This window comes from Bradyrhizobium daqingense (assembly GCF_021044685.1).
Taxonomy (GTDB): Bacteria; Pseudomonadota; Alphaproteobacteria; order Rhizobiales; family Xanthobacteraceae; genus Bradyrhizobium; species Bradyrhizobium daqingense.
In genome coordinates this window covers 169821-397195 of the sequence record NZ_CP088014.1, presented here as the reverse complement: position 1 = coordinate 397195, position 227375 = coordinate 169821, and the positions used below count along the sequence as shown (strand labels likewise).

At 63.3% G+C, this 227375-nt stretch carries 204 protein-coding genes, 2 tRNA genes and 10 pseudogenes (2 of these 216 cut by a window edge); 124 read left to right on the top strand and 92 right to left on the bottom strand.

What is annotated here, in order from left to right; translation table 11 throughout:
• Positions 1–266 carry the end of an IS256 family transposase gene (locus LPJ38_RS01865; RefSeq protein ID WP_231088709.1) on the top strand. The gene continues 922 nt to the left of window position 1, outside the view, so 266 of the gene's 1188 nt are visible here — the last part of the coding sequence; its start codon lies beyond the left edge, outside the window; the stop codon is at positions 264–266.
• Between the two features lie 31 nt (positions 267–297).
• Here LPJ38_RS01865 and LPJ38_RS38240 read toward each other — a convergent pair.
• Positions 298–601: pseudogene (locus tag LPJ38_RS38240) on the bottom strand (IS30 family transposase); the annotation flags it as partial.
• 649 nt (positions 602–1250) lie between these two features.
• Between LPJ38_RS38240 and LPJ38_RS01860 the strand changes: the two are divergent.
• Positions 1251–3509: an AAA family ATPase gene (locus LPJ38_RS01860; RefSeq protein WP_145642972.1), complete on the top strand. Its 2259-nt coding sequence runs from the start codon at positions 1251–1253 to the stop codon at positions 3507–3509.
• Positions 3510–4010: 501 nt separating this feature from the next.
• Here LPJ38_RS01860 and LPJ38_RS01855 read toward each other — a convergent pair.
• The 3 genes and pseudogenes from LPJ38_RS01855 to LPJ38_RS01840 form a co-directional block, all read right to left on the bottom strand.
• Positions 4011–4496, bottom strand: coding sequence for a hypothetical protein (locus LPJ38_RS01855; protein WP_145642970.1), 486 nt, complete (start codon positions 4494–4496; stop codon positions 4011–4013).
• A gap of 1326 nt (positions 4497–5822) precedes the next feature.
• Positions 5823–6274: pseudogene (locus LPJ38_RS01845) on the bottom strand (transposase family protein); the annotation flags it as partial.
• A 65-nt stretch (positions 6275–6339) separates the two neighbouring features.
• Entirely contained in the window at positions 6340–7356 is a 1017-nt protein-coding gene (locus LPJ38_RS01840; protein WP_488226207.1) for a PLL family lectin, read from the bottom strand.
• 564 nt (positions 7357–7920) lie between these two features.
• Here LPJ38_RS01840 and LPJ38_RS01835 point away from each other — a divergent pair.
• The 3 genes from LPJ38_RS01835 (at position 7921) to LPJ38_RS01825 (ending at position 9673) form a co-directional block, all read left to right on the top strand.
• Positions 7921–8319 carry a phasin family protein gene (locus tag LPJ38_RS01835; protein ID WP_145642966.1) on the top strand — a complete coding sequence of 133 codons (399 nt, stop codon included), beginning with the start codon at positions 7921–7923 and terminating at the stop codon, positions 8317–8319.
• A 170-nt stretch (positions 8320–8489) separates the two neighbouring features.
• Entirely contained in the window at positions 8490–9320 is an 831-nt protein-coding gene (locus LPJ38_RS01830) for a nodulate formation efficiency C protein (protein ID WP_231088563.1), read from the top strand.
• Positions 9317–9673, top strand: coding sequence for a hypothetical protein (locus LPJ38_RS01825; protein ID WP_145642964.1), 357 nt, complete (start codon positions 9317–9319; stop codon positions 9671–9673). The genes LPJ38_RS01830 and LPJ38_RS01825 overlap by 4 nt, the downstream gene beginning before the upstream one ends.
• A 195-nt stretch (positions 9674–9868) precedes the next feature.
• Here LPJ38_RS01825 and LPJ38_RS01820 read toward each other — a convergent pair whose 3' ends face one another.
• Both LPJ38_RS01820 and LPJ38_RS01815 read right to left on the bottom strand, forming a co-directional pair.
• Complete coding sequence (locus LPJ38_RS01820; protein ID WP_158644830.1) at positions 9869–10996, bottom strand: tyrosine-type recombinase/integrase; 1128 nt, start codon at positions 10994–10996, stop codon at positions 9869–9871.
• A 17-nt stretch (positions 10997–11013) separates the two neighbouring features.
• Positions 11014–11265 carry a helix-turn-helix domain-containing protein gene (locus tag LPJ38_RS01815; RefSeq protein ID WP_158644829.1) on the bottom strand — a complete coding sequence of 84 codons (252 nt, stop codon included), beginning with the start codon at positions 11263–11265 and terminating at the stop codon, positions 11014–11016.
• A gap of 114 nt (positions 11266–11379) precedes the next feature.
• Between LPJ38_RS01815 and LPJ38_RS01810 the strand changes: the two are divergent.
• Positions 11380–11649: pseudogene (locus LPJ38_RS01810) on the top strand (IS3 family transposase); the annotation flags it as partial.
• Between the two features lie 856 nt (positions 11650–12505).
• Here the strand turns inward: LPJ38_RS01810 and LPJ38_RS01805 are convergent.
• Complete coding sequence (locus LPJ38_RS01805) at positions 12506–12826, bottom strand: DUF3768 domain-containing protein (RefSeq protein WP_347339048.1); 321 nt, start codon at positions 12824–12826, stop codon at positions 12506–12508.
• A 152-nt stretch (positions 12827–12978) separates the two neighbouring features.
• Entirely contained in the window at positions 12979–13221 is a 243-nt protein-coding gene (locus LPJ38_RS01800; protein ID WP_145642956.1) for a hypothetical protein, read from the bottom strand.
• Between the two features lie 321 nt (positions 13222–13542).
• On the opposite strand from LPJ38_RS01800, the gene LPJ38_RS01795 reads away from it, so the two are divergent.
• Positions 13543–14724 carry a type IV secretory system conjugative DNA transfer family protein gene (locus LPJ38_RS01795; RefSeq protein WP_145642955.1) on the top strand — a complete coding sequence of 394 codons (1182 nt, stop codon included), beginning with the start codon at positions 13543–13545 and terminating at the stop codon, positions 14722–14724.
• A gap of 343 nt (positions 14725–15067) precedes the next feature.
• On the opposite strand, the gene LPJ38_RS38440 is transcribed toward LPJ38_RS01795, so the two are convergent.
• Positions 15068–15394, bottom strand: coding sequence for a hypothetical protein (locus tag LPJ38_RS38440; protein WP_145642953.1), 327 nt, complete (start codon positions 15392–15394; stop codon positions 15068–15070).
• 244 nt (positions 15395–15638) lie between these two features.
• Between LPJ38_RS38440 and LPJ38_RS01785 the strand changes: the two genes are divergently transcribed.
• The 3 genes from LPJ38_RS01785 to LPJ38_RS01775 are packed head-to-tail and all read left to right on the top strand — an operon-like array spanning position 15639 to position 17641.
• Positions 15639–16694, top strand: a complete 1056-nt coding sequence (locus tag LPJ38_RS01785; RefSeq protein ID WP_145642950.1) for a GNAT family N-acetyltransferase — start codon at positions 15639–15641, stop codon at positions 16692–16694.
• The gene (locus LPJ38_RS01780; protein ID WP_145642949.1) at positions 16672–17082 is read left to right on the top strand and encodes an ASCH domain-containing protein; all 411 of its coding nucleotides are present in this window, start codon (positions 16672–16674) and stop codon (positions 17080–17082) included. Before LPJ38_RS01785 ends, LPJ38_RS01780 begins: the two co-directional genes overlap by 23 nt.
• 34 nt (positions 17083–17116) lie before the next feature.
• Positions 17117–17641 (top strand): ATP-binding protein, encoded by a 525-nt coding sequence (locus LPJ38_RS01775; protein WP_347342135.1) that lies wholly within the window; start codon positions 17117–17119, stop codon positions 17639–17641.
• On the opposite strand, the gene LPJ38_RS01770 is transcribed toward LPJ38_RS01775, so the two are convergent.
• Entirely contained in the window at positions 17594–18133 is a 540-nt protein-coding gene (locus LPJ38_RS01770) for a GNAT family N-acetyltransferase (RefSeq protein ID WP_231088562.1), read from the bottom strand. The genes LPJ38_RS01775 and LPJ38_RS01770 overlap by 48 nt on opposite strands.
• A gap of 2 nt (positions 18134–18135) precedes the next feature.
• On the bottom strand, positions 18136–19275 hold the full coding sequence (locus LPJ38_RS01765) for a hypothetical protein (RefSeq protein ID WP_158644827.1): 1140 nt from the start codon (positions 19273–19275) through the stop codon (positions 18136–18138).
• A 229-nt stretch (positions 19276–19504) separates the two neighbouring features.
• Between LPJ38_RS01765 and LPJ38_RS38435 the strand changes: the two genes are divergently transcribed.
• From LPJ38_RS38435 to LPJ38_RS01745, 4 genes are all read left to right on the top strand, one after another.
• Complete coding sequence (locus LPJ38_RS38435) at positions 19505–19840, top strand: DUF4062 domain-containing protein (RefSeq protein ID WP_488226196.1); 336 nt, start codon at positions 19505–19507, stop codon at positions 19838–19840.
• 917 nt (positions 19841–20757) lie between these two features.
• Positions 20758–21024: a hypothetical protein gene (locus LPJ38_RS01755; RefSeq protein ID WP_145642939.1), complete on the top strand. Its 267-nt coding sequence runs from the start codon at positions 20758–20760 to the stop codon at positions 21022–21024.
• A gap of 40 nt (positions 21025–21064) precedes the next feature.
• Complete coding sequence (locus LPJ38_RS01750; RefSeq protein WP_145642937.1) at positions 21065–22561, top strand: TIR domain-containing protein; 1497 nt, start codon at positions 21065–21067, stop codon at positions 22559–22561.
• A complete protein-coding gene (locus tag LPJ38_RS01745) occupies positions 22558–23040 on the top strand; it encodes an NUDIX hydrolase (RefSeq protein ID WP_158644826.1) in 483 nt (160 codons plus the stop codon). Before LPJ38_RS01750 ends, LPJ38_RS01745 begins: the two co-directional genes overlap by 4 nt.
• Before the next feature lie 344 nt (positions 23041–23384).
• On the opposite strand, the gene LPJ38_RS01740 is transcribed toward LPJ38_RS01745, so the two are convergent.
• The 3 genes from LPJ38_RS01740 to LPJ38_RS01735 all read right to left on the bottom strand — a co-directional run bounded on the left by LPJ38_RS01740 (position 23385) and on the right by LPJ38_RS01735 (position 25530).
• Entirely contained in the window at positions 23385–23999 is a 615-nt protein-coding gene (locus tag LPJ38_RS01740) for a RipA family octameric membrane protein (protein WP_145642933.1), read from the bottom strand.
• A gap of 299 nt (positions 24000–24298) precedes the next feature.
• Positions 24299–24451 (bottom strand): hypothetical protein, encoded by a 153-nt coding sequence (locus LPJ38_RS38235; protein ID WP_430640285.1) that lies wholly within the window; start codon positions 24449–24451, stop codon positions 24299–24301.
• 698 nt (positions 24452–25149) lie between these two features.
• A complete protein-coding gene (locus LPJ38_RS01735; RefSeq protein ID WP_430640284.1) occupies positions 25150–25530 on the bottom strand; it encodes a transposase in 381 nt (126 codons plus the stop codon).
• Positions 25531–25641: 111 nt separating this feature from the next.
• Here LPJ38_RS01735 and LPJ38_RS01730 point away from each other — a divergent pair, with 111 nt between their 5' ends.
• Entirely contained in the window at positions 25642–26829 is a 1188-nt protein-coding gene (locus LPJ38_RS01730; RefSeq protein WP_231088707.1) for an IS256 family transposase, read from the top strand.
• Between the two features lie 31 nt (positions 26830–26860).
• Here LPJ38_RS01730 and LPJ38_RS01725 read toward each other — a convergent pair.
• Positions 26861–26992, bottom strand: a pseudogene (locus LPJ38_RS01725) (transposase); the annotation flags it as partial.
• Here LPJ38_RS01725 and LPJ38_RS01720 point away from each other — a divergent pair.
• Positions 26984–27702 (top strand): annotated as a pseudogene (locus LPJ38_RS01720) (IS256 family transposase); the annotation flags it as partial. The pseudogenes LPJ38_RS01725 and LPJ38_RS01720 overlap by 9 nt on opposite strands.
• Positions 27703–28859: 1157 nt before the next feature.
• On the opposite strand, the gene LPJ38_RS01715 reads toward LPJ38_RS01720, so the two are convergent.
• Together LPJ38_RS01715 and LPJ38_RS01710 are read right to left on the bottom strand one after the other, a co-directional pair.
• The gene (locus LPJ38_RS01715) at positions 28860–30740 is read right to left on the bottom strand and encodes a hypothetical protein (protein WP_145643134.1); all 1881 of its coding nucleotides are present in this window, start codon (positions 30738–30740) and stop codon (positions 28860–28862) included.
• 20 nt (positions 30741–30760) lie between these two features.
• The gene (locus LPJ38_RS01710) at positions 30761–30919 is read right to left on the bottom strand and encodes a hypothetical protein (RefSeq protein WP_167520821.1); all 159 of its coding nucleotides are present in this window, start codon (positions 30917–30919) and stop codon (positions 30761–30763) included.
• 1112 nt (positions 30920–32031) lie between these two features.
• Between LPJ38_RS01710 and LPJ38_RS01705 the strand changes: the two genes are divergently transcribed.
• The 6 genes from LPJ38_RS01705 to LPJ38_RS01680 all read left to right on the top strand — a co-directional run bounded on the left by LPJ38_RS01705 (position 32032) and on the right by LPJ38_RS01680 (position 39449).
• On the top strand, positions 32032–33228 hold the full coding sequence (locus LPJ38_RS01705; RefSeq protein WP_231088561.1) for a hypothetical protein: 1197 nt from the start codon (positions 32032–32034) through the stop codon (positions 33226–33228).
• A gap of 264 nt (positions 33229–33492) precedes the next feature.
• On the top strand, positions 33493–33723 hold the full coding sequence (locus LPJ38_RS01700; RefSeq protein WP_145643136.1) for a hypothetical protein: 231 nt from the start codon (positions 33493–33495) through the stop codon (positions 33721–33723).
• A 99-nt stretch (positions 33724–33822) separates the two neighbouring features.
• Positions 33823–35331, top strand: coding sequence for a radical SAM/SPASM domain-containing protein (locus LPJ38_RS01695; protein ID WP_145643139.1), 1509 nt, complete (start codon positions 33823–33825; stop codon positions 35329–35331).
• A gap of 16 nt (positions 35332–35347) precedes the next feature.
• Entirely contained in the window at positions 35348–36712 is a 1365-nt protein-coding gene (locus tag LPJ38_RS01690; protein WP_145643141.1) for a radical SAM/SPASM domain-containing protein, read from the top strand.
• Between the two features lie 583 nt (positions 36713–37295).
• The gene (gene istA / locus LPJ38_RS01685; protein WP_167520822.1) at positions 37296–38834 is read left to right on the top strand and encodes an IS21 family transposase; all 1539 of its coding nucleotides are present in this window, start codon (positions 37296–37298) and stop codon (positions 38832–38834) included.
• A 15-nt stretch (positions 38835–38849) separates the two neighbouring features.
• Positions 38850–39449 (top strand): ATP-binding protein, encoded by a 600-nt coding sequence (locus LPJ38_RS01680; RefSeq protein ID WP_145643145.1) that lies wholly within the window; start codon positions 38850–38852, stop codon positions 39447–39449.
• On the opposite strand, the gene LPJ38_RS01675 is transcribed toward LPJ38_RS01680, so the two are convergent.
• Positions 39337–40523, bottom strand: a protein-coding gene (locus LPJ38_RS01675) for an IS3 family transposase (RefSeq protein ID WP_231088560.1) whose coding sequence is annotated in 2 segments (ribosomal slippage) — positions 39337–40271 and positions 40271–40523 — 1188 coding nt in all. Because the reading frame shifts where the segments join, the coding sequence is not laid out codon by codon here. The genes LPJ38_RS01680 and LPJ38_RS01675 overlap by 113 nt on opposite strands.
• A gap of 840 nt (positions 40524–41363) precedes the next feature.
• On the bottom strand, positions 41364–41618 hold the full coding sequence (locus LPJ38_RS38230) for a hypothetical protein (protein WP_430640300.1): 255 nt from the start codon (positions 41616–41618) through the stop codon (positions 41364–41366).
• 184 nt (positions 41619–41802) lie between these two features.
• Here LPJ38_RS38230 and tnpA point away from each other — a divergent pair, with 184 nt between their 5' ends.
• The 4 genes from tnpA to LPJ38_RS01645 all read left to right on the top strand — a co-directional run bounded on the left by tnpA (position 41803) and on the right by LPJ38_RS01645 (position 45370).
• A complete protein-coding gene (gene tnpA, locus LPJ38_RS01660; RefSeq protein ID WP_074448291.1) occupies positions 41803–42204 on the top strand; it encodes an IS66-like element accessory protein TnpA in 402 nt (133 codons plus the stop codon).
• 23 nt (positions 42205–42227) lie between these two features.
• Positions 42228–42548, top strand: a complete 321-nt coding sequence (gene tnpB / locus LPJ38_RS01655; protein WP_370137884.1) for an IS66 family insertion sequence element accessory protein TnpB — start codon at positions 42228–42230, stop codon at positions 42546–42548.
• Between the two features lie 45 nt (positions 42549–42593).
• Positions 42594–44072 carry an IS66 family transposase gene (gene tnpC / locus LPJ38_RS01650; protein WP_145630631.1) on the top strand — a complete coding sequence of 493 codons (1479 nt, stop codon included), beginning with the start codon at positions 42594–42596 and terminating at the stop codon, positions 44070–44072.
• Positions 44073–44695: 623 nt separating this feature from the next.
• Positions 44696–45370 carry a hypothetical protein gene (locus tag LPJ38_RS01645; protein WP_158644746.1) on the top strand — a complete coding sequence of 225 codons (675 nt, stop codon included), beginning with the start codon at positions 44696–44698 and terminating at the stop codon, positions 45368–45370.
• Between the two features lie 93 nt (positions 45371–45463).
• On the opposite strand, the gene LPJ38_RS01640 is transcribed toward LPJ38_RS01645, so the two are convergent.
• A complete protein-coding gene (locus tag LPJ38_RS01640; protein ID WP_158644747.1) occupies positions 45464–46693 on the bottom strand; it encodes an AAA family ATPase in 1230 nt (409 codons plus the stop codon).
• Positions 46694–47042: 349 nt separating this feature from the next.
• Between LPJ38_RS01640 and LPJ38_RS01635 the strand changes: the two genes are divergently transcribed.
• From LPJ38_RS01635 to LPJ38_RS01580, 12 genes are all read left to right on the top strand, one after another.
• A tRNA-Gly gene (locus LPJ38_RS01635) sits at positions 47043–47116 on the top strand.
• A 58-nt stretch (positions 47117–47174) separates the two neighbouring features.
• Entirely contained in the window at positions 47175–47516 is a 342-nt protein-coding gene (locus LPJ38_RS01630) for a hypothetical protein (RefSeq protein ID WP_145630634.1), read from the top strand.
• A gap of 133 nt (positions 47517–47649) precedes the next feature.
• Entirely contained in the window at positions 47650–48231 is a 582-nt protein-coding gene (locus tag LPJ38_RS01625) for a helix-turn-helix domain-containing protein (protein WP_167520368.1), read from the top strand.
• A gap of 18 nt (positions 48232–48249) precedes the next feature.
• Positions 48250–48714: a GNAT family N-acetyltransferase gene (locus tag LPJ38_RS01620; RefSeq protein WP_167520399.1), complete on the top strand. Its 465-nt coding sequence runs from the start codon at positions 48250–48252 to the stop codon at positions 48712–48714.
• 81 nt (positions 48715–48795) lie between these two features.
• Positions 48796–49869 carry a LacI family DNA-binding transcriptional regulator gene (locus LPJ38_RS01615; RefSeq protein WP_145630637.1) on the top strand — a complete coding sequence of 358 codons (1074 nt, stop codon included), beginning with the start codon at positions 48796–48798 and terminating at the stop codon, positions 49867–49869.
• A 79-nt stretch (positions 49870–49948) separates the two neighbouring features.
• Positions 49949–51403: a xylulokinase gene (gene xylB / locus LPJ38_RS01610; RefSeq protein WP_145630638.1), complete on the top strand. Its 1455-nt coding sequence runs from the start codon at positions 49949–49951 to the stop codon at positions 51401–51403.
• Positions 51404–52726 carry a xylose isomerase gene (gene xylA, locus LPJ38_RS01605; protein ID WP_145630639.1) on the top strand — a complete coding sequence of 441 codons (1323 nt, stop codon included), beginning with the start codon at positions 51404–51406 and terminating at the stop codon, positions 52724–52726.
• An 11-nt stretch (positions 52727–52737) separates the two neighbouring features.
• A complete protein-coding gene (locus LPJ38_RS01600; RefSeq protein ID WP_145630640.1) occupies positions 52738–53496 on the top strand; it encodes an ATP-binding cassette domain-containing protein in 759 nt (252 codons plus the stop codon).
• Entirely contained in the window at positions 53496–54578 is a 1083-nt protein-coding gene (locus tag LPJ38_RS01595) for an ABC transporter permease (protein ID WP_167520369.1), read from the top strand. Before LPJ38_RS01600 ends, LPJ38_RS01595 begins: the two co-directional genes overlap by 1 nt.
• A 96-nt stretch (positions 54579–54674) precedes the next feature.
• Positions 54675–55607 (top strand): sugar-binding protein, encoded by a 933-nt coding sequence (locus LPJ38_RS01590; protein ID WP_167520370.1) that lies wholly within the window; start codon positions 54675–54677, stop codon positions 55605–55607.
• A gap of 104 nt (positions 55608–55711) precedes the next feature.
• Positions 55712–56689, top strand: coding sequence for an aldo/keto reductase (locus LPJ38_RS01585; protein WP_145630643.1), 978 nt, complete (start codon positions 55712–55714; stop codon positions 56687–56689).
• A 2-nt stretch (positions 56690–56691) separates the two neighbouring features.
• Entirely contained in the window at positions 56692–57534 is an 843-nt protein-coding gene (locus LPJ38_RS01580; RefSeq protein WP_145630644.1) for an amidohydrolase family protein, read from the top strand.
• Positions 57535–57733: 199 nt separating this feature from the next.
• Here LPJ38_RS01580 and LPJ38_RS01575 read toward each other — a convergent pair whose 3' ends face one another.
• The 4 genes from LPJ38_RS01575 to LPJ38_RS01560 all read right to left on the bottom strand — a co-directional run bounded on the left by LPJ38_RS01575 (position 57734) and on the right by LPJ38_RS01560 (position 61298).
• Positions 57734–58099, bottom strand: coding sequence for a nuclear transport factor 2 family protein (locus LPJ38_RS01575; protein ID WP_145630645.1), 366 nt, complete (start codon positions 58097–58099; stop codon positions 57734–57736).
• 149 nt (positions 58100–58248) lie between these two features.
• On the bottom strand, positions 58249–58599 hold the full coding sequence (locus tag LPJ38_RS01570; protein ID WP_145630646.1) for a RidA family protein: 351 nt from the start codon (positions 58597–58599) through the stop codon (positions 58249–58251).
• Positions 58600–58718: 119 nt separating this feature from the next.
• Positions 58719–59636, bottom strand: coding sequence for a CE1 family esterase (locus tag LPJ38_RS01565; protein WP_145630647.1), 918 nt, complete (start codon positions 59634–59636; stop codon positions 58719–58721).
• A gap of 3 nt (positions 59637–59639) precedes the next feature.
• Entirely contained in the window at positions 59640–61298 is a 1659-nt protein-coding gene (locus LPJ38_RS01560; RefSeq protein WP_145630648.1) for an FAD-binding dehydrogenase, read from the bottom strand.
• Between the two features lie 265 nt (positions 61299–61563).
• Here LPJ38_RS01560 and LPJ38_RS01555 point away from each other — a divergent pair, with 265 nt between their 5' ends.
• The 5 genes from LPJ38_RS01555 to LPJ38_RS01535 all read left to right on the top strand — a co-directional run bounded on the left by LPJ38_RS01555 (position 61564) and on the right by LPJ38_RS01535 (position 66086).
• Positions 61564–62031 (top strand): hypothetical protein, encoded by a 468-nt coding sequence (locus LPJ38_RS01555; RefSeq protein ID WP_167520371.1) that lies wholly within the window; start codon positions 61564–61566, stop codon positions 62029–62031.
• A gap of 252 nt (positions 62032–62283) precedes the next feature.
• A complete protein-coding gene (locus LPJ38_RS01550; RefSeq protein WP_145630649.1) occupies positions 62284–62478 on the top strand; it encodes a hypothetical protein in 195 nt (64 codons plus the stop codon).
• 24 nt (positions 62479–62502) lie between these two features.
• On the top strand, positions 62503–63093 hold the full coding sequence (locus LPJ38_RS01545) for an SCO family protein (protein ID WP_145630650.1): 591 nt from the start codon (positions 62503–62505) through the stop codon (positions 63091–63093).
• 213 nt (positions 63094–63306) lie between these two features.
• Positions 63307–64242 (top strand): ABC transporter substrate-binding protein, encoded by a 936-nt coding sequence (locus tag LPJ38_RS01540; protein ID WP_145630651.1) that lies wholly within the window; start codon positions 63307–63309, stop codon positions 64240–64242.
• A gap of 200 nt (positions 64243–64442) precedes the next feature.
• Positions 64443–66086, top strand: coding sequence for a lysine--tRNA ligase (locus LPJ38_RS01535; RefSeq protein ID WP_145630925.1), 1644 nt, complete (start codon positions 64443–64445; stop codon positions 66084–66086).
• Between the two features lie 135 nt (positions 66087–66221).
• Here the strand turns inward: LPJ38_RS01535 and LPJ38_RS01530 are convergent, their stop codons facing one another.
• On the bottom strand, positions 66222–66875 hold the full coding sequence (locus tag LPJ38_RS01530; protein ID WP_145630652.1) for a S24 family peptidase: 654 nt from the start codon (positions 66873–66875) through the stop codon (positions 66222–66224).
• Between the two features lie 193 nt (positions 66876–67068).
• Here LPJ38_RS01530 and LPJ38_RS01525 point away from each other — a divergent pair, with 193 nt between their 5' ends.
• Positions 67069–67413, top strand: a complete 345-nt coding sequence (locus tag LPJ38_RS01525; RefSeq protein ID WP_145630653.1) for a DUF952 domain-containing protein — start codon at positions 67069–67071, stop codon at positions 67411–67413.
• Complete coding sequence (locus LPJ38_RS01520; RefSeq protein ID WP_145630654.1) at positions 67410–68507, top strand: quinone-dependent dihydroorotate dehydrogenase; 1098 nt, start codon at positions 67410–67412, stop codon at positions 68505–68507. The genes LPJ38_RS01525 and LPJ38_RS01520 overlap by 4 nt, the downstream gene beginning before the upstream one ends.
• Before the next feature lie 66 nt (positions 68508–68573).
• Here the strand turns inward: LPJ38_RS01520 and LPJ38_RS01515 are convergent, their stop codons facing one another.
• From LPJ38_RS01515 to LPJ38_RS01495, 5 genes are all read right to left on the bottom strand, one after another.
• Positions 68574–69899, bottom strand: a complete 1326-nt coding sequence (locus LPJ38_RS01515) for an MATE family efflux transporter (RefSeq protein ID WP_145630655.1) — start codon at positions 69897–69899, stop codon at positions 68574–68576.
• Position 69900: 1 nt separating this feature from the next.
• Entirely contained in the window at positions 69901–70635 is a 735-nt protein-coding gene (locus LPJ38_RS01510) for an MBL fold metallo-hydrolase (protein ID WP_145630656.1), read from the bottom strand.
• A 31-nt stretch (positions 70636–70666) separates the two neighbouring features.
• Positions 70667–70969, bottom strand: coding sequence for a DUF6460 domain-containing protein (locus tag LPJ38_RS01505; RefSeq protein ID WP_145630657.1), 303 nt, complete (start codon positions 70967–70969; stop codon positions 70667–70669).
• Between the two features lie 321 nt (positions 70970–71290).
• Positions 71291–72952 carry an ATP-dependent DNA ligase gene (locus LPJ38_RS01500; RefSeq protein ID WP_145630658.1) on the bottom strand — a complete coding sequence of 554 codons (1662 nt, stop codon included), beginning with the start codon at positions 72950–72952 and terminating at the stop codon, positions 71291–71293.
• Positions 72949–73986 (bottom strand): ligase-associated DNA damage response exonuclease, encoded by a 1038-nt coding sequence (locus LPJ38_RS01495; protein ID WP_145630659.1) that lies wholly within the window; start codon positions 73984–73986, stop codon positions 72949–72951. The genes LPJ38_RS01500 and LPJ38_RS01495 overlap by 4 nt, the downstream gene beginning before the upstream one ends.
• Positions 73987–74122: 136 nt before the next feature.
• Between LPJ38_RS01495 and LPJ38_RS01490 the strand changes: the two genes are divergently transcribed.
• The 4 genes from LPJ38_RS01490 to pdeM all read left to right on the top strand — a co-directional run bounded on the left by LPJ38_RS01490 (position 74123) and on the right by pdeM (position 79870).
• Complete coding sequence (locus tag LPJ38_RS01490; protein ID WP_145630660.1) at positions 74123–75049, top strand: class I SAM-dependent DNA methyltransferase; 927 nt, start codon at positions 74123–74125, stop codon at positions 75047–75049.
• 116 nt (positions 75050–75165) lie between these two features.
• The gene (locus LPJ38_RS01485) at positions 75166–76395 is read left to right on the top strand and encodes an ABC transporter substrate-binding protein (RefSeq protein ID WP_145630661.1); all 1230 of its coding nucleotides are present in this window, start codon (positions 75166–75168) and stop codon (positions 76393–76395) included.
• A gap of 173 nt (positions 76396–76568) precedes the next feature.
• Positions 76569–79145: a ligase-associated DNA damage response DEXH box helicase gene (locus tag LPJ38_RS01480; RefSeq protein WP_145630662.1), complete on the top strand. Its 2577-nt coding sequence runs from the start codon at positions 76569–76571 to the stop codon at positions 79143–79145.
• Between the two features lie 53 nt (positions 79146–79198).
• Positions 79199–79870 (top strand): ligase-associated DNA damage response endonuclease PdeM, encoded by a 672-nt coding sequence (gene pdeM, locus LPJ38_RS01475; protein ID WP_167520372.1) that lies wholly within the window; start codon positions 79199–79201, stop codon positions 79868–79870.
• Here the strand turns inward: pdeM and LPJ38_RS01470 are convergent.
• Entirely contained in the window at positions 79867–80730 is an 864-nt protein-coding gene (locus tag LPJ38_RS01470) for a LysR substrate-binding domain-containing protein (RefSeq protein WP_167520402.1), read from the bottom strand. The two genes, pdeM and LPJ38_RS01470, sit on opposite strands and share 4 nt — an antisense overlap.
• Before the next feature lie 99 nt (positions 80731–80829).
• Between LPJ38_RS01470 and LPJ38_RS01465 the strand changes: the two genes are divergently transcribed.
• Positions 80830–81741 (top strand): DMT family transporter, encoded by a 912-nt coding sequence (locus LPJ38_RS01465; RefSeq protein ID WP_145630665.1) that lies wholly within the window; start codon positions 80830–80832, stop codon positions 81739–81741.
• Positions 81742–81753: 12 nt separating this feature from the next.
• Complete coding sequence (locus LPJ38_RS01460) at positions 81754–82527, top strand: MBL fold metallo-hydrolase (protein ID WP_145630666.1); 774 nt, start codon at positions 81754–81756, stop codon at positions 82525–82527.
• A 150-nt stretch (positions 82528–82677) separates the two neighbouring features.
• Here LPJ38_RS01460 and LPJ38_RS01455 read toward each other — a convergent pair whose 3' ends face one another.
• The 4 genes from LPJ38_RS01455 to LPJ38_RS01440 form a co-directional block, all read right to left on the bottom strand.
• Complete coding sequence (locus LPJ38_RS01455) at positions 82678–83448, bottom strand: TIGR02186 family protein (protein WP_145630667.1); 771 nt, start codon at positions 83446–83448, stop codon at positions 82678–82680.
• Positions 83445–84362: a sulfite exporter TauE/SafE family protein gene (locus tag LPJ38_RS01450; protein WP_145630668.1), complete on the bottom strand. Its 918-nt coding sequence runs from the start codon at positions 84360–84362 to the stop codon at positions 83445–83447. Before LPJ38_RS01450 ends, LPJ38_RS01455 begins: the two co-directional genes overlap by 4 nt.
• Before the next feature lie 271 nt (positions 84363–84633).
• The gene (locus LPJ38_RS01445) at positions 84634–88080 is read right to left on the bottom strand and encodes a tetratricopeptide repeat protein (protein WP_167520373.1); all 3447 of its coding nucleotides are present in this window, start codon (positions 88078–88080) and stop codon (positions 84634–84636) included.
• Positions 88081–88386: 306 nt separating this feature from the next.
• Positions 88387–88974, bottom strand: a complete 588-nt coding sequence (locus LPJ38_RS01440; protein WP_145630670.1) for a PadR family transcriptional regulator — start codon at positions 88972–88974, stop codon at positions 88387–88389.
• Between the two features lie 195 nt (positions 88975–89169).
• Between LPJ38_RS01440 and LPJ38_RS01435 the strand changes: the two genes are divergently transcribed.
• From LPJ38_RS01435 to LPJ38_RS01420, 4 genes are all read left to right on the top strand, one after another.
• Entirely contained in the window at positions 89170–89556 is a 387-nt protein-coding gene (locus LPJ38_RS01435) for a nuclear transport factor 2 family protein (protein ID WP_145630671.1), read from the top strand.
• 39 nt (positions 89557–89595) lie between these two features.
• Complete coding sequence (locus tag LPJ38_RS01430; protein WP_145630672.1) at positions 89596–91386, top strand: acyl-CoA dehydrogenase C-terminal domain-containing protein; 1791 nt, start codon at positions 89596–89598, stop codon at positions 91384–91386.
• Positions 91387–91457: 71 nt separating this feature from the next.
• Positions 91458–92666 carry an acetyl-CoA C-acetyltransferase gene (locus tag LPJ38_RS01425; protein ID WP_061850639.1) on the top strand — a complete coding sequence of 403 codons (1209 nt, stop codon included), beginning with the start codon at positions 91458–91460 and terminating at the stop codon, positions 92664–92666.
• Positions 92667–92683: 17 nt separating this feature from the next.
• Complete coding sequence (locus tag LPJ38_RS01420) at positions 92684–94897, top strand: FAD-dependent oxidoreductase (protein ID WP_145630673.1); 2214 nt, start codon at positions 92684–92686, stop codon at positions 94895–94897.
• A gap of 66 nt (positions 94898–94963) precedes the next feature.
• Here the strand turns inward: LPJ38_RS01420 and LPJ38_RS01415 are convergent, their stop codons facing one another.
• The gene (locus LPJ38_RS01415) at positions 94964–95308 is read right to left on the bottom strand and encodes a hypothetical protein (protein WP_145630674.1); all 345 of its coding nucleotides are present in this window, start codon (positions 95306–95308) and stop codon (positions 94964–94966) included.
• A gap of 141 nt (positions 95309–95449) precedes the next feature.
• A pseudogene (locus tag LPJ38_RS01410) lies at positions 95450–95683 on the bottom strand (glutathione S-transferase N-terminal domain-containing protein); the annotation flags it as partial.
• Positions 95684–95852: 169 nt separating this feature from the next.
• Here LPJ38_RS01410 and LPJ38_RS01405 point away from each other — a divergent pair.
• The 3 genes from LPJ38_RS01405 (at position 95853) to LPJ38_RS01395 (ending at position 98503) form a co-directional block, all read left to right on the top strand.
• The gene (locus LPJ38_RS01405) at positions 95853–96350 is read left to right on the top strand and encodes a MarR family winged helix-turn-helix transcriptional regulator (RefSeq protein WP_145630675.1); all 498 of its coding nucleotides are present in this window, start codon (positions 95853–95855) and stop codon (positions 96348–96350) included.
• Between the two features lie 95 nt (positions 96351–96445).
• A complete protein-coding gene (locus LPJ38_RS01400; protein WP_145630676.1) occupies positions 96446–97816 on the top strand; it encodes a glutamate--cysteine ligase in 1371 nt (456 codons plus the stop codon).
• Between the two features lie 111 nt (positions 97817–97927).
• The gene (locus tag LPJ38_RS01395; protein ID WP_145630926.1) at positions 97928–98503 is read left to right on the top strand and encodes a PAN domain-containing protein; all 576 of its coding nucleotides are present in this window, start codon (positions 97928–97930) and stop codon (positions 98501–98503) included.
• A 112-nt stretch (positions 98504–98615) separates the two neighbouring features.
• Here LPJ38_RS01395 and LPJ38_RS01390 read toward each other — a convergent pair whose 3' ends face one another.
• From LPJ38_RS01390 to LPJ38_RS01375, 4 genes are all read right to left on the bottom strand, one after another.
• The gene (locus LPJ38_RS01390) at positions 98616–99182 is read right to left on the bottom strand and encodes a nucleotidyltransferase family protein (protein ID WP_145630677.1); all 567 of its coding nucleotides are present in this window, start codon (positions 99180–99182) and stop codon (positions 98616–98618) included.
• A gap of 84 nt (positions 99183–99266) precedes the next feature.
• Positions 99267–100046 carry a signal peptidase I gene (lepB, locus tag LPJ38_RS01385; RefSeq protein WP_145630678.1) on the bottom strand — a complete coding sequence of 260 codons (780 nt, stop codon included), beginning with the start codon at positions 100044–100046 and terminating at the stop codon, positions 99267–99269.
• A 13-nt stretch (positions 100047–100059) separates the two neighbouring features.
• On the bottom strand, positions 100060–101487 hold the full coding sequence (tldD, locus tag LPJ38_RS01380) for a metalloprotease TldD (RefSeq protein WP_008541242.1): 1428 nt from the start codon (positions 101485–101487) through the stop codon (positions 100060–100062).
• Between the two features lie 117 nt (positions 101488–101604).
• A complete protein-coding gene (locus LPJ38_RS01375) occupies positions 101605–102138 on the bottom strand; it encodes an invasion associated locus B family protein (protein WP_145630679.1) in 534 nt (177 codons plus the stop codon).
• A 449-nt stretch (positions 102139–102587) separates the two neighbouring features.
• Here LPJ38_RS01375 and coxB point away from each other — a divergent pair, with 449 nt between their 5' ends.
• The 9 genes from coxB to LPJ38_RS01330 all read left to right on the top strand — a co-directional run bounded on the left by coxB (position 102588) and on the right by LPJ38_RS01330 (position 109674).
• Entirely contained in the window at positions 102588–103427 is an 840-nt protein-coding gene (gene coxB, locus LPJ38_RS01370; RefSeq protein ID WP_008541246.1) for a cytochrome c oxidase subunit II, read from the top strand.
• 87 nt (positions 103428–103514) lie between these two features.
• Complete coding sequence (ctaD, locus tag LPJ38_RS01365) at positions 103515–105131, top strand: cytochrome c oxidase subunit I (RefSeq protein ID WP_145630680.1); 1617 nt, start codon at positions 103515–103517, stop codon at positions 105129–105131.
• Between the two features lie 60 nt (positions 105132–105191).
• Complete coding sequence (locus LPJ38_RS01360) at positions 105192–106136, top strand: heme o synthase (RefSeq protein WP_145630681.1); 945 nt, start codon at positions 105192–105194, stop codon at positions 106134–106136.
• A gap of 7 nt (positions 106137–106143) precedes the next feature.
• Positions 106144–106308, top strand: coding sequence for a hypothetical protein (locus LPJ38_RS01355; RefSeq protein ID WP_060737279.1), 165 nt, complete (start codon positions 106144–106146; stop codon positions 106306–106308).
• Positions 106309–106313: 5 nt separating this feature from the next.
• Positions 106314–106967 (top strand): cytochrome c oxidase assembly protein, encoded by a 654-nt coding sequence (locus LPJ38_RS01350; RefSeq protein WP_145630682.1) that lies wholly within the window; start codon positions 106314–106316, stop codon positions 106965–106967.
• 78 nt (positions 106968–107045) lie between these two features.
• The gene (locus tag LPJ38_RS01345) at positions 107046–107942 is read left to right on the top strand and encodes a cytochrome c oxidase subunit 3 (RefSeq protein WP_145630683.1); all 897 of its coding nucleotides are present in this window, start codon (positions 107046–107048) and stop codon (positions 107940–107942) included.
• A gap of 99 nt (positions 107943–108041) precedes the next feature.
• Positions 108042–108443, top strand: a complete 402-nt coding sequence (locus LPJ38_RS01340; protein WP_145630684.1) for a DUF983 domain-containing protein — start codon at positions 108042–108044, stop codon at positions 108441–108443.
• Positions 108440–109204, top strand: a complete 765-nt coding sequence (locus LPJ38_RS01335; RefSeq protein WP_145630685.1) for an SURF1 family protein — start codon at positions 108440–108442, stop codon at positions 109202–109204. Before LPJ38_RS01340 ends, LPJ38_RS01335 begins: the two co-directional genes overlap by 4 nt.
• A 104-nt stretch (positions 109205–109308) precedes the next feature.
• Positions 109309–109674, top strand: coding sequence for a nuclear transport factor 2 family protein (locus tag LPJ38_RS01330; protein ID WP_145630686.1), 366 nt, complete (start codon positions 109309–109311; stop codon positions 109672–109674).
• Here LPJ38_RS01330 and LPJ38_RS01325 read toward each other — a convergent pair.
• Positions 109671–111008, bottom strand: a complete 1338-nt coding sequence (locus LPJ38_RS01325; RefSeq protein ID WP_145630687.1) for an ATP-binding protein — start codon at positions 111006–111008, stop codon at positions 109671–109673. The two genes, LPJ38_RS01330 and LPJ38_RS01325, sit on opposite strands and share 4 nt — an antisense overlap.
• 86 nt (positions 111009–111094) lie before the next feature.
• Between LPJ38_RS01325 and LPJ38_RS01320 the strand changes: the two genes are divergently transcribed.
• From LPJ38_RS01320 to LPJ38_RS01300, 5 genes are all read left to right on the top strand, one after another.
• The gene (locus tag LPJ38_RS01320; RefSeq protein ID WP_145630688.1) at positions 111095–111739 is read left to right on the top strand and encodes a response regulator transcription factor; all 645 of its coding nucleotides are present in this window, start codon (positions 111095–111097) and stop codon (positions 111737–111739) included.
• Positions 111740–112283: 544 nt separating this feature from the next.
• Positions 112284–113702, top strand: a complete 1419-nt coding sequence (thrC, locus tag LPJ38_RS01315) for a threonine synthase (protein ID WP_167520374.1) — start codon at positions 112284–112286, stop codon at positions 113700–113702.
• Positions 113699–114988 (top strand): M16 family metallopeptidase, encoded by a 1290-nt coding sequence (locus tag LPJ38_RS01310; RefSeq protein WP_145630690.1) that lies wholly within the window; start codon positions 113699–113701, stop codon positions 114986–114988. Before thrC ends, LPJ38_RS01310 begins: the two co-directional genes overlap by 4 nt.
• Before the next feature lie 36 nt (positions 114989–115024).
• Positions 115025–115612: a GNAT family N-acetyltransferase gene (locus LPJ38_RS01305; protein ID WP_060737272.1), complete on the top strand. Its 588-nt coding sequence runs from the start codon at positions 115025–115027 to the stop codon at positions 115610–115612.
• 123 nt (positions 115613–115735) lie between these two features.
• Positions 115736–116386, top strand: a complete 651-nt coding sequence (locus LPJ38_RS01300; RefSeq protein ID WP_145630691.1) for a hypothetical protein — start codon at positions 115736–115738, stop codon at positions 116384–116386.
• 202 nt (positions 116387–116588) lie between these two features.
• Here LPJ38_RS01300 and LPJ38_RS01295 read toward each other — a convergent pair whose 3' ends face one another.
• From LPJ38_RS01295 to LPJ38_RS01275, 5 genes are all read right to left on the bottom strand, one after another.
• Entirely contained in the window at positions 116589–117074 is a 486-nt protein-coding gene (locus LPJ38_RS01295) for a F0F1 ATP synthase subunit B family protein (protein WP_060737270.1), read from the bottom strand.
• Between the two features lie 5 nt (positions 117075–117079).
• Positions 117080–117640 (bottom strand): F0F1 ATP synthase subunit B, encoded by a 561-nt coding sequence (locus LPJ38_RS01290; RefSeq protein ID WP_145630692.1) that lies wholly within the window; start codon positions 117638–117640, stop codon positions 117080–117082.
• 60 nt (positions 117641–117700) lie between these two features.
• Positions 117701–117931, bottom strand: a complete 231-nt coding sequence (locus LPJ38_RS01285) for a F0F1 ATP synthase subunit C (RefSeq protein WP_008541273.1) — start codon at positions 117929–117931, stop codon at positions 117701–117703.
• 52 nt (positions 117932–117983) lie between these two features.
• A complete protein-coding gene (locus LPJ38_RS01280; protein ID WP_060737269.1) occupies positions 117984–118733 on the bottom strand; it encodes a F0F1 ATP synthase subunit A in 750 nt (249 codons plus the stop codon).
• Between the two features lie 98 nt (positions 118734–118831).
• Positions 118832–119206 (bottom strand): AtpZ/AtpI family protein, encoded by a 375-nt coding sequence (locus LPJ38_RS01275; protein ID WP_145630693.1) that lies wholly within the window; start codon positions 119204–119206, stop codon positions 118832–118834.
• Positions 119207–119557: 351 nt separating this feature from the next.
• On the opposite strand from LPJ38_RS01275, the gene LPJ38_RS01270 reads away from it, so the two are divergent.
• Positions 119558–120079: a hypothetical protein gene (locus tag LPJ38_RS01270; protein ID WP_145630694.1), complete on the top strand. Its 522-nt coding sequence runs from the start codon at positions 119558–119560 to the stop codon at positions 120077–120079.
• A 114-nt stretch (positions 120080–120193) separates the two neighbouring features.
• The gene (locus LPJ38_RS01265; protein WP_167520375.1) at positions 120194–120667 is read left to right on the top strand and encodes a secondary thiamine-phosphate synthase enzyme YjbQ; all 474 of its coding nucleotides are present in this window, start codon (positions 120194–120196) and stop codon (positions 120665–120667) included.
• Positions 120668–120734: 67 nt separating this feature from the next.
• Here LPJ38_RS01265 and LPJ38_RS01260 read toward each other — a convergent pair whose 3' ends face one another.
• Entirely contained in the window at positions 120735–122360 is a 1626-nt protein-coding gene (locus LPJ38_RS01260; RefSeq protein WP_208750523.1) for an MFS transporter, read from the bottom strand.
• A gap of 345 nt (positions 122361–122705) precedes the next feature.
• Here LPJ38_RS01260 and LPJ38_RS01255 point away from each other — a divergent pair, with 345 nt between their 5' ends.
• Complete coding sequence (locus LPJ38_RS01255) at positions 122706–123377, top strand: response regulator (protein WP_145630697.1); 672 nt, start codon at positions 122706–122708, stop codon at positions 123375–123377.
• A 6-nt stretch (positions 123378–123383) separates the two neighbouring features.
• On the opposite strand, the gene LPJ38_RS01250 is transcribed toward LPJ38_RS01255, so the two are convergent.
• Positions 123384–126224, bottom strand: coding sequence for an ATP-binding protein (locus LPJ38_RS01250; RefSeq protein ID WP_145630698.1), 2841 nt, complete (start codon positions 126222–126224; stop codon positions 123384–123386).
• 198 nt (positions 126225–126422) lie between these two features.
• Here LPJ38_RS01250 and LPJ38_RS01245 point away from each other — a divergent pair, with 198 nt between their 5' ends.
• From LPJ38_RS01245 to LPJ38_RS01230, 4 genes are all read left to right on the top strand, one after another.
• The gene (locus LPJ38_RS01245) at positions 126423–126842 is read left to right on the top strand and encodes an organic hydroperoxide resistance protein (protein ID WP_145630699.1); all 420 of its coding nucleotides are present in this window, start codon (positions 126423–126425) and stop codon (positions 126840–126842) included.
• Between the two features lie 33 nt (positions 126843–126875).
• A complete protein-coding gene (locus LPJ38_RS01240; protein WP_145630700.1) occupies positions 126876–127904 on the top strand; it encodes an alpha/beta fold hydrolase in 1029 nt (342 codons plus the stop codon).
• Between the two features lie 72 nt (positions 127905–127976).
• Complete coding sequence (locus LPJ38_RS01235) at positions 127977–128531, top strand: cytochrome P460 family protein (RefSeq protein WP_145630701.1); 555 nt, start codon at positions 127977–127979, stop codon at positions 128529–128531.
• 20 nt (positions 128532–128551) lie between these two features.
• Entirely contained in the window at positions 128552–129373 is an 822-nt protein-coding gene (locus LPJ38_RS01230; protein WP_145630702.1) for an SDR family NAD(P)-dependent oxidoreductase, read from the top strand.
• Between the two features lie 10 nt (positions 129374–129383).
• Here LPJ38_RS01230 and LPJ38_RS01225 read toward each other — a convergent pair whose 3' ends face one another.
• On the bottom strand, positions 129384–132893 hold the full coding sequence (locus LPJ38_RS01225) for a PAS domain-containing hybrid sensor histidine kinase/response regulator (protein ID WP_145630703.1): 3510 nt from the start codon (positions 132891–132893) through the stop codon (positions 129384–129386).
• Positions 132894–133103: 210 nt separating this feature from the next.
• On the opposite strand from LPJ38_RS01225, the gene LPJ38_RS01220 reads away from it, so the two are divergent.
• Positions 133104–133406, top strand: a complete 303-nt coding sequence (locus LPJ38_RS01220; protein ID WP_145630704.1) for a hypothetical protein — start codon at positions 133104–133106, stop codon at positions 133404–133406.
• A complete protein-coding gene (locus LPJ38_RS01215) occupies positions 133403–133825 on the top strand; it encodes a PIN domain-containing protein (RefSeq protein WP_145630705.1) in 423 nt (140 codons plus the stop codon). The genes LPJ38_RS01220 and LPJ38_RS01215 overlap by 4 nt, the downstream gene beginning before the upstream one ends.
• Before the next feature lie 47 nt (positions 133826–133872).
• On the opposite strand, the gene hemA is transcribed toward LPJ38_RS01215, so the two are convergent.
• Entirely contained in the window at positions 133873–135102 is a 1230-nt protein-coding gene (hemA, locus tag LPJ38_RS01210; protein ID WP_145630706.1) for a 5-aminolevulinate synthase, read from the bottom strand.
• A gap of 303 nt (positions 135103–135405) precedes the next feature.
• On the opposite strand from hemA, the gene aroQ reads away from it, so the two are divergent.
• Positions 135406–135837 carry a type II 3-dehydroquinate dehydratase gene (gene aroQ, locus LPJ38_RS01205; RefSeq protein ID WP_145630707.1) on the top strand — a complete coding sequence of 144 codons (432 nt, stop codon included), beginning with the start codon at positions 135406–135408 and terminating at the stop codon, positions 135835–135837.
• A 111-nt stretch (positions 135838–135948) separates the two neighbouring features.
• Here aroQ and LPJ38_RS01200 read toward each other — a convergent pair whose 3' ends face one another.
• The 4 genes from LPJ38_RS01200 to LPJ38_RS01185 all read right to left on the bottom strand — a co-directional run bounded on the left by LPJ38_RS01200 (position 135949) and on the right by LPJ38_RS01185 (position 140751).
• Positions 135949–137010 carry an MBL fold metallo-hydrolase gene (locus LPJ38_RS01200; RefSeq protein ID WP_145630708.1) on the bottom strand — a complete coding sequence of 354 codons (1062 nt, stop codon included), beginning with the start codon at positions 137008–137010 and terminating at the stop codon, positions 135949–135951.
• A 164-nt stretch (positions 137011–137174) separates the two neighbouring features.
• Positions 137175–139316: a methyl-accepting chemotaxis protein gene (locus LPJ38_RS01195; protein WP_145630709.1), complete on the bottom strand. Its 2142-nt coding sequence runs from the start codon at positions 139314–139316 to the stop codon at positions 137175–137177.
• 164 nt (positions 139317–139480) lie between these two features.
• A complete protein-coding gene (locus tag LPJ38_RS01190) occupies positions 139481–140206 on the bottom strand; it encodes an outer membrane protein (protein ID WP_145630710.1) in 726 nt (241 codons plus the stop codon).
• A 224-nt stretch (positions 140207–140430) separates the two neighbouring features.
• Positions 140431–140751 carry a helix-turn-helix domain-containing protein gene (locus tag LPJ38_RS01185; RefSeq protein WP_145630711.1) on the bottom strand — a complete coding sequence of 107 codons (321 nt, stop codon included), beginning with the start codon at positions 140749–140751 and terminating at the stop codon, positions 140431–140433.
• 198 nt (positions 140752–140949) lie between these two features.
• Here LPJ38_RS01185 and LPJ38_RS01180 point away from each other — a divergent pair, with 198 nt between their 5' ends.
• On the top strand, positions 140950–141237 hold the full coding sequence (locus LPJ38_RS01180; RefSeq protein WP_145630712.1) for a hypothetical protein: 288 nt from the start codon (positions 140950–140952) through the stop codon (positions 141235–141237).
• Positions 141238–141243: 6 nt separating this feature from the next.
• On the opposite strand, the gene LPJ38_RS01175 is transcribed toward LPJ38_RS01180, so the two are convergent.
• The 8 genes from LPJ38_RS01175 to LPJ38_RS01140 form a co-directional block, all read right to left on the bottom strand.
• Complete coding sequence (locus tag LPJ38_RS01175; protein WP_145630713.1) at positions 141244–142179, bottom strand: AEC family transporter; 936 nt, start codon at positions 142177–142179, stop codon at positions 141244–141246.
• Positions 142180–142292: 113 nt separating this feature from the next.
• The gene (locus tag LPJ38_RS01170) at positions 142293–142502 is read right to left on the bottom strand and encodes a hypothetical protein (protein WP_008541328.1); all 210 of its coding nucleotides are present in this window, start codon (positions 142500–142502) and stop codon (positions 142293–142295) included.
• Positions 142499–142669, bottom strand: coding sequence for a hypothetical protein (locus LPJ38_RS01165; RefSeq protein WP_167520376.1), 171 nt, complete (start codon positions 142667–142669; stop codon positions 142499–142501). The genes LPJ38_RS01170 and LPJ38_RS01165 overlap by 4 nt, the downstream gene beginning before the upstream one ends.
• A gap of 168 nt (positions 142670–142837) precedes the next feature.
• Positions 142838–144457, bottom strand: coding sequence for an ABC transporter ATP-binding protein (locus LPJ38_RS01160; RefSeq protein WP_167520377.1), 1620 nt, complete (start codon positions 144455–144457; stop codon positions 142838–142840).
• A 2-nt stretch (positions 144458–144459) separates the two neighbouring features.
• Positions 144460–145299 (bottom strand): ABC transporter permease, encoded by an 840-nt coding sequence (locus tag LPJ38_RS01155; RefSeq protein ID WP_145630715.1) that lies wholly within the window; start codon positions 145297–145299, stop codon positions 144460–144462.
• Positions 145296–146267 (bottom strand): ABC transporter permease, encoded by a 972-nt coding sequence (locus LPJ38_RS01150; protein WP_145630716.1) that lies wholly within the window; start codon positions 146265–146267, stop codon positions 145296–145298. Before LPJ38_RS01150 ends, LPJ38_RS01155 begins: the two co-directional genes overlap by 4 nt.
• Positions 146268–146359: 92 nt before the next feature.
• Positions 146360–147910, bottom strand: coding sequence for an ABC transporter substrate-binding protein (locus LPJ38_RS01145; RefSeq protein WP_145630717.1), 1551 nt, complete (start codon positions 147908–147910; stop codon positions 146360–146362).
• Positions 147911–148218: 308 nt separating this feature from the next.
• Positions 148219–149781 carry a winged helix-turn-helix domain-containing tetratricopeptide repeat protein gene (locus tag LPJ38_RS01140; RefSeq protein ID WP_145630718.1) on the bottom strand — a complete coding sequence of 521 codons (1563 nt, stop codon included), beginning with the start codon at positions 149779–149781 and terminating at the stop codon, positions 148219–148221.
• Between the two features lie 136 nt (positions 149782–149917).
• Here LPJ38_RS01140 and mddA point away from each other — a divergent pair, with 136 nt between their 5' ends.
• Positions 149918–150706, top strand: a complete 789-nt coding sequence (mddA, locus tag LPJ38_RS01135; protein ID WP_145630719.1) for a methanethiol S-methyltransferase — start codon at positions 149918–149920, stop codon at positions 150704–150706.
• Between the two features lie 83 nt (positions 150707–150789).
• Positions 150790–151212 (top strand): GFA family protein, encoded by a 423-nt coding sequence (locus tag LPJ38_RS01130; protein WP_061850608.1) that lies wholly within the window; start codon positions 150790–150792, stop codon positions 151210–151212.
• Positions 151213–151225: 13 nt separating this feature from the next.
• Here the strand turns inward: LPJ38_RS01130 and LPJ38_RS01125 are convergent, their stop codons facing one another.
• Positions 151226–152785: a winged helix-turn-helix domain-containing tetratricopeptide repeat protein gene (locus LPJ38_RS01125; RefSeq protein WP_145630720.1), complete on the bottom strand. Its 1560-nt coding sequence runs from the start codon at positions 152783–152785 to the stop codon at positions 151226–151228.
• A 295-nt stretch (positions 152786–153080) separates the two neighbouring features.
• Between LPJ38_RS01125 and pcaB the strand changes: the two genes are divergently transcribed.
• The 3 genes from pcaB to LPJ38_RS01110 all read left to right on the top strand — a co-directional run bounded on the left by pcaB (position 153081) and on the right by LPJ38_RS01110 (position 156642).
• Positions 153081–154442 carry a 3-carboxy-cis,cis-muconate cycloisomerase gene (gene pcaB / locus LPJ38_RS01120; RefSeq protein WP_145630721.1) on the top strand — a complete coding sequence of 454 codons (1362 nt, stop codon included), beginning with the start codon at positions 153081–153083 and terminating at the stop codon, positions 154440–154442.
• Positions 154443–154555: 113 nt separating this feature from the next.
• A complete protein-coding gene (locus LPJ38_RS01115; protein WP_145630722.1) occupies positions 154556–155812 on the top strand; it encodes an aminopeptidase in 1257 nt (418 codons plus the stop codon).
• Positions 155813–156186: 374 nt separating this feature from the next.
• Positions 156187–156642, top strand: a complete 456-nt coding sequence (locus tag LPJ38_RS01110; protein ID WP_145630723.1) for a cupin domain-containing protein — start codon at positions 156187–156189, stop codon at positions 156640–156642.
• Between the two features lie 79 nt (positions 156643–156721).
• On the opposite strand, the gene LPJ38_RS01105 is transcribed toward LPJ38_RS01110, so the two are convergent.
• The 7 genes and pseudogenes from LPJ38_RS01105 to LPJ38_RS01075 all read right to left on the bottom strand — a co-directional run bounded on the left by LPJ38_RS01105 (position 156722) and on the right by LPJ38_RS01075 (position 162346).
• The gene (locus LPJ38_RS01105) at positions 156722–157774 is read right to left on the bottom strand and encodes an amidohydrolase family protein (RefSeq protein ID WP_145630724.1); all 1053 of its coding nucleotides are present in this window, start codon (positions 157772–157774) and stop codon (positions 156722–156724) included.
• Positions 157775–157886: 112 nt separating this feature from the next.
• Positions 157887–158408, bottom strand: a pseudogene (locus LPJ38_RS01100) (hypothetical protein).
• 65 nt (positions 158409–158473) lie between these two features.
• Positions 158474–159289, bottom strand: a complete 816-nt coding sequence (locus tag LPJ38_RS01095) for an MBL fold metallo-hydrolase (protein ID WP_145630725.1) — start codon at positions 159287–159289, stop codon at positions 158474–158476.
• 58 nt (positions 159290–159347) lie between these two features.
• A complete protein-coding gene (locus LPJ38_RS01090) occupies positions 159348–159752 on the bottom strand; it encodes a type II toxin-antitoxin system VapC family toxin (RefSeq protein WP_145630726.1) in 405 nt (134 codons plus the stop codon).
• Positions 159749–160003 (bottom strand): AbrB/MazE/SpoVT family DNA-binding domain-containing protein, encoded by a 255-nt coding sequence (locus LPJ38_RS01085; protein WP_008541362.1) that lies wholly within the window; start codon positions 160001–160003, stop codon positions 159749–159751. The genes LPJ38_RS01090 and LPJ38_RS01085 overlap by 4 nt, the downstream gene beginning before the upstream one ends.
• 70 nt (positions 160004–160073) lie before the next feature.
• On the bottom strand, positions 160074–161600 hold the full coding sequence (locus LPJ38_RS01080; protein ID WP_145630727.1) for a permease: 1527 nt from the start codon (positions 161598–161600) through the stop codon (positions 160074–160076).
• Positions 161597–162346, bottom strand: coding sequence for an ABC transporter ATP-binding protein (locus LPJ38_RS01075; RefSeq protein WP_167520404.1), 750 nt, complete (start codon positions 162344–162346; stop codon positions 161597–161599). The genes LPJ38_RS01080 and LPJ38_RS01075 overlap by 4 nt, the downstream gene beginning before the upstream one ends.
• A 261-nt stretch (positions 162347–162607) precedes the next feature.
• Between LPJ38_RS01075 and LPJ38_RS01070 the strand changes: the two genes are divergently transcribed.
• The 6 genes from LPJ38_RS01070 to LPJ38_RS01045 all read left to right on the top strand — a co-directional run bounded on the left by LPJ38_RS01070 (position 162608) and on the right by LPJ38_RS01045 (position 169412).
• Complete coding sequence (locus LPJ38_RS01070; protein WP_060737254.1) at positions 162608–163483, top strand: branched-chain amino acid ABC transporter permease; 876 nt, start codon at positions 162608–162610, stop codon at positions 163481–163483.
• Positions 163484–163488: 5 nt separating this feature from the next.
• Positions 163489–164640, top strand: a complete 1152-nt coding sequence (locus tag LPJ38_RS01065) for a branched-chain amino acid ABC transporter permease (RefSeq protein ID WP_145630729.1) — start codon at positions 163489–163491, stop codon at positions 164638–164640.
• Positions 164637–165395, top strand: coding sequence for an ABC transporter ATP-binding protein (locus tag LPJ38_RS01060; RefSeq protein WP_145630730.1), 759 nt, complete (start codon positions 164637–164639; stop codon positions 165393–165395). The genes LPJ38_RS01065 and LPJ38_RS01060 overlap by 4 nt, the downstream gene beginning before the upstream one ends.
• A 4-nt stretch (positions 165396–165399) precedes the next feature.
• On the top strand, positions 165400–166188 hold the full coding sequence (locus tag LPJ38_RS01055) for an ABC transporter ATP-binding protein (protein WP_145630927.1): 789 nt from the start codon (positions 165400–165402) through the stop codon (positions 166186–166188).
• Positions 166189–166281: 93 nt separating this feature from the next.
• Complete coding sequence (locus LPJ38_RS01050) at positions 166282–168120, top strand: AMP-dependent synthetase/ligase (protein WP_145630731.1); 1839 nt, start codon at positions 166282–166284, stop codon at positions 168118–168120.
• 92 nt (positions 168121–168212) lie between these two features.
• Complete coding sequence (locus tag LPJ38_RS01045) at positions 168213–169412, top strand: ABC transporter substrate-binding protein (protein ID WP_145630732.1); 1200 nt, start codon at positions 168213–168215, stop codon at positions 169410–169412.
• 212 nt (positions 169413–169624) lie between these two features.
• Here the strand turns inward: LPJ38_RS01045 and LPJ38_RS01040 are convergent, their stop codons facing one another.
• Both LPJ38_RS01040 and LPJ38_RS01035 read right to left on the bottom strand, forming a co-directional pair.
• Positions 169625–170740, bottom strand: a complete 1116-nt coding sequence (locus LPJ38_RS01040; RefSeq protein WP_145630733.1) for a lysozyme inhibitor LprI family protein — start codon at positions 170738–170740, stop codon at positions 169625–169627.
• 198 nt (positions 170741–170938) lie between these two features.
• Positions 170939–171667 carry a transglutaminase-like cysteine peptidase gene (locus tag LPJ38_RS01035; protein ID WP_145630734.1) on the bottom strand — a complete coding sequence of 243 codons (729 nt, stop codon included), beginning with the start codon at positions 171665–171667 and terminating at the stop codon, positions 170939–170941.
• A gap of 620 nt (positions 171668–172287) precedes the next feature.
• Between LPJ38_RS01035 and LPJ38_RS38225 the strand changes: the two are divergent.
• From LPJ38_RS38225 to LPJ38_RS01025, 3 genes and pseudogenes are all read left to right on the top strand, one after another.
• Positions 172288–174228, top strand: a pseudogene (locus tag LPJ38_RS38225) (FecR family protein); the annotation flags it as partial.
• Between the two features lie 30 nt (positions 174229–174258).
• Positions 174259–176640 carry a beta strand repeat-containing protein gene (locus tag LPJ38_RS38220; protein ID WP_430640299.1) on the top strand — a complete coding sequence of 794 codons (2382 nt, stop codon included), beginning with the start codon at positions 174259–174261 and terminating at the stop codon, positions 176638–176640.
• Positions 176641–176777: 137 nt separating this feature from the next.
• Positions 176778–179009: a CHASE2 domain-containing protein gene (locus LPJ38_RS01025; RefSeq protein WP_145630736.1), complete on the top strand. Its 2232-nt coding sequence runs from the start codon at positions 176778–176780 to the stop codon at positions 179007–179009.
• Between the two features lie 207 nt (positions 179010–179216).
• Here the strand turns inward: LPJ38_RS01025 and LPJ38_RS01020 are convergent, their stop codons facing one another.
• A complete protein-coding gene (locus LPJ38_RS01020) occupies positions 179217–180812 on the bottom strand; it encodes an ABC transporter substrate-binding protein (protein ID WP_145630737.1) in 1596 nt (531 codons plus the stop codon).
• Positions 180813–181010: 198 nt separating this feature from the next.
• Between LPJ38_RS01020 and LPJ38_RS01015 the strand changes: the two genes are divergently transcribed.
• From LPJ38_RS01015 to LPJ38_RS00955, 13 genes are all read left to right on the top strand, one after another.
• Entirely contained in the window at positions 181011–182669 is a 1659-nt protein-coding gene (locus tag LPJ38_RS01015; RefSeq protein ID WP_145630738.1) for an ABC transporter substrate-binding protein, read from the top strand.
• A 227-nt stretch (positions 182670–182896) separates the two neighbouring features.
• A complete protein-coding gene (locus LPJ38_RS01010) occupies positions 182897–183850 on the top strand; it encodes an ABC transporter permease (RefSeq protein WP_145630739.1) in 954 nt (317 codons plus the stop codon).
• Between the two features lie 2 nt (positions 183851–183852).
• Positions 183853–184755 carry an ABC transporter permease gene (locus LPJ38_RS01005; protein ID WP_145630740.1) on the top strand — a complete coding sequence of 301 codons (903 nt, stop codon included), beginning with the start codon at positions 183853–183855 and terminating at the stop codon, positions 184753–184755.
• Positions 184756–184951: 196 nt separating this feature from the next.
• On the top strand, positions 184952–186010 hold the full coding sequence (locus LPJ38_RS01000) for an ABC transporter ATP-binding protein (RefSeq protein WP_167520378.1): 1059 nt from the start codon (positions 184952–184954) through the stop codon (positions 186008–186010).
• Positions 186007–186204, top strand: coding sequence for a hypothetical protein (locus tag LPJ38_RS00995; RefSeq protein ID WP_145630741.1), 198 nt, complete (start codon positions 186007–186009; stop codon positions 186202–186204). Before LPJ38_RS01000 ends, LPJ38_RS00995 begins: the two co-directional genes overlap by 4 nt.
• Positions 186201–187616 carry an amidase gene (locus LPJ38_RS00990; RefSeq protein ID WP_145630742.1) on the top strand — a complete coding sequence of 472 codons (1416 nt, stop codon included), beginning with the start codon at positions 186201–186203 and terminating at the stop codon, positions 187614–187616. The genes LPJ38_RS00995 and LPJ38_RS00990 overlap by 4 nt, the downstream gene beginning before the upstream one ends.
• A complete protein-coding gene (locus tag LPJ38_RS00985) occupies positions 187613–188590 on the top strand; it encodes an ABC transporter ATP-binding protein (RefSeq protein WP_145630743.1) in 978 nt (325 codons plus the stop codon). Before LPJ38_RS00990 ends, LPJ38_RS00985 begins: the two co-directional genes overlap by 4 nt.
• A gap of 245 nt (positions 188591–188835) precedes the next feature.
• Positions 188836–189105 carry a GlsB/YeaQ/YmgE family stress response membrane protein gene (locus LPJ38_RS00980; protein WP_008541453.1) on the top strand — a complete coding sequence of 90 codons (270 nt, stop codon included), beginning with the start codon at positions 188836–188838 and terminating at the stop codon, positions 189103–189105.
• A gap of 244 nt (positions 189106–189349) precedes the next feature.
• Positions 189350–191098 carry a type I secretion system permease/ATPase gene (locus LPJ38_RS00975; protein WP_145630744.1) on the top strand — a complete coding sequence of 583 codons (1749 nt, stop codon included), beginning with the start codon at positions 189350–189352 and terminating at the stop codon, positions 191096–191098.
• Positions 191095–192429 (top strand): HlyD family type I secretion periplasmic adaptor subunit, encoded by a 1335-nt coding sequence (locus LPJ38_RS00970; protein WP_145630745.1) that lies wholly within the window; start codon positions 191095–191097, stop codon positions 192427–192429. Before LPJ38_RS00975 ends, LPJ38_RS00970 begins: the two co-directional genes overlap by 4 nt.
• 216 nt (positions 192430–192645) lie before the next feature.
• The gene (locus tag LPJ38_RS00965; RefSeq protein WP_167520379.1) at positions 192646–194115 is read left to right on the top strand and encodes an AMP nucleosidase; all 1470 of its coding nucleotides are present in this window, start codon (positions 192646–192648) and stop codon (positions 194113–194115) included.
• Between the two features lie 122 nt (positions 194116–194237).
• Positions 194238–194843 (top strand): tetratricopeptide repeat protein, encoded by a 606-nt coding sequence (locus LPJ38_RS00960; protein ID WP_145630746.1) that lies wholly within the window; start codon positions 194238–194240, stop codon positions 194841–194843.
• A 129-nt stretch (positions 194844–194972) separates the two neighbouring features.
• Complete coding sequence (locus LPJ38_RS00955) at positions 194973–195248, top strand: DUF1488 family protein (RefSeq protein WP_167520380.1); 276 nt, start codon at positions 194973–194975, stop codon at positions 195246–195248.
• A gap of 169 nt (positions 195249–195417) precedes the next feature.
• Here LPJ38_RS00955 and LPJ38_RS00950 read toward each other — a convergent pair whose 3' ends face one another.
• A complete protein-coding gene (locus LPJ38_RS00950; RefSeq protein WP_145630748.1) occupies positions 195418–195900 on the bottom strand; it encodes a CinA family protein in 483 nt (160 codons plus the stop codon).
• 142 nt (positions 195901–196042) lie between these two features.
• On the opposite strand from LPJ38_RS00950, the pseudogene LPJ38_RS00945 reads away from it, so the two are divergent.
• The 3 genes and pseudogenes from LPJ38_RS00945 to LPJ38_RS00935 all read left to right on the top strand — a co-directional run bounded on the left by LPJ38_RS00945 (position 196043) and on the right by LPJ38_RS00935 (position 198648).
• A pseudogene (locus LPJ38_RS00945) lies at positions 196043–197100 on the top strand (amidohydrolase family protein).
• 25 nt (positions 197101–197125) lie between these two features.
• On the top strand, positions 197126–198235 hold the full coding sequence (locus LPJ38_RS00940) for an amidohydrolase family protein (protein ID WP_145630749.1): 1110 nt from the start codon (positions 197126–197128) through the stop codon (positions 198233–198235).
• Positions 198235–198648 (top strand): Rieske (2Fe-2S) protein, encoded by a 414-nt coding sequence (locus LPJ38_RS00935; RefSeq protein ID WP_145630750.1) that lies wholly within the window; start codon positions 198235–198237, stop codon positions 198646–198648. Before LPJ38_RS00940 ends, LPJ38_RS00935 begins: the two co-directional genes overlap by 1 nt.
• A 120-nt stretch (positions 198649–198768) precedes the next feature.
• On the opposite strand, the gene tcuC is transcribed toward LPJ38_RS00935, so the two are convergent.
• Positions 198769–200097 (bottom strand): MFS transporter, encoded by a 1329-nt coding sequence (tcuC, locus tag LPJ38_RS00930; RefSeq protein ID WP_145630751.1) that lies wholly within the window; start codon positions 200095–200097, stop codon positions 198769–198771.
• 144 nt (positions 200098–200241) lie between these two features.
• A complete protein-coding gene (locus tag LPJ38_RS00925) occupies positions 200242–201141 on the bottom strand; it encodes a transcriptional regulator GcvA (protein WP_145630752.1) in 900 nt (299 codons plus the stop codon).
• Between the two features lie 110 nt (positions 201142–201251).
• On the opposite strand from LPJ38_RS00925, the gene LPJ38_RS00920 reads away from it, so the two are divergent.
• On the top strand, positions 201252–201455 hold the full coding sequence (locus LPJ38_RS00920; RefSeq protein ID WP_008541482.1) for a DUF1127 domain-containing protein: 204 nt from the start codon (positions 201252–201254) through the stop codon (positions 201453–201455).
• Positions 201456–201522: 67 nt separating this feature from the next.
• Positions 201523–202146, top strand: a complete 624-nt coding sequence (locus LPJ38_RS00915) for a GNAT family N-acetyltransferase (protein ID WP_145630753.1) — start codon at positions 201523–201525, stop codon at positions 202144–202146.
• 54 nt (positions 202147–202200) lie between these two features.
• On the opposite strand, the gene LPJ38_RS00910 is transcribed toward LPJ38_RS00915, so the two are convergent.
• Positions 202201–203031 carry an enoyl-CoA hydratase gene (locus tag LPJ38_RS00910; RefSeq protein ID WP_145630754.1) on the bottom strand — a complete coding sequence of 277 codons (831 nt, stop codon included), beginning with the start codon at positions 203029–203031 and terminating at the stop codon, positions 202201–202203.
• A 125-nt stretch (positions 203032–203156) separates the two neighbouring features.
• On the bottom strand, positions 203157–203858 hold the full coding sequence (locus LPJ38_RS00905; RefSeq protein WP_145630756.1) for an SDR family NAD(P)-dependent oxidoreductase: 702 nt from the start codon (positions 203856–203858) through the stop codon (positions 203157–203159).
• Positions 203859–204090: 232 nt separating this feature from the next.
• Between LPJ38_RS00905 and LPJ38_RS00900 the strand changes: the two genes are divergently transcribed.
• Both LPJ38_RS00900 and LPJ38_RS00895 read left to right on the top strand, forming a co-directional pair.
• Complete coding sequence (locus tag LPJ38_RS00900) at positions 204091–205875, top strand: acyl-CoA dehydrogenase family protein (RefSeq protein ID WP_145630757.1); 1785 nt, start codon at positions 204091–204093, stop codon at positions 205873–205875.
• A gap of 43 nt (positions 205876–205918) precedes the next feature.
• Positions 205919–207007 carry a Zn-dependent alcohol dehydrogenase gene (locus LPJ38_RS00895; RefSeq protein ID WP_145630758.1) on the top strand — a complete coding sequence of 363 codons (1089 nt, stop codon included), beginning with the start codon at positions 205919–205921 and terminating at the stop codon, positions 207005–207007.
• Between the two features lie 147 nt (positions 207008–207154).
• Here the strand turns inward: LPJ38_RS00895 and LPJ38_RS00890 are convergent, their stop codons facing one another.
• The 8 genes from LPJ38_RS00890 to LPJ38_RS00855 all read right to left on the bottom strand — a co-directional run bounded on the left by LPJ38_RS00890 (position 207155) and on the right by LPJ38_RS00855 (position 215092).
• Positions 207155–207508 (bottom strand): nuclear transport factor 2 family protein, encoded by a 354-nt coding sequence (locus LPJ38_RS00890; protein ID WP_145630759.1) that lies wholly within the window; start codon positions 207506–207508, stop codon positions 207155–207157.
• 166 nt (positions 207509–207674) lie between these two features.
• A complete protein-coding gene (locus LPJ38_RS00885; protein ID WP_145630760.1) occupies positions 207675–209147 on the bottom strand; it encodes an amidase in 1473 nt (490 codons plus the stop codon).
• A gap of 218 nt (positions 209148–209365) precedes the next feature.
• On the bottom strand, positions 209366–210337 hold the full coding sequence (mbfA, locus tag LPJ38_RS00880; RefSeq protein WP_145630761.1) for an iron exporter MbfA: 972 nt from the start codon (positions 210335–210337) through the stop codon (positions 209366–209368).
• A 63-nt stretch (positions 210338–210400) separates the two neighbouring features.
• A complete protein-coding gene (locus tag LPJ38_RS00875) occupies positions 210401–211549 on the bottom strand; it encodes an alpha/beta hydrolase (RefSeq protein WP_145630762.1) in 1149 nt (382 codons plus the stop codon).
• 126 nt (positions 211550–211675) lie between these two features.
• Positions 211676–212545: an MBL fold metallo-hydrolase gene (locus tag LPJ38_RS00870; protein WP_145630763.1), complete on the bottom strand. Its 870-nt coding sequence runs from the start codon at positions 212543–212545 to the stop codon at positions 211676–211678.
• A 14-nt stretch (positions 212546–212559) separates the two neighbouring features.
• Positions 212560–213171, bottom strand: coding sequence for a glutathione S-transferase family protein (locus LPJ38_RS00865; protein WP_145630764.1), 612 nt, complete (start codon positions 213169–213171; stop codon positions 212560–212562).
• 144 nt (positions 213172–213315) lie between these two features.
• A complete protein-coding gene (locus tag LPJ38_RS00860) occupies positions 213316–214158 on the bottom strand; it encodes a fumarylacetoacetate hydrolase family protein (RefSeq protein ID WP_145630765.1) in 843 nt (280 codons plus the stop codon).
• A gap of 85 nt (positions 214159–214243) precedes the next feature.
• The gene (locus LPJ38_RS00855) at positions 214244–215092 is read right to left on the bottom strand and encodes an MBL fold metallo-hydrolase (RefSeq protein ID WP_167520381.1); all 849 of its coding nucleotides are present in this window, start codon (positions 215090–215092) and stop codon (positions 214244–214246) included.
• Positions 215093–215218: 126 nt separating this feature from the next.
• On the opposite strand from LPJ38_RS00855, the gene LPJ38_RS00850 reads away from it, so the two are divergent.
• Entirely contained in the window at positions 215219–215695 is a 477-nt protein-coding gene (locus LPJ38_RS00850; protein ID WP_145630767.1) for a DUF3775 domain-containing protein, read from the top strand.
• Positions 215696–215873: 178 nt separating this feature from the next.
• On the opposite strand, the gene LPJ38_RS00845 is transcribed toward LPJ38_RS00850, so the two are convergent.
• Both LPJ38_RS00845 and LPJ38_RS00840 read right to left on the bottom strand, forming a co-directional pair.
• On the bottom strand, positions 215874–216656 hold the full coding sequence (locus LPJ38_RS00845) for an SDR family oxidoreductase (protein ID WP_145630768.1): 783 nt from the start codon (positions 216654–216656) through the stop codon (positions 215874–215876).
• 218 nt (positions 216657–216874) lie between these two features.
• A complete protein-coding gene (locus tag LPJ38_RS00840) occupies positions 216875–217387 on the bottom strand; it encodes a CvpA family protein (RefSeq protein ID WP_145630769.1) in 513 nt (170 codons plus the stop codon).
• Positions 217388–217505: 118 nt separating this feature from the next.
• On the opposite strand from LPJ38_RS00840, the gene LPJ38_RS00835 reads away from it, so the two are divergent.
• Entirely contained in the window at positions 217506–218267 is a 762-nt protein-coding gene (locus tag LPJ38_RS00835; RefSeq protein ID WP_145630770.1) for an SDR family oxidoreductase, read from the top strand.
• 181 nt (positions 218268–218448) lie between these two features.
• Here the strand turns inward: LPJ38_RS00835 and LPJ38_RS37890 are convergent, their stop codons facing one another.
• Positions 218449–218577: a hypothetical protein gene (locus LPJ38_RS37890; RefSeq protein ID WP_283811462.1), complete on the bottom strand. Its 129-nt coding sequence runs from the start codon at positions 218575–218577 to the stop codon at positions 218449–218451.
• Between the two features lie 311 nt (positions 218578–218888).
• Between LPJ38_RS37890 and LPJ38_RS00830 the strand changes: the two genes are divergently transcribed.
• Positions 218889–218965: transfer RNA gene (locus tag LPJ38_RS00830), tRNA-Met, on the top strand.
• Positions 218966–219297: 332 nt separating this feature from the next.
• Here the strand turns inward: LPJ38_RS00830 and LPJ38_RS00825 are convergent.
• Positions 219298–219789 (bottom strand): hypothetical protein, encoded by a 492-nt coding sequence (locus LPJ38_RS00825; RefSeq protein WP_145630771.1) that lies wholly within the window; start codon positions 219787–219789, stop codon positions 219298–219300.
• A gap of 288 nt (positions 219790–220077) precedes the next feature.
• Between LPJ38_RS00825 and LPJ38_RS00820 the strand changes: the two are divergent.
• Positions 220078–223126 (top strand): annotated as a pseudogene (locus tag LPJ38_RS00820) (ATP-binding protein).
• Between the two features lie 70 nt (positions 223127–223196).
• Here LPJ38_RS00820 and LPJ38_RS00815 read toward each other — a convergent pair.
• Positions 223197–224402, bottom strand: coding sequence for an ABC transporter substrate-binding protein (locus LPJ38_RS00815; RefSeq protein WP_145630772.1), 1206 nt, complete (start codon positions 224400–224402; stop codon positions 223197–223199).
• Between the two features lie 165 nt (positions 224403–224567).
• Here LPJ38_RS00815 and LPJ38_RS00810 point away from each other — a divergent pair, with 165 nt between their 5' ends.
• The 3 genes from LPJ38_RS00810 to LPJ38_RS00800 all read left to right on the top strand — a co-directional run.
• Positions 224568–225335: a FadR/GntR family transcriptional regulator gene (locus tag LPJ38_RS00810; RefSeq protein ID WP_145630773.1), complete on the top strand. Its 768-nt coding sequence runs from the start codon at positions 224568–224570 to the stop codon at positions 225333–225335.
• A 67-nt stretch (positions 225336–225402) separates the two neighbouring features.
• Positions 225403–227016, top strand: a complete 1614-nt coding sequence (locus LPJ38_RS00805) for an acyl-CoA synthetase (RefSeq protein ID WP_145630774.1) — start codon at positions 225403–225405, stop codon at positions 227014–227016.
• 14 nt (positions 227017–227030) lie between these two features.
• Positions 227031–227375: the start of a zinc-dependent alcohol dehydrogenase family protein gene (locus LPJ38_RS00800; RefSeq protein WP_145630775.1), read on the top strand. It continues 663 nt past the right edge of the window; the window shows 345 of its 1008 coding nt (coding positions 1–345); it begins with the start codon at positions 227031–227033; the stop codon falls past the right edge of the window.

The window sequence follows — 227375 nt, the reverse complement described above, 5'->3', positions numbered from 1 at the left end:
AGGCGGTTCACGAGACGCTCGCCTACTATGCCTTTCCGGCCATCCATTGGCGGAAGATTCGAACGAACAATCCGCTCGAGCGCATCATGAAGGAGATCCGGCGACGAACCCGTGTCGTCGGCGCCTTCCCCGACGGTCAATCCTGTCTCAACTTAGCGGCGGCCCGGCTGCGGCACATTGCCGGAACGGCGTGGTCGACCAAATGCTACATGAACATGCGACCGCTCTATCAGCCACAACTCTCTGAAACCGGAGCCGTCGCCTGATCAAAAGTGCGAAAGATTCTGGACAGTACCTGGAATGGCCCTGCACCTTGAGGAGTGCGATCTCCTCGCGCTCTATCAAAAAGAGGTACCGCCGAGAGAGCGGCTTGGCCGAAGATCTGAACATAGCTGGTGGCGTGCCGCTCGCCTTTCGGAACCATCTGGTTCCGACAGGTTGCGACACTCCGGCTTCGAGCGCGGGCTCTTCGCTGCTCAGTCCACTGGCGATCGCCCGCTAGAATCAATTCTGTTCATCGCACCCTGCAGCAGACGGCCGGCCTGGCGATGGAAATAGCCACTCGTCCTGATCGTGCCGACCGCCGCTTTCGAAAGTTCACCGCAACCTCTGTGTTGCGACGACGGCCCCAGTGCTCTCGTGGGCGCTGGCATCGCGGCATCGATGAGTCGCAAGGCCAATTGCTATGACAATGCCCCCATTGAGAGCTTCTTCCCATAAGACCGAACTTGTTCACCATCGCGATTACAAGAGGCCGGGCGCGACATCCTCGCCTTCAACGAGGGCTTCTACAACTAACCTGGCTCCATTCCGCGATCGGATATATTGCCCGATCGAGATTGAGCTAAAAGCCGCCTAAACCCGTGAACATTTTCGGGAGAGGATCACGGGCGGAGATCGCATCGGCTTGGTCGCTCACTGTATGGAAATCGGCTATCAACGTTTGCCAACCTGGGGTCGCACGGTCCCGAACGGTGCCGAAATATACGTAAAAATACTGCCAGGCGCAACGCGTGTTGCGGGATCTTATTCTTCTTGTACAACGTTACCTTGTATTTTTGATGTGATTCGAAGGCGGATGCCATAGGGCGTCGCTCCGTGCTTAGGGCGAAAACGACAGAGCGGTCGCGCTTCTCCAGCTCTCAGCACCAAAGGTCGAGCCGGTGCTCCAATCCGGCAAAAAGGACGGGGACAACCCTATCGGGATGCGAAAGACGCGGTAGCGTGTGAGCAGCAGGCTCGGAGGATGAGTGCTTCAGGAAATCAAAATTGCGGGTTGCGCAACGTATTCGAGCCAAGGCGAGAAGCTCGCTGCGCTGAAGCCGATCAATTTCATTTTTGGCAGCAACGGGGCGGGCAAGACAACGATCTCTCGCGTCATTAACGATCCTAGCGCGTACGCCTCCTGCGCCTTGACGTGGGAAAAGAGCCAGGCCCTAGTGTCTCGCGTCTACAACAGCGACTTTGTCTCGCGCAACTTCGCGCAGCAGCTTCCCGGGATTTTCACGCTGGGCGAGGCCGCAGGCGACACGCTCGATGAGATCGATGACGCGAAAAGCGGAGTTAAGGCCCTTGAAGACGATATTGCGCGGTTGAACGGCACGCTAGGACCAGCGGAAGCTTCGTCGGGTAAGCGAGGAGAGCTACGAACGCTGCGTACCCAGCTCGAGGGTGATTGCTGGAAGATCAAGGGCAAGCATGATCCCCATTTCAAGGACGCCTTCACCGGTGTGCGGAACTCACAGGCGAAGTTCTGCGAGAAGGTGCTCGCCGAGCTGGCTGACAATACCGCTGAGCTCGTCGACCTTGGCGAGCTGAAGCGCAAGGCTACGACCCTTTTCGAAGAGGGGCTCGACCGCCACACCGTCGTTCCCCATATCGACGCGACCGATCTCTTGGCGATCGAAGCGCTGCCGGTGCTCGCGAAGAAAGTAGTCGGCAAGGAGGATGTCGATGTCGCCACTCTGATTCGACGACTTGGCAACAGCGACTGGGTCAAGCAGGGCTTGCCTTATCTCGGCCACGGCTCTCAGTGCCCCTTCTGTCAGCAGGAGGTCGAGATCGAACTTGCGGCGCGACTGAACGCCTATTTCGACGAAACTTATCTCAACGACATGGCGGCCATCGCAGCGGCGCTTGAGACTTACGAGGCCGTTGGCGAGACGATTTTGAAGCAACTCAAAGAGATTGTCGCGGTGGATAACCGTCACCTGGACAGCGAGCTTCTGTGCGCAGACATTGATCGGTTGGCCGCCCGCATCGAACTGAACAAGCGCCGTCTCGAAGCCAAGAAGCGCGAGCCAAGCTCGCCCATGACGTTAGAGCCCCTTGCAGAGCTGGTGGAGCCGATTATCACGAGAGTCGTGGCCGCAAATGCGTCAATTGCCGCCCATAATGCGTTGGTAGACAACATTGCGACCGAGCGCCGCACCCTCATTGGTCAAGTCTGGAAGTACCTACTCGAAGAGAATAGCCAGACCATCAAGAAGTACCTGACGGACAAGGAAGCACTGGACAAGGCCGTGCAAGGACTGACGGCAGCAATCAAAACGAAAGAACATCAGCTGACCGCTGCTAAAACGCAGCTGCGCGAGCTAGAAAAAAAGATCACTAGCGTTCAGCCGACCGTTAGCGCGATTAACGCATTGTTGGCCTCGTTTGGCTTTTTGGGCTTTAAGTTGAGAACGGCGGGCGAGCGCGACCATCTTTATGAAATCGTTCGCGACAGCGGCGACGATGCGGCGGCGACGCTTAGCGAGGGCGAGAAGGGCTTCGTTTGCTTCCTCTATTTTTACCACCTGCTGCGCGGCAGCGTTTCCGAGTCGGATGTGACCTCCGACCGGATTGTCGTGTTCGACGATCCGGTTTCCAGTCTCGACAGCGACGTGCTGTTCATCGTCAGCACGCTGATTAAGCGCGTGCTCAAAGAGGCTTCCGAGGGGAATGGCCAGATCAAACAGGTCTTCCTGCTTACCCATAATATCTACTTTCACAAGGAGGTCTCGTTCGATCCCAGCCGAGGAACGGAGTGCCGGGCCAACGAGACGTTTTGGATTATTCGGAAGGTCGAAGGAGCCTCAAAGATCGTCGGCTACAAATACAACCCGATCAAGACATCGTACGAACTGCTCTGGGCAGAAGTGCGGGCTGCGAACCGCTCTAACATGGCCATCCAAAACACACTGAGGCGCATCATTGAGTACTATTTCAAGATTCTAGGCAATGTCGACACAGACGACATCGTCGGGAAGTTCGAAGGCAAAGACCAGCAGCTCTGCGCCTCGCTGTTCTCTTGGGTAAATGACGGATCGCACAGCGCCCACGACGATCTCTACGTCTCCGTGGAGAATAGCATGGTAGACCGCTATCTTAACGTGTTCCGTCGGATATTCGAGAAAACGGGTCACTGCGGACACTATAATATGATGATGGGCGACGAGGGCCCCATCGATCTCACCCCAAACGTGGTTGGCGTCGCCGGGCTGGTCGCGGCCGCGTCCAATAATTGAATTCTTCAGCGGGGTCCCAGGAGTGGGAAGTGTTATGGGAGCAGTATTGGTTTCGCATTTCAAGGCGCGATCGCCGATAACGTACAGAGTCTTTCGCACTTTCGATGAGTGGATCGCTGCTTACAATGAGGCGCGCCCGCATCAGGGCGCTGGTGGTAGACGCCGATGCAAACCTTGCTTGACGCAAGTGCTCTGTCGAGAGAGGAATTGTTGCCGGCTGCGTGAGGTCGGACATGAAATCTTTGTCGGACACCTGCCGCGACAAAGCACCCAGTGTCAGCTCAAGTCCCTTCTTTTACAGTCAGCGAGGCACGCAACTCGATCGGCCGATATTTCGACTTCTGCAACTCAGCGAATAGACGTTCGCCCCCCAGCTGATGCTGCTTCTAATCAAGGGCCAGCTGCCAGCGCCAGCATGCGTTCGAGGACACCAGTCGCAACAGCGTTCCGAAGAAAAGTGCTTCGTTAGCCAAATGAGCGGATGCTCAGTCGTGAGCACCGTCATATCGTGGTCGGATCGAAATCGCGAGGTGTCCATTCCTCTCCAGGCTCTAGGTCGGCTAGGTCAACTACATGACCCGTGCCTTCAACCGGCCACCCTCCCATCTTGGCTGCGCCCTCGTAGGTTGCCATGCGTCGAGAGATAACCACTTCATCCGTCGCGATGTTGTAGAGCTTCACTTTGTAAACGGTGGTCCTGGCCATCTCTATTTCCATTTGCTCTTGATCTGCGTCGTGGGCATCTCCGGCCAGATGGATCAGCACTAAGTTGCCCCGCCTGGGCAGTCCCGCAAGCCGGTCGAGGATGTGCTGCGGGGCTCCTTCTTTGATTTCTACGCCGTAGGCGTAAACCAGCCCATCGTCGTTGGCGATCTCATTTATCGTATACTCGATTTCGTTTAGTTCGTCGGGCGTGAGGTCAAGGGCCGCGGCAATCGCCTCGGCTTCCTCGCGGTCGTACTCATCGTCAAGCTGCCCGCTGCTCATTGCGCACCCCTGATCCAAATGCCGTTTCCTAAAGATCAACTTCGTCTGCATCGACTGACAGCATATGCTTCAACGCCTTTACGTAATGAGTGAGCGGTGAGATTCGATCGAGTATCCTGGGCGGCGCTCGCGACTTGGGCATTTGGCAAAGCTCGGTATTCTCAGCGAGTGGGAATCAGTTCACGTCTCGAAGGTAATTCAGCATACTGTTGCACGCATTCTCGGCCTCAGCGAAGCTTTGGAGCGGCCAGCCGAGAATCCTGATCGAGCCACGGCTCTGGTCAAGCGGACGCCACGAGGCGACGTAGCCCGACCTTCCGCGGAAGCCACGACCGGTCGGGCTCTGGAAGCTGATCACGAACGAATAGCCGCCGCTGCTCGCACTCCATATTTCCAGGTCTTCGGAAGCGCGATGGAATTGCAGAGGCATCAGGCTCCGTTCGCCTGGTCAACCCGAGGACGAAATGCTTCGGTCGAACGAAATGACGGGTCAATACACGGCAGCTCTCGTCGGAAAATTGCCTTTCCTCGTCAAGCCATGGCATAGATCTGGAATTCCTAGCAGCTCGGCTTATCCGGTCTAGCCAAGGTTTGTAGCGCCAAGAGGGGCATGCGGCGCCTACTAGGATTGGCGGTTGCCCAAACAATTAGCTGCGCCAGGGACACGGCCTCGTGCGAAGCAAATTGAGCTTCGAAAATGCACTTAACTTCGCGAGTTGTAACAGCAAGCGCGTGCTCACCTACCAGGACTAGTTGTTGATTACGGCGAAGGAGGCATGCCAAGGTTCCTAACGAAGCTGACGCTGGTCAAAGCGCCGGCTTGCCAAAGGCAGGGGGCGTTCGCAAATAGTAGAGGAGAGATATCATGGATCGCTCTGTCGCCGCTATCGCACTAACGTGTTTGGGAATCGCCCTTTCCAGTGTTGCCGTCGCACAGACGACTAGACAGGATAACAACACCCTTCCAGGGCAGGAGCGCGCTCTCAGTGTTGCGCCCGGCTCAGTGCAGCCGACCAGAGGAGTCGTGTTTTTAACAGCGGCAATCAACTCAGACGGCAGCATAGCGGGCTGCTTCGGTTGCAACACCGCGAACACCAAAAGGTTAGGGGCTGGCATATATCAGATCGATTTCGGGCACAACGTACAAGCAATCAAGGGTTGGAGTCGGTGGGTTCAGGCGGACACCTTGACGATCGGTGCGGAAAACGCTTGGTGTAACACTGCTGATCGGGCCGGCAACGACAATGCAGTTTGGGTGAACTGCCAGACTAGCAGTGCGCCGGTTGATGCATCCTTTTTCTTGTTCGTCGCAAGGTAAAGCGACCGAGCCGCACGACGCTTCATCTCGCGCCGGATGGAAGCCGTGACGCGGCGGACGAGCCCCGGATCCAGACCCTGAACCGATGCGGGTGGTTGTGGCCGCGGTACCCTTTTGTCGACATGGATGCGGTGAGCCTCCACGCCAGTGAGCTTCTCCATGTCGGCGACCACGGGGCCGAGCGTGTGCCCGTCGAAGGGATTGCCGTGCAGTGCCTTGGCATGGAGCACGAACTGTCCGCCGTTTGGGAGGTCACGGGGGTGGCGATACTTACCTTGCATCCGGATTCGTAAGGCGCGCGGGCTTTGCCCTTGCCGATGCACTCGACCTCCGGGGCACGTAACGCATAGACCTTTGGACCGCGCTGATGCTGATCCTGGCTGCGCACCCGCTGCGCCAGATCGAGCAGCGGGCCGAAGCGAGCTTCCAGCACCGCATCGCCATCAATCTTGCGACGGATCATAATGATGGGTCAATTAGGCGCCGGCCGTCTTGTGAGGCGGCCGGCCTCTTGTGCAGTCCGTATCACGCCGCGAGTGGATCGCTCAGGAGAACCCCGCCCAGGGATGCCCAGCCCGACCACGGTCCGGAGTGCGGCTTGTCCTGCCAGATGTGCCACAGCGCGTTGTCGGTCCCGCGCGCAAACGCTTCCAGCCGGCCGTCGCTGTTGGCGATCGCGGCGGGATCGCTAGTGATCTGGCCGCCAAGCGAGGCCCAACCGGACCACGGACCGGCATGCGGCTCCTCCTGCCAGATGTGCCACAGCGCATTGTCGGTACCACGGGCGAACACTTCGAGACGGCCATCGGAATTGTCGACCACGGCCGGATCGCTGGTGATGGTGCCGCCGAGCGAGGCCCAGCCTGACCACGGTCCGGCATGCGGCTTCTCCTGCCAGATGTGCCACAGCGCTTTGTCGGTGCCACGGGCGAACACTTCGAGCCGGCCATCGGAGTTGATGAACACCTCGGGGTCGCTGGTGATCTGGCCGCCAAGCGAGGTCCAAGCTGACCACGGACCGGAATGCGGCTTGTCCTGCCAGATGTGCCAGAGCGCGTTGTCGGTCCCGCGCGCAAAAACCTCGAGCCGGCCCTCGGAATTGATCACGCCCGCCGGATCGCTGGTGATCTGGCCGCCAAGCGAGGCCCAACCGGACCACGGACCGGCATGCGGCTCCTCCTGCCAGATGTGCCACAGCGCATTGTCGGTACCACGGGCGAACACTTCGAGACGGCCATCGGAATTGTCGACCACGGCCGGATCGCTGGTGATGGTGCCGCCGAGCGAGGCCCAGCCTGACCACGGTCCGGCATGCGGCTTCTCCTGCCAGATGTGCCAGAGTGCGTTATCGGTTCCGCGCGCAAAGACCTCCAGCCGACCATCGGAGTTATCGACGCTGGAGGGCGAGCTGGTGAGAACGCCACCAAGCGAGGCCCAACTCGACCATGGACCTGAATTCGGCTTTTCCTGCCAGATGTGCCAGAGCGCCCTGTCGATTCCGAGACTGAACACCTCCAATCGTCCATCGGAATTCTCTGTCACTGATACCGAGTGGGTAAGCGCCGCTGCTGCATTTGTCACGACAACCTCCAATTGTATGTTTGCAATGAGGGAGAGATCTACCTCACGCAATTTAAAGTAGCATTCTTATTCTGTTGCCCACAAGACGGTCTCGCGCGAAAGTGATCTGCGGGCTCAACTTCCCCGCATTCTCATTCGCGTTTACTGCAGTGAACGAAGCAACACTTTGGTTGCGCTCACCCACAGGTCCCTCCGCGGCGCGAGACCGCGTAGTGATTCCTCGGCCGGTTTTGATTGCCAGAGATCCGCCGCAAGGTCTGCTGCCAGAGATCGAAGTGATCTGCGAGGAACGCCACGGAGGCTTGCTGGCGTGCCGTGACGCGTGCGTCGGGGCTTTGGCCAGCCAGTTCTCCTGCGCCGCCGTCCCCTGATCAAAAGTGCGAAAGATTCTGGACAGTACCCGATCGAGCGCTACCAGATAAGGCAGGTATGACATGTTGAAGGTGGTGGTACCCTCTGAAGCTTGCTGATTGAAACTGAGCGGCGAGCCACTCAGCACGTAGAAATCTTTCCGGGAGATATCGGATGACCGCGACTATACACGAAGACGAGAAACGCGAACGGCGAACACGTGGGCCCGAACTGGCCGAGGCGTCACCCCCTGGAGCAGGCGGCGCGACTGATCATCTTGGAGAAAAGGCCGCAGCTGCATCGCGCGTTTCATTTACGTTTCCGGAATGGCAAAAATCGATCGAAGCGACAAGGAACTTGTTCGCCGCGTCACTGAATGACACGTTAAAATTGGCTGCTTCCTCTCTGCACGACCAGGCTGCTTTTCTGAGAGCTCTTGCCGACTCGAAAACCCCGTCTGAGCTACTGAAGTGCCACCTGGATTTTGCGGAGCAATCTTGGTCGAAATCGTTCAGCGAAGGCTCAAAGATATTGGATCGTTTGAAAGACGTCCATCGGCCTGCGGTAAGTTAAGTAATCGGCCACGCGTGAAATAGGGCCGACGGCGCGCTATTCCCTCCGGACCCCAATCCCGAACTGAAAATCCCGACCCGGTCTCGTGGAAATTGTCGCCATGCTCCATAAGTATCGCCGCCGACCCCCAACAACAACGGTATAGGAACCACCTGCTCGGGGAAGCGAAAATGATCGATCGGCGCGTGCTTTGGTTTTGTCTCGGTCTTGGCCTCTGTGTCGGCCTTGGCGTATGGTTCATTTTGCCGGGTGGGCTGGCTGGTAAGAGCGACGATGTTCGTACGAGCGACAATCCGCTTGTCGATAACGTCAAATCAACCTGGCGAGCGCAGGATGGTGAGACAGCGGAGCAAATCTTCACCAAGGTCTCAAAGGTAGCACACTTCATCCCCAGGGGATGGGAGGTTGGTCAAAAGACCGACTCGGGCGAGCCAGTTATCTTTTCGTGGGCCAAACACCGGGCCGATAAAACAAAGGAAGAGTACACGGTCACGTGGGAGGTGATGCCCGATGGCACCGTGAAAATTGTGGCGCCGTATGCAAAGCCGATGGAACTAGGCTGGCAGGCGTTCGCACTCTCGCTCATTGCGGACGAAGTGACAAACGACGAAAGCGGCGTGAACCGTCACTTTCTGCATAATCCCGCCAACTTCAACTTCGTAACCACCGCGCAGGGCAAGTTGGGCGATCTTCTGCGGCGTGGCCGCTGTTCTATCCACGAGCCGGTCGGAGTGCATTATTCGCCGATGATAGATGAGCAGCAAACCGTGAAGGGCGGGCTGTGGCGCGTCGGGCTTTCGGTCGACTGCAATGTTCCCGGACCTAGTTATTTCACCCGCGACGGAGTCATCACTTTCGAGAAGCGCGAAGGGCAAGATTGGGAGCCACAATCGTTTTTTGCCAAGCTTATCGCCACGTATGCACCCGGCTCCTGGTTTGAGCTTGCCGAGCCGAAAGATCAGGAATCGTTCGAGGCGGACAGGAAGGTGTTGTCAAAATGACGTTCGCCGTCGATGATGAAGTCGCATCGCTCTTCAAAGTGTTTGCGTTTCGTGCTGCACTTCTCGATCTCGGCAACCAAGCGCAAGTGGAGTTTGTCGGACGGTTTGGCGAGGCAAGATTGCAGACCAACAAGGTTGCCGTGCTTTGGCGTTCCGGCCAATCGACTCGCCGAACCGCGATAGCTCCGTCTCCGCAACGTTGGTTGATGAGGGCTCACTTGCTCGGCCGCCAGTTTGGTCTCTCAACGCAAAAGCCGCCATATGGCGGCTTTTACGTTATGCTTCATCACCTTTGCCGTATCGCCTTTGCTAATAATAACTGCGTGGTTGCCCACGGGTTGCCCAAAAAGTGATAAAGTCTGACTAATCCTGGCTAACTTGAGTACGATTGAACGCCTCCGATTCTTGGCTCTACCTCTAGTCTTTCCTTCTTTTTGGTCCATTTCCAAGCTCAAATCCAAGCTCGCAGATCAGGGTTCGATTCCCCGTAGGGTCACAAGACAAATGATCTGTGTTTCGCGCGCGACGCTAAGATTTCGTCGCTAGAATCAAACGTATTCTGCCGCAGAGTTTTCTTGACGCGCAACGCTCCTTTGGATCTCTTGCCACCGGTTGCCCACGGGTTGCCCAGAATCCGTCGCCATCATTGTCTTTGGGTTCAGCATTTCGATGGCTGTCCGGAGCGTGGACGGCGCCACATGGGCGTATCTCATAGTTGTGGTTATGGTGGAGTGTCCCATTAATTCCTTGATTGCCGGTAGGGGCACGCCGCGCATTGCGAGGTGAGAAGCAAACGTATGGCGAAGCGTGTGCCAGCCGATGGTTCTAAACCCAGCCTTCCTACAGAGTTTGCGGATCGCGTAGTGCATTCGGTAGTTGGTGAACGGGCGGCCCTCCGAGCCCATAAACACGTAGCCGGTGTCCTTCTTACGCCGGTACAGCATCGTGTACACGTCGATGTCGAGCGGTATATGCCGCGTGCGGTTATTCTTTGGCGCGACGAGCGTCTTCCCACGATCATCGTATGAATGTCTCACCGCAACGGTGCGCGTGAGCCAATCGAGAGATGACCACTGAAGGCCCCTGAGCTCTCCTTGCCGCATACCTGTCCGCAGCGCCGTCAGAACCAGTTCGTGCACTAGGCCATTCGCCTCGGAAAGGAGCAGCTCACACTCTTCGGGCGAAAGATAATCAATTTCGGGCAACGCTCTTTTTGGCCATTTGATCTTCGGCGGCGCTCCCTCAAGCTCAAGCCACTCATATGCGGTGAGCAAGCACTTGTTGAGCACCGTCAGGCGATTCGTGATCGTCTTGTTTGTGTACCCTTGCTGGACCTGCTGAGCTTTATAACGTTCGATGTCATGCCCCTTAATTTGTCCCATCGCCTTGCGACCAAAGAACGGGAGCAGAGATGAAGACAGAATGTACTTCTTCGACAGTTGCTCAGAATACTTGTTGTTCGGTCTTACATAGTCCTCAAACCATTTCACCGCGAACTCGGCAAAGGTCAGGTCCTTCGGCCGTAGCGCTCCGATATTTATCGAATCGCCACGTGCTAGCTTTTGTCGCAAGGTAGCTTCGTACGCCTGCGCTCCGGCCTTTGTGTTCTCAGGACTACGTTTTCTATACCGTGTGGAGTTGACCGTGAAATCGACCCACCACGAGTTTTTTATCATTCGTACTGTCATATCCGTTATTTATCGATTGTTTCGGTCCGCTGCCTCGCCAAATACGAAATGACGTCGCGCTTGGCGAAACGAATGCTGCCGCCCAGTTTGAGGAAGGGAATGCGTCGCCGCTGTTGCAGGCGTCGCACGCTAGAAGTGGAAATTCTCAGTAGTTCGGCCACTTCAGCGGTGGTCAATAACTCAGCATCGGCTCCGAAACAGTCGGGAGTTTTCAAAGAACCATACGGCGCCGGCGACTTATCATCGCCGGCTGGCATCTCGACTCTACCATTGTTGGGAGGTTTGTGCATGTGCACATGTTGCGCGCCGACTGGGACGATGGCCAGGCGCGGAGCCGTGACCACAGGGGACGCCCGTGAAATCTGGGACGAACTTCCGCTGCCAAGCGGAAAGCTGTCGCCCATCTCGTGGACGTCTACGGAATGGACGAAGGGCGGGCGTGTAAAGCCATCGGCTATTGCCGCATGACGATGAGATACAAGGCGGCCCGCGCGGATGATGCCGGCCTTCGCCAGCGCATGAGGGCAATCCCGGGGGGGCGTCGCCGTTTCGGCTATAGACGCCTGCACGTGCAGCTCAAACGGGAGGGCTATCTGGTCAATCACAAGAAGCTGTTCCGGCTTCGGAGAGCACATCGTCTTGTTTCAAGCATCGCGCAGGAGAACGGTAATGTTCCTTTCCCCTTTCCAGTGGTACTGCGACGCGCTTTGGCCGTCGCCACGTCCAGGTTCGATCACTCGGCTCTACCAGACGTGATCGTCCGTCTTTTGCGCTGGGCAACGTCACTGGCGGTATCATCTCGCTCAATCATGACACTAAATGTCATAAATCCGCAATCAACGCGTGTTAAGAACGTCGGTCCGACAATTGCTGCTGGTGGGAGTGAGCAAGAGCGCAATATTTTTTGTTTAGTTATTCGACGGGATAGATATTCGGACATGCCCTACGACAATGCTACGGTGCAGATGCTCCGCAACGTTCTCGATGAAGTACTTGCTAGCTCCACGTTCATCGAGCAGAGGCAACGCTCTGCGCTGGAGATCGCGGAACGTATCCTTTGGCTTGCCTCACAGGGGGAGCGTGAGGCCGCAAGGATCAAACAGCACTTGCTGAACGAGTTTTTGGCGAGAGGTAGCTATAGCGCAAGAGCCGAGAAGGCCATCTCGATGGTTAGCAAGGCTCCGCGTTTGTGTTCGGATATACGATACCGGGGATCCTAGTAACGCCGGTCGGAATCGCGCGCGCTAGACAAATGCGCCTCGGAGTCATGTTATCTGAACGCAACCAATGCTAGGGCAGCGTACTTACCACCATTCAGTATCCATAAAAAGCCCTCGCCGTGGCGAGGGCTGGACAAGCAGCGTCTGAGGCAAATCCGCACTGATCGCGCGTTTAACCTTGAGGGTTCGGCAGGCCTTCCGATGTTCCCCGCAACGGTGCTCTGCTGGAGCATTCTTCCGCAGCGTCTGGACGGGAGGCGGTCATTTCTTGTTCTGTTCAGTACTCGCTCGCCAGCATCAGCGTGAGGACACGCAATGTCCTTTCCGAGTCGCTTGGATCTTCGGAGCCGTGCTGCATCTTCCTGTCGTAGTAGTCGATCTTCCAGAAGAACTTTCGACCCACCAGGTCGAAGCTTCCGAAGTCGTGCTCGCCATGAGGATCGTTCTCCTCTGTAAACCCGGAGAAATCCGCCACCTGACGGAGCGCCTCGGCCTTTACGCAGTCGGGTAGCTCGGCGACTCCGATTGTCATCATTACCTTGCCGCCACAGAAGGTGTGCCGGAAGGCATCGTTGAGAAGGGCGATACTATTCATCATCGCACTCCTCCGCGTCCTTGCTCCTATAGGGCGGCATGTGGCGAGCTCCGCAGTATGGACATTCATCGTCACATTGTGCGGACCACACGTCGCTCCACTCGCGGTTTAATTCCGCGCGGTGATAGTAGTTGCGAACCAACATCGTCGGCCTCCTAGATTAGGCCGGCCAGCACAAGTGCTGAGATGATCGTCTTGCCACCACATGCTTCGCAGAAGCCTTGGTCCTGGTCGGGCTCCATGTCGGCGGTGTTGTTGCACCCCTCCGTCATGCAGATCGCCGGGCTCGCATCTTTCAGGAGAGCTGCCAACAGAAGATCGTCCAGGTCTTGGAAGCCCCTCTGATCGCAAAGCGTCACCAGCTTTTGAACTCTCTGGGCAAGAGAAATGTTGGACATCGTGTCCTCCTCGCTACGAGCATCCGACCCATTCGGGTGCTCGTTCGCGAGGCGGAGCGAGCGTCCACTACTGAGCGAAATTAGAAGAAATGCTCAATCGATCGTATGGACGCTCGTCGCGATGCCTCCGCCTCGCCACCGAAACCCGGACACGCATGCAGGTCCCGGATCGCAGGGCGGAACGTGAAAGATCGCACCTGCAACGATTTTCGCGGCTAACGCCGATTGAGTGGAGAGGCGAAATCGTGCTCGTGGGTCACGAGTCCGACGTGACTTAGGAAGGCATTACACCCTCTCTGTAAGTGCGCGCGGAGCGAGAAAATGTGGCTCATGTCACCCGGAGTAACACGCTTCGCTCGCACCGATCACCGCAGCGACGGTTGCGCCTTTGGAATCAAGGACGAAGACCGCTTCTCGCACATCTACATCATCGGCAAGACGGGTACCGGAAAGTCGACGTTAATCGAGTCCATGGCGCTGCAGGACATTGAGCGCGGATGTGGACTTGCTCTTATCGATCCTCACGGCGACTTGGTGGAGCGTGTCGCGGCTCAAGTTCCGACGAGACGTGCGTCAGACGTGATCTACTTAAATGCGTGCGATCCGTCCCAGCCGTATGGGTACAATCCCCTGCGGCATGTCCGTGAAGATCGGATCGCACTCGCCGCTTCTGGCTTCATCGAAGTATTCAAAAAAATGTGGCCGGATGCCTGGGGCGTTCGCATGGAGCACATTTTGCGAAATGTTCTGATGGCGCTGCTGGAGCAGCCGCACGCCACGATGCACGACGTGCTGCGCATCCTGTCGGACCGGAAGTTCCGCGCCGAGATTGCGCGACACTTGAAGAATGAGACGGTTCGGGCGTTCTTCATAAATGAGTTTGAGCGGTTCTCGTTTGGTTACCGTGCCGACAGCACAGCGCCGATCCAGAATAAAGTGGGCGCCTTCCTTTCAGATCCGATACTCAACAGACTTCTAACCGCTCCCGAGCATGATCTCCACGTGCGGCAAATCATGGATGAGCGCAAAGTACTGCTGGTGAACCTGGCCAAAGGGCAAATCGGTGAGGACAGCTCGTCGCTCCTGGGCGGATTGCTCGTCACTACGCTCGGGCTTGCTGCGTTTAGTCGCGCGGACCTACCCGAGTATGAGCGGCGGCCCTTCTTTGTCTACGTTGACGAGTTTCAAAACTTTACGACGCTCGCCATGGCGAATATGTTCTCAGAGCTTCGCAAGTATCGGCTCGGCTTTACCGTCGCCCACCAATACCTTCATCAGCTTGAACCAGACGTGCGCCACGCGGTGCTGGGAAATGCGGGAACCATTATTTCGTTCAGAGTTGGCTCGGAGGATGCGCCATATCTTGCTCGGGAGTTTCAGGGACGATTTGATGAGATCGATCTATCGCAAATACCGAATTATCGCATCTACCTGAAGCTTATGATCGATGGAGTCCCCTCGGCGGCTTTCAGCGCGACCACGCTGCCTCCGATGAGGCGGTGAGCCTCAGAGGACGGCGACGAGCTAGCTCGTAGACGGTCGTGTTGGAAATGGCCCGGAGGAACAAGGATGCAAAGTCTTGGATCGTTGTTAATTCTGCGCTCTATCCCCTGGATCACCGGCATGGACACGGAGTCAGGGGGTGTCTCCAGGGACGTCGCGAGGGCTTGCCCGCGTGCCGGTATCGTATCGAGGCCGCTCATAATGCAGAGACTGGGGATTATGCAATACTGGATCTATAACCTTTGAACTCTCGCTGACGTAGAGGTGAACATGTTTATCGAGAGAAGGATGGGTCGTAGACCACAACGGACCTAAATGGATCGGTGGGCCTCCTGATGCGCGCCTAGCGCAGGTTGATAAGTTTGATAAAGTATATCGGCCGGCATCGGCTCGGATCCTTTTGTCGTCGGCCATAAACATACGCCCACAGCAGGCGGTCGTGGTAGGCGCGAGGATCGTCACCGACGCAACCCTCGATCGCCGCGTCCACAACGCCTACCGCATTGAACTCAAAGGAGACAGCCTCAGAAAGCAAAAGCAATCCGCTCCAGATCAATCGGTCCTTGACCTTCTCATCCCTCAACGACATCATCAGATCGACCCATGCGATTGACGCCAAGGGGGCCGGCTTCCGATCGGAATACCCGGCAGGCTTCAAATTGGAATGCATGGCCGGCTTCGTCGGTACCCGAAAGGCGCTCGAGGCCGCCGTCAACGCATTGTCCAACCAATGGAAGCCGCGGCGACGCGCCACGCGGCCAAACTAGACGTCAAGCGCCAATCCCTCTCCGGCACCACCTGCTCCGGTGTTGATCTCTGTGCCAAAAGCCGCCTCGCGCCTTACATGAGGAGGTTGTGAGACCGCAGCAAATCGGTCTAAAAGTTGTAATCACTCGCGGCTGGAGGGGGGCAGCGTGGTAGGTAGGCAGCTTCGACTAACGAAATTTCGAGACCTTCGCCTTAGTGACCCGTTCTTTGACAGCCTCAAGAGCGGCTATGTCGACTTTGCGGATTGGTTTGCTCGAAAAGCTGACGCCGACGTGTACGTGGTAGAGGACGACGCTGCCGTTCTAAGCGGCATGATTTATCTGAAACCCGAACAAGGCGCTGTTTCTGACGTTACTCCCCCGCTTGTGGATCTCAAATGGCTGAAGGTTGGCACCCTGAAGATAGAGGGTCGAGGCACCAAATTGGGCGAGCGCGTGCTCAAGAAAATCTTCGACACAGCCATCGACGCAAATATGGACGGGATCTACGTGACCATCTTTGATGTGCACCAAGATTTAATCCGGCTATTCGAACGTTACGGATTCCAGAGAGTCGGCACTAAGACAACACAAAGCGGCGAGGAACTGGTTTACGCGAGGCGCCTGGATCGGTTTTCGGGCGACATGATCAGTGACTACCCTTTCGTGCATATTGCTGGAAAGAAGGCTTGGCTACTTGCGGTGTACCCCGAATACCACACGCAGCTCCTACCTGATTCAATCTTGAAAAACGAACCCCGAGAAATTGTTCGAGACGTCTCGCACACCAATACGATCCATAAAGTCTACATCGGTAAAATACCGTTGACCCGCATGTCCCCGGGAGACGCGGTAGTAATCTATCGAACAACAGACCACCAAGGGCCAGCATACTACCGTTCCGTTGCATCATCCATTTGCATCGTAGAAGAAATTCGTCGTAAGAGAGACTTCGCGAGCATCGAGGCGTTTTTGGATTACACGGCCCCGCATAGCGTTTTCACTGAAGCGGAACTGCGAGACCAGTATGTGGAAAGCGACCGCTTGTATGTTGCGCGCTTGACATACAACGTTGCGTTCAATCGGCGCATCACTCGTGGCCGATTGCTCGAGGAAGCCCATGTCACAGAACAGCCGCGATGGGATCTTCGAGAACTTACGTCGACACAGTTTCGCGCGATTGTAGAAATGGGAGACGTAAATGCGCGTATTGTTGTCGATTAAGCCCGTACACGTCGAGAACATCCTATCGGGTGCGAAGACGTTTGAATTTAGACGTAAGATATTCTCACGGCGGGACGTCAAAACGGTGCTTATCTACTGTACCCGCCCGGTCGGCCGACTGGTAGGAGAGTTTGATATCGCGGAGATTTTGGAGGGGCATCCCGAGCAGCTGTGGCTTAAAACTCGTTCAGGCTCAGGTATCTCAAAGGAATACTACGATGGCTACTTCTGCGGGCGAACGCAGGCCTATGCTCTTAAAATTGGTGCTGTTAGAGCATTTGCAGAGCACATAAACCCCTCCCATGTAATGGAGAATTTCAGTCCACCTCAGTCTTTTATGTACGTAGGCCATCAACGAGCACCCCTCTTTGAACAAGCCCATTTCTAGAATCGGGACTGTACTAGTCTTCGGCATCTCCGGTGTGGGGAAGTCGACCGCGTGCGCGTCCTACGTGGCCCGGCATCCATCGGTTTTGCACACGAGCGCCGGAGCGTTATTGCAAGCCGCCAAAAACATCGACAGCGCCATTTTGCGAACGGACGTCGCAGGTAATGTTCTGCAAAATCAAAATCTTCTCGGCGAGGCACTTAGGCATTTTAGGCTGGGCCGCGAAACGTCAGACGTATTGATCGACGCACATAGCGTCATTGACAATGATCATGAACTGATTGAAGTACCTGTAGATGCAGTCCGCGCAATGAGCCCTGACGGACTAGTACTTCTCGAAGCTCCGCCCGAACTGGTAATGGAAAGACGAAGAAAAGACACTCGCTTACGCCCATCTCGAACCGCTGAAGAACTTCAGTTTCAAACAGGCGTAGCCCGTCGAGTTTGCGAAAGTTACGCAAGCGAACTCGCTTTGCCTCTTGAGATTGGAACAGTGATGCACGATGGCGATCTAGAAGTGCTCATCCAGCGCATGATATCTCGCAGGCGGATTAGCTAGTGCACCGAAGCGATGCTCCGCCGCGACATGCTCGTTGTATGCAATTTCTGCGGTGTTCGGCACGTACAATCCTTGCTGGACAGACGTTAGGTTAAATCCATAGAAATCGAAAATGCGTTCGAATGCTGGCAACCGATTCTCACTCACCGTCAGATGTGGCTTATCGTCGTTGAGCCAGCGAAGCACTTCATCAAACAAGCGAACACCGATCCCACGCCCAAAGTAGCTGGGCGCAATCCGAACAGTGCAAATCTTATTCTCTCCGGGCTCACGTTTTCCAATGGCTAATCCGACGAGTTGTCCGTGTCTCTCGACCCGAAGCAGTATCCGGCTTTCGTTTCGAAGGCCTGGAACGACCTTTATCCGAAACCAAGCCTCGATCCCCGGATAATCGTGGGAAAGTGGTATCAGGAAGGCCAGCGCCTCACTCTCCTGAGTGGTAAGAGGCGTTGCCGCTTGGCGGCCGTTCAGAAGGACGTTTGCTCGGGTCATTGTCATTTTCCAAACAAAGAAGCCAGAAACGAAAGCGCACTCGTCAGGGAAGGCTCAATCGCGGATGCTGTAAGATTACCCAAGACGCCAAATGCAAAGGCGATGATCAAGTAGTTCTTCAAAATCTGGCGCCCAGTACGCCGCGTCTGCATCTTCACAAACGCGGAGAAATCTTTGATACCGGCCGGGTCTATCTCTCGCCAGTGGTAAACCATCATACCATCTGGGATTCCACTTGGAACATAATCATTCCAGAAATTGTGCTCCAACAGGCGACTCTTGTGCAGGAGTCGACTACTGAGCGTTACGTCTGCAAGCACAGGAACAGCCGTCAGAAACGCAACCCTCGTAAGAGTCACCGGCGGCCTATCGGCGGCATCGGCGAGCATGAGGTTTTCTACCCGATTAGGCAACGTACGTGCCTCGTTGAGTCTTAGGTCAACGTATTCGACCTCATCAAACCCGCTTTGGAATAGACGATCACGCGGAGTAATCGTGCGGACAAATGGCTCCTTGCTTTCGATATATATGCGAAGTCGAAAATAGACGGGCGATCCGGCCGCGAGATTTGTACAGACCTCATCGATAGCCTGCCTTGTGATCGTGAGCAAAGTGCCACCAGAATTCTCCGATACGGCGAGCTGTCTCTCATCCAGCGCTCCATTATTCGTCATGAAGATGTGGACCCGACAAAAAGGAGTTCCCTCCTTGATCAATTCCACGCACTGCGGACCTCTCCTAGAATTGCATGTCAGAGGCTCATTGAAGATGCCTTGCGCGATTTCAACGCGGGCAAAGTACGGCGCGCAATCCTCAATCGCCGTCAGGAGCAACGAGAACGGTAGGAAAATATTCACCTTCGCTACCTGGGTTGGCTCGGATAGCCACACCCCCAATTCCAAAAAGTCGCGAACTCGGCCGTTCTTGCCTTTGAAATCTGCATCTCCGGCCACACGCCAATAATTGCAGTGGACCTCGGCGGTCGCCTCTCCGTGGCGAGCCCGATGGACGCACCAGACGGCAACACTTCCATCACCACTCATAGATGCCCCTGAGACCGCCGCGAATGAAATGCGCGGCCAAAACCCTTCCACGATTTGCGTGAAGATGTCTACGCCCGACGCACAACCAGAAAGACGCATTCACAGCCAAACAAGCGGTCGCTACTGCATCGCGGCGAGCACGGCGAGGTACAGTGTTCAGGGTCGCCGCCAATATCCTGCGCTCCGATGCCCGCGCCCATGACCTACACTCATTTGTGGTCCTCCGCGAGAGTCTCGCCCACAAGGCTACCTGACTCGCGGGCTGGCCTGACTTGCAGGCAGTTCCGGCCTCCGTAGACTACCGCTTTTACCGATTCTTGGGCATCCCATGACCTTCAACGCGCAAATCTTCTGGGTATTCATCGCCTCCCCGTCCGACCTGACCGAGGAACGCGAACGCAACGCCGCGACCGAGGTAATAAATGACTGGAACGCCAAGCACGCCTTTGCAGAAGGCGTCGTCCTGTTGCCGGTTCGGTGGGAAACCCATGCCCGGCCGCAAGGCGGAAGCCGACCCCAACGGGCCATCAACGCCCAGCTCGTATCCAAGTGCGATATCTTGCTGGGGATGTTCTGGACGCGCGTCGGCACCAGCGTTGCCGAATCCGGGACCATCGAGGAGTTCGATCGGTTCGTCGCGGCCTCGAAGCCAGCTCTTCTCTAGTTCTCCCGGCGACCCATTGACCCCGCCCGGATTGACGCAAGGCAGCATGCGAAGCTCAAGGCGTTCAAAAAGCAAACCCTGACCCATGCGCTCATCGGCGAGTTCGCCACCATTCAATCCCTGAAAGACCAACTCCTCCGAAACCTCACGAACCAGGTGCGCGAGCTCAAGGCCCGGAAGCAACAGGTCCTTCTGGCGATCATCACGCGGTTTGCTCATCGCCTTCCCCAATGCCGATGACCCGCCGTCAGGAATCGTTGCGGCGTGCCCGCATAAGTGCCTGGCGAGTGCCACGCGGGGCTGGTTATCAGCAAGCGACATCCGGGAAACAGCCCGCAACCTTTGAAAGGAAAACGACCATGACCAAAAGAACGTACGAGCACGCTTTCGAGCGTGCGGCAAATCCGGCGGCGAGGCGAGAGAGCCATGCCTATTGCGCTGAACAACAAAACCCACCACAGCGGCGCACGGCGCCGGACGCAGGGAGGCGTCAGCGAAGAGGCTATTCTTTCTCGTTATTGTTGGTCGCCTAATGGCGCGTTCGATGATGCCCGGCGACAGCTACCGCGACGGACGAGAGTGGCTTGCGAAACTGCGAACAATGCTGCTCACCTCTGTGAAATTTGGCGATGTCACGTACAAGATGGTGGGGAATAAACAGACTTGCGCACAGCTAAGCGCGATATGTTTGACAGGATCCCGCGAATCTTAGCCCACTACTTAGTGGTGGACGCCCTTCTCGCTGGACCTAGATCAAGGTGCCGCGGGCGGAAGATTGATCAATTTCCTCAGCGAGCACAGAACAAACAACATTCATCCCTGCTGCTATCCCCACGACGCCCGAATGACGGAGCGATTGCAATTCAAGGTCGCGTAACGTACTATGTTCATGGTTTGTTCACGAAGGAGGATATCCGATGAATCTGAGATCCCGTTCAACCAATGAGGAGGACAAATTTCTGCTCTTTGTCCAACACGACCGATCCCCAGAAGACGCAGAGGCGGAGCGCATCTTATTGGATTTCCTCGAAAAATCGAGCGCAAAAGCGACGTTGCTTGTTGATGAACGTCGCGATGCCGACTCCCCAACGCCGGCGCTTTATGCCCATTTTGGTTATTTCGCCGGACTTGAGGAGATTAAGGCGTTCGTCGAGGTCGAACGCCAGTTGATTCCACTCCATTAAATTGGCAACCTGAGGTGGCTTTGAACACCTCGGGTTTTTTATGTCTTTAGAACAGATTAGAGTTTTGGTGGCCGGACATACCGGCCTTAATAAGCTCAAGTGCATAGAGGAACACGTTGTTCCTTTTTTGCTCGAACGCGATGCAGATTGGCGAGCGGCGACAGCAAAGGGGGATCAAGAGGCATGCTCGCGAATCCGCAATGAGCAGATCCTGGTTCTTGAGCTTGAAAGAGCAATCCCATCCACGGCGTACGGGATCATCGGGACTCCTTCAGGCCGTGCTTCCTGGATGTCATCCTTCTTAGAAATGAAGCGGACGTGGCTATCGAACGCATCCAAGCCCAAATATGTGTTCCTCTTGGCTCATCTCTCGTTTCAAAGCGAGAGCCATTTTTATACGCCCATCACCTGGACCCATACTGCTGACGATGGAAAGATTTCATTCGCTTTCCTCGAATTTCTGCTAGATGATTTCAAGCCCACCTTCATCATTACGCTTATTGATGATGTATACAGCGTTCAGGCGCGCCTAAATCCCCGGCGTCATTTTCGACTCTCTGAACTACTGCGATGGCGCAATGTCGAAGCGCTCTTTGCCGACTACGTAATGGACGCCATAGAGATTCGGCGCGGAGACAGGAAATCCGGCCTATTCCCCCGCCTTCGATCTCCAATATTTTCCGTTCGACAGTCAATCTATTCGCTCATCACGTATATCTCCGACCCAAATGTACCACGCATTTATCTTTCCTACCCCATTACGAAGCCCCTCACACGCTGGCGATGTTGTAGGGACAGAGACATGATCGATCAGATCAATCATTTTAGGCACTTCTTCAGCGCGAAAGTGTCCTCGTTCGATCCACTCACCATCAATGAGCGACCCATTCAAATCGCACTAGACGGCGTTCGAGAAAGCGAGCACGCAAAAGAGGAGCAGCGTATCAGCACACTACAGCGGCTGACCGCCGAGTTAGCCACTGCACTGGATCAAACAGATTATACTAACGCGAAGACCTTGCTTGGGAGCATCAACAATACCCTGATAAACTCATGCGTTAGCGACGAAGATCTTGACATCCGGCTTGGCGAGATGTGGCCAACGGAGGACGAAGACACAATCGCTCCTTTTACGCCAACTACCCAGATATCAATCAAAAGATCGGAAATGGACGAGGTTATTACGAAAAATCGAGCACAATCAGTGGTAGATCGCCAAATTCGTGTACGAGACCTACGTTTGATCGATCAATCTGATTGCGTAGTCATATATAGGCCAGGGCTTTCCAAAAAAGACTGGAGTACGGGCACGCAGATGGAGTGCAGTCACGCAAGGGCTTCAGGCAAAGCTATCATTATTTTGAAAGAGATTGACGACGCCGAACCAATGGGGCCATTTGACCACAAATTGCCGGCTGAGGACGTCATCGTAATCGAACACCCGGCAAACGAAGACTCACGAAAAGTAGCTTTTGGGGAAGCGCTGGCTCGAGTTAAGCACTATTCCGAAGAATTCTTGCGGAGAAATCTACGTTGAAACTATGCGACCATACTAGTGTCGGCATTCTTGTGCGCAAAGGCTCTAGCATTCTCCTGATCGAGAGGGCTCAACCTCCTTTCGGCTTCGCTCCTCCTGCGGGGCACGTCGACGATCATGGCTCTTATGAACAAGCAGCTATCGCCGAGCTTGCTGAAGAAGTTGGATTGACAGCTTTGCACCTTTCATTCCTTCATGAAGAGCGACTTCACAATCGCTGCAGACGGCCCAACGGCACCTGGCATCTTTGGAAGATTTACGAAGCGATCGTTGAAGGAGAGGTTCGTTTGAGTCGCCGTGAAGCCCGTCGCGCTCTCTGGGCGTCACCGGTTCAACTTCGCGAACTGGCGGCACGTAGCGAGCGTTATCAAAGGGGCCTCATTGGCGAACGCGAGTGGAACGCCAAGCCTGGTTTAGAGCCAATCTGGGTCTACCTATTTGGTCAGCTTGAGAGGCAGCAAAGCAATGATCGGCGATGATTTTTTACGGACTGCGCTTATGGAAGTGCATGATGATAATCGCAAGAAGCAACTTGAAGATGCGCGAAGGAATTCCCTCTACTATCGTTGGGAATATTTTAAAGTATCATGCACAGCAGCGCCAAGCAGTTTTTCGTCTCTACCTAGCCCGTCTTATTCGCCAGAGTGAGCCTGAGGGGCTGGCGAGTGTGGTGTAAAGCGCTGATGACCGCATTGCGGCTGGCCGAACAGAGAAGTCGACGCGCGATGTGTCATGGAACCACGCCGCCTGAACGGCCTCAGCTTGCGGCTCGTAGTGCGTTCTTGATCTCAAAATAGCCGAAATGCCAACGAACTCACGCAGGTCATCGCAAAAAATGCAGGAATATTAGCACCGCGCCAGCGAGCCCAACCAACGAAAAGACGATGGCGTAGATTTGTCGAAAGCTCTCCACCAACGCAAAAAAACCCCCAACCTTTTCATCGCTCCTATGCATTAACTTGATCGTCTCATCGTTGTTCAGCGCGGATGCGAGGCGGACCTCAACCTTTTTCAGTGCGGCCTCAGAATGTTTGATGAGGCATTGGCTGCGCTTATCGAGGCGCCAAAACAGAAAGCTTATGATGATAAGAAGAGCGCCTATCAGAAGGCGAAGCGTCTCCTGCGAAGCGCCGGAATTTAAACCGCTATTTCGAAGTGAATAGCCATAGGCAAGTGTTGCCAGACCAACTAGAGTTAGGAAGAATCTGAAGACCGCCTGTCGCTGACCTGCATGATACTGAAAATAATCCCAAGCATAAGCAGCTGCTGACTTTTCGGTGTCGGTTCGCGTCGCCTGACTCTCGTTTGTTCCACTTGCCATTGATTCCTCTCTGCAACTCCACCAAGAGCGGCTATTCAATTTCGCCGATCGTCTCCAGCCTTCATCGCGTCCCTCGAAATCATGCGCGGAATACGCAAGATCGTCGGCCACATCCATGATGTGACACTCGACTTGAATTCCTAGACGCCTTTCTTCCCCAGTGATTGCAAATTTTATCTCCTCCACCAACTGCGCCTCACTCCTATGATAACTTCTTTCGAGACTATCGCCTTCGTGTCGATTCAGAATTTCTTTGTCGTGCTTTCAGTACAGATGCGAGCGCACGATATGTGAGGTTCAAACCGCGGCGCGGATCATTTGCATCGCGAAACTCGATGGAAGGCCAGTCGGCCGTGCGCTTTTTCGAGACGCGAGAGAATGCGCGGCGTCTGGGCGTTACCTTCAAATCCACCGTTTCAAATCATACATTCATCGAGACCCGGCCCAAACGGAGCGTGTCCTAAATCATGCGCGAGCGCTGCGAACTCAACCAAGTCGGTGGAAATCTCGTAGTCGTCGCGCTCGTTCTCAGGTAGATGCTCTGCGTCTTGGAAATACTTGCTGTTCATTCTGATTGCGATTCCTTTCGCAATCTTGCTGACCTCAAGAGGGTGGGTTAACCGATTGCGAAAGAAATCTCACTCACCCGGAAAAGGCAAAGGCTGAGTCTTGCCCTGAAGGCGACGAAATGCAGGGCTGTGTACAAGGCGCGCATAATCGATTCTCCGCACGTTCCTGCTCGCATCGGGATTAATCGCTTTATCCGGCTCCCGAGCAACTTCGCGTCGCTTATCAAGCTTTGTATATATAGGGGCAGCCGCGTCGCTGCCTTGGAGCAGATTTGGTGCGCCCTCGCGCTGTAACCGTGCGTTTCGACTCATCGGCAGGCGCGGGGACAGGAGCAGAGTTAGGTCCGTCAGCGCACTATACGGCCAAATTGATCATTATTATTGCATCAGCATCATCTCGCGCGCAGCCTCATACTCGGGCCATTCGTTGCCCTCGGGCATTCCGCTCTCCCGCATCAAGTATCCGAGCGCACAACCACCGCCCGACATTTCCCTTTCTCCGGCTGCCATCGCTCTATACCTCACTGTTTAACACATACTGGGAGCATTTCTTACTACCTGATCTTGTAGGTGGTAATGCGCGAAGCAACGCGAGCGACAAGGTCACCGTGCGGATCAATGAGAGCGAAGTCGTTCCCCCGCTCGGCATCCTGCAGCGCCATAGTCTCGGTACTGTCCAGAATCTTTCGCACTTTTGATCAGGCGACGGCTCCGGTTTCAGAGAGTTGTGGCTGATAGAGCGGTCGCATGTTCATGTAGCATTTGGTCGACCACGCCGTTCCGGCAATGTGCCGCAGCCGGGCCGCCGCTAAGTTGAGACAGGATTGACCGTCGGGGAAGGCGCCGACGACACGGGTTCGTCGCCGGATCTCCTTCATGATGCGCTCGAGCGGATTGTTCGTTCGAATCTTCCGCCAATGGATGTCCGGAAAGGCATAGTAGGCGAGCGTCTCGTGAACCGCCTGCTCGACGAGATCAGCAGCTTTGGCCATACGGCTGGCCCGCAGATCCGCGATGACGGTCCTGGCTTTCTCGTCGGCCGCGGCGCGGCTCTCCTGGACATGAATGGCCTTGAGCATGTGGCTGACCTCGCGGACCCGGGTCGACGATAACGTACAGAGTCTTTCGCACTTTCAGGATTGACGGCTTCTTCTAGAATGAAGGAGCTTTGAATGAACGATGGGAATGCCATGGGTCAGGTGATCCAAATTGATGAGGCCCGGATTCGAGATCACCTGGGCGAGATGGTCCGCGGGACAGTGGAAGAGACACTGAACTCGATGCTGGAGGCCGAAGCGGACCAGCTGTGCGGTGCTGGGCGGTATGAGCGCAGCCCGGCGCGGCAGGACACGCGGGCAGGCAGCTACGAGCGAACGCTGCAGACCAAAGCGGGCGACGTCAATCTGAAGGTTCCGAAGCTACGGCGGCAAACCTTCGAGACGGCGATTATCGAGCGCTACCGGAGGCGGGAGAGCTCGGTTGAGGAGGCGCTGATCGAGATGTATCTGGCCGGGATTTCGGTTCGGCGGGTCGAAGACATCACGGAGGCGCTGTGGGGCACCCGGGTCAGCCCGAGCACAGTGTCGAACCTGAACAAGAAGATCTATACCAAGATCGAGGCGTGGCGGAATCGCAGGATCGAAGGCGAGCATCCGTATCTCTACCTCGACGGCATCGTGATGAAGCGCAGCTGGGCTGGTGAGGTTCGCAACGTGTCGCTGCTGGTGGCCTCGGCGGTCAATGCTGAGGGGTTCCGGGAGATCCTCGGCATCTGTGAAGGCGCCAAGGAGGACAAATCCGGCTGGTCCTCGTTTCTGCGGCATCTCGTCGATCGCGGTCTCAAGGGCGTGCAGCTGGTGGTTTCCGACGCGTGCCGAGGTCTTGTCGAAAGCGTTGCGGATTATCTGCCGGAGGCACGCTATCAACGCTGCATGGTGCATTTTTATCGCAATGTCTTCAGCCACGTGCCGTCGACCCGGGTCCGCGAGGTGAGCCACATGCTCAAGGCCATTCATGCCCAGGAGAGCCGCGCCGCGGCCGACGAGAAAGCCAGGACCGTCATCGCGGATCTGCGGGCCAGCCGTATGGCCAAAGCTGCTGATCTCGTCGAGCAGGCGGTTCACGAGACGCTCGCCTACTATGCCTTTCCGGACATCCATTGGCGGAAGATTCGAACGAACAATCCGCTCGAGCGCATCATGAAGGAGATCCGGCGACGAACCCGTGTCGTCGGCGCCTTCCCCGACGGTCAATCCTGTCTCAACTTAGCGGCGGCCCGGCTGCGGCACATTGCCGGAACGGTGTGGTCGACCAAATGCTACATGAACATGCGACCGCTCTATCAGCCACAACTCTCTGAAACCGGAGCCGTCGCCTGATCAAAAGTGCGAAAGATTCTGGACAGTACCGGGTCGACGGCACGTGGCTGAAGACATTGCGATAAAAATGCACCATGCAGCGTTGATAGCGTGCCTCCGGCAGATAATCCGCAACGCTTTCGACAAGACCTCGGCACGAGTCGGAAACCACCAGCTGCAGGCCCGCATGGAAGATCACAGCGAATGCATGCTGGTGCTGATTGGTACCACGCCGGAAGGCAAGAAGGAGCTGATCGGCTTCCAGGTCGGCGTGCGCGAGAGCGCGCAGAGCTGGCGCGAACTCCTGATCGACCTGCGGCAACGCGGGTTACGGATTGCCCCGCAACTCGCCATCGGCGACAGCGCCCTCGGCTTCTGGAAGGCACTGGACGAGGCCTTTCCCGGCACGCGGCACCAACGATGCTGGTGCCATAAAGTGAGCAACGTACTCGACAAGGTCGCCAAATCCGTGCGGGGCCCCATCAAGAACGACCTGCGGAACATCTTTCTGGCCCCACACCGGGCCGAAGCTGAAACCGCGATCGACGTCTTCGTCGAGAAATACCACGTCAAATACGAACGTGCGGTGGAGTGCCTGATCAAGGATCGCCACGCGCTGCTCGCCTTCTTCGACTTCCCTGCTGAGCACTGGATCCACCTACGCAGCTCGAACCCGATCGAGAGCGTCTTCGCCACGGTGCGCCACCGAACGGTGCGGACCAAGGGATCGCTGTCGCAATAAACCGCGAAGCTTATGGTGTTCAAGCTCATCGACGCCGCATCGAAGACCTGGCGGCGCTTGAAGAGCACGAACCAGTTGCCGAAAGTCATCGCCGTGTAAAGTTCATCGACGGAATCGAAGTCATTCCGAACACTGAAAGCCACGCCGCCTGATCAGGCCGCGTCACCCAAAATCAGCCATAGCTCCCGCTCTCGCTCGACAATAACGGGGCTGCAGGCTCAGTAAGGAAATGTGCTCGCTGAGCGACTGGTTCATCTGAGCACCGCTTTCAATATTGGGAGGTTCCGCATCGGATGGCGATGCTTGTTCCTATTGTTCGCGCCAGGTCCATGCGGCGCCTTAACCGAAGCTGTTGTGGATCCGTATGGATCCAAACAAATCGCTTCTGATCATATGCAGTAGTCGCCAGGCCAACCGCATATTGGATCGCGAGCGAAACCGTCTCGCGATAAGGGGCGGCCTGCATGATCACATTCAAGAACAGTATAGCCAGCGATCACTTTTGCTATTGGAGTTCTGTTCGGCGTCAAAATGACCGAAGGGTGAATGCTACGAATCACACGACTGAAGTCCTCGACCATTTCGCCTGTTTGGAGGTTGCGCGCTCGAACCACAGATCCGTCAGGTGCTCCCTCGACCAGAAAAGAAGCTCCACAGTTACTGCAACTCTGAGGCAGTCGGTTAGCCTCGAGATGCCTTCGAAGGGAACGAGTCGCGTCCAGATTATCGCCTACGGCAACACTGCAAGTGCCTGTAGCACCATAAAGAGTTGCGCCAGGGTGTTCTGACCGAATGCGCCGAAAAGTCACGCTGCGCCCGGTAAACATGATTTGCTCGCCAGCGAGTTCAGCCCGGTGCACAAGCAGTTCAGGAGGCTCTCTGGAAAGGGTCACTACGTCGGATAGTCTAAGTTCTGCTGATAACGACTGAAGTATTCTGTGAGCTTCTTGCATATATTGCGCCGGAACCGAAACGACAGTGTTCACGCCTAGTAACGCGAGAGGCACTGCGCGACGCAGCAAATGCACAGCGGCGCCATAGCTGGGCAGGAGAACCAAAGCTCGCGTATTCGGATCGACATGTGAAGAAAGCTCGTTGCTCCTTTGTGCCCTTAGATGGCGGCTCACTGCCCAGCGAAATAGCAAGAGCAGTTCCAGCTTCAGTACTGTCGTCCATCTTTCATGATCCATTCGAGAGTCGAGCGTATGAGATGCGAGCGTTCGGAGTCGGGACTCGGAGCCCAATACATCGTCTATGCGCACAACCGCAGCGCCGTCCGGTGCTGCATTTGGCACGAGTTGTTCGATGCTCAGCAAACGTGCCAACCAACTCTATGCAAGACGGAACCGCGGCCAGCCGTATACTGATTCAGAATGCCATCCAAAAAACTCCAGCTAAGTGCCGGAGCGAGAGCTGCCAGTTTATGGGATTCCTGTGAAAGCCGCTCCGTCTGCAGCAGGGACCTGAGGCGCTCAAGTGGCCTACTGTCATGATCCAGCGCGCCATCGATCTCATCATGAGTCCAAATGGTGGACAGTAGAGGCGCAACTCCCGAGTTATTCCGTATTACGGTCTCATAAAAGTGCGCGTTTCGCCGATCCGTCCTGCATTCGGAGAGAGATAACTGTAGGAACGCAGAAACTAGAATATAGGCCCTCCAATCCTGAGCCGCGACAGTTTGTAAAAAGCCAACGAACGCGACAGTGGTCGGCAGAGGGCGTAGAAGAGTCGGATCGCTGATACCTTCCACTTCGGACAACTTCGTGCGCAATAGCTCACAGTGGTCAAGTTCGTCTCTCAGATGCTCAATGAGCTGAACTCGCACTGAACTAACGGTGCAGCTGGCTACCGCGGCGCTGATGTGCCCCGTAGCAGAAGCCAAGTAGTGATAGTTCTCGAGAATGTATCCGATCACCAACGCTTCCGAAGAGGGCTCACACATTGTGTCCCAAAGTCGATGCCCGTCGATAGCACGTAGCCAGGATTTGAGATCCTCCATTACCGATGAGGGCACACAGAAATCGGCTTTGGTTTTGGTTCCGAAATCATCAACGGTGTCACCGATTAAGGTCGACAAAGAATTCTGAACCGATCTTAGGTCCGAGTATCTGTGGCCAAACGCATACGCCAGCCCGACTACAGCGCGCGATGCGGCACTCTCGGCGCCAATTCCCCAGTTTACTAGATCCTGTAAGTTGGCGGACCAAACCGGATTTCCATCGAAGCAAGGAACGTCGAGGCTGCAGTGTCCCTGCGGTTCTCTCGTAAGGACACGTTCTTCTGAGAGGACCTGAATGCCGCAAACAATGGCTCCCGAAACGCCAAATTTTAGCGCAGATAACCAGCGGAAAATCATTTCCGAGATCGTCGCTACGTCGTTCAGTAATTCAGCTGCAGTTTTCGGTGTTACCGGCCCATGGAGATAGATCGCTCTTCTCCAGTTTTCAGAGTGTTCAAATTCGAGATCAGTTTCGAGATGACCAATAATGGCTTGACTGGCCGCCTCCGGAATGAGGCCCGTCTCCACTAGCATGGAATGCCATCCACGAACAGCGCTTGTTTCGATGGACGAGAATTCCATGAATCCTGAGCAAACGGCCGCACTCAGTGCGCTGCGATAGCCAATCGCTCGTGTCGCATGAATCCATTCGAGGGTAGCGGGTATTGGACGAGCCGTGCTTACTAGGACCTCGTCGCACCCAATGACCTTCAAGGCTTCGGAAAAGAACTTTTGGTGGTCCCATTCTTCCAGAAGATGCTGCGATAGCAAAAGGGATAGCGGCGACAAGCCTATTGCGGGCCTAACGCTGGGCGCCATCCGGGAAGACGCGGCAGCGAGATAATGACGAGTTTCAAGTAAGTAGGCGTAGAGCGCAATTCTACTTCCCTGTCGGACGCGCTCCCAGAAAGAGTGACCGTATACGTACTCGCTCGCTGCGGCGAATTGCTCAGCAAGCAGAACTTCCAACTCTTCCGGCCAAATCAGCAATCCCGCAGGGAGATTAATACTCTGTTTGATTTTTTCGAGAGTTTCCGGTTTCTTCTCAAGCTCCCCGGTCGGAAACTCGAATCTGTCAAGAAGAAGAGTGCGATCTCTCTTACCTGCGGAAGGTTCGCCAAGGAAGATAACGGATCGATTTAGAGAACTTGGGAGGGCTACGTCGGAGCGACCAGCAGCGCCAACAACCATTTGTAGCCTCCCAGGGGTGCTTACTCTACGATGGCGGCGCGCAGCTTCTTAGTGGCATGCTCGCTTCTTTCGACAAGCGCCTCTAATGCATGTAGATCCTCCTTGTCCAGCTTACCCGCTTTCAATTTGCGCTTTATTTCGCCGATCTCTTGATCGGAAGGCTCTTTCTTGAGAGTCATGAGGTTCTCCTGTTGGTTCAACGAACAGAAACTCGACTAGGTTGCACCTGAGCGGCTTGCCGACAGACAACGGCCACCAAACATCCGCGTCAACCGCGCTCCAAATGTCCAGGTTATCGCGCTTATAGATTCGTTCGTATCCCTAAAAAGCTCGCTAGGCACCTACCAGAATTGGTTGACCCACACACCGACAGTCCAAATCAATGCAGCCCATGGACACTTTGCGGCTGTACGTCGGTTTCTCCGGCAGGCGTTTCCTTGAAGCAAACATCCCCGGCTCGAATCCAGATAGGCGACATTATCGTCGGAGATGGAGTTTCGCTTTCTCGACCAAGCGAGAAGAATTTACGGCAGCGCCCAATAGCACGAGCAGGGGGATGCAGACCGTGAAGCGGCAAGCTCGTATCCGAGCGCTCTCCGCAGAGGAGCTCTGCCGCCGTATTTGCAGCTGCGTCCACGGTTGGTTATCCGTTCGGTCCGTTTGTGCAGCTCTGCATACTGACCGGCCAGCGGCGCGGAAATCGTGCGATAACATACAGATTCTTTCGCACTTTCAGGATTGACGGCTTCTTCTAGAATGAAGGAGCTTTGAATGAACGATGGGAATGCCATGGGTCAGGTGATCCAGATTATGAGGCCCGGATTCGGGATCACCTCGGCGAGATGGTCCGCGGGACAGTGGAAGAGACACTGAACGCGATGCTGGAGGCCGAAGCGGACCAGCTGTGCGGTGCTGGGCGGTATTCATGCCCAGGAGAGCCGCGCCGCGGCCGACGAGAAAGCCAGGACCGTCATCGCGGATCTGCGGGCCAGCCGTCACTCCTGCTTCACCGACGAACTACCCACACGTGGAGCCCATGAAGAAGCAGTTTGATTTCCACCGTCGAAATCGTTAGGTGGGCTCGAGAATCGAGTAGTATTCTCGATCCTAATACCACGCAGCCTGGCCAAGGCGACTTTCCATCATGAGAAATTCGCGTCGAAGGATTTGGTCCCTACTGGTCATACTTTCGATTTTTGGTGCAGTAGGCGGGATATGGGGCTGTAGACGATGGCATGCGGCACAAGAGCCACCGGATGCGCGGCTTGCGCTGGATGCGCACTACCCAGGCATGCCGCCGGATGCGCATCATCGATATCTTAATCTTCCGGTGGATTATACCGATGGAAGCAGCGGACGCTTTCGCGCGTTCTATGTGCTCAGCCCTAACTTCAATCCCAAAGGTCCTGTTGTTTTTTTTCTGACGGACGGGCAAATGGAATTGGTAGGCCCGGAGATGGATTTGTCCTTCTTTGATGAGCAGCTTCCCGGGGTGTCCTATGTGCTGATCGGCCACCGCGGCCATAGCCCCACGCTTTTCCCCGAGGTCTATCCAAACGGGAAGCTGGATCTGCGCCGCGCAATGAACCTTTATGGCTCCTGGCAGCGCGTCGAGGATATCGAATGCGTAAGGCAGGACATGGTGGCAGCGAAACTGCTGCCCTCAGACGGGCGCATCATGGTTTTCGGAGCCTCAGGCGCGGGCGTGCTTGCGCAGCAGTATCTACACCGATATGGAGAACACGTGACCCGGACGTTGCTGGCCGCCACGGGAGCGCCGGACTTGGCCCGTCAGCACGGATGGACCTACGCCCGCAATTTCGTTGAGCTCGATCCGGAAGCCGCAGCCTCCCTGTCAGAGATTGCACGGCTTGAGAATGGCACGCGAGCAAGCTTGGCTTATATGGTTTTTCAACTCGGGCGACAAGGACAGTCGGGCTTGGCCACGCTTCATAAGATCATTCACGGAGAGCTGAGCCACAACCCGTTGCCGTATGCTTGGTATCAGCTGCGCCCGAGCCTGAGCTGGGCGCTCCGCCGCACTCTGCTAAGCCTGCCTGCCGCTGATGCCGCGAAAGTGCGGATGTACGAGCTACTTGGAAGCGATCTACAGCGTGCGGCGTCCTCATATGGCTATGACATCCCGCTCTACCTCTGGTCCAGGGAAGTCCTGAGGAATTTTCTGCATCAGCATGCGCCCTTGCCGAATCTGCAGTTGGATCGGAGTCGTTATCGGGGGGAGGTTTTGGTAATCGCGGGAAAGGACGATGTCGTCTTCTCTCCGGCAATAGGTAAAGCCATCGCGCTGGCCTATTCTAGGGCTTTTTTCCTATTGGTTCGAGGTGGCCATCGACTGGAACTAGATCACGAGTACCAGCGTGCCGTTCGCCGAGCCTTCTTTCTGCATGGGCTACAGGCACGCGACACGGCGTCGCTCCTGGACTCTCCTCCCCCCGCCCCCGCAGAGGAGCGCGGGCAGCCACAATAAGGAAGCGATTTCGTGCGCTTGTTCCAGCCGAGCGGATATCTTCAAGCATGTGACGCACTGACGACTCCGCCGCTTCCGATAATTCGCTCCAAACGCACCGCCGTAGTTCCGTCGAGCTCCACAGCTAGTCCGCTCGCGCCCGCGGCAGCTCGCGCGCCTATAAGCAGAGATGGTTGGAAGACAGGTTGATCTGCATCAAAGACTCTCAATCTAAGGGTGAGTAAAGTTATTGCGCGGAGTGGAATATTCTGATGGAGAGTAGAAATGAAGACGATCGAAGAGCGCGGGGTTGTCAAGGGCGGAGACGCCGAACTCGGGACGCTGCTTAAGCAGTACGAGTCGGAAAAGTTGATCCAGGAGATGCAGACCCTGATCAAGAAGAAAGGTCTCAAAGTTGATCTCGTCCCTGGTGAAGGGGCGCGGGCGTTTGACGAGCCCGTACTCGCGGCAGGCTGCGATAGCTGCACCGTCTGTCCCTGCATGATCTGCTGGTAGGCCGAGCCAATGGGGTGGGGCCATCCGGGTGCAATCGCATCCAGATGGTGCCCCGCCAGACTCCGGTCAGCTCCCCCGAGGGTGCGAGAGAGGAGTGCTATGACAAAGCTATCCATTGAGCCAGATCAATTTGTCGCAGTGCGCCGGGACTTCATCTTCACACAAGATGGGAATCGGCCGATTCTCTACCCCCTCGACTACATCAATACGCACATCCATTTCCTAACTCCGGTCCAGGGGTTCGCCCTGTCACTACTGGACGGAGTCTCGCGATTTTGTGAGATTGAGTTCTTCTTCCATCGCCTATTCCCAAAGGCCGCGGCTGGGATCCTCGTCGAGACGCTCTCCAGTATCGACGCTTTGGTGCGCGCAAGCGTATCCCCCGTGGGCATCGGTGCTAACGGCATTCTGGAGATTGCCCATGCCCCGATTACCGAGGCGATCCGCTTCGACCCGCGCAGCTTCGTCATCGATCCGCAGGCATATTCGCGTGTGATGCATGGGGTGAAGACTCGATTTCGTCTAAAGGCACCGATCAACCTCTACACGGTCTTCACCCATCGCTGTCAAACCGACTGCCTTTATTGCTACGCCGACCGACGCATTAAAGCGGGTAAGGAAATGCGTCTTGAACGTTGGCGCGAGCTGATCGAGGAGGCTGCCGCTATGGGGGTGCGCATGTGCTCACCTGACAATGGTGACACCTTCGTGCGGCGGGACGGGATCGACTTTCTCAATCTCCTGGTCGAGCACAAGATGCTGTTCCTCCTGTCGACGAAAGCGTGTCTGGACCGCGACGCGGTCGCGCGGTTAGTCGACGCCGGTTTCAAGGAGAAGATAAACGGTATAATCGAGCGGCCCGTGCAGCTTAGCTTCGATGCCGCCGACGAGGATGTGAATATGCGCGTGCTGAACGTCAAGAAACCCCGCACGCAACTAACGGCTCGAACCTTCGAGAGCTTCATGGCTTTCGGCATACAGCCCATCATCAAGGCAGTTATTACTGGATTAAATGTAAATCAACCAAAGAAGATCGTTGATTTCTTCTACCCTTGTGGCGCTCGAACTTTCAGTTTCGTGCGCTATGCGCGCTCGTTCCACCGCCACAGTGACGATCTGTTCGTTACCGGGGCACATCACGCAACGCTTGCTCGCGAGTTTGAGGCAATCCGAGCCAAGTATCCGGACATTAGGATAAACGAAAATCTATCGAGGGCCCCAACGTCTGCTGGAGAGCTGTCGCCGCAGCGCAAGCGGCAGATCTGGAGCCAGCGGATCGGCTGTGGCGGAGGGTGGCACGCGCTCGGCATCGGTCCCGACGGCGGCGCCTTCCTCTGCGAGCAGATGGCCTACGAGGAGCCGTTCCTGGTCGGCGACGCCCGTCACCAATCGTTGCGCGAAATCTGGACGGGCTCCCGATTGCTCAACTTTATCCATCCGAGCCGCGAGCGGTTCGCCGGGTCCCGTTGCGAGACCTGTCCTTCCTTCGAGACCTGCATGTGGGAGAAGGGCCGCTGTTACCGGGACGCCTATTTCTCTTATGGATCCGTTCACACCACGCCGCCGTTGTGTCCTTTCAACGACAAGCCAGGCGTGCGGCTCAGCTAAGGGGAGCGCCACGAGCATGACTGCTACGCGGAAGTGGAAACCGTCGAGCTTCAACATCCCCCTCCGTGAGTCTGATGACACGACTCTCCTGTTCAACGCGAGGAACGGCCAGACGCTTGAATTGGATAAGACCGGCTGGACCATCGTCCAAAGGTGTCTCGACAGCCTGGAGCACGAGGACGCCACCCCGGATCGCGAGCTTGTGAGATGTCTCACGACGCTTGGCTTCGTGGTGCCGGCCGAACTGGACGAGTTTGGAGAAGAGGAGGAGCGGCTGCGTCACAGCAAGGCCGACGAATCACGCCTGTTTGTGACCATCGCGCCGACGATGTCTTGCAACCAGCACTGCAGCTACTGCTTTCAACGCAATACGCCCAAGACGAAGGTCATGTCGGAAGAGATGCAGCAGGCGACTGTCGAGTTCGTCCGTCGCAAGCTGGCCAACAGCCGTCAACTGGTCGTCCAGTGGTTCGGCGGCGAGCCACTGATCGCCTATGCCGCGATCACCTCGATGACGCGCGCATTCAAGGCGATCTGCGCCGACGTCGGGATCGACTACTATGCGGAGATGCTGACCAATGGCGTCCTGTTGACGCCGGAAAGGGTGGTCGCCCTGCCCGAGCTCGGTATCAAGGCGCTGCAGATTTCCCTCGATGGCATGCCCGAGACCTATTCTGCGCGGCGCCAAGTCCCGATGGCGGCGGCGGCGGCCCATTACCGGTTCTTGGCCGAGCACTTGCCGGACATCGTCGAGGCCACCGGGTCCCTCACGATCCGCATCAACGTGGATCGGGAAAACATCGAAGAGGCCGAATATGTCGTCCGCTTCTTCAAAAGCCACGGCGTGGTCGATCACCGCATCGATTTCCGTCTCGGTTTCATCAACACCAGCCGAGGTCTGCTGGATTGCGTCCCGCACGACTGTTTCACCAACGCAGAGTTCGCCAAGGAGGAGCTGACGTTCCGTCGCTTCCTAGAGTCGGAGGGCTACATGGTGTACGGCATGCCGCGGCCCAAGCGCTATCCTTGCACCGCGGTTGTGCGCAATTCGTTCACGATTGATCCACACGGCAACCTCGGCAAGTGCATCCCCGCTGTGGGCACTTCCCACTCGACATTCGCGCGCATTCTGACGGACGATATAGATAGAACAATGCGGGACGTGACAACCGCCGAGATGCCATATAGGCGCTTCAATCCCTTTCACAGCGAAGAGTGCAGTGGCTGCTGCATGATGCCAGCGTGCTTGGGCTCGTGCCCCAAGCACCACGCCGGGGGGCACCGCGTGGTGGCCTGCAGCATGCGCGAGGCACTCGTCGATAAGATCACGTTTTATCACCGGTTTCATGAGCGGCGGCTCAAGACCCACGCGCAGGCCTAGATGTTTGAACGCTGGTTTTTCAGGCAGCGACTTTGGCTCGAGTATACGAGAGGGTGCGACATGCCATTCGGGCACAGACTTCCGCTGAATCTGCTTGTTCACGGCGAGCTCGCGGCAGTTCAACATGCCGTAAGCCCTGTGCAAAAAAGCGGGCTTCGTGCCCGAACCATTTATTGGGAACGGCGTGCGCGGATCTCATCATGGCCTCGCTGCAACCGCAGTCCACTCGCGAGAGGCCGGATACATTTATGCAACTGTAAGCGTCATTTTTGCTGTTACGAACCCTTGCACGGACGGGGCGGACCAGAAACGAGGTTGCAACTTTCAAGGCGAAGCTAGCGTTGAAGTCCTTCAATATAGTTCCACTGGAGCCAAGCGTGCCAGCGATTGCGCGTTCCAGCCGATCGTGATCACCGATTCCAGGCCATCGTGATCACCCATTCCAGAGCATCGTGATCACCGTTTCCAGCCGATCGTGATCGCTATTTCCAGCGATCATGATCGGGGACAACCAGGAGGCGCCCACCGCTGACAGTCTGCAACCGGGGTAGCTCGGTCTTTTGCCCAACCGCAGAGGATCGAGATGCCGACAGAGAGACTGTCCATGCGCCACATTCGCGAAGTTCTACGCCTGCACTACAGCGTCGGCATGTCGCAACGCGCCGTTGCCCGCAGCCTCGGTCTGGCCCAGGGCACGGTCAGTAAGTACGTCAACCGAGCCCGCCGCGCCGGTCTGACCTGGCCGTTGCCAACGGAGCTCGATGACGACGTCCAGCTCGAGAACCGCCTGTTTCCGCCGCCTTCCGATCGGCCCAGCGACGAGCGTCCGCATCCGGACTGGGCGCTCGTGCATCGCGAGCTGCGGCGCCCGAACGTCACGCTGATGCTGTTGTGGGAGGAGTATTGCGACGCAAACTCCGACAGCTTCAGCTATGCGTGGTTCTGCGAACGCTATAAGGAATGGGCCGGCCGCCTCAAGCCGACCCTGCGCCAGGTCCATGTCGCCGGCGAGAAGCTGTTCGTCGACTATTCCGGCCACACCATGGAGGTAGTTGACGGGCTCACCGGTGAGGTGCGCAGCGCGCAGATCTTCGTCGCCGTGCTCGGCGCCTCGAACTACACCTACGCCGAGGCCAGCCTCACCCAGAGCCTGCCGGACTGGATCGCCTCGCACGTGCGGGCCTTTGCCTTTTTCGGCGGTGTGGCCCGGCAGACGGTGAGCGACAATTTGAAGGCCGGCATCACCCGGGCCTGCTTTCACGAGCCGATGGTCAACCGGACCTATGCCGATCTCGCCCGCCATTACCGCACCGCCATCGTCCCGGCGCGGCCGTATCGGCCGCGCGACAAAGCCAAGGTCGAGGTCGGGGTCCAAATCGTCGGGCGATGGATTCTGGCGCGTCTGCGCAACCGCCGCTTCTTCTCGCTCGCCGCCCTCAACGAGGCGATCCACAGCCTCCTTGTCGAGCTGAACGATCGACCTCTCCGGAGCTGGGGGCGAAGTCGGCGCGATCTGTTCGAAGAGTTCGATCATCAGGCGCTCACCCCCTTGCCGGATGAACCGTACGAGTATGCCGAGTGGAAGCGCTGCCGGGTCAACCTCGATTATCACGTCGAGATCGCCAAGCATTACTACAGCGTCCCTCACAACCTCTCGCATCAGGAGGTCGAGGCTCGCATCACCCAAAAGACCGTCGAGATCTTCCTCCGTGGCAAGCGCGTGGCCTCGCATCTGCGCAGCACCTTGCCGCATCGCCCGACCACGATTGCCGAGCATATGCCGAGTTCGCATCGCCGCTATCGTGACTGGACCCATGAGCGTATTCGTTCCGAAGCCGCCAAGGTCGGCCCCGACGCCGACACCCTGATCGACGTCATCCTGCGGTCGCGGCCGCATCCGGAACAGGGCTTCCGCTCCGCGATCGGCATTCTCGGGCTGGTCAAGCGCTACGGCCAGGAACGCGTCGACGCCGCCTGCGCCCGGGCCCTGCTGCTCAACGCCCGCTCGTACAAATCGGTCGCCGCCATCCTCAAGAACGGCACCGACAGAACCGCGCCTCCCGCCGAGGAGGCGCCCATCCTCTTCCACGCCAACATCCGTGGCCGCAGCTACTACAATTGATCAGGAGAGATCAGCATGCTTATTCACCCCACCGTCGATCGCTTGCGCGCCCTCGGCCTCGCCGCCATGGCCGATACCCTCACTGAACTGCAGAACAACCCCGAGGCGGCCGAGATGCCGCACGCCGATTGGCTCGGCCTCCTCGTCGATCGCGAGGTCACCGCCCGCGACAACCGCCGCCTCACGCGCCGCTTGACCAGTGCCAAGCTCCGGCAAGCCGCCGCCATTGAGAACGTCGACTATCGCACCGCTCGCGGCCTTGACCGTTCGCTCTTCCAAACCCTCGCCACCTGCCAATGGATCCGTGAGGCCAACCACCTGGTCATCGTCGGCCCAACCGGCACCGGCAAGTCCTGGCTTGCCTGTGCGCTCGGCAACAAGGCCTGCCGCGACGGCTTCTCCGTCCTCTACAAGCGAACATCCCGCCTGTTCGCCGATCTCGCCCAGGCGCGCGGCGAAGGCCGTCTGGCGCGCCTGATCGCCGTGACCTGCCACTGCATTTTCATCCAGCGGCAGTTAGAGTCTCGGGGTTTTGTACGCCAAGTGGCGCTGATGGAGCAACGGACGATCGGCGGAGCTGGTCGGGGTTGCGCAGCCGATCGTCCGTTGCGGTGAGGTGGGCGGCGTAGGCCGCGGGGGTCAGGTATTTCAGCGACGAGTGGGGACGCTGGAGATTGTAGTCGGCGACCCAGTTGGCGATCTTGGCGCGGGCGTCATCGAGATCGAAGAACAGGGTCTCGTTGAGTAGCTCATCGCGCATCCGGCCATTGAAACTCTCGACGAAGCCGTTCTGCATCGGCTTTCCCGGCGCAATGAAGTGCCAATCGATGGCTGCGTCCTTGCACCAAGCGAGCATGGCGTTGCAGGTGAATTCGGTGCCATTGTCGGACACGATCATTCCTGGCTTGCCGCGTCGCTGGACGATTGCCGTCAGTTCGCGGGCTACGCGCCGCCCCGAGATCGACGTCTCCGGAATGGCGCCCAGGCATTCCTTGGTGACGTCGTCGACGATGTTGAGGATGCGGAAGCGTCGGCCATTGGCGAACTGGTCGTGGACGAAGTCCAGCGACCAGCGCGCGTTCGGCCTCGCCTCGACCAGGATCGGGGCACGGGTCCCCACGGCCTTGCGGCGAGCCCGCCGTTTGCGGACGGTGAGCCCTTCCTCGCGGTAAAGCCGGTAGATCCGGTTGATCCCCGATGGCTCGCCCTCCCGCCGCAGCAAGACGAACAACCGGCGATAGCCGAAACGCCGCCGCTCGTTGGCGAGATCGCGCAATCGGCCACGCAGAACTGCGTCCGGCGGGCGGCTGGAGCGATAGCGGATTATCTTCCGATCCGCCCCCACAATCGAGCAGGCCCGCCGTTCCGACAGGCTCATGACGGCCTGCAGATGCGCGATCGCAGCGCGCTTGGCGGCGGGCCCTACCATTTTTTTGAAAGGAGCTCGCGAAGTGCGGCCGCATCGAGCATCTGCTCGGCCAGAAGCTTCTTCAGCTTCCCGTTCTCCTCTTCCAAGGCCCTCAGCCGCTTCGCTTCGGAAACGTCCATGCCGCCGAATTTGGCCTTCCAATTGTAGATCGTCGCCTCGGAAACACCGTGCTTGCGAGCCAGGTCGGCTGTCTTCGCCCCAGCCTCATGCTCCTTCAATACCGCGATAATCTGCTCTTCCGTGAACCTTGCTCGCTTCATCTGTCCGTCCTTCTTCGGGCCGGACTCTAACTCCTTCTGGAGGAAATACGCAGTGGCAGGTCAGACGATCATAAAGGCAGCATCGCTGTTCAAAGTGTCTGCGTCTTGATCTCAGCAACCAAGCGCAAGCGATTTTGTCGGACGGTTCGCGAGGCAAGATTGCAGACCAACACGGTTGCCGCGCTTTGACGTTCCGGCCTGTTGTGATGTAGGACGCACCTATTGTCCAAGCCCGCTAGGCGATCGTCTCGCCGAACCGCGATCGCTCCGTCTCCGCAACCCCGACCAGCTCCCACGGAGCAATCGCCACTGGCGTGCCACCCGAGAGAAAGAATGGCAGCTTGAAAACAGCCCGCAGTTAAAAGGGCCGATTGACATCCATCGATCTTTTCGACCTTTCGCCGCTGACCTTGGTCGATCAGGGCTCACTTGCTCGGCCGCGAGTTTTGTCTCTTCAACGCAAAAACCGCCATATGGCGGCTTTTACGTTATACTTCATCACTTTGCCGTATCGCCTTTGCTGATAATAACTGCGTGGTTGCCCACGGGTTGCCCAAAAAGTGATAAAGTCTGACCAATCTCGGCTAACTTGAGTACGATTGAAGCCTCCAATTCTTGGCTCTACTTCTAGTCTTTCTTTCTTTGTCGTCCATTTCCAAGCTCAAATCCAAGCTCGCAGATCAGGGTATTTTGCCCCGCTCGTCGGTATCCCGTTTTCGCCTCTGACGACCCCTCCTGCCTTGTCGGAGGTATGAGATCAGCTCCTTCCGGAGCTCACCTCGCGGAAGTACATAGATGTACGTATAGATAGTTTCGTGCGACGCCTGCATACGGAAGTCCCTAGCATATTTCTTCTTGAGGTGACGGGCAATCTGCTCCGGAGACCAGCGCAGTGTCATTTTCTACATCACAACTTTGCAGAGTGGTGCGTGATCGAGCTTCTTTCTTTGACGGGGAGTCTTCTGTTTCTTCCGGCATCGACCTGCGCGACAAGTGCCGAGTATCCCAGGTATCGCGGCTTTTGCCGCTTGAGCTCACGCGCCTGATCGTTGTTGGATCGCGTCCAAGCTTCCTAGCAATTTCCGGCACTTTCATTCCTTGTGCTTTTAATAGCCCGATCCTCTCACGTTCTTCGAACTCAATGTGTACATACATATGACGGTTATCTTATCGGGCAGTTGGAGGTTGAGAGGTACCGCTCCGACGAGGACCGTCTTGCGTGACGGGTGGTAATTCGCGAAGCGTGTGACCTTAGGTCTAGCTTTAAGGTCATCAGGCGATGCGGGTCGAAGTTTTGGGCGGGCTCGAGCGGCGGCGGCGTTGGTCGCAGGACGACAAAGCACGGATTGTCGAGGAGACGCTGGCACCGGGCGCGAAGGTAACTGAGGTTGCGCGGCGCAACGGAGTAGCGGCCAGCCTGGTGTTTACCTGGCGTCGACAAGCACGGACATCGGAACAAGTTGCACCATCTTTTACGCCGGTGCAGATCGCCGCCGTAGCGGCCTCGGCTGAAGAAACTCCGAAGCTTTTGCCTACGGTTGATGGCCGAGTTCGCTCGGCGGCAGCCGCGCGTACTGGATTGATAGAGATCGATCTCGGCAACCGACGGTGCATCCGGGTGGATGCGCACGTCGATCCGGAGGCGTTGGCGCGGGTCCTCGATGTGCTTGGACGCCGATGATTTCTGTACCAGGGAATGTGCGAGTGTGGCTGGCTACAGGCTACACGGATATGCGCAGAGGCTTTCCATCGCTGGCCCTCCAAGTGCAGGAGGTGCTGCACAAAGAACCGCTCAGCGGTCATTTGTTTGTCTTCCGCGGTCGCCGCAGCGATCTTGTGAAGGTGATCTGGCACGATGGTCAGGGAGCCTGCTTGTTCACAAAAAAACTCGAGAGAAAAAAGTTTATCTGGCCATCGGTTGCCGGTGAAGCGGTAACGATCTCGCTGGCGCAGTTGAGCTACCTGCTGTCCGGGATCGATTGGCGCAATCCGCAAGAAACCCAGCGTCCGACGCGGGTCGGATAATCGTTTTGGGTTTGAATCTGATGCTCGATCTGATTCAATGGCTTCATGACATTGAAGCCGAGCGATCTTCCGTCGGATCTCGCGAGCGCCTACCTTGCGCTGCTGGCCGAGCGCGAGGCGTTGCAGGCTGAACGCGATGTGGCGGTCGCGGATGCCGCCAACGCGCGGGCGGAGCTGTCGGACAGCGAAGTGCTGATCGCTCATCTTGAGCTACGGATCGAGAAGCTCAAACGCGAACTGCACGGGCAGCGCTCCGAGCGCACGGCGCGGCTACTTGAGCAGTTGGAATTGGAGCTCGAAGAACTCGCCACCACGGCGACCGAGAATGAGCTGGCTGCGCAGGCTGCCGCGGCAAAAACCCAGAGCGTGAGCGCCTTCACGCGCAAGCGGCCGGTGCGCAAGCCGTGGCCGGACGACATCGAACGTGAGCGCGTCGTCATCGAGGCTCCAAGGACCTGCGCCTGCTGCGGTGGATCGCGGTTGGCGAAGGTCGGCGAGGATGTGACCAAGACGCTGGAGGAGATTCCGCGTCGCTTTAAGGTCATCGAGACGGTACGCGAGAAGTTCACCTGCCGCGATTGCGAGAAGATCAGCCAGCCGCCGGCACCGTTCCATGCGACGCCGCGCGGCTTCATCGGCCCACAATTGCTGGCGACGATTCTGTTCGACAAGTTCGGCATGCATATCCCGCTCAACCGCCAGAGCGTGCGCTTTAAGGCCGAGAGGATCGATCTGCCGTTATCGACGCTGGCCGACCATGTCGGTCACGGGACCTTCGCCGTCACGCCGCTGTTCCAGCTGATCGAGCGTCATGTGCTTGCGGCCGAGCGCCTTCATGGCGACGACACCACCATCCGCATCCTGGCGAAGGGCAAGTGCACGACCGGCCGGATCTGGACGTATGTGCGGGATGATCGGCCCTTCGCCGGACCTGCGCCGCCGGCGGCGGTCTATTACGCCTCGGGCGACCGAAGGGGCGAACATCCCCAGAAGCATCTGGCCGTCTTCGGCGGTATCCTGCAGGCGGATTGCTATAGCGGCTTCGAGCCGTTGTTCGACCCAAAAAGGAAAGCGATGCCGATCACGCCGGCATTTTGCCTGGCCCATGCGCGGCGGGGCTTCTTCGAACTGGCTGACATCGAGAAAGCCGCCCGGGACGGACAGAAAGGCAAACCGGTCTCCCCGATCGCGCTGGAAGCGGTCAGGCGTCTTGACGCCCTGTTCGAGATCGAGCGCGCCATCAACGGCCGCAGTGCCGACGGCCGGCGCGCCGTGCGCCAGGAACGCATCGCCTTGGGGCGGCGCAACTGGACCTTCGCTGGCAGCCAGCGCGGTGCCGATCGGGCCGCCATCATGCTGACGATGATCACGACCTGTCGCCTCAACGACGTCGATCCCAAGGCCTGGCTCGCCGACGTCCTCGCCCGGATCGCCGATCTTCCTACGTCGCGGCTGCACGAACTGCTGCCCTGGGAATGGAAGCTCCTGCGCCAAGCCAATCCCACCGATCAGCAAGCCGCCTGACCTTCACCCCGCCGATCATAGAACTAACTGTACCCGCGCGCATGCGTCAATCAGGCGGTCCTCGTCGTATGCGTACGTTGAGAGCGGCTGAACAAAAACTTGACAGAGTCTGGCTTCGTGTTTTGGTACTTTCGCGATATTGCCCAAAAAATATTCTGATCTATTCTGCATAGAGAACGTGCTTGGTGGCAGTAGCTGGGTCGACGTTCAAAGGCTTGCATCCGAAGGTCCTCGTCTCTTGTCACCAAGGAGACGACCATGCAAGTCGACCTACAGCATATTCTTGTTCCTACTGCCCAGGATCGCGATCGCTACCTCGCGTGCGTGAGACAGTTGCTTGGAATACGTTTGGCAGAGAAGATCGCTAGCTTGCACTCCAGCTCTGTGGTGCATGGCACGGAATGGTCTTGGCAGCAACGACATCAGACCCAGCTGGATAACGCCTATCAAGAGCATGCTTGGCTTTGGTCTCAGGCGCAGGAGATCGCGCAACGGAGCTTCCCAGACGCGTAATTTGCATGACGACACTTAAAGCCTCACTATGAGGCTTTTCTCTTTGGAGACGTTCGATGAGAGCGCGCTTTACCTTGAGAACGCCAAGATCTGTCGACAAAAAGACATTCATGAGCAATCGTGAGATCAGAGAGTGGTTGTGCAGTGTCGGTTTCAAACCGGCCGGAATGCCTGAAGACGATGATGAGGAGCCGTTACGGCAGTTCTTTGAAGAACGATCAAGATTCATCGTGCAGCACATTCCTGGGCATAGTGAAGAGGACAAGGAAAAAAGAGTGCGTGCGATGCGTTACGTTGTGTTTGCGTCCACCCATGCAGCCACGAATACTGATTTTATGATCGTGCGCGAAGCTGACGGCCTCCTATTATTCAGGCTGTACAATAACCGGATCGAACGCCTGCAACAGGGCTGCGAGCTTCTGCTCAAAGAGCTTGAAGCAAGTGGGCCAAAACAGCAGATGGTCGGTCACATAGAAGTCTTTGAACATGCGCTAGAAACCCCAACAATAAAGGGAGTCGTAGTCACGAACCGCGCTCTGTACGCGATCAAGCACTCTCGGAAGGACGCGCTTATCTTCTCCGTTAGCCTTATACTCTTTATCGCTCTAGGTCTTTTAGCGAATACCGCAATCGTCCAGAATTCGGCAGCAATCGCAGGTCATGTTGATCGATTTTCGACCGCTATGCTAACGGCGATGGTCCTATCCGTAATTTCTGTAGTCCACATATATTCGACGGCGACCCCGCCTATTGGTTGGAGCTTGCATTACGCAGCCGAACGATAGCACACGAGGGATTCCGATCGATTGGGGCACTCCTTTCGCGCACTATGTCTACACATTGTCCAGCGTCACAAGGATCAAACGGTGCAAATCGGCTCAAAAATGATCGGCGCCGAGCTGCACACCGTTGCGTTCGGCGACGAGCCTCACGTAACCGCGCAGCACGTTTTCCTTGAAGGCGTACCAGGAATTGCGCTTGCGGACGATGATACCCCCGTGGGCCTGATCGCATAGCCGATATAGCCGGGTGCGAAACCGCTCCACGTCGAGTGCTTTACGTCCTTTTGCTTGCCGGCACTCCATGATGATGGGGAGATACGACCTCTCGTAGATATCTTTTATCTGCCGCTCAAGGTGTGTCGATTCGGCCACCGCCCAAAGGGCTTCCTCGTAGTCCTCGGAGTTCGTGGTCTTCTGGATCGCGTAATTATAGGCTTCGCGCAATGGACTTTCCGCGCGCTCGATCGCGCGGCTGATCGCCTTATGGAAGTCGTCAGACGACGCCGCGGTGCTCTTGTGTTGGTGATCGAAAATTTCCCAAAACAGATTCTCTGCGATTAAATGGACGTAGTATGGAAAGCCGTCGCTGATTTGGCTGATGCGGATGAGGAAATCCCGATCAACATCGAACCCCAGCTTCGCCGCGGCTTTCGTCACGATTGCCCACCGGGCGTCGTATGAAATAGGTGCCAGCTCGAACGGTGTGATCGCGCGACTGGCCGACAGGTGGCTACCGATGATCTCGTCCAACGTCTTGCCGATGCCGCACATTACCATCTTCAGCGGTACGCGCATGTCGTGCATCGCCTTGATGAGTTCGGCCAGTTTCGCCTTCACCTCGGGGTTTTCGATCCGGTCGATCTCGTCAACGACGATAATCGGCTCATCAGGATCGCGCGCGGCAGCAGCCTCTTTCACGAGGTTCGCCGCATGGTTCACACTAGTGAGCTTTTCCGGGATGATGTACTGCCCCGGCACGCCGAGTTTCCCTTCCACTTTGAACAATCCGACATTGATGCCCGCGGTGCCGCTGAGTTCGCGCGGTTTCTGAAGGTAGGTCTTCTCGACCAGCGCGCCGCAAATGTCGCCGACGATGCCCTCGAAGGTCGATTTCTCATCGCAGCCGACCCAAGGCGGGTCGGCCTTAAGGTAGGCCTTTGCTGCGGTAAGAGCGATCGACGTTTTGCCAATGCCTCGCTCCCCATGGATGAAAACGTGCATGCCCGGCGAATGCAATGTGCGCCGGATGTCGCGCAAGATCGACTCCCGGCCCTGCAGCAATTCCGGCACGTCGATCGGCTGGGCCGGACGGATGTTGTCCTTCAAGATTCTAACGAAATCGGTTTCGGAAAGGTGCATTAGAATCGGTCTCCACGCCGATCTTAACCGAGATTCGCTCGCCACAAGGAGGTGATCGCGTTGTGTTCACGGTGGCCCGGCCATTCGCAGGTCAACCGCCAGCCTAGGACACATTCGTGCGCTCGCAGTCTGGCCGAGCCTTCGCCTGGTGGTGAGTGCGAGAGCGCGTGTCATTGCGTTAGGCAATTCGAATGCCGCGATTGCAAAATGCGATGCGGTTTGGTCTAACTACCCGGGCGCAGAAGTGGCGCCCCGTGCCAAAATCGTGCCATGCCGATTTGGTCGAGCCGAAAAAGACAAGCAATCTCAAGGGATTGCGGGCGTAGTTCAATGGTAGAACGGCAGCTTCCCAAGCTGCATACGAGGGTTCGATTCCCTTCGCCCGCTCCAAGCTCCTTGAAGAGACAGGGCGGCTTTATTGAGCGTTCCAAGTCTCGGGCGAACCGCAATGTGGGCATCCATCAAAAAAATTCTGTCGAAATCCCAGCTCCTGAATCAGGCCATGGGTGACGTCGTATTTGAAACACCTGAAATTAGAGGCGGGCATTCGCGTTCCTTCCTGCAATGGCGTGTCAAGAAGAGTGTAAACGGCGACCAATACTTCGTCGCTCTCAAAATGCGACCCGACGCTTATGCGGGTCCAGAAGGGGAGCCGACAAACTATTTGAACTTCGACATAGAAGCCGCGCAGCGTCTTCGGTCCAATCTCGACCTTTGTATTCGCGAATATCATCGCTTGGCAGATAATGCTTCCGCGCAAAGCTCGCGGCAGCACGCAAGCGGGCACTAATTCTGCGCCCAGGAGCATGGCCGACATTCTAATATATTAGCCTTCGGCGCCCGCCATCGACCGTCAGCTGGCTTAAGCTCCCTCATGCTCTGGCAGTACCGTCTCCGGCCAGGCAGCGCTTGTGATGAAAGCCATGGACCAGCAGAAACTCGATCGCGCAATCGGCCGCCGCCTGAAGACGCTGCGGACGCAGGCGGGCATGACGTTGAACGAGCTTGCAGGCCGCTCCGGCGTCAGCCGGGCCATGATCGGGCGGGTGGAGCGGGCGCAGAGCAGTGCGACGGCGGCGCTGCTCGGAAAACTCTGCGCGGCGCTCGACGTCTCGCTCAGCGATGTGGTCGCTCTCGCCGAGAAGCCGCCGGAGCGCCTGGTGCGCCTCGCCGACCAGCCGCATTGGCGCGATCCCGACAGCGGCTACCGGCGGCGCCATGCCTCGCCGCCGGATGCGGCCAGCGGCATCGAGATCATCGTGGTCGATCTCCCGGCCGGCGCGCGCGTCTCCTACAGCCCCTGGGGCCGCAACGCCTTCACCCAGCAGCTCCTGATGCTGGAGGGCGCCATCGCCGTGCACATCGATGCCAAGGCGGTGCGGCTGCGCGAAGGGGATTGTCTGGATTTCGACGTGATGCGCGCGGTGATGTTCGAGAACGAGACCAAACAGGATGCGCGCTACGTCATCATCACCAGGCGCGGCGCTTCCTACGGCAAGATGTGAGACCAGGGACAAATGATGATGCAGATCCGCCCCGGCGACACCTATGATCCCCGCGTCATCGCGCTGCTCGATCATCACGTCACCGCGGCGCGGGCGCAGACCGCGCCGGGCAGCGCCCACGCGCTCGATCTCGCGGGGCTTCGCGCGCCCGACATCGCATTCTGGACCGGCTGGGAGGGCGAGACGCTGGTTGCCACCGGCGCGCTGAAGACGCTTTCGGCCGAGCACGGTGAGGTCAAGTCGATGCACACGCGCCAGACCACGCGCCGGCGCGGCTTTGGCGGTCAGATGCTCCGCCACATCATCACGGAAGCCCGCGCGCGCGGCCTGAAGCGGCTCAGCCTCGAGACCGGATCGTGGGACTATTTCAAGCCGGCGCAAGCGCTGTACGAGGCGCACGGCTTCGTCGCCTGTGCACCGTTCGAGGGCTATGTCGAGGATCCCAACAGCGTGTTCCTGACGCTCGACCTGACCGGCCGCTAAGGCGCGCAGCAGGCCCGGAAAGGCCGCCTCGCCCCTCAAAATGAGTTGCGTACCTCAGAACACCTCTGCTAGCCTTCAGCGATGGCCGAGACCCTCGCACCGATTGCCCTGACGCTAAAAGACATCGCCCGCGAGGCGGGCGTCAGCCTCGCGACCGTCGACCGCGTCCTGCACAACCGGCCGGGCGTGCGTCCGGACACGGTCCGGCGCGTCAAGGCGGCGATCGAGCGCAATTCGTTCCAGCCGCATGTCGCCGCCGCCGAGCTCGCGCGCGGCCGCGCCCGCCGCTTCGCCTTCGTGATGCCGTCGGGGCCGAACCCGTTCATGCAGCAGATCGAGGCCTATCTCGGCGAAATGGCGTCCTGGCTGTCGGCCCGCCGCTTGGGCGTCGAGATGGTCGCAACCGACGTGTTCGACCCGTCCGCGCTTGCATCTTCGCTGGAAGCCCTGTCCGGCGATTACGAGGGCGTCGCCGTGGTGGCGCTGGATCATCCGAGCGTCCGCGCCGCCATCAACGATCTCGTCGATGCCGGGACCAAGGTCGTGACGCTGGTCTCGGACGTGCCGTCCTCGCGCCGGCACCATTATGTCGGCATCGACAACATCGCCGCGGGCCGCACCGCCGGCGCGCTGGTCGGACGTCTGGTCGGCCAGAGGTCCGGCAAGGTCGCGATCGTCGCGGGCTCGCAGGGCCTGCGCGATCATGCCGAGCGCATCTTCGGCTTCAACCAGGTGATGGCGGCCGAATTCCCCGGTCTCAGCGTGCTGCCAGTGCTGGAAGGGCGCGATGAGGACGAGCGTTCGGAGCAGCTGCTGGCGCGCCTGTTCGGCAGGCACGCTGACATCGTCGGCCTTTATAATGTCGGCGCCGGCACGCAGGGCGTGGCCAAGGCTTTGGGTGACAAGGCGTCGGGTGACAGGGCATCGGGCGACGCCGGCCGTGACAAGCAGGTTGTGTTCGTCGGGCACGACGTCACCGCACTGACGCGGCGGCTACTGCTGCAGGGCGTGATGGATGCGGCGATCTCGCAGAATCCGGGACATGAGGCGCGCGCCGCGGTGCGGGTGCTGCTCGCGCTCGCCCGCGGCGAGCCGATCCTGCGCGAACAGGAGAAGATCAGGATCGACATCGTGATGCGGGACAATCTGCCCTAGCGGCAGGAGATTTCGAAAAGCTGCACCGGTGAACGCGGCTCCAAGATCGCGCACCGCGACAGGTGAATGGGAGGATGGCGTGTATCTCGGATTGGACATCGGCACGTCGGGTGTGAGGGCAGCGCTCGTCAACGACGCTGGCACGATTGTTGCGACGGGCGCGCGCGAGCTTGCGCTGTCCCATCCCGCGCCGCTCTGGTCCGAGCAAGACCCTGATGCCTGGGTCGCTGCCGCCACCGCTGCGGTCGACAATCTCGCCGCCCGCCATCCGCGCGAGGTCGCGCAGGTTCGCGGCATCGGGCTGTCGGGGCAGATGCATGGCGCAACCCTGCTCGGGGAGGATGGACGGCCGCTGCGCCCGGCCATTCTCTGGAACGACGGCCGCTCGCAGGCCGAATGCGCCGCGCTGGAGCGTCGCTGTCCGTCGCTGCACGCGATCGCGGGTAATCTGGCCATGCCCGGCTTCACCGCGCCAAAGCTGCTCTGGGTCGCGCGGAATGAGCCGAAGATCTTCGAGCGTGTCGCAAAGGTGCTGCTGCCCAAGGCCTATGTCCGCTTTCGCCTCACCGGCGAGATGGTCGAGGACATGTCGGACGCTGCCGGCACGCTGTGGCTGGATGTGGGCCTGCGCCGCTGGTCTGCCCTGTTGCTGCATGCCACCGGGCTTGATCTGCACCATATGCCGCGCCTCGTCGAGGGCAGCGCGGCGAGCGCGGTGCTTGCACCTGACTATGCGCAGCGCTGGGGCATGACGAAAGACGTCGTGGTTGCCGGTGGCGGCGGCGACAATGCCGCGAGCGCGATCGGGCTTGGCGCGATCTCACCGGGCGATGCTTTCCTGTCGCTGGGCACGTCGGGCGTGGTGTTCCGCGTCACCGACCGGTTCGCGCCGGCGCCTGAAACGGCTGTGCATGCGTTCTGTCACGCGCTGCCCGGCCTCTGGCACCAGATGGGCGTGATGCTTTCGGCGGCGGCGTCTCTGACTTGGCTGGCCGGCCTGATGGAGACGCCGGCCGCGGTGCTGTTAGTGCCGCTGGGCGAGCGCGTCGACGGGCCGAGCCCTGTCTCCTTCTTGCCGTACCTCGACGGCGAGCGCACGCCGCACAACGATGCCGCCGCCAGTGGCGCCTTCGTCGGCCTGCGCGGTGCGACCTCGCGCAGCCAGATCGTGCAGGCCGTGCTCGAAGGCGTCGCCTTTGCCGCGCGCGACAATCTGGCGGCCCTGAGCGCGGCAGGTGGGGCGATCACTGAGCTCGATCTCGTCGGCGGCGGCTCGCGCTCGCAATTGTGGGCGCAAATCTGCGCCGACGCGCTCGGCATCCCCGTCCACCGCGTCGAGGATGGCGAGGTCGGCGCGGCGCTCGGCGCCGCGCGTCTCGGCCGGCTGGCCGCAACAGGCGAGGATCCCGCGGAGGTTTGCACCCGTCCGCGGCGGCTCGCGAGCTTCACGCCCCGCGCGTCCGTCACGGCGGCCTATGACGAGGCCTATCGTCGCTGGCGCGCGCTTTATCCCGCATTGAAGGAGTCTGCTTAAGTGAACGCGTCAGCCAAATTCTTCGAGGCCAGCGCACCCGTCGCCTTTGCCGGCAAGGATGCAGACAACACACCCGCCTTTCGCTGGTACGACAAGGACCGCATCGTCCATGGCCGCCGGCTGGAGGAGCATCTGCGCTTTGCGGTCTGCTATTGGCATTCCCTGTGCTGGCCCGGCGGTGATCCCTTCGGCGGCGAGACGTTCCTGCGTCCCTGGCACGGCGGCACTGATGCGATGGCGCAGGCGCGCGCCAAGGCCGACATTGCCTTCGAGCTGTTTCGTCTGCTCGACGTGCCCTTCTTCACCTTCCACGACGTCGACGCGGCGCCGGAAGGTGCCTCGCTTGCCGAGTCCGTCGCCAATCTCAATGCCATCGCCGACCTGTTCGAGCAGAAAATGGCCTCGGCAAAGGTGAGGCTGCTCTGGGGCACCGCCAATCTGTTCACGCATCGCCGCTACATGGCGGGCGCGGCGACCAATCCAGACCCTGAGATCTTCACCTATGCCGCCGGCCAGGTCCGCGGCGCGCTGGAGGTGACGCACCGGCTCGGCGGCCAGAACTATGTGCTGTGGGGTGGGCGCGAGGGCTACGAGACGCTGCTCAACACCGATCTCAAGCGCGAGCTCGACCAGCTCGGGCGCTTCGTCTCCCTCGTCGTCGAGCACAAGCACAGAATAGGCTTCAAAGGCCCGATCCTGATCGAGCCGAAGCCGAAGGAGCCGACCAAGCATCAATATGATTTCGACGTCGCCACCTGCTACGGCTTCCTTGAACGCTACGATCTCCTCAAGGACGTCAAGCTCAACATCGAGCAGAACCACGCCATCCTGGCCGGCCATTCCTTTCATCACGAGGTTGCGCTGGCCGAGGCGCTCGGCGTGTTCGGCTCGCTCGACATCAACCGCGGCGACGATCTGCTCGGCTGGGACACCGACCAGTTCGCGATGAATGTGCCGGAACTGACGCTCGTATTTCACGAGATCCTGAATCGCGGCGGCTTCACCTCGGGCGGACTGAATTTCGACGCCAAGATCAGGCGCCAGTCGATCGACCCCGACGACCTGATCCATGCCCATGTCGGGTCGATGGATGCCTGCGCGCGCGCCTTCCTCGCCGCGGCCGACATGCTCGACGCCGGCGCACTCACCGCGCCGCTCGCCAAGCGCTACGAGGGATGGGCCGGCCCCGAGGGCCGCGCCATTCTCGGCGGCCAGCGTTCGCTCGCGGATCTCGCCGACCGCGCGCTTCTCCCCGGCTTTGATCCGCAGCCGCGCTCCGGCCGGCAGGAATATCTGGAATCCCTCGTCAACCGCTACGTCTGAGGAATCCGCTGATGGCACATGCTGACGCGACCCCGGTCCTCGAGCTCTCCGGCATCGGCAAGGAGTTCGGCGCGATCCGCGCGTTGCACGACGTCGACATGCAGGTCTTCCCGGGCGAGGTCGTCGGCCTGATGGGCGACAACGGCGCCGGCAAGTCGACGCTGGTCAAGATCATCGCCGGCAATTTCCGCCCGAGCCATGGCGAGATGAGCTTTGCCGGCAATGCCGTCCATTTCAATCGTCCGATTGATGCCCGCGCCGTCGGCATCGAGGTCGTCTACCAGGACCTCGCACTCGCGGACAATCTGACGGCCGCGGCCAACGTCTTCCTCGGCCGCGAGCTGAAGCGCAGGTTTGGACTCATCGCCCTGCTCGACCACAAGGCGATGGCGGCGCGTGCGCTCGAATTGTTCGGCGAGCTGCGCTCGGAGACCCGGCCCGACGACCTCGTCAAGCAGATGTCGGGCGGCCAGCGCCAGGCGGTTGCGATCGCGCGTACCAGGCTCTCCAATGCGCGCCTGGTGATGATGGACGAGCCGACCGCCGCGATCTCGGTGCGCCAGGTCGAGCAGGTGCTCGGCCTGATCCACCGGCTGAAGGAGCAGGGCGTCGCCGTCATGCTGATCTCGCACCGCATGCCCGACGTGTTCGCGGTGTGCGACCGCGTCGTCGTCATGCGCCGCGGCGAGAAGCGCGCCGACAAGCCGATCCACCAGACCTCGCCTGAGGAGATCACCGCCCTCATCACCGGCGCGAAGGAGGCGGCGTGATGGCCATGCCCATGGAATCCCCCATCAGCTTCACCAATGTCGGCCGGATCAAATGGTGGCAGCGCGGCATCTTCGCCTCGCAGACCGGCTACGTCCTGCTAGCATTGGCCGTGCTGCTGGTGATCATGCATTTCGCCAGCCCGTATTTCTTCACCGAAGGCAACATGCAGAACGTGGCGAAGAATTTTTCCTTCATCGCCATCGCCACGCTCGGCGTGACCTTCGTGATCATCACCGGCGGCATCGATCTTTCCGTCGGTTCGATGATGTGCTTCTCCGCCATGATTACCTCCATGGTGATGACCGAGCTGTCGGCGCCCGGCTCGCCCGCGGGCGCCTTGTTCGTGCACATGGCGGCCGACGGCAAGACCGTCGTCGCCAACGTGCCAGGCTTGATCCTGCTGGTCTCCGTGCTCGCCGGCCTCGGCGTCGCGCTCATTGCCGGCCTCGTCAACGGCTTCTGCATCGCCGTGCTCGGCCTGTCTCCCTTCGTCACCACGCTCGGCATGCTCTCGATCGTACGCGGGCTCGGCTATGTCGTCTCCAACGGCCGCGGCAGCTTTCCGGGCGGGCCTGACGCCGATTATTTCTATGCGCTCACCTCGGGCAACATGCTCGGCCTGCCCGCGCCTTTCATCTATCTCGTGATCCTCGCCATGGCGATGGCCGTGGTGCTGCACCACACCGCGTTCGGCCGCCACGTCTTCGCGCTCGGCGGCAACGAGAAGGCGGCCGAGCTCACCGGCATTCCCGTGGTGCGCGTCAAGATCGAGGTCTACGTGATCTGCGCGCTCGCCGCGGGCCTGCAGGGCATCATCATCTCCGGCTGGCTCGGATCGGCGCCGGCCAACATGGCGACCTCCTACGAGCTCAACGTGATCGCGGCCGCCGTGATCGGCGGCGCCAACCTCGCCGGCGGCATCGGCGGTCCGCTCGGAGCCATCGTCGGCTGCGTGCTGCTGGAGGTGATCCGCAACGGCCTCGTGCTGGCGCAGGTCAGCTCCTACTGGCAGCAGACGCTGGTGGGCGTGATCATCATCCTGGCCGTGCTGGTCGATCGCATCCGCTCGCGGATGACCTGACGTGACGAATGGTCCGGGACGGCAAATATAACTCCGCCTGTCCGCTTCCCGGACACCTCTAGACAGGACAGGCGCCTGACAAGAGTGGAGGAGACAATGAGGAAACTTCTTCTTGCCGGCATCGCGGTTGCGATGATGGCCACGCCGGCGTTCGCCGCGAACTACCGCTTCGTCATCGTGCCCAAGGCGATGAACAATCCGTTCTTCGACTTCGCGCGCGACGGCTGCCTGAAGCGCGCCAAGGAGCTCGGCAATATCGAGTGCATCTACAAGGGGCCGGTCGAGCACGAGCCGGCGACGCAGGCGCAGATCATCCAGGACTTCGTCACCCAGAAGGTCGACGGCCTTGCCATCTCGGTCGCCGACGTCGCGGCCATGACCAAGTCGATCGAGGCGGCGACCGCCGCCGGCATCCCCGTCATCACCTTCGACGCGGATGCACCGGGTTCCAAGCGCATCGCCTATATCGGCACCAACAACAAGGAGTTCGGCACGGCGCTCGGAAAGCAGCTCCTAAAGATGCGGCCCGACGGCGGCAAATACGCGATGGTCTCCGGCGGTCCGGGCGCCAAGAATCTCGCCGAGCGGGTCGACGGCGTGCGCGAGGAGCTGAAGGGCTCGAAATGGACCGAGGTCGCGGGCTCGCCGACCTTCTGCAACGACGATCCCGCACTCGCGGTGCAGCAGATGACGGATATGCGCACGGCCACGCCGGATCTCGCCGCCATCGTTCCGATCGGCGGCTGGCCGATGTTCGCTCCTGAAGGCTTCAAGGCCTTCGCCTCCAGGAACAAGAAGGACATCGATTCCGGCAAGTTCACGCTTGTTGTCGCCGATACGCTGAAGATGCAGCTCGAGCTGCTGCGCGACGGCTATGCCAATGCGCTGGTCGGCCAACGTCCGTTCGAGATGGGCGAGAAGGCGATGGACACGCTGCTCGCCATCAAGAAGGGCGAGAAGGTGCCGGAGATCGTCTACACCGGCCTCGATCTCGTGACCAAGGACAACGTCGCGCAGATGTTGAAGTAGGAGCGCCGCCAGCCCCGCGCTCCTGCATGCCTCCCCCGCTTGCGGTTTTCGCGAGCGGGGGAGATGATCTGGACTGTCAAAAAGAGTCTTGGAAGGCAGTGGGAATGAAACGGTCGCGGCTCGGCTCTCTCGACGTCACCTCACTCGGCCTCGGTTCCGCTCCGCTCGGCGGATTGTTCAGCCCAGTCAGCGATGCCGACGCGAAAGCGACGATCGAACGCGCATGGTCGGCCGGAATCCGCTTCTTCGACACCGCGCCGCTTTACGGCTTTGGCCTCGCCGAGCGGAGGCTCGGCGCCTTCCTGCGCCAGCAGCCGCGCGACTCCTACGTCATCTCGACCAAGGTCGGCCGTCTGTTGCGCGCGCCCGAGGGCGTTGCTGCCGAGGACGAACACTACAAGGGAACGCCGCGCGAGCGGCCGGTGTTCGATTTCAGCCATGACGGCGTAATGCGCTCAGTCGAGGAGAGCCTCGCAAGGCTCGGGCTCGACCGCGTGGACGTTCTGCTCGTGCATGATCCCGACGATCACTTCGACGACGCTGTCAATGGTGCGTTCCGCGCGCTGCAGCGGCTGCGCAGCGAGGGCACGGTCAAGGCGATCGGTGCCGGCATGAACCAGTCCGAAATGCTGGTGCGATTTGCCGAGGCGATGCCGGTCGATTGCTTTCTGCTCGCCGGCCGCTACACGCTGCTCGATCAGGGCGCGCTGGATGCGCTGTTTCCACTCTGCACGGCGAAGAGCATCGGCATCCTGCTGGGTGGCATCTACAACAGCGGCATCCTGGCCAATCCCAACACCAGCGCGAAGTTCAACTATCAGGACGCCGATGCGGCGTTGGTCGCGCGTGCGCGCGAGCTCGACGCGCTCTGCCGCAAGCACGGCACGGAGCTGAAGGCCGCAGCGTTCCAGTTCTGCGTGGCGCACCCGGCGGTGACGGTCGCCGTGATGGGCGCGCGCAACGAAGCGGAGGTGGCCGACAACATGGCGATGTCGGAGCGCGCGGTGCCGCCGGCGTTCTGGCAGGAGCTGCGCGCGAAAAATCTCGTCGATGCCCGCGCGCCGCTGCCCGGCGGAGCGTGAGCATGATCATCGACGGCCATCAACACTTTTGGGACCCGGCGCGCGCCGATTATCCCTGGATGGAGGCGGAGGAGCTCACGCCGATCCGCCGCGCCTTCGGTCCTGCCGATCTTGCGCCCTTGTTGAAAGCCAACGGCATCGATGCCAGCATCCTGGTGCAGTGCCGCTCCGCGCTGGAGGAAACCGAGGAATTCTTGCGCATCGCGCAAGCGACGCCGTCGGTGATCGGCGTCGTCGGCTGGGCCGATCTGACCGACGCTGCACTTGACGAAACGCTCGACCGCCTGCGCGCCGCGCCCGGCGGCGACAGATTGGTCGGCATCCGCCACCAGGTCCATGATGAGGCCGATCCCGACTGGCTGCTGCGCGAGGACGTTCAGCGCGGCCTCACCGCGGTGTTCGCCCGCGGTCTCACCTATGACTTGCTGGTCCGCACCCGCGAGCTGCCGTCGGCCGTCGCAACCGCGCAGGCCTTTCCCCAAGCACGTTTCGTGCTCGATCACGCCGCCAAGCCGCCGATCGCCAATGGCGGCAGCGACGAATGGACCGATCGCATCGCAGCGCTCGCCGCCTGCGGCAACGTCTGGTGCAAGATCTCAGGGCTAGCGACGGAAGCGGTCTGGACCGACTGGGACGCGGAGCGGCTGTTTCCGTTCGTCGAACATGCCGCGAAGTGCTTCGGCGAGGATCGCCTGATCTTCGGCTCGGACTGGCCGGTGTGCCTGCTCGCAGGCAGCTACGGCGAGATCAAAGGCGCGCTGGAGGCCTGTCTGGCAAGGCTTGGACCGACGGTCCAGGAGAAGGCGTTCGGGGCGAATGCGGAGGCGGCGTATCGGCTAGCCTGAGTGCTGTCGATGCGCTTTTTTCCTTCTCCCCCTTGTGGGAGAAGGTGGCTCGAAGCGCCGGATGAGGGGTTGTCTCCGCCACTCACCTCTCTCAAAGCCCCGCGCGCGGAGAGATACCCCTCGCCCTACCGAGCCTGTGTCTGCGAGAGTTGATGCCCTCTCCCACAAGGGGAGAGGGCGCAGTAACGAGCAGGGCCCCTCACGCCCCCGCAGGCACCTGATCCAGAAAACCCGTCACGCTCCTGATGCGCCCATCCTTCAGCACGGCGAAATCCGTGCCCTTGATCGGACTGTCGACTCCCTCGGGACCAAGCCCCCAGCTGAAGCGCACATGATCGCCATAGCCATTGGGCTCGCCGATCAGCTTGAATGTGAAATCGGGAAAGCGCTGCTGCACGCCCGCGATCAGCGCGTCGATGCCATCAGGGCCGTCGCCCTTCATCAGCGGATCGACATAGCTAGCGTCCGCCGTCCAGGTCTCGCTCAGCAGCTCGCGCCGGCGGCTCGCCGTACGCTCGTTCCAGAGATCGATATAGCAAAGGGCGATGGCGGTGTGGTCGGTCATGTCAGTCTCCTTCGATGAAGCCGTGTCCGGCTGACCGTGATCATCGGAGGTTTATGCGCACATATCGATTACCTCGGAGGTCATCGATATGTGCAAAGAAAAAAGCGCGATGATGGCCTCATCGCGCTTCGTTCGCATCGCCTGCGAAATCACTTCGCCGCGGTCACCATGATCTCGACGGTGTATTGCGGCGCAGCCAGCTTGGCTTCGACGGTGGCGCGGGCCGGCGTGTTGCCGGGCGAGACCCAGGCGTCCCACACCGCGTTCATCTCGCCGAACGTCTTCATGTCGGTGATGTAGATCGTGGCCGAGAGCAGCTTGGATTTGTCGGCGCCCGCCTTGGCGAGGTGACCGTCGATGGTCGTCAGGATGTCCTGGGTCTGCTTCGTCACGCTTTCGCCGGCGGCCTTGTTGGCGACGACACCGGCGAGATAGACGGTGTTGCCGTGCACGACGACCTGGCTCATGCGCGGGCCGGTTTCAAAACGCTGAATGCTCATTGAGGGATCTCCTGGTGAAAGCGCGGCCCTGTCTAGCCCAGCGACTTGCGCTGTGCCACCCCCGGCACGCATGCGTCGCGGGGCACGCATGCGTTGCCTGGCACGCTTGCGTTGCCCGCTCAACGAGACTGGCTGAAGAATGTCCAGATCGTCTCGGCACCGTCGATGTCGCCATTCTGCGCGCCGAGCAGCTTGGCCGCGACTTTCGGGAAACGCGCGTCCGGTGCAAATCCCGGCATGCGATGGCCGCCCCCATTGACGCGATAGAGCACGACCTCGTGTCCCGCCGGACAGCGTGAGGAAATCCGCGTCACCGTGGATTGGTCTGCAGGACTCCTGTCGGGCAGCTCGGTCTCGGTCACCTCGTCCGTCTCGCAGCCATTGAGCTTGCGCCAGAACGCCAGGGTCTCGTCCGTCGACCAGAATCCCTCTGCGGCAAAATAGCTCGATCCGCGTCCGCCCTCGTAGGGCACCAGTGGGTCGTCCGTGCCGTTCATGAGCAGCATCGGCAACGGGCGCGACGGGTGGCAGGTGACGGCGGCTTCGTCGTTGAGATTCATGATCACGCTTGCACCCGCCGCAAACAGATCGGCGCGGGCGCAGACCAGCGTCATCACCATGGCGCCGCCGCTGGAGACGCCGGTGACGTAGACCCGTTTTGCATCGGCCGTGCCGTCGGCCACCAGCTTCTCCACGAGCTTAGCGATGAAGGCGACGTCGTCGGTGCCGGGCGGTGGTCCGCGCAGAGCTGGGCCGGCCTTCGTCCGCGCGTCCGCCCAGGCATTGTTGAGTCCGTCCGGAAAGACGACGGCGAGACCCTCGCGCTTGGCGATTTGCGGCCATGCCGTCCGGGTGATCATGTCGGCGCCGCGCTGGGTCTTGCCATGCAGCACGATCACCAGCGGCGCCGGCTTCTTCGCCGGCAGCTGCGCGGTGTAGGAGCGCTTCACGCCGTTGACGTCGATCGTATCGGCGGATGCGGCGGAGGCGGCGGTCAATGCCGCAACCAGCGCCCCGATCTGCATCCACCGCGGCATGATCTAGCCCACCGCCTTCGCCGCGGCGCGGCCGGCATTGCGGCCCGAGAACAGGCAGCCGCCGAGGAACGTGCCTTCCAGCGAGCGGTAGCCGTGCACGCCGCCGCCGCCGAAGCCGGCGGCTTCGCCCACGGCATAGAGGCCGGGAATGACGCTGCCTTCCTCGCCGAACACGCGGGAGTCGAGATCGGTCTCGAAGCCGCCCAGCGTCTTGCGGGTGAGGATGTTGAGCTTCACCGCGATCAGCGGCCCATGCGCGGGATCGAGGATTTTGTGCGGGGAGGCGGTGCGGATCAGCTTGTCGCCGATATAGCGGCGCGCATTGTGGATGTTCATCACCTGCGCGTCCTTGACATAGGGGTTGGCGATCTCGCGGTCGCGCGCTTCGATCTGCATCCTGATGTGCTCGAGCTTCAATAAGTCGCTGCCGGCGAGTTGGTTCATGGCCGCAACGAGCTCATCGAGCTTGTCGCGCACGATGAAGTCGACACCATGGCTTTTGAACGCCTCCACCGGCGCCGGCGCGCCTTTGTTGGTGGCGCGGCGCAGGGTCATGCGCCAGCTCTTGCCGGTGAGGTCGGGGTTCTGCTCCGAGCCCGACAGCGCGAACTCCTTCTTGATGATGCTCTGCGTCAGGATGAACCAGGAATGATCATAGCCGGTCGACGTGATGTATTTGAGCTGGCCGAGCGTGTCGGAGCCGGGGAATAGCGGCGCCGGCAGCCGCGTGCCTGTCGCGTCGAACCACATCGAGGACGGGCCGGGCAGGATGCGGATGCCGTGGCGCGGCCAGATCGGCGACCAGTTCTGGATGCCCTCGACGTAATGCCACATGCGGTCGCGGTTGATTAGCCGCGCGCCCGCTTTCTCCGTGATGCCGATCATGCGGCCGTCGACATGCTCGGGCACGCCCGAGATCATGAATTTCGGGGCATCACCGAGCCGCTTCGGCCAGTTCTGCCGCACCAGCTCGTGATTGCCGCCGATGCCGCCGGACGCCACGATCACCGCCTGCGCCTTCAGCGCGAACTCGCCGACCACATTGCGCGACGAGCTCTTGCCGCGCTCGACATTGTCGGGGGCGAGAAGGGCGCCGCTGACGCCATCGACCGTGCCATTGGTGATGGAGAGCGCATCGACCCGGTGGCGGAACCTGAAGGTCAGCCGGCCGCTTTGGGCGGCTTCGCGCGCGCGGCGCTCGAACGGCTCGACGATGCCGGGGCCGGTGCCCCAGGTGACGTGGAAGCGCGGCACCGAATTGCCATGGCCCATCGCGTCATAGCCGCCGCGCTCGGCCCAGCCCACCACGGGAAAGATGCGATGACCCATTGCGCGCAGCCAGTCGCGCTTCCCGCCGGCCGCGAACGCCACATAGGCTTCGGCCCATTGCCGCGGCCAGAAATCCTCGTCGCGGTCGAAGCCGGCAGTGCCGATCCAGTCCTGGAGCGCGAGCTCGTAGGAGTCCTTGATGCCGAGCCGGCGCTGCTCCGGCGAATTGACCAGGAACAATCCGCCGAACGACCAGAACGCCTGGCCGCCGAGCGATTGCTCGCCCTCCTGATCGACCACGATGACGCGCTTGCCCGCGTCGGCGATCTCCGTTGCGGCCACTAGCCCCGACAGCCCCGCGCCGACGACGATGACGTCAGTCTCTTCCGCCATTGGTATCCCCTCCCACGGGTTCCCCCCTGTAGTTACCCGGATTGAAGCCAGCGGTTGCAACTGAGATCAAGAGTGCGGCGCGCAAGACATCGTTAACTTGTTCCGCTTTGGGATAGAGATCAGCCGAGTGCAGCGCGGGCGCAACACTGGATTTGAATTTGTTTTGAGGAAGCCGGCGTGCCTAGACAAAACCTTGGAGTCGACAGACGCTAGCCGCGCATCACCACCTGACACGCAGATTCGAAGACGACTGGGGCGGGGGACAATGAAGGTTCTGACGGGGTTGCTTGCGGCGGTTCTGCTGATCGCTGGCATGGGGGCTTCTCACGCGGTGGTTCGAATTGCGGATGACCGCGGCGGCAGGATCGGAACCTACGTCGACAAATATCAGGACCTCAGGCAATCTGGCGAAACCGTCATCATCGACGGTCTCTGCGCCTCGGCCTGCACCATCGTCCTGGGCGCCATCCCGCGCGACCGGATCTGCGTGACCTCGCACGCAACGCTCGGCTTCCACGCCGCATGGGATTTCGGCAGCAACGGCCGCGCCGTCACCAATCCCGAAGCCACCCAGATGCTCTATGCGATGTATCCCTCGCAGGTGAAGCGCTGGATCGCGCAGCGCGGCGGCCTCACGCCGAACATGCTCTTCCTGAGGGGCAAGCAGCTGCAGGCCATGTACAAGCCCTGCTACCTGGACGCGCAAGCTTCGACGAACAGGCCGTCGCGGTAAGCTGCGACCGGTCGTTTCTAACGCTGATCGTCGTCATGGCCGGGCTTGTCCCGGCCATCCACGTTTTTGGACATACGCAGAAGATTCGTGGATGCCCGGGCCTTCGCCTCGCCGCGAAGCGGCTTCGGTCGTGCAGGCGGGACAAGCCCGCACCTCCGCACCGCGTGATCCTCCACCACCTCCGCCGCGCTTGCCCGATCCCACCCCAGCGCCTATTTGAAAGGCAGGGAACCCTTCGCGCCGATCCTTGCCATGGCTCAACCGCTGCATCCAGCTCATCCGGTACAGGACAATTCGCCCACTGCCGGCCGGATGCCGTCCGTGCTGCTGTGGGCGGGCGCAGGTCTCGGCGCCCTCGTCGTGGTCGCCGCCCTCGCACTCTGGTTCCATTATGGCACCCAGGTGTTCTTCGAAATCATCAGGACCGGCTTCGCCGCCTGCTTCTGATCCCCGACAGGAAGTGTTCCGCCTATGAGCTCCATGGCCCGTCCGCTGGTGATCGCGACCGCCTTTGCCGCAAGCCTCATCGTCGGGCTCCTGATCATGTTCTGGGCCATGGGCGGGGTGAGCAAGGTGGCGCAGCCGGCCGCGATCGGCGGTCCGTTCCAGCTCACCGACCAGAACGGCAAGGTGGTCACCGACAAGAACCTGAAGGGCAAGCCGACCCTGATCTTCTTCGGCTACACCCATTGTCCCGACGTCTGCCCGACCTCGCTGTTCGAGATCTCGGAAGTGCTGCGCGCGCTGGGCAAGGATGCCGGCAAGGTCAATGCCGTCTTCATCTCGGTCGATCCCGAGCGCGACACGCAGGCGACCATGAAGGACTATCTGTCGAGCTTCGATCCGCATCTTCAGGGCCTGTCCGGCGATCCCGCCGAGATCGCCAAGGTGATCACCTCCTACCGGGTCTATGCCAAGAAGGTCCCGGCCAAGGACGGCGATTACACCATGGACCACACCGCGCTGATCTATCTGATGGACCGCGAGGGCAGATTCGTCTCGCCGTTCAACCTGAAGCGCACGCCGGAAGAGGCGGCGGCGGATCTGAAGAAATATATCTGAGCCTGATTTAGGCACTGTGCTTCCCACATCGTCATGGCCGGGCATGTCCCGGCCATCCACGTTCTTGGGCGGGTGGGAGAGTTCGTGGATGCCCGGGACAAGCCCGGGCATGACGGCGGAGGGACCTTTCCGATCCACATTCCCCGCTCGCGTTCCCGGCGGGATGGTCTATAAGGCGCTCCGATCCCAACGATATCAGTTCATTTCCGGCCGATGGCTCCATCGCAACAGGCGAAATCGTCCAAATCTGCCCGTGGCTTGCTGCGCGGACTGGCCGCCGCTGCGTGCCTGCTTGCCGGTCTGCCAGCCGCGCATGCCCAGGCCCCGGCCAAGCGGCCGCCGGCAGCGCCGCAGGCTTCGCCTCAGGTCGCGCCCCAGGCCGCCCCGCAGGCCGTGCCGGGCTTCTGGGACCCACGGCGCCGGCCGGAGCGGCCGGACCTGTCGCGCCTGACCGTGATCCGTTTCCTGACCGAGACCGACTATCCGCCGTTCAACTTCACCGGCGCCGATGGCAATCCCGCCGGCTTCAATGTCGATCTCGCCCGCAGTCTGTGCGACGAGATCAAGGTGAGCTGCACGGTGCAGATGCGCCGCTTCGAGACGCTGGTCGACGCGCTGACCTCCAACCGCGGCGACGCCATCATCGCCTCGATGGCGGTGAGCCCGCAGTTGCGCGCCCGCGTCGATTTCACCGATCCCTATTACCGGGTGCCGGCCCGCTTCGTCTCGCGCAAGGATGCGGTGATACCCGAGATCCGCCCGGAATATCTCGAGGGCAAGAAGGTCGGCGTCATCGCGGGCTCCGCGCATGAGGCGTATCTGAAGGCGATGTTCACCGACGCCGAGCTACACCCTTATCCCAATGACGACGCGCTCCGCACCGCGCTGCGCAAGGGCGAGGTGGATTTCATCTTCGGTGACGCCATTTCGCTCGCGTTCTGGATCAACGGCACCGATTCCGGCGATTGCTGCGCGTTCTCCGGCGGCCCCTTCGTCGAGAGCCGCTTTTTCGGCGAAGGCATCGGCATCGCCGTGCGCAAGGGCAACGACGTGCTGCGCCAGGCCCTGAACTGGGCGCTGTTCCGCGTCTGGGAAAAAGGCCGCTACACCGATCTGTGGCTGCGGTATTTCTCGGTGAGCCCGTTCTAGTTCGTCGCGTGCCGCTCTCGATCCTCATCCTGAGGAGCTTGCGTAGCAAGCGTCTCGAAGGATGAAGGCCCCGTCAGTGGCCTCGCCCTTCGAGACGCGCGCGAAGAGCGCGCTCCTCAGGGTGAGGGTCTGACGCCCGCCCCACAAAATTGCATTCTGCCCGGAAATCGCTATTTTCCGCGGCCCGGAGGCCCTTCTTGATGTCCGTTATCGATCCCAGCATGAGTCCGAGCGATTTGCGTGCGCTCGCCGAACAATCCAACGCCTGGCCGTTCGAGCAGGCGAAGGCCATTGTCGCGCGGCTGAAGAAAAGCCCGAAGGACGAGGTGCTGTTCGAGACCGGTTATGGCCCGTCCGGCCTGCCGCATATCGGCACGTTCGGCGAGGTCGCGCGCACCTCGATGGTGCGCCATGCCTTCCGCGTGCTGACCGAGGACAAGATCAAGACGCGCCTGCTCGCGTTCTCCGACGACATGGACGGGTTTCGCAAGGTGCCCGACAACGTCCCCAACAAGGAGATGCTGGCCGCGCATCTCGGCAAGCCGCTGACGCGGGTGCCGGACCCGTTCTCCAATGAATATCCCTCGTTCGGGCACCACAACAATGCGCGGCTTCGCGCCTTTCTCGATCATTTCGGCTTCGATTACGAATTCGCGAGCTCGACTGATTATTATACGTCCGGCCGCTTCGACGCGACGCTGCTCAAGATGCTCGCCGCCTACGACAAGATCATGGCGATCATCCTGCCGACGCTCGGCCCGGACCGCCGCGCCACTTATTCGCCGTTCCTGCCCATCAGCAAGTCCACCGGCGTCGTGCTGCAGGTCCCGATGATCCGGCGCGACGTCGCCGCGGGCACCGTGACCTATCTCGATCCCGATACCAACCAGGAGGTCGAGACGCCCGTCACCGGCGGCAACGTCAAGTGCCAGTGGAAGGCCGATTGGGCGATGCGCTGGGTCGCGCTCGGCGTCGATTATGAAATGGCCGGCAAGGATCTCATCGACTCCGTGAAGCTGTCCGGCGCGATCGCGCGGGCGCTCGGCGCGACGCCGCCCGAAGGCTTCAACTACGAGCTCTTCCTCGACGAGAAGGGCCAGAAGATCTCTAAGTCGAAGGGCAACGGCCTGACCATCGACGAATGGCTGCGCTACGCCTCGCCGGAATCGCTGTCGCTGTTCATGTATCGCGAGCCGAAGGCGGCGAAGCGGCTTTACTTCGACGTGATCCCGCGCAACGTCGACGACTACCAGCAATTCATCGACGGCTTTGCCAAGCAGGACGGCAAGCAGCAGCTCGGCAATCCGGTCTGGCACATCCACACCGGCAAGCCGCCGCAGGGCGACATGCCGGTGACGTTCCAGCTCCTGCTCACCCTGGTGTCGTCGTCCAACGCGGAGAATGCCGAGACGCTGTGGGGCTTCATCGGCCGCTACCGCCCCGGCGTGAGCCCGCAGACGCATCCCAAGCTCGATGCGATGGTCGGATACGCCATCAACTATTATCGCGATTTCGTCGCGCCGACGAAGCAGTTCCGCGTGCCCACGGATACCGAGCGCGCCGCGCTGCAGGATCTGCGCGAAGCGCTGTCGCAGCTGCCTCAGGACGCCTCGGCCGAAGACATCCAGAACGTCGTCTACGAAATCGGCCGCCGCGAGCCGTTCCTCGATCAGGTCAAGAAGGGCAAGGACGGCCGCCCCGGCGTCACGCTCGACTGGTTCAACATGCTCTATCAGGTGCTGCTCGGCCAGGAGAAGGGCCCGCGCTTCGGCTCCTTCGTCGCCGTGTACGGCATCCAGAATGCGGTCAACATGATCGACGGCGCGCTGGCAAGGAGTGCGTGAGGGAAAAACCACGCTGTCATCGTCCGCGAAGGCGGACGATCCAGTATTCCAGAGACCGGACTTATGGAGTCGAGGGCCGCGGCGTACTGGATTCCCCGCCTCCGCGGGGAATGACGGCGGAGTATTCGGGGGCCCTCACTGGCTCGCCCACACGATCCTTGCGATCCACGCGACGTCGCCCGCCTCGATCGTCCGTGCCGGCTGTGACGCATCGAGCGGCTGCACGTCCAGCGCCTTGGCCGTGCGGCGCTTCAGCGTCGCGATCGTCATCTCGTCCGTCCGCGTCCTCACCACCACGCGATCGCCCTTGCGGATCGGCGCATCGGGCGAGACCAGGATGATGTCACCGTGGCGATAGGCCGGCAGCAGCGCATCGCCGGAAATCTCCAGCGCGAAGGCGTGGCCGTCCTCGGCGCTCGGCAGCGCGATCTCGCTCCAGCCCTTGCCGGATGGATGGCCGGCTTCGTCGAAAGCGCCGCTGGTGCCGGCCAGCGCGAAGCCGAGCAGCGGCACCGCGCGGCCGTCGCTGGCGTCATCGTCGATCAGCCTGGCAAAGCCGTCGATGGAGCAATCGGCCGCGGCCAGCGCCTTCGCAATCGATTCGGTCGAGGGCCAGCGCTCGCGGCCGTCGGCGGTGACGCGCTTTGACCGGTTGAAGGTGGTGGGGTCGAGCCCGGCGCGCTTGGCGAGGCCGGACGGCGACAGACCGGCGCGTGCCGCCAGCCGATCCAACGCGATCCAGATCTGGTCGTGGGTCAGCATCCTCGGCGCATTGGCCTGTTTGACCATGGAAAGGTCCAGCCCGTCGCAACTCAGGAAAACTATCCTCAAATCAACCGGTTTTCCGTTTTTCGCGCAAGAGGCGGCGGCTAACTCTTGAGTTCGGAGGGGGGCGCCTTTACGGTCGCGCCCGGGTTTCGAGGGACCCGTACGAGACGAAAAAATCCAAAAGACTCAAAGAGCAAACAGGGCTGCGGAAGCGGTGGTCAAGATCTACAAAATCTGTCCGGCCTCGGCCTGGCGCGAGGCGGAACGGCAGGGTGTCTACCGCGGCAGTGCGGACGATGCGCGCGACGGTTTCATCCATTTTTCGACCGCCTCCCAGGTTCCCGAGACCTTGCGCAAGCACTATTCCGGACAGCGCGCGCTGTTCCTGGTCGAGGTCGATGGCGATGCGCTCGGCAGCGAACTGCGCTGGGAGCGTTCGCGCAACGACGAGCTGTTTCCGCATCTCTATGGCGAGCTCGATCTCGGCGCCGTGCTTTCTGTGATGAATCTCAACATGCGCTCCGATGGCAGTCACGACGTTCCGGAGCTTGCCCCGTGATCCGTGCTTTCGACGCCTTTTCACTGCCGGTGCTGCGCTGGCTCGATCCGGAGGATGCGCATCGCCTCGCGATCCAGGGCCTGCGCTTTTTGCCGCCGGTCAAGCCCCGTGCCGACGACGCCAAACTCGCGGTGCGCGCCTTCGGGCTCAACTTTCCCAATCCGATCGGCATGGCCGCGGGTTTCGACAAGAGCGCAGAGGTGCCGGATGCGCTGTTGCGGCTCGGCTTCGGCTTCGTCGAGATCGGCTCGGTCACGCCGAAGCCGCAAGCCGGCAATCCGCGCCCGCGCCTGTTCCGGCTCGAGCGCGACGAGGCCGTGATCAACCGCATGGGCTTCAACAATGACGGTGCGGAGGTCGCCTTGCGCCGGCTCGCTGCGCGCGCGCAGCATGGCGGCATCGTCGGCGTCAATGTCGGCGCCAACAAGGACTCGCCCGATCGCGTCGCCGATTACGTCAAGCTGATCGAGACCTTCGCGCCGGTGGCGAGCTATTTCACCGTCAACGTCTCCTCGCCGAACACGCCGGGCCTGCGCAATCTGCAGGAAGGCGCGCTGCTCGACGATCTCCTCGCACGCGTGATCGACGCCCGCGAGCGTGTCAGGCAGAAGGCCGGCGACACGCCGGTGCTGCTCAAGATCGCGCCCGACCTCAGCCTCGCCCAGCTCGACGACGTCGTGCAGGTCGCGCGATCGCGCCGGGTCGACGGCATGATCGTGTCGAACACGACCATCGCGCGGAACAGCACGTTGCGCGAGACGACGCGGGCCAAGGAGCAGGGCGGCCTGTCCGGCAGGCCGCTGTTCCGCCTGTCGACGCGCATGGTCGCGGAGACCTATGTGCGCGTCGAAGGCGCATTTCCTCTGATCGGCGTCGGCGGCGTCGATTCCGGCGGCGCCGCGCTCACCAAGATCCGCGCCGGTGCCAGCCTGATCCAGCTCTACTCGTCGCTGGTCTACAAGGGCCTCGGCCTCGTCGACGAGATCAAGCGCGATCTCGCCTCGACGCTGCTCCGCACGGGACGGGACTCGCTCTCCGAGATCGTCGGTGCAGATGCTGCGACGTTGACGGCGGAAGACTGGCCGGGGATGTAAGGCAACCTCGTGCCCTGGACCCAGCGCAGCGGCGTTTCACGCTGCAGCGCGTCCGGGACACGAGAACTACAGCTTCGAAAACGTCGCCCGGTACAGCGCCGGATACCGCGCCCCCTGCAATCCGCCGCGCGCCACGTAGAACGCAATCAGCGCGCACCACAATCCGGTGTTGCCGAATGATTGCAGCGCCAGCCAGACGCAGAAGAATATCGCGAGCGAGGCCAGCATCAGATTGCGCATTTGGCGCGCCCAGGTGGCGCCGACATAGATGCCGTCGAAGCCGAACGCGAACACGCCGGGAATCGGCGCAAGCACGATGAACGGCAGGAATTCGCGCGCGGCGCGGCGGACGTCCTCGCTCGCGGTCATGAAATTGATGATATCTGGCCCGAACGTCGCGAACAGCACCGCGACGACCGTGGCGAAGCCGAGGCCCCATGTCAGCACCAGCCGGGTCGAATTCGCAAAGCCCGTGGCGTCGCGCGCGCCATAGGTGCGGCCGCACAGCTGCTGGGCCGCATTGGCGAGGCCGTCGAGGAAGAAGGCGCTGACCAGCAGGAAATTGTTGAGCACGGAATTCGCGGCGAGCGTGACGTCGCCGGTGCGCGCGCCCTTGGCGGTGAAGAACAGAAACACAGTGATCAGCGCCGCGGTGCGGATCAGGATGTCGGTGTTCACCGCCAAAAGCCGCATCAGCTTGGCGCGATCGAACAGAATTGCGCGGGGCACCTTGAAGCCGCCGACGGCATAGCGGCGGCAGACGATCACGCCCAGCACGAAGCCTGATGTCTCCGACAGCAGCGCGGCGATGGCAGCGCCCGCAATGCCGGCGTCGTAGACCAGCACCAGCAGGATCGTCGCGGCCATGTTGATGAGGTTGATGACGACCTGGAGCGCGAGCGCCGGATTGGCGCGAGCCTGCCCCACCAGCCAGCCGAGCACGACGTAATTGGCGAAGGCGAAGGGCGAGGACCAGATCCGGATCATGAAATAGGTCTTCGCTGCGCGCGTCACGCCCTCGCTGCCGCCCATCAGGTCGAACAGCACGGCGGCCAGCGGCAATTGCAGTACGATCAGCCCGGCGCCGATCAAGCCGGCCACGATGAAGCCGCGCACCAGGATCACGGTCTGCTCGCGTGTCTCCCCGGCACCCATCGCCTGCGCGGTGAAGGCGAGCGTGCTCATGCGCAGGAAGCCGAACAGCCAGAACAGGCAGTCGAAGATCACCGACGCCATCGCGACGCCGCCGAGCAGGGCGGCATCGTCCAGCCGTCCGATCGCCGTGGTCGAGACCACGCCGATCAGCGGCGTGGTGAGGTTCGCGACCATCGCAGGGCCTGCGATGGCGAACACCTGGCGGGAGCCGATCTTGAGGGGAATGGGGGCGTGCATGTCAGAACACGAGCACCATGCCGTCTTCGGCGGCGAGATGCGCGATGTCGTCGAGGCGCGACAGCACGTCGTCGCTCATATGGGTGAGGACGAGACGTTTTGCGCCGATGGCGGGCAGATACTGTTCCAAGGTCTTCAGGCTGAGATGGTTCTTGACCACATTCTCGTACATATAGGCTTCCGCAATGAAAAGGTCCGCGCCATGCGCCAGCGGAATGAGCGTCTCCGTCCATTCGGTGTCGGCGCTGTAGGCGAGCGTGCGGCCCTCGGTCTCGACGCGATAGGCCAGGAACGGTCCGCCGGATTCGCCGTGCACGACGGGGTAGGGCGTCACCGTCACCGCGCCAAAGCCTTGGCTTTGCCGAGGCGCTAGTTCGACCACGTTGAGCTCGAAACGCTGCTTGGTCTTGGAGGAGTGCTCGAACAGCGCTTCCATCACTGCGCGGAGCCGCGTTTCGATACCTTCCGGGCCCGCAATCGTCAGCGGCCGCGTCCGCCGCGAGAATTGCGCATCGAGCAGGAAGAACGGCAGCCCGGCAAAATGGTCGCCGTGGAAATGCGTGATGAGGATGAGATCGATGTCGTCACACGCGATCTCGAGCCGCTTCAGCGCCGGCAGGGCCGACGCGCCGCAATCGATCAGGAAATTGCTCTTTCGCCCCGAGACGTGGAAGCAGGTGTTGAGTCTGCCACCCGAGCCGAAGGCGTCACCGCAGCCGACAAAGCGCAGTTGCATCGGCTGCGGGCTCCCTAATTATGATCCGGAATCAGCGGCGCGGCGCGCCGAACACGCGCGAGAGCAGCCAGATCGGGATCACGATGACCGCGCCAAGCAGGAAATAGCGCCACAGCCAGTTGATCGTGTCGAATCCGAGATCCCAGAGCCGCTGGAACAGCAGCTGGATGCTGTAGAGGATGTTCCAGGGATCGAAACCGATCGCCGCCAGCACGACGCCGACCAGGATCGAGAGCAGGACCAGGCGAAACGCGACCGCCAGCGGCGAGCCGCCGAGAAAGCGGTTCAGGCCATCGCTGCGGCCGGCCGGCAAATCTCTGACGTCTTGGACCATCTCAAACTCCTCGCGGGGATTCGACCCCATTATAGGTCACGGCGGGGCACATGGGGAACCCGGGTCCGGCCGTCAATCGGGTTACGGGAGTTTAATTCGGGCCAGTCAGTCATCTTCCCGCGGCCTCATAGGAGTGTTTCCCGACCGCCATCCTTCGAGACGCCCGCTTCGCGGGCTCCTCAGGATGAGGACGGAGTGCGCGGCAGCAGTCGAAGCGGGCGCCGACGCCGATTAGCCTCATCCTGAGGAGACCGCGAAGCGGTCCTCTCGAAGGACGAGGCGCGCGCTCAGGCGCTGCCAAAGTCTAGCTCGGTACGCGCCTCACACCTCCACCTCCGCCGGCTCCGCCTTCAGCATCCGCTCCAGCGTTTCCAGCCTGTCCGCTTCCCGCGGCGGCTTGTCCCAGCGCAGGCGGCTGATGCGGGGAAAGCGCATGGCGACGCCGGATTTGTGCCGCGGTGAGCGTTGCAGCCCCTCGAACGCGACCTCCAGCACGAGGCCCTTGTCCGGCTCGTGCACGACATGGCGGACCGGGCCGAATTTTTCGGTGGTGTTGCGGCGGACGAAGCGGTCGATCTGCAACAGCTCCTCGTCGGTGAAGCCGAAATAGGCCTTGCCGACCGGCACCAGCTCGTCGCCGCCATCGCCGCCGGTCCAGACGCCGAAGGTGTAGTCGGAATAATAGGACGAGCGCTTACCGTGGCCGCGCTGCGCATACATCAGCACGGCATCGATGATGTGCGGATCGCGCTTCCACTTCCACCATTGCCCCTTCGGCCGGCCCGGCAGATAAGGCGCATCGCGCCGCTTCAGCATCACGCCTTCGACTGCGTCGGCATCCTCGCCGGCGCCGGCACTGGCGGGATCGGCGCGCGCCGCGGTGAGCGCCTCCCAGCTTGCGAAAGGGACGGTGGGCGACAAGTCGATGCGGGGATCGCCGAGCTTTGCGATGAAGATCTCGAGCCTCTCGCGCCGTTCCGCAAACGGCAGCTCGCGCAGATCGTTCTCGTCGTCGCCGAGCAGGTCGTAGGCGCGCAGATGGATCGGAAACTCCTTGATCAGCTTCGGCGAGACAACCTTGCGGTTCAGCCGCTGCTGCAGGACGTTGAAAGTCTGCACGCGGCCCTCGCGCAGGATCAGAAGCTCGCCGTCGATGGCGCCGGGCAGATGCAGCGACGGCACGAGATCCGGAAAGCTGCCGGTGATGTCCTCGCCGGTGCGCGAATAGAGCCGCGCGGTAATGTGCCCGTGCTCGTCTCGCCCCGCCACCGCCTGCACGCGGATGCCGTCCCATTTCCATTCGGCGATATAGTCGGCGGGATCGAGCGCGGTGAAATCCGTGTCCTCGATCGCATGCGCGAGCATCACCGGGCGGAACGGCGCGGGATCGCGATTGACCGGCTTGTCGCCGCGGCCTTCGAGCCAGGCGAACAGGTCGAGATAGGGCGGCGCAAGCCCCGGCCAGATCAACTCGACCTCATGCGGGTCCTTGTCGCCGAGTGCGGCGGCTGCGGTTTTTGCCAGCCGCGCGGAGATGCCGATGCGAAGCGCACCGGTGACGAGCTTGAGCAGCGCCCAGCGGCCGGTCTCGTCGAGCTCGTCGAGCCAGCGTTCGAGCTGCTTCGGCAGCTCGGTCTTGCCGAGCGTGCGCAGCGTGGTGACGACCTCGGTGAGGGATGGCGGCGGCGGATTGTTGTGGGCGGCCAGCGGCGCCTTCGGCCACATCAGCGCCACCGTCTCCGAGAGATCGCCGACATAGTCGTAGGAGAGCCCGAACAGCACCTCATCCGTGCGCGCCGCGATGAGGTCGCGGATCAATGCGGGCTTGGCATGCTTGAAGCTGAGCGCGCCGGTGAGCGCGGCCAATGCGTAGCCGCGATCGGGGTCGGCGACCTCGCGGAAATAGCCGGTGATCAGCCGCAGCTTGTTGTTGCGGCCGGGCTCGTAGGCGAGGCGGTCGAGCAGCTCGGCGAAGCGGTTCATGCCTCGGCCTCGTTTTGGATCGGCGTCTCGCTCTCCTCCTCGTCGCCATAGCCGACGAGATCCAGCGGCTGCGCTTTGAGGCCCTTGCTACGGCACCAATGCACCAGCGCGTCTTCCTGGCCGTGCGTGACCCAGATCTCGCCGGCGCCAGTCGCTGCGATCGTCGCGGTGAGGCCGTCCCAATCGGCATGGTCGGAGATGACGAGCGGCAGCTCGATGCCGCGCTGCCGCGCGCGGGCGCGCACGCGCATCCAACCCGAGGCGAAGGCAGTGACCGGGTCGGGAAAGCGCCGCGTCCAGAGATCTGATGTCGCCGACGGCGGCGCCAGCGTGATGGTGCCGGCGAGCGCCGCCTTCTTCATGCCCTTCGCCGGCCTGAGCTCGCCGAGGTCGATGCCGCGGCTCTGATAGTAGTGCGTGATCGTCTCCATCGCGCCGTGGAGATAGATCGGCGCCTCATAGCGGGCCTGGCGCAGCAGCGCGATCACGCGCTGGGCCTTGCCGAGGGAATAGGCGCCGACGAGATGCGCGCGCTCCGGAAACAGCGCGACCGAGGCCAGCAGCTTCTTCACCTCGTCGGCGGCGTCGCCATGCCGGAACACCGGCAGGCCGAACGTCGCCTCGGTGATGAAGACGTCGCAGGGCACCAGCTCGAACGACGTGCAGGTCGGGTCGGGCGCATCCTTGTAGTCGCCGGAGGCGACGATGCAGGTGTCCTTGCAGGTCACGGCGATCTGCGCCGAGCCCAGCACATGGCCGGCTGGGTGAAACTTGACGCGGACATCTCCGAGCCGGATCTCCTCGCCGTAAGCGATCGCCTGTGTCGAGCCGGCAAAATTCTCGCCATAGCGCAGCCGCATCATGTCGAGCGTTTCCTGCGTCGCCAGCACCGCGCCATGGCCAGCGCGGGCATGGTCGGAATGGCCGTGGGTGATCACGGCTCGCTCCACGGGCCGGACAGGATCGATGTGGAAGCCGCCCGGCTTGCAGCACAGGCCGGCAGCAGTTGGCAGCAGGATGTCTTGGGGGCGCATGGTGGTGATATAGGAAGTGGGCGCTCCAAATTAAGCTGTCATGCGCGGGCTTGACCCGCGCATCCATCGCCCTAAAGAGTTCCTTTTTTTCGATGGATTGCCGGGTCAAAGCCCGGCAATGACGAGTGGTTCCCCAATGCCCCTGCGCTTGTTCCTGACCTCCGGCGACCTCATGGCCGACCGTCGTTTCGAGTTCGCGCGCGACCTCCAGCTCAAGGGCGATCTGCCGGCCGCCGCGGACGTCGTGGAGCAGGCGCTCGAGCTCGCGCCAAACTTCACCTCCGCCTGGTTCACGCTCGGCGAGATCCGTCAGCAGCTCGGCGAGCGCGACAAGGCGATCGAAGCCTTTCGCAAGGCGCGTGACTGCGATCCGGGAGACCAGCACGGCGCCGGCCTGCATCTGATGCGGCTCGGAGACGCGGCGATGGCGGAGATGCCCAAGGCCTATGTGCAGGCCCTGTTCGATCAGTACGCGCCGCGCTTCGAGCATACGCTGATCAACGATCTCGGCTATCGCGCACCGGCGCTGATCTTCAAGGCGGTGGTGGCCGCGCGCGTCGCCGGCAAGAAGCCCGCCTTCTTCAAGCGCACCATCGATCTCGGCTGCGGCACCGGGCTTGCGGCCGCTGCGTTTGCCAAGCAGGTCGACCATTTCATCGGCATCGATCTGTCGCCCGGCATGATCAAGGAGGCGCGTGCGACTGGGCTCTATGCCGAGCTGGAGGTCGCCGACATGATCGACGGCCTGCGCGGCCAGGCGGATGCGAGTGCGAACCTCGTCGTGGCCGCCGATGCCTTCGTCTATCTCTCCGATCTCGCGCCGGTGCTCACCGAGGCAAAGCGCGTGCTCGTCTCCGGCGGCGTGCTCGCCTTCACGCTGGAGACGCATGACGGCAGCGGCATCGTGCTCGGCGTCGGCCTGCGCTATGCCCATTCGGCGGAATATGTGCGCGGCGCCATCGCGAAAGCCGGACTGAAGCTTCTCACGCTGGAGCCGGCCTCGCCGCGCAATGAGAACAACGAGCCGGTGCGCGGCCTCGTCGTCGTCGCCGAGAAAACTTGAGTCTAGGCGCTGCATCTGTAGCAATTTGAGCGTCATTGCGTCGCAAAGCTGCGACTTCCCACTTGCGAGCCGAGCTGCGATGTCAGCACAATGCGCGCACCAGGGAGAAAACAATAATGACCAAGAATCCATCGCGGCGCGATTTCAGCGCCGCCGCGCTCGCCACCATCGCCGCATCCACTCTGCCCGCGCCCTATGTCTGGGCCGCAGAAAAGAAATATGATGCCGGCGCCAGCGACACCGAGATCAAGATCGGGCAGACCGTGCCGCATTCCGGCCCTGGTTCGCTCTATGGCGTGCTCGGCCGCGTGGGTGAGGCCTATTTCCAGATGCTGAACGAGAAGGGCGGCATCAACGGGCGCAAGGTCAAGTTCCTCACCATGGACGATGCCTATAGCGCGCCGAAATGTGTCGAGGCGACGCGGCGCCTGGTCGAGCAGGAAGAGGTGCTCGCGCTCTACGGTTCGCTCGGCACCGCGCCGCAGACCGCCGTGCACAAATACCTGAACTCCAAGGGCGTGCCGCAGCTCCTGCTCAACACCGGCGCCTCGAAGTGGAACAATCCGAAAGAGTTCAAATGGACCATGGCGGGCCTGCCGCTCTATCCGACCGAGGCGCGCATCCTGGCCCGGCACGTCGTTGCCGTGAAGCCGAACGCCAAGATCGGCATCCTCTATCAGAACGACGATTTCGGCCGCGACTTCCTCGGTCCCTTCAAGAAGGTGCTGGCCGATGCCGGCGGCACCGCGCAGGTGATCATGGAGCAGACCTATGATCTCACCGAGCCGACGGTCGATTCCCAGCTCATCAATCTCTCGAAGTCGGGCGCCGACGTCTTCTACAACATCTCCACCGGTAAGGCCTCTTCGCAATCGATCCGCAAGGTGGCCGAGCTCGGCTGGAAGCCGCTGCAGCTGCTGTCGGCGGGATCGACCGGCCGCTCCATCCTCAGCGCCGCGGGCCTGGAGAACGCCACCGGCATCGTCGCCATCCGCTACAACAAGGAGGTCGGCCTGCCGAAATGGGAGAAGGATCCCGATGTGATGGCGTTCGAGGAGCTGCGCAAGAAGTACACGCCGGCGATCGATCCCGACAACACCATCGCCTTCGCCGGCTACGGCCAGGCTGCGAGCATGGCCGAAATCCTGCGCCGCTGCGGCAACGAACTCACCCGCGCCAACGTGCTCAAGCAGGCCTCGAACCTCAACGGATTCCACTCGCCCTATTTCCTCGACGGCGTCACCTACAGCTACACGCCCGAGGATTACACGCCGATGAAGACGCTGTTCATCTCCACCTTCACCGGCAAGGATTGGGACATCTCCGACAAGCCGATGTCGGAGTAGGGACTCTCCGCGCTGCCACAAACTCGTCATGCCCGGGCTTGTCCCGGGCATCCACGTCTTTGTCACCGCGGCAAGAACGTGGATGGCCGGGACAAGCCCGGCCATGACGCCGGAGAAGCATCTCGCCGAACTCCCCCTCGACTAACCCGGCCCCACGGCTTACCTCTTACGCCGTGCCGCCCCGCATCCGCAAATCCCCGGCCGAGATGCCCGCGCTGCTGCCCGACCGCTTTAACGCATGGTTCGCGGCCCGCGGCTGGTCGCCGCGCGCGCATCAATTGGCGCTGTTGGAAAAAGCGCGCGAGGACAAGTCCGCGCTGCTGATCGCGCCGACCGGCGCCGGCAAGACGCTCGCAGGATTTCTGCCGACGCTGGTGGAGCTTTCCACGCAGGCGGCCGAGCGGAACGCAGGTGCGAAGAAAAGCCTCGTCTCCACCGGCCGCGACGTGCGGCGCGCCGGCGGCCTGCACACGCTCTACATCTCGCCGCTCAAGGCGCTCGCGGTCGACATCGCGCGCAACCTCGAACGTCCGATCGCGGAGATGAATCTGCCGGTCAAGGTCGAGACCCGCACCGGCGACACGCCGGTGTCGCGCCGCCAGCGCCAGCGGCGCTATCCGCCTGACGTCCTGCTGACGACGCCGGAGCAGCTCGCGCTGCTGCTGTCCTCCGACGATGCGCCGTTCCTGTTCTCATCGCTGAGGCGCATCGTGCTCGACGAGCTGCACGCGCTGGTGACGTCCAAGCGCGGCGATCTGCTCTCGCTCGGCCTCGCACGGCTGTGGCGCCTCGCGCCGCAGCTGCGCGCCATCGGCCTGTCGGCGACCGTCGCCGAGCCGGATCAGCTCGCGCGCTTCCTGGTGCCGCAGCCCGACGGCAACGAAGAAGCCGCCGACATCGTCGTCGCCGGCGGCGCCGCGCCGCCCGAGGTTGAGATGCTCGATACGCGCGAACGCCTGCCCTGGGCCGGCCACAGCGCGCGTCATGCGCTCCCTGAGATCTACGAGCTGATCAAGGCCAACAAGACCACGCTGGTCTTCGTCAACACCCGCAGCCAGGCCGAGATGCTGTTCCAGAATCTCTGGAGCATGAACGATGACGGCCTCGCCATCGCGCTGCATCACGGCTCGCTCGACGTCGCCCAGCGCCGCAAGGTCGAAGACGCGATGTCGGCCGGACGCTTGCGCGGCGTGGTCTGCACCTCCTCGCTCGACCTCGGCGTCGACTGGGGCGATGTCGATCTCGTCGTCAATATCGGTGCGCCCAAGGGCTCCTCGCGCTTGATGCAGCGCATCGGCCGCGCCAATCATCGCCTCGACGAAGCCTCGCGCGCGGTGCTGGTGCCTGCCAACCGCTTCGAAGTGCTGGAGTGCCGCGTCGCCATCGATGCCATCGCCGAGAATGCGCAGGACACGCCGCCCTTGCGCACCGGCGCGCTCGACGTGCTCGCCCAGCACGTGCTCGGCTGCGCCTGCGGCGAGCCGTTCTTCTCCGATGAACTCTACAACGAGGTCCGAACCGCCGCGCCTTACGCGAATCTTACTCGCCAGGATTTCGACGACGTCGTCGACTTCGTCGCCTCCGGCGGCTATGCGCTGAAGACCTATGAGCGCTTCGCCCGCATCAAGCAGGGCAAGGAGGGCCGCTGGCGCGTCGCCAACCCCAAGGTGCGGCACAGCTACCGTATGAATGTCGGCACCATCGTCGAGGACGACATGCTGAAGGTGCGCCTGGTGCGCTCGCGCGGCGGCGGTGCGGGATCCACGGGCGTGATCGCGCGCGGCGGCAGGCTACTCGGCGAGATCGAGGAAGCCTTCATCGAGGGCTTGAGCCCCGGCGATACGTTCGTGTTCTCGGGCGAGGTGGTGCGCTACGAGACCCTGGTCGAGGACCAGGTCTATGTTTCGCGCGCCCATGACAAGGATCCCAAGGTGCCGTCCTACATGGGCGGCAAATTCCCGCTCTCGACCTATCTTGCCGAGCGCGTGCGCCGCCTGCTCGACGACGGGCGCGCATGGGGCGGCCTGCCGGAGCAGGTGCGCGACTGGCTGTCACTGCAAAAGGACGTTTCGCAGGTGCCCGCCGTGCGCGAGCTGCTAGTCGAGAGCTTTCCGCGGGCCAACAAGCACTATCTCGTCTGCTATCCCTTCGAAGGTCGCCTCGCGCATCAGACCCTCGGCATGCTGCTGACGCGCCGTCTCGAGCGCGCCCGCGCGCGGCCGCTCGGCTTCGTCGCCAACGAATATGCCATTGCGGTGTGGGCGCTCGGCGACATGTCGGTCATGATTCGCGACGGCCGGATCAACCTCGATGCGCTGTTCGACCCCGACATGCTCGGCGATGACCTCGAAGCCTGGCTGGCCGAATCGGCCTTGATGAAGCGCACCTTCCGCAATTGCGCGATCATCTCCGGCCTGATCGCGCGCCGCCACACCGGCGAAGAGAAGAGCCGCCGCCAGGTGCTGTTCTCGACCGATCTCGTCTACGACGTGCTGCGCAAGCATCAGGCCGACCACGTCCTCTTGCGCGCCGCGCGCGCCGATGCCGCCACCGGCCTCCTCGATCTGCGCCGCCTTAGCGACATGCTGATGCGCATCCAGGGCCGAATTACGCTCCGGGAACTCGACCACGTTTCCCCGCTCGCGGTGCCCGTGATGCTGGAAATCGGCCGCGAGTCAGTTTATGGCGAAGCTGGAGACGAGCTGTTGGCGGAAGCCGCCGACGAGCTGGTCAAGGAAGCGATGGGATAGAGGCAGGTTTCGACGTGACGGCAGGCGCGCTGATTTCGGGAGATGTCGAGGACATGCGCGTTTCCAGCGTCACCATCAACGAAGTGACGTTCGCGGCCGACCTCTCCGGCGCGCTGTTCTGGGAGGAGCAGCGCCTGCTCGTCGTCTCCGACCTGCATCTCGAAAAAGGTTCCAGCTTCGCCATGCGCGGCGTGCTGCTGCCGCCTTACGACACGCTGGCAACGCTTGGCCGTCTCGCTGCTGTCATCTCCCGCCATAACCCGCGCACCGTCATCGCGCTCGGCGACAGTTTTCATGATCGTAGCGCGCATGAGCGGTTGTCGGCAGAGGATCGCGACGCCGTCGCCGCGCTCCAGTCGGGCCGCGACTGGATCTGGATCTCCGGCAATCACGATCCCATGCTGCCGCGCGATCTCGGCGGTACCGTCGCCGAGGAAGTCGCGATCGGCCCGATCACGTTCCGCCACGAGCCGACAGGCGCGCATGGCGAGATCGCCGGCCATCTGCATCCCAAGGCCCGCGTCTCCGCGCGCGGCCGTTCGATGGAGCGCCGCTGCTTTGCGTCCGACGGGATGCGGGCCGTGATGCCTGCCTTCGGCGCCTATGCCGGCGGCCTCAGCATCCGCGATGCCGCGTTTGGAAAAATCTTTCCGAAGAACGGCTTCGTCGCGCACCTGCTCGGCGACCGCCGCGTCCACGCCATCGCCGCGTCGCGCTGTTATTAAGCCGCCTTCGTCTGGACGTTGTCGCAGAATTCGGCGAGGCGCTCGGCCAGCCGCAGCGTCGCCGGGCCTGCATCCGGCGACGCCATCAACGCCACCTCGGTCTTATTGATCGGCGCAAAGCCGTCCTTGGCGGTCAGCACGCGATGGTCGGACTGGATTGCCATCTCTGATAATATGCTCAGCCCCATGCCGGCGGCGACCGCGGCCTGGATGCCGGAGAGACTCGATGACGTGTAGGCGGTGTGCCAGGCACGGCCCGCGCTTTCCAGTGCGTGGATGGCGCCGGCCCGGTAGATGCAGCCGAGCGGAAACCCGATCAGCGGCACGGACGGCACGTTGACGTCGACCGGATGGCTCTTGCTGGTGACCCAGTGCACCCGCTCCGGCCACACCGCAATCGCGTCTTTTGCGCCGGCCTCGCGCTTGTACAGCGCAAGGTCGAGCTCGCCGCGCTCGAGATCGCGGGCGAGATGCTTGCTCTGGTCGGCGCGCACGTCGAGCCGCAACCGCGGATGCGAGCGCGAGAACGCGCCCAGCAGTTTCGTCAGCCGGTAGGCCGCGAAATCCTCGGGGATGCCGAGCCGGATCGCACCTTCGCCGCCCGGCTGGCGCAGCACGTCGCGCGCTTCCTCCGCGAGCGAGAGCAGCCGCCGCGCATAGGACAGTAGCCGCTCGCCGGCTTCGGTCGGACGCACGTCCTTGCCGTCGCGATGCAGCAGCACCTGTCCGACATCCTCCTCCAGCCGCTTGATCTGCTGGCTCACGGTCGATTGCGTGCGGTGGATGCGCGCGCCGGCGCGGGTGAAGCCGCCGGCCTCCACCACCGAGACGAAGCTGCGCAGCAGCTCGAGATCGAGCATATCAGCCTCCATTCGAAAATCCACTGATCGAAGGTTAATCATTTAATTTCCAAATGACAAGCCGCCTCCCTAGATCGAGGGCTCCAGGAGAATGCCCTCATGTCGCTCGCGCCGTCGCTCCCCGTTCCCCGCAGCCGCTTCAACACGTTGCCACTTGCCATCGGCCTGTTTTGCCTGCTCTGGAGCTACGCCTTCGTCGCCGGCAAGATCGGCGTCACCCATTGCCCGCCGCTGATCCTGCTCGCGGCGCGCTTCTCGCTGGCCGGCGTCCTGATCCTCGGTGCCACGCTCGTCCGCGGCGACAGCTGGTCATTGTCCTGGCGCGATGTCGCGATCTTCGCGGTGATCGGCATCGCCAACAACGCGCTCTATCTCGGGCTCGGCTACACCGGCCTGCAAACGGTCTCCGCCGGCCTCGGCGGCCTGATCGTCTCGGCCAATCCGGTGTTCACGGCGGCGCTGGCCGCGCTTCTGCTCGGCGAAGGCATGACCTGGCGCAAGGCGAGCGGCCTGTTGCTCGGCATCATCGGCGTGACCGCGATCGTGTGGCACCGTCTCTCTGTCGGCACCGACAGCCTGCACGGCATCGTCTTCACGCTGGCCTCGCTCGCGTCCATCGTCGCCGGCACCATCCTGTTCAAGCTGCTCGCGCCGAAGGGATCGCTGTGGATCGGCAACGGCGTGCAGAATCTCGCCGCGGGCATCGTGCTCGCGCCGATCGCATTCACCTTCGCCGACATCCACGCGATCGACTTTACGCCGGGCCTGATCGGCGCCTTCGCCTTCCTGGTGCTTGGCGGCTCGATCCTCGCCTATTGGCTCTGGTTTCATCTCCTGAAAGTGTGTGGCGCCACCGCCGCAAGCGCCTATCATTTCCTGATGCCGCCGCTCGGCATGCTGTTCGCATTCCTCGTGCTCGGCGAGCATGTCGAGGCCCGCGATCTGCTCGGCATCATTCCGGTGGCGCTCGGCATCTATCTGGTGACGCGCCCCGCAAAGCGCGTCTCGTAACAGGAGTTTGTCATGCCCGTTTCCATCACGTTGATCGGCGGCCCCACCGCGCTGATCGAGATCGACGGCTTCCGCCTGCTCACCGACCCGACCTTCGATGCGCCCGGCGCCTATCAGCTGCCGCATGTGAAGCTGGAGAAGACGATCGGGCCTGCCATGCGGCCCGATGCGATCGGCCCGGTCGATGCGGTGCTGCTCAGCCACGACCAGCACTCCGACAATCTCGACAATTCCGGCCGCGAATATCTCTTCACGGTCAAGCGCGTGTTCACGACCGAGATGGGCGCAAGGCGCCTCGGCGGTCATATCGAGGGCCTCGCGCCCTGGGACACCGCGAAGCTGAGGGATGGTGACGGCAATTCGCTGACCATCACCGCAACGCCGGCGCGCCATGGCCCGGCCGGCATCGAGCCGCTGTCGGGCGACGTCATCGGCTTCGTGGTGGCGTCGAGCCGCAAGGACACGCGTCCGGTCTATATCAGCGGCGACACCACCTGGTTCGACGGCGTCGCCGAAGTCGCGCGCCGCTTCAAATGCGGCGTGGTGCTGCCTTTCGCGGGCGCGGCGCAAACGCGCGGCCCGTTCCATCTCACCATGGACACCAACGACACCATCGAGACCGCGCGCGCCTTCCCCGATGCGATGATCGTGCCGGTGCACACCGAAGGCTGGGCGCATTTCCGCCAGAACGGCGAGGACCTGCGCAAGACCTTCGACGTGCTCGGCTTCGGGACACGGCTGCGCCTGCTGGAGCCGGGCGTGCCGACGGTGGTCGAAGCGCCGTGAGGTGGACCGCCGCGTACTCCCTTCTCCGTCATGCCCGGGCTTGTCCCGGGCATCCACGTTCTTAGTGCGGCGACAAAAACGTGGATGGCCGGGTCAAGCCCGGCCATGACGGTGAGTGAGTGGTTCGCCCCCCGCAATGACGGACGGCGGCTAATCCTTCCTGAACACGATCGACGCCATCCATCCCGACATCAGCGCCATCGCCACCGTGGCGAGGCCGTAGAGCAGGCCGTGGTGGCGCGCGCTGGTGGCGACGAACTGCTCGAAGCCGATCTTGACGATCTCGAACGCGGTCTCGGTCTTGCCGATGAACGCACCGTTGGCAAACAGCTTGATCTCGACCTCATAGGTGCCGATCGGCACCTCGCCCGGCAGCGGAATGCCGGTGCGGAACAGCGTCGGCGTCAGGAACGTCACGGCGCCCGCATCCTCGCGATAGAGCCCGCGCTGGGTGCGCAGGCGGATGAAGGCGGAGCGGAATGCATCGTTCGGCACCACGTCGGCATAGTCGCCGCTGACGCGCTGGGTCAGCAGCACGTTGTTGAGCCCGATCTGCTGCCGCCGCGCGACCTCGGGCGAGGTGATGGCATCGAAGGGACGGTTGGCGAACAGCGCCAGATAGCTCGGCACCTCCAGGAACTGGCGGTAGTCGGTGTTGATCCAGATGCCGAAGGTGCGTTCCTTCCGCCGCGTCACCATGTCGGCGCGCGGGCCCATCACGGTGACGACGAGATCGTAATTGGTTCGATCGGCCGGCGTGGACGCATCCTTCTCGACCGAGCCGAACAGCACCAGCTCCTCGCCGGAATAGTTCGGCGTCACGGTGACGCGGTGGTTGGAGACCGACACGATCAGCCGCTCGGCGCGCGCTGCGCCGCAGACCAGAAGAACGAGAAGAGCTGCCAGAAGCACGCGCGTCATCCGGTCACCCCCAGCTCACGGATGGTGAAGAGGTCCGCGGGGCGGATCACCAGCTCGACCGCGAAGCGGATTCCGACCGAGAGGATCAGAAGCCCGAGCAGCAGCCGCAGCTGCTCGCCGCGGATCTTCTGGCCGGCCCTTGCGCCGAACTGCGCGCCGGTGACGCCGCCGACCATCAGGATCAGCGCCAGCACGGCATCGACGAGATGATTGGTCACGGCGTGCAGCATGGTCGCGAACAGCATGGTGACGACGGTCAGGACCATCGAGGTCCCGATCACGGTCGAGGTCGGCACCCGCAGCAGATAGATCATGATCGGCACCAGGATGAAGCCGCCGCCGATGCCCATGATGGCGCCGATGAAGCCGATGATTGTGCCGACGATGACGACCGGGATCACCGACAGATAGATCTTGGAGCGCTTGAACCGCATCTTCAGCGGCAGGCCGTGGATCCAATTGTGGGTGCGGCGCGGCGGCAGCGCGCCGCGCCTTGTCCGCATCAGGGCGCGCAGGCCTTCGGAGAACATCAGGCTGCCCACGGTGGTGAGCAGCACGACGTAAGACAGCGCGATCATGAGGTCGAGCTGCCCGAGCGCGCGAAGCTGGGTGAAGGTCCACACGCCCAGCGTCGTCCCGGTCACGCCGCCGCACAAGAGAACGCTCGCCAGCGCCGGATCGATCGCACGCCGCCGCCAGTAGGAGAGTGCGCCCGAAAAGGAGGAGGCCGCGATGTGGCTGGCGACCGAGGCGACCGCGACCGCCGGCGTGATGCCGATGAAGATCAGAAGCGGCGTCATCAGGAAGCCGCCGCCGATCCCGAACATGCCGGACACGAAGCCGACCGCGGCGCCCATGGCGAGCACCAGGAAGACATTGACCGGAAGATCGGCGATCGGAAGGTAAAGCTGCATTGAACCACGCGCCGGCGGGACGGATCGACTAACGCGGAATGCTCGCGGGAAGCGGAACGATTGCCGCGTCCCTCAATAGCGGAATTCGGCGCGATGAGGGACCGGGAATTTCGGGCGTGGTGAATGAGTGATCCAGCAGGATATTATCTCCTCACCCTGAGGAGCCTGCGCAGCAGGCGTCTCGAAGGGCGAGGCCCGGATCGGCAGCCACGCCTGCATGGTTCGAGACGCGCGCTGGAGCGCGCTCCTCACCATGAGGAGCGAGAAGGGATCAATGCGCCGCGGAAGCCGAGCGCTTGGTCGCGACCGCTTTTGGCGCCGGCTTTGCGGCCGCCTGCGGCGCGCTGTCCCAGCCGCCGGGCGGGGTCATGACGTTGACGGCATCGTCGGGCTGCGGCTCGGCGCTGAAGGTCTGGATCGCGAGCTTGGCGGCCGCGAGCGATTGCGAGTCGAGACGCTTGGCGACGTCGTCGCGCTTGCCGGGCGCATCGGTGTCGCCCTGCGCGGCTGCCAGGCTGAACCATTTGTAGGATTCGGCGAGGTTCTGCTCCACGCCGATGCCGCGGGCATAGAGGATGCCGAGGTTGAACTGGCTGTCGGCGACGCCGCGATCGGCGGCCTTGCGGAACCATTGCGCCGCGCTCTTGTAATTGGCGCCGCGTCCGCCGCCATCGGCATCGAGCACCGCGAGATTGTGCATCGCCTTGGCGTTGCCGCGCTCGGCGGCCTGCGTGTAGTAGCGGCGGGCGATGTCGGCGTCCTTCTTCACGCCGAGGCCCTTCTCGTAGAGCGTGCCGAGGCGGAAGGTCGCGGGAACGACGCCGGCCTGCGCGGCGCGGTCGTACCATTTGGCGGCTTCGTCATAGTTGGTGGCGACGCCCTTGCCTTCCGCAAAGCGCATGCCGATCTCGTAGGCCGCCGTCGCATCGCCCTTCATCGCGGCGGTGCGCAAGGCGGGGCCGCCGATGGCCTCGGGCAGCTTCTCGCTCGGCGGCACCTGGATGAGGCCGAGCTTGGCTCGGCTCGTGCCCGACAGCGCGCCGGTGACGTCGCTGGAGGCAGGCGGCGGGGCCGCGGCAGGCGCCGGCGGAATCTCGACCGAGGCCGAGTTGCCCGGAGTGGGAGCGGGCGCCGGCGCAGCATTGTTCTGCGACTGCCGTCCGATCGGCGTCGGTGAGGACATCGACGGCGTGATCTGCTCGGGCGCGGCTGGCTTGGTCTCGACCGGGGGCGGCGGTGGGGCGGGCGATACCGGGTCGCTCGGGACATTCTGCATCGCCTGCGGCGCCGGCGGGCTGCCGCCGTCGAGCAGGTTCATCGCCATCTTGAAGGTGCCGAGCACGATCACCACCACGCTCGCGCCGACCAGCAGCGAGCGGATCTTCGACGTGATGGTCGAGCCGCCTTCCTGGCCTTTATTTTTGCCACCTCTCGCCGACGCCTTGGCGGCGCGGCCGGCTTTCTCGGGCGGCGCTGCGGCGGCGGCTTGAGCCGCCCGGCGGGCGGCGGCGATGAAGCTCGACGACGACACCGGTTCTTTCGGCGCGGCGGGAATGTCGCTGATCGCGCTTTCGGACGCCGCAATGCGCTCCGACGGCGTGGCAGCGCGCCCGCCCGGACGGGTGCCCGGCTCGAGCGGATGATCCGGCGGCAATTCCGGCGCCAGCGCAGCGCGCGCAGGCGCGGTGTGCGGCTCCAGGATCTCGCTGATCGCGCGCGGCGGCATGGGCGGCGCGACTTGCGGGGCCGCAGGCACCGGCGGCGGTGCGGCCGGGGTGGCGGCGTGGAAGTCGCGTGGCGCGGCGACGAAGGCGGCCTGCGCTGCTTGCGCGGCGGCGGGATTGGGCAGCTCGGGCTTCGGATCGTATTTCGGCTGCTGTGCCTGCGGCCGTGGCTCGCGCGCCATCGGCGCCGGCTCCATTGGAGCCGCCATTGGCATCGCCATCGGCTGCGGGGCAGGGGCCGGCGGCGCGCTACGCACGGCGCGCAGATCGCCTTCGATCATGGAGAGGCGATCGACAACATGGCCGAGCGCGCTATGGACCGCGTCGAGCGAGTCCTGGGTGCTGCGATTGGTCTCGGCCTGGCTGAAGCGGATGTCGGAGAGCTCGCGCTTGACGAGATCGACCATGCCGGAATCGGGCGGCGCCGAGCTGCGGCTCTCGGCCAGCGCGGAATAGGTGGCCTGCTGCCGTTCCAGGTGCCTGAGGATGTCGTGCAGCCCGTCCTCGACGCGGCTGAGATTGCCGTTGCGCGGATCGGAGGCAGCTTCGATCCGCTCCAGCAGATAGGAGACGCGCTGCTCGAGATGGGCGAAGGTCGAGGCCGAATCGTTGCCGACCTGCATGCGGTCGAAGCGGTCCGACAGCGCCCGGATCGCGGCTTCCAGATGCTCGGTGCTCTCGGCCGGCTGCGGCCGCTCGCGTGTTTCCAGCGCGGCGGTGAGCGCCGCGATGCGCTGCTCCAGAACCGCGAAGCTGTCGCTGTGGCCGGAGGCGCGGGTGATCTGGTCGACCTTGGACGACAGCAGCTGCACGTCCTCGGACAGGCGCGCGAGCGCTTCGTTGGAGGCAACGTTGGAGACGATGGCGCGCAACGCGGAGATCGCGCCTTCGAGCTGCTGCACGGTCGAGGGATCGTCATTGGCGCGCAGGATCAGGTCGAGCTTGGCGCCGAGATTGCGGATCGCCTCGTCATAGCCGGTGAGCTGCTCGGCCGGCGTCAGCGTGCGCAGCACCTGCTTGATGTCGGACAGCGCGCGTTCGATGCCGGAGAGAACCTGGCCGTCGGTGCCGTTGGACCGCGTCTCGTCGATCCGACGATGCAGCGAGCGGATCTCGTTCTCGATCGATTCGATCGCGCGCCGCGGCATCGCTTCGGTGATGGCCGTGCGGATTTCGGCGAGCTCGCTGCGGAAGGCCGCGATCGCCTGCTCGGTATTGTCCGGCCGCTGCAGCGATTCGATCTGGCTCGTGATCTTGAGCAGATGGCGCTCGAGCGTCGAGAAATCCGGTCCCGGCTGCGGGGGCGGCGGCGCGTAGGCGGCGGCAGGCGGCGCCATCGGGGGGGCGAAGGCAGCTGGCGCGGGCGCAATCGGCGGCGCGGCGCGCGGCGGCATCTGCCTCGGCGTAAACCCGTCGAGCTCGCTCTGTCGCGCCGTGATCTCGGCGACCGCGACGTCGAAGGATGCAGGGCTTAGGGGAGGCGAGCTGCGATAGACCTGGGCGGCCGCGCGCTCGACCGCATCGGCCTGGCGCTGGCGCGTCTCGACCGGCGAGGGCGCCGGCCGCGGGGCCTGATGCGGCTGCTGGTGGGATTGCTGCGGCTTCGAGATCTGCGACAGCCGCGCATCAAGCCGCGAGATCGCATCGTTCAGCTGGCGCGCGACGCCCTGCTCGCGCGAGACGTCCGGGCGCGCGGCATCTTGTCGTGAAGGGTCCTGACGCGGCGCGGGCTTCGAGATTCGTTCGATCTGCTGGGTGATCGCGTCGAGCCGCTGATGAATGTCCGCGACTTCGCGGCTCTCCTGGCTCGGTGCTTGCGGCATGTGGTGCGGACGCTGGTCGTGAGGTCCGCGGAAGTTCGGCGGGGCGGTGTCGCCGAGGGTGGAGTTCAGCCAATCGTTGAGCGACATTCCGGCGCGACGCGCAGCAGCTTCGGCCCGCTCCCGAACGGATGGATCGATGCCGTCAACACTCCACGATACGCGCGAATTCATGACTCTGTCCGGTTCCGACTCCGGCGCCCCACCCGGCGCCTCCAGCCTCCCCACGCGTGCCGGTTGCAAAGACAATCGAATTTGGCGCGGGTCGTCTGCCTCGAAAACCGACTTTTTCCTGTTACGGTAAATAACGGGTTAAGGAATGCTGGGCGGGGTGTCTTAAAGTTGGGCAGAGGGAACTGAGGGGGCGCGTACCGATGTTCGTCATGCCCGGGCTTGTCCCGGGCATCCACGTTTTTCGATGCCATGCGAAAGGTCGTGGATGGCCGGGACAAGCCCGGCCATGACGATGCAGAGAGGCCCTCAGCCCTTCTCGCGCTTGCCGTCCTCGATCGACACCACCGTGGCCTTGCCGCTCATCGCCGAGAGCGCCGCAAGCGCCTCTTCGCAGAAATCGGCGACCATCTGCTCGTGCCGGGCGCCAAGGCGAAGCAGAAGCAGGTTACCAAGATCGAGCCGACCCTCCGCAGTGCCGTCCGGAAAACGCTTCTTCAGGATGCGCTCGTAGTTGGCGTGGCGATCGCGATGGTGCTCCAGGCGGGCCATCAGGTCGGTGCGCAGCGGCTCGATGTCGATGCTGTCGAGCGCATGGAGGCGGACCAGCAGGTCGTCCTTGGTCGAGGCTGGCGTGCTTGGCCGCGCGGCCCAGTGCCGCAGCGCTGTTCGGCCCTCCGGGGTAAGCGTATAAACCAGCTTGTTGGGCTTTCCGGTTTGCACGACCTCGCGGCCCTGGATGTAGCCGCGGTCGCGCAGCTTGGAGAGCTCGCGGTAGATCTGCTGGTGGTCGGCCTTCCAGAAGAAGCCGATCGAGGAATCGAACGTCTTGGCGAGCTCGTAGCCCGTCATCGGACGTTCCGTCAGGCATGCGAGGATTGCGTCGCCCAGTGCCATGACCGGCCTCCTGTCTCACGTCTGACCAATCTGCTTGACTTTATGCGCATCGGCGCATATGCGTCAATGTGCATATGAGGCGACTTGCGGGCGGGCCCACGGCTCGACTGAAAGAATCAAGCTAAATCAATTGCATCGCTACTGTGCATGGGGTTGTTTTCGCACTTGCCCTTTGGCCTAGGGAGGCATCTGAGAATGACCGGCCTCGATTCCTGGTACGCCTACATGAAGTCTCACGACCGCGCCGCGCTCTGGGACCTCCTGCACCCCGATGCGGTGTTCGAAAGCCCCGTGGTGCATTCACCGCAGCGCGGCCGCGACATCACCTTCAAATATCTCTCCAGCGCCGAGAAGGTGCTCGGTGGCCCCGGCTTCACCTATGTCGGTGAATGGCGCAGCGACAATGGTGCGGTGCTCGAATTCAAGAACGTCATCGACGGCATCGAGATCAACGGTGTCGACATCATCAGCTTCGATGCCGAGGGACGCATCACCCATTTCAAGGTGATGGTGCGTCCGCTCAAGGCGATCAACATGCTGCACCGCCTGATGGCGGAGCAGCTTGCCGCCGCACAATCATAAGCCCCACATCATCCTACCAGGCCACGCCGGGAGACCCCCATGCCGATCTATAAAGCCCCCGTCGAAGACGTGAACTTTCTGCTCAACGACGTCTTCCAGATCGACCGCTACGACAATCTGGCTGGGTTCTCCGATGCGTCGAGCGACGTCCGCGAGGCGATCCTCGGCGAGGCCGCCAAGCTCGCCGAAGAGGTGCTGCAGCCGCTCAACCGCGTCGGCGATCTCGAAGGCTGCAAGCGCGCGGACGACGGCAGCGTCACCACGCCAAAGGGATTCAAGGACGCCTTCAGGCAGGTCGCCGAGGGCGGCTGGCTCGGTCTGTCGGCGCCGACCGAGTTCGGCGGTCAGGGTCTGCCGGTGACGCTCTCCCAGGCCGTCAACGAATTCCAGATCTCGGCCAACATGGCGTTCTCGATGTATGGCGGCCTCACCATGGGCGCGACCGCGGCGCTTCTCGTGCACGGCACGCCCGAGCAGAAGCAGACCTACGTGCCGAAGATGGTGGCGGGCGAATGGACCGGCACCATGAACCTGACCGAGCCGCATTGCGGCACCGATCTCGGCATGCTCCGCACCAAGGCGGCGCGTCAGGCTGACGGCAGCTTCAAGATCACGGGCACCAAGATCTTCATCTCGGCCGGTGAGCATGATCTCGCCGACAACATCATCCACCTCGTGCTCGCCCGCATCGAGGGCGCGCCGGCCGGTATCAAGGGCGTATCGCTGTTCGTGGTGCCGAAATTCCTGGTCAACGCCGACGGTTCGGTGGGGCAGCGCAACGGCGTCGTCTGCGGCTCGATCGAGCACAAGATGGGCATCCACGGCAATTCCACCTGCGTGATGAACTACGACAACGCCACCGGCTGGCTGATCGGCGAAGAGAACAAGGGCATGCAGGGCATGTTCGTGATGATGAACGAGGCGAGGCTCGGCGTCGCCGTGCAGGGCCTCGCGCAGTCGGAGGTCGCCTATCAGAACGCCGTCGCCTATGCCCGCGAGCGTATCCAGGGCCGCGCGCTCACCGGTGCCAAGGCGCCGGACAAGCAAGCCGACCCGATCATCGTGCATCCCGACGTGCGCCGCACGCTGCTCTCGATCCGCGCCTTCAACGAAGCGGCGCGCGCCTTCGTGATGTGGACTGCGCTCAAGAGCGACGTCGCCCACCGCTCCGAGGACCCGAAGGACCGCCAGGCCGCCGACGACCACATGGGCCTGATGACGCCGGTGCTGAAGGGCTTCCTCACCGACTACGGCTTCGCCAATGCGGTGCAGGCGCAGCAGATGTATGGCGGCCACGGCTACATCGCTGAGCAGGGCATGGAGCAGTTCGTGCGCGATGCGCGCATCGCCATGATCTATGAAGGCGCCAACGGCATCCAGGCGCTCGACCTCGTCGGCCGCAAGCTGCCGCGCGACGGCGGCCGCGCCATCATGGCCTTCTTCGGCGAGGTCATGGCCTTCGCCAAGGAAAACGGCGGCGACGAGGCGCTCAAGCCCTTCATCACCCCGCTCTCGACCTCGCTGGGTCACCTGCAGCAGGCCACGACCTGGCTGATGCAGAACGCGATGGCCAAGCCTGACAATGCGGGCGCGGCCGCCACCGATTACCTGCATCTCTTCGGCTTCGTCGCGCTCGGCTACATGTGGGCGAAGATGGCCAAGGTGACGCAGGCGAAGATTGCCGAGAGCGGGGCGACGCCCTATCTCTCGACCAAGCTCGTCACCGGCCGCTTCTTCATGGAGCGGATGCTGCCGGAGACCGCGGCCAATCTCGCGCGCATCCAGGCCGGCTGCGCCACTATCATGGAATTGCCGGCGGAAGCGTTCTGAGTCTTTCGCCCCAAGAATGATCGCGACCGCGCAGCGGCCGTCACCAAGATAACTGCAATCAGGAGGCTCCCATGGCAGATGCCTATATCTACGACCACGTCCGAACCCCGCGTGGCCGCGGCAAAGCCGACGGCGCGTTGCACGAAGTGACCGCGCTCGCGCTCGCCACCGTGCCTCTCAAGGCGCTCAAGGACCGCAACAACCTTCCCGAGGATTCGGTCGATGACGTCGTGCTCGGCGTGGTCGATCCGGTCGGCGAAGCCGGTTCCGACATCGCGCGCTTTGCCGCGTTGAAGGCCGGTCTCGGCGAAGCCGTGCCCGGCGTGCAGATCAGCCGCTTCTGCGCCTCCGGCCTCGATGCCGTGAACTTCGCCGCCGCGCAGGTGATGAGCGGCCAGCATGAGCTCGTGATCGGCGGCGGTGCCGAATCGATGAGCCGCGTCGGCATCGGTGCCTCCGGCGGCGCCTGGCCGATGGATCCCTCGATGGCGGTGCCGGCCTATTTCATGCCGCAGGGCGTGTCGGCCGATCTGATCGCCACCAAATACGGCTTCTCGCGCGACGACGTCGATGCCTATGCGGTGCAGAGCCAGCAGCGCGCGGGCAAGGCCTGGGACGAGGGCCGCTTCAACAAGTCGGTGGTGCCGGTCAAGGACATCAACGGCCTCACCATCCTCGCCAAGGACGAGCACATGCGTCCCTCGACGACGATGCAGTCGCTGGCGCAGCTGCAGCCGTCGTTCACGATGATGGCGCAGATGGGCGGCTTCGACGGCGTCGCGGTGCAGTCGCATCCGGAGATCGAGCGCGTCAATTACGTGCATCACGCCGGCAATTCCTCCGGCATCGTCGACGGTGCCGGCGCGGTACTGCTCGGCAGCAAGGAAGCGGGTAGCAAGTATGGTCTGAAGCCGCGCGCAAAGATCCGCGCGTTCGCCAATGTCGGCTCGGAGCCGGCGATGATGCTGACCGGCCCGGTCGACGTCACCGAGAAGCTGTTCGCGCGCTCGGGCATGAAGAAGTCGGACATCGACCTGTTCGAGCTCAACGAGGCCTTCGCCTCGGTGGTGCTGCGCTACATCCAGGCCTTCGACATCGACAACGCCAAGATCAACGTCAATGGCGGCGCCATCGCGCTCGGCCATCCGCTCGGCGCGACCGGCGCGATGATCCTCGGCACCGTGCTCGACGAGCTCGAGCGCACCAACAAATCCACCGCCCTGGTCACGCTGTGCATCGGCGGCGGCATGGGCACCGCGACCATCATCGAGCGCGTCTAAGGGTAGGGAGCAACCAAATGTCGTACAAGAACTTCAAGGTTGAGACCGATTCCGACGGCATCGCGCTCGTCACCTGGGACATCCCGGGCCGCTCGATGAACGTGCTCGACGAGACCTCGACCAGCGAGCTCGATGCGATCGTCAAGGCGACCACGGCCGATGCCGCGGTGAAGGGCGTCGTCATCACCTCGGCGAAAGAAGCGTTCTGCGCCGGCGCCGACCTCTCCATGCTCGAAGGCATGAACCAGGCTTACGCGAAGGTTCTCAAGGAGCAGGGCGAGACTGCAGCGAACCAGATGCTGTTCGACCAGAGCCGCCGCTTCTCGCAGGTGCTGCGGTCGATCGAGACCTCGGGCAAGCCGTGGGCCGCCGCGATTAACGGCCTCGCGCTCGGCGGCGGTTTCGAGATCACGCTGTGCTGCCACTATCGCGTGGCGGCCGAGAATCCCAAGACGCGTCTCGGCCTGCCCGAGGTCAAGGTCGGCCTGTTCCCCGGCGCCGGCGGCACGCAGCGCGTGCCGCGCCTGGTGCCGCCGCAGGACGCCATGACGATCCTGCTCAAGGGCGATCCGGTTACCGTCGACAAGGCCAAGGCGCTGAACCTGATCCACGCCATCGTTCCCGCCGCCGATCTCATCAAGGCTGCGAAGGACTGGATCAAGGGCGGCGGAAAGGCCGTCGCGCCCTGGGACGAGAAGGGCTTCAAGCTGCCCGGCGGCCCGGTGTTCTCCAAGGCCGGCATGATGATGTTCCCGGCCGGCAACGCGATCTATCGCCGTGAGACCTACGACAACTACCCGGCCGCGCGCGCGATCATGAGCTGCGTCTATGAGGGGCTGCAGCTGCCGATCGACGCCGCGCTGCGCGTGGAGTCGCGCTACTTCACCTCGGTGCTGCGCTCGAAGGAAGCGGCTGCGATGATCCGCAGCCTGTTCCTCTCGATGCAGGAGCTCAACAAGGGCGCGCGCCGTCCGAAGGACGTGCCCGCCACCAAGGTCAAGAAGATCGCCGTGATCGGCGCCGGCTTCATGGGCGCGAGCGTCGGCTACGTCTCGGCCCGCGCCGGCCTCGACGTCGTCCTGATCGATCGCGATCAGGAAAGCGCCGACAAGGGCAAGGCGCATGCGCAGAAGGTGATCGAGGAGCAGATCAAGAAGGGCCGCGCCAAGCCGGGTGATGCCGAAGCGCTGCTCGCACGCATCACGCCGACCGCGGACTACGCTGCGCTTAGGGACGTCGACCTCGTCATCGAGGCCGTGTTCGAGGACCGCAGGGTCAAGGCGGAGACCTTCGCCAAGGCGCAGGAATACCTCAAGCCCGACGTGATCTTCGCGTCGAACACCTCGACGCTGCCGATCACCTCGCTGGCCGAGAGCTTCAAGGATCAGGGCAAGTTCGTCGGCATCCATTTCTTCTCGCCGGTCGAGAAGATGATGCTGGTCGAGATCATCAAGGGCAAGAACACCGGAGATCTCGCGCTCGCCACCGCGCTCGATTACGTCCGTCAGATCGGCAAGACGCCGATCGTCGTCAATGACAGCCGCGGCTTCTTCGCCAATCGCTGCGTCGGCCGCTACGTCGCCGAAGGCAACGAGATGTTCCTGGAAGGCGTGCCGCCGGCGATGATCGAGAATTGCGCCAAGATGGCCGGCATGCCGGTGGGCCCGCTTTCGCTCTCGGACGAGGTCGCGCTCGACCTTGGTCTGAAGATCATGAAGGCCACCGAAGCCGACCTCGGTCCTAACGCCATCAACCCCGATCAGAAGAAGCTGATGGTGGAGATGGTCGAGAAGCAGGGCCGTCTGGGGCGCAAGAACAGCAAGGGCTTCTACGACTATCCCGAGAAGGGCAAGGGCCAGAAGAGCCTGTGGCCGGGGCTGTCAGCCTTGCAGCCGAAGCAGCTCGACCCCGATACGCTCGACATCGAGGAGCTGAAGCAGCGCTTCCTGGTGGTGCAGGCGGTGGAAGCCGCGCGCACCGTGGAGGATCACGTCATCACCGATCCGCGCGAGGCGGATGTCGGCTCGATCCTCGGCTTCGGCTTTGCGCCGTTCACCGGTGGCACGCTGTCCTATATCGACTTCATGGGCACCAAGAAGTTCGTCGAGCTCTGCCACAAGCTGGAAGCGAAATACGGCTCGCGCTTCACCCCGCCGAAGCTGCTGGAGGAGATGGCCGCGAAGGGCGAGACCTTCTACGGCCGCTTCGCGCCGAAGAAGGCGGCGGCCTGACGAAGCATCGAGGCTCCGCAGCAACAAAAGGCCGGATCATCGATCCGGCCTTTTTATTTGCCCTCGTTATTTGCTCTCTCCGAACGGCGAGAAGGCGCGGCCCGATACCGCATCCTCGACGAGGCTGGCCTTCCAATTGCCTTCGTCGCCGTGGCCGATGCGCACCTCGAAGCGCCAGCCATTCTGGTTGGTGAAGGCGACGTCCGCGCCGCTCTTCGTCTTGGCGTAGCGGCAGGGATATTCGGTCGGCCGGTCCGGAAAGACGATCTTGCCTTCCTTGCTCTCGAACACGGCCGGGGTGATCTGCGGATGGATCATGAAGATGCAATTGCGCTCCGGCGCGGCCGGCGTCGACAAGCCAAGCATCGCGAGCGGCGCGCCCGCGGCGGTCATGAGGACGATCATGTTCATGAGGCAAGTGTCTCGTGGAGGTGTTCCTTCGACGTCGTCGTCGATCGAATGGTTCAAGAAGGCGGATCGTCGACCCGGGCCTTTTGCCTGTTGCGCCTTGCCAGCGCTCAGTTCGCCTGGACCCGCCCTTCTTCTTCAGCGCTGCCAGGGCTTGGAACTGCCGCGAGCGGCGGGCAGCGCCTTGGCTGATGCGCGGGTCGGCGATCATCTGGACAATCACCGGCCCTTCAGCCACGATCTCGCCGCGTCGAGGCCTCACGCAGGGACCTGGCCCTTGGGATTCAGCTTCAGATAATCCCCGCTGTTTTCGAGCTTCTTGGCCCGGATATCGACCTTGACCAGCTCGTAGGGCGGGCCGGCTTCCAGGAGCGCGATGAGGGGTAGGGAGCAGGCGCCGGACGAATATTACAGTTTCATGGAATTTCCTTCTCGTGACGGCTTGGTCGAGACGAAAGAAACGACTACATGCACCTGCATTGAATAGCAAGATTGATGCAGGTGCATCGAGTGGGGTAAAGAGCGGGCGACGAGCTTGAGCGGGACCATGAAACGCAAACCATCGACCGAGGCGACTTCGGCCTGGATCCGTCTGATGCGAGTGCAGAGCCGCGTGCTCGATTGCGTCGAGCAGGACCTGAAGAAGGCGGGGTTCCCGCCGCTGGCCTGGTACGACGCGCTGCTTGAACTGTCCCGCGCTCCTTCCGGCGAGCTGCGGCCGGTGGAGCTCGAACGCCAGATGCTGATCCCGCAATATTCGACCTCGCGGCTGATCGACCGCCTGGTCGACGAAGGCCTCGCCTCGCGGCGCGAATGCAAGATCGACAAGCGCGGCCAGTTCGTCGAGATCACCGAAGCCGGCCGCGAGTTGCAGAAGCGGATGTGGGGGGCCTATTCGGCGGCAATCGAGAAACATGTCGGTTCGAAGCTGTCGGATGCCGACGCCGTCAAGCTCAGCACGCTGCTCGATCGCCTGGGCTGCTCGTGCGGCGAGATGAAATTGCCGCCCGTCGCCAACGTCAGCGAAAGCACACCGTCGCGATGATCGCGGCAAACCAGCACGTCCGCGCGCCCGGTGGGCTCGCGGACCCTCCCCGTCACCCGCGCGTTCGGTCGAAGCGCTTTTGATTAGAGTTTGATATGGCGCGAGACCAGATCGACATGACACCACTGCAATCGCGCGACGAGCTCGTCGCGTGGTTCGAGGCCGGCTGCAAGGACCCGTCCGAATTCCGCATGGGCACCGAGCACGAGAAGACGCCGTTCACGCTCGAGGGGCACCGTCCCGTGCCGTACGAGGGCGCGCGCGGCATCGGCGCGCTGCTCGAGGGCATGAAGCTCCTGCTCGGGTGGGAGCCGATCATGGAGCAGGGCAACATCATCGGCCTCTACGACGTCACCGGCGGCGGTGCCATCTCGCTCGAGCCCGGCGGACAGTTCGAGCTTTCCGGCGCGCCGGTCGAGAACGTGCACCAGACCCAGAGCGAGCTGATGGCGCATCTGGCGCAGGTGCGCGAGATCGCAACCCCGCTCGGCATCGGCTTCCTCGGGCTCGGCATGACGCCGTCCTGGTCGCGTGCGGACATCCCGGTGATGCCCAAGGGCCGCTACAAGATCATGACCAATTACATGCCGAAGGTCGGTCAATACGGCCTCGACATGATGTACCGGACCTGCACGGTGCAGACCAATCTCGACTTCTCCTCCGAAGCCGACATGGTCAAGAAGCTGCGCGTCTCGCTCGCGCTTCAGCCGGTCGCGACGGCCTTGTTCGCCAATTCGCCGTTCACCGAGGGCAAGCCAAACGGCTTTCTCTCCTTCCGCTCCGAGATCTGGCGCGACACAGACAATGCGCGTTCGGGCATGATGCCGTGGGCGTTCGAGGACGGCATGGGGTTCGAGCGCTATGTCGACTACGCGCTCGACGTGCCCATGTATTTCGTCAAGCGCGGCGAGCACTATATCGACGTATCGGGTTCCTCGTTCCGCGCCTTCTTCGACGGCCGCAACAACAACCTTCCCGGTGAGCGTCCGACGTTGTCGGACTGGGCCAACCACCTCTCGACGATCTTCCCGGAAGTCCGGCTCAAGCGCTATCTCGAGATGCGCGGCTCCGATGGCGGCCCGTGGGGCCGGCTGCCGGCGCTGTCGGCGTTCTGGGTCGGGCTGCTCTATGACGATGCCTCGCTCGATGCCGCCTGGGAGATCGTGAAGCACTGGACCGCGCATGAGCGCCAAGCCCTGCGCGACGACGTGCCGCGCTTCGGCTTCAAGTCGCGGATCAAGGATCGCTATCTCTTCGAGATCGCCAAGGAGTGCCTCGTTCTGTCGCATGCCGGCCTGCGCCGGCGTGGCCGGATCGACCAGCTCGGCCGCGACGAGACCCGGCATTTGGAGCCGCTCGATCGTATCATCGATTCCGGCCGAACCCCGGCCGAGGAGATGCTCGACAAGTTTAATGGTCCCTGGAAGGGCTCGGTGGAACCGGCCTACGCGGAATACGCTTTCTAGAACAGGGCCAACGACGGGGACTTGAGCCGTTCATCGGCCGTACAGGTTTGCGGCGATCAAATGATCGGCTCAAAAAACCTGAGCGTCGTCAATAACTCGAAAGCTGTTCCGATGGGGAAGGGCCGCCTGCGCGGTGTCATCGCAAAGGTCCTGGCAAGCGTCGTGGCATGCGCCGCGCTGCTTTCGCTCGTGTGCGCGAGCGTGCCTGCGCGGGCTCAGACGGCGTTCGACCGCCCGGGTGGCGATTATTTCAGCACGCCAGTCACCTCCGGCGATCCCGAGGATTGCGCGCTGCTGTGCGAGCGTGACCGCCGCTGCCGCTCCTGGAGCTTCAACTATCCGGATGTGGAGGGCGGCTCGGCCGTCTGCTGGCTCAAGAACACGGTGCCGGCACGCATTCCGGGCAGTTGCTGCATCTCCGGCGTACGCGGGGCCGGCGTGATCGAGCCGCGTATCGAGGGCGTGGAAACGTCGATCGACCGCCCGGGCGGGGATCTCCGCAATTTCGAGCTCAAGAGCGGCGAAGGCGAGGAGGCCTGCAAGGCCGCCTGCACCGCCGACAACAAATGCCGCGCCTTCACCTATGCTCGCCCCGGCTACACCGGCCGCGAGGCGCGCTGCTTCCTGAAGAAGGACATCAAGCCGCCCCGGCGCAAGGCGGGGTTCACGTCGGGCGTGGTGCGATAGGTCTGTGCCCCGGACGCAGGTGCCGTGGGGTGGGCAAAGGCGCAAAGCGCCGTGCCCACCATCCCTCCGCAGTCGCCACGAGAAGTGGTGGGCATGCCCACCATACGGCCTCTCACTCCGCCGCAATCACCGTGATCTCCGGCCACAGCGCCTTCCATCGCGCAGTCTTCGCCGCGTAATTCGCGGCGGAAAAGTTCAGCGCCCGATTGGGGCGCACGATCAGCCTCGCGACGTCGTCGAATCGGTGCGGCGCATAGACCTCGAAATCACCGTCGGCAGGTCGGATGCCCAGCTGCGTATTCTCCGTGAGGAAGCGGTCGATGCCATCGGTCGAGCGCGTCAACGGCGGATAGGGAAGGCCGTGCTTGTCGGGGTACCACAGATGCACGCGAGCCTGGTTGCGGATCTCGACCTTGGCGCCGAGATGGCCGAGCCGCGCATGCAGGGTGCGGATTACCGCGTCCTCCGCCTCCCACGACGTGTCGGCATCGAAATAGAACACGTCGTAATCGGCAATGCCGTAATCGATCGGGCGTCCCGTGAGCGCGTTCCACACCGACTGCACCAGGCAACCTGCGACCAGCCACGCATCCGGCAGCGCCAGCCGGCGCAGCTCATCGATGATCGCGGCGTTGACGGGACTTTGCAGGGCGAGAGCGAGGAATTCGTCGCGTGTCATCGGAAATCGTAGGGTAGGCAAAGGCGCGCTCTTCGCGCGCCGTGCCCACCATCACACTACGCCAGGACACGGTCGACGCTTCATTCAATGCACGGCGGTGAAGAACCGCGCGAGCCTGAAGCCGGAGAGCCAGGTCCATACCGGCTGACTGCGCATGCCGAGATCCCAGGAGCCGAGCACGGCATCCGCACGGCCGACCAGATTGTCGATCGGCAGCAGGCCGACGCCGCCGGAGCGCAGCGGCACGCGGCTGTCGGCGGAATTGTCCCTGTTGTCGCCGAGCACGAAGAGGTGGCCTGATGGCACCGTCATTTCCGGCGTGTTGTCGAGCGGCCCGTTGTCGCGCATCTTGAAAATCAGGTGCGAGACGCCGTTCGGCAGCGTCTCGACATAGCGATAGGCCGGTTCGGTGCCGCCATTGTCGTCTTCGGCAGCGCCAACGCCATCCGGCTTCAGCTCGGCGGGACGGTCGTTGATGAAGAGCTGGCCCTGCCGCATCTGGATGCGGTCGCCGGGCAGGCCGACGACGCGCTTGACCCAGGCTTGCGAGCGATCGCCGGGCCAACGGAAGACGACGACGTCGCCGAGCTTTGGCGTCTCCGCGAACACGCGGCCGGTCTCAGGCAGGTTGATCTGGATCGGCAGCGACGAGGTGCCGTAGCCATAGGGGAATTTCGAGGCGAGCAGCGCATCGCCGATCAGCAGCGTCGGCTCCATCGAGCCCGACGGCACGTAGAACGGCTCGGCGAGTGCGCCCTTGGCGATGAACACGGCGGCGACGATGCCGGCGAGCTGCACCAACTGACCGCCCCAGCCGCTGCTCTTTCGTTTGGGGGTGACAGTGACCTTTTCTTCCACGCTCATGCTTCTTCCACGCTCATGCGCCCGTCCCCCCCACCGTGATGCGCTCCATCAGAAGCGACGGCTGGCCGACGCCGACAGGCACGCCCTGGCCGTTCTTGCCGCAGGTGCCGATGCCGGTGTCGAGCGCGAGGTCGTTGCCGATCATGCGGATGCGGTGCAGGTCGGTCGGCCCGTTGCCGATCAGCATGGCGCCCTTGAGAGGCGCGCCGATCTTGCCGTTCTCGATCTTGTAGGCCTCAGTGCACTGGAACACGTATTTGCCCGAGGTGATGTCGACCTGGCCGCCGCCGAAATTCGCGGCGAACACGCCGTTCTTCACCGAGGCGAGAATCTCGGCGGGATCGCGGTCGCCCGCGAGCATGTAGGTGTTGGTCATGCGCGGCATCGGCACGTGGGCGTAGCCCTGGCGACGGCCGTTGCCGGTCGGCTTCATGTTCATCAGGCGCGCGTTCTGGCGGTCCTGCATGTAGCCGACCAGGATGCCGTCCTCGATCAGCACGGTCCGGTTGGTCGGGGTACCCTCGTCGTCGATCGACAGCGAGCCGCGGCGCGAGGCGATGGTGCCGTCGTCGACGACGGTGACGCCCTTGGCCGCGACCTGCTGGCCCATCAGGCCGGCGAAGGCAGAGGTCTTCTTGCGATTGAAATCGCCTTCGAGGCCGTGGCCAACCGCTTCATGCAGCATCACGCCGGGCCAGCCGGCGCCGAGCACCACGTCCATCTCGCCGGCCGGAGCCGGAATCGATTCCAGATTGACCAGCGCCTCGCGTAGCGCGCCGTCGGCGGCGTCGCGCCAGTTCTTGCTCTCGATGAATTCGGCATAGCCGGCGCGTCCGCCATAGCCCTTGCTGCCGCTCTCCTGGCGGTCGCCCTGGCCGGCGACGACGGAGATGTTGACGCGCACGAGCGGGCGGATGTCGCGATAGCTCTCGCCGTCCGGCCGCAGGATCTCGACCACCTGCCAGGTCGCGCCCAGGCTGACGCTGACCTGCCGCACGCGCGGATCCTTGTCGCGCAAATATGCGTCGATCTCGGCGAGCAGCTTGACCTTGGTCTCGAAGCCCGGCGCATCGAGCGGATTGTCGTCGCCATAGAGGCGGACGTTGGTATGCGCCGGCGGCGCGGCGAAGCTGCCGGAATAGCCGCCGCGCACGGCCGCGACGGCGTCAGCGGCGCGAATCAGCGCCGGCAGCGACACGTCGGAGGAATGCGCATAGCCGACTGCGTCGTCCTTGACGGCGCGAAGCCCAAAGCCCTGCGAGGTGTCGTAGGTCGCCTGCTTCAGCCGCCCATTGTCGAACATCAGCGCTTCGGTCTGGCTGTACTCCAGGAATAATTCGCCGTCGTCGGCACCGGCGAGGCCGCGCGCGACCTCGTTGCGAACCTGGTCGCGGTCGAGATTGGCGCGGTCGAGCAGGGAGGTCGTGGCAGGGTTCGTCATGCGTCCGTCCATTATCGGGGGCTGTGGGGCAAGATAATGGTTTCGCACCGGTTCCGCGAGGGTGCCAAGCCTCACATTACGGAAACAATAGGATCGTGCGTCGGCTGTCGGGCCGTCCTACGGCAGCTTGTCATAGCCCTCGCCGAGCCCGTTCAGGCTGAGCGGGAAGCCGATGCCTTCTTCCGGCGTCTCGAAGATGATGAAGGTCGCCGTCTTGGCGCTGCGGAGCTGGCCGAGCAGCTTGTCGTCCATCACGACTTCGGCGACGCAGCCATTGGGCAGGCAGCGCACGAAGCCGGCGCGGCCGACGTCCTGGTTGTCGAGCTTGAGACCGAGGCCGGAGGGCAGGAGCACGCCGAGCGGCGCGACCACGCGCATCAGGCGGCTCTTCTGGTCGGCGGTCTTCAGCACGATGACGGTCAGGCCGGCATTGGAGCGGTCCTCCGCCACCACGCTCTGGATCAGGGCGCATTGCTCGCTCTGGGCGCCCGGCGGGGTGTCACAGCGGATCTGCCAGTCGCCGTGGACGGAGCGCACCGCGCCCTGCGCATGGGCAAGGCCGGGCAGCGCCGGGACGGCGATCGCCGCCAGCAGGGCGGCCAGCGTCGTGGGGCGGCCAGCCCGCCGTGCCGTGCATCTCGAAAGCCCCATCGGGTCGGTCCCTCTGCTCGCCTGGGTCGCTCGCGCCCGGCGGACTGATACGGGAATGACGGCGTCTTGAAGGCAATTCCCAAGCAAATTCCGCGCCGCCGCGCACCGCCATCGCCCGCACGAATCAGCTTTCTGCGCGGCTGTCTGCCAGTGCCTACCGCGGGCAATTTCGCTGTCAAGCCGCAGCATGCCGGGAAACGGTATTTTTGTCTGATGTTACTAGGAAATATCTTGCGGGTGACGCGTGGCAGATGAGGCCCAAGACTGCATTGCGATAGATCAAGAATTATGGTTTGAGAGGCTTGATTTCGGCGTTCTAGCGATCTGGCCCCAGTTCCTCTTAGAGGTATTCTTGAGCGGCGGTTTGGCAGACGGGCGGATCGAATAAGCGTTTCCCGCAACTCAGGGGAATGCATTCGGGGTGATTTCGTAAGGGGAGCGCGAACGGCATGAGGATGTCGATGGGCCGGATGGGGCGGCAGTTGCTGGGATTGGCCGTGGCGGGTCTGACGCTGGCGACGGGCGGCGCGGCTTATGCCGAGCTCGGGCAACCGAAGCCATGGGAATGGACGCTTCAGGAGTCCGGCTCCCCGGTGATGGACAACATCGTCTGGTTCCACAACTTCCTGTTCGTGCTGATCACTTTGATCACGCTGTTCGTTCTCGCGCTGCTCGTGATCGTGGTCGTCAAGTTCAATGCGAAGGCCAATCCGGTGCCGTCGCGGACCACGCACCACACGTTGATCGAGGTGGTGTGGACCCTGGTTCCGGTGTTGATCCTGGTCGGTATCGCGGTGCCGTCGTTCCGCCTCCTGTTCCTCGAGCTCGACATTCCCAAGGCGGACCTGACCATCAAGGCGACCGGCAAGCAGTGGTACTGGTCCTATGCCTATCCGGATAACGGCAAGTTCGAATTCGACTCGCTGATGGCCCAGGACAAGCAGCCCCGGCTGCTCGGAGTCGACAATGAGATGGTCGTGCCGGTGAACAAGGTGGTTCGTGTCCAGGTTACCGGCGCAGACGTCATCCACGCCTTTGCGCTGCCGGCTTTCGGCGTCAAGATCGACGCCATTCCGGGCCGGCTGAACGAGACCTGGTTCAAGGCCACCAAGACCGGCATGTATTACGGCCAGTGCTCGGAATTGTGCGGCAAGGATCACGCCTTCATGCCGATCGCGATCCGCGTGGTCGACGACCAGGAGTTCGCCTCCTGGGTCGAGGCGGCGAAGAAGAAGTATGCGAGCGGCGGCACCAGTACCTACGCCTCCGCGGCCGGCCCGACGCAGTAAGCGCCGGGCGGAGGCTCTGGGGACTGAAAGCGCCATGAAGGGCGGGACCGCATCAGGTCCGAACGGGACGCAAGGCAGGATTTGAAAATGGCAACGAGCGCAGCGGCACACGGCGATCACGCGCATGACCACGAGCACGCCCATCCGACCGGATGGCGGCGCTACGTCTATTCGACCAATCACAAGGACATCGGCACGATGTACCTGATCTTCGCGGTCATCGCGGGCATCATCGGTGCCGCGATGTCGATCGCGATCCGGGCCGAGCTGATGTATCCGGGCGTGCAGATCTTCCACGAGGCGCACACCTACAACGTCTTCGTGACCTCGCACGGCCTGATCATGATCTTCTTCATGGTCATGCCCGCGATGATCGGCGGTTTCGGCAATTGGTTCGTGCCACTGATGATCGGCGCGCCTGACATGGCGTTCCCGCGCATGAACAACATCTCGTTCTGGCTGCTGCCGGCCTCCTTCGCGCTGCTGCTGATGTCGACCTTCGTCGAGGGTGAGCCGGGCGCCAACGGCGTCGGCGCCGGCTGGACCATGTATGTGCCGCTGTCGAGCTCCGGTCATCCGGGCCCGGCCGTCGACTTCGCGATCCTGTCGCTGCATCTGGCGGGCGCCTCGTCGATCCTCGGCGCCATCAACTTCATCACCACCATCTTCAACATGCGCGCGCCCGGCATGACCCTGCACAAGATGCCGCTGTTCGTGTGGTCGATCCTGGTGACCGTGTTCCTGCTGCTGTTGTCGCTGCCGGTGCTCGCCGGTGCGATCACCATGCTGCTCACCGACCGCAATTTCCACACGACGTTCTTCGCGCCCGAGGGCGGCGGCGATCCGGTGCTGTTCCAGCATTTGTTCTGGTTCTTCGGCCATCCCGAAGTGTACATCCTGATCCTGCCCGGCTTCGGCATGGTCAGCCAGATCGTCTCGACCTTCTCGCGCAAGCCCGTGTTCGGCTATCTCGGCATGGCCTACGCCATGGTCGCGATCGGCGGCATCGGCTTCGTGGTGTGGGCGCACCACATGTACACGGTCGGCATGTCCTCGGCGACGCAGGCCTATTTCGTCGCCGCCACCATGGTAATCGCGGTCCCTACCGGCGTGAAGATCTTCTCCTGGATCGCCACGATGTGGGGCGGCTCGATCGAATTCCGCGCGCCCATGATCTGGGCAGTCGGCTTCATCTTCCTGTTCACGGTCGGCGGCGTCACCGGCGTCGTGCTGGCGAATGCGGGCGTCGACCGCGTGCTCCAGGAGACTTACTACGTCGTCGCGCACTTCCACTACGTGCTGTCGCTCGGCGCCGTGTTCGCGATCTTCGCCGGCTGGTACTACTGGTTCCCGAAGATGTCGGGCTACATGTACAATGAAGGGCTGGCCAAGGCGCACTTCTGGGTCACCTTCATCGGCGTCAACCTGGTGTTCTTCCCGCAGCACTTCCTCGGCCTGTCGGGCATGCCGCGTCGCTATGTCGACTATCCCGATGCGTTCGCGGGCTGGAACCTGATCTCGTCGCTCGGCTCCTACATCTCCGGCTTCGGCGTCCTGATCTTCCTCTATTGCGTGCTCGACGCCTTCATGAAGAAGGTGCCGGCGGGCGACAATCCGTGGGGTGCAGGTGCCACCACGCTGGAGTGGACGCTGTCTTCACCGCCGCCCTTCCATCAGTTCGAAGTGCTGCCCCGCGTGCAGTAAGCCATCCTCCGCGGCGCCTTGACGGGCGCCGCGGCTCTATCACGAAGCGAGTTGAATTAAGTGTCCGTCCTCGACCACCACGCCATCGACATCAATCCCCGAGTCTCCGAAGCGGAGGTCGGCGATTACATCGCGCTGCTCAAGCCGCGGGTGATGTCGCTGGTGATCTTCACCGCGCTGGTCGGGATGGCGATGGCGCCCGGACATTTCCACTGGGTGCTGGCGATCACCTCGCTGCTCTGCATCGCGGTCGGTGCCGGCGCCTCGGGCGCGCTCAACATGGCGCTCGAAGGCGACATCGACGCCAAGATGTCGCGCACCGCGAACCGGCCGATCCCGCGCGGCCGCATCACCCGGCCCGAAGCCATGGCGTTCGGCCTGACGCTCGCCTTCTTCTCGGTGATGACCCTCGGCATCCTCGTCAACTGGATCGCAGGCGGCCTGCTCGCCTTCACCATCTTCTTCTACGTCGTGATCTACACGATGTGGCTGAAGCGCTGGACCGCGCAGAACATCGTGATCGGCGGCGCCGCCGGCGCGCTGCCGCCGGTGGTGGCCTGGGCCGCGGTGACCGGCACGGTCGACGTCGAGCCATTGCTGCTGTTCGCCATCATCTTCTTCTGGACGCCGCCGCATTTCTGGGCGCTGGCGCTGTTCCGCTCCGACGACTATGCGCGCGCCGGCATTCCGATGCTGCCGAACGTCGCCGGCCCCGATGCGACGCGCCTCCAGATCCTGCTCTACACCATCGTGCTGATCGCGGTCGCCGCCGCGCCCTGGGCGCTCGGCTATTTCGATGCCGTCTACGGCATCGTCTCGCTGATCCTCGGTGCCGGCATGCTGGTGCTCGCGATCAACGTCTACATGCGCCGCGAGCGCAGCCAGTCGCTGCGTGCGACCCGCAAGCTGTTTGCCTTCTCGATCCTGTACCTGTTCGCGCTGTTCGCGACCCTGCTGGCCGAGGTCGTGTTCCGGGCGCTTGCTCCGGTGGCATGGGGCGCATGAGGCAGGAATGGCCGACAAACCCGAGCCAGATGGAATCGTCCTCACCGAGGCGCAACGGAAGAGCCGTCGTCAGCGCTCCATTGCCATCGCGCTGGCGCTCGGCGTGCTCGTGGTGCTGTTCTTCGCCGTCACCATGGTCAAGGGACCCGCGGTGCTAGTGCGGCCGATGTAGGAAACATGGATCACGAACCGACCATATCGCGGGACGTCAGCGCCAAGCCGGCACATCGTAAGCCGGCCAAGGGCCGTGGCCTCGGCCGCGATGTGGTGGTCGCTTCCATCTGCGGCGGCGTGGTGGCGCTGATGGTCGGCGCCTCCTACGCGGCGGTGCCGTTCTACAATTGGTTCTGCCGCGCCACCGGCTTCAACGGCACCACCCAGGTCGCGACCTCCGCGCCGGCCACCGGCCCGATCGCGCGCAAGATACTGGTCCGGTTCGATTCCAACATCGCGCCGGGTCTGCCCTGGAAGTTCGAGCCGGAGCAGACCGAAATCGAGGTCAATATCGGGCAGGTCACGACCGTCTACTACACCGTGACCAACCAGGCCGCGCGCACCACCGCGGGGCAGGCCGCCTACAACGTCGCGCCGCTGACGGTCGGGGCCTACTTCCAGAAGATCAACTGCTTCTGCTTCACCGAGCAGACCATGGCGCCGGGCGAGAAGCGGGAGATGCCGGTCGTGTTCTACGTCGATCCATCGATCGCCGACGATCACGAGAACGACACCCTGAACACCATCACGCTCTCCTACACCTTCTATCCGGTGAAGGATCCGGTGGTGAAGCCGCTGGCGTCGGGCGAGGGCGACAAGCGCAAGGGAAATCTCTGACCGCCGGGCTCGCGCCCGGTCGGTTGGACACGAGGGGATAAGTGCCTGACAGGCACCGGATTGAGGAGAGAGACCGCAATGGCAACGGCGCACACCAAGCATCACGACTACCATCTGGTCGATCCCTCGCCGTGGCCTGCCGTCGGCTCGCTGTCGGCCTTCATCATGGCGGTTGGCGCGGTCGCCTGGATGCACCACATGTTCTCGGCCGCACCGATCGTGTTCGGCGTCGGCACCGTCGGTGTGCTCTACACCATGGCGAGCTGGTGGGCCGACGTGATCAAGGAAGCCCAGTACAAGGGCGACCACACCCGCGTCGTTCAGCTGCATCACCGCTACGGCATGATCCTGTTCATCGCCTCCGAGGTGATGTTCTTCGTGGCCTGGTTCTGGGCCTATTTCAATGCCGCGTTGTTCCCGGCCGACGCGGTTCACGCCACGCGCGATGCGGTGTTCGGTTGCGGCCTCGGCACCCAGCCCGGCGCCTGCTCCGTCCCCGGCACCTGGCCGCCGAAGGGCATCGAGACCTTCGATCCCTGGCACCTGCCGCTCCTGAACACGCTGATCCTGCTCACCTCCGGCACCACGGTGACCTGGGCGCACCATGCGCTGCTCGAGAACGATCGGCAGGGCCTGAAATACGGCTTGATCCTGACCGTCGTGCTGGGCGCGCTGTTCACCTGCGTGCAGGCCTATGAGTACAGCCACGCCGCGTTCTCCTTCGGCGGCAACGTCTATGGTGCGACCTTCTTCATGGCGACCGGCTTCCATGGCTTCCACGTGCTGGTCGGCACCATCTTCCTGCTGGTCTGCCTGTTCCGCGTCTATGCCGGGCACTTCACGCCGAAGCAACATCTCGGTTTCGAGTTCGCCGCCTGGTACTGGCACTTCGTCGACGTGGTCTGGCTGTTCCTGTTCCTCTGCATCTACGTCTGGGGACACGGCGCCGAGACCATGGCCCACGGCGCGCACTGAGCTCCGCAAGACAGATGATCAGAAAGGGCGGCCCCAGGCCGCCCTTTCGCTTTTCGGCTGCCGGAAGCTTCGGCGGAAACTGTGATAGAGTTTGCCATCATGAACGACACAGCTGCCCCGTCCGAGTCCGAGGCCACGGTCCTGCAAAGCGCGCTGCGCGGGCTCGCCTGCAAATGCCCGCGCTGCGGCGAGGGCAAGCTCTATGCGGGCTTCCTGACGCTCGCGCCGCGCTGCGACCGCTGCGATCTCGACTACGCGTTCATCGATACCGGCGACGGCCCGGCGATCTTCATCATCATGCTGGCCGGTGCCATCGTCGTCGGCTGCGCGCTCGTCGTCGAGGTCAAGTATCAGCCGCCGTTCTGGCTGCATGCGGTGCTCTGGCTGCCGCTGATCCTCGCCACCACGCTATTGCCGCTGCGCGCGATGAAGTCCCTGCTGATCGCGCTGCAGTTCCATCACAAGGCGGCGCCCGGCCGGCTCGTCGACCGCGCGAAATGAACGGGACTGTGCGCAAGCCTCGCGTGGCCGGCTTCGCGCTGTTCACGCTGTTCCTGACCGCCGTCTTCGTCGCGCTCGGCGTCTGGCAGTTGCAGCGCCGAACGGCCAAGCACGAGCTGATCGCGGCGCTCACCGAGCGACTGGCACAGGCCCCCGTTGCGCTGCCGCCGTCGTCGCAATGGGCGACTCTGAATCCGGCCCGCGATGAATTCCGCCGCGTCAGCTTCACGGCGGTCTACGCAGCCCTGCCCGATGCGATGGTCTATTCCTCCGGCTCGGCCGTGCGCAAGGACGCTTCCGGCCCCGGCACCTGGGCATTCCTGCCGGCGCGGCTTCCGAGCGGCGAGATGGTGGTGATCGATGCCGGCTTCGTCGAGAATACGATGCAGGATCGCAGTGTCGAGGACCGCGCGGTCAAGAAGCTCGTCACGGGGCAACCGGTGGAGCTCACCGGCTATCTGCGCTTTTCCGAGGCGCCGGGATGGCTGACGCCGGCGGAGAACCGCGACAAGCGGCTGTGGTTCGTGCGCGATCATCTGGCAATTGCGCGTGCGCTCGGCTGGGGCGCAGTTGCGCCGTTCTACGTCGACCTCGAGCGCCCGGTGCCCGAGAACGGCATTCCGCGTCCCGGGCCACTCGACGTGCATCTGAAAGACGATCACCTGCAATACGCGATCACCTGGTTCACGCTCGCAGGCGCCGTGTTGATCGCCTTTGCGGTGTGGGTGCGAGGCCGGCGGCAAAGCGGAACGCATCCGTAGCTCCCCCCGAGGGAACCCGGTATCGCCCGGGCTTTACCGTTCAGCCCACATTCACGAGTGTGGTCCTAAGCCGCGATGGATGGTCCGCGGCAGAGGATTGCAGCGTGAGCGATTTTGATCAGATGGGACTTGTCGTCGATTGGGTGGACGCCTGCCGTCGGGGCGACCTCGCGATGCTGCTCGATCTCTATGCCGACAACGCCGAGCTCGAATGCAGCTGCAACGGCAGGCACCGCTATCACGGCCGCAGCGAGCTCGAAGCCTATTGGCAGCCGCGGCTCAGCACCTTCTCGTCGGCGGGTTTCGGGCTGGAGGAGATCCACCCCGTGCCCCACGGCGTCGATCTCGAATATTCCGTCGCCGGAGCCCTGCGCATTCGCGCGTCGTTTCGCTTCAGCTCGGAGGGGAAGATACGCAGTACGATATGCGAGCCGGCGCTGCAGAATGCGCATGAGGGTTGCGCATGTTAGCGCGATGACGCTGCGTCCCGGGTCGCCTGCATCGGCAAACGACATCGTACATAGGTTCGCTCGTGCGCACGCAGCAGTGACAGTGATCCGCTGAGCGCGCGCACGCGCTCATGCATGCCGGTCAGGCCACGGCCGAACACGTTGTCGGGGGGAAAGCCGCCGCCGTCGTCGGAGATCTCGATGACGAGCGTGTCCTCGACGACCACGGCCTGCACCTGGACATCGTTGGCCTCGGCATGGCGCAGCACGTTGGTCAGCGCCTCCTGGATCACGCGATAGACGGTCTGAGCCAGCGGTCCGTCGATCGCGTTGAGACCGGGATCGATCGTGTCCGTCAGGCCGATATGCGGTGCCTGCTTGCGAAAATTCCGGAGCAGCGTCTGCACGCTGGTCGCAAGACCCAGGTCCTCGATATAGAGCGGCCGCAGCCGGTCGAGGATACGACGGTTGGTGTGCTGAAGCGCCTCGACCGACTGCAGCACATCCTGCGCCGAATTGCCGAGATTTCCCGCAAGCCGCGTGGCCTCGATTAGCGCAATCGTGCTGGCGCGGATGCTGAACAGAAGCGGGCCAAGCTCGTCGTGCAGTTCGCGGGCGAGATCGCGCCGCTCGTCGTCCTGGAGCGATACCAGGCGGTGCATCAGGTCGCGATTGTCCTGACTGAGTTGCGCCAGTGTCGCTGCCAGCGCATTGGCTTCCTCGCAGCTTCGCCGGATCTCCGGCGGTCCTCCGACCGGAATCGGCCTTGCGTAGTCGCCACGCCGCATCCGCGTGAGACCTTCGCCAAGATGTTGCAGGGGGCGGAGGGCCGAACCAGCGAAGGTGTAGGCAACTGTGCCCGTGAGCACCATCAGGACCGCGACAAGGCCCGTCAGCGCAAGGAAGCCGATCCACTTCTCGAACAGGTCGGCCGATATGTCCGGGAAGAACACGATATCGCCGACATGTTTGCCGTCAATGACGACCGGAAACGCCGCTTCCATCTCCGGTATGGTGATGAGGTTGACGAACCATTGCGGAACCGTCTTCAGGCTGCGCAAATCCTTCGGAGCGGGCGGGGGACCTCCCTCCATGCGGCGGAAGTGAATATCCGTGGAGGCGTCCAAGGACTGAACGAATGCATCGAGGGTCTTTTGCGGATTGTCCGATGCGCGCAGAGTGCTGTTGAGCGCGGCCGCGACGGTCTGGATCGAACGTCGAGCCGGTTCATGCTCGTCGGCCAGCTGTTTTGTTGCAAATGTTTGCAGCAATATGCCGCCCACGATCAGGGCCGCGAGAAGGCCCGCGCCGAGCGGAAGAAACAGTTGCGTCCTGAACGAAAGTCGCCGCCACATTAGGTCAATTCTAACGCGCATTGAGGGGATTTTCTCTTTCCATTTGTTCCCGCCGGTCTATGAGTCGAGAAAACAGAGAGCGCGCGATGCAAGATACCGCCAAGCCCGCGACCCGGGTCCTGATCGTCGACGACCATCCGGTGGTGCTGTCCGGTTGCCGCACCCTGTTCGCGTCCGACCACTCCATTCGTATCGACGAGGCGACCGACGCCAGATCCGGGCATCGTGCCTATGTCAGCAAGCGGCCCGACGTGACCGTGATCGACATCAGCCTGCCCGATGTCTCCGGCTTCGAGCTGATGCGGCGCATCCGCAAGGATGATCCGGACGCCAAGATCATCATGTTCAGCATGAACGACGATCCGGCCTTCGTGGTGCGGGCGGTCGAGCTCGGAGCCCAGGGCTATGTCTCCAAGGGCGACGACCCCAGGGTCCTGCTGAAGGCGGTGCGCAAGGTGGTCGCGGGCGACAACTTCATTTCACCGCAGCTTGCGGAAGCCGTGACGTTTTCCGGCGCGGCGATCAAGGCCAATCCGGCCTCGCAGATGACGCCGCGGGAACTCGAGATTCTCCGCCTGCTCGGACGCGGCGACAAGATCGTCGAGGTCGCGGAAGCGCTCGGCATCTCCTACAAGACCGTCGCGAATACCACGTCGCTGCTCAAGCAGAAATTAGGAGCCAAGAACCATTCCGACCTGATCCGGATCGCCGTGGAAATCGGGATGAACTGACCCTCCGCCGACGAGCGAGCCGGCTGCTCGGGAGGCAGCGGCTCGGTCGACGGATCGGCGTCGCCAGCGGCCGGGCAATGCATGGACGATGGCGGGCACCATCCGCCGACCCAATGGGTGACCACGGCCTTCGTTCCGCATGGAGCTGGTGTTTCAGGAAGAAGCGGCAATTTAAAGCGCGCTTGGCCTACGGCTGCAAGTGACGGAGTGGCTTCGCCGGGAAAAACTGGAACATCTTTCGCTGCCTGCCGTTTTGGCTCTTGACGATCCGGCGACGGCAGTCGAAAGCTCGGACGAACAGTTTCAACGGGGCAGGAGCCCCGAACGAGGCAAACCGGTCTGCACACAACGACAGACCTTCCAAGAGAAGGGCTGCGGCGACGCCGCAGCCCTTTTTCATTGCACGAGGTGGCCGAGCGGAAGCGGTTTCCCGATGCCGCAAAACGCTTTATGGTGGCCAAAGGCCTCTGGCTGGTAACAACTAGTTTCGTGAGATCAAAGGCTTAACGGGCGAGTCTGGCTCGGCCGGCCTTTGGAGGGCAGTTTGACTCGTTATATCTCGACCCGGGGCGAAGCCCCCGAACTCGGCTTCTGCGACGTGATGCTGACCGGGCTCGCCCGTGACGGTGGCCTGTATGTGCCGGCCACCTGGCCGCAGCTTTCGGCCGAGACGATCGCCGGCTTCTTCGGCCGTCCCTATTGGGAGGTCGCGGTCGACGTGATTCGCCCGTTCGCCGGCGGAGAGATTTCGGACGCCGAGCTCGGCCGCATGGCCAACGAGGCCTATGCCACCTTCCGGCATCCCGCAGTGGTGCCGCTGCGGCAGATGTCGCCGCACCAGTTCGTGCTGGAACTGTTCCACGGACCGACGCTCGCCTTCAAGGACGTGGCGATGCAGCTGATCTCGCGGCTGATGGATCACGTGCTCGCCAAGCGCGGCCAGCGCACCACCATCGTGGTCGCAACGTCCGGCGACACCGGCGGTGCCGCGGTCGAAGCCTTCGCGGGCCTCGAGAATGTCGATCTGATCGTGCTGTTCCCGCACGGCCGCATCTCCGAGGTGCAGCGGCGGATGATGACCACGACGGGCGCAGCCAATGTGCACGCGCTCGCCATCGAAGGCAATTTCGACGATTGCCAGGCGCTGGTGAAGGGGATGTTCAACAATCATCGCTTTCGCGATGCGACCTCGCTCTCCGGCGTCAACTCGATCAACTGGGCGCGCATCGTCGCCCAGGTCGTCTACTATTTCACCTCGGCCGTTGCCGTCGGCGCTCCGGCGCGCGCGGTGGATTTCGTCGTGCCGACCGGCAATTTCGGTGACATCTTTGCCGGCTATGTCGCCAAGCGCATGGGGCTGCCGGTGCGGACCCTGCGCATTGCCGCCAACGTCAACGACATCCTGGCCCGCACGCTCAAGACCGGCATCTACGAGGTACGCGAGGTGCACGCCACGGCGTCCCCGTCGATGGACATCCAGATCTCCTCGAATTTCGAGCGCCTGCTGTTCGAGGCCGGCCGGCGCGATGCGGCGGGCGTGCGCCGCCTGATGGATTCGCTGAAGCAGTCCGGTCGCTTCGTGCTGCCCGATGCGACGTTGGCGGCGATCCGCGAGGAGTTCGACGCAGGGCGCGCCGACGAGACCGAAACCGCGGCGGCGATCCGCGCCGCCTGGCGCGAGGCAGGCGAGCTGGTGGATCCCCATACCGCGGTTGCGCTCGCGGTCGCCGACCGCGACACGACCGACACGGCGGCGCCGAACATCGTGCTCTCCACGGCCCATCCGGCCAAATTTCCCGACGCAGTCGAGGCGGCCTGCGGCCAGCGGCCGCAACTGCCCGCCTGGCTCGACGGATTGATGACCAAATCCGAGCACATGAAGGTGGTGAAGAACGATCAGGCCGAGGTCGAGCGGTTTGTGCTGTCGGTGAGCCGCGCCGCAAAACAGGGAGTTGCCGGATGAGCGTCGAGATTTCCAAGCTTGCCTCCGGCCTGACCGTCGTCACCGACAAGATGCCGCATCTCGAGACCGCAGCGCTCGGGGTGTGGGCCGGCGTCGGAGGGCGTGACGAGAAGCCGAACGAGCACGGCATCTCGCATCTGCTCGAACACATGGCGTTCAAGGGAACGACCACGCGCACCTCGCGCGAGATCGTGGAGGAGATCGAGGCGGTGGGCGGCGACCTCAATGCCGGCACCTCGACCGAGACCACGTCCTATTACGCGCGGGTGCTGAAGGCCGACGTGCCGCTCGCGCTCGACGTGCTCGCCGACATTCTCGCCAATCCTGCCTTCGAGCCGGACGAGCTGGAGCGCGAGAAGAACGTCATCGTGCAGGAGATCGGGGCAGCGCAGGACACGCCCGACGACGTCGTGTTCGAGCATCTCAACGAGCTCTGCTATCCCGACCAGCCGATGGGCCGCTCGCTGCTGGGTACGGCCAAGACGCTGCGCGGCTTCAACCGCGACATGCTGCGCGGCTATCTGTCGACGCATTATCGCGGGCCCGACATGGTGGTGGCCGCCGCGGGCGCGGTCGACCACAGCCGGGTGGTTGCCGAGGTCGAGAAGCGTTTTGCGAGCTTCGAGGCGACGCCGGGACCCAAGCCGCAATCGGCCCAGTTCGGCAAGGGCGGCGCCAAGGTGGTTCACCGCGAGCTCGAGCAGGCGCATCTGACGCTGGCGCTCGAAGGGGTGCCGCAGACCGACCCCTCCCTGTTCTCGCTGCAGGTCTTCACCAACATCCTCGGCGGCGGGATGTCGTCGCGGCTATTCCAGGAGGTGCGCGAGAAGCGCGGCCTCTGCTACTCCATCTACACCTTCCACGCGCCCTACACCGACACCGGCTTCTTCGGCCTCTACACCGGCACCGATCCCGCCGACGCGCCGGAGATGATGGAAGTTGTGGTCGACGTCATGAATGATTCGGTGGAGACGCTGGCCGAGGCCGAGATCGCGCGGGCCAAGGCGCAGATGAAGGCCGGCCTCTTGATGGCGCTGGAGAGCTGCTCGTCCCGTGCCGAGCAGCTCGCCCGCCATGTGCTCGCCTATGGCCGGCCGCAGACGGTGCAGGAGCTGGTGGCCCGGATCGATGCCGTCAGCGTCGAATCGACCCGGGATGCGGCACGTGCGCTACTTTCGCGCAGCCGCCCTGCGGTTGTCGCATTGGGCAGCGGCAGGGGTCTGGACACGGCGGTGTCTTTTGCGGAAGGATTGACCCGGGCGCGCGCCAAGGCGCGACTGCATTAGGAGTCGCCAAGGGCGCCCGCGCCGGGAAGCATCACCATGGCTCTCTTTCGCCTGCCATCCAGTGGACCCGCCGCCCTCGCGCCGCGCGGCAACGGGCTCCTGCTGCGCGCCCCGCAGATGTCGGACTTCCTGCAATGGGCCCATTTGCGCGAAAGCAGCCGCGATTACCTCACCCCCTGGGAGCCGATCTGGCCGTCGGACGATCTCACCCGGTCCGGCTTCCGCCGCCGCCTGCGCCGCTATTCCGAGGACATCGCCGCGGACCGTTCCTATCCGTTTCTGATCTTTCGCGAGCTCGACGGTGCCATGATCGGCGGCATCACGCTGGCAAATGTCCGGCGTGGCATCGTGCAGGCTGGTACGATCGGCTACTGGGTCGGGCAGCCTCACGCCCATCGGGGCTACATGACGGCTGCGCTGCGGGTGCTGCTGCCGACGCTGTTCGGCGAGCTCAACCTGCACCGCGTCGAGGCCGCCTGTATTCCCACCAATGCGCCGTCGATCCGGGTGCTGGAGAAGTGCGGCTTCTCCCGCGAAGGGCTGGCGCGCCGCTATCTGTGCATCAACGGGATCTGGCAGGACCACCTCCTGTTCGGCCTGCTGCATGAAGACTTCCGCGGCTGAGCCGCCTGATTGGTGCGGCCAAGTCCCCCCCTTTTGCTGCCTTGGGTTCGCCGATTTTGGCGATATAACCCGCATGCCCCGGCTGGCGATCGGGCCGGACAATGTCATGGAGTACAGGCGTCGATGGTGCAGGAGCTTCGGTCATCGCGGAATGCGTTGCGGCGGGGGACGACGATCGCGCTAGCATTGTCGATTGCGCTCGCCTCTGTCTCGCCGGTGGCGGCTCAGTCCCTGACCGACCGCTTCAAGAGCCTGTTTGGCGGCAAGTCCGACGAGCCGGCCCCGCCGAAGCCGCCGCCCGCGCCCGGCCAGCCGCCCGAAGACGAGGTCGATTGCCCGCAGGTCACCGTGCGTGCCGGCGCCTCGACCTATGCAGTCGGCGCCTCCGGCAAGCCGGCCGTCGGCAATGAGATTCGCTTCCAGGCCTCGATCACCAAGATGGCGCGAGAATGTTCGCGCAGCAGCGCGGGCATCACGGCCCGGATCGGCATCCAGGGCCGCGTGATTGCCGGTCCCGCCGGTGCGCCGGCGACGGTCGAGGTGCCCTTGCGCATCGCCGTGGTGCAGGGCGGCGTCGGCGAGAAGGTGATTGCCTCGAAAGCCTACCGGACCACGGTCGAGATGTCCGAGGGCGGCAGCGTGCCGTTCACCTTCGTGATCGAGGATATGACCTATCCGGAGCCCGCCCCCGCGGTCGCCGATAGCTACATCTTCTATGTCGGCTTCGACCCGCAGGCCCTCGCGCCCGAGCCGAAGGGGCGGAAGAAGAAGTAACGCAACAGCCTCGTGCCCCGGACGCGGCGCAGCGCGCAGCGGTGCGACGCAGAGCCGGGGCCCAGGAGTCGCGGATGCGTGGGTCCCGGCTCTGCGGCGCGTCATTTCATGCCGCATCGCGTCCGGGACACGAGAGTTTTTCAGCCCAACAAAAAAGCCGGCGCTCATCGCACCGGCTTTTTGATTGATGAAGGCAGAACCCTCAGTTCAGCTTCTGCCTGACTTCGTTGATGCCCTTGGCGAGCAGGTCGTCGGCGACCTGGCCCTTGACCGACTGCGACAGGATCGTCGAGGCGGCCTGGACGGCAGCCTCCGCAGCGGCGGCACGGACATCGGCCAGCGCCTGGGCCTCGGCGAGCGCGATCTTGCTCTCCGCCGTCTTGGTCCGGCGGGCGACGAAGTCTTCCATCTTCGCCCTGGCCTCTGCTGCGATGCGCTCCGCTTCGGCGTTGGCGTTGGCGATGATGTCGGCGGCCTCGCGCTCGGCGCTGGCGGTACGCACCTTGTAGTCGGCCAGCACCTTGGCTGCCTCCTGCTTGAGGCGCGCCGCCTCGTCCAGCTCGGCCTTGATGCGAGCGGCACGATGATCGAGTGCCGACATCGCCGTCTTGAACACCCCGACATAGCCGAAGATCACCATCAGGATCACGAAGGCGACGGCGACCCAAAACTCAGGTGTGAAGAACATCTCGACTAACCCTTCAAGGACGCGTCAACGGCGGCATTGATCGAGGCCGCATCCGGAACGACGCCCGTGAGCTGCTGAACGATGGTGCCGGCCGCATCGGCCGCGATGCCGCGCACGTTGCTCATGGCCGTCGTGCGGGTCGAGGCGATGGTCTTCTCGGCCTCAGCGAGCTTGGCGGCCAATTGCTCTTCCAGCGCCTTGCGTTCGGCTTCCGCCTGCGCATTCGCCTTCTCGCGGGATTCGTTGCCGATCGCCTGCGCACGCGTGCGCGCCGACGCGAGCTCGCCTTCATAGGCTTTCAGCGCCGCCTCGGACTGATCCTTCAGCTTCTGCGCTTCGGCGAGGTCACCCTCGATCTTGTTCTGACGCGCCTCGATTGCACCGCCGACACGCGGCAGCGCGAACCGGGAGACGATCAGATACAGCGCGACGAAGGCGATCGCGAGCGACACCAGCTGCGAAGCAAAGGTGCTGCTCTCGAACGGCGGAAAGCCACCGCCGTGGTGACCGCCATCGGCCTCCGTGTGAGCGCCGGTAGCCTTGGCGCCGCCATGACTTTCAGCCATGGAGTTCTCCTGTTGCTGTCAGACGCGCCGCCTCCGACCGGGAAGCGGCGCGGAACGCGTTCAGAGCGGGACGAACAGCAGCAGCAGAGCGATCAGCAGCGAGAAGATGCCGAGCGCTTCGGTCACGGCGAAGCCGAAAATCAGGTTGCCGAACTGGCCCTGGGCAGCTGCCGGGTTGCGCATGGCTGCTGACAGATAGTTGCCGAAGATGAAGGCCACGCCGATGCCGGCGCCGCCCATGCCGATGCACGCGATGCCCGCGCCGAGAAACTTAGCTGCTTGCGGATCCATTTTTGACTCCTTCGAAGAAAGACAGGTGTGGGTGGAAAAGCACCCGGATCACTCAGTGTCCAGGGTGAATGGCGTCGTTGAGGTAGATACAGGTCAAGATCGCAAACACATAGGCTTGCAGGAACGCGACCAGCAGTTCGAGCGCGGTGAGCGCGACGGCGAGCGCCAGCGGCATGACGCCGCCGATCCAGCCGACCACGCCAAGAGACGCACCGAGCATGGCGACGAAGCCGGCGAACACCTTCAGCGCAATGTGGCCCGCCAGCATGTTCGCGAACAGTCGAACGCTGTGCGAGACCGGTCGCAGGAAGAACGACAGCACCTCGATAGCCATGACCAGTGGCAGGATGTAGCCCGGCACGCCCGAGGGCACGAATACTTTCAAGAACTTCAGGCCGTTCTTGTAGAGGCCGTAGATCAGGACCGTGAAGAACACCAGCAGCGCGAGCGCCGCCGTGACGATGAGGTGGCTCGTCACGGTGAACGTGTAGGGGACGATGCCCACGAGGTTCGAGACGCAGATGAACATGAACAGCGAGAAGATCAGCGGGAAGAACCGCATGCCATCCGCTCCGGCCGTGCTCCGGATCATGCTGGCTACGAACTCATAGGAGAGCTCGGCCACCGACTGCAGTCGCCCGGGAACCAGCTGCCTGCCGCTGGTGAGCAGGAGCAGCGCAATGATCCCCACCGCGACGAACATGTAGAGAGAGGCATTGGTGAAGGCGATCGTGTGATCGCCGATACGGCCGATCGTGAAGAGCGGTTCGACGTTGAACTGGTGGATCGGGTCGATTTTCATCCGCGCGGCATCTCTCGTCTGCTGAACCAGCCGACCGGTCAAGATCGGTCGGCCAGCTGTGCCGGCGAGCGGCACGACAGTTAACCTGGCTAGGCCAATTACGAACCACCACGCTTGTTCGGACCCGCGCCTGCCGTTCTCACCACATTCACCACGCCGGCGACGAAGCCCAGCAGCAGGAACGCGATAAATCCGAAAGGCGACGTCGACAGCAAGTGGTCGAACCCCCAGCCAATCCCCGCTCCGACAGCGACACCGGCGATCAACTCAGAGGATAGCCGGAAACCAAGCGCCATCGCCGATGCTCTGGCCGCTCCGTCTCCACCGTCACCTGTGGGTTGCTCGGCCTTGATTCGGCGGTCGCGAAATTCGGACAACCTCTGATCAAGACTTCCGAGCCGTTCGGAAAGCGCAGCTTCCTCGGACGATCTATCGCGATCTCCATTCTCGCCGTGTCCCGTGCCCTGTGTCATGCAACGAAGACCCGAAACGCCGCGGCTGAATGGAAATTACGCCCGCCACCCTCAAAAGCCGCGCGGACCATACTGATGGCTTATAATCAAGTCAAGCCAAGTCACGATTTGTCGCTTTCTCGTATGTAACTGATTTATTTGACATTATTGGCGAGCACAGCAGCGCTGCACACAGCGTGACGCCGCACCGCAGCAGATGTCTGCATGAGGATGCAGCCGCCATTTGCCGCGCTGGCGGGATCAAAGGGACCCTCGCCATCGTTGATCCCGGATAATGCGTTTTGGGCGACTGATTCCGCGGCGGGGTGTAGAATTGCGGAAAGTGCCACCGGCGCGTCGACGGAGAGCGCGATGAGACCTGAGACGTCATCCACAACATCATGGCTCGCGGCCGCGACATTCGCCGGGGTGATCGTCCTCAGCGGCGGCTTCGTCGCCGCGCAATCCGCCCCAGACGGCGAAAACGGCCGTTACAGCATGACGCCGATCCCCGAGGGCGTGTTGCGGCTCGACACCCGCACCGGCACGGTGTCGACCTGCACCCGAAACGGCGCCGGCTGGGCCTGCTATGCGGTACCTGACGAGCGGTCCGCGCTCGACGCCGAGATCGGCAGGCTGCAGGCCGAGGTCGAGAAGCTGAAGGGCCAACTCGCGGCCGGGCCGACCGTGTCGGGCAAGGTCGACGAGCCGATGCCGAAATCCGATCCCCTCAAGAAGCCGGCGCCGAAGATCGCCGAGGGCGAGCGCAGGATCGAGATTCCGTTGCCGAGCGACCAGGATATCGACCGCGCGATGTCGTTCCTGGAACGGGCCTGGCGCCGGCTGATCGACATGGCCAACCGTGTGCAGAAGGACGTGTCGGGGAAGATTTGAGAGAACTCTCTCCAAGTCGTGCTGGCGAAAGCCAGGATCCATAAGCGGTGACTGATGCGTGTTTCTCGATGCCAGTTGTCACCCTACGGCAGTGTTCTTCAGTCGAGGCTTTCGATGACATCAGGCAAATCCGTCACGCGCTCGGCGCCATCGTCCGTGCAAGCCACCACCATCGCATCGTCGCTGCTCACCGTGCAGACGCCGGGCCGCGGCTTCATCGATCTTACCGGCGAGGCAGCCAAGTTCGTCAATGAAGCCCACGCCCGAGACGGCGCGCTGACACTGTTCATCCGCCACACCTCGGCCTCTCTGACGATCCAGGAGAACGCCGATCCTTCGGTGCTCGTCGATCTCACCACGGCGTTGTCCCGCCTCGCGCCGGAGAGCGCCGGATGGACGCATGACAGCGAAGGGCCGGATGACATGCCCGGGCACATCAAGACGATGTTGACGCAGACCTCGCTTCAGGTCCCGGTCCTGAACGGCAAGCTCGCGCTGGGGACCTGGCAGGCGATCTATCTGATCGAGCATCGTGCTCGTCCGCATCGTCGCGAGATCGTGCTGCAATTCATCGGCAGCAATCGGTGACCGCATAAATGAAACCGGCCGCGGAGACCGCGGCCGGTTCGTATCGGTTTGAGATCGGTGCCGTCGATCAGTTCGCCTTGATGTCGACGTCCTTGGTTTCCGGCAGGAACAGGGCGCCGATCACCACGGTGATCGAGGCGAAGATGATCGGGTACCAGAGGCCGGCATAGATGTCGCCGGTCGAGGCCACGATGGCGAAGGCGGTCGCCGGCAGGAGGCCGCCAAACCAGCCGTTGCCGATGTGGTAGGGCAGCGACATCGAGGTGTAGCGGATGCGGGTCGGGAACAGTTCGACCAGCATCGCGGCGATCGGGCCGTACACCATGGTGACGAACAGCACCAGGACGAACAGCAGTCCGATGATCGCGGCCACCTGCGGACGGAAGACGTCGAACGGATGCGACATCTTCACGATGCCGGCGTCACCTGCCTTCGGGTAGCCAGCTGCCTGCACCGCGGCGAGGACGGCCGGGTTGCTGTCCTTGGCGTTGGCGTAGGGCACTTCCTTGCCGTTGACCATCACCTTCACGCCGGAGCCGGCCGGACCAGGCGTGGTCGAATATTTGACCGACGACTGGGACAGGTAGGCACGTGCGGTGTCGCAAGGCGCGGTGAAGACGCGGGTGCCGACCGGGTTGAACAGATCGCCGCAGCCCGCGGGATCGGCCACGACCTCGACCTTGACCGACTCGATGGCCTTCTCCAACGCCGGGTTGGCGTTGGTGGTGATCATCTTGAAGATCGGGAAGAAGGTGAGAGCCGCGATCAGACAGCCGCCGAGGATGATCGGCTTGCGGCCGATCTTGTCGGAGAGCATGCCGAACACGATGAAGAAGCCGGTGCCGAGCAGCAGCGACCATGCAATCAGGAGGTTGGCGGTATAGCCGTCGACCTTCAGGATCGATTGCAGGAAGAACAGCGCGTAGAACTGGCCGGTGTACCAGACCACGCCCTGGCCCATCACGCCGCCGAGGAGGGCGAGCAGCACGAGCTTGCCGTTCTGCCAGTTGCCGAAGGCTTCCGTCAGCGGCGCCTTCGAGCCCTTGCCCTCTTCTTTCATCTTCTGGAAGATCGGCGATTCGTTAAGGCGGAGCCGGATCCAGACCGAGATGCCGAGCAGCAGCACCGAGACGAGGAACGGAATACGCCAGCCCCACGCTGCGAAGTCGGCCTCACCGAGCGCGGTGCGGGTGAACAGGATCACCAGCAGCGACAGGAATAGGCCTAGGGTTGCCGTGGTCTGGATGAAGGAGGTGTAGAAGCCGCGCTTGCCGTTCGGCGCATGCTCCGCGACGTAGGTCGCTGCACCGCCATATTCGCCGCCGAGCGCCAGACCCTGGGCGAGGCGCAGCACGATCAGGATGATCGGGGCAGCGATGCCGATGGTCGCCGCGTTGGGCAACAGGCCGACGATGAAGGTCGACAGGCCCATGATCAGGATGGTGACGAGGAAGGTGTATTTGCGGCCGACGATGTCGCCGACACGGCCGAACACGATCGCGCCGAACGGACGCACCAGGAAGCCGGCGGCAAACGCCAGCAGCGCGAAGATGTCGCGGGTTGCCGGCGGATAGGCCGAGAAGAACTGTGCGCCGATGATGCCGGCCAGCGAGCCGTAGAGGTAGAAGTCGTACCACTCGAAGACGGTACCGAGCGAGGAGGCGAGAATGACGAACCGTTCGTCCTTCGTCATCCCTCCCGTGCTCGTCTGAGATACAGCCACTGTCGACATGTTGAGTCGCTCCCCAAAAAAAATGCGTTTCCCTCGCGCCCCAGACGTCCGGACGTGCCGGATCAACCCAGGTCTTGGCGACAAGGTAACATCGCCGTGAAACCCGCCCCAATACGACTTTCGGCCTTGCGCACTGACGCGCACCCGGCGCTCCGGAAGTGGGGCCCGGTCCACAATCCGCGACGCCGGGGATTAACCCCTTTGCAGCAAAGGGATAATGTGCACTTGCATGCCACGGCCGCTCGGGGAAGAATTGAGGTCTGCCGGTCTGTGGCCGGCCCCGGCGTGAACGACAGCAAGAGAACGATGAACGCTCCTTCCACCCATCTCGTCATCGCCGATGACCATCCCCTGTTTCGCGACGCGCTGCGGCAGGCGGTGGCTGGCGTCCTGACCGCGGCCAGAATCGACGAGGCCGGCTCGTTCGAGGATCTGACCAAGCTGCTGGAACAGACCCCCGACGTCGATCTGGTCCTGCTCGACCTCTCGATGCCCGGGATTTCCGGCTTTTCCGGCCTGATCTATCTGCGGGCGCAATATCCGGCGATTCCGGTCGTGATCGTCTCGGCGTCCGACGACATTGCGACGATCCGCCGCTCGCTCGATTTCGGCGCCTCCGGCTTCATCCCGAAGCGTTTCGGCGTCGAGACCCTGCGCGATGCCATCCTCAAGGTGATGGAAGGCGACGTCTGGGTTCCCGCCGACACCGATCTGTCGGCCGCAGCCGACCCCGACATGACGCGCCTGCGCGACCGCCTGGTGACGCTGACGCCGCAACAGGTCCGGGTCCTGATGATGCTGTCGGAGGGTCTGCTCAACAAGCAGATCGCCTACGAGCTCGGCGTCTCCGAGGCCACCATCAAGGCACACGTCTCGGCCATCCTGCAAAAGCTCGGCGTCGAGAGCCGCACCCAGGCCGTGATCGCCGCCGCGAAAATCGCCGGCGGCCAGTGGAAGCAGGGCACGCCGACGGGGTGAGAGGCGCTACAGCATCATCAGAAGCGCGTTGGCCGCGCCGATATCCGCCGTGTCGGAGCCTTCGGAAAAACCTTCGAGTGCTGATTGCAGCGATCGCTTCGCTTCCTCGCGCTGTCCGCGTTGAGCAAATAGCGCGGCGAGACCGATTGCGGCCCGCAGCTCCCAGGCTTTTGCGCCTTGGCGGCGGCTCAATTCCAGGGACTGCATGAAACGGGCTTCGGCCTGATCGGCCCCGGGCTCTGGCAGCGACAACAGGATTCGGCCCTTCATCCGCAGCAGCTCGGGCATGTAGAGATGATCGCCGCTTCTCTCGACGAGGCGGATCGCGTCGTCGATCAGGCCTGCGCTCTGCTCGGTCTGTCCGAGTGCCAGCAAGCCCTGCACCATCGCGATGTTGAAGGTCGTGGTGAGCAGCTCGTAACCGGAATCGTGGAGCTCGCGCAGGCAGGACTTGATCGTCTCGACGCCATCAGCGGCCTCGCCCCGCCGGATTGCCAGCTCGCCTTTGACGCCTCGGCCGACCGCAAGATACGGGCCCATCGAGCGCGCCTCGGCAAGCGCGATGAATCGGTCGATGCTCTCCTCAGCTCCGTCGAGGTCACCGTCCCAGAGATCGATCGACACCGCCCAGATCAATGCGATGCAAAGCGTGATCGGATGATCCATCTGCGCGGCCTCAGCGACCGTCTGCCGCGCCAGCCGCCGCGCATCTGCCGGCCGGCCCTGCAACCAAAGTTCGCGTGCGAGCGAGATGCCGGCCCGGTTGCGATGGTCGAAGCCGTAGACCGTGCTGATCCGTTCCGTGCCGGGCCCTCGCCAGGCGGCCTCCAGCATCGTCAGCGCGTCGCGATGCTCGCCGGCCAGGTGCAACGAGACGCCCAGAAGCGAATGGGCGAGCGCAGCCGAGGCCGCGTCGCCGAGGGCCTCGGCAACGATGAGGCTCTGCTGGGCATAGCCGAGCGCGGCGTCGAATTCGCCCATCCGCTCGTGGAAGATGTGCATGCGGCCGAGCAGCTGGAGCTGGTTCGGTGCGTCGCCACGCGCTTCGGCGATCGCAAGGCTCCGGCTCAGGGCGGCGCGCGCCGCTTCGCTGCCGCCGCGCGTGAACATCAAGGTGAGGCCGAGGGCCGCCTGGATGTGCATCTCCTCGGCACTCCCCTGCGAGGAGGGGCCGATCGCACGCAGCGCCCGTTCCGACCAGCGCCGGCATTCGGTCAACAGCGACATTGCGAGGAAGATCGGTGCCGCCGCAGCGGCGAGCGCGATGCCGATCTTGATGTCGCCGCCCGTGCCGAAGCACCAGTCCAGCGCGGCGCGCACGTTGTGAAGGGCGGAGAAGTGCACCGCCCGCTCGTCGGCGCCCGGCACCGTCGCCCATGTCGAGCCGGCCTGCTCCAGCCATTGCCGGTAATAGGTGGCGTGACGGGCGGCGAGCGCCGCGTCATCGGGCGCGATCTCGAGCAAATAGGCGCGCGTGGTGTCGAGCAGCCGGTAGCGCATCATGGCGCCGATCGGCCGTGGCGCGACCATGGACTTGGCGACGAGGCTGTCGATGGCGTCGAACAAATGGGAGCGGTCGACGCGATCGTCCGGCACAACCTCGAGCGCGGCGTCGATGGTGAAGTGGCCGGCGAACACCGCAAGCCGTCGCAGCACGAGGCGCTCGGTGTCGGACAGGAGCCCGTAGCTCCAGTCCAGCGTCGCCTGCAATGTCTTCTGTCGCGGCGGCGCGGTGCGCTGTCCCTGCCAGAGCAGATTGAGCCGCTCGTCGAGCAGCGTCGCCGTCTGCTTCAGGCCATAGGCTTCGACCCGGCCGGCGGCGAGCTCGATCGCCAGGGCCATGCCGTCGAGCTTGCGGCAGATTCTCGCGATGATTGCGGCATTGGCATCGTCGAGCGCGATCTGCGCGCCGCTCGCCGTGGCACGTTCGAGGAAGAGTTGAAGTGCAGGATAGGTCCGCGCCGCAGCGACGGTCAGCCCGGACTCATCAGGCGGAACGGCGAGCGGCGCCAACCGATAGACCTGCTCGCCCTCGACGCGCAACGCCTCGCGGCTCGTCGCCAGGATATGGACATGCGGCGCGGCCTGGAAGATCGCCGCAGCGAGCGGCGCCACGGTGGCGATGACATGCTCGCAATTGTCGAGGATCAGCAGCATCTTCTTGTCCCTGACATGCGCGAGCAGCGCGGGCAGGGGATCGTCGGTCTGCGCCGGCAGGCCCAGCATCAGCAGGATCGAGGTGATCACGAGATCGGGATCGCTGAGCGCGGCAAGATCGACAAAGTGCGCCGCGTCAGCGAAGGTTCCGAGCAGGTCGTGTGCGATCGCGATGGCGACGGCGGTCTTGCCGACGCCGCCGGGGCCGACAATCGTGACGAAGCGCGAGGTGATGAGCTTGTCGGACACGACGGCGATCGCATCGTCGCGCCCGACCATCCGTTGCAGCCGGTTCGGCAGCTTCACCGGCGGCAGGTCGAGCTGTGGTGCCGGGCGCTGTTCTGGCGGCATGGCCACGTGCGAGATCGGCGCGACGAAGCAATAGCCGCGGCCGGACAGCGTGGTGATGTAGCGTGCACCGTCCTTGCCGTCGCCGAGGACTTTGCGAAGCGCTGCGATGTGAAAGCGCAAGCTGGCTTCTTCGACGGTCAGGCCCGGCCACACCTGCGCCATCAGATCCCATTTGCTGACCACCTCGTTCGGCCGCGACATCAGGGCGATCAGCATGTCGAAGGCTTTTGCACCGAGCGGTAGCGCAACGCCGTCACGCGTGATCAGCCTTTCATACGGCGTCACAATGAATGGCCCGAACGATAGGGTTCCCGTCGCAGGCCGGGCGGCTTCAGTCATCACGAAATCCTGATCCTCTCAGCAGACCCGATAGCGAGAGGGCTGCGATCCGGCAAGACGTCGCTCCGCATCGGCATTAGACCGTGGAAGCAGGCCTTGTGAGGCGCGCGAACCGAAGCCTCACAACTTCTCACAACTCCCAACGGGTGTCCTGCGGCAGCCGCTGCTAGCCAGTTACGCAACGGAAAGGACAGCCTCATGACGCAAGCGGCAAAATTGCTCTACACTGCCAGGACCCACACCAGCGGCGGCCGGCACGACGGCACATCGCGCAGCTCCGATGGCCGTCTGGATGTCAAATTGTCGCCGCCGGGCGGGGCAGGCATCGGCACCAATCCCGAGCAATTGTTCGCAGCCGGCTGGTCGGCGTGCTTCGAAGGCGCCATGGAGATCGCGGCGCGCAAGCGGAAGATCGATCTCCCCAGGAAATGCGCGATCGATGCGGAGATCGATCTTGTGCTCGACGATGGTGCCTATTCGCTGAGAGCGCGCCTCAATGTCAGTCTCCCGGGTCTCGACCCCGAGATCGCGCGCGGCATCATCGAGGAAGCGCATCAAACCTGTCCCTACTCCAAGGCCGTCCGCGGCAACATCGACGTCACGGTCGCACTGATCTGACGCGCCTCATCACCATCAATAAGGACTGACAGCATGAACCAGATCATCGACCAGCACCGCCGCAATTTCTTTGGCGTCGCCGCGGGCACCGTCGCCATGGGTCTCGGCGTGATCGACCTCGCCCGTGCCGAGACGGGAGCACCGCGGTCCTCCATATCGAATGCATCCTTTGGCGCGATCAAGCAGATCGAGGCGGGCGTCCTCAATGTCGGCTATGCCGAGGCGGGTCCCTCGAACGGTCCCGTGGCCATCCTGCTGCATGGCTGGCCCTACGACATCCACGCCTTCGTGGACGTCGCGCCGATCCTGGCAAAGGCCGGATATCGCGTGATCATCCCTTACCTGCGCGGCTACGGCAGCACGCATTTCCTCTCCGGCGAGACCCCGCGCAACGGCGAGCCTGCCGCCATGGCCGCCGACATCATCGCGCTGATGGACAAGCTCGACATCAAGAAGGCCGTCGTCGCCGGCTTCGACTGGGGCGCGCGCACCGCAGACATCATCGCTGCACTATGGCCGGATCGCTGCCGGGCATTGGTTTCGGTCAGCGGATATCTGATCTCGAGCCAGGCCGCGGGCAACGCGCCGCTGCCGCCGTCGGCCGAGCTGCAATGGTGGTATCAATTCTATTTCGCCACCGAGCGCGGCCGGGCCGGATACGAGAAGTACACGCATGATTTCGCCAAGCTGATCTGGAAGCTCGCCTCGCCGCAGTGGAAGTTCGACGACGCCACTTTCAATCGAAGCGCCGCGGCACTCGATAACAAGGACCATGTCGCGATCACGATCCACAATTATCGCTGGCGGTTAGGGCTCGCTCAGGGCGAGGCGAAATACGACCATCTCGAAAAGAAGCTCGCGGCGGCTCCCGTCATCGAGGTGCCGACGATCACGATGGAGGGCGACGCCAACGGCGCCCCGCATCCCGATCCGAGCGCCTATGCCAAGAAGTTCTCCGGACGATACGAATTTCGCCTGATCACCGGCGGCATCGGCCACAATCTGCCGCAGGAAGCGCCGGACGCCTTCGCCAAGGCCGTCATCGACGCCAATGGCGCCTGATCACCTGCCAGCACCTCGGTCCAGCCAGGCTGGACCGAGCATCGCCCGTTGCAACCCGCTTGATGAGACGTCATGACGCCCGCTGAACCTGAGACAAAGAAATCTCCTTACGTCACGATGATCGTGCTCGCCGCGATCCTGATCGTCGTGCTCCTGACCTGTGTGCCGTATCTCGTCACGATCGCTTCTGCGGAGGGCCGCGCGACGGCCGACGCCTCGCCGATCTTCGGCGTCACGATTCCTCCCGGCTACAAGCAGTGGGAGCTGATCGCGCCGGCCGAAGAGGCGGCGCCGCTCGACGAGCTTCGTGCCGTGATCGGCAACCAGACTGCGATCGATGCGTATCAAGCCGGCAAGCTTCCGTTCCCTGATGGTACCATCCTGGTCAAGCGCGCCTGGAAGCGGAAACAGTCGCCGGAGTTCGCGTCCGCGACGATTCCCGGTGCCGCCACCACCGTCCAGGTGATGGTGAAAGATTCCAAGAAATATGCGGCGACAGGCGGCTGGGGCTTCGGTCGCTTCATCAACGGCAAGCCGGTGGACGAGGCCCAGCACCGCACCTGCTTCGCGTGCCATGAAGCGCGCGCCAAGGCACGCGATTACGTGTTCACGCGGCTCGCGCCTTGAGGCCGTCAGGAGACTGTCTCATGAAGACATGGTTCGTCAGCGGCGCCTCACGTGGGCTCGGTCGTGCCATCGTGGAAGCCGCACTTGCGGCGGGGGACCGCGTGCTCGCCTCGGCGCGGCACCCAAAGCCGCTCGAACCGTTGCTTGCGAGCTTCGGCGGAACGCTCAGGCTTGCAACGCTCGACGTGACCGATGAGGCGGCAGCGCATGCGGCGGTCGGCCTCGCCGTAGAGACGTTCGGCGGCGTCGATGTCGTCGTGAACAATGCCGGTTACGGCGATCTCGGGTCGGTCGAGGACACCAGCCTGGACTCGTTCCGGCGGCAGATCGAGGCCAATTTGATCGGCACCATCATCGTCACCAAGGCGGCGATCCCGGTGCTGCGTCGGCAGCGCAGCGGGCATATCGTGCAGGTCTCGTCCGTCGGCGGCCGGATCGGTGCCCCGGCACGCGCGGCTTATTCAGCCGCCAAATGGGGAATCGAAGGCTTTTCGGAATCCCTGGCGCGCGAAATGGCGTTGATCGGCGTGCACGTGACGATCGTCGAGCCAGGCGGTTTCCGCACCGGCTTTGCCCAGGCCGCGCACGCCACGGACGAAGGACGCCCGGAATACGATGCGGTCGTCGGCTCAGCGGTCAGGATGCAGCGCGATTACGATGGCCGCCAGCCCGGCGACCCGGCCAAGGCTGCGGCCGTCGTGCTGAAGCTTGCGGACATGGATCGCCCGCCTTTGCGGATCGCGCTCGGTAGCGATGCCGTGAACGCCATCGCCGCGACGGATCGGCTTCGTCTCGAAGAGCTCGAGACGTGGCGTACGCTCAGCATCTCGACAGACTACTGACCCGCGCGTCTCACTCCGCCGCCACCATCTGCTGCGTGCGCCACTGGCCGAGCAGGGCGCGGAGCGAGGCTGGCTTCACCGGCTTGTTGAGCACGGCAACCTTCTCGTCGCGCGCCGCAATCTGCACGGCGGGGCTACGGTCGGCGGTGATCAGGATCGCGGGGATGCCGTCGCCGAAACGGCGGCGGATCTCGCGGATCGCCGCGATGCCGTTGCCGCGGTCGAGGTGATAATCGACCAGGAGACCGGTGACGCGGCGGCCGGCTGCTTCGATTGCGGCGATCGCGCCTTCGGGATCGGCGACCGCGATGACCTCGGCATCCCAGGCCTTCAGCAGCGTGCGCATGCCGTCGAGGATCGCCGCATCGTTCTCGATGCAGACGATCAGCGCGCCCGAGATCGGCGTGCGCGCCAGCGGCGTCGCGCTGGTCACGGCCGCGGTGTGGGTGACCGCCTTCGCCGTCGGCACCGTCACGGAGAACACCGAGCCGCCGCTTCTATTGCCGTCGATCGCGATGCCATGCTTGAGCACCCGCGCCAGCCGCTCGACGATCGAGAGCCCGAGGCCGAGACCGCGGGCGATTCGCGCGCCCTGCTCGAGGCGGTGGAATTCCTTGAAGATCTCGCCGCGCTTGACCGGGGGGATGCCGACGCCGGTGTCGTAGACGCAGATCTTCAGCGACGGACCCTGGCGGCGACAACCGACCAAAACGCGCCCGCGCGGGGTGTATTTGATCGCGTTGGAGATCAGGTTCTGGAGCAGGCGCCGCAGCAGCAGCCGGTCCGACTCGACCGGGAGCGAGCAGGGCACGAAGGTCAACTCCAGGCCCTTGGCGCGCGCAATCGGCGCGAACTCGATCTCCAGCGAGCGCATCAGATCAGCCATCTTGAAGCTCGTGATCGAGGTCGTCATCGCGCCGGCGTCGAGCCTGGAGATATCGAGCAGCGCGCCCAGGATCTCCTCGATCGCCTGCAGCGACTCGTCGATATTCTCGACCAGCCGCGTCTCCTCGCCATTGTGCTGGCGCTCGACGAGGCTGGTGACGTAGAGCCGCGCCGCGTTCAAGGGCTGCAGAATGTCGTGGCTGGCGGCGGCGAGGAAGCGTGTCTTGGAAATGCTGGCATCCTCCGCCGTGCTCTTGGCCCGAGCCAGCTCCGAATTCAGCCGCGTCAGTTCCTCGGTGCGGTCGCGGACGCGCTTTTCCAGCGTCGCGTTGGCACGCTCCAGCGCTTCCGCGGCCTCGAATGTCGGGGTGACGTCCGTGAAGGTGATGACAAAGCCGCCGCCGGGCATGTGGTTGGTGAGCACCTCGATCACCATGTGGCGATCCGGCAGGCGTTCGAGATAGGGCTCGCTATCGGTGGTGTAGGCGGCGAGCCGCCGCTCCAGCATGGACTCGCGCTCGACCGGGTCGTCCGGGTCGGCGACGCCGATGAACTCCAGGATCTCGCGAAGCGGCGTGCCGAACTGGACGAAGTGCGGGGGAACGTTGAGAAGGTCGCCGAACTGCCGGTTGGAGCAGATCAGCTGCAGATCGGCATCGAACACCGCGATGCCCTGGCGCACGTGATTGAGGGCGGTCTGGAGGATCTCGCGGTTGAAGTGCAGCGCCGCATGGGAATCGTCGAGCAGCTTCAGCGCGGCCTTCGCCGAGACCGTCCGCTTGCGCAGCAGCAGCGACATCACGAGCCGTGAGGAGGCCGCGCCGATCGAGGAGGCGATCAGGTGCTCGGCGTGCTGCAACAGCTCGAAATCGGCGGGCGCTCCGGGCTCGAGCCGGACGTTGCGCCGCGCCGAGAACGCCTCGAACGAATGCCGCGCGCGCTCGGGCCCGAGATATTGCGCCACCGTGGTCTGGATGTCCTGCACGGTGACGGTGGTGCGCCAGCGGCGGAAGCTCGGCGTGATCGGCGCGAGTGTGTTGGGCACGAACAGGTCGGCCTGCACGAGCTCGATGGAAGACGGCCGGCGTGCCAGCGACAGGAACACATAGGTGAGGATATTGAGCGACAGCGACCAGATGACGCCGTGCATCAGCGGCGGCAGGTCGGCGCCGAACAGCGCCTGCGGCCGCAGCGCCTCGATCCCGAACGGGCCGTGCTGAAGCCACAGGATGCCTGACGTCGAAGCGTCCATGAAGCTCGGCAAGAACAGCGTGTAGAACCACACCAGGAAGCCGACCAGCATGCCGCCGATCGCGCCCCGCGCGGTCGCGCGCCGCCACAAAAGTCCGCCGAAGAAGCTCGGTGCGAGCTGGGCGATGGCGGCAAAGGACAACAGGCCGATTGCCGCGAGCTGGGTGTTGCCGAGGGCGCGGTAGTAGAAATACGCCATCACCATGATGGCGAAGATCGCAAGCCGCCGCGAGCGCAGCAGGAAATCGCTGAAATCGGCGCCGCCGGTGCGACCTTCCGGGCGCCGTTGCAGCACCAGGGGCACCACGAGGTCGTTCGAGACCATGATGGAGAGCGCGACGCATTCGACGATCACCATGGCGGTCGCGGCCGACAGCCCGCCCACGAAGACCACGACACTAAGCAGGTCCGCGCCGAACTCGATCGGCAGGGCGAGCACGTACATGTCGGGGTCGGCGGCGCCGAACGGGAAGGTGACGAGACCGGCCAGCGCGATCGGGATCACGAACACGTTGATGGCGACGAGATAGAGCGGGAACAGCCAGCGCGCGCGGCCGACCTCGGCATCGGACGAATTCTCCACCACGCTGACATGGAATTGGCGCGGCAGCAGCATGATCGCGCACAGCGACAGCAGCGTCATGGTCAGGAAGTTGCCGATCGACGGCGAGTAGTTGATGGCGCGCACCGCCTCCGGCGTCTTCATCGCGCGCTCGATCAATTCCTGCGGCGAGAACATCCAGAAGGTGACGAAGATGCCGGCGGCGAGGAAGGCGACCAGCTTGACGATGGATTCAGTCGCGACCGCCAGCATCAGGCCGTGCTGGTGCTCGGTGGCATCGGTCTGGCGGGTGCCGAACAGCACCGCGAAGGCCGCCATCGCCAGCGTCACCATCAGCGCCATGTCGCCGAGGATCGGGATATGGGAGAAGGCCTGGTCTTCGCTCAGGATCGTTCCGAGCGAGGAGGCCACCGCCTTGAGCTGGAGCGCGATGTAGGGCACCGAGCCGATGATGGCGATCAGCGCTACGGTCGCCGCCACCGCCTGGCTCTTGCCGTAGCGCGCGCCGATGAAATCGGCGATCGAGGTGATGTTGTGGGCCTTGGCCAGCTGGATCACGCGCCGGAGCACGCCGGCGCCGAGCCCGATCATCAGGATGGGGCCGACATAGATCGCCAGGAAGTCGGTCGAGGTGCGGGTGGCGAAGCCCACCGAGCCGAAGAAGGTCCAGGAGGTGCAGTAGATCGCCAGCGACAGCGGGTAGATCAGTCCGGACGCACGGCCGGGGCCGGCCAGCGAGCGGCGGTCGCCGTGGCTCGCCACCAGGAACAGAAAGCCGATGTAGCCGAAGGCGGCGGCGATCACGCCCCAATCGTGCAGCATTGTGGGGACCTCCCCAATGCGCGGCAGCCCGCGCCAATGTTCTTGTTCTTATGAACTTAGCCTCTCCCCGCGCAGCAAGCGACAGCGATTTTGCGGCTGAAGTCGCAGCTTGGATCGTCGTTAATGTCGCGAAGCCTGACTCCGAGCCTTGCCATTCCCACGTACTCTGGATATATTACTGGATATATCCGTCAAAGCCATGGAGACCAGATGGGCAGCAGGTCGCAGAAGCGCGCGATCAAGAACTACCGATCGCGTCTCCGGACACGCGGAATGGCGCGGTTCGAGGTGATGGGTCTCGACGGCGATCGCGATCTCATCCGGTCGCTTGCGCGGCGGCTGGCGGAGGAGGGGCCGGAGGCCTCTCGGTTGAGGGACGTGGTCACCCAGACCATGTCGGGCGAGCCGCCCAGGAAGGGCGGCATTCTCCAGGCGCTCCGCCGTTCTCCGCTTGTCGGCGCCGATATCGCGGCTGCTCGTGCGTTTGAACCGGGACGAAAGATCGAGCTGTGACGCGCTATCTGCTCGACACCAACATCATCAGCAACGTCACGCGACCCGTGCCTTCGGAAGGCCTGCTTGTCTGGTTGGGCGAGCAGGCCGACGAGGATCTTTTCATTGCATCACTCACCCTCGCCGAAATCCGGCGCGGCATTCTGGAAATGCCGTCGGGCCGCAGGCGCGACCGCCTCGATGCCTGGTTTTCTGGCCCGGAAGGACCCGGCTCACTCTTTGCCGGTCGCGTTCTGCCGTTCGACGGCAGAGCGGGCCTGGTGTGGGCGCGACTCATGGCCGAGGGTACGGCGAAAGGGCGCCCTCGCAGCGCGCTCGATACAATCATCGCGGCCGTCGCGGAAGCTCACGACTGCATCGTCGTGACCGACAACGAGAAGGATTTTCCCGATACCGAGATATTCAATCCGCTTCGATAATGGGAGCCGGAAAGTCGGCTCTCGCCCGACCGGTCAAAATCGACGCTCTACTCCGCCGCCAGCGACTTCTGGCGCAGCGGCAGGCCGAGACGATCCCAGACTTGCAGCAGGGCCTCGGCGAGCTGATCGATCAGGCCGTCGTCGTGATAGGGCGAGGGCGTGATGCGCAGCCGTTCGGTGCCCTTGGCGACGGTCGGATAGTTGATCGGCTGGATGTAGATGCCGTGCTCCTCGAGCAGCAGGTCGGAGGCCTGCTTGCACTTTTCGGGATCGCCGACGAACAGCGGCACGATATGGGTGTCGCTCGACATCACCGGCAGGCCGGCCGCATCGAGGATCGCCTTGACCCGGGCGGCGCGGTCCTGGTGGCGCTCACGCTCCCAGTTCGAGGTCTTCAGATGCTTGATCGCGGCGGTCGCGGCCGAGCAGATCGCCGGTGGCAGCGCGGTGGTGAAGATGAAGCCCGGCGCATAGGAGCGCACGGCGTCGATGATCTGACCGTTGCCGGCGATGTAGCCGCCGAGGCAGCCGAACGCCTTGGCCAGCGTTCCCTCGAGGATGTCGATGCGGTGCATGACGCCGTCACGCTCGGCGATGCCGCCGCCGCGCGGGCCATACATGCCGACGGCATGGACCTCGTCGACATAGGTCATCGCACCATATTTCTCGGCGAGGTCGCAGATCCTGGCGAGCGGCGCGACGTCGCCGTCCATCGAGTAAAGGCTCTCGCAGGCGATCAGCTTCGGTCGGTTCGCACCCGCAGCCTTCAGCTTGACTTCAAGATCGGCAAGATCATTGTGGCGGAACACGACCCGTTCGCAGCCGGACTGCCGGATGCCTTCGATCATCGAATTGTGGTTGAGCTCGTCCGACAGGATCAGGCAGTTCGGAATGAGTTTGGCGATGGTGGCGATGCCGGTCTGGTTCGAGACATAGCCCGACGTGAACAGCAGCGCGGCCTCCTTGCCGTGGAGGTCGGCGAGCTCGGCCTCGAGCTGGACCAGCGGATGATGCGTGCCGGCGATGTTGCGGGTGCCGCCGGCGCCGGTGCCGACCCGGGTTGCGGTCTCGACCATGGCGCCGACCACCTTCGGGTGCTGGCCCATGCCGAGATAATCGTTGGAGCACCAGATCACGACGTCTCGCCGGCCCTTGGGCGAATGCCAGACCGCATGCGGGAACCGGCCGGCCGTGCGCTCGAGATCGGCGAACACGCGGTAGCGCCGCTCGGTGTGGAGACGGTCGAGGGCGGAATTGAAGAACTGGTTGTAATCCATCGGCAAAACCTGCAGCGGAACCCGGCCCAAGGCGGCCGTTCATTTTTTAGAGCTTTTCCAGCTCCGATGTCTATGCGCCTGCGCACATTTGGGCCGAGGCGGGCGTGCCAATTGATAACGCCGGTCCGGCGGCGATTGTTGATGTGGATCAACCGCCTAACACGGCCTGCGGGGGGACCGGCGTTTCCCGGGGGCAGGGGCCACCGTGGACATTTTGTCCATGGCGCGGCTGTCGTCCATGATCGCAGCGCCGGTCGCACCGACGCGGTCCAGATGAAAGCCGACATGTGAAAGGAAGCTCCGATGCAACGCGTGATGATCCTGAACGGTCCCAACCTCAACATGCTCGGCATCCGCGAGCCGCACATCTACGGCACCACGACGCTGGCGCAGATCAATGCGAGCTGCGAGGAAGCCGCCGCGAAGCTCGGGCTCAAGCTCGCCTTCCACCAGTCCAACCACGAAGGCGTGCTGGTCGATCTGATTCAATCGGCGCGGCAGGATGCCGACGCCGTCATCATCAATCCGGCCGGCTTTTCCTTCACCTCGGTGGCGATCATGGACGCGATCAAGACGTTCGAAGGCCCGATGCTGGAAGTCCACATCTCCAACATCCATGCCCGCGACGAATATCACCGCCACTCGAAGATCTCGTTCGTGGCGACCGGCGTGATCTGTGGCCTCGGGCCGTTCGGCTACATCGCGGCGCTGCACGCCATCGCGAACATGAAGTGAGGCCGTAGCCGCAAACTCGTCATGCCCGGGTTTGTCCCACGGCATCCACGAATTCGCTCTCGCGTGAAAGGACGTGGATGGCCGGGACAAGCCCGGCCATGACGACAAGGCTCACGTTGTCCGAAACTGCAGCACGCCGTCTTGCGTCTCGGCCGTGAGCCGGCCTTCGACGAGCATGTAGTTGACGTGGGCGACCAGCTCGCCGGCGGCAAAGCCCATCTGGTGCTCGTCCAGCACGTGCTTGTTGAATACGACGGGCACGAGGGCGCGCGAGGTCTGCGGCACCTCGCGGCAGGCCTCCGCGATCAGGCGGCAGCGCTCCTCGTGATGGTCGGCGAGCTGCTTGATGCGGGTCTTGAGCCCGTAGAACGGCACGCCATGGCCGGGCAGCACCAGCACGTCATAGGGAAGCGTCGTGGTGAGGCTGGCGAGCGAGGCCAGATATTCGCCCAGCGAGTTCTGGTCGGGCTCGACCGCCCAGACGCTGACATTCGGCGAAATCTTGCTCAGCACCTGGTCGGCGGAGAGGAACAGCTTGTCGTCGGCGCAATACAGCATCACCTGGTCGAGCGCATGGCCGCCGCCGGTGATCACCTTGAAGCGGCGCGAACCGATCACGACGTCGTCGCCATGGGAGATGCGGCGATAGGACGGCGGCAGCACCGAAACGCGCTTGAGATAGTCCTGGCCGCGACCGAGCAGCTTTTCGGTGAGCGACTCGTCCATGCCATGACGGCGGAAGAACAGCCGCTGCGCCTCGCGCCGCTCTTCGGTCCCGCGATTCTGGTGATAGACCGATTGCAGATACTCGACCTGCGACATCACCAGCGGGCAGTTGAACCGTTCGACGATCCACCCGGCGAGCCCGACATGGTCGGGGTGCGAATGCGTGACGATCAGGCGCGTGATGTTGACGCCCTTCAGCGGTCCATCGAACAGCTTGGTCCAGGCCTCGATCGTCTCTTCGTTGCCGAAGCCGGCATCGATCATCGCATAGCCGTCGCCGTCGGCGAGCAGGTAGATGTTCACGTGGTTGAGGCGGAACGGCAGCTTCAGCCGTGCCCACAGCACGCCGGGCCGCACCTCGACCACCTGTTCGGGTCCGGGATGCTGCTCCCAGGGATAGCGCAGCGCCTCGGCCGAGGATTGCACGGTATCGGTTTTCGCGTTCATGCTACCGGCTTAAACCCGCCGCGCGCGGCGCGCCAGCCGAAAAAGGATGCCTGCCGGCGGCCGCATGGCCGTCATACCGGCAGGGATTTTCCGCGACTCGGTTTGAAGCTGGCCGAAAACGCAGTCATTCCGGGGCGCGCTTAAGCACGAGCCCCGGCTGACGATCAGGCCGCCCGCATGTTGTTGAGGAACGCGTCGATCTCCCCGCGCAGCAGGTCGGCCTCGCGGCGCAATGCGTCGGACGCGCCCAACACCTCGGAGGCGGCGGCGCCGGCTTCGGCGGATGCGGTGGAGACGCCGACGATGTTGCTGGAGACCTCGCTGGTGCCGCCAGCGGCATGCTGGATGTTGCGGGCGATCTCGCGGGTGGCAGCGCCTTGCTCCTCCACGGCGGCTGCGATCGTCGTGGTGACGTCGTTGATCTCGCCGATGATCCGGCCAATGCCTTGGATGGCGCCGACCGCCGTGGTCGTGATCTCCTGCATGCTGGCGATCTGGGTGCGGATCTCCTCCGTCGCCTTGGCGGTCTGGCTCGCGAGGCTCTTCACCTCGGAGGCGACCACCGCGAAACCGCGGCCGGCCTCGCCCGCGCGCGCCGCCTCGATGGTGGCGTTGAGCGCGAGCAGATTGGTCTGCGAGGCGATGGTCTGGATCAGATCGACGACGACGCTGATGCGGCTCGCGCTGTCGGCCAGACTTTGTACTGTCGTATCGGTGGCACCGGCCTCGTCGACCGCCTTCTTGGCGATCTCCGCCGAAGTGACCACCTGGCGGCTGATCTCGGTGATCGAGGACGACAATTGCTCGGTGCCTGCCGACACGGTCTGCACGTTGACCGAGGTCTCCTCGGCGGCGGAGGCAACCGCGTTCACCAGCGCGTTGGACTGGTCGGCGGTGGTCGACATGCTCTGCGCGGTCGACTGCATCGAATTGGCTGATTGCGCCAAATTGTCGAGCGCGGAGCGGACCGTGCCTTCGAACTCGGCGATCTTCGCCTCCATCCGCGCGGCACGCTCTGCCTTGGCGACGCGGTCCTTGTCCTGCTCGCTGGCGAGCGCCCGGGCCTCGATCATGCTGTCGCGGAACACGGTCAGTGTGTCATTCATCGCGCCGATCTCGTCATTGTGCTTGGAGCGCGCGATCTCGGTGTCGAGATCGCCGGCCGACAGCAGCTGCATGGCGCGCTGCAGACCGCTGATGCGGCGCAGGATGTTGCGGCCGACATAGAGCCAGACGAACAGGGCCGAGCCGACCAGCATCAAGGCGCCCATGGCCAGCATCACCGTCGTCGCGAGCGAGATCTGCTGCCCTGCCTGGGCGGTCGAAGCGTTAGTCTCCTTTTGCACGCCGTCGACGAGCTGCTGCACGCTGATGCCGAGACCGACATTGAGCTTGCGGGTCTCGTCCAGGATGGTCTGGCCATAATCGACGGAGTCGAGCTCCTTCTCACGCAGATTGAACACGCCGGTCTTGCCGGTGCCGAGCGCGAGCAGCTTTTCCGCCGTCTCGCGCAGCATCTTGCTGCCCTGGTTGTCCGGCAACAGATCGAGGTTGGACCGCAGGCGCCCTTGCGCCGTCTTGAATTCCTTCTGGATGTCGTCGAGCTTGTCGCTCGTGTTCGCCGACAGCGCCGCGCTCATGTTGGCGGCCGCGAGATTGCCGCTGGCGACGACGTTGCCGAGCTGGCCGACGGATTGTGCGGCGTCGGTGGCGTCTGCGGCGGACATGTCGGCCGAGCCGAGAATGGCGTTGACCCGGGTCTGCGCGTCCAGCATCGCCGGACTGGCGGCGCCGACGAACGCGCCCTGCGCGCTGCGCAGTGCGTCATACTGCTTGTCATGGAGCGCGGCGATATCCAGCCGTTCGCGGGCAGCCTTGGCCAGGCTCTGAGCCGCCTCGTTGATGCTCTTCATGGTTTCGCTGAGTCCGGAGACGATCGCCTTGTCGCCGCCGAGCTCGATGATCTCGTTGAGCTTCTGCTGCGTCTGCTCCTGCAATTCCCTGAGCTTCTTGGTGCGCTCGTTCAGGGCATCCTCGCTCTGAGCTGCAAGCAGGGCAGGGCCCTGGGCCGCAAGGCTCGCGCTCAGGGCCGACAATTGCAGGCTTGCGGCAAGGCGCGGAATGTCCCGCCCGCTCAGCTCGGTCATGCGTCCGCCGAGATTCTGCAGCACCAGGCCGGCGCCGGCCGAGATCACGAGGCCCATGCCGGCGATCACCGCGAAGGCCGCGAACAGGCTCCCGCGCACGCCCCATGTCGGCATTTTGAAGCGCGGCCGAAAACGGCCCAAACCCAGACGGATCGCCATCGAAAATTCCCCCAGCTCTATCTTATCTTTGTGGGCGGCAGTATCGGCGGTGCGGGTTAAAAAATCGCAATTGGGGCAACTGCTTGGGCTGCGTTCCGCAGAGCGAAAAAAGAAGGGCCGGCGAGATCGCCGGCCCTGTTTCGCGGAAAGATCCTGGTAACCGCTCAGTAGCGCGCGACCGCGGGGCTAGCCCAGTTGAAGCGGTAGTTGACGCCCACCTTGACGGTGTGGTCGTCGGTAGTGAAGTTGCCGGTGCCGGCCAGCGGGCCCGCGACGAAGCGCGCGTCGCCGAAATTGTAGTACTGGTACTCGGCCTTGGCCGACCAGTTCGGGGCGAACATGTATTCGAGACCGGCACCGACGGTGTAGCCGTTGCGGTGATCGCCATCGATGATGAAGCCGGTCGGCACGCCGCCCACCGTCACCTTCTCGTTGTTGTCCGAATAGGCATAGCCGCCCTTCACGTAGACGAGGCCCGGACCCCAGGTGTAGCCGACGCGGCCGGTGATCGAGCCGAGGCCGCGCTGGTCGTTGATATAGGCCACGCCGCCCGGGAACACCGCGCCGACGCTGCCGGACAGCCAGGAGTACTGGCCTTCGACGCCGACCACGAAGTTCGGATTGACCTGCCAGTCCGCGCCGACCTGCACGCCGCCGAGGAAGCGGCCATTGCCGTTGTTGCCGGTGGAGAGGCCACTGAAATTGTTGTCGCTGGAGAATGCGCCGCCGAGATGGGCGCCGAGATAGAAGCCCGTCCAGTTGTAGATTGGCGCGGCATAGGCCGGCGCGGGCGTCTTGTAATAGTTGCGGTTTCCGAGATCGGCGCCGATGGCGGGCGCAGCCGCGCCAACCACGAGCAGCGCAACGGTCGCAAACAGAATCTTCTTCATCGTCTTGAACTCCAGCACTCAATGTCCCCGGCAGGCGCGCTTTCCGCGCCGCGTTGGTTTTGCAGATAGCCCGCTTTTGACGAAAATGCTGTCACATCCGTGGCACAGCGGCACCCAACCTAACTTGTTGGGCTCCAAATGCTTTTCGTGCTTAATGACGGCTTAAGAAGTGGTGAAGAAAGGCTTAACCTCACCCATCTCGGGTAACTTGCGCGCCGCTCTTGTTAACCAAGCCGCCGCAGCGCCTCGTCGCGCATCTGCGCCCGAAAGGCGGCGCGCTTCGCCGGCCGATCTTCCTCGCGCACGTCGTGGCGATCGAAGATGTCGAACTTCTCCAGGATCGGATAGCGCTCGCTCGCCATCGCGAGCACGCGCAGCACCTTGGTCGCGGCTGGCGTCGGGCCGCTCACCTCCCAGCGCCGGATGGTGTCGGCGCCGCCCTTCTCCGGCAATCCGCACAGCCTGGCCATGTCGGCCGCGGTGAGCTTGCGATCGAGCACGTCGGAGAGGTCGTTGCGAAGTTGCTTCAGTTCGGCGCCGGTCATGCTGCTAGGGGTCCAGGGAAGTCACTAGGCGCAATGCACTAGCGCTGATTCGGGTCCATCCGAAGGCGGCGTGCTCGCGCGCCCTTCGTTCCGGCACCTTCGTCCGCGCACGGAGTTATGAATGGAGGCCCATGGAAATTATCCCGACGAATGAACACTTGGCATATCGGGGGTGCGAACCGGGCGAAAGGATCTGTCATGAAAACCATCAAACTCGCCATCGCCGCGCTCGTCGCGACAGGAGTTCTTGCCGCGCCTTTCGCGGCTGAAGCGAAGAAGGTCAGGTCGACGAGCCGATCTTACAGCACGGGTGTGGTAGCGCCGAACTATAGCGGTGCCGGAGCGCCGGCCGCGCAGCCGCGCGCGTCCTATGGGTCGTCCGGACAGACGGCCGGCACCGTCACGGCGCCGTCGATCGGCACCTACAATTGGCCCTCAGTCGGCGTGACCAACTCGGTTCCCACTTGGAGCAATACCACGAGATAGAGAGCGTCAGCGTGCACCGCTCGCCGACCCCGAGAGCAGATAGAGCGCGACCAGCAACGTCGCGACTGACAGCATCGTCGTGATCGAGACGGTCGCTGCAACCAATCTCTCCTCGACCTTGTGCTCGTGCGCCAGGACATACACGGTTTTTGCCGTCGGTACGGCCGCGCAGACGACGGCGGCTACCGTATAGAGAGGCGCGAGGCTCAGAACCACACAGAGCCCGTAGACGATCAGCGGCATGACCACCAGCTTCACCGTGGCGAGCGCAAACGAGGCCTTCAGGCTGGATCGCAGGCCGTCGACGGACAGACCGAGTCCGATGGCGAACAGCGCGCAGGGCGTGAGCGCAGCGGCGACCATGTTCAGATAGACGGCGACCGGCGCTGGAATCGGCAAGCCGGTAATCGCCCATACCAGACCGACGAGCGTCGACAGCACCATCGGATTGAGCAGGATCTGCTTCGCCAGACCCGCCGAATGCGCGGGACCGCGCGCGTCCCACTCCAGCAGGATGACCGTGATCGGAAACATCACGGCGGCCACGAACACTGTTGCCACCGCAGCCGGCAACACGGCGGGCTGGCCGTAGATCGCGTGCAGGATCGGCAGCGCGACGAAGCCGGTGTTGGTCATCGCCGCCGCCATGCCATGGATGGTGCTGCTGGCAAGGTCACGCTTGCCGCCGGCGCGGACTGCCAGGAAGACCAGCGCGAAGCAGATCAGCGAGCCGCCGCCGAATGCCAGCAGGAAGCGCCACTCGAGCAGATTCCGTGCCGGCTCCTGTGCGATGGTGACGATCAGCAGTGCCGGCATCGCCACGTTGTAGGCGAAGTGAACGAGCGCATCGGCAAGCGAGCGGGAAAGGTATCCGAGCTCACCCGCGAGCCAGCCGGTGACGATAATCGCGAATACGGGAAGAACGAGGCTGGCGACCTCCATCCGGCTTTCCCCTCTGCCAAGCAGCTGAATGCAATACTAGCTTGGAGAAGTGCCGCCGTCACGGTTCACGCGATCGTGCCGTTCGGTGAGCAGCCTCTGATGGTCCTCGGACCTCAGATGCCCCTGCGGGCCTGTTGCCCGATCACGCAGCGCCATCCCGCCAAGCGCTCGGCCGGATGCTGGTTCATCCATTCGGCGAGCTGGGGCGCGCCCATCAGGCACGATTGCAGCGAAACGTCGGCGAAATCCGACGTGGTGACGATCTGCTCGTGACAATTTCCCGGAGCCGATAGACTGCACAGCACGGCGATGATCTTGATCACGCCAGATTTCCTACGTCGCCGCCGGCCGCGCTACCGATCGCCTTTTGCTGCGCGCTTCCGGCAGAGTCAGTCGACGGGAAGATGCTGTCATAGATCGCGCGTGCCTCCTGAATGAGACGAATGCGTTCGCGCTCGGACTTCGAGACAAACTGAATAACCTGGCCCATGTCGGCTCCAATCAATCGCGATATCCATCATCAGATGATGGAAATCATTTCATTGGATGTGGGGTGCCGACGTTGCGTTCGCTGCCGTCCGGTCGGTCACGAGGGATAAAATGCCCGTGATTGTTTCGTGTTCCTAAAGCGGAGCCGGATACCGGAGCGAAACGCGCCTCACGCTGCCGGCGCCCGTTCCTTTCGTCCCGGCACTGCCGCAAGTAACTCGCGCGTGTAGGTATGCTCGGGCGCGGCGAAGAGTTGCGCGGTGGGCTTCAGCTCCACGATGGCGCCGCGTTGCATCACGGCGATCCGATCACAGATCTGTGCGGCGACGCGCAAGTCGTGGGTGATGAACAGCATCGAGAGGCCGAGCCGCGCCTTGAGATCTTCGAGCAGCTTCAACACTTGCGCTTGCACGGAGACGTCGAGTGCGGAGACGGCCTCGTCCGCAACGATGATCTCGGGCTCCAGCGCGAGCGCGCGCGCAATGCCAATGCGCTGGCGTTGGCCGCCGGAGAATTCGTGCGGGTAGCGTTCGAGCGCGCCAGCGTCGAGGCCGACCATTCTGAGGAGGTCGCGGGCGCGATCGAATGCGACCTTCGGATCGGTGCCGGCCGCGATCGGCCCGTCGGCGACGATGTGACCGATCTTGCGGCGCGGATTGAGCGAGGCGAACGGATCCTGAAAGATCATCTGGATGCGATGGCGCTCGGCGCGCAGCGCCTTGCCCGAGAGCGAGGTGAGATCGGTCTCGCCAATTCGCACCGTGCCGCGGTCGGCCTCGATCAGCCGCATCACCAGCCGCGCGACCGACGACTTGCCGGAGCCGGATTCACCGACGAGCCCGAGCGTCTCGCCCTTGAGGATATTGAAGTTGACCGCGCGTGCCGCATCGACGCGGCGGTCCTCGCGAAACCAGCCGCCGGAAGTGACGTAAGTCTTGTCCAGCCCGATCACCTCGACCGCTCTTGCCTGGTCGTCGAGGGGTGCGCGGACCGGCGGATCCATCGACGGCACCGCGGCGAGCAGCGCCTTGGTGTAGTCGTGCTGCGGCGCGTTGAACACCGTCGCCGCGGGACCTTCCTCGACCACCTTGCCATGCCGGAGCACCACGACCTGATCGGCGATATCGGCGACCACGCCGAAGTCATGGGTGATGAACATCACCGCCATATTGCGGTTGCGCTGGAGGTTGCGGATCAGCTTCAGGATCTGCGCCTGCGTGGTGACGTCGAGCGCGGTGGTCGGCTCGTCCGCGACCAGCACGGCCGGTTCGAGTGCGAGCGCCATCGCGATCATGGCGCGCTGGCGCTGGCCGCCGGAGAGCTGGTGCGGATAGGCACGCACGATGCGTTCGGGGTCGGGCAGGCCGACCTCGCGCGCCAGGGCGAGCGCTTTCGCGCGCCGCTCCTTCGGCGTCAGCAGGCCGTGCGCCTCGAACATCTCCGCCATCTGGTCGCCGATCCGCATCAAGGGATTGAGCGCGGTCATCGGCTCCTGGAAGATCATCGCAAGCCGGCGGCCGCGCAGGTCGCGCCAGCCGTCGTCGTCGAGCTTGAGCAGGTCACGGCCTTCGAACTGAATCTCGCCTGATGTGACCGCCACCGTGTCCGGCAGCAGGCCCATCAACGCATGCGCGCACATCGACTTGCCGGAGCCGGACTCGCCGACGACGCAGACGATCTTCCCGGGCCGCAAATCGAGCGAGACGCCGTCGACCGCGAACGGACGCTCGGCGCCCTTGGGCAGCGCGATCCTCAGGTTCTTGATCGAGACGGCGGGCGGAGCGGTCATCGTCAGCGTCCCTCCCGCGACAGGCGCGGATTGAGCGCGTCGTTGAGGCCTTCGCCGATCAGATTGAGGCCGAGCACCGAGATCAGGATGGCGACGCCGGGAAATACGGTGATCCACCAGGCCTGCCGGATCACGGTGCGGCCGGCGCCGACCATGTAGCCCCAGGAGATCAGGTTGGGATCGCCGAGGCCGAGGAACGACAGCGAGGATTCCAGCAGAATCGCGGTCGCCACCATCAGCGAGGCCAGCACGATCACGGGCGACAGCGCGTTCGGCAGGATCTCGCGCAGGATGATCCAGCTGTTGCTCTGGCCGGTGACCACCGCGGCCTGGACATATTCGCGCGTGCGCAGCGACAGCACCTCCCCGCGCACGAGGCGCGCCACGGGCGGCCAGCTCACCAAGGCGATCGAGGCCACGATCGAATAGATCGACGGCTGAAGGATTGCGACCAGGACGATCGCCAGCGCGAAGCTCGGAATGGTCTGGAAGAATTCAGTGAAGCGCATCAAGGCGTCGTCGACCTTGCCGCCGAAATAGCCGGCCACCGCGCCGATCGGCACGCCGACGACCAGGGCGACCAGCGTCGAGACCAGGCCGACCAGCAGCGAGACGCGTGCACCGAAGATCATGCCGGCAAAGACGTCGCGGCCGAGCGCGTCGGTGCCGAGCGGCACGGTCGACAGCGTGAACGGCGGCAGGAACGGCCGCTGCACCATGCGCCAGGGCGAGTTCGGGAAGAACATCGGTCCGAACAAGGCGACCGCGATCGCGAGGAACAGGATGACGAGCCCGACGACGCCGCTCGGGCTCTTCAGCATCGATTTCCAGAACTGTTTCATGAGGCGAATTCGATGCGCGGGTCGACCAGGCGATAGACCAGGTCGGTGATGAGGTTGAAGATCAGCACCATGGCGGAGCAGATCACGAAGACGCCGAGCAGCAGATTGTAGTCGCGCTGGAGCAACGCGTCGTACATCAGGCGGCCGATGCCGGGCCAGGCGAACACGGTCTCGGTGATGACCGCGCCGCCGATCAAGGTGCCGGAATGCACGCCGGCGAGCGTTACGACGGGCAGCAGCGCATTGCGCAGCACGTGGCGACGCTGGATCACGGCGTCGCTAAGGCCCTTGGCCCGCGCGGTCTTGACGAAATCGAGCCGCTTCACCTCCAGCATCGAGGCGCGCGTCATGCGGGTATAGGTCGCCATGAAGAACAGGCCGAGCGTCATCGCCGGCATGATCAGGTGCTTTGCGACGTCGACCGCGTGGGCGAAGCCGGTGAGATTGGCGCCGACGGTCTCGTAGCCGAAGCTCGGCAGCCAATCCATGGTGACCGAGAACAGCAGGATGCCCATCAGCGCCACCCAGAAGATCGGCATGGCGTAGAAGATCAGCGCGAACACGGTGATGGCGGTGTCGAGGAAGGTTCCGGCAAAGCGCGCGGCAAAGCTGCCGAAGAGAATGCCGAGCATGAGCGAGATCGCGAATGCCGTCAGCGTCAGCAACAGTGTTGCCGGCAGCCGTTCGCCGATCAGCTTTGCGACCGGCGCCTGCTGGCGGAAGGAGAAGCCGAGGTCGAGGGTGATGACGCCCTTGACGTAGATGAAGAGCTGCTCCGGCAGAGGCTTGTCGAGACCGAATTTTTCCCGGAGTTGCTTGACGAAGACCTGGTCGCTGGCGCCGGCCTCGCCCGCCATCACGATCGCGGGGTCGCCGGGCGCAAGCCGAATCAGGAAGAAATTGAGGACGACGATCGCGAGCAGGACGATCACGCCCTTCACGACACGCTGAGCGACGAAGGAGAGCATCTAGTGCGTCATATCTTGTAGCGTGAACCCGAGCCGGCGTGACGGTGAGCTCCCTCTCCCCGCAAGCGGGGACAGGGAAAGGGAGCGGCCCCTCACTTGTCGAGCCATGCGTCCTTGAAGCCGTCGTTGACGCCGATGCCCGTGGTGATCAGGTTCTTGACCTTGCACCGCGTGATCGTCGGGAATTGCAGCTCGAGCATCCAGGCCACCGGCACGTCCTCGACCAGGATCTTCTGCGCCTTCTCGTAGATCTCCTTGCGCTTGGAGTCCGGCGTGGCAACCGCCCCGTCGGCGAACAGCTTGTCGATCTCCGGGTTGGAATAGCCCTCGACGTTGTTGAAGACCTGTCCCTTGGCGATGTTGCTGGAGATGTAGTTGCGGCCGACGCCGAGCGCCGGATCGCCATACTGGTAGAGATAGGTGAAGGCGATGTCGTAGTCCCAATCGCCGATCTTCTGGTTGCCGCCGGCAACGTCGGTGGCGATCGTCTCGATGTTGATGCCGACGTCCTGCAGGTTCTGCTTCACGGCCTCACCCCAGCGTTGCCAGGTCTCGCCATAGGCCAGCGGCAACAGGCGGATCTTCTCGCCCTTGTAGCCGGCATCCTTCAGCAGCGCCTTGGCCTTGGCCGGGTCGTACGGGTATTTCTTCACGTCGTCGGTGTAGTATTTGATGGTCGAGGCGGACGGGCCGGTCGCGACCTTGCCGAGCCCGTTCCAGATCACGTCCTTGGCGAAGTCGCGATCGATCGCATACATGATCGCCTGCCGCACCCGCTTGTCGGCGAGCGGACCCTGACGGTTGTTGAGCCAGAGCCAGGACAGCGGCGAGAAGAACTCCCAGCCGGCGCCGGTGACGCAAGTGTCCTTCAGCTTGGACAGCCGCGGCACGTCGAAATTCTCGACCGAGCCGCCGGGCAGCACGTCGACCTTGCCGGTCTCGAAGGCCACCGAGCGCGCCGCGGCGTCGGGGATGATCTGCCAGTAGATCTCGTCGATATAGGGCTTGCCCTTCTCGTGGTAGTTCGGATTCTTGACCAGGCGGATGAACGAGCCCTTCTGCCATTCCTTGAACATGAAGGGGCCGGTGCCGATGGGCGCGTTGTTGTAGGGGTTGGTCTTCCAGTCGGTGCCGTCATAGAGATGCTTCGGCACCATCGGCATCGAGCCGACCTCGAAGATGCCGAGGAACGGGCCGAACGGCTGCTTCAGCGTGAACACCACCGTGTAATCGTCCGGCGTCTCGATCTTGTCGACCTGCGCCAAATTGGTGCGGGCGCGGGCATGCGTCTGCTTCAGCATCTCGATCGAGAACAGCACGTCGGCGGCGGTGAAAGGCTTGCCGTCATGCCACGTCACGCCCTTCCTGAGCTTGAAAGTGTAGGTTTTGGCGTCCTCGCTCACGCTCCAGCTCTCAGCAAGCTCAGGCAGAGGCTCGAGCTTGGGGCTGTAGCGCAATAGCCCCTCGAAGATATTGCCCGACACCATCTGGGTCGGGCCGTTCTGGACCTGCGCAAGCATCAGGCCGGGCGGCTCGGGCTGGATCACGGCATTGATCACGCCTCCCGTTTTCGGCTCTTGCGCCAGTGCGGGGGCCGTGAGGCCGCAAGCCAGGAGGAGACCAAGCAACACTCGTTTCGGCATGTCTTATCTTTCCCAAGCGAAGACCAACCGTGAACGCTTTGCAGCGTCCTCGCGCGCAAAGCGACGGCAGGCCATCCCAGTCCCCATCCGATATCGAGGCTCACACAGTCCCGTTCGGCGCCGCAAGATGAAAGTCTCGACAGCGTTCGCACAAAAAATGTACAGCGCGTCCTGTTTTGGTGAATCGGCCTCTTATCGCCGGCGCACTCGTCGTGTCGGTCGTTGGCCGACAGGGAGCTGCGACTAGCGACACAGCGTCGCGGCAGGTCGCCGCTCAGGGGCCGCGCTCCGGATTTTGATCCGGTCGTCTACCGCAGGCCCGCCCGCCGGAATCCTTCCAGATAGTGGTCGCGGTCGGCGTCATTGGCCCACGGCAATTGCGTCGCGATCCAGTGCAGCGAGATGCCGGGCTGGGTGCGGCGCAGCTCGCCCAGCGCCATCTCCGCCAGCATCCCGTCGCCGGTCATGCCGGCGGAGACCGCGAGCACGCGATAGGCGCCGGTGAGGTCGCCGCGGTGGCGGATCGCCTCGCGCGCCAGCGCGATCGCCTCGTCATAGTGCCGCTCGGTGAAGCGCGCATAGGCGGCGATGCCGTGATAGATCGCCAGCGAGGGGTCGCGCGGCGAGAGCCGGATGGCCTTCTGCGCGGCCTCGAATGACTCCTTCGTGCGTCCGGCATAGGACAAGGCCAGCGCGTAATAGCCCTGCGCCAGCGAGAAGTTTGGATTGAGCGCGAGCGCCTGCTCGAACTCGGACAGTGCGCCGGCCAGCCTGCGGGTCGAGAAGCAGACGCTCCCGAGCGCGGCATGCGCCCAGGCGTCCTCATGGTCGCAGCGCACGGCCGCGAGCGCGGCGGCTTCCGCGGCCGGCGCCACCACGGCAAGATCGGCCCAGCCGAGATGCACGCCGAACATGTGGTTCGCCGCCAGCACCGAGAGCGCCTGACCATAATTCGGATCGATGCCGATGGCGCGCTCCAGCAGCGCCCGGGCGGCCTCGTGATCCCCACGCGTCACGCGCCAGTAATGCGACAGCGCCCGCATCAGCAGGTCCCATGCATCGAGGCTCGCCGGCGGCTTGCGCTTCGCGCGGAAATCCTCCGCAGCAAGGATCTGCGGCTCGATGGCTGCGACGATCGCGTTGGTGATCTCGTCCTGCACGGCGAAGACGTCGACCAAGTCGCGATCATAGCGTTCGGCCCAGAGATGGCTCCCCGACGTAGCGTCGTTGAGCTGGGCGGTGATGCGCACCCGGTTGCCCGCCTTGCGAACGCTGCCTTCGACGACGTAGCGGACGCCGAGCTCCTCGGCGACCTGCCTGATGTGGACCGCGCGGCCCTTGTAGGTGAAGGACGAATTGCGGGCGATCACCATGAACCAGCGCTGTTTCGACAGCGCGGTGAGGATGTCCTCGCTGATTCCGTCGCCGAAATAATCCTGCTCGGGATCGCCGCTCATGTTCTCGAACGCGAGCACCGCGACCGCCGGGCGGTCCGCCGCCGTGCGCGGCCGGGCAGGAGCGGATTCAGCCTGCGCAGGCGAAGCTGCCGGGTTTTCGCGGATGTCTTCGCGGATGTCCCCGACGAAACGAAAACCCTTGCGCGGAATGGTCTTGATCAGCCGCTGGGTCGCGCCGTCGTCACCGATCGCCTTGCGCGCGGCGTTGATCCGGCTGTTGAGTGCGGAGTCCGAGACGATGCGGTCGCTCCAGATCTGCCTGATCAGGTCATCCTTGCTGACCACTCGCGCGCGTTGCGCGACCAGGTAGAGCAACAGATCGAACACTTGCGGCTGCAGCGGCACGGCCGCCCCGTCGCGCGTGAGCTCCCGCAAGTCGCCGTCGAGCACGTTGTTTTCAAAGCGGAATCGCACGTTCTTGTCGTCTCAAGCTAAAATCAAAGGCGTCTCAGGCGAAAATAAACCGTCCGCGAAAGTCTTGTCCCCGTCGCGGGTGCAGGGTGCGCCGACCAACGAATTGTCACTGCTTTTTGCCACAAGGGAGTTTTTCATGTCCCAAATTGAGCACCAGGTTCATTCGATCTGCCCGGAGGTTGCGGGCTCACGCATTTCCAAGTTCATCGCCTTTCTGTACGGAATTACGGCATATGTCGTGTTTTTCGTGACCATTCTCTACGCTATCGGCTTCGTCATGGGGCTGGTGGTGCCGAAGACCATCGACACGGGAACCGCGACGCCACCGCTCGAAGCCATCATCGTCAATCTCCTCCTGATGGCGCTGTTTGCGATCCAGCACAGCGTGATGGCGCGCCAGGGCTTCAAGGTGTGGTGGACGCAGTTCGTCCCGAAGCCTGTCGAGCGCAGCACCTATGTGCTGCTGGCGAGCCTGTCATTGCTCCTCCTGTTCTGGCAGTGGCGTCCGCTGCCGGCGGTCATATGGGAGATTCAGAATCCCGATCTCGCCGTGACGGTGGTCACGCTGGCCTTTGCCGGCTGGGTGCTGGTGTTCACCTCGACCTTCATCATCAACCATTTCGAGTTGTTCGGCCTGCATCAGGTGACCAATCACCTCGTCGGCAAGGAAGCGGAGGCGCCGCGCTTCAAGACGCCGCTGCTCTACAAATTCGTGCGCCATCCGATCTATCTCGGCTTCATCATCGCGTTCTGGGCGGCACCGGTCATGACCGCGGGCCACCTGCTGTTCGCCGCCGTGACCACGCTTTACATCTTCGTCGGCATCGCGCTGGAGGAACGCGACCTCGTGGCTCTCTTCGGCGACGAGTACCGGCAGTACAAACAACGCGTGTCGATGCTTATCCCCTGGCGCAGATCGGTATAGTCTTCGCCTTGCGCCACGCGTCCACCGAAGAAGGACGCGTGGCGCCCGACGTCCGCTATCGATCCTGAGTCAGGGAGAAACCAATGAAACATGTCGGAAACTGCTTCTGCGGCGCCGTCACGGTCGAGGTCACCGGTGCGCCGGAGGCGATGGGCTATTGCCATTGCCGCTCCTGCCGCTCATGGTCGGGCGGGCCGGTGAACGCCTTCAGCCTCTGGAAGCCGGAGGCCGTGCGCATCACCGAAGGCGCCCAGAATGTCGAAACCTTCGCCAAGACGCCGCTGAGCCAGCGCAAGTTCTGCAGGAAGTGCGGCGGTCATCTCATGACCAACCATCCGCCGCTCGGACTGGTGGACGTCTTCACCGCCACCATTCCCACGCTCGCATTCACGCCCGGCGTCCACGTCAACTACGCCGAGACGGTGCTGCCGATGCGCGACGGCCTGCCCAAGCTGAAGGATTTTCCCGCCGAGTTCGGCGGCAGCGGCGAGATGATGCAGGAGTAGGGCACGGCTCTTCCTAACGCATCCCCGCGCGCCGCAATCCTTCCAGATAGTGCGCGCGGTCTTCGTCTCGCAGCATCGGCAGCTCGCGGGTGATCCAGGCGAGCGAAATGCCGGGCTGGGCGCGGCGCAGGCCTTCCAGGGCGGACGCGGCAAGCGCCGAATTTTCTGACATGCCGGCGGCGGCCGTCAGCACGCGATGCGCGCCGACGAAATCGCCGCGTTGCCGGAGCGACTCACGCGCCATCTGCATGGCGCCTTCGTAGTCGCAGCCGACGAACCGGGCATAGGCCGCAACGCCACAATAGATCGCCGCCAGCGGATCGCGTGGACTGAGCCGCAGCGCTCGGCGCGCGGCGGCATCGCCCTCCTGCCATCGTCCCGCATAGCACAAGGTCACGCCATAGAAGGCGTGCGCCATCGCGAAATTCGGATTGAGGCTCAAGGCCAGCTCGAACTCCGCCAGTGCATCCTCGAAACGGCGGCGGAACAGATAGGTATAGGCGAGGCCGTGATGGGCCCAGGCGTCGTCGCGATCGGCTTCCACTGCGGCCAGTGCCGCGCGTTCGGCAATCGGGATGGTCGTGGGCATGTCGGCCCAGCCCATATGGGCGCCGAAGATATGGCTGGTTGCGAGCAGGCCGAGCGCCTTGCCATAGCTGGGATCGATCGCGACGGCCTGTTCGAGCAGTCGTTGCGCGGCGGCATTGTCCTCGCGCGTGCTGCGCCAGTGATGCGACAGAGCGCGCATCACGAGGTCCCAGGCGTCCAGGCTGCCCGGCGGCTTGCGTTGGGCGCGAAAGCTCTCGGCGGCATAAAGCTGCGGCTCGATCGCGGCGACGATCGCCTCCGTGATCTCGTCCTGCACGGCGAAGATGTCGGCGAGCTCGCGATCGTAGCGCTCGGCCCAGAGATGGCTGCCGGTCGAGACGTCGTTGAGCTGGGCCGAGATGCGCAGCCGCTCACCGCTGCGTCGCACGCTGCCTTCGACCACGTAGCGCACGCCGAGCTCGCGGGCGACCTCGTGGAGGTGCACGGCGCGGCCCTTGTAGACGAAGGAGGAGTTGCGCGCGACGACGAAGAACCAGCGCAGCTTCGACAGTGCGGTGATGATGTCCTCGCTGATGCCGTCGGAGAAATAATCCTGCTCGCGGTCGCCGCTCATATTGGTGAAGGGCAGCACCGCGATCGCGGGCCGGTCGGGCAGGGCGAGCGTGGTCTGCGGCGTCTGCGCCGCGAGGCCGGGCTCCGGTGCGACCGCGCCGCGCTTTGCCTCGACGTCGCCGACAAAGCGAAAGCCCTTGCGCGCGATGGTGCGGATCAACGCCTGGTTGGCCCCGTTGTCGCCGATCGCCTTGCGCGCCGCGTTGATCCGGCTGGTCAGCGTGGATTCCGACACGCTGCGGCCGTGCCAGATCTTGTCGATCAGCTCATCCTTGCTGACCACCCGGTCGCGATTTTCCATGAGATGGACGACCAGATCGAAAACCTGCGGTTCCACGGCAATGGGAACCTGCTCGCGGCTCAGCTCGCGCCGGTCGGTGTCGAGAAGATGGTCCTGGAACATAAACTGCACGTCGAAAACTCTGGGCTCAGAAAGACAGCAGGCAATGACAAAATCAAAATGGACTTCGACTCGAAGTATGTAAGTCCGCCGAACGGTCAATCCGGTTCACCACGATTGCGTGATCGAGGTCACGCTGTTGGGACGGGAAGAGGGCCTCACACAAGGTGGCTTTGGGCTCTGTCTGGTCATTCCGGGCCCGCTTCGGCGCCCCCGGAATGACCGGGGGAATGCCATTGTCCATTGCCGAACAGTGTGGCCTGCGTAAGCTGCCTTCACACGCACACATCAACCACGAAGAAACGCCATGCCCGCTTTTCCCGCCTCCACCACCGTGATCGACTCCATGCTTTTCCGCGACGCCTTCGGCACGCCCGAGATGCGGGAGGTGTTTTCCGATGTCGCGCTGGTGGCGCGCTATGCCGAGGTCGAGGTGGCGCTGGCGAAGGCGGAGGCCAGATGCGGCGTGATCCCGCAGGACGCCGCCGACCAAATTTCGGCGCGGACCAATGTCACCGCACTCGATTTCGAGCTGTTGCGGCAGGAGACCGACATCGTCGGCTATCCGATTCTCCCCCTGGTGCATCAGATGGTGAAGCAATGCGGCGAGGCCGGCCGCTATGTGCACTGGGGTGCGACCACGCAGGACATCATGGACACCGCTGTGGTCCTGCAGCTGCGTGCCGCGCTCGCGATCGTCGAAAGGGACATTGCCGAGCTCCGCCGCATTCTGGCCGACCTGTCGAAGCGATACCGCGACACGCCGATGGCGGGCCGCACCCATCTCCAGCAGGCGCTGCCGGTGACGTTTGGCTACAAGACCGCGATCTGGCTCGCGATGTTCGACCGCCATGCCGAACGTCTGGCGCAATTGAAGCCACGTGTCCTGGTCGGTCAGTTTGCGGGCGCCGCCGGCACGCTGGCCTCGCTCGGCGACAAGGGATTCGAGGTGCAGGAAGCTCTGTGCGCCGAATTGAAGCTCGGCGTTCCCGCCTCGACCTGGCACGTCGCGCGCGACGGCTTTGCCGAGGCCGTGAATTTCCTGGCGCTCGTCACCGGTTCACTCGGCAAGATCGCGCTCGACATCATGATCATGGCCTCCACCGAATTCGCGGAGGTCTATGAACCCTTCGTCAAAGGCCGCGGCGCCTCCTCGACCATGCCGCAGAAGCGCAACCCGATCTCCTCCGAACTGATGCTCGCGGCATCCAAGGCGGTGCGCCAGCACGCGGGCTTGATGCTCGATGCCATGGTGCAGGATTTCGAGCGCGCCACCGGTCCCTGGCACGCCGAATGGATGGCGATCCCCGAAAGCTTCGTGCTGACGGCCGGCGCGCTGCACCAGGCGAAGTTCGCGCTCGCGGGCCTCATCGTGGACGAGGCGAAGATGAACGACAATCTCGCCGTCAGCCGTGGCCTGATCGTCGCCGAAGCGGTCATGATGGGGCTGGCGCCGCAGATCGGGCGGCAGGAGGCGCATGACGTGGTCTACGATGCCTGCCGGCTCGCCAATGACGAAGGCTTGAGCCTGGCGGATGCGCTGTCGTCCGATGCGCGCGTCTCGAGCCGCATCGACCGCGTCACAATCGAGGCGCTCACCTCACCGAAAAATTACCTCGGCCTTGCGCCCGCCATGGTCGACCGGGTGCTGAAATCGGCAACGCGTTGAAAACCAATATGCGCGAAACTGCGTATCTTGTCGGTCTCGCAAGGTGCTCGCGCACTTGCGCCTCGCGATGCTAGACTTAGATTGAACGAGAGACTTCCGGCAGAGGGACCCGCATGACCGATCACCGCAATTCCGCTACTCCCATCGATCCCGCGAAACTCGACCGGCTGGCCGAGGTGGCGGTGAAGGTGGGCCTGGGCTTGCGACCGGGACAGGATCTGCTTCTGACGGCGCCTGCGATCGCGCTGCCGCTGGTGCGGCGGATCGCCGTGCACGCCTACAAGGCCGGCGCCGGCATCGTGACGCCGATCCTGTCGGACGAGGAGATGACGCTGGCGCGTTACCGCCACGGCCACGACGACAGCTTCGACCGTGCCGCCGGCTGGCTCTACGAGGGCATGGCCAAGGCCTTTTCGGACAACACCGCACGGCTCGCCATCGTCGGCGACAATCCGATGCTGCTGTCGGGCGAGGATCCGTCCAAGGTGGCGCGCGCCAGCAAGGCCAATTCCATGGCCTACCAGCCGGCGCTCGAGAAAATCGTCAATTTCGACACCAACTGGAACATCATCGCCTATCCCAGCCCGTCCTGGGCCAAGCAGGTGTTTCCGAACGAGCCGGAAGATGTCGCGATCGGCAAGCTCGCCGATGCCATCTTTGCGGCGTCCCGCGTCGACCGCGAGGACGCGATGGCCAATTGGGCGAGCCACAATGCCGTGCTGCGCGAGCGCACCAACTGGCTCAACGGCCAGCGCTTTCGCGCGTTGCAATATTCGGGACCTGGCACCGACCTCACCATCGGCCTTGCCGACGGCCACGAATGGGAGGGCGGCGCCTCGCTCTCCAAGAACGGCATCAGCTGCAACGCCAACATCCCGACCGAAGAGGTCTTCACCACGCCGCATTGCCGCCGGGTCTACGGTCACGTCGTGAGCTCCAAGCCGCTGTCCTACCAGGGCACGCTGATCGACAACATCGCGGTGCGCTTCGAGGACGGCAAGATCGTCGACGCAAAGGCCTCGCGCGGTTCGGAGGTGCTGAACAAGGTGCTCGACACCGACGAGGGCGCGCGCCGCCTCGGCGAGGTGGCCTTGGTGCCGCATTCCTCGCCGATCTCGCAGAGCGGATTGTTGTTCTACAACACTCTGTTCGACGAGAACGCGGCCTCGCACATCGCGCTCGGCCAGTGCTACTCGAAATGCTTCGTCAACGGCGCGCAGCTCACGCCGCAGCAGATCGCGGCGCAAGGCGGCAACCAGAGCCTGATCCACATCGACTGGATGATTGGCTCGGCCGAGACCGACATCGACGGCATCCTCGCCGACGGCAGCAAGGTGCCGGTGTTCCGCAAGGGCGAGTGGGCGAAGTAGGGCGTATCTCCCTTCTGCAGGTGAACGCGGCGACATTCCGTGGCCCATTCACGGGCCAAAGCTCGTGCGCCGGTCCTTGAAGAGCTCGCGTGCTCATAGCAACACGCGCGGGCCACCGGCATATCCGAGGTTGGAGCATGGAGGCCTAGGGCGCCGCCCGTGCCTTCGCGCTTTTTGTCGCACCTGGGAAAACGACCAGGGCATGTATGCGGATTTGCAAGGGAATTGCGACGTTAACCGTGAGCACGTGTCGCTTCCGACTGATTCTCGAAGTCGATGTAAGAAAGAATTAAAAACGGATGACTAGCGTCCCAATATCTTTCGAAACAATCCAGGCCCGGATCGGCCGCAAATATCATTTCCCGAGGAAGCAGATGTCGCGCGCATTGATTGAAGTCGGTACTAGCAACGTGGACCTCGAACTGCGGCCGATCGAGCCGTCCTGGGTCATCGAGGGTAATCCGGTCTCGCGCTCGCGCGTCCTGTCGACCAGTGCCGATGGCACCGCCCAGACCATCATTTGGCAATGCACCGAAGGGCGCTTCAACTGGTACTACGATATCGACGAGACGATCATGATCATGGAAGGATCGATCGTGCTCGAAAGCGACGGCATGCCGCCGAAGCGCTACGGCCCCGGTGACGTCATCTTCTTCCGCGACGGCGCGCATGCCAAATGGCATGTCGAAGGCCACGTCAAGAAGATCGCGTTCTGCCGCAAGACCAATCCCGTGATGATTGGCTTCCTGATCCGCGCCGTCAACAAGCTCAAGAAGATCTTCGCCTTCGGCGGCGAGCGTCGTCCGGCCTCGCTGATGGGCGCGGGCTAGAGCTCTCAACGTTTCAAGGACGCTTCCCAGCGGCTACGACGGAAGAGGGGTCGGGATAACATCCCGGCCCCTCTTCTCGTCATGACGGCAGCTCGAGCCGATAGACGTCGATAGCGGTCTGCGAGAACAGCGCGGTCTTCTCGGCCTCGCTGAGGGGCGATGCGATGCGCTTGAAGGCGTTGAAGATCACCTGGTAGCTGCACTGGCCCTTGTCCGGCGGGAAGTTGCTCTCGAACATCGCGCGCTTGGTGCCGAATGCCTCGATGCAGGTTTCGACATAGGGCCGCCAGGCGGCAGCGAGTTCCTCTGAGGATGGCGGCCTGTCGCGCAGATGGAATTCGCAGCCGAGCAGGCACATGGCGAGCCCGCCGAGCTTCACCACCACGTTCTCGCATCTGGCGATTTCCTGGATCGAGGCGCGCCATTGCGGAAACACCTCCTCGCGGCGCCCTGCGAAGCGGCCGACGCCGGCGGGGCCGCCGCAATGGTCGAGCACGATCCTGGTCTCGGGAAAGGCGCGCGCCAGTTCGGTCAACTCGCCGATCTGCGGGTGGAACAGCCAGGCGTCGAAGCTGAGGTTCAGCGGCGCGAGGCAAGCAAAGCCCTTGCGGAAGGCCGGATCCTGCAACAGGCCTTTCGGTCGGTTGGCATACATGCCGGCGACGACGGGGTCCTCGTCCCAGGCCGAGGAATGCCTGATGCCGCGGAAGCGGCCATTGCCGGCCGCGATCTCCGCTTCCAGCACCGGCTTGGCGGCGTCGCCCAGCAGCAGATTGGCGTGGCTGACGATGCCGGCGCAGATTGCGGCCTTGCCGTAAGCATCGCTCGCGCTCATTGCAGCAACGCCGTTGGCGAACTCGACCTCTCCCACGGGCCGGAACGCCTCCGGCCCGCGCGCGCGGTACATCGACCGGCAATCGACATAAACGGTGGCAATGACGTTATGCCCGGTCGCGATATCGGCGGCCATCTCCTCGATCAGATAGCGGTGCCTGCGATTCCAGAGATGGTGATGGGGATCGACGATCGGCCGCGACGGATCGATGATCTCCTCCTGGTGCAGCGCGAGCCAGTCCTCGCGCGGCTCGACAAACAGCCCGCTCGTATTGCCAGGCAACCCGCTTGCAGCCATCGACGTTCGCTCCCTCGTTGTTTTTGTGTCGGGAGCCTAGCACTTCATCTCGACGCGCAGCAGCGCGCGCCGTGCAACCGCACCCGTCATCGCGAGCACAGCGGAGGTGTCGTCAGCCCTTGCGCCGCTTTGCCCTTACATCGACCGTCAGCCGCCAGTCCGCCGCCGCAGCCGGCTTGACCTCCCCAAGCCAATGGAAGGAATCGCCGGTGATCTCCGTGAAGCTCCAGCGCGTCAGTTCGCCCGTCTCGGTCGTGCCTTCCTGCACGATGTCATCGCCCCGCGGACGGCCGATCTGCTGGCGGAACAGGCTACGGCCGGGATCGAACCAGGAAATCCGCCACGCCGCGATGGTGGGGTCATAGATACGCAAGGTGGTGCCGTACCAATTGCCGGCGATCGGAAACGCCGGGGCGCCCGCGGGCCGGGGGATGATCCAGACGTCCTGCACGGCACGTCCCTGCAGCACCCAGCCGAAATGGATCTCGCCGGGCGCCGTGTGCCGCGTTCCATCCGGGCCGTGAGCTGTGATCTCGGCATCCTAGTCGCCGACGAAGCGGCCGTAAAGCTGGAGCGCAGCCGCATGCTCTGGGTTTGGTCCGTCCGCGTGCAACAATCTCGCAAAGTCCGTCATGTCGATCTCCTCTTGCGGTGAGATCAGCACGAACCGGCTTCAGCGGACTTGGAGAAAATTGCGTCTCAGACGCCGTCGAGGATAATCACGGTTGGCTGCGACGGCAGCGCATCCCGCGACATCCGGAACGAGCGTTCGGTACGGCGGTCGATCTCGAAGTCCTGACCGATCCGGCGCATGAAATCGTCGAGCGGCGTGGCGAAGCGATGCATCGGCAGCACCACGGACGCGCGCAGCCGCTTGGTGATCTCGGAGATGCCGCCCAGCGACATGGTGTAGGTGCCGTCGATCGGCACCATCACGATGTCGAGCCGCCCGATCTGGGCGAAATGGCTGTCGTCCAGCTTGTGGTGGAGATGGCCGAGATGCCCGATGCAGAGGCCAGCGACCTCGAAGATGAAGATCGAGTTGCCGTCGCGGATCATGTCGCTGCCGGCATCGTCACCGAAATAGCGGCGGATGTCGGTCGTGACGTTGCGGATGATGGTGTCGCCGATGCGGGTCGAGACGATGGCCGGCTTGCCGTCCTCGCTCCAGCCATGCAGCACATGGGGAATGCGCTTATCCGGGAATAATGTGTAGTGGGTGCTGTGGGCCCGGTTCATGGTGACGACGTCGGGGAGCCGGCCGACCTGATAGGCGCCGCTATAGTCGGTGGCGATGCGCAGGCCGCCGGGCGTGTCGATGAAATAGGTGGAATGGCCGGCATAGGTGATCTCGACCCCGGGCGCCGCTGCTGCCTGCCGGAACGCGACCGGCATCGCGCGGGGCGCCGCGTTCGCCATCGCCAGGCATTCGCTGCGCTGTGGTGGCTGCTGGGCGAGAACAGGTGCGGCCAGCGAGCCGAGAAACGCAAAAGCCGTCAGCAGGAGTCGCAACATGAAAACCGTCCGCCGCTCATCAACGACCTGCTGAGTGTATCGACGAATTATCCTTGCGTCATGTGCCGCCGGCCAACCGCGCCAATCCGCCGCTTGCCTCGACCAGTTTCACGGCCCTCTTGTCGAAAGAAACGAAGGTATCGGCTCCAAGCCAGTCGCCCTCGTGAGCGATGACACCATCGGCGAAATCACCCCCGGCCTCGAGGAATGCCAATCCGGCCTCGGCCGTGGGCCGGTCAACAACCGTATTGGAGGCATTGATCAAGTGCCGGATCGAAGCCGCGATATTGGCAGCCGAAGTCTTGTAGCCTCGAGAGAGAACCCAGGTCAGCTCGCACAATGCGGGGATCGAAATAGCGATGAGGTCTGCCTTCTTGAGAAGGGCTTCGGCCACCTTGCTCTGTTCGGCATGATCTCCGACCAGAACCCGCACCAGGACATTGGTGTCAGGTGTCATCTTCATCGCTTACCGGCCCAGCCGTCAGCAATGACTTCGTTCATTTCCTCGATCGACAGTGATCGATCGTTCGTTTTTCCTTTCAGGAAGCCGAAGGCATCCGAAATCTTTCCGGTAGGTCGAGCGGCCTTCACCTCAACTCGTCCCCCTGGAAGTTTTTCTATCGAGATCTTGTCGCCCGGATGTACACCGAGGTGTTCCAGGAGATCCTTCCGGAGCGTGACCTGCCCCTTTGCCGTGACAGTAAGAATACTCATCGCAGCCTCAATTCTTGCCATCCTTAAGTAAGGTAATTTAGCCTTACTTTCAAGGAGGCTCACCCGCTTTCTAGTCCCGCCTAGGGCTGAACTTCCAGGTGATTGCGACGAGGCCGGCCGTGATCAGGCCGCTGACGAGGCCGGCGATGGGCAGGGCCAGCAGCAGCGCGGCAGTGGCCGCCCAGCCGATCGAGGAGAAGGCCTCGGCAAAGGTCGCAAGCCGCGAGGAGGTCTGGCGCCGGCGGAACTGGCTGCGCCGGGCCTGCACCCGGAACCAGAGCTGGATCGCGGTGGCGGAGGCCGCGCTGACCAGGACGGCGCCGGCGCTGATCGCCGCCTGGAATGGCGAGGCGAAGGCGAGCGCCGCGATCAGCGGACAGAAGATCGCGGCGATCGCGATCAGCACGACCTCGATCTTGGCGCGGGTGACGCTGGATGGCGTCAGCGGTGCGGTGGCGACGAGGTCGGGGGCGTCCTCGCCCGAGATCGTCAGCCAGGCCAGCCCGCCGGCGAGCTGTCCGGCCGCCATCACGATCACCGGTGTGATCAGCGTCAGTGCCGCGGAGCTCTCGGCAAAATTGCGCCAGAGCAGCAGCGCCGGCGGCACCAGGTAGAGCAGCTGCATCAGGGTCTGCGAGATCAGCCAGGGATCGCGCCACAGCAGCATGAACTCCTTGCGCCGCAGCGCCTGCTGCCGCGATCCGCCGCGGAACGGGCGCTCCTTGGCGTGCACGCGGCCGGATGCGCCATGGGCCGCCGCATCGATGGCGGTGTCGGCAAAGCGGTCGGAAAAGATCGCCATGACGCCTCCGAGCAGCACCAGGCCGAACGCCAGCAGCAGCAGCAACGCCTCGCTGTCGCCGAGGGCCGCGCGCGCCGGCCACCACCAGATGCTGTCGACGTCGGGTGCGTAGGCTTCGAGGCTACCCGAGGTCAGGATGGTGAAGCGCGACAGCGTGCCGTAGGACATGATCGCGGCGACCTGGAGCGCGATCACGAAGCCGGCGCCGATGATTGCGGCGAGGATCTGGGCGATGAGACGGGTCCGTGCCGGGCCGATCAGCCGGAACAGCAGGATGGTGATGGCGATCGAGATCGCCGCGGCCGACAGGCCCATCGCGACCACGACGCCGAACGCGCTGAGCCAGCGCGCGCCACCGCCGATCACAAGCACGTCGATGAAGGGCGTCGAGAACAACAGCGCCATCATCGTCACGCTGAGCGCGATCGCGGCGATGCGCACCGAGAACAGATTGGCCAGCCTCGCCGGCGAGGACATGATGAGGTCGAGATCGGCGCGGGCGTAGAACACCCGCGTCACCGATTCGATCGCCTGCGACAGCATCAAGGTCCAGGCCAGGACAATCATCGCCGAGATCACGATCAGCGAGGATTTGTCGAGCGGCAGTTGCAGGTCGGCGAAACGGCCGATCACGGCCCAGGCCGGCAAGTGCAGCAGCGCGGCGAAGCAGAGCAGGCCGATCACTGCAGCGCGCGTGCGTTTGCGCCGGCCTCCCGTCATCATGGCGAACCATTCGCGCCAGGCGAGCCGGAGCTCGTGGCGGGCGAACCAGGACAGTGCGGTCGTCGAGCTCATGCGGCGTCCGGAAGCGTCACCAGCGCGATGAAGAGATCCTCGAGGCTGGTATCGGCATGGCCGTTCTGCCGGCGCAGCTCGTCGAGCGTGCCTTCGGCGACCAGCTGGCCCGATGCGATCACGCCGATGCGGTCGGCCATGCGCTCGGCGACCTCGAGTATATGCGTGGTCATGATGACCGTGCAGCCGGCGCGGACGCGCGCGCCGAGCAGGCCCTTCACATGACGGGCGGAGACGGCATCGAGGCCGGTCAGCGGCTCGTCGAGGATGATGAGGCGGGGATCGTGCACCAGTGCGCCGGCGAGCGCCACCTTCTGGCGCATGCCCTTGGAAAAGCCCTCGCAGCGCTCGTGCCGGTGCGGCGCGAGGCCGAGCGAATAGAGCAGCTCCTGCGCCACCGGCTCTGAGGCCGAGGGTACGATGCCCCAGAGGCCCGCGACGAATTCGAGATATTCGAGCGGTGTCAGCTTGTCATAGATCATCGGCTCGTCGGAGACCCACGCCATCACCTGCTTGGCGGCAACGGGGTTCTGGAGCGCATCGATGCCGAAGATCGAGACGCTGCCGGCATCGGGTCTGAGCAGGCCCGCAACCATGCGCAAGCTGGTGGTCTTGCCGGCACCGTTGGGGCCGACCAGCGCATAGAACTCGCCGGCATGAATCGTGAGATCGAGGCCGTCGACCGCCAAGCGGTCAAAACGCTTGGTTAACCCTCGGACTTCCAGCGCAGCGCTGTCCGGCTTCATGACGGCCATACCATCCGGTTTTGCATTGCCCGCGACCATGACGTGAAGATGTTTCGGCACCGTGAATCTACGGTCGACTAATTCCGGCATCCGGGACCGACCAAAGCAAGTCACCCTTTGTTGACAGCGCATTGCGGTTCAGGCTGAATTGGCCTTGGGACAAATGGTGCTAACGCAGCGAAACGACTGCGTAGCGACTGGACACAAGATGCGGCAAGCGGTCACGAAGAACCGACGGCTGCATCGGGAGGACGCGCGTCGATGCTGGATTTTGTTCAGCAGCTGGTCAGCGGTGTTGCGCTCGGCTGCGTTTACGGCCTGATCGCGCTTGGCTTCGTGCTCGTCTACAAGGCCACGGAGGTCGTCAATTTCGCCCAGGGCGATCTGATGATGCTCGGCGGCTTCTTCGCATTTACCTTCATCGGCATGATGGGCCTGAACTACTGGATCGGCTTTGCCGGTGCGGTGGCCGCCATGGCGCTGTTCGGCATGGTGGCGGAGCGGGTCGTGGTGCGGCCGATCCTCGGCTACCCCCAATTCTCCATCATCATGGTCACCATCGGGCTCGGCTATTTCCTGCGCTCGATCGCCGGCATGATCTGGGGCACCGACGACCTCAAGATCGAGACGCCGTTCAGCCAGGGCGTGCTGCGGATGGGCTCGCTGGTGCTCGCCTATGACAAGCTCTCGGTGATTGCGGCGACGATGATCCTGTGCACGCTGTTGTGGCTGTTCTTCAACAAGACCACGCTCGGCACCGCGATGCGCGCCAGCTCCGAGAACATGCTCGCGGCCTACTACATGGGCATTCCGGTGAAGCGCGTGGTGTCGATTGTCTGGGCCATCAGCGCGGCGGTCGCGACCTGCGCCGGCGTGCTGCTGGCGCCGATCACGTTCATCCACTCCAATGTCGGCCTCGTGCTCGGCCTGAAGGCGTTTCCGGCCGCGGTGCTCGGCGGCTTCGGCTCGATCCCGGGCGCGGTCGTCGGCGGCGTGCTGATCGGCGTGATCGAGAGCATGGCGGGCTTCTACCTGCCGGAGGGCTGGAAGGACGTCGCGCCCTATCTCGTGCTGCTTGCCGTGCTGCTCCTGAAGCCCGAAGGCCTGTTCGGCCTCCACGTCCGCAAGAAGGTCTGAACGCCATGCGCTTCCTGTTCAAGACCGACTATGAAGACGACATCAAACTGTTTCCGCATTCGGGCTACGTCGTCTCCTACGGCATCCTGATCGCGCTGCTGCTGATCGCGCCCCATGTGCTGTCCAGCTATGTGATGAGCCAGCTCGTCTTCGTCTGCATCTACGCGATCGTCGGCGTGGCGCTCCTGATCCTGACCGGCTTCACCGGCCAGGCCTCGCTCGGGCACGCCGCGTTCCTCGCGATCGGAGCCTACACTGCGGCCTACTTGCAGAAATACAACGTGCCGTTCCCGGTCTACTTCCTCGCCGCCGGAGCTTTGACCGGCTTCATCGGCGCGCTGGTCGGCTTTCCCGCCTTGCGCCTGACCGGCATCTATCTCGTCATCGCCACCATCTCCTTTGCCCTGATCGTCGAGGAGATCCTGGCGCGCTGGGAGAGCGTGACCCACGGCAACGAGGGCATGCGGGTCAAGACGCTGTCGCTGCTCGGCGTCGCGGTGCCGCGCGATAGCCCGACCTTCTATTATCTGTGCCTTGCCGTTCTCGTGCTGACCATCGTCGGCACGCTCAATCTGCTGCGCTCGCCGACCGGCCGCGCCTTCGTCGCCATCCGCGACTCCGAGACGGCGGCGCGCAGCATGGGCGTCAATGTCGCGCTCTACAAGGTGAAGTCGTTCGCGATCTCGGCGGCGATCACCGGCTTTGCCGGCGTCCTGTTCGCGCACAAGCTCTCCTTCATCTCGCCGGAGATGTTCACGCTCCAGCTCTCGATCGAGTTCATCATCGTGATCCTGATCGGCGGCACTTTCAGCCTGCATGGTGCGGTGCTGGGTGCGATCTTCATCGTGATGATCGATCCGTTCCTGACCTATCTGAAGGACGACATGCCCGGCATCATCGCCGGCATCGCCGCGGCGTTCGGGGCGGGCACGGCGACCGCGGCCGAGATCCAGTCCAAGGTCGCCGCCTTCGCCTCGCTCAACGGGCTGAAGGGCGCGATCTACGGCATCATCATCGTGCTGTTCGTGCTGTTCGAGCCGCTCGGGCTCTACGGCCGCTGGCTCAAGATCAAGCTCTTCTTCCAGCTGTTCCCGCTCTACAAGCGCGCCACCTTCAAGCGGCAGAAGATCTACGTGAAGTCGGAGCGCAACCGATGAGCTATTTCCGCGCCGAGAACCTGTCGCTGCACTTCGGCGGCCTCAAGGCAGTCGATGCGGTGTCCTTCGCGGTCGAGAAGGGCGAGATCCTCTCGATCATCGGCCCCAACGGCGCCGGCAAGAGCTCGATCTTCAACCTGATCTCGCGGATCTACCGGCCGACCTCGGGCCGCATCTTCTTCGAGGACCAGGACATCACAGAGCAGCCGCCCTACGACATCGCCAAGCTCGGCATCGCCCGCACCTTCCAGAACATCGAGCTGTTCGAGAACGCGACCGTGCTGTCGAACCTGCTGGTCGGCCGTCACCGCCATTCCACCACCCAGCTCTGGCAGGAGCTCCTGTTCCTGCCCAGCGTGCGCGCCAACGAGAAGCTGCACCGCCGCCGGGTCGAGCAGGTCATCGAATTCCTCGATCTCGAGCCTTATCGCGACAAGCTCATCTCCGGCCTGCCCTATGGCGTGCGCAAGGTGATCGAGCTCGCTCGCGCGCTGTGCTCGGAGCCGAAGCTGATCCTGCTCGACGAGCCGTCAAGCGGCCTCAACGTCGAGGAGACCGACGACATGTCGTTCTGGATCCGCGACCTGAAGAACGAGCTCGGCGTCACCGTGCTGATGGTCGAGCACGACATGTCGCTGGTCAATCGCGTCTCCGACCGCGTCATCGCGCTGAACTACGGCCGGGTGCTGGCGATGGGCTCGCCGGCCGAGGTGCAGCAGCATCCCGATGTCGTCGCTGCGTATCTGGGAGCCTGAGGCGATGGACGCGACTACGACACCCGAGACCATCCTGAAGCTCTCGAACATCGAGAGCTATTACGGGCCGATCATGGCGATCCGCGGCATCTCGCTGGAGGTGCCGCGCGGGCGCATCGTCACGCTGCTCGGTGCCAATGGCGCCGGCAAGACCACGGTGCTGAAGACCATTTCCGGTATCCTGGACCCGCAAAAGGGCGCGATCGAGTTCATGGGCAAGCCGATCCAGCGCATGGAGGCCGACCGGATCGTGCGGCTCGGCCTCAGCCACGTGCCGGAGGGCCGCGAAGTCTTTCCCTTCCTCTCGGTCCGCGAGAATTTGATGATGGGCGCCTATCCGCGCCGGGACCGCGACGGCGTCGCGGAGGATCTGGAGCGGGTCTACGGCTATTTCCCCCGCCTGAAGGAGCGCATCAACCAGCCGGCCGGCCAGCTCTCCGGCGGCGAGCAGCAGATGCTCGCGATCGGCCGCGCCCTGATGAACCGGCCGGCGCTGCTCTTGCTCGACGAGCCCTCCCTCGGCCTGTCACCGCTGCTGGTGAAGGAGATCTTCACCATCATCCGCCGCGTCAACGAGGAGCAGGGCATGTCGATCCTGCTGGTCGAGCAGAACGCCAAGGTGGCGCTGGAGACCGCACATTATGGCTATGTCCTGGAGATCGGCCGCATCGTGATGAACGACACCTGCGACCGCTTGATGCATTCCCAGGACATCCAGGAATTCTACCTTGGTGCCAAGGAAGCGGGCGCGCGCGGCGAGCGGCGCTGGAAAAAGAAGAAGACATGGCGGTGAGAACGAGCTGGCAGTAAGATGAGCTTGCCATCCGCAACGACAGACCGCCGGCAAGGCAGGCAGCGGAGGCAGGACGACGAGGAGGAGAGGTGCATGACCCGACCGGCGGTGCTGACGGTCGCTGATACGATCGCGAAGAGCTTTCTGCGCGCCGCCGAGACGCGGGGCGACAGGCCGGCGATCCGCGAGAAGAAGTTCGGCATCTGGCAGCCGACGAGCTGGCGAGAATGGCTGGAGATCTCCAAGGAAGTCGCCTATGCGCTTCGTGCCTCCGGCTTCATGCCCGGCGACGTCGCCTCCATCATCGCCAATGCCGTTCCCGAATGGGTCCACGCCGACATGGGCATCCTGTGTGCCGGCGGCGTCGCCTCCGGCATCTACCCGACCGATGCATCGTCCCAGGTGGAATATCTCGTCAACGATTCTGCCACCAAGGTGATCTTCGTCGAGGACGAGGAGCAGCTCGACAAAGTGCTCGCCTGCCGCACCCGCTGCCCGACCCTGCAGAAGATCATCGTGTTCGACATGGAAGGCCTCAGCGGCTTCTCCGACGACATGGTGTTGTCGCTCGACGAGTTTCGCGCGCTCGGGCGCAACCACATGGTCGGTCGCGAAGCGCTGTGGCAGGAGATGATCGACAGCCGCAGCGCCGGCGATCTCGCGATCCTCGTCTACACGTCGGGCACGACCGGCCCGCCCAAGGGCGCGATGCACGCCAACCGCAGCGTGACGCATCAGATGCGGCACGCCAACGACTTCATTCCGGCGCAGGAGGACGAGGAGCGGCTGATCTTCCTGCCGCTCTGCCATGTCGCCGAACGCATCGGCGGCTACTACATCTCGGTCGCACTCGGCTCGGTGATGAATTTCGCCGAAAGCCAGGAAACCGTGCCTGACAATCTGCGCGAGGTACAGCCGACCGTCTTCCTGGCGGTGCCGCGCATCTGGGAAAAGTTCTATTCCGCGATCACCATCGCGCTGAAGGATGCGACGCCGCTGCAGCAATGGGTCTATCGCCGCGCCATCGACATCGGCTACCGCATGGTCGATTGCCGGCTCGAGGGCAGGACGCCGCCGCTGTCGCTGCGCATCGCCAACGGTCTGGCCTATCGCATCGCATTCCGCAACATTCGCCGCATGATCGGGCTCGACCGCTGCCGCATCGCCTTCACCGGCGCGGCGCCGATCGCGCCGGAGTTGATCCGCTGGTATCTCGCGCTCGGCATCGACATCCATGAGGTCTACGGGCAGACCGAGAATTGCGGGGTTGCCACCATGATGCCGGCGGAGCGGATCAAGCTCGGCTCTGTCGGCACGGCCGTGCCCTGGGGCGAGGTCATGCTGTCGCCCGAGGGAGAGATCCTGATCAAGGGCGACTTCCTGTTCATGGGCTATCTGAACCAGCCGGAGAAGACTGCCGAGACCATCGATTCCCGCGGCTGGCTGCACACCGGCGACGTCGGCACCATCGACAATGAAGGCTTCGTCCGCGTCACGGATCGGATGAAGGACATCATCATCACCTCCGGCGGCAAGAACATCACGCCGTCCGAGATCGAGAACCAGCTCAAATTCTCGCCCTACATCTCCGATGCCGTGGTGATCGGCGACAAACGGCCGTACCTCACCTGCCTCGTGATGATCGACCAAGAGAATGTCGAGAAGTTCGCGCAGGACCACGACATCCCCTTCACCAACTATGCCAGCCTGTGTCGGGCGGTCGAGATCCAGGATCTGATCTGGCGCGAGATCGAGCAGGTGAATGGCAATTTCGCCCGCGTCGAGAGCATCAAGCGTTTTTATCTGATCGAACGCCAGCTGACGCCCGAGGACGAGGAGCTGACGCCGACCATGAAGCTGAAGCGCGGCTTCGTGAACAAGCGCTACGCCGCCGAGATCGAGGCGATGTATCGCGAGCGCGCGGTGGCGTGAGACGCCTGGCCCGCCAGCCAGGTGACGAGGAAACAGCGGGGGAGCGATGGCCACGCCCTTCGCGCAACACTGGCCAGGGAGAGGAGACGTCAATGTCGAAATCGTTCAGGGCGTTCGGCCTTGCGGTGAGCGCAGTCGTGCTCACGCATCTGCCGGCCGCGGCGCAAACTAAGGTCACCAACGAGGGCATCTCGGCAACCGAGATCGTCATCGGCACGCACCAGGACCTGTCGGGTCCGATCAAGGGGTGGGGTGTTCCGGTCGCGAACGGCATGAAGATGGCGGCCGAGGAGATCAATGCGGCCGGCGGCATCAACGGCCGCAAGATCCGGCTGGTCGTCGAGGACAGCGGCTACGATCCGAAGAAGGCCGTGCTGGCGTCGCAAAAGCTGATCGAGCGCGACAAGATCTTCGCCATGGTGGGGCCGATGGGATCGCCGACGGTGCTCGCCGCGCAGGACATCCTGTTCGACGCCGGTGTCCTGCAGCTCTTCCCGCTGACGGCGGCCGAGTTCACCTTCAAATTCGATCCGGCCAAGCCGCAGGAACGGCTGAAGTTCAACAATCTGCTGCCCTATGTCGAGAGCACGCGGGCCGCGGTGAAATACATGATCGAGTGGAAGGGCTTCAAGAAGCCCTGCATCATGCATCAGGACGACGAGTACGGTAAGAACGTGCTCGACGGCTTCAATCAGCAGCTCACCGCGATGAAGGCGCAGCCGGCCTCGATCACGAGCTACAAGCGCGGCGCCTCCGATTTCAGCGCGCAGATCGCCAAGATGAAGTCCGACGGCTGCGACCTCGTCGTGCTCGGCACCGTGCTCCGCGAGACCATCGGGGCGATGACCGAAGCCAAGAAGCTGGGCTGGGACGTTACCTTCCTCGGTGCCACCCCCACCAATGTGATGGAGGTTCCGGCGCTGGGCAAGGAAGCCGTCGAGGGTCTCTATGCCGCCAGCGGCTTCGAGATTCCCTATGAGGACACCGCCAAGGGCAAGGTGAAGGACTGGCTCGTCAACTACAAGAAGATGTTCAACGCCGACGCCAACACCCAGGCCATCATCGGCTACAATGCGATGATGACGTTTGCGTTCTATGCGAACAAGGCGGGCAAGGATCTGACCGGCCAGAAGATGCTGGATTCGCTCGAGTCGGGTGAGAAATTCCTCGACATCTTCAACTCGCCGCCGACCAAGTTCTCCAAGACCGACCACCTCGCCAACACCATCACCCAGGTGCAGCAGGTCAAGGGCGGCCGCTGGGTGCTGGTGAAGGACAATCTGATGTTCTGATGCTTCGCTTCGCACTTGGGGTTCGAGAGCCTTCTCATCGTCATGGCCGGGCTTGTCCCGGCCATCCACGTCTTACTACGCAGCACAAAGAACGTGGATGCCCGGGACAAGCCCGGGCATGACGACCTCTTGTAACGGTCCAAATGCGATAGCCCTCCCCCTCCAGGGGATAGTGAAAGTTCAATGCGAGCCCTCCAGGGGAGGGCAAGAGTTCACGATCCCCCGCCTGCCGTACCCGAATTCACCGGAGCCAGCTCGTCCTCGCGGCAGCGCCAGCCGTCGGCGGCTTTCACGAAGGCAAAATTCCGCTGGATCCGCAGGCGCCGCGTGACGTTGAAGGCTTCTGCGGACCGCTCCTTGTTTCCGGCTCCCGGCTGAGGACGGCCCGTCCTGGCGTCCCAGCAGGTGCCGGTGCAGGTGGAGGCGACCTTGCTGCACATGGTGAAGGGCGCCAGCACGACCATCTCGATCTCGCCCGTGACCTGTGCCTCCTGATCGGTCGCATGGCTGTCGAGTGCGTAGACGCGGTTGATGCGGAGGAAGTTGCCGCAGGAATTGGCGGCATGGATGCGCGCGGCGCAGAAGTCGACCGCGTCGGTATCGGGCGAGCGGGCTGCGACCTGCCGGCCAAACACCTTCTTGGGATCGCCCTTCGCCGTGCGAATCTCGTCGGTCCTGCGCTTCAGATGGTCGGCGAGACAGTCTTCCGCGGTCTCCAATTCCTGGAGCGGCACGTTCTCCTTGCCGACGAGATTGCATTTGCGGTCGCGCTCTCGCGTCCACCTGCCGTATTCGGCGAAGGCAAAGCGCGCGGCGGTCGGGTCCAGCTTGCCGATCAGGCCGAGCACCAGGCCGTTGAGCTCAGTTTCGGCGACCGCCAGCGCAGGATCCGCGCAGATCAGCGCGCCGGCCGCGGTGTTGGCCGCGAGGCAGTCGAAATCCGGATCACGCACGATCGCGGTGCGCTCCTCGGTCACCTTGAGCAGGCACGCCTTCACCCGGTCGAATTCGTCGGCGCGGATCGCGGTCTGGCCGACGATGCCGCAACCGAGGTTTCTTTGGCGGATCCAGATCGCATTCTCCTCGATCGCCGGCAGGCGATCGGGCAGGCGGGCGAGTCGCGCCTCGACCGCCGTGCTCAGCTTCTCGGCGGCGGCGGCCAGCTCAGTATCACCACAGAACAGCTGATTGCCGGGATCGCGAATCTGCTGGCAGTTGTTCTTGGCGAACAGCGGCAGCCTGTCGGCGATGGAGCGGTCAGATTGCGCGGAGCCAGGCGCCGTCGGCAACGCCAGCAGCGCAAGCACAGTGAGCACCGTGAACCGCATTCCCCTCGTCCCTCAGCGTGGCCGCGGCCATGCTAGAGCGTTTTCGAGCGAAGTGGATACCGGTTCGCGTAAAGAAAACGCGTCAAAACAAGAATCTAGAGCTTCGGTTCTGATTCAATCAGAACCGATTATGCTCTAGCCGTCCGGATCGTGCAACGAAACGGCTTTATGGTGGGGCAGGCGACGAGAGAGCCGCAATCAGCGCGTCTCGGCGGCCATCGAGACCCGGATCGGTTCGTCGACATATTTCAGAACGGCCGACTGGTGAAGCACGAACAGCGGCCGGTAGATCTGTGCAGCCTCGTCCTCGACCATCGCCATGCGGCGATTGTCGAGCATCAGCCAGTGGCCGTCGAGCCGTGCGGCGGCGACCGCATGCGCTTCGCCGGCCCTGACGTCGCGCACCACGACGATGCGGAGGTCCTCGGCGGCAACGCCGGCGAGCCGCAGTGCGGCGAGCTTGGCAATGGCATAGTCCTCGCAATCGCCGCCGCCGCGCTGGAAGGTCGCAAGCGGCGAACTCCAGACGTCGTCGATGCCGTCATCGGCGGCCCGGATGGCGAGGTTGATGGCGCGGTTGGCTTCGCCGAGGCGCGCACGGCCGTCGCGGCCGCGGACCTGGTCGACGATGGCGAGCAGCTTCAGGGCCGCAGGCGATGCGCAATTGTCCCGGTCGCCGTCGCACAGCGCGAGTTGCACCATGTCGTCGTCGAGCCTGTCCTTCAGCGTCAGCCATTTCTGCCGCAAATTGCCGGCGGAGAGGGAGAAGGCGAACACGCCGAAAGGTTCGGCGGATTTGCGCACGAGGACGCCGGCGCCCGGCGACAGCAGCGTGCCGGCGCGAAGCTCGGCGGCCGATCCGAGCAGGATCAATCCGCACATGACAAGGATTGCGCGCCAGGCGCGCGAGCGAGTAGCGGTCTCCATCTGACATCCCCTTCCCGGGCTTCGCGAAATCCCCCTCGATCTCGACGTGCCGGGCCTTGTTGCTTTCGCGGAGATAGTACGAGACGGGCCGTTTTGTTCTGCTTAATGCGCTCGGCAGGGGTTCCAAATCCGGGAAACAGGCTGAAATGCGCCTGCTCAAATTGCGTAAAATTTTACGAATCGGGGCTAGGAGATCGCCAGCTGCCGCGAAACGGAACCATTTGCAGGTGCTGGTTGTGCGTCCGTCGAATCCGCCTCCTATGGCTACCGGCCCGCTTTTTCAGGGCTTCTGTTAGTTAGGTCACAGATTTAAGTCCGTATTTGCCGCAGTGTGTTGCGGGGCACCACGAAGAAAAGATGACACAAGTATTCGCTGCCTGATCTATACGTTCGAATATTTTGGGGTGCCGAAAATGGGCTCGAATAACCGCAATTATACTTGCAAGTATCTCCAGAGTTCTCCTGCTTCCTCTATGAGGACTTGGCCCGATTGCGCCGTTGGCGGCTCGGTGATGCGGAATCACACAAGCAATAGATGGTTTCGCTAAGGACTTGGTAATGCTATGCAAGCTTAGGCGGTCGATACTTACTTAGATTTTAACCCTTTTTACGGTGCGCGGTTGAATTACGCTGGCAAATTTGACGCCGCGATCCCCTTGGACGGCCAGGGTTCCCGTTCCCTGGGCGATATCCATGTCGATTCCTTTGCACCCAAGCCGTTCATCGCAAAGGCGCATGGTCACGTGCCCGAAGGTGCGGTCGTCGTTCCCGACCCCAACCTGATCTTCAATGGCGAGTTCAAGCGCACGGGCCTCGATCTCGTGCTGTCCCATGAGGGGCGCGAGTTCGTCGTCCACGACTATTTCAGAGGCGACAAGCGCGCAGCCATCGCCTCGTCGGACGGCGCCCACCTCACCGGCGACATCGTCAACGCGCTCACCGGCCATGTGCAATATGCGCAGGCCGCGCCCGGCACGGCCGCAGCCCAGGTCATCGGCCACGTCACCAAGCTGGTCGGCAGCGCGACAGCGATCCGTAACGGCGTCTCGGTCATCCTGAACAACGGCGACAACGTCGAGAAGGGCGACGTGGTCTCGACCGGTGCCGATTCGACGCTCGGCATCACCTTCATCGATGGCACCGTGTTCGGCCTGTCCTCCAATGCGCGGATGGTGCTGAACGAGATGGTCTACGACCCCAACGGGTCGAGCAACTCCTCGCTGCTGAGCCTCGTCGCCGGCACCATCACCTTCGTCGCCGGCGAGACCGCCAAGCACGGCGACATGAAGGTCGACACGCCGGTCGCAACCATGGGCATCCGCGGCACGGCGGTGCTGACCCAGATCAATTTCGTCGTCCCGGCCGGGGGCGGCGATCCGCAGCCGCAGGCCAGCTTCCAGGTGCTGGTCGAGCCGAACGGCACGACGGGCTCCTACATCCTGTTCGACAAGGTCACGCTGCTGCCGATCGCGACGGTCAACCAGGCCGGTCAAATGATCCAGATCAGCGGCGGCAACGTCTCGATCACCAATGGGCTGCTGTCGCCGGACGTGCAGAAGCTGATCACGGACGTGTTCACGCTTAAGTTCACCGACAACACGAACACCAAGCTGACCACGAACTTCACCGACACGCTTACGCCGATGAGCCTGGACGTGGTGTTCAAGTCGGCATCCGGCGCCGTCGCGACCGCGACATTCGTCAACCTCAATACGCAAGGGCAGGAGGGGCCGAGCACACCCCCGCCGCTCGTCACCCGTATTCCCGGCCAGCCGCTGGTGCAGAGCCTCGATTCCGGCGGCAACGTGAAGACGGCATTCGCGCTGACCGAGCGCGCCGACACGACGGGCGCGACGACGCCCGACACGGTCTCCGGCCGGATCACCTTCATCGATCAGAATCTCGGCGACCGGCCGACGGTGAGCATAAGCCTCGCCGAGGCGCCGAACTACATCTACAAGAATGCCGGCCAGCAGGACGTCACGGGCTCGCTCTCCGTGCTCCAGAAGCAGGCCATCGTGGCGACGCAGATCCAGATCGGCGTCGTCCCCGATCCCGGCAACAACAACAACGGCTCGGCGGTCTGGACCTACACGATCCCGGACAAGGTCTTCGACTTCCTCGCGGCCGGCGAGACGCTGACGCTGACCTACATGGTCCGCGTCGACACCAATTTCACGGTGAACCCTGAGAGCAAGTTCATTCCCATCACCATCACGATCACGGGAACGAACGACAAGCCTACCGTTGCGACGTCGGGTGGCACCGTCATCGAGCAGGTCGGGACCGGTAACGAGGCTCTGGACGTCATCACCGGCACGGTCACCTTCACCGACGTCGATCTGACCGACCGGCCGATCGTGAGCGCGGCGCTCTCGACCGTCGAGCCGTTCAAATATCTCGACGCCGAAGGCAACGACATCACGACGTTGACCCCGGCGCAGCTCGCCGCGATCGCCGCCGTCAAGGTGTCGCTGACGGTGGTTCAGGGCGCCGGAAACGGCAACAACGGCACGGCCACCTGGACCTACAGCGTTCCCGACCATCTCTTCGACTTCCTGGCTAAGGACGAGAAGCTGATCCTCAACTACGTGGTGCAGGTCGATGACGGCCACGGCGGTGTCGTCAGCACGCCGCTCACGGTGTCCATCGACGGGGCGGACGTCAATGTCGAGGGCACGAACGACGTCCCGACGGTCGTCGAAGACTCCACGACGCCGACCGGCGCCGTGACCGAGGATACGTCGTCAACAACCTTGGCGGCGAATGGCACCATTACATTCAACGATCCGGACCTCACGGATACGCACACTGCGAGTTACGTCCTGAAGTCGACGTCGTCGAGCGCGCATCTGCCCGGCTTCGGCAACGGCACGTCGCATATCGGCACTTTCGCGCTTGCAGCGGTGAACGAGAGCCCAGGCGCCAGCTCTCGCGGGTCGGTCGGCTGGACGTTTACGCTCAACAATAATGATCCGGTGCTGCAGTCGCTGGCCGAAGGCCAGACCATCACGCAGGTCTACACCGTCAAGCTCGATGACCATCACGGTGGCACCGTCACCCGCGACGTGACGGTCACCATCACCGGCACCAACGATGCGCCGACAGTCACGAGCAGTGCAAACGCGGCAAAGGGGTCCGTCACCGAGGATACCGGCGCGACACTGTCGATCGCCGGCACGCTGGCGATCCAGGATCTGGACCTGATCGACACCCATACGGCGCATGCGGTGTTCACTTCGTCATCCGCCAGCTCGACCTTGCCGGGGTTCGGTGCCAACGCGAACATCGGCACCTTCACGATCGATCCGTCGGTGCTGGAATACAGCACGGACACCAACAACGGCGCGACGCTGGGCTGGCACTTCAGCCTCGCCAACAACAACGCGGTGCTGCAGTCGCTGGCGAAGGGCCAGACCATCACCCAGGTCTACACCGTCACCTTCACCGACAATCACGGCGCGCAGGTCTCGCAGAACGTGACCGTCACGATCAACGGCGCCAACGACGCGCCGACGATCACGAGCGATGCCTGCGCGGCGACGGGCTCGGTTATCGAGGATGAGGGCACCACGCTCTCGATCGACGGCACGCTGGCGATCCAGGATTTCGATCTGATCGACGCCCACACCGCGCAAGCCGTGTTCAAATCGGCGACATCGAACGCGCTTCTGCATGGTTTCGACGGCGACACGCCGCTAGGCACCTTCACGATTGATTCCGCGGTCGCAGAGTTCAACACCGACACCGACAACGGTGCGACACTGGGCTGGCACTTCAGCCTCGACAACGACAATGCGGTGCTGCAGTCGCTGGGGCAGGGCCAGACCATCACCCAGGTCTACACCGTCACCTTCACCGACGATCACGGCGCGCAGGTCTCCCAGGACGTCACCGTCACGATCAACGGCACGAACGACGCGCCAACCCTGTCCGATCTCCATATCGGTCCGCTCACGGACACCGCCGCGGCCGACACCTTCTCCGATATCACCGGGCAATTGGCCGGGACCGACGCCGACAGCGGCGAGACGGCGACGCTGACCTACGCCGTCCTCAATGCAGATCACCACGCGGCGACGACGGTCGCGGGCCTGTACGGGACGCTGACCGTCAACGCCGACGGCAGCTACAGCTACGTTCCGAATGCAGCCGCGATCAACGCGCTGGCAGCCGGATCGTATGCCGACACGTTCACGGTCCAGACCACGGACATCCATGGTGCGACCGACACGGCAACGCTCACGGTGGACGTGACTGGCGCCGACGACGCCGGCGGCCCGGTCATCAACACCGAAAGCTTCCAGGTCGAGCACATCACCGAGAACAGCAACGAGATCATCACCGATCTTAAGATTACTGACACCGATCCCGGCGCAGCGACGGACACTTTCACGGTCACGCTGTCGACCGCGAATCCGGACGTCAGCCTCGCCAGCGTTTATCCGACGACGGGCACGCTCGCCCAGATCAACACCGGCCTCGCAGAGGGCGCGGGCATCGTCTACGATCCGACCGGCGCGAATCCCGAGGCAGAGCTGCCCGGAATCGAACAGATCACGCTGACTGTTGCGGACTCGGCCGGTCGTTCCGACACTGTAAATTTCATCTTCGTCGAAGGAGCCGAGAGCCAGGGCATCACCCTGCAGGGCACTGGCGGCAAGGACGTTATTTTCGCGACCGAGTCGAGCGACACGCTCATCGGCGGCGGCGCCAAGGACCAGTTCGTGTTCGCGCCGGCGTCGCCACAGGATCAGGTCCAGCACACCGTGAACGATTTCGAGTTCGGTCTCGACAAGATCGACCTGCGGCAGTTCAGCGGCATCAGCTCTTGGAGCGACCTTGCCGCGGCCACCGCGCAGGATGGCGGCACGCTGCTCACACTGGATAGCCACGAGACGATCCTGCTCAAGGGTGTCGCCGTCGCGAATCTCCAATCCAGCGATTTCATCTTCGGCGCTCACGGCGCCTAGTGAATGCGGTGGCCGCCGGCTGGCCTGTGACCGCGGCAAAAAATCCATGATCTTCAGCACTCGGGAATAGCCAATCGCACGCCGACGCTCCATGATCGCTGCGCCCGGCATGATCCGGGGCAGGTAGTCTGACTGGCATGAAACGTCTCAAAATCCTGCGGCGGTGGTTTGCGCGCAAGTTCGGCTTCGCGCGGCTGATGTGCCTCGCGCTGCTGGTCCTGTTCGCCGGCGCGCGCCTGTGGGATCCGCCGCCGATCCAAGAATTGCGGCTGCGCACCTTCGACATGTTCCAGCTGATCGACCCCAGGCACAAAGCGGCACGGCCTGTCGTCATCGTCGACATCGACGACAAGAGCCTCGCCAAGCTCGGGCAATGGCCGTGGCCGCGCACGCGGATCGCCGATTTGATTCAGAACCTGACCAGTCACGGCGCGGTTGCGATCGGCTTCGACGTGGTCTTCTCCGAACCCGACCGGCTCAATCCGGATCTGGTCGCAAGCCAGATGCGCCATCTCGACGATGCCACCCGCGCAAAGCTGCGCGAGCTGCCGACCAACGACCAGATCCTCGCCGAGGCGATCAAGCGCTCGCGCGTGGTGCTGGGCGAGACCGGGCTTCCGGCCGTGTTGTCCGAGCTCGATAAATCGCTTCCGTTCACCGGCGTGGCGACCGTCGGCGAGGAGGGAGCCGAACGTTTCCTGTTCGAATTTCCAGGCTTGCTGCGCAACGTGCCGGACATAGAGAAGGTCGCTGCCGGCCGCGGCCTGTTCTCGATCAGGAAAGAGCGGGACGGTTTCATTCGCCGCGTGCCGATGGTCATGCGGGCCCAGGGCAACATCATGCCATCGCTCAGCCTCGAGATACTGCGCGTCGTCACGGGCACGCCGACGCTGCTGGTCAGGACCGACAAGACCGGCGTGCGGGCCGTGCGCCTCAAGGGCGTCGAGATCCCCACCGACAAGAACGGCCAGTTCTGGGTGCACTATGCCCGCCGGGATCCTTCGATCTACGTCTCCGCGGCCGACGTGCTCGACAACAGCGTGTCCCCGAGCAAGTTCGCCGGCAAGCTGGTGCTGGTCGGAACCTCCGCGGCCGGGCTCAACGACATCAAGACCACGCCGGTATCCGCGACCATGCCGGGTGTCGAGATCCATGCCCAGGTGCTGGAGAGCGTGCTCAGCGGCGCGGTGATCTCGCAGCCGAACTACGCGCTCGGCATCGAGCTGATCGCGGCGCTGGTCATCGGGCTGCTCGTCATCATCTTCACGCCGAATCTCGGCCCCGTGCGTCTGGTGCTGGCCGGCGCGGCCTTCGCCGCCATCCTGGTTGGGGTGTCCTGGTTCTTCTACACGCAATACCGCTATCTCATAGACTTCACCTATCCGCTGCTGTCGACCACCGCGGTCTATCTGACCCTGATCTTCGCCAGCTTCGTGCGTGAGCAGCGTCAGCGCGTGCAGATCCGCGGCCAATTCGCGCAATACATGTCGCCGGTTCTGGTCGAGCAGCTGGTGCAGTCGCCGGAGAAGCTCGTGCTCGGCGGCGAGGAGCGCGAGATGACCATCATGTTCTCCGACGTGCGTGGCTTCACCACGATCTCGGAGAGCTACAAGCACGATCCGCAAGGCCTCATCGAGTTGATGAATCGCTTCCTGACACCGCTGACGGACGTGATCATCGAGCAGAAGGGCTATATCGACAAATACATGGGCGACGCCATCATGGCGTTCTGGAACGCGCCGCTCGACGATGCCCAGCACGAGGTCAACGCCTGCGAAGCCGCGATCCAGATGCTGGAGCAGATCGACACGGTCAACAAGGAGCGCGAGCAGGAAGCCGCCGACGGCGGCCACGTCTACATTCCGCTCAATGTCGGCATCGGCCTCAACACCGGCATCGGCGTCGTCGGCAATATGGGCTCCGACCTGAAGAAGAACTATTCGGTGCTCGGCGACAGCGTGAACCTGGCCTCGCGCCTGGAGGGGCAGACCAAGGAATACGGCTTCCCGATCATCGTGGGATCGCGGACTGCGCTCGCCGCCAAGGACAAGTTCGCGATCCTCGAGCTCGACTTCATCATGGTCAAGGGCAAGTCGGAGCCGGAGGTGATCTACGCCATCGCCGGCCGCGAGGACGTGATGCATTCGGGCGCCTTCCAGCGCCTTCGCAACATCACCATCGAAATGCTCGGCTGCTACCGCAGCCGCGACTGGCAGGGCGCCCTCGACGCCATCGAGCGCGGCCGCAAGAGCGAGGACGCCGACACGCTGGAAAAGCTGTTCAGGCTCTATGAAGCCCGGATCAAGGATTTCCAGCTCAATCCGCCGGCGGAAGGATGGACGGGGGCCTATGCGCTGCTGACGAAGTAGGGTCGTCGGGTGTGGTTTGATGGCCGCCCCATCGACGGTGTCATCCCCGCGCAGGCGGGGATCCATAACCACAGGGAGCGGTTATGGCGCGCGCCGGCAACTCCGAGTTTCCGCACGATTGCGGCCTATGGCTATGGGTCCCGGGCTCGCGACTGCGTCGCGCCCCGGGACGACGGTGTAATGTGAAGCGAAAGTGTGGCCGCCCCCTCACTCCATTCCGATCGTGGTCAGATCCTGGAACCAGTGCTGCGCCTGCACGAACTGCTTGATCTTCGGCGACAGCGCGTGCGGGTTGGTGTCGTGGACGACCCAGACCAGCGTGGCGTCGTCGACGATCAGCGCGTGCGCCTGTGCCAGCAGCTCGTCCTGCTTGGTGGCATCGAAGGTCTGCTTGGCCTCGTCGATCAGCGCATCCACCTTCGGGTTCTTGTAGCCGCCCCAGTTGACGCCGACCGGCGCGATCTGGCCCGAATGGAAGAAGCGGACGATGGCGTAGAGCGGGTCGGAGGTGACATAGGCGATGTTATTGGCAGTGATGCCGGCGTTCATCTCGTCCGCCGCGCCCTTGCGCCAATGTGTATAGAGCGTCTCGAGTTCGACCACCTTGAAGTCGATCTCGATGCCGATCTCCTTGAAGCTCTGCTGCAGGAACTCGTTCATCGGGAGCGACAGCATCTGGCCGGTGCCGCCTTGCGCGATGATGAAGGTGGCCTTCAGCGGCTTCGCCTTGGAGTAGCCGGCTTCCTCGACCAGCTTCTTTGCGGCGGCAAGATCGTATTTCAGCTCGAAGCTCGGCTTGCCGAACCACGGGCTCGACGGATCGACCTGCCCCTTGGCGGGTTTTGCCAGCCCATTCATCAGGCCGACCACGGCCTCGCGGTCGATAGCGAGGTTCAACGCCTTGCGCAGGCGGATGTCAGTCCAGGGCGAACCCGGCAGCACGCTGAGATGATAATTCCAGACATGCGGCGTGACGTTGTCGACGAGCTTCATGCCGGCTGCTTTCAGCTGCGGCACGGCATCCGGCGCCGGCGTCTCGATCAAATCGACCTGCCCTGCGAGCAGCGCATTGGTGCGCGTCAGCGCTTCCGGCATCGGCACCAGAACGATCTTGCCGGCCTTGGGAATGCGCTTCTTGTTCCAGTAATCCGGGTTCTTGGAGAGTTCGGCGAGTTCGCGCGGCACCAGCTTGGTCAGCTTGAACGGGCCGGTGCCCGAGGGCTGGCTGGCGAACTTGTCCCAGTCCTTGCCGAGCTTGTCGTATTGCGCCGGGCTCGACACCAGGAACCACAGCATCTGATAGGGAAAGAAGGAATCGACCGTCTTGGTGGTGATCTCTACCGTGAAATCGTCGATCTTGGCGTAGCTGGCGACGGAGGGAAGGCGGGTCTTCACCTGCGCGCTCTGCCGCTTGTCGAACTGCGGCGCCTTGTCGTTGAGCACCTTGTCCAGATTCCAGATCACCGCGTCGGCATTGAACTCGCTGCCGTCGTGAAACTTCACGCCCTTGCGCAGGGTAAAGCGCCACTTGGTCTTGTCGGCATCGTCGACCTTCCATTCGGTCGCGAGGCCCGGCACCAGCTTGCCGGGACGATCGGCGACGTCCATCTCCCAGGCGACCAGGGGATCGTAGATCGTATAGGCCGTGAATTGATAAGCGCCGGCACCGCGGTCGGGCTGGCCTGTCGTCAGCGGAATATCCGCCATCGAGATGCCGTAGCGCACGACGCTCTCGGCGCGCGCCGAGATTGCGGAGACCGCCAGCGCAAGCACGGCGAGACAGGTCGATAAGCGAACACGCATGGTCCAAAGCTCCCAGGGATTTCGGAAGCGGACCTGCAATCTTGATGCCAGAATAGGCAATGCGATGCGTCGGTCGGTGCATTGGCCACAAGGACTTGTCGTCGCAGTGACAAATTGCAGAATAAGTTTCTCATTGGCATAGCCATTGCATACGATTGCATCAAAAATAGTCATCGAAGCCGGAAAAGGATTGAGGCGATGTTTATGAAGAAGACGACACGCGCGGCATTGATCGCGGCGCTTGCTCTGACGACGGCGGCGGCATGGCCGCGCGTCGTGAGTGCCCAAACGGTGCTCCGAATCGGCATGACCGCTGCCGATATTCCGCGCACGCTGGGCCAGCCCGATCAGGGCTTTGAAGGCAACCGCTTCACCGGCCTCACCATGTATGACGCGCTGACCGGCTGGGACCTGTCCTCAGCCGACAAGGCGAGCGTGGTGATCCCCGGCCTTGCCACCGAGTGGAAGGTCGACGATGCCGACAAGACCAAATGGGTGTTCAAGCTGCGTCCCGGCGTCACCTTCCATGACGGCTCGCCGTTCAATGCGGACGCCGTGGTGTGGAACGTCGAGAAGGTCCTGAAGCAGGACGCGCCGCAATTCGACGCCAGCCAGGTCGGCGTCACCGCCTCGCGCATGCCGACGCTGGCCTCTGCCAAGAAGATCGACGACATGACGGTCGAACTGACCACCAAGGAGCCCGACAGCTTCCTGCCGATCAACCTCACCAACCTCTTCATGGCCAGCCCGGCGAAGTGGCAGGCCTTCTACGACAAGGCCGAAGGTGCCGACGCCAAGGCGAAGTCGCAGGCCGCCTGGACCGCGTTCGCCAAGGACGCCTCGGGCACCGGCCCGTGGAAGATGGCGAGCTTCACGCCGCGCGAGCGGCTCGAGCTGGTGAAGAATGCGGCCTACTGGAATAAGGATCGCGTGCCGAAGATCGACAAGATGGTGCTCTTGCCGATGCCGGAGGCGAATGCGCGCACGGCGGCGCTGCTCTCGGGGCAGGTCGATTGGGTCGAGGCGCCCGCGCCGGATGCGCTGCCCGAGCTCAAGCAGCGCGGCTTCAAGCTCTACGCCAACGAGCAGCCGCATGTCTGGCCCTGGCAATTCTCGCGTATCGAAGGCTCGCCCTGGAACGACATTCGCGTGCGCAAGGCGGCGAACCTCTGCATCGATCGCGAAGGCCTCAGGGACGGGCTGCTCGCCGGTCTGATGGTGCCGGCGACCGGCACCTTCGAGCCCGGCCATCCCTGGCGCGGCAAGCCGAGCTTCCAGATCAAGTATGACAAGGCCGCCGCGCAAAAACTGATGCAGGAGGCGGGATACGGTCCGAACAAGAAGCTGACGGTCAAGACCCAGACCTCGGCGTCCGGCTCGGGTCAGATGCAGCCTTTGGCGATGAACGAATATCTCCAGCAGGCACTGGCCGAATGCTATTTCGACGTGAAGCTCGACGTCATCGAGTGGAATACGCTGTTCACCAACTGGCGCCGCGGCGCCAAGGACCCTAGCGCCAACGGCTCGAACGCGACCAACGTCACCTATGCGGCGATGGACCCTTTCTTCGCGCTGGTGCGCTTCCTGCAATCGGGCATGGCGCCGCCGGTCTCGAACAATTGGGGTCTTATCAACGAGCCCAAGTTCGACGAACTGGTGAAGAAGGCACGGCAGACCTTCGATCCCGCTGCGCGTGACGCCGCCCTCGCCGAGCTCCACGCGGCCTCGGTCGACGATGCGGCCTTCCTCTACGTCGCCCACGACGTCGGCCCGCGCGCCATGAGCCCGAAGTTGACGGGCGTCGTGCAGCCGAAGAGCTGGTTCATCGACTTCTCGCCGGTGTCGATCGCGAAGTGAGGCCGCCCGTCTACTCACACGTCATGCCCGGGCTTGACCCGGGCATCCACGTCTATCCATTTGCTCGGTCATTCCGGGGCGCCCGAAGGGCGAACCCGGAATCTCGAGATTCCGGGTTCGATGCTTCGCACCGCCCCGGAATGACGGCGCAAGCGGCGCGTGGATGGCCGGGTCAAGCCCGGCCATGACGATCCGCGAAGTCTACGTGCCAACCTGAGTAATCAAACGTGCTCGCCTATATCGCCAGACGCATCGTCTACGTCGTCCCGATCATCATCAGCGTGGCGCTGGTGTGCTTCCTGCTCGTGCACATCACGCCTGGCGATCCGCTCGTCGCCGTGCTGCCCGCCGATGCCTCGCAGGAGCTCGCCGCGCAGCTGCGCGCCGCCTATGGCTTCGACCGTCCACTGCCGGTGCAGTTCGGGCTGTGGCTGCTTCGCGCCCTGCACGGCGATCTCGGCAATTCCATCGCCACCGGCCGTCCCGTGCTGGCCGAAGTCATGCGCGCGGTCGGCAACACCGTCACGCTGGCGATCGCCGCCGCGGTCATCGGCTTCACCATGGGCATCCTGCTCGGCCTGATCGCCGGCTATTTCCGCGAGACCTGGATCGACAAACTAGCGACCTCGTTCGCCATCGCCGGCGTCTCGGTGCCGCATTACTGGCTCGGCATGCTGCTCGTCATCATCTTCTCGGTGCAGCTGAACTGGCTGCCCGCGGTCGGCGCCGGGCCCAGCGGCTCGAACTCCTGGGCCTGGGACTGGGCGCACCTGAAATATCTGGTGCTGCCGGCGATCACGACATCGGTAATCCCGATGGGCATCGTCACGCGCACGGTGCGCGCGCTGACCGGGGACATCCTCAGCCAGGATTTCGTCGAGGCGCTGCGGGCCAAGGGCTTGCGCGAAACCGGCGTATTCCGCCACGTCATCAAGAACGCTGCGCCCACTGCGCTCGCGGTGATGGGCCTCCAGCTCGGTTACATGCTCGGCGGCTCGATCCTGATCGAGACCGTGTTCTCCTGGCCTGGTTCGGGCTTTCTGCTCAACTCGGCGATCTTCCAGCGCGACCTGCCGCTGCTCCAGGGCACGATCCTGATCCTGGCGCTGTTCTTCGTCTTCCTCAATCTGCTCGTCGATATCGCCCAAGCCGCGATCGACCCGCGCATCAAGCGGGGCTAGCGATGAGCGAGCTTCCGTTGTCCGCCACCGCCGATGCCGCGCTTCAGGCCGCGCCCCCGACCAAGGCGCGCGGTTATTGGGCGACGGTCGGCCGCCGCATCATGCGCGACAAGGTCAGCATGGCCTGCGCGCTGGTGCTGCTGCTGATCTTCCTGTCCGCGATCCTCGCGCCATGGCTCGGTCTCGAAGACCCCTACAAGGGTTCGATGATCCGCCGCCTGCGCCACATCGGCACGGCGGGTTACCCGCTCGGCACCGACGAGCTCGGTCGCGATATGCTGGCGCGGCTGATCTATGGCGGGCGGCTGTCGCTGGTCATCGGCATTTTGCCCGTCATCCTTGCCTTCTGCATCGGCACCTCGCTCGGCCTCGTTGCCGGCTATGTCGGCGGCAGGCTCAACACCGCAATTATGCGCACGGTCGACGTGTTCTATGCCTTCCCGTCGGTGCTGCTGGCGATCGCGATCTCCGGCGCGCTCGGTGCCGGCATCCTCAATTCGATCGTGTCGTTGACCGTGGTGTTCGTGCCGCAGATCACCCGCGTTGCCGAAAGCGTCACCACCGGCGTGCGCAACATGGATTTCGTCGAGGCGGCGCGGGCCTCGGGCGCCGGCGCCTTCACCATCATGCGAGTGCACATCCTCGGCAACGTGCTGGGCTCGATCTTCGTCTATGCCACCAGCCTGATCTCCGTCTCCATGATCCTCGCCGCCGGCCTCTCCTTCCTCGGCCTGGGCACGAAACCGCCGGAGCCGGAATGGGGATTGATGCTGAACACGCTGCGCACCGCGATCTACGTCAATCCCTGGGTCGCTGCGCTTCCGGGCGCGATGATCTTCGCGGTCTCGATCTGCTTCAACCTGCTCTCGGACGGCCTGCGAAGCGCCATGGACATCAGGAATTAGCGATGATGATGGAGGAGCATAATGGCGTCGCACGGACGGTCGTCATGCCCGGGCTTGTCCCGGGCATCCACGTTCTTCGCTCCGCGTGGCAAGGCGTGGATGGCCGGGACAAGCCCGGCCATGACGGTGAGGAGACTTTGGTGCCAGCCATATGCGGTTGCCCTGCCCGATGGGCAGAGGATGTAGGCCTGCGACCATGAGCGAGAGCACATCCGTCGAAATGCTGGAGCCTGTCGAGGATCGCGGCGGCGTTGCGCAGCCGCTGCTTCAGGTCAACGGCCTGACCAAGCATTTTCCCGTGCGCGGCGGCCTGTTCGCCGCAAAGCGCACCGTGCGGGCCGTCGACGACGTCTCCTTCACTGTGGCCAAGGGCGAGACCGTGGGTATCGTCGGCGAGTCCGGCTGTGGCAAGTCGACCACCGCGCGCCTCCTGATGCATCTGATGCCGCGCGATGAGGGCGACATCATCTATGACGGCATGACCGTCGGCCAGTCGCTGAGCCTGCGCGAGCTGCGCCGCGGCATGCAGATGGTGTTCCAGGACTCCTACGCCTCGCTCAATCCGCGCCTGACGATCGAGGAGTCGATCGCCTTCGGCCCAAAGGTCCACGGCATGGCCGACGGCGCGGCCCGCACGCTTGCCCGCGAGCTGCTCGGCAAGGTCGGCCTGCGCCCGGAGAATTTCGCCAATCGCTATCCGCACGAGATCTCCGGCGGCCAGCGCCAGCGCGTCAACATCGCCCGTGCGCTGGCGCTGTCGCCGCGGCTGGTGATCCTGGATGAGGCCGTCTCGGCGCTCGACAAATCCGTCGAGGCGCAGGTGCTCAATCTGCTCGCCGATCTCAAGCGCGAGTTTGGATTGACCTATCTGTTCATCAGCCACGACCTCAACGTGGTCCGCTACATCTCGGACCGCGTGCTGGTGATGTATCTCGGCGAGGTCGTCGAGCTCGGCCCGGTCGACCAGGTCTGGGACCAGCCGGCGCATCCCTATACGCGCGCGCTGCTGGCGGCGATGCCGTCCTCCGACCCCGACAGGCGCACCGAGACGCCGCCGATCACGGGCGATCCGCCCAACCCGATCGATCCGCCCCCGGGCTGCCGCTTCCATACCCGTTGCCCGTTTGCGGAGCCGCTCTGCGCAAATGCGACACCAAAGCTCACCGCGCTGGATAAGATGGGCCACGAGGCCGCGTGCTACATGGCTATACCGGGTTCAGGCCATAGCCGCGCGCCCAGGGGAGAAACCGTATGACGAGACCGACACCGAAAGAGATCAAGCCGATCGCACACATCGCGGGCATCCCCGTGGATGACGAGATCGCAACCCGCATCTCCAATTCCATCGGACCTGCTTTCGAAGGCTTTGCGACCATTGCCGGCACGCTGCCGTTCGATCTCGAGCCCGCCGGCTATGTGCTCGCTCAGACGCAGAAGGTGTTGAAATGAGCACCGAACCCGCATTGATGACGCTCACCGAGGTCGCGCGTGCGATCGCGGCAAAGCAGCTGTCCTCGCATGAAGTGACGCGTGCGCTGTTGAAGCGGATCGCGCAATGGCAGCCGCATCTCAACGCCTTCATGTCGATTGAAGCGGACGAGGCGCTGAAGGCGGCGGAGGCCGCCGACGCCGAGCTCGCCAAGGGCAATGTCCGTGGTCCCCTCCATGGCGTACCGCTCGCGCACAAGGACATGTATTACGACGCCGGCAAGGTCTCGACCTGCGGCTCGCTGATCCGCCGCGACTTCGTGCCGACCACGACATCGACTGCGCTGCAGCGGCTGAAGGACGCCGGCCAGGTCAGGCTCGGCACGCTGCATCTTGCCGAGTTCGCCTATGGCCCGACCGGGCACAACGCCCATTACGGCCCGGTGCGCAATCCCTGGAACGTCGCCCATATCACCGGCGGCTCTTCATCAGGCTCGGGCTCGGCGGTTGCAGCGCGATTGACCTATGCGGCACTCGGCTCGGACACCGGGGGTTCGATCCGCATGCCCGCCCATTTCTGCGGCGTCACCGGACTGAAGACCACCGTCGGTCGCGTCAGCCGTGCCGGCGCGATGCCGCTGTCGCAATCGCTCGACACCGTCGGTCCGCTCGCCCGCACCGCCGAGGATTGCGCGCTGCTGCTGGCGCTGATGGCCGGCGCCGATCCCGCGGATTCCACCTGCAGCCACGAGCCGCTGTCGGACTATGTCGCCGCTACCAAGGGCTCGCTGAAGGGCCTGAGGATCGGCGTGCCCGCGTCCTTCTATGTCGATGATCTCGACAGCGAGGTCGCGCGCGTGCTGGATGAAACGATCGCGGTGCTCAAGCGCGAGGGTGCGGACATCGTCTCCGTCGAGCTGCCGGACCAGCGGCAATTGTCGTCGGCGAGCCAGCTGGTGCTCGCCGCGGAAGCGGCCGCCTTCCACAAGCGCTGGATGATCGAGCGTCCGCAGGATTATGGCCCGCAGGTCCTGATGCGGCTTCAGAACGGCCTTGCCGTTCCCGCCATCACCTATCTCGAGGCGATGCGCTGGCGCGGGCCTGCGCTCGCCGCGCACAACGCAGCGACGGCGCACGTCGATGCGGTGATTGCGCCGGCCTCGCCCGTGCCGGCGCCGACCATCGAGGAGAGCGACGTCGGCGGCGGGCCGAATGCGCCGGCCATGGTGCAGCGGCTGACGCTGTTCACCCGCCCGGTGAACTTCCTCGGCCTGCCGTCGCTCACGGTGCCATCAGGCTTCACCAAAGCCGGTCTGCCAGTCGGCATGCAGCTGATCGGCCGTTCCTTCGACGAAGCCACCCTGCTCACCATCGGCGCCGCCTTCCAGCGCGTCACCGACTATCACGACCGATTGCCGAAACTGCCGTCATGACAAAGCTCGTCGAGATCTCAGGCCTGAACATCCGCTTCACGGGCGAGCGCACGGTCTATGCCGTGAACGACCTCAGCCTCTCGCTCGGCAACAGTGAGGTGTTGGGCCTGCTCGGCGAATCCGGCTCCGGCAAGAGCGTGACCCTGCGTGCGCTGATGCGGCTGTTGCCGAAGAAGCGCACGCAGATCTCCGGCACGGTCAACGTGCTGGGCCGCGACGTGCTGGCCATGAACGACGAGGAGCTGTCGTCGTTCCGCGGCCAGACCGTCTCGATGATCTTCCAGGAGCCTGCGCTCGCGCTCGATCCGGTCTACACCATCGGCGCGCAGATCGCCGAAAGCGTCGTGCGCCATGAGGGCAAATCGCATGCGGAGGGCAGGGCGCGTGCGCTCGAAATGCTCGAGGTCGTGCGCATTCCCTCCGCAAAGCGCCGCCTCGATGCCTACCCGCACGAGATGTCCGGCGGCATGCGCCAGCGTGCGATGATCGCGCTTGCGCTGGCCTGCCGGCCGAAGATTCTGCTCGCGGACGAGCCGACCACAGCGCTCGATGCCACCGTGCAGATCCAGATCCTGCTTCTGCTGCGCGAGCTGCAGCGCGAATTCGGCATGTCCGTCATCTTCGTCACCCACGACATCGGCGTCGCCATCGAGATCTGCGACCGTGTCGCGGTGATGTATGCCGGCCAGATCGTCGAGCAGGGCAGCCTGCGCGACATTGTCCGCTCGCCGGTGCATCCCTATGCCAAGGGCCTGCTCGCCTCCACCATCCACGGCGCCAAGCGCGGCGCGCGGCTGGAAACCATTCCCGGCACGCCGCCCTCGCTCGCCGAGAAGCCGCACAACTGCTCCTTCGCTCCCCGCTGCAAGCTCGCCGAGCCGCGCTGCCTGGAGCAGCTGCCTGGGAATGTGGAGGTCGGCCCGGCCCGGGCGGCGCGATGCGTGCTGGCGGAGCCGGTCGCGGTAGCGCCGTAAACTGCGGCGCGCCACTGCCAACGTGCGCAGCTGCGCTCCCTCGCCCAGCTCTTATGGGAGAGTGAAGAGCCGAGTTCCCTGCTTGAAAATTTTCTCTAAGAAATCATCAACTTGTCTACTGTGCATGGGGTTGTTTTCGACCTCTGTATCGAGACTCCGCAACTGACCGGCCGCGATTAGCATTCACACCTCATTCATGCCGGTTCCCGTTCCATGCGGGCATTCACGGAAGAGGGACTTAACGGATGCACATTTCGAACGAAGGCCTGCTCGTCATCCTCTTCGTCGGTCTGGTCGCCGGCTGGCTCGCCGGAAAGATCGTGCGCGGTGCCGGATTCGGCATCATCGGCGACATCGTGATCGGTATTGCCGGTGCGCTGGTGGCGAGCCTTCTGTTTCCCAAGCTCGGCATCCGTCTCGGCACCGGGCTCGTCTCCGAGATCGTCTATTCCGCGATCGGCGCGGTCATTCTGCTGCTGGTGGTCCGCCTGGTGCGTGGCGGCGGGCGGCTCTAGCCGGCGTTGGGGGTTGGAACTTCGGCCATCCTTGGAAGCGGGTGAAAGCCTGCAAGAAAAAGCCGCAAGCCTGTGAAATTCCGGATTGCGCGGAAGGCGATCAGGGGTAGATGTGGCCTGTCAGGGACCCGGATTATTTCGACCGCGTTGGACGGCCGGAAAACAGATGTTAATCCGCGGCGAGTACCCCTGAATCGTCTTTGAAATCAGGGGCCTTGCCCCTTACCCGAAAGAGACAAGACTGATGGCAGCCATCCCTGGCGTCCGCCGCTCGGAGCTCGGTGACGCCTTGCGTGCTTGTCGCACGGCGTTCATCGGCGTCGGCTTGATGAGCTGCATGATCAATCTGCTCTATCTGACCGGATCGATCTTCATGCTGGAGGTCTACGACCGGGTGCTGCCCAGCCGCAGCGTTCCGACCCTGGTCGGCCTCATCATCCTCGCCAGCTTCCTCTACATGGCGCAGGGCCTGCTCGACATGATCCGCAACCGGGTCCTGGGACGGATCGGCACCGCGCTGGACGAAGCCCTCAACAAGCGCGTGTTCGACACCATCGTGCGCCTGCCGCTCCTCGTCGGCAGTCGCAACGACGGCCTCCAGCCGCTGCGCGACCTCGACAATGTCCGCTCCTTCCTCGGCGGCATGGGCCCGAGCGCGTTCTTCGACCTGCCCTGGCTGCCGCTCTATCTCGCCATCTGCTTCGCCTTCCACGTCATGATCGGCGTCACCGCGCTGATCGGCGCTATCATCCTGGTCGGCCTGACGCTGGTCACCGAATTCATGTCACGCCAGCCGGCAAAGGAGGCGATGGGCCTTGCCGCCCAGCGCAACGATCTCGCCCAGGCCAGTCGCCGCAACGCCGAAGTCATGGTGTCCATGGGCATGGCCGGTCGCATGAACCAGCGCTGGAGCGAGGCCAACGAAAAATATCTCGCCGGCAATCAGCGGGCGAGCGACGTCGCCGGCGGTCTCGGTGCGGTCGCAAAAGTGCTGCGCATGATGCTGCAATCGGCCGTGCTCGCGGTCGGCGCCTATCTCGTCATCCACCAGGAGGCGACCGCCGGCATCATCATCGCCGGCTCGATCCTCTCCGCCCGCGCGCTCGCGCCGGTCGATCTCGCCATCGCGCATTGGAAATCCTTCGTCGCGGCGCGCCAGAGCTGGCAGCGCCTGACCCGCCTGCTGGAGCAGATGCCGGCGCAGGCGATGCCGACGCAGCTGCAGGCGCCCACCAGCCGGCTCTCGGTCGAAGGCGTCGCCATGGTGCCGCCGGGCGACCAGCGCCTCATCGTCCAGGACATCACTTTCGCGCTCGCCGCCGGCAACGGTCTCGGCGTGATCGGGCCGAGCGGCTCCGGCAAATCGTCGCTGATCCGCGCGCTGGTCGGCGTCTGGCAGCCGGTGCGCGGCAAGGTCCGGCTCGACGGCGCGGCGCTCGATCAATGGTCGAGCGACGTGCTCGGCCGCCACATCGGCTATCTGCCGCAGGACGTCGAATTGTTCGGCGGCACCATCGCCGAGAACATCAGCCGGTTCGATCCCGAGGCCACCTCCGATGCCATCATCGCCGCGGCCAAGGACGCCGGCGTGCACGAGATGATCATCAAGATGCGCGAGGGCTACAACACGCAGGTCGGCGAGCAGGGCACCGCGCTCTCGGCAGGCCAGGCGCAGCGCGTGGCGCTGGCGCGCGCGCTCTACGGCAATCCGTTCCTGATCGTACTCGACGAGCCCAATTCCAATCTCGACACCGAGGGTGACGAGGCGCTCACCCGCGCCATCCGCGCCGCGCGCGAACGTGGCGCCATCGTCGTCGTGGTGGCGCATCGGCCGATCGGCGTCGAGGCGGTCGACCAGATCCTGGTGCTGCGCGACGGCCGCATGCAGGCCTTCGGTCCGAAGGAGCAGGTTCTCGCCCAGGTGCTCCAGCCGCGCGCGACCCCGCCGGCTCCGATCAAGATCGTCAGCGAAGGTGGAGTGCCCAAGCCATGAGCACATTGGCGATCGGTGGACCGAAGCCTGCCGCGAACAAGACCGTGCGCGATTCCATCAAGTTCCACCTGATGCTCGGGCTCGGGATCGTGCTGGTGCTGGTCGTCGGGCTCGGCGGCTGGGCCTCCACGGTGCTGATCTCGGGCGCGCTGATTGCGCCGGGCCAGATCGTGGTCGAATCCAACGTCAAGAAGGTGCAGCATCCGACCGGCGGCGTCGTCGGCGAGGTGCGCGCGCGCGACGGCGACGTGGTCAAGGCCGGCGACGTCGTGGTGCGGCTCGACGACACCGTCACCAAGGCCAACCTCGCCATCGTCACCAAGAATCTCGATGCCGCGCAGGCGCGGGCGGCGCGGCTGCAGGCCGAGCAGCGCGGTCTCGACAGGATCGAGTTTCCGCAAAGCCTTCTCGAGCGCGCCAACGATCCCGACGTCAAAGCGCTGCTCTCGGCCGAAACCAAGCTGTTCGACGTCCGCGTCAACGGCCGCACCGGACAGAAGGCGCAGCTGCGCGAGCGCATCACGCAGCTCAATGAGGAAATCTCCGGCCTCAGCGCGCAGGAGAAGGCCAAGGACCAGGAGATCTCGCTGGTGCAGAACGAACTCACCGGCGTGCGCGAGCTCTACGACAAGCGCCTGGTGCAGATCTCGCGCCTGACCCAGCTTGAACGCGACTCGGCGCGCCTCAACGGCGAACGCGCGCAGTACATCGCCTCGCGCGCCCAGGCCAAGGGCAAGATCACCGAGACCGAGCTCCAGATCATCCAGATCGACAAGGACGTGGTCAGCGAAGTCTCCAAGGACCTGCGCGAGACCAACGACAAGATCGGCGAGCTGATCGAGCGCAAGGTCGCAGCCGAGGACCAGCTCCGCCGCGTCGACATCCGTGCGCCGCAGGACGGCATGGTGCTGCAATCGACGGTGCACACGATTGGCGGCGTCATCACCGCAGGCGACGCGCTGATGCTGATCGTGCCGCAGGCCGACGACCTCCAGGTCGAGGCCAAGGTCAACCCGGTCGACATCGACAAGCTCCAGATCGGCCAGAAGACGCTGTTGCGACTGTCCGCCTTCAACCAGCGCACCACGCCCGAGCTCAACGGCGTCGTCAGCCGCGTGTCGCCCGACGTCACCACCGACCAGCGCACCGGCCAGAGCTACTACACCATCCGCGTCTCGATGCCCGCCGAAGAGATCGCCCGCCTCGGCGACGTCAAGATGATCCCCGGCATGCCCGTGGAAGCCTTCGTGCAGACCGGCGACCGCACCATGCTGTCCTATCTGATGAAGCCGCTGCACGACCAGCTGATGCGCGCCTTCCGCGAGAAGTGACGCGCGAAAGCGCGTCATCCCGGAGCGCGCTTAGCGCGCATCCGGGATCTCGTACCACACACTCGGTCTCGTAGGGTGGGCAAAGGCGCAACGCGCCGTGCCCACCATCTTCCCGCAGGCCGTTGCGACGGTGGGCACGCTTCGCTTTGCCCACCCTACGGCACCGCCTTCTTTGCTATAGTTCGACGCGAAGCCCCAGCAACCCGGCAGTCGACCATGCAAACTCTACCCTCCATCGCCACCGAATCCTTCTCCGATGCGTGCCTCGCCGTCGCGCGGCTCGAAGAAATCTACGAGCGCAATACGAAATTCCTGCGCGACCGGTTCGAGGCCTATTTGGGCGGTGAGGCGATCACGACGCGCGTTCGCGCCTACTACCCCTTCGTCCGTCTCACCACCGCGACGCATGCGCGGTTGGATTCGCGTCTTGCTTACGGTTTTGTCGCCGGCCCCGGCGTGCACGAGACCAGCGTCACGCGGCCCGATCTGTTCCGCAGCTATCTCACCGAGCAGATCGGTTTGCTGATCCAGAACCACGGCGTGCCGGTCGAGATCGGCGAATCCGCCGAGCCGATCCCGATCCATTTCGCCTATCGCCGCGACATCAACATCGAGGCAGCCATCACCACCAGCGAGAACTCGCCCGTGACGCGGTCGCTGCGCGATGCGTTCGACGTGCCGGATCTCGCCACGATGGACGACTCGATCGCCGACGGCACCTTCGAACTCCAACCGGGCGCGCCCGAGCCGCTGTCGCTGTTCCGCGCCGCCCGCGTCGACTACTCGCTGCGACGGCTCTACCACTACACCGGCACCGATCCCGAGTACTTCCAGAACTTTGTGATCTTCACCAACTACCAGTTCTATGTCGACGCCTTCGCGCAGCTCTGTCAGGGCCGGCTTCAGTCCGGCGAGGCCGGTCTCGATGCTTTCGTCGCGCCCGGCAATGTGATCACCACCAGCGGCGGTGCCGTCAGCGGCACAGTGCCGGCGCGCACACCACAGATGCCGGCCTTCCATCTGGTCGCACCGGATTATCGCGGCATCACCCTGATCAATATCGGCACGGGGCCGTCCAATGCGCGCAACGTCACCGATCATGTCGCCGTGCTGCGGCCGCACGCCTGGCTGATGCTCGGCCATTGCGCGGGCCTGCGCAACACGCAGCGGCTCGGCGACTACGTGCTCGCCCACGGTTATGTGCGCGAGGATCACGTGCTCGACCGCGAGCTGCCGCTCTGGGTGCCGATCCCGGCACTGGCCGAGATGCAGGTCGCGCTCGAAGAGGCGGTCGAGGACGTCACGGGGCTCGAAGGTTTCGAGCTCAAGCGCCTGATGCGCACCGGCACGGTGGCGAGCGTCGACAATCGCAACTGGGAGATCTCTGGCCCGGAGGTGATCCGCCGCCTGTCGCAGTCGCGCGCTGTTGCGCTCGACATGGAGTCTGCCGCGATCGCTGCCAACGGTTACCGTTTCCGCGTGCCCTATGGCACGCTGCTCTGCGTCTCCGACAAGCCGCTGCATGGCGAGATCAAGCTCGCGGGCATGGCGAGCGAGTTCTATCGCCGCCGCGTCGGCCAGCATCTCCAGATCGGCCTCAAGGCGCTGGAACGGCTCAAGCAGCAGGAATCCGAGCGGCTGCATTCGCGCAAGCTCCGCAGTTTCGCCGAAGTCGCGTTCCAGTAAAGGACAACAGAACTGTCGTACGAACGCTAACGTCTCCGTGAGCGCAGCGTCCCGGAATATTGCCGCCTAGGCAGGGTTATCAAGTGGTCCGGGGCCGCTCGAAAATAGGACAGGAGACAGACATGATCATCACAATGATCAGACTGGTCACGCTGGGGACGTTTGCGGCGCTGCTGGCTTCCCCTGCGTACTCGGCGGGCGGGGGAGGAGGTGGCGGAGGTGGTGGCAGCGACGCCTATGGTAGCACCTATTCAACTCCTCCCAGCGCTACTCAACCGGCCTATCCGAAGCGTTCCGGAACAAAGGCCGGTCAAAAGGCGAAGAAGCCAAACAACCAGTCCAGCATCGGTGATCCCGCATTCGCGGCTGGCTACCGCGTGGCCTACGATACCATCTACGACCGCAACGACTACACGGCCGCGATCGCGCAATTGAAGTCGCTTGGCCAGGACGACCATCCGAATGTCGCCAACCTGATCGGCTACTCCTATCGCAAGCTTGGCGACTACGAGCAGTCGCAGCTCTGGTACGAGCGTGCTCTGAAGGCAGATCCGAACCACGTGCTGACGTGGCAGTACTATGGGCTGTGGCAGCTCGAGCGGGGCAACCGCGAGCAGGCGCTCTATCACCTCGGCCGGATTGCCTCCATCTGCGGGACGGATTGCGAGGAGTATCGATCGCTGGCCGCGGCGCTCGATAAGCCGATCGGAACGGCGCTCGTCTACTGATGCTGGAGCGGCGCTCGCGGAGCCGCGCCGTCGATGGTTTCGGCGCGAGCCATCCCCATTGGCGCGGGTAGTGACAAGGCGTCAGATTTTCAGCATTGTCCCGTTCGGGGGCGCGAACGGGACAATCGGATGCCGCTGACGCGCGACAAGATCATTGGCCATGATCTGGAACGGCTGGCCTTTCGCTTCACCATGCTCAACGACGGCGATGTGGTGCAGTGTCAGATCAGCGACGCCGCGATGGACGAGCTCGCGGGCATGCAGGGCACCGAAAGCAGCGCACGCCAGGCGCAATTCCTGTCGCTGCGCGAGACCATCGAACGGATCGCATCCGACCTCTACGACGAAGCGCCGCGGTTTTCAGGCTATGTGGTGCGGATTTTCATGCGGCATTTGGGAAGGTGACGTGGTCACACCCTCCGCCGTCATGGCCCGGCTCGACCGGGGCATCCAGCACGCCGCGGCCCATCGATTCGATCACAACCGCCCTCGGAGTACTGGATCGCCCGGTCAAGCCGGGCGATGACAGCAGTGTTGCGGTGACCTCGTTCCGACTCGCTTGAGTCGCGCTCGTTCACCCCTCCAGCTTCTTCAGCAGCAGCTTCAGCGCGGTCGCCGCAAAGACCTGCATGTTGCCGAACCGGTCGTTGCTACCAGTCTCCAGCGTCATCACCTCTGCGGCCGGCCCTGCGACCGCCATGCAGCTATGGCCCGCGGCATCGCCGTAGCGATTGCCGGTGGGACCGGCGGCGCCGGTCTCGGAGAGGCCCCAGTCGGAGCTGAAGCGGCTGCGCATCCGCTCGGCAAGCAATTGCGCATAGGGCTCCGAGGAGGAGCGAAAGCCCTTCATTCCTTCATCCGAAATATCCATCAGCGCACGCCGGGCATCGCGGGTGTAGACCACGGCACCACCGAGGAAATAGGCGGACGCGCCGGGCACGGCGAGCAGGCTGGCCGAGATCAGCCCGCCGGCGGAGGATTCCGCCACCGCAATGGTCTGCTTGCGCGCGATCAGTTTGGCGGCGACCTGATCTGCAATGCCGAGGAGCTCTTTCATCCCTTTGACCTCTCATTCCCTCGCAACCGAGCCCAGCCTTCCTAGCATATGACAGAAGGCTTGGCCGAGTTGCGGGCGACGGGCAGGCCTGCTTGAATGGCGGACAAGACAGAACGAGACGAGGAAACGTGAAGGAGACGTCATGGCGTCCCTGATCGCTGGCGGGGTGGATTGCGATGTTCATCCGGCTGTGCCGCATCTGACCAGCCTGTTGCCGTATTTGAACGATTACTGGCGCGATCAGGTGACGACGCGCGGCATGGTCGATCTCGTCTCGCAATCCTATCCCGAGAAATCGCCGATCGTGTCGCGGCCCGATTGGCGCCCCGAGACCGGCAAACCCGGCGAAAGCCTGGCGGACATGCAGCGCCATGTGCTCGATCCTTTCCAGCTGAAGCTCGCCATCTGCAATCCGCTCTATGGCGTGCAGATGGTGTTCTCCGAGGACATGCAGGCGGCGTTCTGCCGCGCGTTGAACGACTGGCTCGCCAAGGAGTGGCTCGATCGCGACCCCCGCCTGCGCGGCTCGATCGTGATCCCCACGCAAAGCGTCGAGAAGGCCGTTGCCGAGATCGAGCGTTGCGCGCAGGACCGGCGTTTCGTGCAAGTGCTGATGCTGGTCATGGGCGATATGCCACTCGGCAAGCGCGCGCTCTGGCCGATCTATGCGGCCGCGGAGCGTCTGGAACTCCCGGTCGGCATCCACGCCGGTTCCGCCTATCACAATCCGCCGACCTCGGTGGGATGGGGTTCCTATCACATCGAGGATTATGTCGGTCAGGCCCAGGCGTTCCAGACCCAGCTTACCAGCCTGATCGTGGAGGGCGTGTTCGCAAAATATCCGCGCTGAAAATGGTGATGCTGGAATCCGGCGTCTCCTGGATCTCGCCTTACCTCTGGCGCCTGCACAAGTTCTGGCGCGGGGTGCGGATGGAGACGCCTTGGGTCGATCGCGCGCCGCAGGAGATTGTGCGCAGCAACATACGCTTCTCGTTACAACCATTTGATGCACCGCCAGACGAGGCGACATTAAATCGCCTGTTTGATCATATGCAGTCGGACGAATTGGTCCTATTCTCCACGGACTATCCGCACTGGCAGTTCGATGGCCCGGACGCGCTGCCCGAAGGTCTGTCCCCCGATCTCGTGCGCAAGATCATGATCGACAATCCGCATGCGACCTATCCCCGCCTGAAATGAGCCCGCTGCCAAAGGAGGCAAGGCGATGAATATCCAGTTCCGCGAGAGCCAAGAAGCTGCTTCCCCACTGACGACGAAAACCGCGATCGCGGATTGCGACATCCATCCGGCCCGCGCCACCCGCACCGAACTCTATCCCTATCTCGCCAAACGCTGGCAGCATCACCTCGAGATCTACGGCGTCCATGCCTATCAGGGCATGATGGAAGGCCCGCCCTATCCGAAGGCCCAGCCCAACGCCTCCCGCCGCGATGCCTATCCGCCGGAAGGCGGGCCGCAAGGCTCCTCACTCGCCTTCATGCAGAAGCAACTGCTCGATCCCAACAACGTGCAATTGGGCGTGCTCAATCCGCTCAACACCGGGCAGGGCATTCGCAATCACGAGCTCTCGGCCGCTCTGTGCTCGGCGATCAACGACTGGCAGATCGACAAATGGACCAGCAAGGACAAGCGGCTGAAGGCGTCCATCGTCGTCGGCAATGAGGACGGGCTGTCGGCCGCCGCCGAAATCCGCGAGCGCGCCGGCGACAAGAATTTCGTCCAGGTGCTGCTGCTCAGCCGCAATGTCGAGCCGCTCGGCCAGCGCCGTTACTGGCCGATCTACCAGGCCGCGGAAGAGGCCGGCCTTCCCGTCGGCGTGCACGCCTTCGGCTTCGGCGGCAATCCGATCACGCCGTCGGGCTGGCCATCCTATTACATCGAGGAGATGGTGGGACATTCGCAGTGCCAGCAATCGGCGCTGGCGAGCCTCGTGCTGGAAGGCGTATTCGAGCGCTTCCCGAAACTGAAGATGGTGATGATCGAGGCCGGCTTCGGCTGGGCGCCGTCGCTGGCATGGCGGCTCGACAAGGTCTGGCAGCGCCTTCGGAGCGAGGTGCCGCATGTGAAGCGGCCGCCGTCCGAATATATCCGCGACCAGGTGTGGTGGACGACGCAGCCGATGGAAGATCCGGAGCGGCGCGAGGATCTGTTCGACGTCATCAACTGGATCGGCTGGGACCGGCTCTTGTTCGCAACCGACTATCCGCATTGGGACTATGACGAGCCATCGCGCGTGCTGCCGGCGGGTGTCAGCGAAGCCAATCGCGAAGCCTTCTATCTCGGCAATGCGAAGAAGCTTTACGGACTGGCTTGATGGCGCGTCATGTGATTGCCGCTGTCGACGAGCTTCCGCCGGGCACGCGAAAATTCCTGGAGATCGATGGACGGCCGATCGCGGTCTTCAACATCAAGGGCGAATATTTCGGTCTGATGAACCGCTGCCCGCATCAGGGCGCTGCGCTGTGCGAGGGCCCGCTGATCGGGCTCGCGCAATCCAGCGATCCCGGTGAAATCGAATATACCAAGCTCGGCGAGATCATCCGCTGCCCCTGGCACGGTTGGGAGTTCGACATCCGCACCGGCCAATCCTATTGCGACCCCCGCCGCTTCCGCGTGAAGGCCTATCCCGCCCATGTCGAGCCGGGCGCCAGCGTGGTGAAGGGGCCGTATGTTGCCGAGACCATCCCGGTCAGCATCGAGAGCGACTACGTGGTGGTGGATCTGTAGCCCTCCACTGTCATTCCGGGGCGGTCCGCAGGACCGAACCCGGAATCCATCGTGCGATAGGAGTGCTGGGAGACATGGATTCCGGGTTCGCCTCTGTGAGGCGCCCCGGAATGACACCGTCTAATGCCCCGCCACCGGCTCCGGCACCGCATCATAGGCCGGCACTGTGCCGCCGCCGCGATACACCGTCGAGGCCGCGATGATGCCGAGCAGGGCGGCGAACATCAGCCAGAAGCCGGGCGCGGCCTTGTCGCCGGTGCGCTCGATCAGCCAGGTCGAGGCGAATGGCGTGAAGGTGCCGAACAGGGCGGCGGCGAGCGCGAAGGCGAGCGAGAAGCAGGTGGTGCGCACATGCGCCGGCACGATCTCGACGAGGGCGCCTAACATGGTGCCGCTATAGACGCCGAAATAGAACGAGAACATCATCTCGACCGCGAGCAGCTTGCCGAAGGTCGGCGCCGCCACCAGCCAGTGCAGCGCCGGATAGGCGGTGACGAGCGAGAGGCCGGCGATGGCGAGCAGCACCGGCTTGCGGCCGATGCGGTCGGACAGCGCGCCGCCGACCGGATTCCAGATGAAGTTGCTCACTGCCACCAGCAGGGTCACCAGCAACGCGTCCTGCGTCGACAGCTTCAGCACGGTCTTGCCGAAGGTCGGCGTATAGACGGTGACGAAATAGAACGTCGTCGTGGTCAGGATCGCGATCATCATGCCGAGCACGACGATGCGCCAGTTGGTGAGAGCGGAGGCGAACACCTCGCGCGTCGTCGGATGCTTCCTCATGGCGAGGAAGGCCGGCGTCTCCTCCAGCGTCCGCCGCAGGACGAAGATCAGCGGAATGATCAGGCAGCCCACGAAAAAGGGAATGCGCCAGCCCCAGGCGGCTACCGTGTCGGCCGGCATCACCTCGGAGAGGATGAAGCCGAGGATCGAGGCCACGAAGATCGCGACCTGCTGGCTTGCCGATTGGAACGAGGTGTAGAAGCCGCGATTGCCGGGCGTTGCGATTTCCGCGAGATACACTGACACGCCGCCGAGCTCGACGCCCGCCGAGAAGCCTTGCAGCAGCCGGCCGATCAGCACGATGATCGGCGCCGCGATGCCGATGGTTTCGTAGCTCGGGCAGAACGCGATGACGACGGTGCCGAACGCCATGATGCCGAGGGTGACGATCAGGCCCTGGCGGCGGCCGATGCGGTCGATATAGGCGCCAAGCACGATCGCGCCCACGGGGCGCATGAGGGCGCCAAGCCAAAACACGCCGAATGTGTTGAGCAGCGAGGCTGTTTCGTTGGTGGAGGGGAAGAACGCCTTGCCGATTGCGGCGGCATAGAAGCCGAACAGGAAGAAGTCGAACTGTTCGAGGAAATTGCCCGAGGTCGCGCGCAGGATGGCGCCGATGCGCGATTTGATCGCGGGTGGATTGGTCGATGCGGCTGATCCAGCCATGGCGTTCTCCCCTTGGAAAGGCGTGGCCGGCCGAAAACCGTTCTTTCGGCAAGGCGACAGATTGATGCTGCGACAATCTGCCATACCCCTTCCCGCGCGGGACGAGGCGAGTCAACCGATTTTGCCCGGGAAGCTGATGATTTTTCAGGCTTTATTTTGCGCTGCAGCGATCATCCAGTCCCGGAAAGCGACCAGTTTCGGCGCCTCGCGGCGGCCTTCCGGCGAGACCAGGTAGAAGCCGGCGTCCGCCGGTAGCGCGATCTTGAAGGGCACCACCAGCCGGCCCTTGGCGATGTCGTCCTGGACGTAGGACGTCCGCCCCATCGCCACCCCGATACCGTCGATCGCGGCCTGGATGGTCATGAAGATCATGTCGAAGGTGATCCCGGGGTGCCTCGCGATATCGGAGGGCAGGCCGGCCGCGGTCAGCCACAGCCGCCAATCGTCGCTGTTGGCATTCGAGGTGTGCAGTAACGGATGGTTTCGCAGGTCCTCCGGCCGGCGCAGCGGCTTGTCGCCACGAAGCAGCGACGGGCTGCACACCGGGAACAGCTCATCCGCCATCAGCCAGTCGGCGCGCAGTCCCGGCCATTGGCCGCGGCCGTAGCGAATCGCGGCATCGACGTCGTCGCGCTGGAAATCCACCAGGCTGGTCGAAGTGGTGATGCGGACATCGATGCCGGGATGCTGCTCCTGGAAATCGGCGAGCCGCGGCAGCAGCCATTTTGCGGCCAGCGACGCCAGTGTCGATACCGTCAGCACCTTGTCGTCGTCCTTGCGCAGCAGGCGGTCGGTGGCGAGGCGCAGGTCGTTGAAGGCGGCACGCACACCAGGGAGGTAGTCGCGCGCCTCCGGCGTCAGCGCCAGCGCGCGGTTCTGCCGGACGAACAGGCGGATGCCGAGCTCCTCCTCCAGCCGCCGGATCTGATGGCTGATCGCGGTCTGGGTCACGTTCAGCTCGCTCGCGGCCAGCGTGAAGCTGAGATGGCGCGCGGCGGCCTCGAACGCCCGCAATCCGTTGAGAGAGGGCAATCTGGCAGTCATCTGGCAGCAGGATACATGACGTTATTTCATGCGAAAAGGTACAAATTGTCGTTTGTCGCGGCGCAACAGCAGGCAGATACTAGCAGTCAACTTAGCTCAAGGAGCTGAAGATGTCTATTTTGACCCAGAATTCGATGACAAATCATCATGCACTTGGTCTGCTCTACCAGATCGGTGACACCCTCCATGTCTGGCACGAGCGCTACCGCAACAGGCGCGAGCTCTCCAACTGGACGGCCCGGGATCTCCAGGACGTAGGCCTGTCCTGGTCAGACGTCGCCTATGAGGCCGAAAAGCCCTTCTGGCGGGCCTGATTGGCCGCCAAGCCGGCGCCGCCTGAGCACAGGGGCGCCGGCGGTCCTCTTTCCCACGGCATGTGTCATGAGCACGCTTCGCCTCGAAGACCTCTCGCAATATTCGGATACGCTGCGCACCCGGCAGGGTGAGGCCGTCACCGTCCGCTTCGTCGAGCCGCGCGATACCGACGAGCTCCAGCACTATTTCCGCTCGCTCTCGACCCGCTCGCGTTACAACCGCTTTTTCGGCGCGATCAGCGAACTGCCGAAGGGATTGCTGCACGATTTCCTCGAGGTCGGGGGGCACGAGCGCTTCACCGTCGTCGCGACCATGATGGTCGATGGCTTCGAGACCATCGTCGCCGAGATGCGTTATGCGCTCCATGCGGAAACCGCGACGGTCGAGTTCGGCATGTCGGTCGACGACCGTTGGCAGGGTCAGGGCATCGCCAACGCGCTTCTGAAGAACCTCGAATGCCGCGCCGCTGCGCTGGGCGCTGAGCATATCTTCGGCGACACGCTGCGCTCCAACGAGACGATGATTTCGCTGGCGCGCAAGTCCGGCTTCGCCTTCGTCAACCATCCCGACGATTGGAAGCTGGTGCGCTTCGACAAGGAGATCGCGGTCGCGCCGAAAGACATTCCCTGTGCGAGCGGGCGCCTCGCTGCACTTTCCCGTCAGGCCGATAGCCCCTCAGCCTCGGCCTGACACCACTGCAAGCCCGGCCTGGCCAAGCCAGCGCCGGGTATTTTTTTGCGCCGCTTACTTCCCCGTAAACACCGCCTTGCGCTTCTCGATGAAGGCCTGCACGGCCTCCTTGTGATCCGCGGTCGTGGTCAGGCGCACCAGCCGTTCGGCCTCATGGTCGCGAGCGGTTTCGAAGTCGAACAGCACGGCTTCGTCGAGATTGTCCTTCATGTAGCGCAGCGCCAGGCGCGGGCCTTCGGCGAGCGACTTTGCCAACGTGAAAGCTTCTGATTGCAGCTTGTCGTCCGGCACGACGCGATTGACGAGGCCGATGGCCTCGCACCTGGCAGCATCGACGCGGTCGCCGGTGAACATCAATTCGCGCGCCCTCGCGGTGCCGACGAGGCGGGTGAGCAGCCAGGCGATGCCGTAATCGCCGCTGAGCGCGATGCGGGCATAACCGGTGGCGACGAAGGCCGATTGGGCGGCGATGCGGATGTCGCAGGCCATGGCGATGGCGAGTCCCGCGCCGACCGCGGGGCCGGGCAGGGCGGCGATGGTCGGCTTGCGCACCGACACCAGCGCGCCCGTGAGCAGCCGCTGCCGCTCCTGCAGATCGGCGATGCGATCTTCCAGCGACATCTCCAGCTTCTTCGGATCGCGATGCGCGCCCATGCCCTTGACGTTGCCGCCGGCGCAGAAGGCTTCGCCCGCCCCGGTGAGCAGCAGCGCGCCGACATCGGGGCTCTCGCCGCAGCTCCGGATCATCGTGCGCAGTGCCGGCGTCAGCGCATCCGACAGCGAGTTACGCGCCTCCGGCCGATTCAGCGTGATGATTGCGACGCGGTCGCGAATGACGCAGAGGAGTTCGTTCGTGCCGGTGTCGATGGTGGTTTCCGTGGTCATGTCGCCTCCCTCTCTTTCTCGTCATTGCGAGCGAAGCGAAGCAATCCAGAATCTCTCCGCGGGACAAGTCTGGATTGCTTCGTCGCTTCGCTCCTCGCAATGACGGTTGTTGTTGCCTTATCGCCTCAAAAATTCTCCACCCAAGGCCGCAGCTCCAGCTCCCAGCTCCAGGCGCTGCGCGGCTGCTGCAGCACGTTCCAATAGCTCTCTGCGATCGCGTCGGGATCGAGCATCGAATCCGGCTTGTCGGCAGGTTCGGTGCGCGCGGCACTGCGAATGCCGCCGTCGATGACGAAATGCGCGACATGGATGCCCTGCGGCGACAATTCGCGCGCGAGACTCTGTGCAAGGCCACGCAGCGCGAACTTGCCCATCGCGAACGACGCCGACTGCGCATAGCCCTTGACGCTGGCGGAGGCGCCGGTGAACAGGATCGCGCCATGCTTGTTCGGCAGCATGCGCCTCGCCGCCTGCTGCGCCACCAGGAAGCCGCCATAGGCGCTGACCGCAATCGCCTGCGCCACATCGGCCGGGACGAGATCCACGAACGGTCCGCGGGTGCGGCCGCTGGCGTTGTAGACGACGAGATCGGGCGTGCCGATCTCGCGCTCGACGAGGCCGAACAGCCGCTCGACCTCCTCGGGGTCCGTCGCGTTGCAGGCATAGGCCTTTGCACCGGTCGCGGTGCAGAGCGCGCCGAGCTTCTCGATCTTGCGCGCGGCAAGGGCGACGCGGATGTTCTGGGCGGCCAACAGCCGCGCCAGCGACGCGCTCAATCCTTCGCCGGCGCCGACGATGAGCGCGATCTTGTATTTCGGGTGTTCCATGGCGTGATCTCTCGCAGACGGGGAGCCGTTGATCTATGCATGGTCCGCGCGGACAACCAGCCGGAGCATTCACAATTCCGCAGAGCGAATTGCTCCTTCACGGCGATCATGCGGGCCTGACAATTTGCGGCTTTATCCGCGTCCGCCGCTGGCGCATGATCGACATCATCCCAAGCGGCAAGCGCCAAGACAAGTGAAGACTTGCCGTCGGGCGGAAACGAAGAGGACGATCATGCACAAGCCGGTCCCAGCGCAGCCAAAACACGTCGCGGCCGAGCCGTCCGGCCTGCTGGCGCCCGACACCTCGGGCATGAATTTCTACCGTGCCGATCCGGCGCTGACCGACCTGCTGCGCATCCATCTGCCTGATACACTTTTCCGTCACATCGAGCCGCATCTCGACCGTCTCGGCGAACTCGCCGGCGGCGTGCTCGACGAATGCGCGCGGCTCGCCGACCGGCACACGCCCATTCTGCACCAGCGCGACAAGTTCGGCCGCGACGTGCAGTGGATCGAATACCATCCGGCCTATCGCGAGCTGGAGAAGGCCGCGTTCGGCGAGTTCGGCATCCATGCGCTTTCGATCCGCAAGGGCATCATGGGCTGGCCAGACAAATATCCCGTCGTCGCCAAGCACGCCTTCACCTTCCTGTTCAACCAGACCGAATTCGGCATGGGCTGCCCGATCAACGTCACCGACGGCTGCGCAAAATTGCTGGCGAATTTCGGCAGCGAGGCATTGAAGGCCAGATATCTCGACGGTCTCACCCAGACCGACATGAGCAAGCTGACCCAGGGCGGCCAGTTCATGACCGAGAAGGAGGGCGGCTCCGACGTCGGCACGCTGACCACGCGCGCGGTGCAGGAGGGCGAGCATTGGCGCCTCTATGGCGAGAAATGGTTCTGCTCGAATGCCGATGCCAAGGTGGTGATGCTGCTCGCGCGCCCTGAGGGCGCCGGCCCCGGCACGCGCGGCGTCGGCCTGTTCCTGATGCCGCGCTTTCTCGACGATGGCTCGCAGAACCACTACAGGATCGTGCGTCTCAAGGACAAGCTCGGCACCCGCTCCATGGCCTCGGGCGAGATCAAGTTCGAAGGCGCGATCGCCTATGCCGTCGGCAAGCTCGACCGCGGCTTCGTGCAGATGGCCGAGATGGTGAACTCGTCGCGGCTCTCCAACGGCGTCAAATCCACCGCATTGATGCGGCGGGCCTATCACGACGCGATGACCGTCGCGAAGAACCGCGTGGTGTTCGGCAGCCGCATCATCGACCTGCCGCTCGGTCGTCGCCAGATGTTGAAGATCATGCTGCCGGTCGAGCAGGCGCTGTCGATGAGCTTCCTCACCGCCGATGCGCTCGACCGCGCCGAAGCCGGCAGCCAGGATGCGGCGGCGCTCTTGCGCATCCTCACGCCGACGCTGAAATTTCGCGCCACCCGCGATGCGCGAAAGGTCTGCGGTGATGCGCTCGAGATGCGCGGCGGCATCGGCTATATCGAGGAATTCGCCACCCCACGTCTACTGCGCGATGCCCATCTCGGCTCGGTTTGGGAAGGCACCGGCAACATCGTGGCGATCGACGCGCTCAGGCGCGCGGTCGGCCGCCACGGCGCCGAGTCCGCGCTCGCAGCCGATCTGCATGCCCGGCTCGACGACAGCGCGACCGTGCCGCAGGCCTGGCGCGAGCATCTGCGCGGCCTCGTCGATCGTGCTGTCGGCTTCGCGCGCGAGGTCGCGTCCAAGGCCGACAACGAGGCCGACGCGCGGCGCGCCACCAGCCTGCTCTATCACGTCGCAAGCGCGGTCGCGCTCGCCTGGGAAGCGCACCGTATCCATGAGATGCGCGGCGATGCGCGCCGGCTGCTGCTGTCGCGACTCGTGGTTGACCATCGCGTGTTGCCAAGCGATCCGTTCCGGCTAACGGAAAATCCCGTGCAAGCCAAGATCGCCGCGCTGCTGCTCGGCGACAGCTCAGCCGGCATGAGCGAGGTTGGCGAACTGGTTCTGGCGGCGTAGGCTGTACTTCACGATCAAGCAAAAACAAACCGGGGAGTGCTCGATGAAGGCCGCCGTCCTCCATGAAGTCAACCAGCCGCTCGTCATCGAGGACGTCAGCCTGCCGAAACCAGGGCCGCGCGAGGTGCTGATCCGCACCGCGGTCGCCGGCCTCTGCCACTCCGATCTGCATTTCATGGAAGGGCTCTATCCGCATCCGTTGCCCGCGGTGCTCGGGCACGAATCCGCCGGCGTGGTCGAGCAGGTCGGCTCCGACGTCACTTACGTCAAGCCGGGCGATCATGTCGTCACCTGCCTGTCGGTGTTCTGCGGCACCTGCGACAACTGCACGACCGGCCGCACCGTGCTCTGCACCGACACCACAGTGAAGATGATGCCGGGCGTCTCGAACCGGATGCAATGGTCGAAGCCCGAGAAGCTGCACCAGTTCCTCAATCTCTCGTCGTTCGCCGAGCAGATGCTGGTGCACGAGAACGCCATCGTGAAGATCCGGAAAGAAATGCCGCTCGATCTCGCCGCCCTGATCGGCTGCGGCGTCATCACCGGCTACGGTGCGGTGGTGAATACGGCGAAGGTAACGGCTGGCGAGACCGTGGCGGTGATCGGCTGCGGCGGCGTCGGCATGGCGGCGATCAACGGCGCGCAGATCGCCGGCGCCGGCCGCATCATCGCCATCGATACCAATCCGGCCAAGCTACAGCTTGCGACCAAGCTGGGCGCGACCGACATCATCAACCCGGCGGATGGCGACGTCGTGAAGCAGGTGCGCGACCTCACCAATGGCGGCGTGCATCATTCCTTCGAGGTGCTCGGGCGCAAGGAGACCGCCGAGCAGGCGTTTGGCATGCTGACTTCCGGCGGCACCGCCACCATCGTCGGCATGATCCCGTTCGGCCAGAAGATCGAGCTGCATGGCTTCGACTTCCTGCGCGAGCGCAAGATCCAGGGCTCCTCGATGGGCTCGAACCATTTCCGCGTCGACATGCCGAGGCTGGTCGATTTCTACCTGCGCGGCCGGCTGCACCTGGAGGACTGGATCTCAGCCAAGCTGAAGCTCAGCGAGATCAACGAGGGCTTCGCTAGCATGAAGGCCGGCAAGACGCTGCGCAGCGTGATCGTGTTCGATAGTTGAGCCACACTGACGGCGTCATCGCCCGCGAAGGCGGGCGATCCAGTACGCCGCGGCGGTAGTTCGTTCGCACAACTGCCGCCGCGGCGTACTGGATGCCCCGGTCAAGCCGGGGCATGACATTGGAGGGCGCGGAGGCAATAGCTCATCTCACCGCGACACGTGCGCGGATACTGCCAGCCACTTGCCGTTCTTCTTCGCCCAGCAATCGGTGTAACGCCCCGTCGCTTGCTGTCCATCGGCCGTCGTATAGCTCGTGGTGGCGTGGATGATGGCGAACTCGCCCATGATGCGGATGATGACGTCGTGCGCATGCAAATTGCGGATCGCGATCGGCCGCGCCGTCTGCTCCAGGAACGCCGCGCGGTCGACCAGCGTCTTGTCGGGATTGGAGCAGTAGAACTCCGGGGCGAGGATCTCGTCGAAGCGCTTGACGTCGCAGTTCTGCACGGAGGCGACATAGTCGCGGTTGAGCGCGGTGAGCCGTTCGAGGTCGTCGCTCATGGTGCTTCCTCCTTCTGTCATTCCGGGGCGCGCGAGAAGTGCGAACCTAATAGCTCGCAGTTATTTCAGCCCGTCATTGCGAGCGGAGCGAAGCAATCCAGAAATGTCTCCGCGGATGCAGTCTGGATTGCTTCGTCGCAAGAGCTCCTCGCAATGACAGGGAAGATTAATCGTCAAACATAGGCGGCGGCACGAATCCGCCGAACTCGCGCTCGATCAGCTCGGCGAGCCTCAAGGGCGTGCGGTCCTCGAGGAAGGGACCGACGATCTGCGCGCCAACCGGCAGCCCGTCCTTCGACAGGCCGAGCGGAACGGCTGTTGCCGGCAGGCCGGGAAGCGTCGCGATGCCCGGCCAGGCGAGCTGGTCGGAATAGGGGTAGTCCTTGCCGTCGATGCCGATCGTTCGCAGGCGCTGCTCCGGCGAGTGATCATGCGGAAACGCCGCCGTCGGCATGATCGGGCAGATCACCGCATCGAAACTCTTGAATAGTGCGCGCCATTGCGCGCGCAGGCCGGCACGGGCGCCGGCGTCGAGCACCCAGGCACGGTGGCTTGCGGTGGCGCCGCGCAGTCGCTCCGCATTGAGGCTCCGGTCCTCCGGCGAGAGCTGGCTCGCCCGCGCCTGCACATCCGCAAGCTCCTCCGGCGGGAAGAACGCGCCGAGGAAGCCCAGCAGCATGCGCATGTACAGCCGTGACGTCTCCGCGAAGTCCGGCAGCAGCGGGCTCTCGCGCGCAACCGTAACGCCGGCCTTCGAAAGACCCGCCGCGAGCTTGTCGATCGCGCCGCGCACGTCCCTGTCGGTCGGCAGCAGCGGATGGCTGTCGATCACCAGGATGCGAAAATCGCGCAGCGACTGATGCCGTGCCGCAGGCAGATCGAGCTTGTAGGCGATGCCGCCTTCCAGCGGATCCGGTCCGGCCATGACGTCGAGCAGCAGGGACAGATCCGCCGCCGTGCGCGCCATCGGACCGATGACGGCGAGATCGCCCTCGCGCGGAATGGCGGGAAATGGCGGCGGCGTCTCGCCGCGCGCCGCGCAGAGATTGATGGTCGGCTTGTGGGCGAAGATGCCGCAATGAAACGCCGGCACGCGCAGCGAACCGCCGATGTCGGAGCCGGTGGCGAGCGCGCAATAGCCCGCGGCGAGGGCCGCCGACGATCCCCCGGACGATCCCCCCGGCGTGCGGCCGAGGTCATACGGGTTGTTCGTGGTGCCGTAGATGTCGTTGTAGCTCTGCCAGTCGCCGAGGCCGACCGGGACGTTGGTCTTGCCGAGGATCACGCCGCCGGCCTGCTTGATGCGCGCCACCGGCAACGCGTCTTCGGCAGGCTTGAAGTTCTTCTGCGGGACGAATCCCCAGGTCGTCGGAAGGCCGGCGATGTTGAAGGATTCCTTGATCGTCAAGGGCAGGCCGAGCAGCAGCTTGCGCTCGCCGCGCGCCAGTGCGGCATCCGCCTCGCGCGCCGCAACGAGCGCGCGATCGAAATCGCGCACGCAGACCGCGTTGATCTTGCCGTCGTGCCGTTCGATGCGGTCGATCGCGTCCTGGGTGAGCTCGACAGCGGAAACTTTCTTTGCCGTCAACGCAGTCGACAGCTCGACGGCGCTCTTGAAACTCCATTGCGATTTGGCCACGGCACGTCTCCTGTTCTTATTGTCCAAGGATGATGCGCAGTTTGGCCGAGAGCTGCAACGGGTGTTTGATGGCGATTGATATGTCACGAGCTGTCATCGCCCGGCTCTGCGCAATTGCGCACTGGGGCGGGCGATTCAGTCTTCCGACACGGTCGTGATCGAACCGACACGTCGCGGCGTGTACTGGATGCCCCGCCTTCGCGGGGCATGACAGCGAGTTACGCCGCCCCGATCACGATCCCCACCGCCAGCACGATGGCGCCGCCGAGCACGATCTGGAACGCGGCCTGGAGGAACGGCGTGTCCATGTAGCGAGAGCGGATGAAGGCGATCGCCCACAACTCGAAGAACACGACGACGCAGGCGATTGCGGTCGCGATCCAGAATGCGTTGGGCCAGGTGTCGGGTACCAGATAAGGCGCGGTGTGACCGAGACCGCCGAGCGTGGTCATCGCACCGCAGGTGAGGCCGCGCAGCCAGGGCGAGCCGCGCCCGGTGAGCGAACCATCGTCGGACAGCGCCTCCGCAAAGCCCATGCTGATGCCGGCGCCGATCGAGGCGGCAAGGCCCACCAGGAAGGTCTGCCAGTTCTGGTGCGTGGCGAAGGCGGCGGCGAACAGCGGCGCCAGCGTCGAGACCGATCCGTCCATCAGGCCGGCGAGGCCGGGCTGCACATATTGCAGCACGAACATCCGGCGCCGCGTGCGGTCTTCCTCGGCGCGCACGTCCGGCTTCAGGATCTCGTCAGTAAGCTCTGTGGCGCGGTGCTCGTGATGCTTCTCTTCCTCGGCGAGATCGCCGAGCAGGCGGCGCACGCCGACATCCTCGGCCTGCTCGGCGGCGCGCGCGTAGAAGCGCTCGGCCTCGAGCTCCATGGTCTCGACCTCTTTCCGGATGGTGTCGAGCGGCAGGTTCTTGGTCAGCCAGATCGGGCGCCGGCGCAGGAAGCCTTTGACATCCTCGCGGCGGATCGGCGGCAGATGCGCGCCAAAACGCTCCTCATAAAGCTGGAGGAGGCGATGCCGATGGCCGCGCTCCTCCTCGGCCATCTGCTCGAAAATCCTGGCTGTGTCCGGATAACGCTCCCGCAGATCTTCGGCGAAGGTCATGTAGATGCGGCTGTCCTCCTCCTCGGAGGAGATCGCGACCGCAAGCACCTCGCGCTCGGTCAGCTCGGAAAAACTCTTCACGGCGGCCCTGGCATGAGTTTAGAATTATTCTAAACTATAGGCTGCCCTGGTTCCCCGGTCAAATCAGCCGGTGCGAGCCCTGGCGAGAAACGCCAGCAGCAACCGGCTCACCTCGGCCGGCTGTTCCTGCTGCACCCAATGACCGGCGCCGTCGACGAGATGGCATCCGAGCATCTTCGTGCAGCCGCGTCCCTGCATTGCTGCGAACGCGCCTGGGCGTTGATAGGTGCCCCAATCCTGCTTGCCCGAGATGAAGCAGGAGGGCACGTCGATGCTCCGTCCGGCGAACAATTGCATCTCGTTGTTGAGCATGCCCGACGTGCCGTAGCGATACCATTGCAGCCCGCCCTGGAATCCGGTGCGGCCATATTCGGCGGCGTAATAGGCGAGATCGCTGTCCGGCAGCCATTGATTGGCGACGATCGCAGCGGGCGAGGGCATCTCCTTGGCGACCGTATCGGCCATGGTCTCATTCAGGTCCATCACGTAGTAGGTCGGCAGTTTTGCCAGCTCGCCTGCGGACCATGACTTCAGCGGATAAGGCTTGTTGTCGGTCCAGTCGGCGCTCTTGTGATGATAATAGGCGCGCAGGAAATCATGCAGGCCCTGCGGGGCCTGCTGCATGTCGGCATTGGCCTGACGTGTCGAATAGTACCATTGATAGTGCTTTCGCGGACGCGGCAGCGCGGCGAGCTCGCGATGAACGGGATCTTCCACCGCGGGCTTCGACGGACGGTCGACCGTGTCGAACGGCAACGCCGGCGCGCCGCCGAATGGCGCGCTCATCAGCGTCAGCGAACGAAACACGTCGGGCCGGATCAGTGCGCACCAGGCCGCGACCGGGCTACCGAAATCATGCCCAGCCAGATCGACCTGCCTGTAGCCGAACGCCGACACCAGGGCGAGCGCATCGCGCACCATGTTTAAGAGTGAGAAGGGTGTGAGATCGCCGTCGTAGTCCGCGCTCCATCCCGTCGTACGGCCATAGCCGCGCTGGTCCGGCGCGATCACGTGATAGCCGGCGGCGGCGAGTGCCGGCATCACCTTGCGCCAGGAGAAGGCGAGCTCGGGAAAGCCGTGCAGCAGGAGGATGCACGGGCGCCCCTTGGTCTCGAAGCCCGCCTCCAGCACATGCATCCGCAAGCCGTTGATGCCGTCGACATAGCGCGAGCGAATGTCGGCGGGCAGGGGGACTTCGGGGAGATCGGTCATAATGTTTCCTCGTCATGGCCGGGCTCGTCCCGGCCATCCGCGTTCTTGGTGACCGATAGATTGTAAGAACGTGGATGCCCGGGACAAGCCCGGGCATGACGGCAGGAAACAGGAAGATCGCGTGGGCTACACCGCCGCGCAGAGGAATGCGTTGCCCTTGCGCTTGATCTTCCCGACCGACGGCGAGGGGAAATGCGCGGTGCAGCACAGCGTGTCGGTGTCGCAATAGCGCTCGAGAAAACTGCGGCGGGTTCTCGCTGCCGCGGCCGGATCGACGTCGAACTTGATCGACAGCTCCGGATAGAGCGTCTGAAGCGGCGAATGCATGAGATCGCCGGAGAACACCGCATCGTCCTTGCCACGGCCCATCGTGATGGCGATATGGCCCGGCGTGTGGCCGGGGGTCGGCAGGATGCGGACGTGGTCGCCAATCTGGTGATCGTTGCCGACGAGCTCATGACGCTTGGCCTCAACCACCGGCAGCACGCTGTCCGCGAACGGCGGCACCTCCGCCTTCGCGTTCTGCGCAAACCAGTGATCGAACTCCTGCTTGGCGAACAGATAACGCGCCTTGGGGAAGGTCGGCACCCAGCGGCCGTTTTCCAGCCGCGTGTTCCAGCCGACATGGTCGACATGCAAATGCGTGCACATCACGAAGTCGATGTCATCGACCGAGAACCCTGCGGCCTTGAGGCCGGTTAAATAGGTGTCGTCGGTCTTCATGTTCCATTTCGGCCGCTGCGGCCGCGGCTTGTCGTTGCCGATGCAGCTGTCGATCAAAATGGTGTGGTGCGGCGTCTTCACCACGTAAGACTGGAAGCACAGCAGCAGCACGTCCTGCTCGTCCAGCGCCTTTGCCTCACGCATCCAGGCCCGATTCTCGGCCAGCACTTCCGGTGTCAGTCCCGGCAGCATCTCCAGCGCCGGGACGAACGAGGTTTCCTGCTCGATGACGCGATGGATGGTGAGATCGCCGACCGAGAACTTGAGGCTCATGAGGAACTCCGCTGTTATGCGGCTGGAGGCACCGAGATCTTGACCGAGGGCCGCTCCAGCATCTTCTGATGGAAGGCGTCGAGCTTCGGATAGGCCTTGCGCCAGCCGCAATCGGCGAAACGGAAGTCGGCATAGCCGAGCACGCAGACGAGGCCGATCTGCGAGATGTCGAACGGGCCGTTCAGCACCTCCGGCATGTTCTCGAAGCGCGCCATGCCGGTCCAGGCCCTGTTCCAGTGGTCGTCCGACCAGGCCTGCCATTGCAGGCCCTGCGGCCGCACCATCTTCTCGTAGCGGCACAGCAGCATGGAATCGAGCATGCCGTTGATCAGCGAGTGGTTGGTCTTGGCCTTCCAGCGCCGCGGGCCGTAATCCGGCACCAGGCTGCCGCCGGCGAGCTCGTTGAGATATTCGACGATGACGTAGGAATCCAAAATGACGTCGCCGTCATTGGTGATCAGCACCGGCAGCTTCTTCAGCGGCGTGATCTTCGAATAGTCCTCGTTGGCCGTGCCAGGCGCGACGGTTGCGGGCACGAGCTCGATCTTGTCGATCAGTCCGAGCTCGATCGCGGCGATGCGCACCTTGCGGGCAAAAGGCGAGGCGGGGGAGAAGGTGAGTTTCATGAAACGATCCTGATGAACATCCGGCAGTTGCTTTCGTCATTGCGAGCCAAGCGAAGCAATCCAGACTGCCTCTGCAGAAAGAACCTGGATTGCTTCGTCGCAAGAGCTCCTCGCAATGACGACGTGGCGGGTCGTCGTGATCGCTTACGCCGCGATAATCTCCTGGCGCTGCTCGCCGAGGCCTTCGATGCCGAGCGTGACGACATCGCCGACATTGAGGAAGGTCGGCGGCTTCATGCCGAGGCCGACGCCGGGCGGGGTGCCTGTGGTGATGATGTCGCCCGGCAGCAGCGTCATGAACTGCGAGACGTAGGAGACGCACTTGGCCATCGAGAAGATCATGGTCTTGGTCGAGCCGGTCTGCCGGCGCTGGCCGTTGACGTCGAGCCACATCGAGAGGTCCTGCACGTCCTTGATCTCGTCCTTGGTGGCGAGCCACGGCCCAAGCGGGCCGAACGTGTCGTGCGACTTGCCCTTGGTCCACTGGCCAAGGCGCTCGGTCTGGAAGTTGCGCTCGGAGACGTCGTTGCAGACGCAATAGCCGGCGACGTAGTTCAGCGCGTCGGCTTCCGAGACATATTTGGCGCGGGTGCCGATGATCGCGGCGATCTCGACCTCCCAGTCGAGCTTGGTCGAGCCGCGCGGCTTCTCGACCGCGTCGTTCGGCCCGGACAGCGAGGTGTTGGCCTTCATGAAGATGATCGGCTCGGTCGGGATCGCAGCGCCCGTCTCCTTGGCGTGGTCGCTGTAATTGAGGCCGATGGCGACGAACTTCGAGATACCGGTGACCGGAGCGCCGAAGCGCGGCTTGCCGGAGATTGCGGGCAGCGAGGCGGGATCGATGGCGGCCAGCTTCTTCAGGGTATCAGGCGAATAGGCTTCGCCCGTGAGGTCCTTCACATGCGCCGACAGATCGCGCAACTGGCCGGATTTGTCGATCAGGCCGGGCTTTTCCGCACCCTTCTCGCCATAACGAACAAGCTTCATTCTCGTTTCTCCCTGGGAATGGACCGATCGGTTGAACAGCTTCATGGAACAGGGCGGCAGGAAATTCAACCGCCCAAAACGGGGATCACCCCAGCGCCACGAACCTGAACGCGTCGCCGTCGCGCTTGATATGCCCGGCCGAATAATGACCGCCGATCACCAGCGTCGGCGTGTCGGCAAAGCGCGAGAACAATGCGTGCCGGCTTGCCGCCGATTGCGCGGGGTCGGTATCCACCGTCGAGCACCAGTCGAGATACGCCATCTGACAGGGATGATGGGCGACGTCGCCGGTCAGAAGCGCCTGTTCGCCATCGCACTCGATCAGGACGCTCATATGTCCCGGGCTGTGTCCTGGGGTCGGGATCAGCCTGATCTCCTCGCAGAGCCGGTGGTCGCTCCGGACGAGCTCGGCCTGGCCGGCATCGACCACCGGCTTCACGGAATCATCGAACACCGCGACCTTGTCCGGCTCGGCGGTGTAATCACGCCAGTGTTCATATTCGGTCTTGCCGAAGACGTAGCGCGCCTTCGGAAATGTCGGCACCCATCGGCCGTCGACCAGTCGCGTGTTCCAGCCGACATGGTCGACGTGAAGATGCGTGCACAGCACGGTGTCGATGCTGTCAGGCGGAAACCCTGCCGCGGTCATGGTCTCCAGGAACGGTGTGCTGCGGTTGTTCCAGGTGGGGACGCCGCGGCCCTGCTTGTCGTTGCCAAGGCCGGTGTCGACGACGATCCGGCGCGAAGGTGTTTCCACCACCAGCGAGTGGATCGACATTTTCAGTCGCCCTTCTTCGGTGGCGAAATGCGGGATCAGCCAGGGCAGCTTCTGGATCTCGTCGTTGGTCGCGGCCGGCAGGATGAAACGGGTTGAACCGATCGTCTCCATTTCGACAAATTTCGTGATCTTGACCTTGCCGACCTTCCACTGCATCCGGCGCCTCCTGTGTTTCTTGCTCTTGCGCTGGAACATGCACGCTTTCTGCCAGCGAGCGCAATGGATCATCTGCGGTGATGTGGCGTTATCGCGGGGAACCGGAAAAGAGTCGAAGAGGAAGCCATGCCAGAGCTTGCGATTTCCGCGGAGAAGGTCGCCTTCATCATCGAGAAGGCGCGTCAATTCGACGTCAAGGAGGGGGCGTCCGATCCCGATTCCGGCTCGAACGCGGCCGACGACGATATGATGGACGTCCTCGACGACGACGGCTCCGATCCCGTCGTCAACGAGCTCGGCAGCTTCATGATCGCGTTGAACGAGGACGAGCAGCTCGATCTCGTCGCGTTGACCTGGCTCGGTCGCGGTGACGGTACCATTGATGATTGGAGCGATCTGCGCGCCCGGGCCGTGGAGGCGAGGAGCGAGTATCGCAGCCCGCGCCGCGAGACCGTGCATTATCTGCTCGGCGAACCTATGCTGGGCGATCTGCTCGCCGACGGGCTCGACGCATTCGGCATCGACTGGACCGACGAACGCACGACGGCCGATTCCGCCGCTCCGAGCCAGCAGGACGAAGACGAGCCGACGAAGCAGCGGTGAGTGGCCGGGCCTCGCGGTGAGCTGAAATTCATCGCGCCCCGACACCCCCACATCGTCATGGCCGGGCTTGACCCGGCCATCCATGTCGTCCTGCACAGTTCAAAGAACGTCGATGCCCGGACAAGCCCGGGCATGACAATCGTTCGTAGATTGCGCAGTTTGCGGATGCGCTGATGGCTCACAGCGTCCCGGGGAACGCGCCGCCATCCAGCAGGATGTTCTGCCCGGTGATGAAGCCGGCCTTGGCGCCGCACAAGAAGGCGCAGGCATAGCCGAACTCGTCGGGCTGGCCGAAGCGGCCGGCGGGATTGAGCTTGGCGCGCTCGGTCAGAATCTGCTCCGGCGTGACGCCGCGCTTGTCGGCCTCGGCCTTGGCAGTGCCGGTCAGACGGTCGGTCTCGAACGGGCCCGGCAACAGGCCGTTGATGGTAACGTTGTTGATCACGGTCTTGCGCGACAGGCCGGCGATGAAGCCGGTGAGGCCGGCGCGCGCGCCGTTGGACAGGCCGAGAATGTCGATCGGCGCCTTCACCGCCGCCGAGGTGATGTTGACGATGCGGCCGAACTTCCGCGCCATCATGCCGTCAACCGTCGACTTGATCAGCTCGATCGGGGTGAGCATGTTGGCGTCGATCGCCTTGATCCAGTCGTCTCGCGTCCAGTTGCGGAAATCGCCGGGCGGCGGGCCGCCGGCATTGTTGATCAGGATGTCGGGATCGGGGCAGGCCTTCAGCACCGCCTCGCGGCCCGCCGGCGTCGTGATGTCGCCGACGATCTCGGTGACGGTGACGTCAGGGTAGGCCTTGCGGATCTCGTCAGCCGTCTTCTTCAGGGCTTCGGCGCCGCGCGCAGTCAGCGTGACGTGAACGCCGGCCTCCGCCAACGAGATGGCGCAGGCGCGCCCGAGGCCCTTGCTGGATGCGCAGACGATGGCGCGGCGACCTTTGATCCCAAGATCCACTGTTTCACTCCCGTAAATGTCAGGCAGGTTTTGGATGCGGCCACTCTAGCCAACATCGACGCCGCTGATAAGGGATGGGCTCGCACCAAAATGCATGCGCGTCCGCGCCGCGATGCAAATGCGCATGCATGATCAGGACCCAGTGGGCGCGTAGCGAAAGTGCGCAGCAGTTTTCCGAAAGGATCATGCCAAAACAATAAGGCGCGATCTCATCGCGCTCAGATGCGCCGCTCCCGCTTGAGACGATCGATCGCGTCCGCGGCGTCCGGCGGCAGCGACTTGAATCCCATCCGCCCGACCGTCGAGAACAGCGGCCGCAGATGCGAGCCGGCCAGGAACGGCGGCTGGTGGTTGACCGGCACGATCTGGTCGAACACCAGCACCAGCGTGGTGGCGACGAGGCCGACCCTGGCCGCGCCGAGCGCCGCGCCGCCGAGCCGGTCGCCGATGCCGGCTTCGCCAACGGTGTCGTTCAGCGCGACGCGGCCGATATGGCCGAGCAGCATGCCGACCACAACGAAGATGGCGAAGAACCAGATCCAGTTCTGCAGCAGTGGTGGATTCGGATTGGCCGCGATCTGCGGCACGATCAGCGGCATCAGCGTCACTGCCATCGGCGCGGCGAGGAGATAGGCGAGGATCGTCATGGCGCTGCGCAGCAGGCCGGTCCTGAAACCGAGGCCGACCGCAATGGCGAGTGCCGAATAGACCGCAAGATCGAAGCTGTTCATGGGAGCCCTGCCGCGACGGAACGAATGAACGCCGAACCGATCATTCCGGTTTCAGATCGCTAAAATCGTCTGTATTGATGGCTCCAAACCCTCAGAGAAATCGCGCAAGGAACGCGTCATGTCAGACCTATTCGACGTCAGTAAAGAAACCATCCTCGTTACTGGCGCGAGCCAGGGACTGGGGCGGCAATTTGCCCGGGTGCTGGCGGCTCATGGTGCATCCGTCGCGCTCGCCGCGCGCCAGACCGAGAAGCTGAAGAACCTGGAAGAGGAAATCCGCGGCAAAGGTGGCCGCGCCGCCGCGGTCGCGCTCGACGTCACCGACACCGCCTCGATCGCGAAGGCCGTCGATGCCGCGGAAGCCGCGCTCGGCCCGGTCACTGTGCTGATCAACAATGCGGGCATCGCCATCGAGAAGCTCGCGACCGAGCAGACCGAGGCCGATTGGGACGCCGTGATCGGCGCCAATCTCAAGGGCGCCTATTTCCTCGCGACGGAAGTGGCGCGGCGCATGATCGCGCGCGGGCAGCACGGCAACATCGTCAACATCGCCTCCGTGCTCGGCACCGGCGTGCTCAAGGCGGTGTCGCCTTACGCGATCTCCAAGGCCGGCATCCTCCAGGCCACGAAGGCGATGGCGCTGGAACTCGCCGGCCAGAACATCCGCATCAATGCGCTGGCGCCCGGCTACATCGACACCGAGATGAACCACGCCTTCTGGTCGACGCCCGCAGGCGAGCGCCTGGCCAAGCGCATCCCCCAGCGCCGCGTCGGCGCCGAATCCGATCTCGACGGCGCGATCCTGCTGCTGGCCTCGAACGCGTCGCGATACATGACGGGGAGCGTGGTGACGGTGGACGGCGGGTTCTTGTTGAATTGATCGCGCTCTTCGTTGTTCAAGAACGGTCTTTGCTGAGCGTCGTCCCGGCGAAAGGCCGGGACCCATAACCACGAAACGTAATTTGGCGAAGACCCCGAGTTATCAGCTCGCTTCACATCCTCCGCCTGGGATTATGGGTCCCGGCCTTCCCCGGGACGACAACGGAGGATGAGGCCACCGCCTAACTCGCCCCCATCTCGCTCCTGATCATGTCCGCTGCCTTCTCTCCGATCATGATGGTCGGCGCAGTGGTCGCGCCCCGGTGCTGCAGCGGGCCGTTTGCCTGGGAGTGATGCAAGACACGGTCCATGGCGTTCCTCCCCCGAAAATGGGCGTCGGTCCCTGGTTTTGCTGCGGCCAAGCTGTTTCTTTGCGGAACCCCTGCAAGTGCACGCCAAACGGACCCAAATCGGTCCATCCGCCTGTCATAAAGTCGAAAAAAACGTTCCCGCAGCCCTTTCCAAAGGCAGCCGCCCTTGATACATACGCCCCGCACCCGACGGGCTTTGCCCCGGGTTGCCTTCCAAGGAAGCCTTTGGGACGAGTGAGGCCAGCCACGCACCAGCGCGGGCCTCAATCCACCGTCCCCGGCATTTTGGCGAAGGCGCAGCAAGTGTTTAACGCGGGGTGGAGCAGCCCGGTAGCTCGTCAGGCTCATAACCTGAAGGTCATAGGTTCAAATCCTATCCCCGCAACCAAATTCGGATTGACCGGATCCGATACGAAAATGGCCCGCTTGATGCGGGCCATTTTTGTTTGGGCGATGCTGGTGCGTAGGCCTGCGTGCCGTCGCAATTGCGTCAATCAGGCGCCGGAGTACCTGCTGCAATCTCTCTTCCCCATCAAGACCATCAAGTGCGCTGTCGCCGCAATTCCTATCCTAGTGCCTCGTGGTCTCCCCTGACGTGGCGTCGCTTTGAACAGCCAACTGCTTCGAAGCTCACCTGCCGAATCTTGAATCTCGATCGAACGTAGCCGCGTGCGTGAGGTGCTTGCGACGATCGCCTCGATCGATCGATGGCCCGAAGGATCAGCCCCTGTACGGGCAGACCATCGTCAGATGGAGCAGTGTCGGCTTCTCCGAGCCCTTCTTGTATTCCCACTCCAGCCGAATCTCGTGCCGATGGGCATAGGCGTCGTTCGGGGCATGGACGATGATGTTCGTCTTCATCGGGATCGGTGGTTCGGAATTGAAGCACTTCCGCACGCAGGCATCGAGCAGGTCGCACCGTGTCAGAGGAATGACGCCGGGCTCGTCCTTGGATAGGGGCACCGTGTTCGGCTGGGTGCTGAGGTCGAGGCGAGCCCGGCCCTTCTCCTTGTGCCAGTACTTGGCGCTGCCTTGCGGCCATTTCGAAGCCGGCGTCAGGATCAGGTGGTACTGCCCGTATTCCAGCGTAGCCAGATCGATGTCATCCGACGCCTTGAGCTTGGCCACGCTCCTCTTCATGTTCGCCAGGGGGTAGTAATTGCTGTTCATCAAATCCCTGAACGCTTTGCCGCTATATGTCTTGCCGCCCATCGCCTTGCCTTTCGAAATGTTCTAATCAATCGGGGTGACGTGCAGACCAGCAAAGCTCGTCGGCCAGATGGAAAGCCCCGGCGTCCCCTAGACGCGCGGTCCCATATTTCGCGCGTGCAATTGCTATCACTCGAAATTGTGCTTCGTCCAGAGAGCTACGGATCGGTGATGGAGCCATACCGCTTGCAAGTTCGATTGCCTTGACTCTTTCGATGGGTAATCTTGCGCCGGGCTCCTTGCGAGCGCCGGTCGTCAAGCGACGGCGCTGCAGCTTTTGAAGGCACGGAAATGCATTGTGTCGCGTGTCAGTCGGCGATCGACCCAGGCGATAGCTGGTGCTCCAGTTGCGGGGTGGCGGTGCGCCGTTCCGAGCCGGACAACGAACGCCGGTTCGTGACGATTCTCCGTGCCGACGTCGTCGATTCCACCGGGCTTGTCGCCGATCTCGATCCGGAAGAGGCCGTCTCCCGCCTGGAGCCGGCACTGGCCGCCATGAGAGGCGCGGTGCGCCAGTTCGGAGGCATCGTCAGCAAGGAATTGGGCGATGGCGTTTCCGCGGTGTTCGGCGCCCCGATCGCGGACGACAATCATGCCCCCCTGGCCTGCCATGCGGCGATCGAATTGGTCCGGCGCGTCGTCGGCCTGGGCGATCCCGGGCTTCAGGTCCGGGTTGGTCTGCACTCGGGTCATGTCGTCGCCTACATGGTCTCCAGCGAGTTTTCCAAGGTCTACGAGATCGGCGGTGCCGCCCAGCATCTGGCCGCTCGCCTGGAATCTGCGGCGGAGGCGAATCAGATTTACGTGTCGAAAGCCTGCCAGGAGCTTGCCGAAGGACATGTCCGATTCGAGTATCTCGGCGGCAAGCCGCTGCGCGGCTTCAATCAGGCCGTGCCGGTCTACCGCATCGTGGGGGCGAGCGATCTGTCGAGCTGGCGGGTGCGGCGTGCCCGCAGCGTCTCGCGGTTCGTCGATCGTACGACGGAGCGGGCATTGCTGGCTCGTGCCGTCGAGAGCGCCAGAACGAGCCGGCGGACGGTCCTGCTGCTCGGCGACGCCGGCATCGGCAAATCGCGACTCGCGCACGAATTCGTCCAGGAGCTCAGATCCCATGGTTGGCGCCTGATCGACGCCGAGTGCAGCCCGAACCTCCAGGGGGCCCCGTTCAGCACGCTCAAGCGCGTTCTGCTATCGGCCCTCGAGATGGCCGCCAAGGATCCCGACAGCCCGTCGGATCCGCGGAAGGATCTCGGCGAGATCGCGCAATGCGCGCTCGATGCGGTGCTCGATCTGCCGACGTCGAATCCTCGCTGGTCGCAGCTCGAGCCTCACGCCCGGGGACGTGCGATCTCCGATGCAAGCTGCGCCGTCATCGCGAGCATCGCCCGGCGTCAGCGCACGATCCTGCTGCTCGAGGATCTGCACTGGATCGACCGGGCCAGCGATGCGGTCATGGCCACGATAGCGTCGCTTCAGGCACCAGGTCTTCTCGTCCTCCTCACCTCCAGGCCCACCGGCATGCCGGTGTGGATTGCGCGCTGCCATGCCGAGGTCGTCGCGATGCAAGCTCTCGACGACGATTCCGGGCTGGCCATGCTCGCCGACATGCTCGGGCCCTCCGCGGCCAACGACGATCTGAAGAATCGGATCATCTCGCACACGGCGAATGTCCCTCTGTTCATCGAGGAGGTGTGCCGGGGTTTGCGGGACAGCGGAACGCTCCACGGCCAGTGGGGCGATCTGGCGCTGGTGCGCCCGAGAGCTGGGCATTCCCTCGAGCATCCAGGGCGTGATCGCGGCGCGCCTCGATCGCGTGTCGCGCCAGGAGCGCGCCATCCTGCAGATCGCGGCAGCGCTGGGACCACGATCGAGCGTCGCCATGCTGCGTGATCTCGCCGAGCTGCCCGAAAGCGTCCTTCAGGATTGCCTTGCGGCGCTCGATCGCGCCGAGCTGCTGGTGAGGATCGACAGCGAATTGGACGATGTGCTCGAGTTTCGGCACGAGATGGTCCGCCAGGTGACCTATGACTCGATGGTCGAGAAGGTGCGCGAAGCCATCCACGCGCGCATTCTCGCGAGGCTGGAGGGCGATGGAGCAGGCGCGGATCAACCCGATGCGCTGTGCTACCACGCCGTGCGGGCCCGCGATTGGTACAAGGCGTTCAGTCACGGCAAGAGCGCGGGACGAAAATGCCTGAGCCGGTCGGCGTTTTCCGACGCGGCCAGCTATTTCGAGATTGCGATGGGCTCGCTCGACAAGACGCCGATGACGCCTTCGCGGGAGGCCGATGCCATCGATCTGCGGATGGAGGCCCGCGCGGCGTTCATCGCGTCCGGTCAGGTCGCCGAGTGGCTCGACCTCGGAATGGATGCCGAACGGCGGGCGGACGGGATCGACGATATTGGACGCAAGGTCGCCGCGATGACGGTTCGAGCCGGCGCGCAAAACTTCTACGGCGCGCCGGTCGAAGCCGTCGCTGTCTCGGAAGAGGTGGTCCGCCTCGCTCAGGAATGGGACAATCCGGGTTGGCTCAATCTCGCCCGCTACGGTCTCGGGCAGGCCTATTTCCTCGCCGGCCGGTACCGCGAAGCCGAGCGCACGCTGGCGCTGGCCCGCACCCAGCTGGCGGGTCCGCAAGCCAGCGCTCCGATCGGGACGACGCCGAGCTATCTGCTCGTCCTCTGCTGCATGATGAAGAGCTTCACCCACACCGTCATGGGTGAGCTCGATGCCGCCCAGCAGCTCCAGCGCGAGGCTGCCGTCATCGCCGAGGAGACAGGCCGTCCCTATGACCGCGTCGCGGCCGCCTATAGCGGCGGGTGGCTGAAGCTCGGGCAGAACGATCCGGCCGCCGCCGCGTCCATCCTCGAAGACGGATTCGTGCTCGCGCAGAAGCATGGCATCCGGCTGTTCGTGCCGGTGCTCGCCTGTCACCTCGGCATCGCCTATCTGGAGCAGGGCCTGTTCGACCGGGCGCGGGGCATGCTGACGGAAGCGCGCGAGGAGGCGAAGGCGGTCGGCTACACCTCGGCGGTGCTGCGCAGCTCGATCTATCTGGCGCTGGCCGCCCACCGGCTCGGCGACTCCAGGGCCGCGCAGAACATGCTGCGCGAGGCCCGCAATACGGCGCGGCAGCAGGGGTTTTCGGGCCTCGAGGCCGAGGCCCTGTTCGGCGAAGCCGTGGTGACGCCGCCCTCCGATGCCGAAAGCAAGGCGGCCATCCGCGCTTCCCTGCGTGCCGCCATCGCGATCGCCTCCGAAAACGGCGCGCGGCCGCTTCAGCACAAGGCCGAGGCGATGCTGAACGAGATGCTGGCAAGCGGTGACGAGGTGACCTGACGGTTGGCTGGAGCCACTCGGCTGCGCGCGGCTCAGGCGCGCGGGGCCGTGCCTCGCGCGCCTGTCAGCCTCACTTCACCAGCGGGCAGCCGCCGTCCTTCAGCGGTCGGAACGCCTGGTCGCCGGGCACCTCTGCGAGCAGCTTGTAGTAGTCCCACGGTCCCTTCGACTCCTCCGGCTTCTTCACCTGGAAGAGGTACATGCTGTGCACCATGCGGCCGTCCTCGCGCAGCACGCCATTGTCGGTGAAGGCATCGCGCACCGGCAGCTCGCGCATCTTGGCCATCACGGTCTTGGTGTCCCGGGTGCCCGCGGCCTGCACGGCCTTGAGATAATGCAGCGTCGCACTGTAGGTCGCGGCCTGGTTCATCGTCGGCATGCGCTTGACCCGCTCCATGAAGCGCTTGCCGAAGGCGCGAGTCCTGTCGTTGAGATCCCAGTAATAGGCTTCGGTGACGATCAGCCCTTGCGCGAGCTTGAGGCCCAGGCTGTGCACGTCGGAGATGAACATCACGATCGCAGCCAGGTTCTGACCGCCGGCGACGATGCCAAACTCGCCGGCCTGCTTGATCGCGTTGATGGTGTCGCCGCCCCCGTTGGCGAGCCCGATGATCTTGGCCTTGGAAGCCTGCGCCTGGAGCAGGAACGACGAGAAGTCGGCCGTATTGAGCGGATGCTTGACGCTGCCGAGCACCTTGCCCCCGGAAGCCTTCACCACGTTACCGGTGTCGCGCTCGACGGAATGACCGAACAGATAGTCGGCGGTGAGGAAGTACCAGGTGTCCCCGCCATTCTTGACGATGGCGCTGCCGACAGTCTGCGCATTGGAGTAGGTGTCGTAGGTCCAATGCGCGGTGTAGGGCGAGCAGGATTTTCCGGTGATGTCGGAGCTCGCCGCATCCGTCACGATCATGATCTTCTCGTATTGCTTCGACAACTCCATCACCGCGAGTGCGGTCGCCGAGGTCGGAAGGTCGATGATCATGTCGACGCCCTCGGTCTCCCACCATTTGCGCGCGATGGTGGAGGCGACATCGGGCTTGTTGAGCACGTCGGCACTGATCATGTCGATCGGCTTGCCGAACATCTGCCCGCCGAAATCCTCGATCGCCATCTTCGTGGCCTCGACATTCCCCATGCCGCCGATGTCGGAATAGACGGAGGAGAAGTCGGAGAGCACCCCGATCTTGAGAGGTGCCTGCTGGGCAGAGACGGGCGAGATCAAGACAGCCGACAGCAGGCCGGCCGCAGACGCGAGGGCTGCGATAGGTCTCATGGCTACGTTTCCTCTGACTTGGGACTATCCTGTCCCTTTGTCCGACAAAGTTAGAAGCAGCTTCCTGCGGAGTCAATTTGTTCGCAATGCAGCCTGCCTGATGTAGTTTGACGCACCCTTAGCGATCCAATATGGTTTGTCGGACAATCGACATCGGAGGCCATCTTGCCTGTCGCGCCGCTGTTTCGTCCGATCGATGTCGCGCCGGCATATCAGAAGGTTGCCGACGCCATCGAACGCGAGATCGTCAATGGCCGCATCAAGCCGGGCGATCCCATCGGCACCGAGCACGATCTCGTCCGCCAGTTCGGCGTCAACCGCTCGACCATCCGCGAGGGCATCCGTGTGCTGGAGGAGAGCGGTCTGATCCGCCGCGATTCCTCGCGCCGACTGCATGCCTGTCTGCCGCGCTACAGCAAGCTGGCGAGCCGGCTCAGCCGCGCTTTGGTCCTGCATGAGGTCACCTTTCGCGAGCTCTACGAGGCCTCGATGACGCTGGAGGTCGCGAGCATCGAAGGCGCGGTGGAGCGTGCGACGGAGGAAAACATCGCCGAGCTCGCGGCCAATCTCGCACGTAGCGAGGCCGTGGTCGGCGATCCCGCGATGCTCGCCGAATGCGACGCCGAATTCCACGTGCTGGTGGCGAAGGCCTCGCAGAACCGTGTGCTCCAGCTCGCGCGCGAGCCGGCCGCGCAATTGTTCTATCCGACCACCGAGATGATCGTGAGCGGCGTTGCCGAAGGTGGCCCGCGCCTCGTCGCGGCGCACCGCCATCTGATCGATGCGATCCGCCGCCGCGACCGTGAGGCCGGCGTGCTGTGGACGCGCCGGCACTTGCAGGACTGGCGGCGCGGCTTCGAGAAGATCGCCTCGCTCGATCGCTCGGTCGAGCACATGTACATGGAGCATGCGCAGGCGGCCCGGCGCAGATAGCGCAAAAACAAGACGCAAGATTTCGATCAAGAAATCCCGCAAACAAAGACGTTGGACGGAGGAACACATGACCGGCGACACCGCAGCCATCATTGCGAAGGCACGCGAGCATTCCATTGGCGATCTCCTGCGCCGTTCGGCGGGGCGGGAGCCGAACAAGCTTGCGGTGAGCTGCGGCGGGGTGAGCTGGAGCTTTGCCGAGATGGACACGATCTGCAATCGTCTCGGTCGCGGTCTCCTCGGCCTCGGTGTCAAGAAGGGCGACCGTCTCGCGGTGCTGTCGCGCAACTCGCATGCCTTCGCGGCACTGCGTTTCGCGGTGGCGCGGATCGGCGCGGTCCTGGTGCCGATCAACTTCATGCTCAATCCGGACGAGGTCAATTTCATCCTGAAGAGCTCCGGCGCAAAGCTGCTCGCGACAGGCCCCGATTTCGTCGAGCCGGCGCGCGCCGCCACCGCCAAGGATTGCGCCGTCGAGAAGATGATCTGGCTGCCGGGCGAGGATCCGGCCACGGCGCCTGCGGGCCTCACCACCTTCGACGATCTCCTCCATGCCGACGGCTCGTTCCTGGAGGCGTCGGTCGACAGCCGCGATCTCGCGCAGATCGTCTATACCAGTGGCACGGAGTCGCTGCCCAAGGGCGCGATGCTGACCCATGAAGCCGTGATGTGGCAGTATGTCAGCTGCATCATCGACGGCGGCATGAGCGTGGACGACAAATTCCTGCACGCGCTGCCGCTGTATCATTGCGCCCAGCTCGACGTGTTCCTGGGACCGCAGGTTTACCTCAGCGCCTCCGGCGTCATCACGGGCAAGCCGACCGCGGACAACATCCTGGCGTTGATCCAGGCCCACAAGATCACCTCGTTCTTCGCTCCGCCGACGATCTGGATCGCCATGTTGCGGTCGCCGAACTTCGACAAGACCGATCTGTCGACACTCCAGAAGGGCTATTACGGCGCCTCGATCATGCCGGTAGAGGTCCTGCTCGAGCTCCAGCGCCGCCTGCCCAACGTCAAGTTCTGGAATTTCTACGGCCAGACCGAGGTCGCGCCGCTCGCGACCGTGCTGCGGCCCGAGGACCAGCTGCGCAAGGCCGGCTCCGCCGGCAAGCCGGTGCTCAATGTCGAGACGCGGGTGGTCAATACGTCCATGGAAGACGTGAAGGTCGGCGAGGTCGGCGAGATCGTGCACCGCTCGCCGCATCTGCTCTCCGGTTACTACAACGATCCCGTGAAGACGGCGGCGGCGTTCTCGGGCGGCTGGTTTCATTCCGGCGATCTCGCCACGGTCGATGACGAGGGCCACATCACCGTGGTCGACCGCGTCAAGGACATGATCAAGTCCGGCGGCGAGAATGTCGCGAGCCGCGAGGTCGAGGAGATGGTCTACCGCATCCCCGCCGTCTCCGAGGTCGCGGTCGTAGGCCTGCCGGATCCGCGCTGGATCGAGGCTGTGACTGCGATCGTCGTAGTCAAGAGCGGCGAGGCGCTGGACGAAGAGACCGTCATCAAGCACTGCGCCGGCCAGATGGCGCATTTCAAGGTGCCGAAGCGCGTGATCTTCGTGGATGCCCTGCCGAAGAATCCGAGCGGCAAGCTGCTCAAGCGCGAGCTGCGTCAGCGCTTCGTCGGCGGCGAGACGCTCGACAAGGCGATCCAGAAGAATTTCGGTACCTGAAACGGAGCGTTGCCATGAAAGCCTGGCAGGTCGTGCGTGACTGGTCGATCGAAGGGATGGAGCTCGCCGATCTGCCGGAGCCTACGCCTGCGCCGGGCCAGGTCGCCGTGCGGATGAAGGCAGCATCGCTGAACTATCGCGACCTGCTGACCGTGCAGGGCAAGGGCGGCGTTTCCAGATTGCCGCTCATTCCGTTCTCGGATGGCGCCGGTGAAGTGATCGCCGTGGGTGAGGGCGTAACCCGTGTCGCCGTCGGGGATCGTGTCTGTCCGATGTTCTTCCAATCCTGGATCGATGGGGAAGTTTCGGCAGCCGCTCGCCGCTACGCGCTCGGCGGCACGCGGCCGGGCGTCCTGCAG

Coding starts and splice junctions, on each gene's coding strand:
- LPJ38_RS01855 (WP_145642970.1), bottom strand. CDS start 4,496: ATGAGCAGCGGGCAGCTTGACGATGAGTACGACCGCGAGGAAGCCGAG.
- LPJ38_RS01835 (WP_145642966.1), top strand. CDS start 7,921: ATGACCGCGACTATACACGAAGACGAGAAACGCGAACGGCGAACACGT.
- LPJ38_RS01830 (WP_231088563.1), top strand. CDS start 8,490: ATGATCGATCGGCGCGTGCTTTGGTTTTGTCTCGGTCTTGGCCTCTGT.
- LPJ38_RS01825 (WP_145642964.1), top strand. CDS start 9,317: ATGACGTTCGCCGTCGATGATGAAGTCGCATCGCTCTTCAAAGTGTTT.
- LPJ38_RS01820 (WP_158644830.1), bottom strand. CDS start 10,996: ATGATAAAAAACTCGTGGTGGGTCGATTTCACGGTCAACTCCACACGG.
- LPJ38_RS01815 (WP_158644829.1), bottom strand. CDS start 11,265: ATGCCAGCCGGCGATGATAAGTCGCCGGCGCCGTATGGTTCTTTGAAA.
- LPJ38_RS01805 (WP_347339048.1), bottom strand. CDS start 12,826: ATGATGAATAGTATCGCCCTTCTCAACGATGCCTTCCGGCACACCTTC.
- LPJ38_RS01800 (WP_145642956.1), bottom strand. CDS start 13,221: ATGTCCAACATTTCTCTTGCCCAGAGAGTTCAAAAGCTGGTGACGCTT.
- LPJ38_RS01795 (WP_145642955.1), top strand. CDS start 13,543: ATGTGGCTCATGTCACCCGGAGTAACACGCTTCGCTCGCACCGATCAC.
- LPJ38_RS38440 (WP_145642953.1), bottom strand. CDS start 15,394: ATGCATTCCAATTTGAAGCCTGCCGGGTATTCCGATCGGAAGCCGGCC.
- LPJ38_RS01780 (WP_145642949.1), top strand. CDS start 16,672: ATGCGCGTATTGTTGTCGATTAAGCCCGTACACGTCGAGAACATCCTA.
- LPJ38_RS01770 (WP_231088562.1), bottom strand. CDS start 18,133: ATGACCCGAGCAAACGTCCTTCTGAACGGCCGCCAAGCGGCAACGCCT.
- LPJ38_RS01765 (WP_158644827.1), bottom strand. CDS start 19,275: ATGCGTCTTTCTGGTTGTGCGTCGGGCGTAGACATCTTCACGCAAATC.
- LPJ38_RS38435 (WP_488226196.1), top strand. CDS start 19,505: ATGACCTTCAACGCGCAAATCTTCTGGGTATTCATCGCCTCCCCGTCC.
- LPJ38_RS01755 (WP_145642939.1), top strand. CDS start 20,758: ATGAATCTGAGATCCCGTTCAACCAATGAGGAGGACAAATTTCTGCTC.
- LPJ38_RS01750 (WP_145642937.1), top strand. CDS start 21,065: ATGTCTTTAGAACAGATTAGAGTTTTGGTGGCCGGACATACCGGCCTT.
- LPJ38_RS01740 (WP_145642933.1), bottom strand. CDS start 23,999: ATGGATGTGGCCGACGATCTTGCGTATTCCGCGCATGATTTCGAGGGA.
- LPJ38_RS38235 (WP_430640285.1), bottom strand. CDS start 24,451: ATGAACAGCAAGTATTTCCAAGACGCAGAGCATCTACCTGAGAACGAG.
- LPJ38_RS01735 (WP_430640284.1), bottom strand. CDS start 25,530: ATGCTCAAGGCCATTCATGTCCAGGAGAGCCGCGCCGCGGCCGACGAG.
- LPJ38_RS01730 (WP_231088707.1), top strand. CDS start 25,642: ATGGGTCAGGTGATCCAAATTGATGAGGCCCGGATTCGAGATCACCTG.
- LPJ38_RS01715 (WP_145643134.1), bottom strand. CDS start 30,740: ATGGTTGTTGGCGCTGCTGGTCGCTCCGACGTAGCCCTCCCAAGTTCT.
- LPJ38_RS01710 (WP_167520821.1), bottom strand. CDS start 30,919: ATGACTCTCAAGAAAGAGCCTTCCGATCAAGAGATCGGCGAAATAAAG.
- LPJ38_RS01705 (WP_231088561.1), top strand. CDS start 32,032: ATGCCGCCGGATGCGCATCATCGATATCTTAATCTTCCGGTGGATTAT.
- LPJ38_RS01700 (WP_145643136.1), top strand. CDS start 33,493: ATGAAGACGATCGAAGAGCGCGGGGTTGTCAAGGGCGGAGACGCCGAA.
- LPJ38_RS01695 (WP_145643139.1), top strand. CDS start 33,823: ATGACAAAGCTATCCATTGAGCCAGATCAATTTGTCGCAGTGCGCCGG.
- LPJ38_RS01690 (WP_145643141.1), top strand. CDS start 35,348: ATGACTGCTACGCGGAAGTGGAAACCGTCGAGCTTCAACATCCCCCTC.
- istA (WP_167520822.1), top strand. CDS start 37,296: ATGCCGACAGAGAGACTGTCCATGCGCCACATTCGCGAAGTTCTACGC.
- LPJ38_RS01680 (WP_145643145.1), top strand. CDS start 38,850: ATGCTTATTCACCCCACCGTCGATCGCTTGCGCGCCCTCGGCCTCGCC.
- LPJ38_RS38230 (WP_430640300.1), bottom strand. CDS start 41,618: ATGAAAGTGCCGGAAATTGCTAGGAAGCTTGGACGCGATCCAACAACG.
- tnpA (WP_074448291.1), top strand. CDS start 41,803: ATGCGGGTCGAAGTTTTGGGCGGGCTCGAGCGGCGGCGGCGTTGGTCG.
- tnpC (WP_145630631.1), top strand. CDS start 42,594: ATGACATTGAAGCCGAGCGATCTTCCGTCGGATCTCGCGAGCGCCTAC.
- LPJ38_RS01645 (WP_158644746.1), top strand. CDS start 44,696: ATGAGCAATCGTGAGATCAGAGAGTGGTTGTGCAGTGTCGGTTTCAAA.
- LPJ38_RS01630 (WP_145630634.1), top strand. CDS start 47,175: ATGTGGGCATCCATCAAAAAAATTCTGTCGAAATCCCAGCTCCTGAAT.
- LPJ38_RS01625 (WP_167520368.1), top strand. CDS start 47,650: ATGGACCAGCAGAAACTCGATCGCGCAATCGGCCGCCGCCTGAAGACG.
- LPJ38_RS01620 (WP_167520399.1), top strand. CDS start 48,250: ATGCAGATCCGCCCCGGCGACACCTATGATCCCCGCGTCATCGCGCTG.
- LPJ38_RS01615 (WP_145630637.1), top strand. CDS start 48,796: ATGGCCGAGACCCTCGCACCGATTGCCCTGACGCTAAAAGACATCGCC.
- LPJ38_RS01600 (WP_145630640.1), top strand. CDS start 52,738: ATGGCACATGCTGACGCGACCCCGGTCCTCGAGCTCTCCGGCATCGGC.
- LPJ38_RS01595 (WP_167520369.1), top strand. CDS start 53,496: ATGGCCATGCCCATGGAATCCCCCATCAGCTTCACCAATGTCGGCCGG.
- LPJ38_RS01590 (WP_167520370.1), top strand. CDS start 54,675: ATGAGGAAACTTCTTCTTGCCGGCATCGCGGTTGCGATGATGGCCACG.
- LPJ38_RS01585 (WP_145630643.1), top strand. CDS start 55,712: ATGAAACGGTCGCGGCTCGGCTCTCTCGACGTCACCTCACTCGGCCTC.
- LPJ38_RS01580 (WP_145630644.1), top strand. CDS start 56,692: ATGATCATCGACGGCCATCAACACTTTTGGGACCCGGCGCGCGCCGAT.
- LPJ38_RS01575 (WP_145630645.1), bottom strand. CDS start 58,099: ATGACCGACCACACCGCCATCGCCCTTTGCTATATCGATCTCTGGAAC.
- LPJ38_RS01570 (WP_145630646.1), bottom strand. CDS start 58,599: ATGAGCATTCAGCGTTTTGAAACCGGCCCGCGCATGAGCCAGGTCGTC.
- LPJ38_RS01565 (WP_145630647.1), bottom strand. CDS start 59,636: ATGCCGCGGTGGATGCAGATCGGGGCGCTGGTTGCGGCATTGACCGCC.
- LPJ38_RS01560 (WP_145630648.1), bottom strand. CDS start 61,298: ATGGCGGAAGAGACTGACGTCATCGTCGTCGGCGCGGGGCTGTCGGGG.
- LPJ38_RS01555 (WP_167520371.1), top strand. CDS start 61,564: ATGAAGGTTCTGACGGGGTTGCTTGCGGCGGTTCTGCTGATCGCTGGC.
- LPJ38_RS01550 (WP_145630649.1), top strand. CDS start 62,284: ATGGCTCAACCGCTGCATCCAGCTCATCCGGTACAGGACAATTCGCCC.
- LPJ38_RS01545 (WP_145630650.1), top strand. CDS start 62,503: ATGAGCTCCATGGCCCGTCCGCTGGTGATCGCGACCGCCTTTGCCGCA.
- LPJ38_RS01540 (WP_145630651.1), top strand. CDS start 63,307: ATGGCTCCATCGCAACAGGCGAAATCGTCCAAATCTGCCCGTGGCTTG.
- LPJ38_RS01535 (WP_145630925.1), top strand. CDS start 64,443: ATGTCCGTTATCGATCCCAGCATGAGTCCGAGCGATTTGCGTGCGCTC.
- LPJ38_RS01530 (WP_145630652.1), bottom strand. CDS start 66,875: ATGGTCAAACAGGCCAATGCGCCGAGGATGCTGACCCACGACCAGATC.
- LPJ38_RS01515 (WP_145630655.1), bottom strand. CDS start 69,899: ATGCACGCCCCCATTCCCCTCAAGATCGGCTCCCGCCAGGTGTTCGCC.
- LPJ38_RS01510 (WP_145630656.1), bottom strand. CDS start 70,635: ATGCAACTGCGCTTTGTCGGCTGCGGTGACGCCTTCGGCTCGGGTGGC.
- LPJ38_RS01505 (WP_145630657.1), bottom strand. CDS start 70,969: ATGGTCCAAGACGTCAGAGATTTGCCGGCCGGCCGCAGCGATGGCCTG.
- LPJ38_RS01500 (WP_145630658.1), bottom strand. CDS start 72,952: ATGAACCGCTTCGCCGAGCTGCTCGACCGCCTCGCCTACGAGCCCGGC.
- LPJ38_RS01495 (WP_145630659.1), bottom strand. CDS start 73,986: ATGCGCCCCCAAGACATCCTGCTGCCAACTGCTGCCGGCCTGTGCTGC.
- LPJ38_RS01490 (WP_145630660.1), top strand. CDS start 74,123: ATGCCCCTGCGCTTGTTCCTGACCTCCGGCGACCTCATGGCCGACCGT.
- LPJ38_RS01485 (WP_145630661.1), top strand. CDS start 75,166: ATGACCAAGAATCCATCGCGGCGCGATTTCAGCGCCGCCGCGCTCGCC.
- pdeM (WP_167520372.1), top strand. CDS start 79,199: ATGCGCGTTTCCAGCGTCACCATCAACGAAGTGACGTTCGCGGCCGAC.
- LPJ38_RS01470 (WP_167520402.1), bottom strand. CDS start 80,730: ATGCTCGATCTCGAGCTGCTGCGCAGCTTCGTCTCGGTGGTGGAGGCC.
- LPJ38_RS01465 (WP_145630665.1), top strand. CDS start 80,830: ATGTCGCTCGCGCCGTCGCTCCCCGTTCCCCGCAGCCGCTTCAACACG.
- LPJ38_RS01460 (WP_145630666.1), top strand. CDS start 81,754: ATGCCCGTTTCCATCACGTTGATCGGCGGCCCCACCGCGCTGATCGAG.
- LPJ38_RS01455 (WP_145630667.1), bottom strand. CDS start 83,448: ATGACGCGCGTGCTTCTGGCAGCTCTTCTCGTTCTTCTGGTCTGCGGC.
- LPJ38_RS01450 (WP_145630668.1), bottom strand. CDS start 84,362: ATGCAGCTTTACCTTCCGATCGCCGATCTTCCGGTCAATGTCTTCCTG.
- LPJ38_RS01445 (WP_167520373.1), bottom strand. CDS start 88,080: ATGAATTCGCGCGTATCGTGGAGTGTTGACGGCATCGATCCATCCGTT.
- LPJ38_RS01440 (WP_145630670.1), bottom strand. CDS start 88,974: ATGGCACTGGGCGACGCAATCCTCGCATGCCTGACGGAACGTCCGATG.
- LPJ38_RS01435 (WP_145630671.1), top strand. CDS start 89,170: ATGACCGGCCTCGATTCCTGGTACGCCTACATGAAGTCTCACGACCGC.
- LPJ38_RS01430 (WP_145630672.1), top strand. CDS start 89,596: ATGCCGATCTATAAAGCCCCCGTCGAAGACGTGAACTTTCTGCTCAAC.
- LPJ38_RS01425 (WP_061850639.1), top strand. CDS start 91,458: ATGGCAGATGCCTATATCTACGACCACGTCCGAACCCCGCGTGGCCGC.
- LPJ38_RS01420 (WP_145630673.1), top strand. CDS start 92,684: ATGTCGTACAAGAACTTCAAGGTTGAGACCGATTCCGACGGCATCGCG.
- LPJ38_RS01415 (WP_145630674.1), bottom strand. CDS start 95,308: ATGAACATGATCGTCCTCATGACCGCCGCGGGCGCGCCGCTCGCGATG.
- LPJ38_RS01405 (WP_145630675.1), top strand. CDS start 95,853: ATGAAACGCAAACCATCGACCGAGGCGACTTCGGCCTGGATCCGTCTG.
- LPJ38_RS01400 (WP_145630676.1), top strand. CDS start 96,446: ATGGCGCGAGACCAGATCGACATGACACCACTGCAATCGCGCGACGAG.
- LPJ38_RS01395 (WP_145630926.1), top strand. CDS start 97,928: ATGGGGAAGGGCCGCCTGCGCGGTGTCATCGCAAAGGTCCTGGCAAGC.
- LPJ38_RS01390 (WP_145630677.1), bottom strand. CDS start 99,182: ATGACACGCGACGAATTCCTCGCTCTCGCCCTGCAAAGTCCCGTCAAC.
- lepB (WP_145630678.1), bottom strand. CDS start 100,046: ATGAGCGTGGAAGAAAAGGTCACTGTCACCCCCAAACGAAAGAGCAGC.
- tldD (WP_008541242.1), bottom strand. CDS start 101,487: ATGACGAACCCTGCCACGACCTCCCTGCTCGACCGCGCCAATCTCGAC.
- LPJ38_RS01375 (WP_145630679.1), bottom strand. CDS start 102,138: ATGGGGCTTTCGAGATGCACGGCACGGCGGGCTGGCCGCCCCACGACG.
- coxB (WP_008541246.1), top strand. CDS start 102,588: ATGAGGATGTCGATGGGCCGGATGGGGCGGCAGTTGCTGGGATTGGCC.
- ctaD (WP_145630680.1), top strand. CDS start 103,515: ATGGCAACGAGCGCAGCGGCACACGGCGATCACGCGCATGACCACGAG.
- LPJ38_RS01355 (WP_060737279.1), top strand. CDS start 106,144: ATGGCCGACAAACCCGAGCCAGATGGAATCGTCCTCACCGAGGCGCAA.
- LPJ38_RS01350 (WP_145630682.1), top strand. CDS start 106,314: ATGGATCACGAACCGACCATATCGCGGGACGTCAGCGCCAAGCCGGCA.
- LPJ38_RS01345 (WP_145630683.1), top strand. CDS start 107,046: ATGGCAACGGCGCACACCAAGCATCACGACTACCATCTGGTCGATCCC.
- LPJ38_RS01340 (WP_145630684.1), top strand. CDS start 108,042: ATGAACGACACAGCTGCCCCGTCCGAGTCCGAGGCCACGGTCCTGCAA.
- LPJ38_RS01335 (WP_145630685.1), top strand. CDS start 108,440: ATGAACGGGACTGTGCGCAAGCCTCGCGTGGCCGGCTTCGCGCTGTTC.
- LPJ38_RS01325 (WP_145630687.1), bottom strand. CDS start 111,008: ATGTGGCGGCGACTTTCGTTCAGGACGCAACTGTTTCTTCCGCTCGGC.
- LPJ38_RS01320 (WP_145630688.1), top strand. CDS start 111,095: ATGCAAGATACCGCCAAGCCCGCGACCCGGGTCCTGATCGTCGACGAC.
- LPJ38_RS01310 (WP_145630690.1), top strand. CDS start 113,699: ATGAGCGTCGAGATTTCCAAGCTTGCCTCCGGCCTGACCGTCGTCACC.
- LPJ38_RS01305 (WP_060737272.1), top strand. CDS start 115,025: ATGGCTCTCTTTCGCCTGCCATCCAGTGGACCCGCCGCCCTCGCGCCG.
- LPJ38_RS01300 (WP_145630691.1), top strand. CDS start 115,736: ATGGTGCAGGAGCTTCGGTCATCGCGGAATGCGTTGCGGCGGGGGACG.
- LPJ38_RS01295 (WP_060737270.1), bottom strand. CDS start 117,074: ATGTTCTTCACACCTGAGTTTTGGGTCGCCGTCGCCTTCGTGATCCTG.
- LPJ38_RS01290 (WP_145630692.1), bottom strand. CDS start 117,640: ATGGCTGAAAGTCATGGCGGCGCCAAGGCTACCGGCGCTCACACGGAG.
- LPJ38_RS01285 (WP_008541273.1), bottom strand. CDS start 117,931: ATGGATCCGCAAGCAGCTAAGTTTCTCGGCGCGGGCATCGCGTGCATC.
- LPJ38_RS01280 (WP_060737269.1), bottom strand. CDS start 118,733: ATGAAAATCGACCCGATCCACCAGTTCAACGTCGAACCGCTCTTCACG.
- LPJ38_RS01275 (WP_145630693.1), bottom strand. CDS start 119,206: ATGACACAGGGCACGGGACACGGCGAGAATGGAGATCGCGATAGATCG.
- LPJ38_RS01270 (WP_145630694.1), top strand. CDS start 119,558: ATGAGACCTGAGACGTCATCCACAACATCATGGCTCGCGGCCGCGACA.
- LPJ38_RS01265 (WP_167520375.1), top strand. CDS start 120,194: ATGACATCAGGCAAATCCGTCACGCGCTCGGCGCCATCGTCCGTGCAA.
- LPJ38_RS01260 (WP_208750523.1), bottom strand. CDS start 122,360: ATGACGAAGGACGAACGGTTCGTCATTCTCGCCTCCTCGCTCGGTACC.
- LPJ38_RS01255 (WP_145630697.1), top strand. CDS start 122,706: ATGAACGCTCCTTCCACCCATCTCGTCATCGCCGATGACCATCCCCTG.
- LPJ38_RS01250 (WP_145630698.1), bottom strand. CDS start 126,224: ATGACTGAAGCCGCCCGGCCTGCGACGGGAACCCTATCGTTCGGGCCA.
- LPJ38_RS01245 (WP_145630699.1), top strand. CDS start 126,423: ATGACGCAAGCGGCAAAATTGCTCTACACTGCCAGGACCCACACCAGC.
- LPJ38_RS01240 (WP_145630700.1), top strand. CDS start 126,876: ATGAACCAGATCATCGACCAGCACCGCCGCAATTTCTTTGGCGTCGCC.
- LPJ38_RS01235 (WP_145630701.1), top strand. CDS start 127,977: ATGACGCCCGCTGAACCTGAGACAAAGAAATCTCCTTACGTCACGATG.
- LPJ38_RS01230 (WP_145630702.1), top strand. CDS start 128,552: ATGAAGACATGGTTCGTCAGCGGCGCCTCACGTGGGCTCGGTCGTGCC.
- LPJ38_RS01225 (WP_145630703.1), bottom strand. CDS start 132,893: ATGCTGCACGATTGGGGCGTGATCGCCGCCGCCTTCGGCTACATCGGC.
- LPJ38_RS01220 (WP_145630704.1), top strand. CDS start 133,104: ATGGGCAGCAGGTCGCAGAAGCGCGCGATCAAGAACTACCGATCGCGT.
- hemA (WP_145630706.1), bottom strand. CDS start 135,102: ATGGATTACAACCAGTTCTTCAATTCCGCCCTCGACCGTCTCCACACC.
- aroQ (WP_145630707.1), top strand. CDS start 135,406: ATGCAACGCGTGATGATCCTGAACGGTCCCAACCTCAACATGCTCGGC.
- LPJ38_RS01200 (WP_145630708.1), bottom strand. CDS start 137,010: ATGAACGCGAAAACCGATACCGTGCAATCCTCGGCCGAGGCGCTGCGC.
- LPJ38_RS01195 (WP_145630709.1), bottom strand. CDS start 139,316: ATGGCGATCCGTCTGGGTTTGGGCCGTTTTCGGCCGCGCTTCAAAATG.
- LPJ38_RS01190 (WP_145630710.1), bottom strand. CDS start 140,206: ATGAAGAAGATTCTGTTTGCGACCGTTGCGCTGCTCGTGGTTGGCGCG.
- LPJ38_RS01185 (WP_145630711.1), bottom strand. CDS start 140,751: ATGACCGGCGCCGAACTGAAGCAACTTCGCAACGACCTCTCCGACGTG.
- LPJ38_RS01180 (WP_145630712.1), top strand. CDS start 140,950: ATGAAAACCATCAAACTCGCCATCGCCGCGCTCGTCGCGACAGGAGTT.
- LPJ38_RS01175 (WP_145630713.1), bottom strand. CDS start 142,179: ATGGAGGTCGCCAGCCTCGTTCTTCCCGTATTCGCGATTATCGTCACC.
- LPJ38_RS01165 (WP_167520376.1), bottom strand. CDS start 142,669: ATGGGCCAGGTTATTCAGTTTGTCTCGAAGTCCGAGCGCGAACGCATT.
- LPJ38_RS01160 (WP_167520377.1), bottom strand. CDS start 144,457: ATGACCGCTCCGCCCGCCGTCTCGATCAAGAACCTGAGGATCGCGCTG.
- LPJ38_RS01155 (WP_145630715.1), bottom strand. CDS start 145,299: ATGAAACAGTTCTGGAAATCGATGCTGAAGAGCCCGAGCGGCGTCGTC.
- LPJ38_RS01150 (WP_145630716.1), bottom strand. CDS start 146,267: ATGCTCTCCTTCGTCGCTCAGCGTGTCGTGAAGGGCGTGATCGTCCTG.
- LPJ38_RS01145 (WP_145630717.1), bottom strand. CDS start 147,910: ATGCCGAAACGAGTGTTGCTTGGTCTCCTCCTGGCTTGCGGCCTCACG.
- mddA (WP_145630719.1), top strand. CDS start 149,918: ATGTCCCAAATTGAGCACCAGGTTCATTCGATCTGCCCGGAGGTTGCG.
- LPJ38_RS01130 (WP_061850608.1), top strand. CDS start 150,790: ATGAAACATGTCGGAAACTGCTTCTGCGGCGCCGTCACGGTCGAGGTC.
- pcaB (WP_145630721.1), top strand. CDS start 153,081: ATGCCCGCTTTTCCCGCCTCCACCACCGTGATCGACTCCATGCTTTTC.
- LPJ38_RS01115 (WP_145630722.1), top strand. CDS start 154,556: ATGACCGATCACCGCAATTCCGCTACTCCCATCGATCCCGCGAAACTC.
- LPJ38_RS01110 (WP_145630723.1), top strand. CDS start 156,187: ATGTCGCGCGCATTGATTGAAGTCGGTACTAGCAACGTGGACCTCGAA.
- LPJ38_RS01105 (WP_145630724.1), bottom strand. CDS start 157,774: ATGGCTGCAAGCGGGTTGCCTGGCAATACGAGCGGGCTGTTTGTCGAG.
- LPJ38_RS01095 (WP_145630725.1), bottom strand. CDS start 159,289: ATGTTGCGACTCCTGCTGACGGCTTTTGCGTTTCTCGGCTCGCTGGCC.
- LPJ38_RS01090 (WP_145630726.1), bottom strand. CDS start 159,752: ATGAAGATGACACCTGACACCAATGTCCTGGTGCGGGTTCTGGTCGGA.
- LPJ38_RS01085 (WP_008541362.1), bottom strand. CDS start 160,003: ATGAGTATTCTTACTGTCACGGCAAAGGGGCAGGTCACGCTCCGGAAG.
- LPJ38_RS01080 (WP_145630727.1), bottom strand. CDS start 161,600: ATGAGCTCGACGACCGCACTGTCCTGGTTCGCCCGCCACGAGCTCCGG.
- LPJ38_RS01075 (WP_167520404.1), bottom strand. CDS start 162,346: ATGAAGCCGGACAGCGCTGCGCTGGAAGTCCGAGGGTTAACCAAGCGT.
- LPJ38_RS01070 (WP_060737254.1), top strand. CDS start 162,608: ATGCTGGATTTTGTTCAGCAGCTGGTCAGCGGTGTTGCGCTCGGCTGC.
- LPJ38_RS01065 (WP_145630729.1), top strand. CDS start 163,489: ATGCGCTTCCTGTTCAAGACCGACTATGAAGACGACATCAAACTGTTT.
- LPJ38_RS01060 (WP_145630730.1), top strand. CDS start 164,637: ATGAGCTATTTCCGCGCCGAGAACCTGTCGCTGCACTTCGGCGGCCTC.
- LPJ38_RS01055 (WP_145630927.1), top strand. CDS start 165,400: ATGGACGCGACTACGACACCCGAGACCATCCTGAAGCTCTCGAACATC.
- LPJ38_RS01050 (WP_145630731.1), top strand. CDS start 166,282: ATGACCCGACCGGCGGTGCTGACGGTCGCTGATACGATCGCGAAGAGC.
- LPJ38_RS01045 (WP_145630732.1), top strand. CDS start 168,213: ATGTCGAAATCGTTCAGGGCGTTCGGCCTTGCGGTGAGCGCAGTCGTG.
- LPJ38_RS01040 (WP_145630733.1), bottom strand. CDS start 170,740: ATGCGGTTCACGGTGCTCACTGTGCTTGCGCTGCTGGCGTTGCCGACG.
- LPJ38_RS01035 (WP_145630734.1), bottom strand. CDS start 171,667: ATGGAGACCGCTACTCGCTCGCGCGCCTGGCGCGCAATCCTTGTCATG.
- LPJ38_RS01025 (WP_145630736.1), top strand. CDS start 176,778: ATGAAACGTCTCAAAATCCTGCGGCGGTGGTTTGCGCGCAAGTTCGGC.
- LPJ38_RS01020 (WP_145630737.1), bottom strand. CDS start 180,812: ATGCGTGTTCGCTTATCGACCTGTCTCGCCGTGCTTGCGCTGGCGGTC.
- LPJ38_RS01015 (WP_145630738.1), top strand. CDS start 181,011: ATGTTTATGAAGAAGACGACACGCGCGGCATTGATCGCGGCGCTTGCT.
- LPJ38_RS01005 (WP_145630740.1), top strand. CDS start 183,853: ATGAGCGAGCTTCCGTTGTCCGCCACCGCCGATGCCGCGCTTCAGGCC.
- LPJ38_RS01000 (WP_167520378.1), top strand. CDS start 184,952: ATGAGCGAGAGCACATCCGTCGAAATGCTGGAGCCTGTCGAGGATCGC.
- LPJ38_RS00995 (WP_145630741.1), top strand. CDS start 186,007: ATGACGAGACCGACACCGAAAGAGATCAAGCCGATCGCACACATCGCG.
- LPJ38_RS00990 (WP_145630742.1), top strand. CDS start 186,201: ATGAGCACCGAACCCGCATTGATGACGCTCACCGAGGTCGCGCGTGCG.
- LPJ38_RS00985 (WP_145630743.1), top strand. CDS start 187,613: ATGACAAAGCTCGTCGAGATCTCAGGCCTGAACATCCGCTTCACGGGC.
- LPJ38_RS00980 (WP_008541453.1), top strand. CDS start 188,836: ATGCACATTTCGAACGAAGGCCTGCTCGTCATCCTCTTCGTCGGTCTG.
- LPJ38_RS00975 (WP_145630744.1), top strand. CDS start 189,350: ATGGCAGCCATCCCTGGCGTCCGCCGCTCGGAGCTCGGTGACGCCTTG.
- LPJ38_RS00970 (WP_145630745.1), top strand. CDS start 191,095: ATGAGCACATTGGCGATCGGTGGACCGAAGCCTGCCGCGAACAAGACC.
- LPJ38_RS00965 (WP_167520379.1), top strand. CDS start 192,646: ATGCAAACTCTACCCTCCATCGCCACCGAATCCTTCTCCGATGCGTGC.
- LPJ38_RS00960 (WP_145630746.1), top strand. CDS start 194,238: ATGATCATCACAATGATCAGACTGGTCACGCTGGGGACGTTTGCGGCG.
- LPJ38_RS00955 (WP_167520380.1), top strand. CDS start 194,973: ATGCCGCTGACGCGCGACAAGATCATTGGCCATGATCTGGAACGGCTG.
- LPJ38_RS00950 (WP_145630748.1), bottom strand. CDS start 195,900: ATGAAAGAGCTCCTCGGCATTGCAGATCAGGTCGCCGCCAAACTGATC.
- LPJ38_RS00940 (WP_145630749.1), top strand. CDS start 197,126: ATGAATATCCAGTTCCGCGAGAGCCAAGAAGCTGCTTCCCCACTGACG.
- LPJ38_RS00935 (WP_145630750.1), top strand. CDS start 198,235: ATGGCGCGTCATGTGATTGCCGCTGTCGACGAGCTTCCGCCGGGCACG.
- tcuC (WP_145630751.1), bottom strand. CDS start 200,097: ATGGCTGGATCAGCCGCATCGACCAATCCACCCGCGATCAAATCGCGC.
- LPJ38_RS00925 (WP_145630752.1), bottom strand. CDS start 201,141: ATGACTGCCAGATTGCCCTCTCTCAACGGATTGCGGGCGTTCGAGGCC.
- LPJ38_RS00920 (WP_008541482.1), top strand. CDS start 201,252: ATGTCTATTTTGACCCAGAATTCGATGACAAATCATCATGCACTTGGT.
- LPJ38_RS00915 (WP_145630753.1), top strand. CDS start 201,523: ATGAGCACGCTTCGCCTCGAAGACCTCTCGCAATATTCGGATACGCTG.
- LPJ38_RS00910 (WP_145630754.1), bottom strand. CDS start 203,031: ATGACCACGGAAACCACCATCGACACCGGCACGAACGAACTCCTCTGC.
- LPJ38_RS00905 (WP_145630756.1), bottom strand. CDS start 203,858: ATGGAACACCCGAAATACAAGATCGCGCTCATCGTCGGCGCCGGCGAA.
- LPJ38_RS00900 (WP_145630757.1), top strand. CDS start 204,091: ATGCACAAGCCGGTCCCAGCGCAGCCAAAACACGTCGCGGCCGAGCCG.
- LPJ38_RS00895 (WP_145630758.1), top strand. CDS start 205,919: ATGAAGGCCGCCGTCCTCCATGAAGTCAACCAGCCGCTCGTCATCGAG.
- LPJ38_RS00890 (WP_145630759.1), bottom strand. CDS start 207,508: ATGAGCGACGACCTCGAACGGCTCACCGCGCTCAACCGCGACTATGTC.
- LPJ38_RS00875 (WP_145630762.1), bottom strand. CDS start 211,549: ATGACCGATCTCCCCGAAGTCCCCCTGCCCGCCGACATTCGCTCGCGC.
- LPJ38_RS00870 (WP_145630763.1), bottom strand. CDS start 212,545: ATGAGCCTCAAGTTCTCGGTCGGCGATCTCACCATCCATCGCGTCATC.
- LPJ38_RS00865 (WP_145630764.1), bottom strand. CDS start 213,171: ATGAAACTCACCTTCTCCCCCGCCTCGCCTTTTGCCCGCAAGGTGCGC.
- LPJ38_RS00860 (WP_145630765.1), bottom strand. CDS start 214,158: ATGAAGCTTGTTCGTTATGGCGAGAAGGGTGCGGAAAAGCCCGGCCTG.
- LPJ38_RS00855 (WP_167520381.1), bottom strand. CDS start 215,092: ATGCAGTGGAAGGTCGGCAAGGTCAAGATCACGAAATTTGTCGAAATG.
- LPJ38_RS00850 (WP_145630767.1), top strand. CDS start 215,219: ATGCCAGAGCTTGCGATTTCCGCGGAGAAGGTCGCCTTCATCATCGAG.
- LPJ38_RS00840 (WP_145630769.1), bottom strand. CDS start 217,387: ATGAACAGCTTCGATCTTGCGGTCTATTCGGCACTCGCCATTGCGGTC.
- LPJ38_RS00835 (WP_145630770.1), top strand. CDS start 217,506: ATGTCAGACCTATTCGACGTCAGTAAAGAAACCATCCTCGTTACTGGC.
- LPJ38_RS37890 (WP_283811462.1), bottom strand. CDS start 218,577: ATGGACCGTGTCTTGCATCACTCCCAGGCAAACGGCCCGCTGCAGCAC.
- LPJ38_RS00825 (WP_145630771.1), bottom strand. CDS start 219,789: ATGGGCGGCAAGACATATAGCGGCAAAGCGTTCAGGGATTTGATGAAC.
- LPJ38_RS00815 (WP_145630772.1), bottom strand. CDS start 224,402: ATGAGACCTATCGCAGCCCTCGCGTCTGCGGCCGGCCTGCTGTCGGCT.
- LPJ38_RS00805 (WP_145630774.1), top strand. CDS start 225,403: ATGACCGGCGACACCGCAGCCATCATTGCGAAGGCACGCGAGCATTCC.